Raw genomic sequence first — 230,686 nt, forward strand, 5'->3', positions numbered from 1 at the left:
ATATCGGTTCCCCTGTTTGGAACTTACTTTGCTGACTTATTGTTCATAACATATAAAAAGAGCCCTCACAATGAGAGCTCTTTCTTGTTGCAGCCGTCGGTAGCTTCACCCCAGGCTATATATAATGAATAAGTGCTAAATCGTATTAAATATGGATTACGTATTATTGGATACTGTTCTTCACCAGTTCTGCAAAAGCTTCGGACCCTTGCGTAGTGAGATGTACGCCGTCTTTTTCAAAATATTCGTCATGTCCCTCACTTGCACTGTTCCAGTCAATCAACGAGACATTGCTGTATTTGGAGGCAGCCTCATTCAAAGCCCTGTTCACCGTTCGTTCCCATGGACGAGGTACGCGCACAGTAACCAGATATACCCGATCCTCATCCTTCAGATAATCAAGCACAGCATTCAAGTTTTTGGAGTTAAAGGAACCATTCGTCCCGAGCTCCAGCACCACTTTGCTGCCCATTTGGTTGTTTTGCTTCAGACCTTCCAATACATCGCCTGCCTGCCACATCTGACGACCGACATGTCCGTCCACATACACTCCCGATATACTTTGCTCCAGATACGGTTTTGCATCCAAAATCACCGAATCTCCAATGACGGTATAATGAACCTTGCCATCCTGGGCAGGAGGAGCCGTTTCTTCATTGTCCTGAGATGAATCAGGTGCATCATCCGTATCATCGGATTGATTCGCTCCAGCGTCATCCGGTGTATCATTCTCGTTAGTCACGGAGTCATCAGCCGGCTTATCTTCAGACTGACCGTCCTTGCCAGGATTTACTGAATTGTCTTGGTCGTCAGGTTTTGAATCTGGAGCAGGCTCTCCTGTTGGCTTCTCATTTTTCCCCGGATCATCTTTCGTTCCTGCTGCCGGTTTATGGGTATGAGCATCGTTCTTTTGGCCAGAGCCTGACGTTCCTGTAATAGCTGGCAACACATCCTGTCCCTGTTCCTCCGCTACGGAATTCTCTCCATTCAATGTGTTGGACATCGATACCGAATGGGAGTCGGAGTTCGCTGCATGGGAGACCATCATCTGAGATACCGTATAGGACAACAGCAGAATCGTCATCAACAGACCTGCCCGCTTCCACCATACGTTACGTATACCGATCGATGACCGCCCTCTTCCCCATAATCGGGACCAAGAATCACGGAATCCGTTGTAACGAATCGGATTCTCAATATATTTAAGGGACAATGAGGCCAGTACAACCGTTGCAGCAACCTGTAAAATGATTCGGACAGGATGTGCTCCTCCCGTATCCACCGCGGGATTGGTTAAAATAATGACAGGATAATGCCACAGATATAATCCGTAGGATCGCTCTCCGATCCAGCGTAATGGCTTCGCGCCAATGATACTTGCCAAGAAAGACGATGGGTGAGCCAACACCGCTACCAGCAGCGTTGTTGCAATAGCCTGAAGCACCATGCCCCCTTGATACAGAAACGGATCATATTCACTGCTGTTCAGCATCATGTAGATTAACAAGGCAAGCGCAGCAAGTCCCGACACATCGAGCACAAGCCGGTTCATGCCAGACAGAGAGTTCGATAGCTTGCGACTAGGCCACACCACGGCAAGAGCAGCACCAGCAAGCAGTGCAAATGCCCGCGTGTCTGTTCCATAATATACACGGCTCGGGTCCAAATCCGGATTATACATGATGGCCATTGCGCCAGCAGATAATTCAGCTGCGACGACAATGAAGACGACCAGCCATCCCTTTCTTTTGAACACTACGATTGCTGCGATCAGTAGAAGAGGCCATATAAGATAAAATTGCTCTTCCACAGCCAGTGACCAGAAATGTCCAAACGGTGATGGAGGGCCAAAACTTTCGAAATAGGAAACGTTGTGAAAGATATACCACCAATTGCTTATGTATAATACACCCGAAACGATATCACCACGAAGCGCAGTAAGCCGGGATGGGTCTGTACAGGCCAACCAGATCATCACCACAGCTGTCATGGTCAGCATGCCTGGAAGTAAACGCCTTACCCGTCTTACCCAGAAATCACCGAGTGAAATGCGTCCATGTTCCTGCCACTGTGACACGAGAATATCTGTAATTAAATATCCCGAGAGAACAAAGAATATACCTACACCGAGCAGTCCGCCCGGAATAAAATCCAAATTCAGATGATACGCGATAACCGCAAGTACAGCGATGGCTCGCAAGCCATCCAGTCCGTTCATATGTCGCTTGTTACTAGGCGATTGTGACATGCATGCCCCTCCTTGTTACTGTGAGTCAACAACATAGGTGTTGGGGGCATAAAGAAACTCCTGATCGTTCTGGTTGTCATTAACATACGTATTGCACCTTCCATCTTTCATTTACAACATAAGAAAAGCTTCTGTTCGAAGCACGATCCGATGATGCTACATTCTTGGTGAATTCTATAGTCTTAAGGAAGACGTGTGGCCAGTCCATTAAGTTTTAATCATTTCGATATTATTTATATTGATTCGTGAGCTCACGTTTAGCATTATACGCCCGGAATAAGCCTCATACTTTACAGGAATAGTTACAAACGATTAAACCGATGTAACCTTTCCTGCCAGCTCATATAGCTGTAAAATCATACTCTAATTTTGTCGTTAAATATAGTACTTTTCATCGAGTGGCTAAAATTACCTGTCCTGCTTGCGCAAACCAGCATACCCACGCACACATCGATTGAAACAATTGAATCCATAACAAAAGGCTGCCGACTTGCTCAGCAGCCAATATCCATTATAAACCTATGTCAGACCGGATTGAAAGTTTTGCTCATAATTGCTTCTTCTTGCCTAGGACCCTAGAGGTGGAACGGGTGAATCTTTTCTTCTGTCCTCGCATCCATGATCCGGTATGCTGAACGCCCTGTGTACATTGGGATTTGCAACTTCTCCAGATCAACCATTCCATTCTCCAGAAAACACTTCTGATCCTGATATCGCTGCAACACTTCGCCTGCAATCCATTCATGGTCACCATATGTCGTAATCTCCATAACCTTGCACTCATAAGCAAAATAAGCGTCTGTCAAAATGGGTACACTTACCTTGATTCCTTCCTCATATGGAATGCCGAATCTTGTGAATTTATCCGTATCTCTTCCACTGAACGTTCCTGCAGCTTGAATCCACTCCGATCGATGACCTGGCAGGAAATGAACACCGAATACGCCGCTCTTCTCAATGAGTTCATAGGAGTATGTTTCCTTACGAAGGGAGATGCCATATACGCCTGGTGATGATCCGATGTATGTATGCCATCCGGACGCCATCACATTCTGGATTCCCTCATGTCGTGAAGTCACCACCGCTACCATTCCAGGATAAGAATAAAATATGGGTTCTTCTATCGGCTGACGCATCTAATCCCCTCTCTTCTTCGTTATAAAGACAACTTTAATTATAAAGGAAAGAAACAGGTTGAAAAAGCGTTTTGAAGACGATTTCGCTATAAGCGACACATTCAGTATCATGTTATACTGAGATGGTCAATTTCTAAAAATACGATACTGGGAATGTGATAGGAAATGGTCAAATCAGTCAAATATACCTCCTAAATAAAGACATTATTCAAATTTAGGAGGTTATAACTTATGTTTAATTCAATCGTGTTAGATCAGTGGGATCGAAAGCCATACTTTGACCACTACTTGAATCAGGTCAGATGTACCTACAGCATAACTGCTAATCTGGATATTACTCTATTGATCAACGAACTGAAGCTTAAAGGATTGAAGTTCTATCCCGCTCTTATTCATATGATCTCTACGGTCGTCAATGCACACAGGGAATTTCGAACCTGTTTTGATGCCGAGGGGAAATTGGGCTACTGGGACGAAATGTCTCCGAGTTATACAATTTTTCATGAGGACGACAAAAGTTTCTCAACGATCTGGACAGCATTCCATGAAGATTTCGAGACGTTCCACATTCGTTATCTGGAAGATATGAACAATTACAAAGATCACAAACAATTTGTTGCCAAACCCAATGAACCACCAAATATATTTCCCGTTTCCAGTATTCCTTGGGTGAACTTTACGGGATTTAATCTGAATATTTACAATGAGGGAACCTACTTGTTGCCTATTTTCACGATGGGGAAATATGTTCAACAGAACGATAAAGTATATCTTCCCTTATCCGTTCATTTACATCACGCCGTGTGTGACGGCTACCATGCTGGTGTTGTATTTAATGAATTGCAATCACTTGCAGATCGATGCCAGGATTGGTGTTAGTTAGCTAAATGACAAAAAGGCATTCCTGACTTCATGATGGAGTCAGGAGTGCCTTTCTTTTTCTCTTTTTTTCAAAAGATATTTAATTGCACTTACTGTACCCACAGTTGCTACATGTTTTGCATCCTTCCACATTCATCAGGGACGCCGAGCCGCATGAAGGACATAAATCTCTCGATTCGGTAAAGGTTTTCTGATCCTCCACTTCTGGATACTTGCTCTCCACTTGATTCTGTTCTTGTAATGCTCCAGTTTCGTTCTCCTGCACATTGCTCTGTACATGACTTTCCAATGCTTTGGCGACTGCATCAGCAATCGATTCAACCCTGTTGGCTCCGAAGCCAATCGCTCCCGAACCACCGATTCCCTTGAGATGTTTGATCAACAGTTCAACCTTGTGCCCATGATCTCCATATCGAAGGAACAGAGAGCATACTCGACCAAGTGCCTCAGCCATGGCGAACACATCCGATCCCGCTTTGCCCACGTTCAGGAAGATCTCACCCGGCGTTCCCTCCAGATCATTGATCGTAATGTAAGCCATCCCGAATGGCGTATTGATTTTGTATGTCGCACCGCGCAGTACTTGAGGACGGCTTCTGTATTGTTTATCCAGCACTGTAGAAGAGGAAGGGGTTTGATCGGAGGAATGCGTTCTAACACCAACCTGGCTATTGGAAGTTCCATCACTTGCCTGTACTTCAGCATTATTCGGGTTTTCTATTGCAGATACGACTGTCTTCTCTTCAGCTTCCGCCGTGTTCTGATCTTCAGCCTGGGTCGCTTCCTTCTTCGACGTGGACAACACCTGCACATCCCTGCTGCCGTCGCGGTATATCGTTACTCCCTTGCAGCCAAGGTCGAAGGCCAGTTCGTACAGCTCAGCCGTATCCTCCACTGTAAAATCAGCCGGACAGTTGGCCGTCTTCGAGATCGAACTATCCACCCATTGCTGGATCGCAGCCTGCACCCGTATGTGATTCTCAGCCGACAGATCCATCGCTGTCACATAATAGTCAGGTAAAGCTTCACCCGGATGCTCATCCAGCCAGTCTTGTGCAATCGGTACGAACTGTTCATCATAACCTAGACGGCTTTGACGGAAATACTTGAAGGCGAAATACGGCTCAATACCTGTTGATGTGCCCACCATCGTACCTGTACTTCCCGTTGGCGCTTGTGTGATCAGTGTGACATTTCGAATGCCCCGTTTACGGATGGCCTCTCCCACTTTAGGGTACGTCGCAACCATGTTTTTCATGAATCCACTCTGTAAATACGGTTCAGCTTCGAAAGCTGGGAAAGCTCCCTTCTCTGCTGCAATCTCTGCCGATGCCAGGTAGGCCTCCTTCGCCATGAAGCCATACAGTTTATCCAGAAATGCAAGGGATTCAGGACTGCCGTATCGAATACGCAGCTTAATCATCAGCTCTGCCAGTCCCATCGTGCCAAGTCCAACTCGGCGTTCACGCTGCTGATTCAGTCTATTTTCCTCAAAATGATATGGTGTTGCATCGATGACATTGTCCAAAAATCTAGCCGAGATACGAGTGGTTTCCGCCAACTCATCCCATGCCACATCATGATTCGTTTCATCGTAGAATTTGGACAGATTGATCGCAGACAGATTACATACACCCCAGCCAGGCAGGCCTTGTTCCCCGCACGGATTAGTACAGATGATCGGATTGAAGTACCAGCTGTTGGACATCTGGTTATAGTACTCCATGAATACCACACCAGGCTCTGCCGATTTCCAGGCTGATTCAATAATGGTATGCCAGATTTCGCGAGCCTTCAGTGTACGATAGTGCACCACTGAATGACCTGCTGCTTTCCACTGCTGCATATCCCCGTTCCACTCGGTATCATAGTCTGGATCGTTTGTATCGGGGAAAACCAAGTCCCAATCTCCGTCCTGCTTGACAGCCTCCATAAATGCGTTGCTCACACATACAGACAGATTGGCATTGGTCACCTGCCCCATCGTTTGTTTCACGGTAATAAAATCAAGCACATCCGGATGCCAGTCATTCATCATCAGCATGAGCGCTCCCCGGCGACTTCCGCCCTGTTCAATCAGTCCAGTCGTATAACTGAACAATCCGCCCCACGATACGGAACCGCTGGATGATCCGTTGACACCTTTCACCACCGCTCGGCGAGGACGCAAAGAGGACAAATTAATGCCAACACCTCCCCCACGTGCCATAATCTCCGTCATCTCGGTCAAAGTTCTCATGATGCCACCCCGACTGTCTTGCGGAGATGGAATGACATAACAATTGAAGAGTGTCAACTCATCGCTTGCCCCCGCACCCGCAGCAATCCGGCCTCCGGGTACTAACTTCCAATCTTCCAACACGGAGCGGAACTTGGACTCCCACGTTGCCCGCTTATCGGCTGTGGATTCGACAGAAGCCATCGCTTTGGCAAGACGGTTCCACATCTCTTCCGGTGTTTTTTCTATGTTGAGTGTCAGTTTCTCCACATTTGTCTCGATCACCTCTCCGCTTCGAGTCCTTACCTGTACAAGCTGACCCTTACGTTCTATGATTTCGCCCACTTCCTTGGTTGGGAACTTCGGATCATCCTTCGTTAATACCAATACAACATCTCCGACCTTGGCATGATTCGAATCAGCGTCCTTCCAGGCGTATCGGTCCAGAAATATTTTTTCGCTGAGTCCTTCTAATTGGTATGATCGTTGGTTCGATTTCATCGCTACGTTCAACCTCCCCGGTATAAAGCTCCATTTTCACTATAAAAGTAAATTATGATAAAACACCACATATAGTGATATTAATTCAGTATAATACACCATATATTGATTTTCCATGCGACTTTTATCACAGACCTTATTTTATAGACTCTCCTGATCGGACAAACTTCTTGCAAATAAACTGTAGTTCACATTGATTCAACTAAACTTTTTACACAAGAACGGAAGGACAGAAATAACCTGAAGAAGCGAAGCGTTCGCCTTTATCCCCGGATTTCCCCCTCCAGAAAAGGGAATCAAAGAAATCTGGGGATAACAGCGATCGGAAGGTTATTCTGTCATCGGAGTGACAAGTGTAAATATTCCTTATTTGAACCCACATAGTTATGAACTGACTCTCATTCGTCCATACTATTACCTACGAATAAAACGTCATCACGTATGGCAGGGGAGGAAACACCATGAACCGGAAAAACCCGCACCACACAAATCAACCTGTAGCTGAGCTGCCCGTTCCGTTGGAATTTGATCGGACCTGGATTAATCAATTGGAATCACGACTGGATAAAGGAGGTCCTTGGGGGGATTACCGACTCTTTCAACTCGGCATTCAAGCCGAAGAGACCAACCTTATTCCCAATTTTGACGAGATCCAATGTCTCAAGCATCTACAAGGCCTCACTCCACTCCCTCACCAGATGGACACTGCACGCAGAGTATTATTTGAAATGTCAGGCCGGGCCATTCTTGCCGATGAGGTGGGTCTTGGCAAAACCATTGAAGCCGGTCTCATTCTGAAAGAATATATGGTTCGAGGTCTCGTATCCAAGGTACTCATTCTCGTGCCTGCTTCTCTTGTACTGCAATGGGTACGGGAATTGAATTCAAAATTTGGCATCCCTGCTATTGCTCAGAAAAAGGCCTATTCCTGGCAGAATGAAGTGGTTGTTGCTTCCATGGATACAGCCAAACGTGACCCGCATAAAGATATGCTGCTGAATACCGATTACGACATGATTATTATTGACGAGGCTCATAAGCTCAAAAACAAGAAAACAACCAACTATCAATTCATGCTGAAATTGCGCAAAAAGTATTGTCTGCTGCTTACAGCTACACCTGTGCAGAACGATATGAGTGAATTGTTCAATCTGATCAACCTGCTGAAGCCCGGTCAACTGGGTCGTCAGGGTGACTTTGCGGCCAACTTTGTTGTAGACAAACGGGTTCCGAAAAATCAGGAACAGCTTAAAAACGAGTTATCCAAAGTCATGATTCGTAACCGCCGCGGCGAAGGCCCCGTTCAATTTACCAAACGGAACGTCTCCAACGTGAATCTGCAATTATCGCCTGAAGAACAAGCGCTTTATGATGGTGTGACTTCCTTTGTTAAAGACCAGTACCAGGAAGCTGGCGGCAACCTAAGTAGCATGCTCTCCCTTGTTACATTGCAGCGTGAAGTGTGCAGCAGTCGAGATGCTGTATTCGTGACGCTGGTTAATCTGTCGAAGAAACTTCCGCTGGACTCTCCCCTTCGGGACAAGATTTGGGAACTCGTTGCCCATATTAAAGCAATCAAGGAGAATACCAAAGCGGAGAAAACGATGGAACTGGTTCGGAACATGAATGAAAAAGTCATTATCTTCACCGAATACCGGGCCACGCAGGAGTATCTGCTGAACTATTTCCGCAACAACGGGCTTACGGCTGTACCCTATCGGGGTGGCATGAATCGAGGCAAAAAAGACTGGATGATGGATCTCTTCCGCGGGCGTGTGCAGGCCATGATTGCAACCGAAGCGGGTGGTGAGGGCATCAATTTGCAATTTTGCCATCATATGATCAACTTTGATCTGCCTTGGAACCCTATGCGGGTAGAGCAGCGGATCGGTCGGGTACACCGGCTGGGACAGCAAAATGACGTGAACATTTTCAATTTATCTACGACCGGAACCATTGAGGAACATATTCTGAGTCTGCTGCATGAGAAGATCAATATGTTTGAAATGGTGATCGGCGGGCTGGATGTCATTCTGGAACGGCTGGAGAAAAAGGAGTCTATTGAGAAAAGTTTGTACAAAATCATATTGGAATCACAAACTGATGAAGATATTCGCCGTAAAATGGACTCACTTGGACAATCGCTGAACTCTATTCAACGTGAGGTTTCAGATGAAGGGCCTGCCGTATCCGGGTTGTTAGATCTTCGCAAAGGAGGTAGCTAACTCATGACCATGTCTCCCCATGAAGTGCAGGCTTATGTTCTCACCTATCTGGAAGCACTGGATTGTCAGATTATGGAGCGTTCCCCTGCCCATGTTACAGTCAAACTCTCGCCTGAGGCGGACAAAGCGTTGACCAATCGCCCTTATTATTGGGGGTTCGTGGAACGAACCGGAGCACCCGCTGAGACGATGTCCTTTACATTTATATTTGATCCTGACAGTTATCAGCAGGCCATTGAAGCAGCAGAAGCCATAGCTGCGCAAGCATCACCTCCTGCTGTTCCTAACCCTGATGGAACGAATGGCGTAACCAATGGCAGTCCTCAAGGCGAGCCACCAAAAGAAACTATTCTAGGCCGTTACTTCGGTATTACGCCATCGCTGCCACAGCTGGGGCCAGGACGAATATTGCGTGAAGAAGTGGTGTATGGCAGTCGTAGACTCCAGCAGATTTTCGGTGCTGCCCGTGAAGGCGGTGCCTTCGTGAACCTGTTCGAACAGGCTGCCAAACGACAATTGCGGGCTACAGCGCCAGCCGTATATGAGCCTTGGCTTGGTGTCTGTTTCAAGGTGGAATTCGCCTGTGATTTGAAACGGGAGGAATTACATTTTCTCGGCATCTCCCTTCGCTCGGGTGAAATTATAGAAAAATTCGGCACGAAGCTGAACCGACGCGATCTCAGTCCGAGGCTTGCGGAGAACATGCATGTACAGACAGCTAAAGTTTCGTTATTTGATGCCGGAGCTGCTTTGGAATCTCATTTGACGAACCGCTTGCTGGAACTCGATTATAGCTGGGCAGAGAAAGCCCAAGAGCGGCTTGATCTGGAGCTAGACGTGTTGGACACCTACTATGAGGCGGTACTCCGAGAAGATATGCCTGAAGTAGAATCACCAGGTAACAAAACCTCAGACACGGAGAATGAGAATGTCCATTCTGACCGCACGCCACCTGCACCACTGAAAAAAGTTGTGGATATAACTAACGCTAAACCCATTGGAGCAGATGTAGAACTGGCGGCAGAGGCCGCAGTACCGATCGACTCCGAGACAGATGCCGAAGAAGAGAAAGCAAAACAGGCGGTAATCGATCGTGAAGCTATGAAACTGCAGTATGAGACACGCCGGACCGAAATGATCTGGCAATATGAACCCAAAGTGAAAGTAACTGCCATTAGTAGCGGCATGTTTCACTTAAGATAGACGAAGACACTACTTTTCCTGCAAATGCTGGCAAAAGTAGTGTTTATTCATGATCAGCTGCCCGACAGGTTGCGGCAACCTTTGCATAGTCTGTCCCCTAGAATGAAACTAGGACCGGCTCAGGTAACGGATAAATGAAAAGTAGGTGTAAATTTGAAACGATTCTTTCATACATGTTGGAACAACGCTCAGAAAACAACCTGTATTACCTTGGGCTTGCTCAGTTGTCTTGCCCTATTCTCTTTTTGGTCGATAGCCAACGCAGAGGAACAAAAAACGTCTTCGCTATCCCCGGCATCATCAACAGAGTATGGTCCCGAACATCATGCCATTCAGAATGAAAAGCTAGCCCCCGCTGCTGTGCAACGGTTTGCAGAGCAACAAGCTGTTACACTTGGTACAGCTAACGGCGAAGTGCATTGGAAGAACGCCGACCTGGACTTCTACCCTCTGGGGCCAGGTTTACATAGCTGGCTCGTACAAGCTGAGTTTGAAGGCAAACCTATCGGATATATGATTATTAGGGCCACAGAGCAGGGTCAGTTGATGCTTAGTGAATATGGTCATGGAGAACAGTCACCATACAACAATGAACTTCTTGGACAAGCCTTGGATCGACAACATGTGAACCTTGAAGCATTACTTGCTGGCGGAGGAGAGCTTCATCTTGGCTATGCTCTTCCTCTGCTGGCTTATTGGAAAGTGGAACAACCTAACCATTCTGCACTTTATATTGATGCTACCAACGGAGATGTACTACCGTCAGAGTTCCTGGACCTGCTGGAGGCTGATTCCAAACAGAACTCTGTCAGCATAACTGATTTATCCACAACGCCATCTTTATCAGTCGACCCACTTCATCTCCGACCCGTCTTCAATCCGGCTGACAATCTGTTGTGGCTTACCTCCAAACCTGTTGCTGCCGACCGGGCACAAGATGTGATACAACACGGGGAGAATCAAGAGATTGTTTTCTCAGCGGGTGATCGTAACGTTGTATACGGCGGTCCTCTACCTGTTAGCGGTTATCAGCTGTGGCATACAGATCAGGTAGCAGAGTCCATTCTATATGTATCGCTAGGTGGAAAATCATCCATTCAACGCTTTGTCCCTTTAAGCACATTGCAGCAAGGTGGCCTTTTTTACATCGTATATCCTTGATCATCAGCAGATTCTCAAGATACAGTCAGATAACCTGTAAAACTATAAACATCGACAACAAATAAGACGCCTTCCCATGATTAAAGGGATTGCGTCTTTTGGTCTTACATTAGGGCGTGTCTTCAAACTCGCTGAGTGAAATAGGTAAGCGATCATTAACCTTTACCCGAAGAACTTCGTTTATGAGACTTTGTATCGAATTCTTTTTCCTTTTTCCCCACCCACAGGGATACAGCGAAAGGAATCATACCAAACCACTTCATCGCCCACGGCTCTTTCCTTTTGGTGCGACCTTTCCGCTCATCCTTCGGCGTATCGATATAATGAACAACACGCTGCGTAATGTATTTTACCAACTCATCACTTTTGGCCATAATGCTGCCTCCTTCGCTCCTGCACATTCGCGGAGCTTACGATAGTTCTATTGTGTGCAAGATGTGTAATGGTTAAACATTTTTTTATTGAAAGAAGTATGAAAACCCTCAGAATGCACAGTCTAATGCCAAAGGTATCCATTGAGCCATTAATCTGCATTCGATACCTATTTCATGAAGGAGTGTGTATTCCCATGTATAAGCTGCTGACCGCTTCGGTAGCCTTGCTCATTAGCTTCCATTGTCTTCCCATCCTGCCCCACCATGTCGCGCATGGAGAAGCAGCCCCGTCCCAGAACAGTCCATCCATGCTTCCGGTAACCGATGGAGATGCTTATCGCTCAAGTCATCATGCCTTTGCAGCACCCGTTATCCTGCTCGATGTAGGCCATGGCGGTATTGACGGTGGTACGTCAGCCCAAGGTGTGCTGGAAAAAGATATCAACCTGGCCATTAGCCAAAAGGTCTATCTGCTGCTTCGCAGCAAAGGTTATGCCGTTATCATCAATCGACTTGGTGATTATGCACTTAGTGATGAGAACCGCTGGCTGAACAGCCGCTCCCGTCATACTAGAGATCTTGCCCAACGTAAAAGCCTTAGCGAAGAAGTAAGTACAGATATCGTGGTCAGCATTCATGCGAACTGGAGTCCCCGATCGACTGCACACGGCCCGGTGGTACTGCACCAGAAAGAAGGCAGGAGTTATTTGCTGGCCCAATCCATTCAGGACGCCATGAACAAGTTGTACGGAACGGAGCACGGGGTTGTATGGGGCAAGCCTTTTTATATATTGAATTACGTGAAGCAACCTGCCGTCATCGTTGAAACCGGATTTTTGAGCAATGCGGCAGATCGAGCCAGAATGAATGACCCCGCTGAGCAAAAACGAATCGCCCAGTCCATTGCCAATGGCATTATTTATTATCTGTCGGTAGTGTAGGAGCAGACTGCCATTGCCACACATCTCGAACCAGATCACCGATCCCTACAAATTGAACCTGATTTTGCAGACGGGAGACGGATTCACGAATTACTGCGGATGTGTTCATCCCCGAATGACCGACATGACCAATGACAACACAGATATCCTTATCGATCGCACGCTGAGCAGCCAGATCCAGTTGCTTGCGAATGTGTTGCTTGGAGTTTTGATCATCCAGGAAAATGTCATTACCTACAGGTGGCATATTTTTGGATACGGCCAGTTCCCCCACCACAGAGCGAAAGTTCGTACGGCTGTCTACAAAGAAGAGGCCCCGCTCCTTGCATACATCGAGCACAATGGACATAATGCGTTTGTCCGAAGTAATTTTGGAACCCATATGATTGTTCATGCCAATTGCGTGGGGCACATCATCAATCGCTTTCTCCACGCGTGAGCGGACTTCTTCATCCGTTAGATTGGATGTGATTGCACCCGGGCCCAGCCATTCAGGTCGTCCTTTCTTGGGTTCCATGGGCATGTGTACAATCACATCCATCCCCTTTTCATGTGCAGCTATCGCATCTTTCTTCGTTGTTGGCAAAAAAGGCATGACCGCTACCGTCAGTTTAACTGGCATCGCCAGGATCTCTGCCGTACCCTTCATGTCATTACCAACATCATCGATGATAATCGCTAACCGTTTTTGATTCGATGTGGACTCTGAAGCTGCCGCTGTAGGCCCTCCTGCCGATATGCCTGCGTAAAACACAATCAATAATGCCATGATACCTGCAATGAATCGATAAATCTTTCTCTGTACCTTCATCATGATTCCCTCCCCGTAACTTCTGTGATCTCATTGTTTGATAATGAAGGGAGGAATATGTAAGCCAAAGCCTTCCTTAATAACAACATCCCCGCAATTGGAGACCTCTAACTCAAGCGAAGATCTTCATCATTCCCGTTTTCTCCTTAGCATCAAACAAGAACTGTCATTGAACAGTTAGAAAATAGAGATTAATTAGAAAAAATACTGTAATTTGTCAGGTTTTCAGTTTAGGAATTTTTTAGTAGAATCAACAAATGAAAGAAGTTAATGTGCTTCAATTCTTTCCTATGATTTATGGAAGGAGGTTTTGAAAGGGTTTACATAAAATAAATGCCAGACAATCCGCTCTTCTTGTTTGTTATCCCTGGTCGCGGTTTCTCTATGTAACCATTTACCATTATCAAGGAGGATGAAAGTAGTGAAATTCAAACTAAAAAAGACGATTAATGTTCTTTTGGCCTGTTTAACAGCCCTGCCTTTGATGTTAACCCCGACAAATGTGTCAGCAGCCAACGATGCCAACATTAATTTGTCCTCGGAAAAACAGCTGATCAAGGGCTTTGGGGGCATTAACCTTCCTGCCTGGATTGGTGATCTGACTCCCGCTCAACGTGAAACTGCTTTTGGTAATGACCAGAATCAGTTAGGTTTCTCAATTCTCAGAATCTACGTTGATCCAGATTCCAATAACTGGTATCGTGAAGTTGCCACAGCCAAACGGGCTATTGAAAAGGGGGCTATCGTATTCGCATCCCCATGGAATCCTCCGAGCAGCATGGTTGAAACATTCAACCGCAATGGGGACACCAATGCCAAACGTCTGAAATACGACAAATATACCGCATATGCGCAACATCTGAACGACTTTGTAACCTACATGAAAAATAACGGCGTAGATCTGTATGCCATTTCTGTACAAAACGAACCGGATTATGCTCATGACTGGACTTGGTGGACTCCACAAGAGATCCTTCGATTCATGAAAGAAAATGCCGGGTCCATTCAAGGTACCAAAGTCATGGCGCCTGAATCCTTCCAATACTTAAAGAACATATCCGACCCAATCCTGAATGATCCGCAGGCACTTGCCAACATGGATATTCTGGGAGCACATACGTATGGAACCCAGATTTCGAATTTTGCCTACCCTCTCTTTAAGCAAAAAGGAGCCGGTAAAGAACTGTGGATGACTGAAGTGTATGTTCCAAACAGTGACAACAACTCAGCAGACCGCTGGCCTGAAGCATTAGACGTTTCCTATCACATGCACAATGCCATGGTAGAAGGGGATTTCCAGGCCTATGTGTGGTGGTACATCCGCAGACAGTATGGTCCGATGAAAGAGGACGGTACCATAAGCAAACGCGGGTATAATATGGCTCATTTCTCTAAATTCGTGCGTCCAGGCTACCTGCGAGTCGATGCAACGAAAAATCCGGATACAAACACATTTGTCTCAGCCTATAAAGGTGATAACAAAGTCGTCGTCGTGGCAATTAACCGTGGAACTTCAGCCACAAGCCAAAAATTCGTTCTGCAGAATGGTAATGCCTCTACTGTGTCCTCATGGATTACGGACAGCAGTCGAAACCTGGCAAGCGGAACCTCGCTTAACGTATCCAATGGAGCCTTCACGGCACAGCTCCCGCCTCAGAGCGTAACAACGTTTGTTGCCAACGTTACTGGCGGAAATAGCGGCGGGAATACAGGCAGTGGCACGACGTATGAAGCCGAGACCGGAACGTCACTTACGGAAGCTGCCATTGAAACAATCTACCCCGGTTACACTGGCTCCGGGTATGTTAACTTCAATGCGATGACTGGTTCGGCCATTCAATGGAACGGCATTAATAACACGACAACAGGTACCAAAAACGTAAAGTTTCGTTATGCGCTGGAAAGCGGCACTCGGAACCTCGACATTTTTGTGAACGGAACCAAAGTCATTAGCAACGAGCCCTTTCCGGCAACGGGAAGCTGGTCCACTTGGGTTGAAAAAACAATACAGGTCCCCATGAACACGGGGACCAATACATTGAAAGTGGTTACCACTGGATCGGAAGGACCGAATATTGACAGCGTTAATGTTACCGCAGCGCAATAAACGTTCCGTTTGGTTGATGGAAGACATTTGCTGTACGTGCGGCTAAGCACTAACCTCTTGGATACTAAATCTAGTGAGTGTTAAAAATGCAAAAAAAGACTCCTTAAGCGTTAGCTTAAGGAGTCTTTTTTTTAGATGCGGTCGAGAGGACTCGAACCTCCACGGGGGTTAGCCCACACGGACCTGAACCGTGCGCGTCTGCCAATTCCGCCACGACCGCATATTGTATCTCCGTGATCAATATCGGCGACAAGAAATAATATATCATGCGGAATCTATCATGTCAACACTGAAAATAATAACAATAAAGCCCGAATCAGAGATCCATGTCGATTCGGGCTTTACCATTAACTGCTGCTAATAGTTTGGTTCATTAAAACGGAAGCATACTTCAAATTACAGCTTGGAAGGCCAGTTACCATACCATGCATAACCGCCTCTTCTTTCTTTATCAATATCACTTAAATTGTATTTTACTACCCCGTCACGACCAATAAAGATTGGTTTATCCGTTCCGATCTCATAGAAGCGTGCCCAAATTGGTGTAGCTTTGGAATCAGCGATAATTTTACTATCTCCATTAGCTCTTTCATACTTGTAACCCGTAATTTTCACTTTGTTAAACCAAGCCTCCGCTCCTTTAATGGATGCGGTAATTTTAGCGTTAGCAGGTCTGGTTTTCAGAAATTTAACAATCGTTACACTCTCTCCAGCTGTCAGCGATGGCACTTCATAGATTCTTGCGCTCGCTGGTTTAAGGGAGCTGGAATCATGCTGTTGTCCCCATGCTGTCAGCTTACCACCTGAAACAACTTGTGTATTCAGAATCGCCTCCACACCTTTGGCAACTGAATTTTTACTGCGGTTAGCAAGTGTGCTGTCGATAAATGAGAAATCACCTTTGCGTGCTGCTACTTCATCCAGCATGATCATTACATTAATCATGGCATCATCATTGTAAGTGATATGCTTGTGATATCCAGAGCTTTGGTAAACTTGTGGCCATCCGCCGTTTGAATACTGCATGTTGATCAAAAAGTTAATTCCTTTGATTGCAGCTGTGGAGTAACGCGGATCATTCGTCTTTTTAAATTCCTTCGCCAATCTTCTAATTTCTGAGTATGTAGCCTTGTTGTCTATCGTGGACTTTGCCCACTCTCCACTTGTCTGTTTATAATCTTTTCTCCAACCTCCATCTGGCAGCTGGTTCTTCAAAATATCAGAAATACTCGCTGTAGTACCCGATGCATCCGCAGCAGATACCGTCCCTACAGGAAGAACTGCCATTCCAACTGCTGAGAACACCATCGTACATGCCAGGACAAAAGTAATTATTTTCTTTGCTTTCAAATGTAACACTCTCCTATGTTCGTTTTTATAAATCTTCCACTTCTACTTTACCTATGATATACGCCCCGACCTCCTTTATTTGTATTTATCGCATAATAAAATCAATTTTTATCCAATATGTGGATTGGATAATCAGATAATATGCAAAAAATCGATTTTTGTCAATATATGCAACTTAATGAATATAATCTCTCTAATTCTACATAACGGGATAGTTCTTTTAACTCATGACAAACCTATTTATTTATCCAAATTCGTCTTAAACGAACCAATAATGACGTTTTTGTCATGAATGATACCCAAACTTGATCCCTTCTTTCATATAAAAACCTTAATTCCGCTAACATTGAGGTATTACGAAGGGTTTTAAATGGGTTTGACAATTACGCATTTATGCAATATAGTTTCAAATAGTTACAAAAACTTAATTATTCATTGCCGAGTTTCATGTTTGAAAACGGGGGAACCAATTTGGGTGAATTATTCTTATACATAGGAAATATAGGGAACCTTCTACCGAACCCTTAGCTAACTCCGTAGGCATCGAAGGGAGAACATTGATTTTGAAAAAACTGATTATCTCCATTTTTGGAGCAGCTGTATTATTTACATCCGGGGCAACAAGCACAGAGGCAAGCAGTATCAACTCCGTAGTGAACAACATGACAGGTATTCCTTACAAATGGGGTGGCACAACTGTAGCCGGCTTCGACTGTTCTGGTTTTATGAGATATCTTTTCAACAAATACAGCATTGAATTGCCACGTACTTCGCAGCAGCAAGCTAAAGCAGGTACTCCCGTATCCAAGAGCAATGTTCGGACAGGTGATCTGGTGTTCTTTAATACAACAGGCAAAGGCATTTCACATACAGGTGTATATATCGGCGGCGGACAATTCGCTCATGCCTCCAGCAGTAAAGGTGTAAGCATCACGAAGTTATCGAATCCATACTTCAATGACCGTTACGTAACAGCACGTCGGGTAACTGGACAGTTTATGTACGATAAAATGTTAGGTAAAATGTAATTCACATACAAAAAGGCATCGGTTATTAACCGGATGCCTTTTTTGTACTTAAAAATGTATGTTACATTGCTTACTAATGCAGTGCCTTCTGCACTCGCATCGCACCCTGAGACAGGGCATGTCCTCCACCAACAGCTCCGGCCACGGCTACGGTCTCCATAATCTCCTGATCTGTTGCGCCCTTAGCACGGGCTTCTTCTACATGGTAGAAGGTACATACCTCATTGTTGGCGAATAATCCAATCCCAAGCGCAATTAGCTGTTTTGTCTTCGCATCAATTACGCCAGGTTGGAAGCATTCTCCGGTAAACTCATGATACGACTTCACCACACCTGGCAGCACATCGCTTAATGCTCCAATCTGATCCTTGTAGGCATGAACTTTATCATTCATCAATGTCATGGCTTGTAGCACACCCTCTCGGCTATAGTTACAGATCTTCCTCACTGTACCTATCTTCTCTCCCGAGTGAGCCAATTATGCCAAGAAATCATGGTAATTCCAAACATTTAACGCTCATGGCTCTTCCATAATTATAAGCTGTTACTCACTAAGTGGACTCTGGCGCGGCTCGCTGAACAGCTGATAGCTGTAACCTCGGTCCAGCTTAACGACACGTCGATTCTGACGACGGATAAGTACCTGCTCGCCATCCCAGGCAACCACAATCCCCTTCACGTCGTTCGATTCCAGCTCGTCCCGTACTACTCTAACTTTCTCACCTGACAGACGCAGGGCGTCCAATTCTGTATCACTAATCATCTTCATGGCTCCTATATTTCAAATTTATTTACAAAAAGAGACCTAAATGAAAAGTCATTTAGGTCTCACGTGACTGTATTGGACTGTCATGTCATTCGAAATTATGTCCCGACTGAAAGTTACCGCTGCGCGTGCTCTTTGCTGTCGTTCTTCTCGAACCAAAAATCAAGCACTTTGGCGGACATCACACGTTCTTCAAGGTACTCCACTTGATGCGGTGTAAATTGTTCTTTCCAAGAGAAGGACAACTCTTCGCACAAGCCTACAATCGTCAGTAATTCTGACCAGGCAACATAGCGTTTGTACCAGAAAAATTGAGGATGTTCAATCATATAGGGATAAAGGTCATCGAATTCCGTATGTTTACAATCCAGGGCACGTTCAAAATGAACTTTCGATTCCGCCAGCTTATCATTAAAAAATTGTTCTGTTGCCGGTTGGTTCCCCATGGTGTTGCCTCCTCTCCCTAACATAACCCCATTATAAATGAAATCGGCGGTCATGCAAAGGCATAGTTCAAAAAATAGGCCCTATTCCTTTAAAATGTCACATTTCGTTATCGTCAAATTGTACTGTTCCATCGTTCAGGGAACGAATGCGTACCAAGGCTTCCACCGGAATACCCTGTTCACGAATCGTGCGTGCCCCTGCCTGGAAACTTTTCTCGACCACAACGCCGAATCCGACGAGTTCCGCGCCAGAACGCTCGATAATTTTGATGACGCCACGAGCGGCATCTCCATTGGCAATGATATCATCAATGAACAAAATGCGGTCATTCTCATGAATGAACTCGCGGGATACCATAATGTCAGTTACAATTCCTTTGGTAAAGGACGGTACACGTTCACAGTAAGCATCAGGATCAGCCAGAAGTGTTTTTTTACGACGGGCGAATACAAGGGGCACCCCCAGTTCATAGGCTGCTGCAAAAGCAACCGGAATCCCTGAGGATTCTACCGTGATTACCCGAGTTACTCCACTTTCACGAAAACGAGCAGCAAACTCACGTCCCATCTCCATCGTTAATGCAGGATCAATCTGGTGGTTCAACAGACCATCCAGCTTTAATACTTGATCCGAGATAACCACACCTTCTTGTAAAATTCGTTGTTTCAATAATTCCATGATTTGACCTCCCAAGCCTATCCTATGAGGTAAAAGTATCATATATCTATCTATAAGTTCAAGCGAAATTGCCTGGGCGCTGTCCTTGAGACGCATTTCAAGCCAAAGCTCATTATCGATTGTCATGACTTTCGTGGGTCAAGCATACCTTGTACCATGGTACCCGCATGTCCAAACTATACAGGGGCCTGAGAGGGGAAACACATGAAACAGGCATTTCGGGTGCTGCAGATCGCATTTACATACATCGGAACGGTTGTCGGAGCCGGCTTCGCTACAGGGCAGGAAATTTTGCAGTTTTTTACCCAGTATGGCAAATGGGCCACCATCACCATAGGCTTATCCACCATGCTCTTTGTCTGGTTAGGTACCAAAATGATGCTGATCGCTCACGATACCGGGTCCCGCTCTTATGAGGATCTGAACAAACATTTATTCGGCCATAAGGCGGGCAAATGGATCACCTGGGTGACCCTTCTCATTCTCATTGGCGTGAACAGTGTCATGCTTGCCGGAGCAGGCTCCGTTTTTGTCGAACATCTGGGTTTGCATTATCAGACAGGTCTGATCGTCACACTTGTAGGGACATATCTGCTTCTCGGTCGGGGCATTCAAGCCATCCTACAAATGAATAGCATCGTCGTGCCCATGATGCTTCTGTTATCTCTGCTCATGATCACCAGTACCATCCATCATCCAGGTGCTTCCCGATTCATCACACTGACGACAGACTCAAACCCTATTCAAGTGTGGCTGTCTCCTCTGTTGTATACTTCTTTCAATCTGGTGTTGGCTCAAGCTGTTCTTGTGCCAGTAGGTAACCAGATCCGTAGTCGGAATGTGCTGAAGTGGGGTGGAGTATTGGGTGGAATTGGCGTTGGTTTCATGCTGATGGCAGCTCATTTTGCCATGTCAGCTCAGATGCCCGGCATCATCCAATTCGAAATCCCGATGGGCAGCATTGCCTTTCAACTTGGATGGGCAGTGCAATCTGTATATGTATCCCTTATTTTTATGGAAATATTCAGTACCTTTGTAGCCGATATCTATGGGATGACCTTGCAACTCAGACAACATATACGTGTCCATCCCCGTTTCATTACATTAACCATTATGCTGTTGTGTTACTCACTCAGTCAGTTTGGATTCAGTTCTCTGCTATCCATCCTTTACCCTATCTTCGGAAGTATGGCACTGTTTTGGGCTGCCAAATTGGTACTGAACCGCTGGGGCGCCTTTCGTAGACGCAACAATATATAAATCTCAGTGTCCATGTACTTCATGAATATGAGCATCCGTTTGCCTCATAACCACAAGTCATCGCGCGTACTTTTTCCTTAAACATGACAAAAAGCCGCTGTTTATCACAGCGGCTCGCAGTTTTTGGTCTACGTTTTAGGCTTTGCCAGGAAACTGTAGATACATCTTTTTCAACTCATTGACCGATCTGCCGAGCGAGTAATGTGTTTTGGCTTTTTCACACGCTGAACGGGCAAGTTCATAACGATAAGCCGGGTCCAGCATCACCTTTTCAAGCGCTTCAGCCAATGCAGAAGGATCTTCTGCCGGTACAAGCAACCCATTGCTGCCGTTCTCGATCTGTTCCGGTATACCACCTACATCCGTACCCACAAGGGCAAGACAACTCAGCGCCGCTTCAGCGAAGACGGAACCAAATGCTTCTGCCCGTGAAGGAAGTACAAAAATATCAAAGAATGGCATGAATTCCTCAGGGTGCAGTGTGTAACCATAGAAAATGGTCTCATTATAGATCCCCAATCGCTGCGCCAATTCTTCCAGATCAGGACGAATCGGTCCATCTCCAATAATATGTAACACATAATCATGACCTCGGCCCTTCAGTTCCGCACAAGCTTTGAAAAGAATATCCAACCCTTTTGCCGGAACAAGCCGACATACCGTGACCAGTTGTGGTATCGCATTATCATGAGGGATCGGCTTAAAGCGCTTCTCATCAAATCCATTGGGAATCACACCGATGACATCAGGTTCCTTCACGTAGGGAGCTAGATAACGACGGAACGAATCCGACACCGTCAAGAGGCGCTCTGCCTGGTGTTCCAGCTCACCATATATCGCAAGCAGGAATCGATGCTCCGGTCCATCCGTTTCAATGCGTCCATTAAGGATTAATTCTCGTTCATAACTGGAGTGAATCGTCTGAATGAGGGGTGTATCCGGGAAAACCGTTCTCATCGCAAGTCCTGCAATTGGGTGGTGGGCATGAATCAGATCATAGGGCTTCTGAATACGCAGTTTGGTCCACCAAAGATAATCACGATAAGTTTGAATATATTTTTGGACAACAGGACTATCCTGATATTCCGTCCAGTCAAACGTTTCGAACTGAACTTCCTCTCTGCCCTTATTGCGAATTCGCTTTGGCAACGAGAACAGATCCATTTCCCACCTCGGGGTTGTAAATCTCTCTTGCATATACGGAATCATAGAGGATACACCTCCGGGCTGCTCCGGAGGAAAGAAAAGCGCCTGCAGCAATTTCACCGTTAGTTTCCCCCTTTCTAACTTACGTACTGCTCTACTATCCATTATGACATAGGGAAGCCGGAACATCTATATTACGATAACTCGTATATACAACATATTCATGAAACGTTCCCCTCAGAAGCAAAAGCTTTAATTCAGCAGTCCATCGCTTGCGGTTGTCGTCAACATATTCATTGGATAGTCAGAATTCTCAGCTCAGTAGCTCCACGGGCTTCTCATATGTACTGTAACCATCGGTCTCTCCCAAAAAAGTATACCCGTTCCGCGCGTAAAAGGAGTTCAACGTTGCATTGCTCGCTCCGCAATCTAACCGAACAGTATGTTTGCCTTCAAAATGTATGCCGCTGCTGGACCATTGCAAAATGGACCGTCCCAGACCGCTCTGAGCATATTTTCTTCGAATCGCTAACCGATGCAGATAAATTGCGCCATCCTTGGCATGAGCTTTTGAACCCCAAAGATGAATATCCCAAGGGCTTGGCTGAACCAAAAGGATGACCATCCCCGCTACGTCCGCCCCTTTTTTAAATACAAACACATCCCCACGCCGAATCGCCCCTGCCGTATCATGTGAATCTTCACCTTTAAGCAAAGCGTTCCATTGGGAAGAACCTTGGCTCTGTAACCATTCGGCTGTCTCCACCAGCAGTGACATCACATCCTCCGTATCTTCCGGCTTCGCCTGAACCGCTTGAAAACCATCGTTAATATATTGGCTAATGATCCTGAATGAGTGCATCATTGTTCTCCTCCGCTTCCTGATCTCTTTTAAACTAATGGTACTATACCGGGAAATGGATTTTTCGTCAAAATGAGAACAAAAAAAAGGTAAAAGGCGGTTGCCCTTTACCCATCTATTCTGGCTTCATCAATAATCTGATTTCGATACAACATCGTCAGATGCAAGGTGTCAAACTCCATTTCCTTGTCCAACTCCTGCATCAACACTTCGACCAGGCTCTTTCGCTGAATGCTGGTACCAGGAACCTCGTAATCAATGTATCCCGTCAGATCGGAATGAGAAGTGTCTATAGTTGCTGTTCCCACAGGCAATCCACCTCGTTCCTGAAGAAACAGCTCATATACCCGGAACTCCCGATCCTTACGCTTCAGCATGACATAACATGTTTCTTCAGCAGCTTCCAGCTCATCCAGATCCGATTCATCGGTATCCTCCAAATCCTCGGAGAAATCGCGATGTACCCACTCTAGCGTCTCGAGTTCGTTGCCCTGATGCCACATGCGGATCGTAATTGTATCGATGATATCTTCATCCAGCTCTCTGACCAGTAACTCTGCCGCAGCTTCCAATTGATTCTCTTCCGGCTCGTCATACCAGTGTATTTCACCTTGTACATCAGCGCCATATTGTTTTAAGGAAGCTTCTGCAAGTTCCTGCCCTTCAACATCATTGAATATATACGTCGATATGCTGCGTCCTGCGCTTACCATTTCCATCTCCAGAACCTGATCCCGATCTTCATATGTAAACGATTCGGCTTGTGAAACAGGGATTACCTTACTTCCACTACTACCTATATCATCATAGCTGCCTTCGTCATGATTCATCTCTTCAGACGGCCACACTGTCTCTGACTCAGGCATATGCAGAACCGTATGTAATGAGCCACAACTAACCAGCACTTCATAATACGCAGCTTCCAACGCATCTGCAAGAGATCGGACATAGGCATGTACTTTTTCCACAATAAATTCCTCTGTATCATCTGGCAGAGACTCCTGCTCGATCTGAAGACTACCTGATAAACGATCTCCTTCTCTGTACACAAGGAAAAGTGAGCCTGCATATTGACCATTGACCATCACGTCCTGTACTTCTCCACCTGATGTCCGCAGGTCTGCAACCAATTCCACATCATATTTCATCACGTGTCCTCCTCCATTCCTAACGTTATTCTCTTAGGATGCCCCGAGGACGGTAGATTATGAGGAAAGCGTGCATTTTAAGTATAGGATGTAGGGTTAGACGGATAACACATATTTTTGGATTGCGTGTGCCACACCCTGCTCGTTATTGGAGAGTGTAACCTCGTCCGCAGCAACTTTCACCTCGTCCGGTGAGTTATCCATGGCAATGCCTTTGCCCGCAAAAGTCAGCATCGTAATATCATTGAAGTAGTTACCAATCGCCATAATCTCCGAAGGCATGATTCCTTTCGATTCGGCAAGCCTTTTAAGCGCAGCGCCTTTGGACGCTTCGGGATGCATCAGATCAATAAAAAAGTCACCACTCCGTGTCATATAATAAGGCAGATTCCAAGTAGACCATTCCTGAAGTACTGCATCCATCTGTTCAATCGGACCAAATGCAGTGAACTTCGCCAGCGGTTCTGTCATGTCAACCCACTTGGGTAACTTCAGTGGCTCGGCCATAAAGTTGTAATACATCTCACGCACCTGCAACCCCAAACCTTCCGGTTGATCCACATACAGACCAAATGCCGTATTGATGTCAAAATGTACTCCATTGGTTCGACAGTAGGATATGATCGGCTCCAGTCCTTGTCCATCTAATGCAAAATGATGAACCACCTCACGGGTGTCGACTTGCGCGGTAACGGCGCCATTATGCGTAATCACATATCCATCCAGTCCCATCTGCTCCATAAAAGGAATCGTGTTGGCAGGACCTCTACCTGAACACAGGACAATCTCTGCTCCCTGACGGGAAGCTTGGATCAAGGTCTCCTGAGTCCATTCCGTAAGTTCATGATGATCATTCAGCAATGTTCCATCTACATCAAGTGCAATTAATTTATAAGTCATTCTGGCTTCATCCTCATCTGTTAGTAGTCGCACCCACCCAAACCCTCCCTTCCGAGGGAGGGCCCCAGAGGGCTCTGCCCTCTGGACTCCCGTCTTGCTCACCGGTGTTAGGCCGGGTCTTGCTATGTCAAGGTTGTTGTAGGAACGCTTGTTGCCGGGCACACCGCTGGTCAGCGGCGGTCCCGCCCAAGCTTAACCGGGACCATTACGGGCAGGGCTTTGCTCTCTGCCCGGCTCCCTGCTCCGCTTCGCGAAGGACGGGAGCTTTCTCGCCTGCGGCGTTAGTACCGGGGCTTCGCTTCCCTTCACAACTCCCTGCTCCGCTTCGCGAAGGTCGGGAGCTTTTACTTCCGCAGAAGGCTCAACTCATCTGCGGTTAGTTCACGATAGCTTCCGATAGCAAGATCGGAAGCTAGTTCCAGCTCACCCATGGCTACGCGTTTCAGATAGACCACACGCTTGCCTACCGCCTGAAACATACGTTTCACTTGGTGAAACTTCCCTTCGTGAATAATAAGCGAGATCGACGAGATCGTACCTTCTTCCGTCTCTTCCTGACCGAGTATAGTCAGCTGAGCAGGTAATGTCTCGTACCCGTCATCCAATTGAATGCCCGCCTTGAAACGTTGCACATCCGCTTCATCCACGTTTCCCAGAACACGGGCTTCATAGGTTTTGGGCACATGCTTGCGTGGAGATAACAGATCATGGGCAAGTGGACCGTCATTCGTAAGAATGAGCAGTCCCTCCGTATCCTTATCCAGTCGTCCCACAGGAAACGGATTAAAAACTCGATCCTCTTTTCGCAGCAGATCCAGTACCGTCTTATCTCTGTTGTCCTCGGTAGCAGACACGACACCCGGAGGTTTATGCAACATCAGATAGATCATCTCCCGATACACAATCCTCTCGCCATCGGCTTCAATGACGTTGACCTCTGGATTCACCTGTACCCCGCTGTCTTTCACCGCTTTGCCGTCCACATGGATTCTACCTTGTTTCACCATCTTTTTGAGTTCACTTCGTGTTCCCACACCCATATGGCTTAATATTTTGTCCAGACGCAACGTTTGTTTGCCTTTTCCACTCATACCGATGTCCACCTCCAGCCTGCCGGATATTCATTCTTCAGTACACCATCCAGCCATTTCCCCCAGCCAGCGGCATAACCATCTACACATACAAGAACGTACCCTTTGGCAACCGTATCCGCCTTGAGCAGCACTCGTTCTTCTTCAATATTTAACGTTTCACCCTTGAGGTATCTCACGGCTTCGCCATCAGCGGATGACAGATTTACGCTTCGCCGTGCTTCAGATGCATTCAGAGCACACGCAAGCGGGTGGGACGGAACAAATCGTCCATTCTTGATCGTGCCCATAAACCAGCCTGGACGAATGACTTTCAGTCCCTCCAACCGAGCTGCACCAACCGATGATTGATACACACGATCTCCGTAACATACCGTCTCTCCAGTTAACTCAATCTTCAATTGTTCTTTCATAAACTGACTGTAGATCGCAACCGGATCAATACTTGCCGAATCAGCTCCGCGTCCCTGACCCCGTTCCGATTTACGTCCACCGTGATCTTTACCTTTTTTGCTCTGTCTACCCGAATTCTTACCGCCACCAGCCTGTCTGTCATGGGACTCTCGGGATTCGATTCGCAATAAACGTTCCTTTTTACGATCAGCCTTGGTCATAGCAATTGAAGAAGCAGCAATAGAGTGATCCTTGTTCCCCTCTACTTCAATCCTGGACACATCCACGACCTGTCCATACTCCATTGCTCCTTCTTTAACTACTCCAGGTTGATCTGTTTCTACTTCTTGCCCTGCACGATGCTGCAATACAGCGAGATAATGTCCCTCTCCTTCCAAAAGGTGAGGCCACAATCTTGCGGTGCCACGCGTTTGATCCAGTACAGCTTCGGTCTCTTCTGCCTTCTCTGGCATCATCTGACGTACCCATTCCGGACGTCCTGGAGCGAACCCTGTCTCTTCAGGAATGTCCATTACTACGAAATCCCGGTTTACATTCAGGAACTCCGCAATCATCGCTTCATTTTCCTCCGGCGCAAAGGTACATGTCGAATATACGATGGTTCCTCCCGGTGCCAGCAATCGTGCCGCAGTCTCCAAGATATCCCGCTGCATGAGCACACATTTTTCCACCGAATGATGTTCCCACGATTTCACCATGTCTTCATCCTTGCGGAACATGCCTTCACCTGAGCAAGGTGCATCAATTAATACTTTGTCAAAATAGTGAGGAAATGCATTTGCGATCCGCTCTGGCGACTCATTCAAAACAACCGCGTTACGCACCCCGTACAATTCCACGTTCTTGGCTAGCGCTTTGGTGCGTTCAGCATGGATATCGTTCGTGACAAGTACACCCTTGCCTTGCAGCTTTGCAGCAATCTGTGTTGTTTTCCCTCCCGGAGCAGCACATAGATCTAGCACGCGATCTCCAGGTTCCACCTGCAATAATTCAACTGGAGCCATTGCACTTGGTTCCTGTATATAATACAAGCCTGCATGATAATAAGGGTGCAGCCCCGGTTTAACACCATGAGGTACATAGAATCCTGTCTCACACCACGGAATAGGTCTTAGATCAAACGGAGCAATCTCATCGAATTGTTCCATCGATATTTTTAACGTATTCACTCTCAGCCCCGCATGTGGAGACTGTTCATAAGATCTCATAAATTGTTCAAACTCATCACCCAGCAAACTTTTCATTCGCTCAGCAAATATCAAAGGTAACTTTACACCCATATTCCCACTCATCCTGTCTTGGTAAGATTGCAATATCGTTTTATTTTATCATATCCAAGCTTTGCTTTCCTATCATATCGTATCTATTCCACTACAGCGTGTAATGTAGTATAATGGCAAGTAGATTGATTCCTGAGCAAAAATTCGGGTGTTTATGCATATAATCCCAACCTTTATTTTTGCCCAAACTATATTTCGATATGATCGATGGGGGATGTCCAATGAAATCCAAGAAGAAAAAGAAAAGTGCTGCGATCCTTATTTTCCTGGGTATTTTAATCATTATGATTGCAGCACTGGTTGTCGTAGACCAGCAATCCAAGAAACAGATGGATTCAGTGGAAAATGCTTATGGCATCGCTGCTTCCAAGCTTAATCCAGCTACACGGGAGCTACTTAGTGATCCCAACTATCAACAAATTATTGTACCCACTGATCTCAAAGCCAAAATTGATAACAAAGACAGCTTTTTTGTTTATTTCTTTGCTTCCGACTGCTCGCACTGCCGTGCCACAACACCTCAGTTGATGCCACTGGTTGACAGTGAAGGTATTGAGCTTCCACAGTTCAATCTGCGTGAATTCGAAGCAGGATGGACCGATTACAATATCGAGTTCACACCTACACTCGTCTATTATGAGGCTGGTGTCGAGAAAGACCGTATGGTTGGCGGACTGCAAGAGAATGGTAGTGACCAGGGCTACACGCTGGATGATTACAAACAATTTTTCCAAAAATATAAAGGCAGCGCTACTCCTTCGGCAAGCTAAATGATAGGATCTGTTACCACAGTATCTACAATCAGGTACTTGTATCACCAGACACTGTTCTGTTGAAGGACAGGCTATGCCACCTGCAATCATCTGAATATGACGCAACATTCAAAAACACCCCGATCGTTCCCTTTACAGGAATCGTCGGGGTGTTTCATGTACATGGAACTTCATATCCATGGGATGCTCATTTGAATGTTAGCGTGATTACGGTTCAACTTTTACTCTGATCCATCGCCTTCATCTTCTCTTCGTATATTCGCCCTCTGGTAGGACTCCGCCGTTGCGGAATATTTGGTTTTAGCTCAAGCGATCTTCTAGATATCTCTTGTTCTAAGAACTCATCAACAATTCGTATGGACAAGTCCCTGTAAGTCACAGACTGAACATCTGATTGGGACAGTTGCTTCACGATTTCCTGTACATTCCGTACCAAAGCCCCTAGGTCAATGCCCAGAATCGTAGCAGGATAAGGTTCCAGAAGATCAAGTGAGCTCTGTAACATCATCGTTCCTCCGCGGAGATTGCCATTCCTGAAGTGGTATAAACCAACCGCAATTTGCAACAACCCTTTATAGAAAGAATCCCGGTTCCGTTCAAGCCACAATTCTTCCAGCACCTCATGGCACTCGAAATAATCCTGATCCCGATTGAAGTAAATTAAGTAGTCAACGTACAGCGGCTCATAGATGCTCATCCGGGTTTTCGCCCTTTCTGGCATTGTTCAGAAGTTTCTTCACGTCATCCAGCAAGTCTTTGAGCCCTTCCATATCATGCCGTTCCCAGTAATCGTTAAATCGCTTCTGTGCTTCAATTGCTTCACTGACAAGGTGGTAGAAGTATAATTGATGAATGATATTCAATGTTCTTGACACGATATTGGAATCATCCTCAAATGCCTTCTGCGCCTCCAAAATCTGTAGACGAATTGCAGACATCTCGTTGTCCAGTATAAACGCGGCCTCAGCCGTTTTTTTCAGCCTGGTTCTCATCTCATCAGGTAACCCTTCGCGAAACTTGTAACTCAGCGAATGTTCAATGGTAGCCCAGAAGTTCATGGCAAGCGTCCGGATCTGTATCTCGGCCAAAACTTTCTTTTGTCCCAGAGCCGTCTGAACGGGATACTCAATAATCATATGGAAGCTGCGGTAGCCGCTCTCTTTGAAATTCGTAATGTAATCTTTCTCAATGAGTACCGTGAGATCCTTACGGCCTCGAATATACTCGGCAACCCGGCGGATATCATCCACGAACTGACACATAATGCGGATACCTGCAATATCCTCAATGCCTGTTTCCACGTCATCAAGCGACACATTCAGTCGTCTGGATTTCTCCAGAATACTGGATATTTTTTTGACACGACCGGTAACGAATTCAATCGGGGCATACTCTTCCCGTTTCTTCAGTTCCGCTCGCATTGTCTTAAACTTGACTTTCAATTCCTCTACCGCTTGTTCATAAGGAAGTAAAAATGTACCCCAGTCTCTACCGTCCATGCTTATGCCTCCTGTCTCTATAGCGTCCCCTGTTCTATTCCATTATACATGATGTTTGGTGGGGGGAAGAGTCCCGAACCATTTTACGCTCTTCCCATGCTTCTATATTTTCATTCCGGGGATTCACATTCCTTCTTAACGATGTTCCGCACCAACCGCTTCGGAGATATGACGATAACCGTCTTTGCGCAGCAACTCACGCAGTCCGGCATGAATGCGCCGATTCACCTCAGGCCCTTCATAGATCAATGCTGTATATATTTCGACCAAGCTTGCTCCGGCTTTAATTTTCTCGTATGCATCCTCACTTGTGAAAATGCCACCTGAACCGATAATAGGAAGTTTTCCCTCAGTCTGGCGATAGATCTGGCGAATAATCTCCGTTGAACGGTCACGTAGAGGTTTACCGCTCAGACCGCCTGTTTCCTTCGCATGTTGGTGAGAAAGTCCTGTACGACTGATGGTTGTGTTCGTTGCAATAATGCCAGCAACACCGCTGTCTGCAATTGTGCGAACCATATATTCAAGTTCCTGATCATTCACATCCGGTGCAATCTTCACCAGAACGGATTTGGTCGCTCCGCCCGCTCGTGCATGCTGCACGTTCATCTCGTTCATAACTGCAGCGAGCAGTTCCTTCAATTCATTCCCATGTTGCAGATTACGCAAATCCGGTGTATTTGGTGAACTGATATTAACCACGAATAGATCAGCATAATCGTATAGTGCCTGAATGCACTTCGAATAGTCCAAGTGAGCTTCCTCATTAGAAGTTGCCTTATTCTTGCCGATGTTAACAGCCACTGGAATCCGCCGATCCTGTAGACGTGCCAATTCACCTGCCATGGCTTCTGCACCAAGATTGTTGAAGCCCATTCGGTTCACCAACGCCTCATCTGGAGGCAAACGGAACAGCCGTGGTTGATCGTTACCTGGTTGTGCAAGTGGTGTCACGGTTCCCACTTCCATGAATCCAAATCCGATGGAAGAAAAGCCCGTTACGGCCTGCCCGTTTTTGTCCAGACCCGCAGCCAGACCAACAGGTGTAGGGAAATGACACCCAAACATGTCAACAGCCAGATCAGACGTTTCACGAACGCCGTACATCACACGCAGTCCGGAAGGAACCGGACGGATGCTACCCACGCCACTAAGGCCGCCAATAATCAGATGATGGGCCTGTTCAGGGTCCATTTTGAACAACAAAGGTTTAGCAAGACTTCTGTATAACAAATCACTCACTCCGTTCTGGTCCGGTACGCCAAAAAGCCGTTGTCCGTCTTTTCATATGTAAAAAAACACTCTACTCACAAGTTTATCTGTTTCTTATTAAAAAGGAAAGTAGTTTGCGCATAGACAGCACAAATCGAATAATACAAAATGCTCACAAGAAATCCACCCGCCCACTGGAAATGACGAGTTGAATTCTTTACAATGAGAGCATGGTTACTCTACACCAGTTCTATTCCAAATAAGGAGGAATAACTCATGGCTCCCAAACGTAAACCACCTGCATTACAGCAAAAGAAAGAAGAAGTGAATCGCAAAGCCATTGCATGGACAGCAGCCAGTGTAGGCGGCTTGATCATCATCATTGGTGCTCTTATCATTATTGCCAACATGTAGATGATTCAGGCTGAATCCATCTGATTCTACATATCAAACAGATCAATTCAGCCAGTGATACGTTTTGTTCGGATTATTTTGCTTTGGAACAAGCGTATGCTGATAACGCTGCTTTGCTTCAGGAACAAGCGTCAGATCTGGCAGTACATCTTCTCCAATGCGTACCGGAGTGCCTTGCGGAGCAAGAGCGAATAACTCTTCTACATCTCCCGTACGCATTCTCACACATCCAAGGGACTCATCCAGTCCGATACTGTCTGGCTCGTTGGTCCCGTGGATGGCATAATTCGTATTCGAGAGCTGCATACCTCTGCTTCCAAACTCACCGTTCGAGCGTCCATTCGGATTGACCACTTTATCTGTAATGATAAATGAACCCTCCGGTGTTCGGTCACCGCCAAGTCCCACATCATACATACGAACAATGGTATCCCCACTGATTAATGCAAGTTTATGTTTATCCTTATCAATGACAATCTCCAGCGGTTCCTGCAAAAAAGGCTGACCTCCCAGCGTATCTGCAAAAGCGGCATTTTTGCTTTGAGACGAATTCGAAGTCGTTGAACCATTCTCTTTACCACTCGAATCGTTCTTTCCTTCCTGTACCTTTCCTTGATGCAAAGCTAGCAGCTTCGGAAACATCTCGGTCATCCCTGACGCAGTCTCTCCCAGAATATTGTTCGGAAATGGCTGAGCCATTTGCGTTACACTCTTGGGCCAAGCGTCATTTTTTTTGCGATAGGCAACGATTGCACTTGATAATGATGCAGCTGCTTCCTGCTTGGCGGTCCACGCCAAGGCTATCTTTTTGATTTTCGGTGTAATTTCAGGAGGTTCACAGTTACATTGCTTGGCATCATAACTCTGTGCAGTTAATTTCCCGCTTGTATTGGTTTGTACTATGTATTTCACAGGCATATTTCGTTTCCATAAAGACCAGTCATCCGAGGTTTGCATACCCAGTACAGCAGAAGTCTCTACTTTTGGGCCAGACCCGGACCAGGCAGCTGCGAGCGCAGCCTCGCCATGATTACCTCCACCAAATGCCGCAGCAGTGAACACATTGCTTGGCGCAATGGATGCAGTTCCAACCTGTTTATCCGCTTCTACAGGCGCTTCGATGTCATCTGTGGATTCCAGTGCTGCTGACAGTGCGTCGGCCGCTTCACGACTGAAACCCGGAGCGTCCGCAGGTGGCAGACCTGCCAGCACAAGCAGCATGAGCAACGTAAGCCACATTTTGCGTCTACGTTGTTTTTTCTCTTTTTGCTCAGACATTTCCACCAGTTTATCCTGATAGTCTACCCAGATGTCCGCAGGAGCTTTACTGCGTTCAAATGCCTCATAAACCTCGCCCGCTTGCTGAAAACAATAATTGGCTTTGGCCTCCTGTCCTTCGCCCAAATACTCCTTTCCAAGCAAGTACCAAGCCATTTTGTTGTCGGGATGTTTCTTGACATATGTTCTTAGATGAGTATTTTGCATCCGATCCTCCACTATTTCGCCTTTTTCCGTATATCATTATATATCGGCATAACCAAGCGTTGAATCCATAGGACTTGAGTACCCGGTGGAAAAAAGGGGGTTCGACAATGTTCGTCCTTGATCCATAGTCAGATAATCACATTTAAATGAATGCAAAAAAAAAGCACCTTCCCTTGTCGTTAAGACAAAAGAAGGTGCTTTGTGTTCATAGGAGAAATACTTAGCCTTCTTTATTGAAAGGCTCGTCCGCTACTTTGATTGAATCTGTAGGGCAGCCATCGCATGCATCCTGCATATCGTCAAACAAGTCGTCTGGAATAGCTTTGACACCATGGTTAGCATCGCCGTCAAAGATAACTTCAGCCAAACCTTCATCATCATAATCGTAGATGTCTGGAGCTGTTGCTCCACAAGCGCCACAAGCGATGCATGTGTCTTTTTCAACCCAAGTATATTTACTCATTTACATTCTCTCCTCCTAAAATTCGAAACGTACAGTGTTTTTATCTAGAAACATATTAATACAAAGTAAGGATAATTACAAACATTTTGCAACCACAAGTCTCTATTATCCCTTATTTAATCCAGACTTTGCAAGTTATCTTTTTGCAGGGAAGTACCGCGCACTTTATGATTACGAAGCAGCACGGAAGGATCGTCTCCAAGCATGCCTGCGGTCACAACAGCATTCTCACCAAATTTATCACGTAACTGATCCATAATCCGAATCAGATTGTCCTTCTTGGGCTTCTGCTCATATTCGAACAAGTCCATCTGTACAGCTGATTCCTCTCTTGGAATCAGGTTTTGAAGTGTCACACCCAGCATGCGTACAGGCTTGCCACTACCCCAATGCTTCTCAAATAGTTTACAGGCCTCACGGTATATGACCTTTGCATCCTCCGTAGGTACTTCCATTAGACGTGATCGGGTGATTGTCTTCATATCCGGTGTGCGGATCGTAATCTGAATCCCCTGACTGAACATTTCGTGCTTGCGCAATCTTCTGGCTACCTGGTCACTTATATTGAGGAATACCCGATGAATCTCATTCATATCCGATACATCCGCCGGTAAAGTGGTTGTATGCCCAATGGATTTATTGGCCTCACGTTCCGCGTGAACTGCGGAATGGTTAATGCCATTCGCGGAATTTTTGAGCCACGCTCCATTAACTCCGAATAGTTCGGTCAACATGTTCTCATCCGACTTGGCCAATTGACCAATCGTTTCAATGCCCAGTTTTTTCAGCTTTTCAGCCGTTTTTTTGCCAATGCCAAACATCTCGTTGCATGGTCTGTGCCAAAGAATCCGGGGTACGTCCCTCATTCGTAAAATGGAGATACCGTTCGGTTTTTTCAGATCCGAAGCCATTTTCGCCAATAATTTGTTGGGTGCAATGCCAATGGAACATGGCAGCCCCAATTCATCCTTAATTCTACGCTGAATGCTCTCCGCAATCTCCATTGGATTCCCGAATTGCCTTGAACCTGTAATATCAAGATAACATTCATCAATGGATGTCGCCTCAAGTTGAGGCGTATAACTATACGCAATCTGCATGAACGCTCTTGAATATTGACGATATAAATGAAAATCAGGACGAATCACAATGAGATCAGGGCACTTTTTCATGGCTTGGTGGACAACCATACCTGTTGAGATGCCTCGATTACGAGCGGCATATGAGCAGGTTACAATTACACCCTTTCGCAGTTCACTGCTGCCCGCAACGGCCGTTGCTTTTCCTCTATATAAATCTGGTTCCTCGGCTTCATGTACAGAGCAGTAGAAAGCATTCATATCGACATGCAGAATCACCCGTCCGGCTGCAGGGTAATATTGATCCACATTTGCTGGAGGATTGCCGTCTGAAGACATCATGAACCCCCGCCCTTTCTTGCACACTAATTAATGAAATGAATTTCTTTCTTCTATAGTATATCAAACCCGTTATGTTAATTCAGTCACGAACATTTATTTTCTGCGAGATCTGATCAGAGACTGAATAATTAACCAGCCTACACTCACAAAAAGTATCAAAGTGATCAGAGCAATAATCGTATTTTCCCATAAAAAAGTCAAAATCACCCCTCCTTTTCTTCCATATATTCCAATTAAAACTCAATAATAGATTATAACATACATCCGTATTATGATTAACATCCTTCTTTTTTCTCTAAAATCCGTTAATTGTTACATGAAACTGCGATTTCTATGTAGCATTTGGCTATAATGGTGCTATAATAATTAATTATACAAATTGACGACTTTAGGACAAATCAGCGCACCCAGTTTAACACAGTGTAGCGTTGCCGAATCGAAGGATTCGTCCACTAACGTACTTAACAGCTTTTCCCAACTTACAATCCAAACTTTTAAAAGAGCGCTTTATCTCAAAGGAGGATCTTCATGTCAAAGGCCATTTCCATCTTCGATACGACTTTACGTGACGGCACACAAGGGGAGGGTGTCAGCTTATCGGCAGACGACAAACTCAAAATTGCCAAGAAGCTCGATGACCTGGGTGTCCATTATATTGAAGGCGGAATTCCCGGCAGCAATACCAAGGACATTGAGTTTTTCAAAAGAGTCAAGGAATTAAACCTGAACGCAAAAGTTGTTGCTTTTGGCAGTACCCGCCGAAAAGGCAGTGTTGCTAGTGAAGACGCCAACCTGAAGCGCATGATCGAATCTGGTGCTCAGGCTGCAACCCTGGTCGGTAAATCATGGGACTTCCATGTACACACCGCTTTGCAGACTACATTGGAAGAAAACTTGTCCATGATCTATGATTCCATCGCCTATCTGAAACAGAATGGAATGGAAGTGATCTTTGATGCAGAACACTTCTTTGACGGATTCAAACATAACCCGGAGTATGCTCAAGCGGTCTTGACCAAGGCCCACGAAGCTGGAGCGGACTGGCTCGTTATGTGTGATACCAATGGCGGGACGATGCCAAACGAGGTGCACGAGATCGTATCCACACTGCATAGAAGCCTGCCTCATGCACATCTCGGCATCCATACACATAATGATTGTGAACTGGCTGTGGCCAACACACTCAGCGCTGTACAAGCCGGAGCCCGTCAGGTGCAAGGAACGATGAACGGTTATGGAGAGCGTTGCGGTAACGCCAATCTCGCATCCATTATCCCGAACCTGCAACTGAAACTTGGTTATGAATGTGTTACTGAAGATTCCATGAGACAACTTACAAACGTGGCTCGTTATGTTAGCGAGATTGCTAATGTGAATATGCCGATTAATCAGCCTTATGTTGGCAATGCTGCTTTTGCTCACAAAGGTGGAATTCACGTCTCTGCCATCCTGCGGGATTCACGTACCTATGAACACATCGTGCCTGAACTGGTTGGTAACAAACAACGTGTGCTGGTCTCTGAACTTGCCGGACAAAGTAACATTGTATCCAAAGCCCAGGAACTGGGGCTTGAGTTCGATCCAAGCAGTGCCAATTCACGTCAGATTATCGAGAAAATCAAAGACCTGGAACATCAGGGTTACCAGTTCGAAGGCGCAGACGCTTCGCTTGAATTGTTAATTCGTGAAGCGAACGGTGATATGAAAGAATTGTTCACTTTTGAATCATTCAAAATGCTTGTGGAGAAAACGGCGGGCAAATCCGTTGTTTCTGAAGCTTTTGTCAAAGTGAATATCGCTGGAACAAGCGCTTATACCGCTGCTGAGGGCAATGGGCCGGTTAACGCACTCGATAACGCCCTTCGGAAAGCGCTGGTGCAATATTTCCCTTCACTTGCCAACATGCATCTGTCGGACTACAAAGTGCGTGTTCTGGATGAGAAGGATGCTACAGCTGCCAAAGTTCGTGTATTGATCGAATCCAAAAATACGGAGAACACATGGAACACAGTTGGTGTATCCGAGAACGTGATTGAAGCAAGTTGGGAAGCGCTCGTTCACAGTTTCCGCTATGCTTTGCTTCAAGAAAAATTGCAGGATGAGCCGGGCACACTCCCTATTCCTGCTCATGGGATAAGCAACCACTAAAGTATATATTCAAAAAAGCGTTTTTTTGAACAACCTCTTAACGCTTATTTCCCGGAAAATATAAAGAAGCCTCTGCATCCATGATTCATGGATGCAAAGGCTTCTTTGTTTACATGAAAATTAATTCGCAATTAACTTTTTAATCTTACGTTCCAACTCTTTCTCGGGTAATATGCCCAGAACAATCTCCTGTATAACTCCTCTGGAGTCAATCAGAACATTCGTTGGAAAAGCCACCCCATTGTATTGAGCATACACAGTCCCCTTCTCATCCAAGGGAATAGGGAATGTCAGTTGGTACTCATCCACAAAAGCTTTGGCATCTTTGAGTTTATCGTATGACGTTACATTAACCCCATACATGTCAAGCTTATCCTTGTATTTCGCAGCCATTCTGTTCAGCTCTGGAGCTTCCTGCTTACACGGCTCACACCAGGATGCCCAGAAACTGACAAACGTGGCCTTATCTTTGGCACCGCCCACACTGTACGTTTTTCCATCCATTGCTGTCAGAGAAAAAGCAGGCGCCAGAAGACCCGCACGAGGTCCCGTCTCTGTAGGCATCGGTTCTTCCTGCTTAAAGACGGCCGCAATGCCGTCACCCGCATTCTGGGCCAGTGCAATACCAACCAGCAAGACAACACCAAGGAGTATGTATATGTTTCGTTTCATAACCCGCCACCCTTTTATATAATTAGCATATTGAAACTGAAACCGTAATTTCTGCACATGCTAAGTGTTTATCACGCTCTATGAAAGTTCACCAGAACATGATTCCCAAATGTTCTCTTTAATATTGTACCCTTTTCCTTTAAAATTTTACAATCTGGATTACAGAAAATAAAATGAAAAAGGACTCCTGCCTAAGCAGGAGCCAAAGAGAGAGGGGTGAATACAAATGGCAGCACTTCACGGGCAGCAAAACGCCTTCTATATCCCTTCTTCCGTAGAAGAAGAGATGTCAAAGCACATGTTCCTTTCGCTGCCGCAAGAAGCCTGCGGGGTTATGCTGGGTGAAACCGCAGCGGGCGGTATACGAATCAGTCGGTTTCAGCCCATTCGTAACGTAGCACCTGACCCGCTGCACCATTTTACTCTGGACGATGCCGAATGGATTCGATGCGTATTCTCCGAGCCTATGCTCATTGGTATCTTCCATTCTCATCCACATACAAGGCCCGTTCCATCCTTAGAGGACATCCAAGCGCTTCCGGCCTTCGCCGGTTTGCTTCAGATGTACCTCATCGGCTCACCCGACCTAACAAGTGGGTTGCGATCTCATATGCATCTGAACGGTTATCTGATTGAATCCTCGAAGGAATCGCAGGATCCGGCACAACACGTTGTGCCTTCATACAATCTGCTTCCCGTTCCGTTATGCGTGACTTAGCTGGGTATACAGATCACCCAAGGTCTCCACATTTTTACGAGTCATGTCCTCCAAGTAGCAGGACCATAACTGTGCAGTCATTTTTGAATCTTCCAGTGCATGGTGACGTCCATAGATCGGAATCCCTCTGGATTCCAGCAATTCATCCAGACCATACCCCGGCCTGCTTGGTTCAAGCCAGCGGGCCAACATCATCGTATCGATTAAACGATGTGTCAGCCTTACCTTTGAAGTCCGCCACAGAGCTGCATTCAGAAAAGCTCGGTCATGCGCACTTGCGTGTGCAATCAGAACATTTCCACCTACAAAAGACATGAAATCATGCAGCCCTTCCAGCAAAGTCGGTGCGTCCAACGTCATCTCCTGTGTAATACCTGTAAGTTCAGTTATATGTTCCGGAACCGCAGTCTTGGACTGCACCACCGTATAGAACTGTTCTCCTTCCAGAACTACACCACCATGTATACGGACAGCACCAAATGAGATAATCTCATCCCCATGCTGGGGTGAAAATCCCGTCGTTTCCAGATCAAATACAACTGCGTCCAGCTCATTTAGAGGTGTATGCAGAACCTCAGGTCTGCGCTGTTCTCTCATCATCGAACGGATAAACGCCATGTGTTGCGCCGTAGGGGCTCCCATAATGGAAGCGATGGCGGAAGGAACCCCTCCCTGACGCAGCGAATTCCAGAATCCTGTATTGCCCCTTGCCGGCTCTCTCATGGACGTCTCCTTTCTGCAAAACGCAACTGTCTTTGCAAAGCACGATGCACTCGTCGTACCAACCCGAGCGTATCCCTGAGTTCATAATGAAGCTGCTTTTGTTTCATCTGTTTCTCATCCAGGAACCCACTGCTATGTTGCAAATCCCCTTGGATGACAACCGGTGTACTTCTGCGAAATCTCAAAGCGGCTAAGAAGGCCCGCTGGCATGCATCCAGTAATGTAAATGGAACAGCTTCAAGCGAAGTCAGTCTCTCCATTCTTTTTAACGTCGATGACTCCCTGATCCCATGTTGCAAAGCTAAATAACGGGCACTGTTCACCAGCGGAATGTACAAACCATACTTGATATCAAATCCGCCTGCATGTTCACCAAATCGTTCTGTGACCACACGTCCAAGTACATTTAATGTAGCTTTATGTTTAACCGTATTGCGAAGAACTGCATCCGAAAGTTCAGGAATCAGTCTGAACTGTTCATAAAAACTCGTGATCCATTCCTCCGCCAGACTTTGCTCACCTGCAACAAAACGCATGTCTGAAGCAATAATCAGATTACGAATGGGCTCCCAATTCAGATCCGAGCTCCAATCTGCTAATTGTTGTTTCCATGCCGCCTGTGTTTTTCTCCAGAGTGGCTCAGAGCACATGACTTTGCCTTCACACTTGGCGTAACCAAGCTCTTCCAACATATCCGTCATTCGCTGTCCGAGCTGAGCAAAATATTCCTCTTTACCTTCATGCGGAGTATCGCTAATGATCATGCCATTATCCTGATCACTCCATAACGTTGCTTCTTCCCTGCCGGAACTGCCAAATACGATAAAGGCATAGGGGACGGGAGGTTGGCCGAAGCCTTCCTCAACCATCCCCTGAATGCATAACTCTACTGCTTTCCGTGCAATCCGGTCATGCAGTTCATTTACCGTTTGGTACCACTCGATCGGCGACAAGGAAGCGGACAACAATTCCTGGAGCTCGTTTTGTAATATCACACGTGCCTGGCGCAGTTCTTGAGAAGACATCGCACCATCGATTCCCTGATAAGACCAGGAATAGTTTGTATACGAGATAGGTTCCATCATGTCCAGCCTCCTTGAAGCATGATTCAGCATCATTCACCTCAGGAGCTGAACGTACCACCATTGGATTTAGAATCTACATTTTTCATTTGTTCAGGGTATCCGTAAGTACCGTGCTCACTGATATCCAGACCCATTGTTTCTTCTTCTTCAGTAACACGGATGCCCATGATCGCTTTCATTCCGCCCAGAATAATGAAGGACATTACCAGTACAAAGGCAAAAGCACCCGCCAGACCGAGAAGCTGTACGCCCAATTGGTGGAAGCCACCGCCATAGAACAGACCCGCTTGACCTACACCGGCATTCTCGGCAAGTTCAGGAGTAGCGAACAAACCTGTGGAGATCGCACCCCACATACCAGCAATACCATGTACGGAGAAAGCGTAGATTGGATCGTCAATTCCTTTACGATCGAAGTACTGTGCTGTGAAGAATGTGATGATACCCGCCAGAGCACCGATAACCAGAGCTGCCCAAGGTTCAACGAATGCACATGCTCCTGTAATCGCAACGAGTGCCGCAAGCACACCGTTTAACATGCTAGGAATATCAGACTTACCAAGTACTGCCCATGAGATCAACAGCGCAGCAACACCACCGGCTGCAGCAGCTACGTTAGTAGTTAATGCAACATAACCGAAGAACCCATCTCCCATGGCAGACAATGTACTACCTGGGTTGAATCCGAACCAACCGATCCAGAGGATGATAACCCCGAGTACAGAATACACTTGGTTGTGACCTGGAATGATGTTAGGTTTGCCGTCTTTGTTATATTTACCAATACGTGGTTTCAACAAGATGGTCGCTACCAATGCTGCAGTCGCACCAGTTAAGTGAACAACCGTCGATCCTGCAAAGTCTTGCATACCCAGCTCAGCCAACCAGCCGCCGCCCCATACCCAGTGAGCAACAACCGGGTACATGATAATGGTATAAAGTGTACCGAAAACAATATATACGCTCATCTTTGCACGTTCAGCCATACCACCGCAGGCAATGGCCAGAGATACCGCCGCAAAGGCAAGGTGGAATACGAATTTAATAGTCAGTGGAACATCGGAGAAAGCCAGTGATTCGAAGGAAGCAGCCATCTTGTCACCGCTCAGGAAAAATCCTGTTGTTCCAAAGAAGCTGTTACCATTACCGAAACCTAGACCGAAGCCCAAAGCCCAGAAGGCAATTACTGAAATCCCCAATGTCAGGATGGTCTTACCCGCAATGTGTCCTGCATTCTTCATCCGTGTTGAACCCGCTTCAAGTAAAGCAAATCCCCCTTGCATCAAGAACACGAGTACAACAGCCAGAAACGTAAAGGCTGAGTTCAAACCACTTTGAAGTTCAATGTTAGTCGGACCCTCCGCAGCCGCAAATGCGCTAACCGGAAAAGCGAACAAAGTAAGCATTACTAACATGGAAACCAACCATTTCTTTCTCATATACCCCACTCCCTCTTATGTTAAGTTTCTTCACATAACGTGAAACTCTTAATGTCATTATAAGCAGAAGAGAGGAAAGTTGACAAGAGTATTTTCATCAAAACTGAAAATTATTTCTGGGAATAAAGTCATACGTCTTTTTCTTGCACTTAAGTACATAATCACATTCTATGAGTACATAGATATAGAAATGCAGTATGCTGATTGTCAAAGCATAACGTTTGACTGTACGGTTAAAGATCATGTATCATACTTAATAGTAAGAAAATTGGGCGTAGTCTAGAAATTCACAAGCGGAAACTACAATTCCCTACATTTGAACTTGCAAGCGAGGTGAATATCATTGGGGATATGAAACTTTTTCGGATTGGCGAACTTGCCAAGACCGCTGGTGTAAGTGAACGGACGATTGATTATTACACAAAGCTTGGACTAATCGCTCCCGAAGAACGTACACAAAAAAATTATCGTCTCTATAGTAATGAAACTTTAACGAGGCTTGAACGTATTGTACAGATGAAACAAGAGAAGTATAGTCTCGACGAGATTAAACAATCTCTTGAGAAGTGGCGTCTGGTTAGTACAGAAGAACAAGTTGCCAGCAAATTGACAACATTGGAACTTCATGTACAACAACTTGAGCGAGAGGTTAACGAACTCAAACCGCTACTTGGAGAGATGAAACCTGTACAAGCACGTAAAATGATGGCAGGACTCCTCACCAAAAGTGCCGGTACAATGGAGGCACTAAAAATCTTGCTTGAGAACACCATGATGTAGCTTATTCTTAGAAAGCGGAGGAATGAATATGAGTTTTAATAACGGTATGTTCGTATTGATCATTATCGCCTTTTTGCTCTCTTTATGGGCGCAATTTCGCGTTAAAGGTACGTTTAGACGTTGGTCGGAGGTACCGAACCAGAACGGAATGACTGGTTACGATGCCGCTCGCCAGATGCTTGATGCTAACGGCCTGCATGATGTTCCAATTGAACCTGTACGCGGCACGCTCTCTGATCACTATGATCCGATCAATCGGGTTGTACGTTTATCAGAACCAGTATATTATGAAAACTCAATCTCAGCTGTTTCGGTAGCGTGTCACGAAGTTGGCCACGCCATTCAGCATAAAGAAAGTTATCCGATGCTGGCACTGCGTCACCGGATCTTCCCAATTGTGAACTTTGCATCCGGATTAGCTCCATTCCTGTTAATTGCAGGATTCATCTTCAATGCCATGAACCTTGTAGGTATCGGTATCATTTTCTTCTCCGTAACTGTAGCATTCCAACTCATCACTTTACCGGTTGAGTTCAATGCAAGTAATCGCGCTAGAGAGATTATGGTATCCGAAGGGTACATCCGTAATGAAGAAGAAAAAGGTGTTGCAAAAGTTCTGAATGCCGCAGCCTTGACTTACGTTGCTGCAGCGTTGATCTCACTGCTTGAGTTGATTCGTTACATCGGAATCTTCAACAGCCGCGATTAACTGGATACTTAATACAACAAAAAACACAAAACAATACCCCACCGTTAATCGGATGGGGTATTGTTTTGTTGTAAACCGAAATAATCAAGCAAGAATGAACGAAAGGACTGAGCAACCAGCGGCAGTTTATCATGCGCACGATGAATTAACCCGATAGTTCGCGTTACTTTTGGATGGGAGATAGCCACATGTGCCGGTTGCAACGGATTCGTCTGGAATAACGCCATCTCAGGCAGCAGACTGACCCCCATGCCCGCAGCGACCAATCCGCGGATGGTGTCGGTCTCTTCCCCTTCAAAAGCGATCTTGGGTGTAAAACCAGCTTCCAGACAGGCATGCCACACAATAGGACGAAGAGAATAACCTTTGCTGAATAATACAAATTTATCATCCTTGAGCTGTTCAAGCGCAATTGTCTCTTCACCAGCTAACGGGTGATTAGGAGGAAGGATCGCATGTAATTCTTCCGTGAGTACAATATCGCCATCTACTTGATCATGCTTCTCTGGAAAAGGAGAAATGAATGCCAAGTCTACCTCTCCGGATAACACATCACGAATCAGCGTAGGGAACATCCCCTGCTTGAATCTGAATTTCACGTTGGGGTAGCGCTGACGGAATGCAGCCACCACGGAAGGAATGAGATGAATCCCCAGGCTATGCGGAAACCCAATTCGAATCTCTCCATGCTCCGGGTCCAGAAACTCATGAACTTCCCCGACTGCCTTGTCCAAATCTTTTAATATACCTTCAATTCGTTTGCAAAAAAGCTGCCCTACTGCAGTCAACTGCAGGTTTCGTCCCTTTTGCATAAAAAGGTCCACGCCCAGTTCTTCTTCCAGCTGATGAATCTGACGACTCACCGCCGACTGTGCCACATGCAACTCTTCAGCAGCCTGTGTTACATGTTCCTTCTGTGCCACTTTCAAAAAGTAATGCAACTGTCTTAATTCCACTCGCCTGATCGCTCCAATCTGTTATACCCTACTTATCCTTGATTGCATTCCATCTTGAGAACGTTCTGACTACCGCTTTAAGCTGCGGGGTTTCCACAATCTGATCAACAGTCCGTAAATAAAGAATCCACCCAACAATCCGCCAAGGTGAGCCATCCAGTTGATGCCTGACATGGCGAAGGAGAATATGATCCCGAACAAAAGCAATGTGTACATCGTTTTGCGCGAAGCCTCGTCCATCATCGTTCGCTGGAACAGCGCTACATACAGGAATGCACCATAGACGGCGTAGATCGCTCCTGAAGCACCTACCGAGATGGTAATACTCCCAACCGAGTTGTACCACGCAACAGCAAGAATATTACCCAATACACCGCCACCCAGGTACAATACACCATACCTTACCGACCCGAGCAACCGCTCCATCGGTGGTGCAAATACGATTAACGCAAAGCTGTTAAACAATAAATGACTAAAGCCCGCATGCAAGAACATGGATGTAATGTAACGCCACCATTCATGCGCGAACAGTTCATGATTCGTAAGTGCCCCGAATTTCAGCAGCACCATATTGTTCGTTGATCCACCGTTCACCGTTAACACAATAAACATGACTACATTGGCAATTAAAAAAAGCGACGTCAAGGGGAAATACTTCAAATAACCTTTCCAGTTCTCATAGCGAATAAATATCATAAATTTCTTCTTTCACTCCACCCTGTTCAGATCGGACTTACATCTCTGATCCATCGTAATGGTACATGTCCGAATTGGACAATGCCTTTCATAAAAGATTATAATGGATTTTGGCACGGATCACCAATTTATAAGGAGGAACATTATTATGACACAAGAACGTACAGGCGCAGCCACATTTAAAGGCAACCCTATTACATTGATCGGACCCGAACTGAAAGTGGGCGATCAAGCACCTGATTTTACACTGAGCAAGAACCTGGTTGAGGATGCTTCCCTGAAAGACTTCGCAGGCAAAATCAAATTAATCAGCGTTGTTCCTTCCCTGGATACTGGCGTATGCGATGCGCAAACTCGTCGTTTCAACGTGGAAGCCGGAGAACTCGGAGACAATGTTGTTGTCTTGACAGTAAGCGTTGACCTTCCGTTTGCTCAGGCTCGTTGGTGTGGAGCAGCTGGTGTTGACCGCGTAGTTACATTGTCAGACTACAAAACACGTTCTTTCGGTGAAGACTACGGCGTTCTGATCAAAGAATTCCAACTCGACATGCGCTCCATTTTTGTTTTGGATGCCGAAGACCGGATTACATATGTGGAGTATTTGCCTGAAATGACAGACTCCCCTAACTTCGAACAAGCGATTGCTGCTGTAAAAGCTCTGCTGTAGAAGTTATCATACGTTCAGAACAAAAGCGAGGAAGGTTAACCTTCACTCGCTTTTTGTTATTTATCATCTATTTCAATCATTTGCTTTATACTTGCTTAGCTTTTTATCCAGTACAGAGAATAAGTTCATAATCGTGCGATAATTGGAACCCAAGTCTCCAAGTGAACCACGTGAAGCTGAATACATATCCACCGCACTGCGAACAGGACTTACTGAGATAATGGAAACTGTAATATCCATTGTCCGTCCAAAGGTAGTCCGCTTCTCCAGAATAACTTCTCCAACAGAAGGCACTTCATGCAGCACTTTATAACCCGGAATCTTTTTGAGTGTCGAAGAGACCTCTTCCCAGGCTCTGTCTTTGGATAAGTTATAATACCGTGTTTTTAATTTGGGATCCTTGGCTCGATCGCTGGTCCCCTCCATGCTGCGGATGATACCGACGAGCGTTCTCTTTAAGGTCAAGACCCTTCCTCCTTTGAATGTAACCGTTCCATTTATGTATCTTAGTGTAACATTGTTCAAGTAGTAACAAAAGGGCAAGCATCATATTTATCATAAAACCAATCAAAAACATTCATCACAACTTAAAAACACCCTGAAATTCCTTTTGTAGAGGAAAAGTCAGGGTGCTGTACATGAAGATTTAGGAACCCGCCTATGCCGTCCGGCTACATTGTCTTATGAACCTGCTTGGCAGGTGGGTGACCGCAAAAATGCTTTTTGAAGTCCCCATGTCGTATAGACAGGGCTTTTCAGCAACATTCTGTGTTGATCTCCCGAAGACATCATCATTGGTTCAAAACAACGAATAACCGAAACGTACATCGCAGGATGTACAATTATTATATCCCTAACTGTGTAAAAAGTAAATGGCGATCCATCATGTTTTATTTTTGCAATGTAATGTTTTTGTCGTCTGATGGCTCAGATGTTTCACCATTCTCTGCTGATTGTTCAGCAAGCGCAGCAGCTTCCTCTTCTTCCTTCTTGAGTTGCATCTTCTCCATCTGCTCCTGCATCTTGTTGAAGGTTGCGTAGAAGTTAAAGAAAGCGAACCAAGCAATGATGCTGATAATGAAGAAAACAAACAAGACCGGATAACGGAAACCGATGTAAAACAACAATCCGCTTCCCAGCAATGTGGAAAATACACGGAATGGTCTGATCAGCGTAAGCAATACCGCGTTTTTGATAATGAGTCCGATGGACATATGATAATGTACAACCATCGAGAAAAAGTTAAAGAGTGATACAAATAACAAGAGAAGCAGCACAAGCATAATGATTCCCACGAGCTGCATATTGCGGAACTGCGTCATGTAGACTGTATAATCCAGATACATAATCGCGAACAGCAGTGTGTAAAAAATGCCCCCAATTAAACTTTGCTTGTAGTTTTCCTTGTAACCTACAAAGAAAGTACGGAAGATCGGTACATCCGTATCGCCCATATTCCATTTACGAACAACCGTAAACAGCGCCGAAGTCGCCGGGAACAGTGTAAGCGGTGCCACAATAGCTATAGCCCAGTTCATTTGCAATGATTCGTTTGCGAGGTTCTGCTGCATCACGAGCAGTTTCATAATCAAGAAAAACAAGAACGGAGACGAACAAATAGCCCACAACAGATTGGTTGCGGCCAGTCTCGTAATCCACTCTGTAAGCCGGTAGATCCCACCCATAGCTCCTTTAAATTCCAAACATTTCTCCTCCTCTGCAGCCTTGCGAATTACCCGAAGTCTAATATTAATATACCTTATTATAGATAGGAAAAGCCAGTACTTCCCGAAAAGAGATCGTCATTGTCCTTAACTAGCGCTTCTGGCCGCTTCTGGCAGTGAAATAAATGATGCAGTAATTTTGAAAAGAAAAAAATGGAGCAGTTGCCCGCTCCATTTTTCAGATCATACGTTTATATTACTCGAAAGAAGAATCTTTCGCTGGACGACGTCCTTCGTTGCTGCTTGGACGCGGTTTGCGGTCACGGTTGTAACCACCTTCTCTGCTTCCACCGCTAGTGCTGCTGCTACCGCTGTTACGATCACGGTTGTAGCCACCACGTCCGCTGCCACTGCTGTTGCGATCGCGGTTGTAACCACCACCACTGCCGCCGCTACCACTTGTGCGGTTGCCGCTGTAACCCGATGGTTTACGTCCGCCTGAGCGAACATCCGGTTTACGACGTTTCGCACGGATTGGATCTTCAGGAGTCAGATCAACTTGAGCATCTTTTTTGTCACCTGTCAGGAGCTTCAGTGCAGCCGACAACAGTTGAACAGAATCATATTGCTCAAGCATTTGAATCGCAATACCTTTGTATTCGTTCAATTCGCCCGATTGTACGATTTCCAGCAAGCGCTCTGCTGTCAAACGTTGTTTACCTTCAACCGCTTCTGCCATTGTTGGCAGTGGTTTACGTGGAATACGGTGACGTGTTACACGCTCGATGAAGTGCAAGTGATCAATCTCACGCGGTGTAACGAAGGACCAAGCAGCACCCTCTTTACCCGCACGACCTGTACGACCGATACGGTGAACATAGCTCTCCGGATCTTGCGGAAGGTCAAAGTTAACAACGTGAGTTACGCCAGATACGTCGAGACCACGTGCAGCCACGTCTGTTGCAACGAGTACGTCAATGCTGCCGTCACGGAACTTACGCATTACCGCATCACGTTGATTCTGGGACAAGTCACCATGAAGACCGTCTGCAGAATATCCACGTTTTTGCAAAGCTTCAGCCAATTCGTCAACACGACGTTTTGTACGTCCGAATACGATCGCCAGTTCAGGAGATTCCATATCCAACAAACGGCTCAATGCTTCGAATTTTTGACGCTCAGGCACTTCGATATAGGATTGGTCAATCAATGGTGCACTAACATGTTTCGGAATCACAGAAATGTGTTCAGGATTGTTCAAGAATTGTTGTGCCAATTTTTGAATGTTAGGAGGCATTGTTGCTGAGAACAGCATCGTTTGGCGCTCGTCTGGAACTTGTTTCAAGATGGATTGGATATCCTCCATGAAACCCATGTCGAGCATTTCATCTGCTTCATCCAGTACAACAGTTTGTACATCTTCTAGTTTGATTGTTTTGCGGTTGATGTGGTCAAGGAGACGTCCAGGTGTACCAATGATGATCTGTGGTTTTCTTTTCAGTGCACGGATTTGACGCACGATATCTTGTCCGCCGTAGATTGGCAGGGAGCGCAGACCTTTGAAGCGAGTGAGTTTTTCGATCTCTTCAGCAACTTGAATTGCAAGTTCACGTGTAGGTGCCATAATAAGGGCGCGGATTTTCTCGTCACTTTTTGAGATTTTGCTGATCAACGGAATACCGAATGCAGCTGTTTTACCCGTACCTGTTTGAGCTTGACCAATCAAATCTCTGCCTTCGAGTGCCAAAGGAATCGCTTTGGATTGGATCGGTGTTGCTTCTTCAAACCCGAGCTCAGTGATGGCTTGCAGCACCAGTGGTTCAAGATTGAAATCTGTAAAGTTTAAATTTGTCAAAATTATTCATGCTCCTTTTATATGGTGGACATGGTGGACAATCCACTTTGTTGTCTGTATTCTTAAGTAGCGTTAATATTTATAGGGTATCCCAACGGGACGAATTATTTTCACTAACGAATATAATTCCATGAATGGGTCCCCAACATAAGACTAAAACTACATACATGTGTTTGAAACATTTCAAAATTTTATTGCTCCATTTAGGAAAAGTTTCCTACTCAAGAATATCCACAAATTATTATATCACAAAACAATTCAAGATTACCAGCAATCTGGTTTTAAATATAAATGAGGTGATTAAATTGCCCAAAATAATTTGGCACTCTTTAGTGATCATTTTGGGTGCTGCAGCTATTGCCTGCGGCTTCAACTGGTTTTTGGTCCCCCATCAGCTTTTAAGCGGCGGGGTGTCCGGTATTTCAATGCTTCTGGGTTATTTTACAACGTTGAATCTTAGTATAATGTATTTTGTTCTTAACATTCCCCTGCTCATTGCAGGTTGGTTTATTCTTGGACGACGCTTCATTACATTAAGTATTCTTTCGGTAGCAGCCACTTCCTGGTTCATTGCGCTTCTGCCTGTTTTTGCTGTGGCTACAGACCCTTTACTTAGTTCTGTATTTGGCGGTGTGCTTATTGGAATGGGCACTGGGGTTTCCTTCCGAGTCGGCGGCTCCACAGGAGGACTCGACATTGTTGGGTCCATTTTCACGCGTAAACGAGACTTTCCGATTGGTACAGTGATGGCCGGTATGAACGGTACGATCATTATGCTTGCAGGATACCTGAGTGACAATTGGAATACAGCCTTGGCCTCGATGGTATCCATCTACATTACAGGCAAAGTGCTTGATCTGATCCATATCAGTCACGTCAAAGTAACACTGTACATTATTACAAACGAAACCGAAGCCATGTTAAAAAAATTACTTGTTCGGCCTCGTGGTGTTACCAAAATTAAGACTCAGGGAGCCTACACGGATATTGAGAAGGACATGCTCATGACCGTAACCACCCGCTATGAGTTGGTTGAAATTAAACGTATTATCAAGGATACAGATCCAAACGCTTTTGTTAACATTGTGGAAACGGTTGGTGTTATGGGTTCATTTCGCAGAAGTTGAGACACCTGTACGGTTAACAATTCACAACATTGTGGTATAATAACGGTGTACGGCTCCTAAATATGTTGTATAGCAGGTTCAACCCTTCAATTTCACTGGCCATATGCTTTCCCGAATCGCGCCGAATGACTTACCATTTTGGAATTCGAGTAGGAAAGGGTGATTATTGTGGATATGGAAACGGTAAAACTGTTTGAGATTGTCAACAGATGGTGCCCGGAAATGCTCCCTTTCTTGAAACCGAATGAACTCGACTCACTGATTGTCCTCCGGGATGGGCTGGGCATCCTGGAACAGGGAGACGCAATGGAAATCATTCAGTACAGTATTTGTGAGCATCAAAATGAGATTTACATTCAATAATTTTTTTCAGATTGATCACGCCGCTTCTTGCAGGGGATTTCCTCAGCAGGAAGCGGTTTTCATTTTTTCCATGTGTTTCATTACTTGATTAATATGGTTAAAAGCCCAGAGGCTTTAATGTATAATTCATACATGGAATGCACACATAAGGGAGTGGAAATGAATGAACATGTTTTGGGCTTTACTGGCTATGGCCTTTGGAAGCTTTGGTGGTGCCCCCGCAGTGGCGGACCAGGGAAATCCTCAATTCCAATCGTTAACCAACAGCTTTAACACCGCAATTATCCAATCTCAAAAAGATCAGGTTGTTATTGATGCCGATAACCCACCTGCCAAAATTGATCCTCAACCTGATGCACCTGTGGTCAAAGGTATTTATGTAACGGCCTACAGCGCAGGCGGTGCACGTATGAAAGAATTGCTGGAACTGACAGACAGCACAGAACTGAATGCCATGGTCATTGATATCAAAGACGATCTCGGATACATAACTTACCCCACAGAAAACAAAGCGCTTCAGAAAATGGGTAAATCCCAACCTTTTATTCGGGATATCGATGCCTTGATGAAACGATTGCAAAAACATGAGGTCTACCCGATTGCACGTGTCGTTGTATTCAAAGATACGATTCTTGCCAAGAAAAATCCGGAGCTCTCCTTCCGCAACAAGGATGGATCTGTATGGGCAAATGGCAAAGGCGACAGCTTTGTGAATCCGTACAGCAAGGAAGTATGGGACTATAACATTGAGATAGCCAAGGAAGCAGCCAAGCTTGGATTCAAAGAGATTCAATTTGACTACGTTCGTTTCCCGGAAGGTTTCGAAACTCGAGCCGATATACTGAAATATACCAAATCCGACAAGTCACGCGTGGATGTTGTGGCTGAATTCGTGCAATATGCACGCAAGGAGTTGGCCCCGCTAGGTGTTCGGGTCTCGGTTGATATTTTCGGTTATGCCGCTTCTGTACCTGCGGCTGAGGGCATTGGACAGGATTTTGTTAAAATATCCGAAAATGTGGACGTAATCTCACCGATGGTATACCCTAGTCACTATTCTACTGGCTGGTATGGGGTCAAGGACCCTGACAAAGATCCTTACACAACCATCAAGGGTTCAATGGAAGATACACACAAGAAACTAGACCCTACCAAAGAACTCAAACCTGTCATTCGTCCGTGGATTCAGGACTTCACAGCAAGCTGGCTGGGCAGTGGGCATTATATTAAGTACGGCAAGAAACAAGTGGAAGACCAGATTAGAGCGATGAAGGACATGGATGTACATGAATATCTGCTCTGGAATGCGTCCAACCGTTATACATCAGGTGTACAATATAAGTAATCCGCACTCTTTCATACTTCTCATTTCATCCAACCTCGTTCTGCTTGAAGCGGAGCGAGGTTTTTTGGTGTTCATTTTTCTCTGCCCCCCTACTCTGCTTCTGTCCCTATTCAAATTGAACAAAATCCACTACAATAAATAGCTGTCCAGATATGACACTTGGATGACATCTCTTTAGAATAGTGAGGCACTGCCAGTGAACATGAACACAACAAGTTTTTCCCAAAAAGTGAAGCAATTCCTGATTATATTTTTGCCCATCTTCACCACTCAAATCGCCCTCTCTGCCATGTCGTTCTTCGACACGAATATGTCAGGCAAGTTTTCTCCGGCCGACCTTGCAGGCGTCGCGATTGGTACAAGTCTGTGGATGCCAGTTCAAACTGGACTAAGCGGGATTCTGATCGGTATTACACCTGTCGTTTCCCATCTGTTAGGTTCCAAACGTAATGATCAGATCGGGTATAACGTCATCCAGGCATTGTATCTCGGGATCGCAGTCAGTCTCGTCGTTATCGGAGCCGGGGCGTTGTTACTTGGCCCTGTACTGAACGGAATGCCTCTGGAACCCCGAGTTGCCCAAGTTGCCTTCTATTTTTTGTGCGCACTTGCTTTTGGCATTATCCCACTCTTCGGATATACGGTGCTGCGCAGCTTTATGGATGCACTTGGCCAGACACGGACTACGATGTTTATTACGTTGGTTTCTCTGCCCGTTAACATCTTTCTAAATTATCTGCTGATATTCGGCCGCTGGGGTTTTCCACAATTGGGCGGTGTTGGCGCTGGTGTTGCTACAGCATGTACATACTGGCTGATCTTTCTTATTAGTCTCTTTTTTGTCCATCGGGTCGAACCTTTCGCCAAGTATGGCATTTTCCGTCAATGGACCCGTGTATCATTGTCCAAATGGAAAGAGTTACTCAAGATTGGAGTGCCCATCGGATTCGCGACTTTTTTCGAAACGTCCATCTTCGCTGCTGTGACTTTAATGATGAGCCGTTTCGATACCACAACCATTGCTGCCCACCAGGCGGCGCTGAATTTCGCTTCTACGCTCTACATGCTGCCTGTGAGTATATGTATGGCTCTTACGATCCTTGTGGGCTATGAGGCAGGTGCGGGGCGTCTGAGAGATGCCAGACAATACAGTCTGCTTGGAATTGGTGGAGCCATCGGGCTCTCACTGCTGACAGCCATCGTGTTGATTGTGTTCGGGGAACAGATTGCAGGCGTATATTCAAACGATCGAGAGGTCATTGCACTTACGCAGCATTTCCTCATCTACGCCATCTTCTTTCAGATCTCGGATGCGATTGCTACACCGACCCAAGGAGCATTGCGTGGCTACAAAGATGTTAATCCGGCATTGATCATTACGTTTGTAGCGTATTGGATCATTGGTCTGCCTGTAGGTTATCTTACAGCTACGTATACTTCACTTGGCGCCTTTGGGTATTGGATCGGACTTATTGCCGGCCTTGCTGTAGGAGCAACTGCGCTTCTCTGGAGACTCTTCCTAGTACAAAAACAAGCCGCACTCCGCAAGGCGTAACATTGATATACTCACTCCGTGAAACAACAAAAAGAGCACAATCCTCGTCAATGCGGGATTGTGCTCTTTGCTTATGAATCGAATTATTGGGACAAACGTTGTGCAAGCTCGTAAGTCACCATATCGAAATCTTTTTTTGTGTTAACCACTTTATCAATATCCGTCAGGGTAAGTTCACCCTTGATAATGCCACAACCTTTGTCAGTCTCGCCTGCAATCAGACTGCGAACAGCGAAGTCTCCAAGACGGCTTGCCAGGTTACGGTCGAATGGAGTTGGCGTCCCCCCACGCTGAATGTGACCCAGAACGGTTACACGCGGCTCATATGTCGGGCAACGTTCCATCAGTTCTTTTGCTACATCCTCACCCTTGCCCACGCCTTCTGCAACGATGATAATACTGTGGCGTTTGCCGTGTGCAAAGTTAGCTTTCATGCGATCTGCCACTTCGTCCATGTCAAACGGAACTTCTGGGACAAGAATCGTTTCAGCACCCGAAGCAAGTCCGGCATGCAGAGCGATATCCCCACAGTGACGACCCATAACTTCCACGATGGAAGAACGTTCGTGTGAAGACATCGTATCACGTAATTTGTTTACTGCATCAACTACTATGCTTACAGCTGTATCAAATCCGATGGTATAGTCGGTGAATGAAACATCGTTATCAATCGTTCCTGGCAGACCCATGGTGTTAATGCCCAGCTTGCTCAGTTTGTTCGCTCCGTTGTAAGAACCATCCCCACCGATAACAACCAGACCGTCAATGCCACGCGCACGCAGAATGTCCGCACCTTTTTGCTGACCTTCAGCGGTATAGAACTCCTTGCAACGTGCCGATTGAAGAACCGTTCCCCCACGTTGGATGATATCCCCTACACTCCGCAAATCCATTGGGAAAATGTCATTATTCAAAAGACCCTGGTATCCACGTTGAACTCCAAATACTTCGAGACCGTGAAACAGTCCGCTGCGAACAACCGCACGAACAGCCGCGTTCATCCCCTGTGAATCACCACCGCTCGTTAATACTGCGATTTTCTTTACTGCTGTCATGATGTTTCTTCCTCCTCTAGTTTCACTTCAGGCTCCGCAATATCACACCTGACTTACATATTTTTCCGTATCCAGCGACTGAAAATGAAGAAAAATATTCTTGTGATCGGACTATTTTTCAGCAGACGTTTGGATACAACGCGAACTTCCTGTTGTTCGCTGACTTTGGGATCAGACAGGTAAATGGCTATCAGTCCTTCGATGATCATCCGGTGAAAGGAGCTTCCCGGGATCTTCTGTACATCACTGCGTGCCATCTCCACAATAAAAGCAATTCGGTCCAGCATTGTCTCCACATTCTCATAATAGTTGCAGAAGTTGAGATCTCCCCCGATGCGGTCCTCATCCTGATCAATTAAATAATCGAGCATAATGTGCAATGCGCATACATGTGGGAAATAGGCCGTGTGGATCGAGGCCGCTTGCTCTTCAGTCAACTGATCGTCACTCGCAGCCAGAAACAGCATGAAAACGCCCAGTGTAGAGCCAGTTGCAGCAGCAAATTCGTTCCAACGAAACTGAGGTGTGCGATGACGATGCTCCGACCACCATTCGAGCAGTGCCGTTTCTCTCAGTTCCGGCTTGATATGCTTATATACCTGCAGGTCCGTGTATAGGCCTGCCAGATCCTGAATTTGGGGCTTGGCGGACGCATAGCCTGGTAACTGACGGGTCAGTTCCTGACAAGTGGTCACCAGATTCCGCAGATATCCACCGTCATCCTGCTCCTCACGGAGGGCATAATAATTGACGGGAATTGCTTCGGGATCTACCGCATCAAGCATAGATTGATGGAGAAGACGAAAGTCATCCGGGTCCATCGACGTGCTGCGGTCGCACAGATTGTCCAAATAATCACTAATAGTTTGATATGAAACGATCAGCGGAATCAGAATGTGTCTGTTGGGCAAATCAGCTAATGCGTAGACGGTTCCGCCTTCACAGTGAAACTGTTTATCCTTCAGACTGGCAAGTGCCTGTGTACGCAACTCCTCATTCGGAATCGCCTCAGCTTGAGCACGCCATCCATTCAGTGCCTTCCGTGTTTCCGGAATGGTGTATTTGTACACCCCTCTCATCAATGCCAGCGGTCCACGCGGATATTGATGACGTTTTCGATTTGATTGGCTCAAAATAAATGTGCCTCCACTTGGTTGAATACGTATTAGAGCGATTTTTAACCATTCCTATTATAATATGATCCCCTTAATTGTACAAATGATCTGCCGTATATTCCGCATAAAAAATCGCATCGGCGTTCAAAGCTTTGTGATATACTATCCATATTTCATCCATCAAAGGAGTCGTTGACATGTCGTCAAGTGAATCACTTTCGTGGAGACGGTTATTTTCTTTTTTTGTGCCACTTGGCATTTCCGCCTCTCTCGTCACCATTTCTCACGTCATCATAAACAGCACATTAGCACGTTCAGCTCATCCCGAGACGGTTATTGCCAGCTATGCCATCGCCGGTAGCTTGTTAACCCTCACCGAACGCCCCTCCACCCTGCTGCGGCAAACCTGTTCCGCACTGGTTCGCGATCGCCTATCCTTTCAGGCCCTCACGTTTGTGACCAAAATATTTCTTGCCTGTGTGCTTCTCATTGGGTTTCTCATCGTATACTCTCCCGTTGGTACCGGGGTGTTCAAATACTTGTTTGGTGTAAGTCCGGATCTGCTGACCAAAGTCATCGACGTATATGAAATTCTCATGTATGTGAGCATCTTTTCAGTGATCCGCAACATCTATCAGGGGATCATCATAACGAATAACCGCACCAAGTGGTTAACCATCGGGATGGTATTCCGTTTAGCCGGAATGTACGGCCTTTCTCTCTACTTCATATACACAGACAGCATTGACAGTGGACGTGTAGGCGCTATCATTTTTGCTGCTGGCATGATGATTGAAGCGCTCGTCAGTTTTCTGGAGGGAAACAGCATCAAGCGCAAGATGCCAGCCAAGCTTGAGGATCATCCCGTTGAGAGCAAGGGAGACGTATTTCGCTTTTATAAGCCGCTGCTGTTATCCAGCTTTGTAGCGCTGTTCATAGGACCGGTTATTAACATCGTACTTGGCAAAACGACCGGAATAGCACTGGCCATTTCATCCTTTGCCATAGCAAGCAGTCTGATGCAGTTGATGCTAAGCTTCTTTACATACATCCATCAAATCGTGCTGAATTTCTACCTTGTGGACGCCAAATTGGTACGAAAATTCGCGCTTGTCACCGGATTTATTCCGTTTGCGATGATGGTGTCGATTGCCTATACCCCCTTGGGACCATGGGTACTCGAAAATGTCATGAGCGTTCAGGGCGAACTGTTGCAACAAAGTCTGTGGACACTGCGTGCGTTCGTCTTATTTCCGCTGATCTTCCCTTTTCTGGATTTCAGCAATGGCCTCATTCTGCTTCGCGGTCAGACAAAAACGATGTTTCGTTCGCAAACGGCGAATGCAATCTGCACAGTAATCGTGCTGCTTATACTGGTTAGTATCTTCCCTGCGTGGAACGGCATGATTGGCGCTGTAGCTCAATCCCTTGGCCTGCTCGCCGAACTTATCATTGTCTGGCTTGTCATCCGGCGCACGAAGCAAGAACCTACGATGTCCGTACCGAAAGCCCGTAAATCAACATCCCTGAAAGGGTAATAAAATCATTGAATTGTTATCAGGATTGGAGTCTCTCATCATGAAATTAAGTCACAACGCCCGCCCGGATCAAAACTGGCTGCGGGCTCTCATGTTCACCATCTTTGGTTCCACCGTTCTGGTGGTATCCTACTTCCAGCTTTACTTCAGTCATCTGGGCTTCAGTCGGGCTGAGATTGGATATCTATACGGAATTGGCCCCCTCATCTCTGTGTTCTCCAATATGTTCTGGAGCATGGCCAGCGACCGCTACCAAACGGTACGCAAAGTGATGATCATTCTGCTTGGTGGTCAATTGATCACAGGAATCATGCTCGCCAATGCAACAACTTTCGGTCAGGTATTTGTACTCGTGACCCTGTTTTACTTTTTCTATTATCCGGTCTATCCACTCTCCGATACGATGGCTATTACAACGGCCAGCAAGTACGGCCGAAATTTCACTTCCATTCGAGTCTTCGGATCGATCGGTTATGCCTTCTTTGCATTAAGTATCGGGTATTTCCTTGGATCTTTTGGTCCAGTATGGACGATTTGGGTCTGCGTTGGTCTTGCTGCAACTACACTATTGATCAGTTTTCAATTGAAGGATCAACCTTCGGGAAGTAGTAGCAAAATGGATCTATCGGGGTTATGGGCTATTTTGAAACGCAGAGATGTGCTCACCTTTTTTGGCTGTGTATTTTTGCTTGCCATGGGACATCGCATGAACGAAGCATTTCTTACCATCACGCTAAAAGATCTGGGTGCCAGCGAGGGACTGATCGGCTGGTCTTTGCTGATCTCTTCCGTAAGTGAAATCCCCATATTTCTACTGCTCAGCAAGTATGGAAACCGTTATAAAGAACTGCCGCTAATCGCTTTTGCTGCACTGATGTATACGGTTCGTTTGCTTCTCATGTCCGTCTCCGATACACCTGCAGCCGTTGTTGCAATTCAGACGATGCACAGTGTTACCTTTGGTATTTTCTACGTTACGGCGGTACGCTACATCATTCGCCTAGTTCCGGACGGCTACAGAGCTACAGGTATGGCTTTGTTCACCATTGTCTGGTCCAGTGCTTCGGGACTTCTTAGTGGAACGTTGGGCGGACTGCTGCTGGAACATGCAGGCAGACAAACCTTCTATCTCACCGCTATGGCTTTCTCCCTGGCTGCACTAATCGGTTTCGGATTGAAGTTATGGTCCAGCATGGCCAATCGTGTCTCCTGAACACACAGGGAAACTTACATCGTATTCAACCGTTATTTACACTGAAAATTTTAGAATCAAAAAAAGCACAGCCTCCCATGGGGGACTGTGCTTAGGTTCTTAATATTCAGCTATAAATTTATAATATATAAGAAGTCCGTTAGCCGGATAAATTCTTACAGTTTGTTTACGTTAGCTGCTTGAGGACCACGGTTTCCATCAGTGATTTCGAATTCTACCGCTTGACCTTCTTCCAATGTTTTGAAGCCATCTCCTTGGATTGCGGAGAAATGTACGAATACGTCCTCGCCGCCTTCAACTGAAATAAAGCCATAGCCTTTTTCTGCGTTAAACCATTTAACTGTACCTTTCAAATGAAAAACCTCCTAAAAATATCGCCATCTATGGCGAATACCCTTATTATACTGTATGGGCTTCCATTTTGCAATTTATCTTTCCATAAATGTCGAAAAAATTTGCTTTGAATCGTAGGGTACGGTATCATTTTACCAAAACCGTTAGTTTGGAGACTACTATGATAAAAAAACATGAAATATACAAAACAGACAAGTGGAATATGATGACCGTAGAAGTTCAAGGCAAATATCTCGTACTGCGAGAAATTTCGGAAGAGTGGGGCGAAGAATGCCATACTTTCCTTAGCCGTCCTGCATTAATGCACTGGGCTGAACGCCGTTTTCCAAAAGCAGATTTTGAGAACCGTGAGGATGAATGGCGTCAATTGATGGCTGCCTTCAAAGGGGTCTAACCCATGCAGCTTGACTCAAGCAATGTCGTCATCTTTATTATCCTTGCCTTCTCTCTTGGTATTGTGCTTATTCTGGGACGCAATTCCATCCCGGATCGATTGAGACGGGGTATGGCGCTTATTGCTACCCTGCTCATTTGTTTCGCCTTTTTCCTGATCGTTTATTTTCTGTATAACATGGGAACCTAATCACGGGGACCCAGATATTCAAATATTTCAACGTGCCTAAGGTCATACTATACGAGATTATTCGTATCGTAAGGAGGAAGGCCGTTGAAATACCAAAAATCGCTATCTGTTATCCTGGTACTTAGTCTGATTCCTTCGTCTCTCTCCGCACAGGCAAGCGAGACGAAGGCAGCTTCGTCCATACATTCATCAGATCATCAAAGGAGGATTTCCATGAGTCAATTATTGAAACGTTCCGAGGTACCGGCTGAACATAGCTGGAAACTGGAAGATTTATTTGCCGATCAGAAAGCCTGGGATCAAGAATATGAAGAAGTATCGTCTTTGACCAAGAAGGCCTCCGAATTCCAAGGCAAACTGAATCAACCTGATGTACTCAAATCTTGCTTCGAATTCGAAGATGAAATCAGCCTCAAAATAGAACGCCTCTTTGTGTACGCACGTATGCATCAAGATGAAGACACAGCGAATCCTACATATCAAAACCTGTCCCAAAAAGCCCAGAAATTAGTTGTACGGGTTGGTGAAGCACTTTCTTTTGTCACACCGGAGATTCTTTCCCTGCCGGATGATCAGTTGGACGCATTTATTGCAAACGAAAAACTTTCTGCTTATACATTTACGCTGGAAGAGATGAAACGCGAAAAAGCCCACGTTCTTAGCCAAGCAGAAGAGGCTTTGCTTGCACAGGTAGGCAACCTTTCACAAGCACCACAGACTATCTTCAGCATGCTGAATAACGCCGATCTCAAGTTCCCAAGAATCAAGGATGAACATGGTAACGAAGTTGAGCTGACACACGGCAGCTACATTCAGTTCCTGGAGAACCCTAATCGTGAAGTTCGCGAACGTGCCTTCAAAGCGGTATACGAAACCTATGCCAAACAGAAGAACACAATTGCGGCTGCCCTGAATGCAAATGTAACCAAAAATATGTTCTATGCTAATGTTCGGAAGTACCCTTCTGTGATGGAAATGTCCCTATATGGAGATAACATCCCAACGGATGTGTATACCAATCTGGTAGACACTATTCATGAGAGCCTTCCGTTATTGCATCGTTATATGGACTTACGCAAAAAGTTGCTGGGTGTGGATCAATTGCACATGTACGATCTGTTCGCTCCACTCGTAGACGAGTACAAAATGGATATTACCTATGAGGAAGCGAAACAAACGGTTAAAGACGGTCTGAAACCACTCGGTAAGGATTATGCAGATGCATTGCAGACTGGATATGATAACCGCTGGATCGATATATACGAGAATGAAAATAAACGTTCAGGCGCATATGCCTGGGGCGCTTACGGCACTCACCCTTATGTCTTGTTGAATCACAAAGATAACCTGAACAGTATGTTCACACTTGCACATGAAATGGGTCACGCTCTGCATTCACATTACTCGGATACAACACTTCCATATCGTGATGCACAGTACACCATCTTCCTGGCAGAGGTTGCATCTACAACCAACGAAGCGTTGCTCATGGATTATCTGCTTAACAAATCAACAGATCCAAAGGAAAAATTGTATCTGTTAACCTATTATGCCGACCAATTCCGTACAACGGTATTCCGTCAGACCATGTTTGCTGAATTTGAGAAAATCATTCATGAACGTGCGGAACAAGGTGACGCATTAACACCACAATTGTTATCCGAGATCTATTATGATCTGAACGTTAAATATCACGGAGAAGGCATGGCTGTCGACAAAGAAATCGAAATGGAATGGGCTCGTATTCCCCACTTCTATAACAGCTTCTACGTTTACAAATATGCTACAGGCTTCTCCGCAGCGACAAGCTTTTCCAAGCAAATCCTGGAAGAAGGCCAACCGGCTGTTGACCGTTATCTTGGCTTCCTGAAAAGTGGTGGCAGTGATTACTCCATCAATATTCTGAAAAAAGCAGGTGTGGATATGTCTACACCACAGCCAATTCGTGAAGCTATGAGTGTCTTCAAGGAACTGATTGAACAGATGGAGCAACTAACCAAATAAGGTTGTCTTTCCATGTGACCTGCATCCCTTGCCCGTTTGGGCAGGGGATTTTATCATCATTGCAAGATGCAACATACCCGAATATGGGTAATGCATATCTAGTTCTCAATTGTTCAACAAGGAGGCAACACCATGAAAATGCAATGGGCACTCATAGCAGGTCTTGTTTTTGCACTGCTCACGGGAATCTTTGCGGTTATTAATGTGGATTCCGTACAAGTCAACCTGTTATTTAACACGGTACAAATCCCGCTGATCTTGCTCATTCTCGGCTGTACCCTGATCGGTGGAATTATTGTAGGGTCATATGGCATCTATCGCCAATACAGACTGCAACGTGAGAACAAACAATTGAAATTGCGTGTATCTGAATTGGAAAGTTCCACGACAAACAAATCTACGTTGGATTCTTTCAAATCGATGGATTCGCTTGACTCAAATGAATCCGACAGCCTATTGGAGAATGATTCGATCCAGAGTCAGCGCAAAGGAAACCCTACAGGAACATTGTAACCAATCAGAGACAGCCTGCTGGCGAGTCAGGAATGGTAGTATCACATTCTCTCCCCCAGACAGGCTGTATTTTATTTCACACATACCCACGATCCGAGGAGGAAATTACACAATGAGTTTTACAATTGATGAGTCATACGTTCTGTCTTTCCTGAAAAAATTGTTGGATACACCAAGCCCAAGTGGTTACACACATCATATTATCGAGATGATCCGGAAGGAAGCAGCAGCACTGGGCATCGCCTGTGAGCTGAATAACAAGGGCGGTGCGGTGCTTACATTGCCCGGACAGGACTCTTCCAAAACAATTGCTTTAAGCGCTCACGTGGATACGCTAGGGGCCATGGTACGCTCGGTTACATCCTATGGCACATTGAAGCTTACCTCTGTCGGTGGATTTTCGATGCAAAGTATCGAAAACGAATATTGCAGCATCCATACTCGGGATGGAAAGACATACACAGGCACCATTCTCTCCCTTCATCCGTCTGTCCACGTCTATCCGGATGCACGTACCTTTGAACGGTCCGAGAGCCATATGGAAGTTCGAATCGATGAGGTCGTCTCCTCCAAGGAAGATGTGTTGAAACTCGGGATCTCTGTCGGCGACTTTATCTCCTTCGATGCTCGCGCAGTCATCACGCCGAGTGGTTATATCAAATCACGTCATCTGGACGACAAAGCCAGCGTGGCTGCCCTCTTTGGCATCCTTGAGTCTGCACATCGTGAAGGCTGGAAACCATTACATAACGTCTCTCTGCTTATCTCGAACTATGAAGAAGTTGGACATGGCGCATCGTATATCCCTGCGGAAATCAGTGAAATGATCGCTGTAGACATGGGAGCCATGGGTGATGACCTCAGCTGTAAAGAAACCGACGTTTCCATATGTGCCAAAGATTCTTCTGGCCCGTATGACTACGATATGACCAGTCGTCTCATTGAACTGGCCAAACAAGATGGAATGGATTACGTCGTGGACATTTATCCCCACTATGGCTCAGATGGCAGTGCAGCATTGCGCGGAGGAAACAATATCCGAGCAGCACTGATCGGTCCTGGAGTTCACGCATCTCATTCCATGGAGCGTACGCATAAGGATGCTGTCCTGAATACGGCACGATTGCTCGCAGCCTACATTACAACCAAGTAAAACAGAATCATTGATCTACATTATCATGGATAACATCCACATGTTCGTCTAAGCAGAAGGCCCCTTCCAAGCACACAATTCGGTGTGCTTGGAAGGGGCCTTTGTTGTCATATCTTTTAATCTGCCTGTTCGACATATGCATGATACTTACGATCCAATATCTCTAACTCTGCCTTATGGTCACGCATTTCATTTCTTAACACATGCATGGTCTTCCGAACCGCACTCAGTCCATCCTTCACCTGACGTTCGGCTTTGCGAATTTTGTCTTGAACCATCCAGTCCACGAAGAGGTTATCGAAGAAATAGTCTGCGAATGAAAGCAGACCTCCCAGATGCAGATCGGCGTGTACTGCCATCTCTACATCCTCCAGTTCCTTCTGAAAACGTCGTAGACGCTTACCTGCATCCATGATGGCGACCTGAGCGTCATCCATTCGTCCTCGCTTGATATGTGTGGAGATGACCCCACCGCCCATCATGTCATATACACCCCAATTGCCTGCCGAAGCCAAAGCCTTCTCGGCACGTTCAAGGGCATAGAGCAGGTATTCCCCCTCCCGGAAAGCTTCATCCAGTTCCTGAAGCTCACTCGCCAGATGTTCCCGATTCTCAGCCATGTGTTGCAATTCCGCATCCTGGTCCAGCAGACGACCTTCCTTCTTCCCCCACAGCGCGTTGTAGTCGCTCTGCCAGTACTGATACTGCCGCCCGCCCTCCAACTCCTGCTCCACATGAATTCGTTGCTCCTGTACGTCTTGTAACATGCGACAAGCGGTGTCGTATGCAGCCTTGCTCTCCATGAGTTCCAGCTCTTCCTTCTCCAGACGCTCTGTCTTCTTGCCAATCAGTTGATAGAAAAATGCCGACAATGTCATACTGTTCAGTCGATCAACGTCCTTCTGCTCCTTCTGGAGATGCTCCAGACGACGTTTTACCTTTGCTTCCCATTCGCTTTCCTCCGTTTGAAGCTTCTCCAGACGTTTGGTCCATTTCTCGTAAATTCTCCCCTTTTCCTTGAGCGCTGCCAACTGTTGATTAATTTCTTTATACATAAGTGTGGTGTTCTCTCCCTTCTATGGAATTCTTTACTTATACAACGTAATGAACATACAGAACGTTTCACTTTAATGCGCAAATTCACAGACAAAAAAATCGCCCTCTCCACCTATGCGACATAATGTCACTAAGGAAGAAAGGGCGATGTTTAGTTATAAATCAAGACTTGCTCTGTTCAATCTGCTCTGCAAGTTCATTCAGAACGGTCCAGCGTTCCATCAATTCATCCAGATGACGCTCAGCCTCAACCTGCTCAGCCATCAACTCCTGTAGACGGGCAGAATCACTAAACGACTCTTCCATCTCTTTGTTTATCCGGACAAGATTGGCTTCCGCCTTCTCAATATTTTCATCAATCTGGTCGTATTCACGTTGCTCCTTGAAGCTGAATTTCAACTTCGGTTTAGCCGCTGACACAGCAGGCGTCGTTTTCTCCGATGACTGCTTCACCTTCGCCGCTCCTGTGTCACTCTCTTGATTAGCTCCAGGCGCATTTTTCAGCATCCACTCTGCATATTCACTGTAGTCGCCGACGTGTACACGTACAGCACCATTGCCCTCAAAAGAAAGCACTTTATCCACAGTACGATCAAGGAAATAGCGATCATGGGATACGACAAAAACAACACCCGGAAAATCGTCCAGGTAGTCTTCCAGTACAGCGAGTGTCTGGATGTCCAGATCATTCGTCGGCTCATCCAGGAGCAATACATTCGGAGCAGCCATCAGCACACGCAGCAGATACAGGCGACGCTTCTCTCCACCAGACAGACGCGAGATTGGCGTCCACTGGGATGCCGGGGTAAACAGGAACCGCTCCAACATCTGGGATGCTGTAATCAAAGATCCATCGGCTGTTTTCACATTCTCAGCCACTTCCTTGATGTACTCAATCACACGCAGAGTTTCATCCATCTCCTGATGTTCCTGTGTGAAATAGCCCAGATTGACCGTAGGACCAACGTCAACCACACCTGCATCGGGTTCCAGCTTGCCAGATATCATCTGTAACAACGTGGACTTACCACTACCATTCGGTCCGACAATCCCTACCCGATCTCCAGGTACGGCAATATAACTCAGATCTTCGATCAGTTTGCGACCCCCGACGGATTTGGAAAGATGCTCAATCTCCAGAATCTTTTTACCCAGACGAGTGGAGCCAACTGATACTTCCAATGAACCCGAGCGCTGGATTCCTTGTTGATCTTTAAGTTGTTCGAAGCGATCAATTCTCGCTTTTTGTTTCGTTGTCCGTGCCTTGGCACCGCGACGAATCCACGCAAGCTCTGTCCGAAGCAAGTTCTTACGCTTCTGTTCGGAAGAAGCTTCCCGTTCTTCGCGCTCCGCCTTCAGTTCCAGGAAACGTGTATAGTTCGCTTCGTATCGGAACAAACGTCCATGATCCAATTCGAGCATGACATTCGCCACACGATCCAGGAAATACCGATCATGCGTAATCATAAGCAGTGCGCCGCGGCGCTTCTGCAAGTACTGCTCCAACCAAACAACCGAATCATTATCAATATGGTTCGTCGGCTCATCCAGAATGAGCAGTTCGCAAGGGTGAATCAGCGCAGCAGCGAGTGCTACCCTTTTGCGTTGTCCACCAGACAATGTGCCCATCAGTGCATCGAATTGACGAATACCCAGTTTGGACAAAATGCTCTTCGCTTCACTCTCCATCTGCCAGAGCTGAAGCTGCTCCATTTGCTGATTCAAACGTAATAACCGCTCTTGCAACGCTGGATCAGACGAATTCAGTTCCAATAATTCCATCGTTTCCGTATATTCACGCACGGTTTTCATTTCCATGCTGTCACCTTCGAATACTTGTTGCAGTACCGTATTATCCGGATTGAAGTCCGGGTTTTGTGCCAAGAACTGAATACGTACGTCATTACCGATGGAGATCTGTCCCGCATCTGCAGGTTCCATACCCGATATCACACGCAAAAACGTGGATTTTCCGGTTCCATTTACCCCAACGACACCAATCTTGTCCTGATCAGCCATACCAAATGAAGCATCCTTGAACAATATTTTTTCGCCATAACTTTTTGCAATTTGCTCTACCGTCATTATGTTCATTGCTCGTACCCACTTCTCTGTAAATTAAAATTCAATATTACGTACATCCGCGCACTTACTTTAAACTTGTAAAAAAGAACGGCATCCATCCAGAAACAATGCTGCTGCAAAAGCAATTCGTTTGTTCAGATGTTCCTCATTAAACTCCGGATTCAACATGATATCCATCTTCAGCCGGTCCAGAATTCCAATATAAGCTTCAGCGAGCAATACAGGTTCAGGTACACTTGCACTTTCCAATACCTCACACACCATACTCATGTATTGATTCATGAATGCCTTCATGAATTTCATCAGATCCGGATCATTATTGGGTGCCATAAAAAAGAGCTTGGTATGATTGCGGCGCTCATAATAATACGTAAGGTGGGTCTTGGCTATTGCTCCAAGTTTATCACCTGTGTTCTCATACGAGTTCAAAGCATATTCAAGACGGCTGATAAAACTGTTACAATCCCGCTTGGATACTGCGATAAATAATTGTTCCTTGCTTTTGAAATATAAATAAATGGTGCCTTTTGCGATGCCGGCTTCGTCTGCAATATCAGACATTTTGGTCTCATAAAAACCTTTCGAGCCAAAAATACCATAGGCCGCATCCAAAATAGCCTCCGATTTGTCTCCCTGTACAGTGCTCAAATGTACTCCCCCTTACAACGCCAAAATGTTACCTAAACCAATCGCCACACATCCGCCGATCACCGAGCTAAGCACGTTCACCAGGTCGTTACTCATCCATGCCCAGCCACGAGCCGGAACCGTTGGATGCCCGCAATGTTCATGTACCTCAACTTCACGGCCACACACAGTACAACGATACATCATCTGCACCGTTGCGCCCAGATAGGAATCGGCAAAAGCCCCTGCCAACCCGCCTGCAAGACCGACAAAAGTCCAACTAAACAGACCAAGCCCTTCTATCCCGGCGATCCAGGAAAACAAGAATGCTCCCGCACCAATCAGAGCCCCGCCTACGGCTGCAGCCACGGTGCCAAGAAGTGAGACACCTCCTGAAGCACCTGGCGTAAGTACCTTCCACGTGAGAACAGAGCGCGGCGGCTTGCGACTGAGACTCCCAATCTCGGTTGCCCATGTATCCGATGTAACGGTAGCCATTACACCAATGAAAGCATACACCCACGCCGGATGTGGAAATATCCAGTATCCCAGACATAGGAACATGCCCATTCCACCATTAGCCATCACTTGTCCGGCATCCCGATTTCCTGACTTGGCATAGGATTTCTCCAGCTCCTGCTTCCGATCTTTACGAAACCTGGAGAGCAACGTTGAAGTAATGAAAAACAACAATAACGTGCCAAACCAGAACAGGTTACCCGCTCCGTAATATATCGTTCCCATCATGATGGCTGCCAGGCAGCCAGACAAGGTTAGCGACTTTTTCGCATAGGCAGCACCTGCCACCATAGAAGCGCATACGGCGCCAATAATCCAATCCATAATGTCTCCTGCATGCAGCGTATGTACAGCCCGCATGACGTTTATTGTATTTTTGAAATTCAATTATACCACGGTTTGATCCCAATGCCGAAACTCCTTACGCCAGCACACAAAAAACCTGTTTTGGCCTCGTGTAGAAGTGCCAAAACAGGTTATCGATCAAACGTTAAAACAAGACACCTTCCCTCTTCAAGTAACGTCTGGAATTCAATGTTCCTATGTCCTAATTTAGACCCGCTTCGCTCCGCCAATGACCCCATATCGGTAGAGTACTTTGCGACCAAACCAGTTGAACAAACGATCCGTCAGAAATCCCATAAAACCCAGGGAAATCAGTCCGACAAAGATCCAATCTGTTCGGAAAAAGAGTCTGGAGTTCCAGATTAAGTAACCCACTCCCTCATTGGAGGCAATCATCTCAGCACCGATTATGGCCATATACGAGGTTCCCATCGCCAGTCGCACACCTGTGAAGATATACGGGGTTGTCGCCGGAACAATCACATGCAGCAGAATCTGCCGTTCATTGGCTCCCATACTGCGGGCCGACCGGATTTTGTCTTCTTCAACGGAGAGTACACCTGTCAGTGTATTCAATACAACAATGAAGAAGGTTGCATACATAATGAGCGCGATCTTGGATTGCTCACCAATTCCGAACCACACCAGAAATAAGGTAATAAAGGCGATCGGCGGGATAAAACGTATAAAGTTAAGGAACGGTTCCGCGAACAGCCGGATGAGATGAACTTTGCCAATAATCAGCCCTACCGGAATAGCAATGATGCTTCCGAGTACCCAGCCCGCCAGTACACGAGTGAAGCTGATTCCGATATACTCCATCAGCGTACCGTCAGCAATCAGTTCGCGTGCTCCCAGGATCGTGTGCCACGGACCAGGGATTACGTCAGGCCCATAGATAAGGGCACCAAGTTGCCAGATTAAGATGACCGTTACCCATAGAAGCGGTATAGACACCCATTTTTTCTCCAACCATTTCATCTTGTATATCACCTCAGTTATTCTTCAAAGTGGCCTTGAATTCGGTCATACAGGGTGTTGAACTCAGACGAGGCGATGTTCCTCGGATAAGGTAACGTGTTGTGGTAAATATCCGTTATATTTGAAGACGGACCTACAGACATAATGCCTATGCGCTCACCAAGCAATAACGCCTCCTGAATATCGTGTGTGACAAAGATAACGGTTTTATGGGTTTCTTTCCAAATATTCACCAGTTCTTTCTGCATGGTCCGTCTCGTCATGGCGTCGAGCGCACCAAATGGCTCATCCATCAGCAAGATCGCCGAGTCATTCGCAAGTACCCGAGCCAATTGAACCCGCTGCTTCATGCCACCCGAGAGTTCTTTCGGAAATTTCCCCTCATGAGCACTCAGTCCCACAAGCTGGATGTATCGATCAGAGATCTCACGTCGTTGTGTCTTAGGCACCTTGGACATTCGAAGCCCGAATTCAACATTTTCCCTCACAGTTAACCATGGAAAGAGAGAAGAATCCGCCTGCTGGAATACCATTGCCCGATCCCTGCCCGGTCTGTCGATCTCCTTGTTGTCTACCTTGAGCTGTCCGCCCGACTTGGAGATAAAACCCGCGATCATATTCAGCAACGTTGACTTCCCGCACCCACTGGGACCAAGTAGGACAAAGAACTCTCCTCCCTTGATAACCAGATCGACATCCTTAATGATATAATGCACATCCCCATTGGTCGGGGCGTGATACGTTTTCCGCAGCTGTTCAATATGAATGGTATGCTGAGTTGCAGGTAAGGACATAACGGACACCTCCCATTTCAATAAGAATTATTTACTATATGTCACTTTTTCCGGCAAAGCCTGCTGGAGAGAAGTCAGATCGAGTTTGGTGTCGAGATCAAAATCCTGTTCGATGATTCCGGTGTCCACCATATATTGCTTCTGACCTGCCAAACTATCATAAGCAGCCTGCGTAAATCCAACTTCCCATGGATTGATCGGAAGGTCTTTCAACGTAGCATCTTTAGGCTGTTTGGTCTCTTGATACATCAGATCGGCAACCTCTTCAGGATGCGCTTGGGCATACGTGGATGCTTCATCCAGCGCCGCAAGGAATTCACTTATCTTTTCAGGGTTTGCCTGGATGAATTCATTACTTGATACCAGTCCCATACCAAGGCGTATAGGGGTCTGAGACATATCCGTCAGCTGATGTACTCCTTCGAGTGCATCGAATTTATCGGTTAACGCGGAACCTATAACCCAAGCGGCATCAAGGTCTCCCTGTTTCAGTGCGATGTAGGCTTCATCAAAAGCCCCCTGACCAATTTGCGTCACATCACTCAGCGCCACCCCCTGATCTTTCAAATATTCATCCCATAGATATGGAATAAATGTGCCTCGAATGAAACTCACTTTCTTGCCCTTCAAATCCGCTCCACTCTGAATATTCTCCCTTGCATACAGCTTCCAGGCGGCTGCCGCTTCATCCGTAGTCTGGCCTGCAGAAGCGATGACTGAATATTCCCCTTTAGACAAAGCATTTAATACAGGGAAGTCCGCACCGTACGCAATATCAACCTGTTTGATAAATAGTGCATTTACACCTTCAGCCGGTGAGCCAAACGTAATACTCTCTGCATCAATGCCCCGGTTTTCAAAAAAACCTTTGGCAATGGCTACCCTGAACGTTGGGTTCGTACTTGTATCTGCGATTCGAATTTTTACATTATCGGTATTCTTGCCGGTAGCGTCTTTTGCTCCAGATCCTGCTGCGTTTGAACTGCATCCGGATAATAGGAGTGCCGTAGCCAGAAATAATATCAATATGCCGGTTACTATGGATGGTTTTCTCACAATATACACCCCATTCGATCTAGTCATGATTCTTAACGCTTAACCGCCCGACTTGCCTTCATCCGACGTTGCCACACAGGCTGCACCCTCCACAAATGGAAGAGTTGTCTCTACGCTCACGATGGATGCAGAACCTTTGGGTGCTGCTCCCTGGACCCTGTAGGTGGAGACATCAATGGCTTCGATGGCAACTTCCTGCGGCTTTTCCAACTGTGGAACCCACTGATAAGGAACTCGATATGAGCGATAGACCATATTGGTATTCCGCCCATCTGTGTACGGGGAGACATACTCCCAGACCAGCTCATGCTCCGCTGTCACTTCGAACAATCTGCCATTGGAACCCTCGGTTATTAGGGTGTTGCCGTTAGGTAAACGCTGGGCGGAACTGATGTATGGGCTATAAAATTTATAAGAATCAGTCGGAACCGAGAAACCTGCTTCTGCCGATGTATACTGCCAGACAATCTCCAGAGTGACCGGGTTAATCTCCAATACACGGGAGTGATCCCGAATCGCATGTTTCAATCCAAATGGAGAAGCCGGATTGGGAAGGCCATAACCTGCCCAGCCGCCGTTGTCGAATACGAGCAAGTTGCCTTCTCCTGGTAGACCTTGGGGAATGATATGTGCATGATGCTGTCCGATAATTGTGCCGATGTGTTTCACTTCAGGTGAAGTATAGTCTGGCCCTAATCTCCACACGATCTTTCCACTCTGTCTGTCTGTAATGGCGATTATGTTGGCCTCTCTGGCATCCCAGATAATATTGTCGGGGTGGAACCGTTCGTCTCCTTCTTCATAGAAACGGTTGGGTCCGACATAAGAGGCAGAATTAATATGTAACCAGTCACCAACACCACCACCCAGATGACCGAAAGAACGTGTATTCGGATCACGGAACAGGACATTTCGTGCAGCTTCATCAAAACCTAATTCTTCAAAATGTTCGTTAGGCAGCCACTCCCAGAGTACCTTCCCTTCCCAATCCACTTCGATAATGGCATCATCAAGCAATGGCTTATCTGAAATTTGCGGGTTACTCACATTTTTGTGAGCCAGAATAAGGGTTTTGCCACTCTTCGTCTTTGGCGCAAGGCCAGGTGCATAATAACCTACCGGATTTCCCTCACGCTGATAATCATGATGCTGGCGGGCATACCATAGTGGCTCATACCCCGGATCTTCGATGTGTTCGTAGCTATTGTATTTCCATACAATGTTGCCGTCCCAATCCACTTGGACCAGATCGACATTATCCTGAATACCGAACTTCGGATCTCTCCGACCCGTGCTGCCCAGCACGTAGCCGCCAGGTAATATTTTGGCCGGAAAACCTAACAATCCTTTCCACAGGTGAACCTCCTTGCCATTCATATCGATCAATACTACGCCTTCTTCACCTGCCTGATAAACGGTATAACCGCCCCAAGCCTTATCCGGATTGTATAACGTCGCTCCAGTTGGATATATTGTTGAGTGTCCCATTGATCATCTCTCCCTAGAATGTTTGTGGTATATCAAATGTCGTTACATTGACCCAACCTCAATAACTGAGATAGTTCCTCTTCCCGGTATTGTCCCGCTGCTTCTGCTCAAGGTCACTTGTGGAGGACCGATCATGTTCTTGTATCCCGTTGCTCTCCGCCAATTCCAGCACCGTGTCCGAGAATCCCTCCAGATTCGCTACTACCCGCTCGTAGAATTGACTTTGCTGCTCCAGTTCCTCACTCGTAAAACCCTCAAACAGAAGCGTGATACATCGGGCACCGATGTTGCTGTTTCTCGCATACATCTCCCGCCCGCTGGATGTGATGTCCAGTAAAACCGTCCGGCGGTCGTCTTCCTTTCGTCTGCGGATGGTGAGTCCCTTTTTCTCCAACTTATCGGTCAGAGCTGTAATGGCACCCGATGTAAAGTCCAACTGTTCTGCCAGATCTCCAAGCCGCTGTTCTCCCTCACGAATGATTTTGTGCAGGATAAGCATGCCTGGCAGGCTGATACCTTCTACAGAGATGCGATCCCGCTCTTTGACGAATCGTCTGACCATTTTGCGAAATAACCAATCCGTCCGCTCCAACGCTTCCCAGTCTCTATCACTCATTTCATAACCTCCTTGATCGTTTGAAGCTTCAATAAAGATACGAAAAAAGGCCCCCGAGGACATTCCTTAGAGGAGTAGTCCCGGGAGCCTTTGGTGGTCCAATCAGCTCAATGCAGTTTTCAGTTCAAATTAGTTCACTATTCATTTAATGAGTATTAAAATAATTGAGATTATCATATAACCAACTAACCCAACCTGTCAAGTGAGAATTAAAATATAGATCTACTTTTACAGTCATTACCCGCCGGTTTGAAATTACTTATCCTGTTTTAAGTTTCACTTCAGGTTTCCCGTTTACACTGTTCTCAGATCGAAACATCTACAACTACATCAACGACAAGCTACGATTCAGTTCGTACTCAACTACAGAAATGAGGATTATCCATATGAATATGAAAAGAGTCATTATTATAGGCACAATGATTGTCACCATGTCCTTCGCTGGAACAGCATGGGGCCAATCCGCCATCTCTCCCATACCTACTGCTAAATGGTCCATCGTTGACTTGGACACTCGTGAGGGAAGCAGTGATGAGCTGCTCGACGCTCTGAATCAGGCTTCAGAAGTGGATCTGTATCAGGAACTGTACAACGGCAAATCGCTGAGGACGATTACGGAAGAAAACAACGGGAATTTGGATGAGGTCATTGCTATACAAGTAAGACAGCTCAGAGAGCAGTTGGATGAACGGCTCGCAAATGGAAGTATCAGTTCGGAGCAACATGCTGCACAACAAGCTGAACTGGAAGAGTTGGTCACACAGAGCGCAAATACAGCATACAGCTTGGCGTAAATTAGTAGCGTATCCGTATGATGAAGGTATAAACCTATATCCACGGTAGCACTGCAAAAAGGAGCGTATTCACGCCCCTTTCTTGTACCCTATTCATCTCAAGCAGGTATGATGTGTAATCCTTATTGCGCTGCCCCAATCGTGCAGGCACCCAAGGATTCGCCGTCCCATGCCAGTTCGAGCACATCTCCTGCTTGTGTTGGTCCAACACCTTCTGGTGTCCCTGTAAAAATGACATCGCCCGGCCCCAGGCCGTAATGATGACCTACATAATCCACAATATCTTGTAAACTGAAGATCATGTTACGAATATTACCACGCTGGACTTCCTCACCATTTTTGGTCAATGTAAAATCTTTCTCCAGTAATGCTGCCGCACCCGGGAATGCCTGAAATGCAGTAACCGGAGCGGAATTTCTGAACCCTTTGGCCGCTGTCCACGGGTGGCCCTTTTTCTTAATCACGGTCTGTACGTCACGTAACGTAAAATCAATACCAAACGCATACGCATCCACCAGCTCATCTACCGCCATACCTGGCTCATAACTCCGCCCGATTTGCACGACCAATTCAGCTTCATAGTGAACTTCACCCTTGGTAGCAGGCAATTCAAGCGTTTCACCATTCAGGGGCACGACTGCATGGGAAGGTTTCATAAAGATCATTGGCTCATCCGGAACCGCGTTACCCAATTCTTCCGCATGAAGTTTATAATTGCGTCCTACACAGTATACATTGCGAATGTTAGTCAACATGGGTATATAACCACCTTTATTGGATTCATTAGTGTATATGGAGTAAATTACGGTCTGAAAAATCGGCTGCTCGTCTCCTGAAATGCCAGCTCCCATACGTCAGGACGGTTCGTACATAACATGAGTTCTGGATCAACTGCCGCCAGTTTCTTCATAATGGTCTTGTCATCCACTGTCCAAGCCATCACCCGAATGCCTGCACTCCGCATCTCGTTCATTAAGGATTTGTCTACATTGGTGTATCCAATCGAGAGGAATGTACAATTCATCTGCCGCAACGCGGTTAACAGATCACCTGGTCGTGCATCGATAATTAGCCCCGTCTGGATCTCCGGTGCAAGTTTCTTCACTTCGATCAGAGCGGCTGGTTCAAATGAGGTGATCACAACATCATTTTGCATATGTCTTTTTCTCACTTCATGTATAACAGCCGCAGGCAGACCCGGGTACATGTCTCCCTGCGTTTTCAGTTCAATGTTCAAACGCACTCTGCCGCACGAGCGATCTAACAATTCACTTAGCGCCGGAATCCGTTCGCCTTTGTAAGACTTATTTTTCCATGATCCGGCATCCAGTCGTTGCAGATCAGCCCAATCGGTTTCCCGAACCAGACCCTTGCCATTCGTCGTGCGATCCACTGTAAAATCATGAATAACCACGGGCACTCCATCACGCGACAACTGCACATCCAACTCCATCCACTGAACTTCAGGCCGCTCCATGGCCATCAGGAATGCAGCCATCGTATTCTCTGGTGCAATAGAAGAAAATCCACGGTGTGCTACACAAAGGTTGTTCATTCGATTCCCTCCTCAAAAAGGTTTTTAATTAGGCGAAGCGACTCCATTCCCATCATATCGAATACCCGGGGAGAGCTTTGCCATCTGTTCCAACAGCAGTTTGTTCGCCTCATCAATCATTGGAATGGCCTGACCTAGCCCGGCCTCATAAGGGATAACTTTCATGCTGCAAGCTGCATCTTGACTACAGCGAGCCTGAAATACCGCCGTTTTCCAAGTCTCTTCGGTTGTTGATCTGGAGAAAATGAAATTTCCCGTACTGTATGCAATCCACTTCCCCTTATAGTACTCCAACCCTTGCAACACATGAGGATGACCACCTATGACCAGATCAGCGCCAGCATCTACAAACTCATGAGCCAATCGGGTCTGGTCACTATTCGGAGTACTTACACGTTCCTCTCCCCAATGTGCAACCACGATCACCAGATCAGCCTTCTTACGGGCCTCCTGGATCGCTTTGACTGCTCCTGTGGAATCATAAGCTTCAGCCACGCCAGCCCGATTGCCTTCCGCCTTCCAACTCGTTTCCGGTACAACTCGGGAGAACCCAAGCAATGCAATCTTCATACCTTTGCGTTCCAGATATGCTGGTGCATAGGCCTCATCCCTGTTCATACCTGCCCCGGTGTGAGCTATGCCATATTCCTTGAGATAAGTTAACGTATCTACCAAACCCTCTACGCCCTGATCCAGAATATGATTGTTAGCCAAATTGACAGCATCAAAACCGGCTGAAGCCATTGCCGCCAATGCTTTGGGCGATGATTTGTACACATAGGTTTTATCAGCTGCACTGGTACCACCATGAGTTATTGGTGTCTCCAGGTTACCGATGGTAAGATCATCATCCTTGAATAATCTGCCGAGTTTGGCAAAGGGATAATCATAACCGTTTTTATCCAGCAGTTCAGCAACTTTGCCCGAGAATTGAATATCACCCACAAAGTTAATCGTGACATCCTTCGCTGAATTGGAAGGTTTCGACATCCCTGATTCCTGATCCACACCTGCATTTCCCTTGGTACCGGACGGTGTCGAATCTGCCGCAGGTTTTTTCGTTCCGGATTCTGTTTTCTCACTATTGGTATTGCTTGAAGTTTCAGGTGTCGCTACTCCAGATGTCTTATCTGCATCCGCTGTTGTCTCTTCATCCGTAGCTTTGGGCTCTTCTTCCGAAGTCTCATCGGATTCCGAGTCTGGAGAACTTACTTGATCCCCGCCTTTGGCATCGTCTCCAATGGAAGGCTGATCCTGATCGACGATTTCTTGTTTCACCGGCTGGTCTGCCTGTTGCTGACGTGTATTAATGACATAAAAAATGCCCACCAGACCAATTGCAATGATCAATACAATATTAACTGTCCAGATGATTGTGATTGTATTGCGGGTGCGTTTACTACCTTTTTTCTTCTTTACACTTCGCTCTGATCTTGGGGGATACATAAGCAACTCCTCTTCTTCTTCACAGCCATACATACCATTATATCAGGCATATTCTGGATTTCCATCATTCCTTGGAACTGTATCGATTGAAAGGGTATGAACTCAGTTAGCTTCCAGATCTTCACATAAAAAAAGCCATCTCTCCAGTAGATAATTCTACGTTTGAGACAGCTCTCTTGCTGTACTTAATCTGCTGCAAGCTCTTGTGTAGCCTGAACAGACATTTCCTTCGCTTGTCTGATGCAATCAGGCAAGCCTACGCCCTCATAACCTGCACCTGCAATGTACACACCCGGTAATTTGCTGCCAAGCTCCTCACGGAGGGCGGCAATATGTTGGAGGTGTCCCACCGGATACTGTGGCATGGATTTACGTAGCCTTGTAATCTCGGAGAAGATCGGCACCGCTTCGATACCCATGGTCTCTCTCAGATCCTTGAGAACGAGATTCGTCAGCGCTTCATCCGGAAGCTCTACGTTCTGTTCGTCACCGGAGCGACCAACATAACAGCGAAGCAGCACCTTATCATCCGGGCTCGTATGCAGCCATTTCGTCGATGTCCACGTGCAAGCCGTAATATTACGGCCCTCTTTCCGCGGAACGAGGAAACCCGATCCGTCGAATACATGCTCCACCTCTTTTTTCTCAAAAGCGAGCACTACATTGGCTACAGACACATAGTTAATCGCATCCAGTGCCGCTGTGTCCACGTGAGGCTTCAGCAGCTCCGACGCAACATATGTTGGCACAGTAACCACTACATCATCGGCTTCAAGCATTTCGCCATTACCCAGTTCAACACGGTATCTGGTCTGCGCTCCATCAAGGCGTTGCAGCGACTTCACCGCAGTGTTCAGACGTTGATCCACATCCTGCAACTCATGGACGAGTGCATGAACAAGGCTCTGAAGTCCCTGACGAAAGTTCAGAAAAGCGCTCCGTTTTGTTCCGGTATGCGTCTCAGCCGGTTTGCGACCCGTCATCATGCCCCGGATCAAGCTGCCGTAATCGCGCTCTACTTCTCCGAACTGCGGGAAGGTAGCCTGGAGGCTCAATCGCCGCATATCACCTGCATAGATTCCCGCGAGCAGTGGTTCCGTCAAGTTCTCCAGCACTTCTGCTCCAAGACGGCGTTCAATCATATAACCGAGCGATTCATCCTCTGTTGTACGACGCGGCGGGATGACAAAATCCATCAACGCCCGCAGTTTGCCTGCCGGAGAGACCAGACCACTTCTCAAGAATGGTCTTAGTTCTGTCGGAATACCGAGAACAAGTCCTGCTGGCATAGGATGAAGCTTGCCACGCTGCATGATATACGTTTTCTTTGACTCCGGATTCTGACTGACCAATTCATGATCGATCTCCAATTCTTTGGCAAGGTCAATCATTGCTGTTTTGCGAGCCAGGAAAGAATCGGGCCCTTTTTCAATCACAAATCCATCCCGGTGCAGTGTCTCGATCATGCCTCCCATGGACGAGCTTTTCTCGACCAAAGTAATCATGGGTTCAACGCCCGCTTCCCGGTAATGCTTGCGGATATAAAATGCCGCGCTGAGGCCGGTAAGGCCACCGCCGACGACAACAACACGGCGTTTCTTATCACCCATTACTCATCCGACCCTTGCTGCCATTGGCTTATAATAACGTCGCTTAACGTCTCCATGTATAGAGGATCGCTATTTAGAGAATCAATACGCATCAGGCGCATGTCGATCTCTTTGGCAATCGATTTGGCCTCAATATCGAGATCATAGAGCACTTCGAGATGATCCGAGACAAACCCGATTGGTGCCACAAGCACATCCTCTACCTGTTCACGAGAAAGCTCCTGTAACGTATCCAGAATATCCGGTCCAAGCCAAGGCTCAGCTGTTCGTCCGGCACTCTGCCACGTAAATTGCCAATTGGTTATGCCTACACGTGATGCAATCACTTCCGAAGTCTCCAGCAATTGTTGCGGGTATGGATCACCCATCTCCACAATACGTGCCGGCAGACTGTGCGCACTAAACAACACCTTCACATCTCCGCGTTTTGCTCCAGCTTCCTCAAACGCGTCCAACTTGGCACTGACACGTGTGGACAACGCCTGAATTAACTTCGGATGCAGATGATAACTCTCAATAAAGGACATATGAACGCCCAGCTCTTCTGCTTTTTCACGCGCACGTTTGATATAACTGCCTACACTCATCGTGGAAAAATGAGGAGCCAGTACAATACCAATCGCTGTCTGAATTCCATCCTTCGCCATCTGCTCCACGCCATCCTCAATAAACGGATAGGCATGCTTCAGTCCTTGATAACAACGGAATTCCACATCAGTGCCACGCTCATCGCGGTTTAATGTCTCTTGAAGGGCCTTGACCTGATTGTCTGTGTTCTCCCGAAGTGGGAAAACACCGCCAACAATGGCTTCATAACGATCCGTCAGTTCTTTCAATTGCTCCGGTTCAGGCGGACGTCCTCTGCGGATATGTGTGTAATACGCTTCAACACTCTCCATATTTTCCGGTGTGCCATACGACATCACCAGTACACCTACAGTATTAGTCATTGGTTACCGTCACCCCACTCTTCATTGCTTCGGCAGAATATTCATGAATATACGCCGTTAGTTCTCTGAGCTTTTCTAGCGATGCTTCAGGAAATAATCCGTGTCCGAGGTTGAAAATATAACCCGGCTCCTTGATTCCTTCGTCAATAATCACTTTGGCTTGCTCTTTAATCAGTTCCATCGGGGCAGTCAGCAAATATGGGTCCAGGTTACCCTGTACTGCAAATTTGCCGCCAAGACGTTGACGCCCTTCCGAAATGGATACTCTCCAGTCCAGTCCAATCACATCGGCTTGCAGATTATGCAGTGCTGGCAACAACTCACCGGATGCAACACCAGGGAAATAAATCTTCGGTACATTCAAATCGGATAATTCGGTAAAGATACGGGTAATCGTAGGCAACACATATGTTCTGAAGTCTTTGGGAGAAAGTGCTCCAACCCAGCTGTCAAACAACTGGAATGCCTTACCGCCATTCGCAATATGCGCACGGACATATGTAATAACCATATCACCAAGCTTCTGCATCAGCTTATGCCACACCTCAGGCTCGCTGTACATCATCGTTTTGGTGCGGATATACCCTTTCGAAGGTCGTCCTTCAATCAGATAACTCGCAATCGTGAATGGTGCGCCCGCAAACGTAATAAGAGGAACATCAAGCTCCTTATCCAGAATTCGAATGGTTTCCAGAATATGTGACAGATCTCCTTCTACGTCAATGGGACGCAGCCGATCCACATCTGCAGCGGACCGAATAGGATTATCGATGACTGGACCAATATTTTTCACAATGTCAAAATCAATGCCCAGAGAGGCAACCGGATTCATAATATCGGAATACAAAATAGCCGCATCTACACCAAGTTTGCGTACCGGCATGAGTGTAACTTCAGCCGCCAGCTCGGGTTGTTTGCAGATTTCTAACAAGGAGTACTTTTCTTTAATTTTGCGATATTCAGGATCGTAACGTCCAGCTTGACGCATGTACCATACCGGGACACGGTCTACCTGTTGTTTGAAACTTGCCCGAATCAGTCGATCATTATAGCTCATGTAAGAAGCCTCCAATAGTTTTTGGACTCATAATTACCATTATGCCCTTTTTAAACAGCCGTAACAACCACATGCAGATGCGTTCTACGTGACAATACTATGACATTCCTTACACCCATCCCTCATATGCCAATTATGTTATAATGAAAGAATGGTGTTTTTTTTGAGAATTACAGAAATATCTTTGAAAGGAAGTGAAAGCACTTTGAAAACATGGAAAGTAAACCTCATTGTGCTTTGGTTCGGACAATTTTTGGTCAATTCGGGCATGACCATGATTACCCCATTTTTGTCTCTTTATCTCGCAAGAGATCTGGGCGTTGTTGGCGAACATGAAATTGGCATATGGGCGGGATTTATTTTTGCAGCCAATTTCCTCACCTCATTTTTGTTCCAACCGCTCTGGGGCAAGTTATCGGACAAGTATGGCCGTAAAGTTATGCTGCTGCGTTCGGGATTCGGGATGGCCATCGTAATTGCCCTTATGGGTCTGGCACAGAATCCTTGGCAGCTTCTCTTATTGCGTTTGCTTAACGGTACCATCTCCGGTTTCAATCCTGCAGCTGTTGCGCTGATATCGGGTACCACTCCGAAAGACCGCATGGGTTTTGCCATGGGAATCAGTCAGTCCGGGCAGGTTGCCGGCACCATCCTGGGTCCACTCATTGGTGGCTTGTTAGCGGATGCGGTAGGCTTCCGCCCCATTTTCTACATTACAGGTGGACTGATCTTTGTTGCTTCCATGCTCGCCATGTTCCTGGTGAGAGAGAAGTTTGACCGTCAAGAAGCAGCCAAACTACCGGCACAATCCGTATTATCCGGTCTGAAGGAATTGAACAAGTCACCTCAACTGCCCGCACTGTTTGCTGTGACGTTTCTGTTGCAGTTTGCGATGATTAGCCCCATGTCACTCTTGCCGCTGTATGTGCAAAAATTGCATGCTTCGGATGTAAATGTGGCCTTCTGGGCAGGACTTGTCGGTGCAGTTACGGGACTATCCAATATGGCCATGTCTCCGATTCTCGGGAAGCTGAGTGACCGGATTGGTCCTCACAAGGTGCTGACGTTCTCTCTCATAGGAACAGGACTCATGCTTATTCCGCAGGCATTTGTTCAGACCGTGTGGCAGCTCATTCTTGTTCGTTTCATGATGGGGGTGTTCATGGGTGGCCTGCTTCCGAGCGTTAATGCCCTGATCCGTTCCTACACATCCGATAGCATGATCAGCCGTGCATTCAGTTTTAATACGAGTACTCTGGCGCTGGGCAACATGCTTGGAGCGATCATTGGAGGATTTATGGCAGGATTCATCGGGATCGAAGGTCTGTTTATCGTCTCTGGCGGACTGCTGCTGCTTAATATGGTTTGGGTCCGATTCAAATTGTATAACAAACCTGCTTCTATTCGGGAATCCTGATTCCCTATCCATTTCTCAATGAGTACATCTTACTTTTTCATTTGAAAAAGCCGCTTCCAGCGCCTAATTGGCCTGAGAGCGGCTTTTGTCATTCATATGCCATTTATTTAATTATTTATTTATTAGATTGAATTGTATCGGATAATGTTTCACGCCAAATACAAAAGCACTTTGTATCGGTTGCAGAGCCGTTCCAGGCACAAGTTGAATGTTTCCCATGTGCTGAAGCAATGTATGAAGAACTACCCTTGCCTCCAATCGAGCGAGTGGTGCGCCCAAACAAAAATGAATGCCAAAACCAAAGCCCATATGCCTGTTCGGCTTGCGATCAGAGATGAAATCTTCCGGATTTTCAAATTGGGCACTGTCCCGATTAGCTGCTCCAACCCAGGAAATCACCTGCTCTCCAGCTTGAATCATCTGACCATTCAACTCTACAGTTTCCTTGGCGACCCGCCCAATCGCGACAATTGGCGGATAATATCTCAGCGTCTCTTCAATCGCAGAAGTAATCCGTTCAGGCTGTTCGCGCAACTCCTGTTGTAGCTCGGGTTGTTCAGACAGAATACGAACCGCATTGGTAATCAGGTTGGTTGTTGTTTCATTACCGGCAGCAAGTAAGAGAATACAGAAGCCTACCACTTCATCTGAAGTCAATTGCTGACCATCAATCTCCGCAGCTAGCAGTAATGAGATCAGATCATCCTTTGGCTGCAACCGACGTTCTTCCATAATGCCAGTGAAATAGATATGCAGCTCCTGCATATTTCTTTTTTTCTCCTCCAATAACTCCTGGAAGGCCTGCTCACTATCATCGCGTGCGCCTTTCACCAACACATCAGACCAGTCTTTGAACTTTTGACGATCCGCCGCAGGGACTCCGATCAATTCCGCAATGACAATGACGGGCAATGGTGTTGCAAGGTCATCAATAAGTTCCATATGTCCTTCTGACAGGTGTGGAGCAATTAACTCATCTGTGATTTCCTGAATACGCGGAGCCAATGCTTCAATTGCCTTGGGTGTAAACGCCTGATTCACCAGATCACGTAGCTGTTTGTGTTTGGGAGGGTCTGTCGTCAACATGCTCGTATTGGCACGATCACGTGCAGAAGAGAATAGTTTCGGATTTTTCAGAACGTACTTCACATCTTCATAACCAAAAACATCCCAACATTCTCGATGCTCATCATAGCGGACTGGAGTGTTATCACGAAGTTCTGCATACACCTTGAAGGGAGATAACCTCTCTTCCAAAGTCTCCAGTTCCCGAATCGGAATGTAATTTGCATACTTTCTCGGTGCCTGTTTCATCGTTTCTCCTCCAATCAATATTATATATTTATTTACATATGTTGATCACCCCTATTATAAACATAACTCTATAACGAAACCACTCTTTAGACCGTAATTGAGCCCCATTACCTAATATGCGTTACTATCATCCTCTCATTCTGTTACCTACTTCTGATATGAGTCCCAATTCGACATTCTTTTATTAAAATGCTTCATTTTATCAGGACAAAAGACTCATTATGTAATGTTAACTAACATTAAAAGGGTTTATTTTCCTTCAAAATTACTAAAACCGCTTCTTTTCTGTCTCTATCAAAATGAATAATCTTTCATAATTCCTTATAAACAATCATTTTACTCTATTTATCTACGAATGTAATCGATTACTCTACCATTATCTGCATTTGTCATATTACTTAACATGAAATACAATAAATTTGAAATGGTATACATATTCTTCTTAACAAACTTAACATCACACTTACTTGAAGGAGAGTGCTATTCATGAGTAAAACATCCAATCTTCGTCCCTGGGCCGTATGGAGTACCGCAGCTTTAACAGCATTGACCATCTCGTTGTCCCCCATTGGAACCTACGCCGCGCACGCAGCTACGGTAGAGGTGAAAGGCACAACAGGTGCTGTTCAGACAGCAACTACTACTCCCGCTCGCAATACTTCCATCCCTGCAATACCAGACTCTTCCAAGCAATCTGCACTTCCTAATGTATTGGTGATCGGAACTGGCGGAACGATTGCCGGTCAATCCGAGGATGCCACCAGCTTCCAGAATTACAAGGCAGGTACACTTCCCATTGGAGAGATGGTAGACGCCTTACCGGATAAACAGAAGATTGCTGATGTTAGCACGCTCCAATTCGGAAACTCAGGTTCAGGATCCTATAGCATGACCGACCTCTATGACTTGTCGCAGACGGTAGACAAAGCTCTGGCAATGTATGACAGTGTTGTCGTTACCACGGGTACAGATACAATGGAAGAAATCGCTTATTTCCTCGATATGACTGTTCAGAGTGACAAACCTGTCGTGATCACAGGCTCCATGCGTCCATGGACCGTCATCGGTTCTGACGCTCAAGCCAATCTGTACAACGCCATCAAGCTTGCAGGTAGTGGTCGTACCACTTCATTCGGCACAGTGCTTATGTTGAATGACACAATCCAGCTTGCTCGTGGTGTAACCAAAACAAATGATTATCGGACAGATACGTTTGAAACACCGATGCTTGGCGCTGTAGGATATATTGATGAAGAAAATATTCGAATCTACCGCGCTCCTGCACGTGCCTTGAAACCTGAAGGCACAGCAAAGCCCGTATTTGATCTAAGTAAAATCACAAAGGCAGATCTGGCAAAAGTAGAAATTGCGATCTCATATCAAGAAGCTGGCGGCGGAGCCATCGAAGGATTTGTGAGCAGCGGTGCCAAAGGAATCGTGACTTCCGGTACCGGAGCTGGCGGCATCTCCCGAGCTATGGGACAAGCTCGTACCAAAGCCATTGAAGAAGGTGTCATCTTTGTGACCACCACTCGGACGGGTTCAGGAAGTGTGTATGGCGGCGGCAAAGGTATCATTGCAGGCGACAACCTGAGTCCACAACAAGCTCGTGTATTATTGATGCTGGGCCTGTCCTTCAGTGATGATTTTGACACCATCAAAAAATGGTTTGAAACGTACGGAACACCTGAAGTATAAATCAAACTCATCCTTTATAAATCTGGACAAAGAAGAGACGATACTCCCTGTGATTCAAGGTGTGTCGTCTCTTCTTTGTGTGTTTTCAGATTTTATGATTATTTTTTTAGTTAAATAAAACCTGAACAGATAAACAACAAAGAAAACTAGGGTTGCAATAAGTACAATATAAACTGGCAGTATTAAAAAGGGCGTGTATACGTTAAGAAAATGAAATACGAAACCTGAGATCAGAAGCAAAGAAAGAAAAATAAATAAAGGTCTCAATTCAACACCTCCATATATAGAAATTTATAACTTCTTATATACAATCTTACCATAAAATAACTGAAAGTTAGTTATGATCTCTTCTTCACTAAAAAATCAATTCATTTTTAGATAAACCTCAATAAAAACTCATTCTCAACAATCAATATTTTTCACACTAAAAAAACTCCGATGGAACACGCCCCCTCACAAACATAAAAGCGTGAGATCGTGTTCCGTCGGAGTTTTATCATTAGGGGTTCTTCACTTCACCCAGGCAAGTACCAGCCCATCGTAATCCGGCAACATCGTCGTCACCAGACGCGGGTCACTTGCCATCTGTTCATTGAAGCGACGAACAGCCAGTACGGCCGGACCCTGCTTGTCCGGATTCAGCGTACGACCACGCAGGAAACAATTATCACCTACGATGACAGCACCTGGCCGGGCCAGCTTAATGGCATAGTCAAGATATACCGGATAATTCTCCTTATCTGCGTCAATAAAGAAGAAATCAAATGTGCGACCTTCCTGCTCCAATTCCTCCAGGCTGTCTGCCGCCGGGCCAATGCGGTACTCCACCTTTTCGCCAAAACCGCCTTCCTCCAGATGACCACGCGCCATTGCCGCATATTCCTCTTTCAGTTCCAGCGAAGTGAGAGTTCCACTCTCCCGCAAGCCCCGCGCAATGCAGATCCCACTGTAACCGCCCAGCACGCCGATTTCGAGCGCAGCTTCTGCTTTGGATGTCTTCGCTAGAAACGTGAGCAATCGTCCATATGCCGCCGCAACCGAAACTTCCGGCATGCCGTTCGAACGGATGGCCTCTTTCACTTTCAGCAAAAGCTCATCCTCTTGAAATAATTGATTTACATATTCATCAGGGGTCAGATTCACCACTAAAATCCTCCTTGGACACTTGGACTGCTTTCCATATGGATGCCAATGTTCTATAATAAATGTTTGTTATCAACACAGGCGGTTGACTGATGCATCACTTCGAAAGAGGCGTGCATACGTTCACCGCATTTCTCATTGTAAGTTTTTTCACGGAAAGCGGCAAGGCCGCACCGTTACTATACAGCAGAGAGAAGGATTTCCCTTCTCCAGCTTGAAATGGAGTTGAAATGAATCACATGGCTCAATTGCAATTGATCGCAACCTCGGCGATGGGACTCGAGGCTGTTGTTGCCCGGGAACTGAAACAACTGGGGTATGAAGATGTTACGATCGACAATGGACGGGTTTTCTTCACAGGAGATTATATTGATATTTGCCGTTGTAATCTGTGGCTGAGAAGTTCGGATCGTGTATTGGTGAAAATGGGTGAATTCCCTGCCACGACTTTCGACGAATTGTTTGAAGGCACCAAAGCGTTGCCTTGGGAAGAGTGGATTCCTGCCGACGGCGAATTCCCTGTAGAGGGTCGTTCTCAAAAATCCCAGTTAAGCAGCGTGCCTGCATCACAAGGGATCGTGAAAAAAGCAATCGTAGAGAAACTGAAGCTGACTTATGACACAGAGTGGTTCCCAGAGGATGGGTCTCGTTATGTGATTGAGGTTATTCTACTGAACGATCGCGCCCTGCTTACTTTAGATACAACGGGACCAGGTCTGCATAAACGGGGTTATCGTAAACTCGTCACCGAAGCGCCACTCAAAGAAACACTTGCTGCTGCTCTTATTCAGCTCAGCCGCTGGAATGTATCCCGCCCATTCTATGACCCGTGCTGTGGATCAGGCACAATGCTGATCGAAGCCGCTATGATCGGCTGGAACATTGCACCAGGACTTCGTCGGACCTTCAACTCTGAGGACTGGGCTGTCATTCCTGAAGAATTGTGGGAACAGGCGCGCGAAGAAGCATTCGATGCTGTACGTGACGATGTCCCGTTACAAATTTCAGGTAGCGATATTGATCCTGAAGCGATTGAAGTTGCTATGGCAGCGATCAAAAGTGCTGGCTTTGCCAAAGATATTGAAGTCAGCGTCCTGCCCGCTCATCGCGCAAGACCACAGGGTCAATATGGTGTCATCATTACCAATCCCCCATATGGTGAACGTTTGAGTGAAGAAAAAGAAGTTCAGAAGTTGCTCCGCTCATTAGGGCGCAGTTACCTCGACATGCCAACATGGTCCTTTTTTGCAATCACGTCAACCAAAGCTTTTGAGGAGTATTTCGGTCATAAGGCAGACAAACGTCGCAAGTTGTTCAACGGACGAATTGAAACCCAGTACTATCAGTATTTGGGCCCACTGCCCCCACGAAATAAAACACCACAATCTTCATAATTATTTCGAATCTAAAGTGCTCCTGCCATCTATGGCCGGGGCGCTTTTTTTGTGCGCTTTTCTGGTCATATGAATTCACCGACTTCGGTCTTCGGCTGGACAAGATTCAATTCTCCCTGAGGCATAGTTGAAAACACATGAGGCCACGCTATAATGGATGGAGCCCTATTTTACACTCCGATTACAAAACAACAAAAGCAAGGGGGACATACATATGGTTGTCACTCGGCCTACGCGCAGCGCCATGCCACGCGGGCTTCTAAATCATCCATTAACGTTATATCTTATTTTTCTTGTGCTCATGCTGCTCAAACTCATGTGGCTCCATCACAATCTTCACGCTTATAACATTACGATGGGACTGCTGGATAAAGTCATCGCTATTGGGTCTTTACTACTCTTGTCCTTCTGGACCTGGTTGCTGCCACGTAGAGGCATGATCTTGTCTCTCGCCGTACTTAACCTGCTGCTTACCGCACTAATCTACGCCGATATGGTGTATTATCGCTATTTCCAGGATTTCTTGACCATCCCGGTATTGTTGCAGGCGAGACAAGTCGACGCATTGGGTGACAGCATCGCTACACTGATCTACACAAGTGATCTCTGGTTCTTTGCCGACTGGCTTGTCGTCATTCCGTTCGCAGCTATCGTACTGTTCAGCAGACGTTACCGTTCGAAGCACTCCAGTACGTCTGTTACTGGTTACGGGAGTTATTTGTATAACGATGGCAAGGCACGGTTGCGCCGCCGTCTCACGGCTGGCAGCATCGCCCTTGTGCTGGGACTTGGCCTCGCGGTTGGCCCGATTTATTTCTACAGCAAAACATGGGCCAAAGGCCTGTTCGATAACAACTGGTGGAATGTATCCATGTATAATGTGACCGGACTGCTCGCTTTTCACGGTTATGATCTGTACAACTATGCCAAAGACCACATCGGCTCCGGGCCGCAGGCTGATCCCGCTGATGTTGAGCAAGCAAAAGCGTTCTTTGCTGAAAGGCAAGAAGCTGCCCCGCAGAATGATGCCTTGTTTGGCAAATATAAAGACAGCAATGTCATCATTGTTCAAGGTGAGGCTTTTATGAACTTCATGATCGGCCAGAGCATTGGTGGTCAGGAGATCACACCGCATTTTAATGAACTGATGAAGGAAAGTCAGTATTATAGTCACTTTTATCACCAGACCGGTCAGGGCAGAACGTCAGATGCCGATTTTGGCGCAAACATTTCCCTGCATCCACTTCCGGTTGGATCAGCGTTTGTACGCTATGCAGACCATACGTATGATTCCCTTCCTTCCATCCTGAAGGATAACGGGTACAGCACCAACGTATTTCACGCTTATGAGAGTGGATTCTGGAATCGGTATACGATGTATCAGAACATGAAGTACGACAAGTTTTATAGTAAAAATGATTTTGCACAGGATGACCCACTTGGCTGGTCCCTGTCTGATGAATCCTTTTTCCGCCAATCCGTTGAGAAAATGAGTAGTGATGTGACTGAACCGTTCTATTCCTTCCTCATTACACTCAGCAGTCACCATCCATATGCCCTGCCTAAAGAGAAACAGCAGCTAGATGTAGGCGAGTTCCAGGGAACAATGTTCGGAAATTATCTGCAATCCGTTCATTACGTGGATTCGGCACTCGGCAAGATGGTCGAGGATCTGAAAAATCGGGGATTATGGGAAAATACCATTTTTATGTTCTACGGAGACCACGACAACTCGATTAAGGAACAGTCACAATACGAACAGTTCCTGGGACGTTCGCTGAACGAACTGGATATGGCACAGATCATGAACGAGGTTCCCCTGCTCGTGCATTTACCGGACGGAGCAGCTGCCGGAACCATGGACGAACCTTCGGGACAACTGGACATCACGCCATCCGTATTGCATCTGCTCGGCGTGTCCGACCAGTCCTATTATCATATGGGTAACGACGTATACGACGGGTCTTCACGTACGGTTGTGCTGCGTAATGGTGCATTCTCGGATGGTTCTGTATTCTACATTCCATCGGATGACTATATCTATGAGAATGGCGCTTGTTATGACCTGTCGACACGTGACAAAACAGACATCAATGCTTGCCGCCCCGGTCATGATGAAGCAGCCAAGCGATTACATGTCTCGGACACGGTCATTACTTATGATTTGATTCAGCGCTTTCGAGAGGAAGATAGTTCAACAGCAACACCACAATGAGCGATATCGTAATGACAAGCTAAACAAAAACACGAAATGAATTGAACTGGATTTAAAAAAGGGGAACTCTCATTACATGACATCACACACAGGACCATTTAATATTGAACAACAATTGTTCGACGCAGCCGCAAAATTTGTGAAGCAACGTTATCCTCAGGGATGGGGCGGCGCGGGTGCCGTCTATACCGAAGCTGGCTCCCTGCTGATTAGTGTAGCTCCAGAGGTCATCAACGATGCCACGCATCTGTGTATGGAAACAGGAGCTTATCTGGAAGCCCACAAATTGAAAGAACGCGTCACCCACTCCCTCTGTATCGCTCGTGATGATGAGCACTCAGAATTCAAGGTCCTTACACCTTGCGGCGTGTGCCAAGAACGATTATTTTACTGGGGTGAAGAAGTTAAAGCTGCAGTATACGATCCTTCTGGTCAGTTGGTTTTCAAAAGACTGGATGAGATCCAACCATACCATTGGTCCAAAGCATATCGGGATAAAAAGTAATCTCCTTGCGAATTATAGAAAGTGGCTTTATAATTGTAACCATATTGGTTTCAACTAAATGGATGATGGAGGTTTTAATAAAATGAATATTGAGATATGGTCTGATTTTCTGTGCCCTTTCTGTTATATCGGTAAACGCCGCCTGGAGAATGTACTGGAACAGTTCCCACACCGTGATGAAGTGAAGCTGCAATTCAAAAGCTTCGAGCTTGATCCAAACGCTGCATTGAACCCAGGCAAAACCAATTCGGAATACCTGGCTGCCAAATATAATATGAGCGTGGAACAGGCCAAAGGTATGAATGCCCAGATGAATGCCAACGCTCGTACGGCAGGACTGGAATACAATATCGATGCCATGATCCCTACGAACTCCTTCTCAGCTCACCGCTTGACACACTGGGCAGATACACAAGGCAAAGCGCTTGAACTGAGTGAACGGATATTCCAAGCTGTATTTATTGAAGGTAAACACTCCGGCGACCCTGAAGTGTTGGCTCAGTTAGCAGAAGAAATCGGCTTGGATCGAAATGCAGCTACGGCAGTGCTGTCCAGTGATCAATTCACCGACAATGTCCGCGCTGACCAAGCGGAAGGCGAGCAACTCGGCATCCGCGGTGTACCGTTCTTTGTATTCGACCGCAAGTTCGCCGTATCGGGCGCTCAGCCTGACGAGGTGTTCCTGGATGCCATTCAAAAAGCATGGGACGAGCGTTCCCCATTCACAATGGTTGAATCCAACACAACAGAAACAGACGGCAGTGGCATCTGCACAGATGACGGATGCGAAGTCCCGAAAAAAAATTAAGCCAATTCACACACAAAAAGCAGCAGGCTCAGGGAGTATCCCCTGAGCCTGCTGCTTTTTTTTATATGCTACACACCACTCAAGCTCATTGTATATATTTGTGTTTGATGAACAGTTACTGTGGAGGGGACGGAATCGATTCTGAAGAAGCGGAGCGTTCGCCTTTGTCTCCGAATTTTATCCTCTGAAACGAGGAATCAAAAAATTTGGAGACAACAGCGATCGAAAGAACGATCCGTGACCGGAACCTCCACTAACTTATCATCAAACACATAATTCAATTAGCGTCTACCCACTTAATCCCAGAACAGTTGATCCGGATGTGGCCCCGTCCGCTTATCGGAATCAAGTGCATCAATTTGTCTCAACTCATCCGGTGTCAATTCAAAGTCAAAGATGTCCGCATTCTCACGAATACGCTCCGGGGTAACCGACTTCGGAATCGTCACAATCTGATTCTGAATGTCCCAGCGCAGAATGATCTGTGCTGGCGTTTTCCCATATTTCTGGGCCAGCGCTTTGAGGGTAGACTCTTGGTTCAGCTTGCCTTTCATAATAGGACTCCATGCCTCCAACTGAATTCCCTGCGCCCCACAGAAATCCTGAAGTTCCTGCTGGATCAGACCTGGATGTAGCTCTACCTGATTTACCGCAGGCACCGTTCCGCCCTCATCTATGATATCTTGCAAATGGTGTACTTGAAAATTACTCACACCAATCGCACGGATGCTTCCTTCGCTATATAGACGTTCGAATGCTCTCCACGTCTCCTTATACTGGTCTCTGCCAGGCCAGTGAATTAAGTAAAGATCAATCACATTCAGTCCAAGCGCCTTCTGACTGGCTTCAAATGCTCTCAACGTTGAGTCAAATCCCTGATCTTCGTTCCAGAGCTTCGTCGTCACAAACAGTTCGTTACGGGCAACACCACTGCTTGCAATAGCTTGTCCCACTTCTTCCTCATTGCCATAGATGGACGCGGTATCAATACTGCGATATCCAACCTCCAAAGCGGTCTCAACCGCCTGTTGTACTTCCTTACCTTTTGCTTTATATGTTCCAAATCCTAGCCATGGCATCGTTACTCCGTTGTTCAGAATCGTACAATCTGTAATATGTTTTGTCATTCTGTACCTCCCGTATGGAATTTTGCCTGCTCTTGTTCTATTAACCTTCTCACAGAATTTTAAGCGACTATTCGACATACTGTCGGAGTAAACCCATGGATGGAGAGCCTTTGCAAAAGATATGAAAAACCCGCAAAGCATTACTGTCCTGCGGGTTCTGGTGTGACAGGAACGTTATAAATCCCCTTGGCCGTGCTGACTCTGGATTGAATTCAATCTTCTCTTCTCCTCGATGAACATTTCCTCTGCCAACTCAACACCTTGCCCTCCGAGTGAAAGCTCAGCTTGTCGCATCGCTTGCTCCGTATGTGCCAGACGACGTTCCGCCTGTACAATGGTCTGTGCCGTCGGATGAGACAGGGCCTGAGATACAGCATAATGAAGCTTGTTCACCGCATTTTGCGCCTGAGATACGGTGGTATCGGCTTGCAAACTGGAATCATAACGCTTCGGCATGAGTATTCCTCCTTGGGATTATCATGTTCCTGTTACCCCTTTAGGATGGATAACACAAGCCTTCCTTATTCTTCTTTTGTGTTTTTATCGTAACTTTAGTTGATTTGACTACGTTTATTAGATAATCATGTGAGTCGGGAGGAATTCATTTGAAGAAAATATTACTGACACTCTGTATGCTGCCCTTCCTCATTTGGGTACAAGGCTGCGCTCCTGCAACATACGAGATAGAAGGATATACAGCGTCATCCATGAACCCAGACATCCCAGTCCCAAGCAATGCGAAGCTCATTAAAATCATAACTGATTCAGGCAATCGAAACATTAAAGAAGGCGTGATGTATGAATTGAAACATATTGGAGGGGAGCAAGGACTCTACCCGCCATTGGATTATTTTCAGAAGTTAGCGGATACAGGTTGGGTCGAATTGGAGGAAGAACGAATGGGGCATGTACATTTTCTGAAAAAGGATACTACAGTCATTGCTATTGAAATTAGAGAAGATGCCTTCGAAATTTATGAAATGGTCAAAGGTGCTATGGAGTAACACATCCTTTCACTGCTACCCAAACGCAAAAAAAGGAGAGGCACGTAGCCCCTCCTTTCTGATGTGTGGACAGTTTTCTCCACTCACCTTGTTATATCCTGTTACTTCACGAACTTTGCGACTTTGACGAGCACTTCTTCTTCTGTCGGCGCACTGATGTACCGACCGTTGATAAAGACAAACGCACGTTTCGCGCAAGGACCGCAATAGGATTTGCACCCAATCTTGATCTCCGTGTCTGGAGCCATTTTTTGCAACTTGGGCACAATCGATTTCAGTCGGACATGATTACACTTTTCGCATACGCGGATATCGTTAGCCATGAGTTCCCCTTCTTCGCGCCCTTAGTGGTCGCCGTGATTACCTTGGGACGGATTCGTAATAACGAATCCCTCTTCCGGGAAGTAGAGGTAATCAATTTTTACACCGTTCAACAAAGGCTGATCATTCGCAAGAATGACATCAATCTCTTTATCGGTAGATACAACCGTATCATTTTCTTTTGGTGTGTCGATATCAAGCCCGTAGTGAGCATGGTCACCATGTGCATGTGTGATGACAACGCGCAGGTTTTTCCCTTCGTTCTCCGGCTTGTCCAATTCAAGCTTCAATACTTTAGCAGCATTACGCGTAATTTTGCAGTTCATTCTCTTCATCTCCTATATTGTAATTGCAGGTTTTCACAATTTCAGCATTCTTAAACTACAGCATCTATTGTAAAGAAAGTTACCGCTCTTCGCAATAACATTGATGCGAATTCAATGTTAAAATGATCCATTGGGCCGCAAATTAAGAAGGCGCCCCCTCTTGAAGCACAGGATATTTACGTTCTGCCCGGCTTACAAACCAGTTCATCAGAATCAAAGTGACCCCGATATCATCAATGGGCATAAACGGCATTACGTCAGGAAGTACCCAGTACAACAGCGCTGGAATAATAAACAACAGCTTTTCTCCCAAAGGAATCTGCGGAGCCCGGAGCAGCCGGGGGAGCCTTTTGAAAACTTGTGTCCATCGTTTGAACGACAGCAGACTTCTCCACTTCATTTGAATCCCTCCGTATAATTATATATGTCGCCGAAATGGCACATCCATCATTACCCGTTCGAAAACCATTCAGAACGAATGACGTGACATGCCATTATAAAAATTAATAAAAACGGAACGTCGCTCATAGCGTCCGTTCCTGTTATACGAATGATCTTCTGTTAAGTTTCACACATCATAATTCGGGGTCTTGCCTCATTGTCCATTGGATAACAGTTCAGCCAGCAACATTCCCACTTCGATACAGATATCATCAAACTGTTCTACGGGAAGCGGGTTAACACCCAATCCAACTTCTACCGTGAAGCCCGGTCTACCGAAATCTTGAATAAACCAGTCCTTGTATCCGGCATCACTGCCACCGAGCTTCACCGCCTTGTAGCCGGAAGCTTTGGCGAGTCTACGCGACAGCGGTCCACTCTCTCTCGGTTCCAGATCACGGTAGTTCCAATAGATCTCCTGGCCCTGACTATGCAGGGATACAACCGCATCAAATGTATGTTGCTGCGTCCACTGCGCAAGGGCCTGTGCCTCCGGTTCTGTCAATGGAGCTGTCCCTGCATAATCCCTGGGGCCAGGTGAGGTCACACCTCTTCTCGCTGCTTCTTCATCCCAATGGGCTGGAAATTGATCATTCAGATCCACCCCTCTGATGTTGGCCTTCCAATGGGTGAAATGTGATCTGTCCGCATTCCAGGCTAACAACTGCTGTGCATGTGGATGCTGATTGACCACACCTTCCTGAACCAGTTCGACCCCGTCCGGATTAACCATCGGCACGGCCCAGAGTGTCGTCTCTTGCATCCAGCGTTCTGTCTGGTATTGATGCCATGTCCTATGCGCACTATACGCCTCGGCATACTCTTCGATAAACTTCATCAAAACTGCTGTTGTCAACCACTCATTCGCATGAACGGAAGCGTTAACATGGATATGTCTCGACCCTTGCCCAATACGCAAATAAGGCAGCGACTTCCCCATGACACTTGTTCCAATGGACCCCGTTTCAATAAACGGGTATTGATTCTCCAGCTTGTCTATATCCCTGATTAATTCTCGATAACCATACTCTCCCTGAATCTTTACAATAGTTTTTCCATTCGAAGCCGGAATATGAATACAGCGACCAACCCAGTCGGTTATATTGGTAATTTCGGGATTGGCCTGGCGCAACACCTCTTCGTCCAGACCAAATCTCCCTGCAATCTCCCCTACACGTTCTCCAGGCGGTACAGCGTATCTGCGACCTGTCCCGGGGACAATACGCAGCATCTGACCTGCCAGCAAGTATGGCTGGGAAGCCACTTCCGGGTTCAGTGCAGCAAGGAACTCTTTGGTCATATGGTGTGCTGACGCAATTCGCAGCAACGTATCTCCCCGCTGAACAATAATCCACTGTAGATCCATGTTGTTCTCCTTTCCACAGGAAAAGACAGGTCTCCTGTCCAGTTCTGACCAATTTCGTGTCTGTAATATATGTATGCAGGTCAGGTTGTCCGTCATGTGACAAGAATCATGTTTATCTCCGGTTAATGCATAATGACGACAAAAAATCCCGGAACTTCACAGTTCCGGGATAGTCCACAACCAAAATACATTAATTAAAAGTCTTATTCATGCATAATTTGAGTATAACTATGATAATTGCGTTACCTGCCAGACAACAGGGGTCTTGGAGATCTGCTCCCCCAACCATCGACGGGTGATATTCTGGAACATTCTCGGGTCACCCGTGCAGAAAAATTGATGCACCGGAGTCTCATCCCCACTGGCCAGCTTTCGTTTATCATATAAAATCGTACTGATTTCACGTGCCGTTTCATCTGCTGAACTGATTAACTTCACTTCCTGCCCCATAACTTCCTGAATCGTGTCCATGAGAAAGGGATAATGCGTACAACCCAGAATAAGACAATCAATTGGCTGTTGTTTGATCTCGCCCAATGATTGTTCCACCGTATGTGTCGTGTGCTCGGAACGAAATTCACCTTGTTCCACCAACGGCACCAGCGCCGGACAAGCCTGACTGACCACATCAATATAGGGGGACAACTGTTTGAGTGCCGTTGTATAAGCCCCACTACCTATGGTACCCGTGGTACCAATCACACCAATACGTCCTGTACGTGTCGCTGTGATTGCGGCTCGCGCACCCGGATGTATAACACCAATGACAGGCATATTCACCTTGCCACGGATATACTCCAACGCGGCTGCTGTTGCTGTGTTACAGGCGATAACGATAACCTTCGGATCGAATTGGATCAAGAAATCAACGATTTGTTCCGTAAATTGTTTTACTTGTTCGGACGAACGGGGTCCGTACGGTGTCCGGGCAGTATCCCCAAAATAAATGATCTTTTCCCGCGGGAGCTGACGCATCACTTCCTTGGCGACGGTCAATCCCCCCACACCGGAGTCTAATATAGCGATTGCTTGCTGCACGAACACACCGCTTCCTTCTTCATTGAATTGGTTCTCAAAACGATTGTTTCTCAGAGCTTTCTTCCTACCCTATGAACATTCCGGCAAAAAGGTACCTACATCTTACCCGATTTCATCGCAGGGTTCAAATTAAATCCACGCGCTACGTCATCTATGTGTGGACACGCAACAAAGCAGGCTCTCCTCTAATTAGAGGAAAGCCTGCTTATCAAGCTTTGCTTAGTTGTCGTCCTTGGACTCATCCGCAGGAAGCTTCGCTACGATGTCAATGCCGGGTTCATCCACTGTTTTATCGATATCGTTATCAACAATGGCTGCCGATATGCGAATTTCTTTCCCTTCAGCGCAATTGCGCCAGGATTGAATATCCTGAATCACAACATCTGCGGTCTCTTTAACTTTGGATACGATCTGCGAACTTTGTTCACCCACGATACCAGCCAGTTCCTGACCTTTCTCCGATACCTGACGAGCACCTTCTGTAATATCCTGACGAAGTTCACGTCCCGATTTAGGCGCCAGCAATAATGCAGTTACTGAACCAACCACGGAGCCAATAAGAGCTCCCCACAACAAACTTTTGTTAGAATCCTTCACGTCACATCTCTCCCTTTACTATTGTTTAAGTACCGGATCAGAAGCAACGGTCTGTCGCTCAGCCATCCGGGCGAATGCCTACTCTGTTGATGCATTATAAGCAGCACAGGCTTGACTTGACACTCCAGATGTTAAAAATAATCTGAACGCCCTTTTTGAATGGATGCAACTTACTTGGCTTAAACTCAGTTCTGACGAGCCGGCTCGAGATCAGCCGCGGCATGCTCATCCCCAGGGTCCAAATCAATAACATATCGTCCAGGTGCAATCAATGCCGCCTGATGTTCACAACGCCAGCGACGTCCACCTGAAGAACCCAGCGTCTGTCCATCTTGCAGAACATCCCCCTGATCAAATATGTAATACGCTGCGCCCAGTAAGGTCTGAGCCACCGTATCCGGATCAAGACCGACGAAGTGACACTGGACATCAGGTACACCCAGCGCAGATAATCCCACGGTGTCCATGACCAACCCGCGCTGTTCCTCTGTACCTCCGGCTTGATACATTCGAACGTTCATGGCTGCATACAGATGTTCCTCACGTTCCTGAGCTTGCGTATATGCTTCCGGTTCAACCAACTTATCACTGCCATACCAATACAGCGCATCACAGGTCAGGCTTTCCATGATTGCCAGTACAGTCTTCTGAAACAGCTCCAGGCGCTGTTTGCGAGGCATGGCAGCCGTGAACATATCATGTATCCGAATGGAGTACCGCGAAGCTTCTACAACTTGTCCCACTTCCGGCCAATACCATGCTTGTTGCAGAGCACCGCCAAAGCGAGCACGATCTGCGATTTCATTCACAGGAAGCATACAAGTCTGAGCAGGGATATCCCCTTCCTGAAAGGATACCTTGTGGTCCAGATGATAGAAGACAAGCATCTCATGCTTTTGCCCTCCGCTCTCTTGTTTCACATCCAGTCGGACTTGTCCTGTATGACGAATCATAGCTTCCTGCAAACGCAGGCGATCCACCTCTGGACGTTTCCGGAACAAAAGTTCAACCATATACACCGGATGGAATCCGGAAGGTGTTTCATTTGTTTCGTTACTTTCAGTATTTACTTCATTGAATTCTTTTGATTCATTTGTCATGCGATTTCCCTCATTCCTTACGCTGTCCCTCGGCCTGTGCCGTATTGAAAGGACCAAGTTCTTTTTCCACGTAGGCGCTAACCTGAGTAGTAAAATGTTCAAGTATACTCGGCAACTCTACGCTAAGCGGATGGAGCTCAGACCGCTCCCAAGTGTAATAATCCTGCACCAGTGGCTTGCGTAACGTGACAAGCTGACGCAATATCTCATAGGTCGGATTATCAAAAACCTTTTCTTCATAATTAATCTGAATAATATCATCATAACTGCTCGCATCTCTCATGATGAAGCCGTCGATCAGATAACTTCCCACATCGGTAACAATTTCGATCGCCAGGTGAAGACACCGTTCCTGTACCATCCCCAGCATGAGACTGCCATCCCAAGCTTCTGCTGCCCCGCGAAGCCCTTCAGCTACTTCCGGTACAGCAGCAAGCCGGCGGGCAATCTGTTCTCTGTTCACATAATACATTCGTTCACTTCCCGTTCAGTGAGTTATCGGTTCCGTTTCCCTCTTCGCTTAAGCCAGAATATCATCACAGGACAAGCGATCAGAAACACAACAAAAATATATAGAAATTCCATAACGTCTCTTAAATCGCTCATGCAGAGTCCCCTTTATCTCAACGTAGTTTGAATGATAGATCAGATTTCGTAGTCCACTGCAATTGACTGTTCTCTGACTTCGTTCATGTACTTGATAACTTCCTGATGAAGCGGGTGTACCTGATACGCCTGGAGATCCTCCAGTGACGCAAACTCCGCCGTGAGTGAAATGTCGAACGATCTCTCCGAGCGAAGCACATCAATCCCGATTTCAAGTGAAACGAGGACATCAATTTTACCTTCCAGATTGCGAAGCACCTGAGCTGCAGTTTCAATACTTTCTGCTGAGCGATCTTTCATTTTGAACAGGACAATATGTTTTATCATCTGGGCAAGCACCTCGTTTAATATAATAGTAGAAATGAATGAATTTTCATGTATCCAAAATATATCATAACGTTCTCTATTACGAAAGGATACTTGGAAACGTTCTCTTGATAAGAAAAACTAATTCGAACCGTTTCCTTTCGATTCGGATTTCTTTTGCGATCCATCCTCCGTCTGTTTCGCGGATTCATCCTGCAGAGTTTGTCCTGTTTCAGCCTGCTGTTTGATGTTGTCCGGGGTTTGCTGCGGTTTGGACCATTCACGATTCATCAGATCCTCCTGATCTTCCTGTTTCTTCAACACAGCAATGGCCTGTCTGAGCTTTGCAGGCAATGGAAGACCGATTTTGGCATAATTCTCGGTAATCGAAATAAGTTCATTCACCAGATAGAAATAAATAGCTCCGCCTTTGATAAAATCGGTTCCCATGATCAGATCAATTCGATGAGCAAGCAAAACAACGGTCAGCATGAGCCCTTTGCGAGCAATCCCCCAGAACCCAATGTTGCTATTCAACCCGGTACCTGTTCTTACCGCCGCTGCCAAACCTGTTATATAATCCACAGCCATCGCGACCGCGAGCAGGCTCAGCAATTGATCCCATCCGCCAAAAGCAAACGTAACAAATGCTCCCGAGATGACAGCAAAGGTATTCACAGATAGATGCACGTTCCTCACCTCTCCTTTACACTTGAGTATCATACAATATATGTAAAAGTAAGAGATTTGACAGGTCACATGTCATGCTGAACACGCGGATTTATCATTTCAGATTTGTGCACATCCCCTTCGCAACAGTGGAACGAAAATCACATGCTTTTGGGGAATTCAGGGAAATAAACCGCATCATATCAACAAAAAACAGATAAAAGTTCTTTAGACCTATTAATAAGTAATTGGAACTACATTATTTTTATTCCTGTCCAATTTCTCCCCTCATTTTTAGTGAAACATTGTAATCTAGGAATATACTAGGATGTGAATTGCGCATGGTCTAGTTCGTAGTTCCCTCTTTATCGTGAATTCACGCATTGACGGCATTTGTAACCGGTAATCCCGGCACTTGAAAGTACCCCGTTGTTTATTGTAGTATTTGGTTAAAAAAAATCGGAGGAAATATGCCTAATCAACCAGAACAACATTCCATCCAGGCGTGGTCTCTGATCAACCGTAAATACTTGGGAAAAGGCGTCCGTGTTAAACGATTCCGAAAACCGACACGCTGTCAAATCCGAAATCGTGTTCTTCTTGCCGTGCTGATGGCCAATGATATCAAGTTGTCCCAGCTTGCTGAAGACCTCTCCATCTCTTCACGCAGTGTCAGTGCGTGGGTATATGAAGGACGGATACCCGGCAGTACCAATTTGGACAAGACTTGCCAATTACTCGGCTACCCGCGTCATATTCTCTTCAATGAAGAAGTTGTGCGTAATAGCCCTGTCATATGTCAACCCGAGTCATCTCGCTTCATGAAGCGTACGGTGACCCGTTCTCCGGTTAGTAACCGTATTTTGACAGGCTTGTGTATGGTCCATGATCTGTCGGTGACAGATGTCAGCCACTGGATCGGGGTTCATCCCGGCACTTTCCGCAAATGGCTGCATCAGGGAACACTGCCTTCTGCTGCATTTCAGGAACAAGCGGAGCAATTTTTCCGTATCCCGAAAACTATTTTGTTCGCAGATGTCATCTTGAAAGATCGTCGCAACAACTAAATAAGCGAACAGCCAAAAGGCTCTGATCTCCCCATAGGGAGGCCAGAGCCTTTTTTAAAATAAAATGCATGCCTTCTCTCTCGGACTTGAAGCACTGTTCTGGCTATTCCATCAGAAATGTCAGATAACCTACCCTTTTTCGTCTTTTGCTCCCAAGGAGAGCCATCACAGCTCGCTAAAAGCGAAGTTAATGCATTTCATCAGGACCATTCTCTCCAAAAGGTCATCCTAACCTCGTGTTTAATACTTCATTGATATATCTCAAACCGGTATATCGAGGACGAAGTGTATGCGCTGTGTTGAATGCATGTTCCACCATCTCCGGGGTTACACCGAGTTGCTCAGTAGTCACAGGGCCACCTACTTGTTCCAACCATGCGATGAGCTGAGAAGCCTCCGGCAATTGGTCATATATCCCAAACACCGGTTCGCCGGATGTCTGTGCAAGTTCTTTATATTTCACCGTTAGCAATGCACAAGCTACGCCAACTTTGGCACCATGCAGAACTGGTCTTTCTCCCGCTTGCATCAGATCCATCTCCAAAATGTGGGACAGATGATGCTCACCTCCGGATGCCGGACGAGAATGGTCAATGATCAGCATGGAGATACCGGAAACAATTAATGCGTCCATTAATACAGCTACTCCCTCTGCTCGCCCCTCCGCAATAGCTTGTACATGATCTATGCAGGTATTCAGTGCTTCTTCTGTCATCCGATAAGCAACCGGACAGAACGGTTCCCCGCCCAGATCACGAGAAACAATCCAATCTGCAAGGGAAGTATATTTGCCAAGCATATCTCCGAATCCGGCAGCCGTCATCACTTGGGGAGCTTGCTCCAGGATATTCATATCGGCAAAAATGGCTTCAGGCGGAACAGCCTGAAATGTCTGTTTGATTCCGCTTACAATTAAGGGTGCACCCGCAGAGGTAAAGCCATCTACTGAAGCCGCTGTCGGTATGGACAGAAAAGGCTTGTTCATTTTGGAACAAACAAATCTCACCAGATCATGAATGGTACCTGAACCCACCGCAATTACAGCCTGACTTTCGAGTCTCACACCCAACATGACCTGTACAATAGCTGCTTCATCCGCAATGATATCCCCCGTACGATTCTCCGGCAGAGCGATCTCATCCACATGCATTCCCGCTTCGCGAATACTACTCAGCACATCAGATCCGGCGGCCCGAAACGTATGTTGATCATAAACAACCGTCACCTGACGATATCCTTGCTCAGACAAATAACCCGGTAACCTCTGAATGGCACCAGCTTCCAGATGTATCAGCATATCCACCACTCGGTGTTGATGACCGCAAGCACACTGCTGTGCTTCCTCATTCCATGCTGCAATTCGTTCGTTCATATTCATTCGCTCTTACCCTCCCATATGAGATATCATGCATAATTAACGGGTTAAAACCACAAGATAAAAAAGGAAATAAAATGTGATGATTTTCCTGATCACACTTTACTGCCTGTACCCAATATTTGCAAATCCATATCTCACATTTCCAAGTAGGTGAAGCAATGAAATTAACGAAAGAATTAGGAATTTCGCTCGGATTTCTCGCCGGAACCACCTTTGGCAGCGGTATCGCTTTTTTGTTTCGTCTCCAGTCGTTTGAAGTGGTTGCCAGTGTAACGCTATTTGGTATTGCAGGAGCCATTGCCGGGATCATCACGGCAGTCATTCTGCGCCAGCGGCAACATTAGCATTAGCAAGCTGGTAGCAAAATGTAGGCTTCACACGAATGATCCACAAAATAAAAAAAGGTTCGTGAATTGCCCTAGAGCAACTCACGAACCTTTTTTGTTAGATGCGGTCGAGAGGACTCGAACCTCCACGGGGGTTAGCCCACACGGACCTGAACCGTGCGCGTCTGCCAATTCCGCCACGACCGCATAATATGTATCTCCTCATCCATCGATGAAAAGCGTTCCGGTGAAACAATTCCTTGTTTTACCGTAATTCAGAGTATACATGCTCCAAAATAAAAATGCAACTTCTTTTTTATTCATTCAAGAATAGGACATATGTCCTTTTTTCTCAACTTCAAACACCCTATCGTAGCATTAAACAACAAATATACCATCCATAAGAATGCAAAAATGAAGGAGAGATCCACCTTGAAAACGACCCATCTGTGCTTTATCGGTGCCGGGTTTCATGCATCCACGAATATTTACCCTTCTGTTGTTGAAGCCGGAGCGCAGATCCAGGCCATTGCCACACGCAGTATGGAACGCTCTGAAGCAGCTCTGCTGCGATTTGGCAGCAACGGAAAAGCGTATGACAATGCTCAGCTTATGTTGCAGCAGGAAATCTGTGACGGAGTCGTTGTGGTCGCCCAGCCTGTAGATCAGACCGCTCTTGTTCTCGAATGCATTCGGGCTGGCAAGAATGTATACGTGGATAAGCCGCTCGGATGGAACGCAGCGGAAGCCGCCACTGTAGCAGAAGCTGCCGAGCAGGCTGGCGTCGTTGTCATGGTCGGTTTTATGAAACGTTATGCCCCCATATACATGAAGCTGAAGGAGCTAATTGATAGTGGTTCGCTAGGTAAGGTACGTTCATTCCAGATGAAATTCGCTGTAGACAGTACCCCATTTTGCAAAGATGAGGAACAGTTCATGAAGCTCGCTGCCATTCATATGGTCGATCTGATGCGTTACTTATTCGGAGAAGTAATACGAGTTACAGGCACAACCGTGAAGGATGGGGAACACATTAATCAAAGCATTTCCCTTATATTTGAAAATAACGTAGTAGGTAGCGCTTATTTTACCGGCATGAGTGCTTGGTCACGGGAAAGTGAAAGTGTACTCGTCACCTTTGACAACGGATTTGCGTCAGCTGAAGAGTTCAACACACTTACTGTTCATCAATCCCGGAGTTCGACCAACCTTCCCTGGAAATCTCTCGAGGAGCAAGATACTGTATATACACCTTCCGGCTCTCCCATGTCAGGAGCTTATCGTGACCTTTATCTACGCGGGTTTGTTGGTGAAATGGCGCACTTCATCGCGTGTTGCCAGAATCAGACTGTCCCACATTCCAGCGCCAAGGATAATATTGCAACGATGGCTCTATGTGACTCCATTCTATCGTCACTGAAGTAGCGTATATACGCTCATCATCATATTTTATTCATCCAGAGAAGAGCCTGAAACCGGGGCTCTTTTTTATATTATAGACATCAGCACATCTGCCTTCGCCTAGAATTAGGGTTTATAATCTGCATCATAAGTGATATGCTCATTCATGAACTATACGTACGTTATGTAATATAACTACCCAAATAGATACTATAGAAAATCACCGTAAAGTGGAGGTGTACTTATAATGAAAAAGGACGCAACCAAGCTATGTCCCGCGCCATACGGCTGTTCCGTAGAAGTTACCCTCAGTGTGATCGGAGGCAAATGGAAAGGTGCCATTTTGTATCATTTATTCTCCGGTCCTTTGAGATTTAACGAGATCCGAAAATTGTTTCCTGACATCACCCAGCGTATGCTCACCCTGCAACTTCGAGAGTTGGAAAGCAGCGGAATTGTTCATCGTGAAATATACCCCCAGATCCCACCTAAAGTGGAGTATTCCCTCACACCATTTGGTGAAACATTACGGCCGATCATCTTCAGCATGCGAGATTGGGGAGAAACGTATACAAATGAGGTTCTGGCCAGATCCTCACAAGAGGTATAAAACACAAAAGAAGCTGTCCCTGGTTTTTAGGGAACAGCTTCTTTGCTTGCTTATTTAATAACCGATTGGATCGTAACCGTACGGTTACGTCCCTCTTCCTTCGCTTGATACAATGCATTATCCGCCAAGTGAAACAGTTCTGTGGATGTTGTGGAGTGCTTCGGATATTCAGCAATTCCAGCCGAGATGGTGACGGAACGATCTATAGGCAATACGCTTTCTTCGACCGTTATTCGGATACGTTCAGCAATCTCATAAGCTACGTTAGACTCGGAATTTCTTAACAAGACTACAAATTCCTCTCCACCAAACCGGGCGCAGACATCTTCTGGTCGAACAGACAATTGAATGATATTGGCAATGTGTTTTAATACTTCATCCCCAGCATGATGCCCGAATGTATCATTAATGGACTTGAAGCGGTCGATATCCAGAACAATAATGGAGAACGGCACCTCATCCTGAATCCATTCCTGAATGACTTCTTCGAAGGTTCGGCGATTGTTCATGCCTGTTAAAACATCTGTTCTGGCATCATAGACAAGCTGGTTTGTCTGTTTCCTAAAGTTCGCCAATGCGCCAACAACTGCTCTTGTTAGAAGGTCTGCCTCTCTATTCCAGTGAGGCTTCATCACAGGCAGATCCACTTGTCCCTTATCAACCTGATTCACCAAATCAGCCAGCATAGCAAAAGGACTGGCCAGCTTGCGTGCAACCCGAACCACAATAAGCGTCAGGATCAGGAATGGCACTGAGGTGTACAGTAACAACATACGGATATGATGATTCAACTGATCGTACACCGTTTGGGTTGGAGACACGATTACGACGCCCCAATCTGTTGATGGAACTTTGTAATAACCTGCAAGCGAATCCACACCTGCCAGATTTTTGTATTGTTCTTTACCGTGCTTGTTTACTAGCAGTTTTTGCACCACTTCATTTTTACTGACATTTTCACCAATTCGATTGGTGTTTGGGTGAAATAACAATGTACCCTTCTTATCCACAATAAAAAAGTAGGAACCATTACTTGTCTTAAGCTGACTGCCAAAAGACAGACTCAATATATTATTCTCCTGCAAAAAGATATTTCCACCGATTGTTCCTTGGTACTCCCCTGCCGAATCAAAGATCGGTTCACTGACAAATACAATTCTGCGTTTGGTTCTGGGTGTCTGGTACGCTTCGGAGATATACGAAGCCCTCAATTTAACCGCTTCTTTTGCTGCATTGGAACTAACATGGTGACCTACACTAGCCTGTGAGTACGGTGAGGTAGACCTGATTACTCCCTCTTTATTTACCAAAGAAACGGAATTGAAAAAATTACTGCTATTGCGAACCAAATCCAATGTGGAATTCAACTCTTTTGTATTGGAGTTATCCATGTCCGGGAAATATGTGGCTGCATATTTCAAGCTCTCCTGCATGGAATAAAAAAGCGAATCCAGCGTTTGGCTCATTTGCACAGCGCTTGCATAGTTTAGGGACAGGGTGTTATCAATGAGTGACTGTTTCTGAGATGTATAAGATGAGATGACCATGAGGGTCAATGTCATTATAACTGAAATAGTGACCAACCCGCCGAGTAAAGCCGTGAGGCTGATTTTCTTGATGTTTTTTATTTTTCTTCGTAATCTAGATCTCTTGATCTGTGCAATCATCGTTTACTTCCCCCGGATTTTCATGAAAAAGCATATTCCTTCTACCTTATACGAAAGTTGTTAAGATCAAATAAAGAGACTGAGAAATCTTAACAATTACATCGTAAGATTGACGATTTAATGACATTTTACTTTCCCTGGAAGAATCACTGTTCAGGATCGCCCTAATCGACAATGATATATCCTTCTTCTGGCTCTTGTTCAACAAACCCTGCCATCTGACGAACCTGAAATTCGATCGGGTGATGACTGCCCATTAAAATGCGATTTTGAACTTCATCCGCTGTTTCTGTAGGTAATGCGAATGCACGTGTATAGGCAAACTGTGCCTGAAGTGTCGTATAGATCGCATTGACAAGCCGATCATTGCCCGCACGCCCGAACACATTAAGGATGACAGCTCCGTCCGAGTCCAGCTTGTCCTTGACCATGGCAAAAAAATCACTGGATATAAACTGCTCGGGTGTACCCGTTGCCGTAAAGGCATCAATAATAATATAATCATATGTCTCAGCGGGTTCCTGGCCTAATAATTCACGACCATCCCCAATGAGCACAGGACTTCCCTCATATCCAAAAAAGGTTCGGCTCAACTCCACGACCTCTGCGTCCAGCTCAGCCACCTTTACCTGACGATCAGACAAGTAGGTTGGCAATGTCCCAATACCATGTCCCACCACAAATACGGTATCAAACTCAGGATCATTAGTTTCCATAAGATGCACCATCGCTCTTGGATACTCCAACACCATCCGGGCAGGCTCATCCAGATCCATTGCGCCCTGCACAGCTGCGTTGGAGAATTCTAATACACGAAACTGGCCCTTCTCTCCATAAAGCTTTTTGGTATCATATACCGTCAGCTCATGCTGTTCACTTTTATTCCGATACAGAACTCTCAATAACCGTTCTCCCTTCGTGCTTTCACACCTATTCGACATATACCTTCATTCTATTACACGGGATGACAACATACCACCCTATACTTGAAAGATCGTAGTACAACAAAAAAACCGTCCCGTGGTCATACCCCTGTCAAGTAGACAGATGAAAAAAGCTATGCTGCCAGTGCGCATCGATATTCAATCGGTGCGCGCTGTTTAAGTTTGGCTTGAAAGCGTCGGTAGTTGTAATTGTACATGTAATCTTCCACGGCTTGTCGAATCTCTGCTTCTGAATTACACTGGTTAAGGTACAGCTTCTCTGTCTTGAGATGCGAAAAGAAGGATTCGATGCATGCGTTATCCAGGCAGGTTGCTTTGCGAGAGTGGCTGCCTTTGACGCCGAATGCTTCTAATCGTGTGTTGTACGCCTGAGACGTGTATTGGAAGCCCTGATCCGAATGGAGCACGGCTTCTGAAACGTCTCTTTTTTGTGTCCATTGTTCCACCGTATCCAATACGAGCTGAACATCGTTCCGTTTAGATAACTGCCAAGCTACAATCTCGTTGTTGAACAAGTCTTGAATCACGGACAGGTAAACAAATGAATTCCCATCCGAAATATAGGTAATATCCGTCACCATTTTTTGCTGGGGTGCTGTAGCGTGAAATTGGCGTTTCAGGCGATTCGGATAGATCACAGATGGCGTATAGCTGGACTTCTTCCGCTTCTTACGAATTACCGATTGGATCGATAGTTCCCGCATGATTCGCCATACTTTCTTGTGATTCACGTTCAGACCAGCCTCCCACAACGCCGTTGTCATGCGAGGATAACCAAACTCTCGGTTTTCAAAATGAATAGCCATCATGTGTTCTTTGATCTCACGGTCACGTTCTTGTCTTGCGTCTCGCTGCGGCTGGGTTGCTCGCCATTTATAGTAACTGGATCGGGGTATTCCTGTAATCGATAGTAGGCGTGTAATGCCATGCGAGCAGCGCAATTCATCGATGATATCGTAGTTCTCCCGTTGGCTCAGCGCTTCTCCTTTACTAGATTTGGATACCGCTTTTTTAAATAATCCACCTGTGCTTGAAGATAGTCTCGTTCTTCCTCCACGCTGCCAAAGGCTGTACGAGGACGTCCCTTCAGTGGATTGGGCACACTGTTTTTTCGTTCATCGAATGCTTCCCCTTTTTTCCACTTTTTCACCCACACCTTCAGTTGTGAACAGTTTCGAATTCCTTCGCGTTCAGCGACCACCTTGTAACTTGAAGAACCTTCGACATAGGATCTAACTGCATTCAATTTGAATTCTTCCGTATACGTCTGAAATGTTTGCCCTTTTTTCGCCATAAAAATATCCCCTCCAAGTTTCACTTGAACCCCCATGATAACATGAAGGTTTTTTTAAGTGTCTACTTAAAGGGGATAATACCACCCGACTCATACGGGAACGGCCTTTTGATGAACCATTTAACACTTCTAAGACCCTATGGCCTCATGCAGAGCTTGGACATATGCTACACCCAGATTAGAGAGAGAAGTGCTCTTGTGGCTTATCCACCCTACATTAATGGATTCCTCACATTCCAGTGGTACAGGAATGATCTCGTCTCCGTTCAGATCAGCGCTAAGTACACCGGTAGAGATCGTATAACCATTCAGACCAATCAACAGGTTAAACAATGTTGCGCGGTCATTGACCTGTATGCTTTTGGGGTGAGATAACGTACTTAGGATCTCTTCGGAAAAATGAAAGGAATTGTACTCTCCCTGATCAAATGACAAGTACGGATAATCCTGCAGTTGCTCGATTGCAACCGACTCTTGTTTCGCCAGCGGGTTCTTCACACTGATAAAGATATGGGGCTTGGCTGTGAACAAACTCGTGAAAACCAGCCCCGCATCTTTTAACAATTTGTTAATCACCTTGGCATTGAACTCATTCAAATACAGAATGCCAATTTCACTGCGCAGGCTTTTCACGTCCTGAATAATCTCGTAGGTCTTTGTCTCCCGAAGCGCCAACTCGTATTCATCCTGACCATACTGCTGTACCAGGCGAACAAAGGCATTTACTGCAAACGCATAATGCTGCGTCGATACAGAGAAGTGCTGCGGGGATGGCTTGGCGTTCAGATAACGATTCTCCAGCAATTCGGCTTGTTCTACCACCTGACGTGCATAACTCAGAAACTCAACGCCTTCTTTAGACAGAGATATTCCCTTATTGGTACGTTCAAAAATAGTAATTCGCAACTCCTGCTCCAGATCCCGAATGGCATTCGAAAGGCTGGGTTGCGAGATAAACAACCTTTTGGCTGCTTCATTCATGGAACCGCGCGTGGCAACTTCGATCACATATTTTAGTTGTTGTAATGTCACTGCACTATTCCTCTTTTCGTATCAGTTGAACCTATTATATACCAAAAGAGGATCCAACCTTAAGCCATGCTTGCTGTCGGTCTCACTACAATCTCATTTACGTCCACCTCTGCCGGCTGGCTAATGGCGAACAATATACTTTTCGCAATCGCCGAGGCGGGAATGGATATGCGCCGATACTCTTTCATGAGATCACGTGCTTCTTCATCAGAAATCGTATCCGCGAGTTCCGATTCCGTCACGCCCGGTGATACAAGGGTTACACGGATATCTCCACCTACTTCCTGTCGCAACCCCTCCGAGATGGCGCGGACTGCGTATTTGGTTGCACAATACACCGCTGCCGTTGGTGACACGGCATAGGCTCCAATAGAGGCGATATTAATAAACTGGCCAAAACCCTGCTTTTTCATGACGGGCAGTCCAGCCGCAATGCCATGTAGAACCCCACGAATGTTAACATCTATCATGCGATTCCACTCATCTACCTTTAACGATTCAAGAGGAGATAGCGGCATAACTCCAGCGTTATTTAAAATAACATCGACACGTCCATAGCGAGTTTGAGCGAGGTCAACGATGGTTTGCATCTCTTCCAATCTGGTAACATCCAGCGAATGACACTCCACCGATCCGCCTTCCAAACGAATGGAGGAGGCCAATGCCTCCAAACGTTCCATACGTCTAGCTCCAATAACTACATGTGCTCCATGCTGTGCAAGCAATCGAGCTGTTGACTCGCCAATTCCACTACTCGCACCGGTGATGACAACAACTTTCCCTTTTACATTGGACATATTAAATCGCTCCTTATTTGGTTGTTATTGTACATTTTCTCTATACAAAATCATGCCTGCATGGTACAAAACGCCGTCCCTGAAGTTTCCATCCGCTGTAAATCCCGTATCATCCACGTATTCTATATGTTTCCCATGAACAACATAGCGACCCTGATATGCACTTTGCCGATCTCCTCTCGCTTCATCATATCTACCGCAAGGAAGAAGTTCGTGTCTGATATATCCATCCTTCGTGACCCACATCCCTACATACGGGTGTTTTGGTTCTTGTTGGTCACCCATTGAATTGCGCTCCATTGTTTCTCACCCCTCTCTGCTTCAAAAGATTCCGTTGCTTATCTCCATTATGTAGAGGATCAGTCGTTGTACGATAGAAAAATCCCGCAGTATTCTTGCCTATTCCTCCAGAGCATTTTAAAATAATAGTAATAGTGGTTTACAAGGGGGACTGCAATTCATGCTTATCAAAACAAATGAAACGGATACGAGCATCACGGAGCAGCAGCAACAATTGGCTCAACTTATTGAGCATTTCACCCCAAGTGACGGGATACATCCAACAGCAATTCCATCCCTTGCCTTAATCCGTGCCTCCGAGATCTCACAACCCATATATTCCGTTTATCAGCCTTCCCTCTGCATTGTCGCCCAAGGTTCCAAATTAGTTATACTCGGCCGCGAGAGCTACACCTACGACCTGTCACAATATTTGGTAGCTTCCGTAAACTTGCCTATTTCAGGGCAGGTTGTAAAGGCGACAACCGAACATCCCTATCTATGTATTCGACTGGATTTTGATTCAGGGCAGATTTTCGATCTGATTCAGGATACGCCTTCTGCACAACCCAAACCTGACCATTCAACACAAAGAGGATTGTTTGTTAGCTCAACCAAACCTTCCCTTCTTGAAGCCGTGATCCGATTGGTTCGGCTGCTGGATACACCTGAAGACATTCCTGTCCTTGCCCCTCTGTTTATCCGCGAAATTCTATATCGTATTATCCAGGATGAACACGGACATTCCATCAAGCAGTTTGCTATTCAGGACAGTCATGCACAGCACATCGCCGAGGTGATCGAAGTCATCCAATCTGATTACGCTAAGCCACTTCGGATTGAACAACTTGCTGCCATGATCAACATGAGTTCTTCCTCATTACATCATCATTTCAAAGCGATTACCGCCATGAGTCCTTTGCAATTCCAGAAACAGATTCGATTGCATGAAGCCCGGCGAATGCTGCTTGCAGGTTCAACCGATGCCGCCAACGCTGCGTTCCAGGTTGGCTATGAAAGTCCGTCTCAATTTAGCCGGGAGTATGCCCGCATGTATGGTCTCCCTCCCAAAAGCGATATCAAACGACTTCGTCTTACACTCGATATTAAAAACTAGAAACAACAAAAAGACCCGCGTCATCATGACGTGGGTTTTCGGATTCAAATAGGCAGTAGTGCCATCAAGAAAATAGGTTCTGTTTTTCAAAAACAGACATCTGGTTCTCCCCGGTAATAGGACATTCATCAGGATACATACTTCGTTTCTCCAACTTCTCGTCGATAAAATCAACCACCTGCTGTAGCGAAGCAATCTGTGCTTCAACTTTCTTCCGGTGATTCACCAGCATCTCCCGTTCATCCGGGAAATCTGCGAGATCGGAATCCATGGACATTTGTAAATAAGGCTTCATTTCCTCCAGAGACATTCCTGTTTTTTTCAGGCAAGTGATCAACTTCATCGTATGGATATCCTCCGAGCGATATACCCGATGGCGATTGGCCTTGCGTTCCGCTCGGGGAAGCAGCCCAATCTTCTCATAATAACGAATTGTATCTTCTGATAATCCGGCCTGTTCTGACGTTTCTTTAATGGAGAACACTTCATTCTCACTCATCATATGGGCCTCCTCCACATTCATTTCTCTCCATATTACAACTTGGAGCTGACTCCAAGTCAAGCATGATCCATTCCATCCCAACACCCCTTGACTTGGAGTCGACTCCAAGTTATAGAATGAGCGCAGCATACGGATTCGTTCTGTAATCCCATTCTATCTGGAGGTATATATGAATATACAAAATCAGCTTCGCACCGCTCTCATCACAGGGTCAACGTCAGGAATTGGTCTTGAACTGACACGCAGGTTACTGGCTGAAGGATGGCAGGTAATCGGTCTCAACCGTTCTGCTTTCCGATCCGAGGATACCGATATTCAGAACGCCTTACGTACAGGCCAGCTCCGTTGGGTTCAAGCTAATCTGACCAACTACGACAGTCTGAGAACTGCACTTGATCAGATTAAATCCGATACTAATTCAATTGATGTTTTGTTTAACAATGCGGGGGGCAGCGCTTCGGAGCTTCGTTTCTCTGATCAGGGGCATGAACTACACTTTGAACTTCAGACGGTAGTCCCTTACATCATCTACATGGAATTAGTTGAGCTATTACTCAAAGGACAGATGAAAACAGTTATTAATACTTCCACCACCTCGTTCAATATGGTCAGACAATTTGATCTGAACATCCTGGAACGTCCAGCCGAATTCAAAAAGCTGTTTGGTCCTTATGCCACCTCGAAGCTCGGCTTATCCCTATGGACACGCGAGGTTGCCAAGTCTGCCAGTGCGGATGTCATACAATTACTAAGCGTAGATCCCGGTGGAAATAACACGCTAAGGGGCAACAAAACATCCGGCCTGCCCTTTTATATCAAACCTATCATGAAATGGTTCTTTCCTCATCCAAGCCATGGCGCTTCGCTGCTCTACAATGCGGCCTTATCCCCAACCGGACACGAATCAGGTACATTTCTGGTGAAAAATAAAGCGACAGCGCTTCGCTTCACAGAGCAAGGCCCTGCTGTTTTAAAGCGGGTAAACGAGATTTATGAGCAGCGTTTTCGTACAACGCAGTCTGGAAAGACCATAATCACACGATCTTAATCATAATGGATGTTGTCCCTCATATTATCCAGGCCCTGATTCATAGGTGTAAACATAACGATACAATGTCGCGTGTGACATGTTACTGAATCTGGAGGGATCACTTCATGACCAAAGGACAGCAACCAAACGAAAAGCCGTTTATCATCCCGCAACCCATTCGCAGTGATGGCGCTGGTGGACCTGATCTGGGACCCAGAGACATCATGAGAGATATACAAAACCCAGATATGCTGGTACCTCCGGCAACCGATAACGGGTTATTGCCCAATCTGAGAATGTCTTTTTCCGATACCCATATGCAATTGAACCATGGGGGTTGGTCACGTGAAATCACCGTACGGGATCTCCCTATTGCCACTACACTGGCTGGTGTGAACATGAGCCTGACACCGGGAGGTGTACGGGAATTGCACTGGCATCAACAATCCGAGTGGGCCTATATGATCTGGGGAACGGCAAGAATCACTTCGGTAGATCAGAACGGACGTAATTTTATTGCGGATGTTGGGCCTGGCGATCTCTGGTTTTTCCCCAAAGGTCTGCCCCATTCCATTCAGGGACTGGAGGATGGTTGTGAATTTCTGCTTGTGTTTGATGACGGGTCCTTCTCCGATCTGAACACGTTATCCATATCCGATTGGTTTGCCCATACCCCACCAGAGGTATTGTCTGTCAATTTCGGCGTGCCCGAATCCGCTTTTCAGTCAATGCCGAAGGAACAGGTCTACATTTTCCAAGATACCGTCCCGGGTTCCATCGAGAGCCAGGAAGTTCAGTCGCCATATGGTACCGTTCCTCTCACATTCAAACACCGATTGCTGGCCCAGGAACCACTCATTACCCCCGGCGGAAGCGTCCGGATTGTCGACTCCACCAACTTCCCCATCTCAACTACCGTTGCAGCCGCACTCGTTGAGATCCGACCTGGCGCCATGCGTGAACTGCACTGGCATCCCAATGCAGATGAATGGCAATACTATCTGACAGGACAAGGGAGAATGACTGTCTTTGGAGGCAATGGCATTGCTCGCACATTTGACTATCGGGCTGGAGATGTCGGATATGTTCCTGTCGCAATGGGACACTATATACAAAATACCGGCACAGACACTTTATGGTTTTTGGAGATATTCCGAAGTGATCGATTCGAGGATGTATCGCTGAATCAGTGGATGGCGTTAACCCCGCGGGATCTGGTCCGTGACAATCTGAATGCGCCGCCTGAGTTGCTCGATGCCTTGCGTAAAGTAAAATGGCCTGTCGTTTAATTTAGTATGCATATCTATCATTTAAGCTGAATTGGGGTAATTGTCAGAGAACCCCACTATATAAGGAGGAATATGAAAGATGAGAGCCGTTACGTTTCAGGGAATAAAGGACATTCAAGTCAAAGAGGTTGAAGATCCCAAACTGCAACAAAAGGATGACATTATCGTTCGTATTACTTCCACAGCTATATGTGGATCGGATCTGCATATTTATCAGGGAGCCTTGCCTGCTGCCAAAGATTACGTTATCGGTCATGAACCGATGGGCATTGTAGAAGAAGTAGGCCCAGAAGTGACACGTGTGAAGAAGGGGGACCGCGTGGTCCTGCCTTTTAACATCGCTTGTGGTGAATGCTTCTATTGCAATCATGACATGGAGAGCCAGTGCGATAATTCCAATGGTAATCCGGATATTCATACAGGTGGATATTTTGGATTCACCGAACGTTACGGAAATCACCCCGGAGGTCAGGCAGAATTATTGCGTGTTCCCTACGGAAACTTCACTCCGTTTGTGATTCCTGAATCCTGTGAACTTGAAGATGAAGCTTTATTATTCCTGTCCGATGTTCTTCCAACCGCATATTGGAGCGTGGAGAATGCCGGAGTTAAACCGGGAGATACGGTTACTGTACTCGGTAGTGGACCCATTGGGCTGATGACGCAGAAGTTCGCCTGGATGAAAGGTGCCAAACGTGTTATTGCTGTGGATCGCCTGCCCTATCGACTGGAGAAAGCCAAACGTTTGAATGATGCAGAGATCTTTAATTTCGAAGATTACGATGATATGGGTGAGCACATTCGCGAGATTACACAAGGCGGAACCGACGTTGTTATCGACTGTGTAGGTATGGATGGTAAAAAGAACATGCTGGAAGAAATCGGACAGAAGCTGAAACTTCATGGCGGTTCACTAAGTGCGATCGAAATCGGCATGAAGGCCATTCGCAAATTCGGTACACTCCAACTTACGGGTGTATATGGCTCTTCCTACAACATGTTTCCGTTAGGCAATCTGTTTGAACGCAATATCAACCTCAAAATGGGACAAGCTCCTGTAATACATTACATGCCTGAATTGTTCCGCAAAATCACTGCTGGTGAATTCGATCCAACGGAGATCATCTCCCATCGAATTTCACTGGAGAATGCAAGCGATGCATACCGCATTTTCAACGATCATGAAGACGAATGTACCAAAGTTATACTAAAACCCTGAACCGTCGCTTTGACTATAAATATGCAGAATAAAACAAGCAGAACTACCTGTTCAAGGTACTCTGCTTGTTTTATTTTATCGACATTCATCCTTTAACTCTTTCATAAACTGCTCAGCTAAATCGTTTGTTTTACCTAATCAGACATGAGTCGGTTTAATCGCTTGGATATACACACTTTCTCCTTGGAAGCTGTCGAGCTTCCCGTTCGTTGTCACTTCAAAATTGAAAAATTTTCTGATGATGGACGGTGCACTCAACATGCTTGCTTCAAGTTCCCTTCTCTCCCGTTCCGGCAGTGCCGCACGGTTACACCACTCTTCAAACTTAAAACGCTTCTGGAAGGAAACCATCGTTTCCATTCGGAAGCCGGCATACTCCAGCATATGAATCCATTCCGTCTTGCGCCATGCTCGAACATGGCTTGCATCTCGGCACTTCTCCACTTCATTGTAAAACTGGTCATTCTCATCACGTTCAGGTGCCACGTTGTCAATGAATAACAACCTTCCACCGGGCTTCATAACTCGTAATGCCTCATGAACAAACGAAGAAACGTCCGGAAAATGGTGAGCAGCGATTCGGCAGGTCACAAGGTCATAGATATCATCATCGAATGGCAGCTTCTCTGCATCCCCGGCAACAAAATCTACATTACGGTGTCCATTGCCCTGGATAAATGCTTCAGCTACCTGAAGCATTTCTTCCGTTAGATCGAGGGCTGTCACCCGCTGAACAAGTGGAGCCAATGCATTAGCGACATGCCCTCCTCCAGTGGCGATATCCAGCACGTTCATATCCGGAGTGGCTTGAGATGAAGCCACGAGCAACGCGAGATCCTCACCTTTGGCATGCCCCGCACTCGTCACATATTTACCTGCATTTTTCGCAAACTGCTTCTGCACCTGACTTTTAATTACATCAGACATTCCAATTCCTCCTGCATAAGTTTCATTAGACGAAACATAGTTTCAAAATATAATTATATTTATTTTACCACAGATGAATGTAAAAGCTAAATAAGCATTTTACACAAATCCGGAGGCAACTTTCCACTACCTAACAAAAAAGCTGAAATAAAAAACATCCCCCGAGTAAATTTCACCCAGGAGATGTTTCTTATATTTATTACTTCACAAGCGTTGGTGACTTCTTCCACAGTCCCAGAATCAGACCGGAGATCACAGAACCAATCGCAACAGCGAGCAGGAACAATAATGCGTGGTTCGCCAGTGCTGCAACAAAGATCCCGCCGTGCGGAGCTGGTACATTAATGCTCCACAGTTGTGTCAATCCGCCAGCAACAGCGGAACCCAGAATACAAGAAGTCAATACACGCAATGGATCAGCCGCAGCAAATGGAATTGCACCTTCTGTAATGAAAGAGAATCCAAGTACATAGTTAGTCAAGCCTGATTTGCGTTCTTGCTCTGTAAATTTGGATTTGAAGAATGTTGTTGCAAGTGCAATCGCCAGAGGAGGCACCATACCGCCTGCCATTACCGCTGCCATCCATGCACCGTCTGTGTTACCACTGGATGTGAATACACCAATGGCGAACGTGTAAGCCGCTTTGTTGAACGGTCCACCCATATCGATGGACATCATACCGCCAAGCAGCAAGCCCAACAATACCGCATTACCTGTACCCAGATTACCCAGTGCATCTACAAGCCATGTGTTCAGGGAACCAAAGATTGGATCAAAGACATAGAAACTGATGGCACCTACGATCAGCAAGCCAAATACCGGATACAGCAAGATTGGTTTCAAGCCATCAATCGCTTTTGGCAATCCTTTGAACAACTTACGGAGACCAATAACTACATAACCCGCCAGGAAACCGGCAGCCAAACCACCAAGGAAACCGGCGTTTGAGTTAACTGCCATCAATCCACCGACCATACCAGGCATCAGGGCCGGGCGATCACCAATACTCATCGCGATAAATCCGGCAAGTACCGGAATCAGGAAGTGGAACGCACCTGTTCCGCCACCGATCGTTTGAAGCAGTTGCACAATCGGATTCTCAGGGCTAGCAAGCTGTTCGAACAAGAAGGAGATTGCTAGCAGGATACCGCCACCTACAACGAATGGCAGCATATGCGAGATACCATTCATCAGATCTTTATAGATTTTGCTACCTACACTAATCTTACCAGTGCTTGCGCCCTCTTCCTTGGCATTTCCGCCTTGGCTGCGATAGATCGGTGCATCACCGTTAACGGCCTTGCGAATCAGCTCTTCGGATTTACGGATTCCATCACTCACCGGTCTTTGCAATACCGGTTTGCCATCGAAACGTGCCATCTCCACATTTTTGTCTGCGGCAACGATAACCCCTTTAGCACGAGCGATCTCATCAGCAGTGAGAACATTCTGCGCTCCTTCAGAGCCGTTTGTCTCTACGCGAATATTAATGCCCATTTCCTGAGCTTTCTTTTTAAGTGCATCTTCAGCCATAAACGTATGCGCTATACCAGTTGGACATGCTGTAACCGCAACAACAAAATCTTCCGAATTGGCATTACCTACAATCACACCAGAAGTATTCTGTTGCTGACCAGTAGTAGAAGCGGATGCGGCATTTGCTTCTTTTTCAGCTTTTGCTTTTTCTTTGGCTGCTTCCTTCTCAGCTGCTTCTGCCTGTTTGGCATCAAACAATGCACTAACTTCAGCAGGTGTATCTGTACTCATCAATTGTGAGATGAAATCGCTATCAATCAACAACCTGGAAAGAGCTGCAAGCGTACGCAGATGAGTATTACCTGCGCCTTCTGGAGCCGCAATCATGAAGAACACATGAGCTGGCTGATCATCCAACGCTTCAAAATCAAGCCCTTTTCTACTCTTGGCAAATACAACTGTTGGTTCGTTCACCGCTGTTGTTTTGGCATGTGGCATTGCAATTCCGCCACCGATACCTGTGCTGGATTCAGCTTCTCTTTTATAGATCATTTCCTTGAACAGGACCGGATCATTGATTCGCCCGCTTCGGTTCAGGCTTGCAATTAGTTCATCAATAGCCTCAGCTTTGGTTGTGGCTTGCAGGTCCATGATCATCGTTTCCTGGATCATCAAGTCTGTTATTCTCATCTTGGTACACTCCCTTAAGTTCAGTCGGCCTGCCTAGGCAGGCCTCACTACATTACAATTACAGTAAAAACCTTTTATATGGCCGTTAGACTAAATCGTCGTAATGGTTACTTGATTACGCAATTCATCAATCAATTCACGTGTTGCCAGATCATCCGAGAACGCAGTTGCGCTTCCAGATGCAACCCCTGTGCGGAAAGCTTCAAGCAAATCTCCGCTCTGTACATAGGTGCCTACGAATCCGCCAATCATGGAGTCACCGGCACCAACCGAGTTTTTCACAGTGCCTTTTGGCACATTCGCATGATGAACTTCCGCTTTGGTAATGAATAGTGCACCCTCACCTGCCATGGAGATCAACACATGTTTAGCACCGGCTTCCAGCAACTTACGCCCGTATAACACCAGTTCCTCGCGAGTATCAATCGTTACACCGAATAGTTCGGCCAGTTCATGATGATTTGGCTTCACCAGCAATGGTGCATGTTCAAGAGCTTCCATTAACGCAGGGCCAGTTGTATCAATCACAAATTCGGCACCCGTTTGCTTGCATACTTTAATGAGACGATCATAAAAATCCGTTCCAAGTGAAGGCGGTACACTTCCGGAGAGAATGACAATATCTCCTTTTTCCAACGAAGATAATTTGTGAAGCAACTGCTCCGCCTCTTCGGCACCGATTGCAGGTCCAAGACCATTAATCTCTGTCTCTTCTCCATGCTTCAGCTTGATGTTAATACGAGTATCGTCTGCAATCGTGACAAAGTCTGTCCGAATGTTATCTTCTTGTAACTTGTCATTAATGAAACGTCCTGTGAATCCACCAAGGAAACCAATAGCCGTGTTATCTGCTCCAAGTTGATTCAGTATGCGAGAGACATTAATGCCTTTGCCGCCAGGGAGCTTCAAATCCCGATTCATTCGATTCAATCCGCCAAGCTTCAGCTCATCCACTTCCACGATGTAATCAATGGACGGGTTAAGTGTTATCGTATATATCATCGTTATCCCTCAATTATTTTAGTTTTCTGGGCGATTCCAGGCCGCCAATGTTCTGGCATCTGCTCGGTAATCAAATCGGCCTCCTCCAAATCAAACAATTTGGCAAAAGTAATTTCCCCTATTTTGCTTGAATCAGCCAGCACATAAGATTTTCCCGACAATTGATGTGCACGCCTTTTAATCAAGGCTTCCTCCGGATCCGGTGTTGTATACCCCATTTCGGGATCAACTCCGTTGCTTCCAAGAAAACATTTATCAAAACGGAAATTATCCATGTTCTGTAATGCGATACTGCCAATGACTGCTTTTGTATGAATTTTCATCATACCTCCGAGCAAATAACTGCGAATACGCTTGCTTACCAAAGCTTCAACATGTGAAAGTCCGTTGGTAACTACCGTTACGTCTTTAGCTTCAATAAAAGGAATCATGGCTAACGTTGTCGTTCCTGCATCCAGATAAATGCATTCGCCATTTTCGATCTCCTGTGCAGCCAAACGGGCAATCGTCGTTTTTTGTTGAATGTTTTTGAACGTTTTTTCTTCCATGCCCGGTTCCAGCGTTTTTTCATTCACTAGTGCGGCACCGCCGTGGATGCGTTTGAGCATCTGACGACTCTCCAGATCGATCAAGTCACGCCTAATCGTTGATTCAGAAGCACCCAACACATCAACAAGCTCTTGCAATTTCACAATTCCCTGTAAATGTAAGCGCTCTATAATTGCAGTATATCGTTCTTCAGTCAGCATCTTCATTCCTCCAACTGCTTCTATAGTATCATAATATCCTCAAAAAACAACCACTTTCATTCAAAATAATTTAAAATCATTCAAAAACCCGCATCTTTCGACTTATTTTCTTGTCCAATTGTATCGAAGGTGGTGACCTGACTTACTTCATGTTCTTAAAGTTGGAATTCCGTGCCCTTCAAATCTCCATTAAAAACCCTGCAGCGTCCAGCGCTTGATGAGCAGCGTTGCAGGATTTTGCTTTTCACGGGAATTTCATGCGCGTTTATGACTCTACAACCATTTCATCCGGTTTGGGTTTAAGCCATTTGCCCTCTTCATTAATAAAAGCGCCCTTGAAGCGGCCCATCTCCAATTGTTCTATCAACCGCTCCTCATCCATGACCAGAATCTCAGCAAGCTGCCCCGAGGTGTAATAATCAGCGGGATTGTAATCAAGCAGTACTGGAACAGACGTATCATATAGTTCTTTGATCAGATTCTCAAAGGAATGCCGACCGAGATTCTCCATGTCTCTATAAAACTGCAAATGTTGGGACACCATATTACGGAAAGATTTATTCTCCAGATGCATCCACAACGTATTGCAGGCCTGGACACTCATATGATTTTGTTCCACATCGTAAAATTGAACTTCTTCAATCTTCATGTATCTCTCTTGAAATGCAACGATTTTAATCAAAGGTACATTTCGTTTACGCGACGCTTTCTTCAAATGAGCTCTAAATTGCTCATAGTTCATTTCATTCATCTATTATCCCTGCCTTTAACATGTTCCAACCGACATTTTACAACAAATTAAAGGCAAGTGTAACCTTCATCATATGAAAAACAAAAAAACGTGCAGCATCAGATGCCACACGTTCACAATATTATAGAATGCGATTACTCAGCGAGGGCACCACTTTTCACCCACGTAGCCGTAAATTCCTGTTCTTCATACGCATAGAATTGCTGCAAAATAATCTCCCGATCATCGAGGAACAACTGATCCGCTATAGCAGAGACCAGTTTCGGCACTGCACTCTTGGTCCCCGATATTGCCGATGCCGACAGACCACAGCTGGCAAGTGCAGAGTAGTTGAATACAAACAGTCCGTGCAACGTTTTCTCACCTTGTTCACTCCTGCTTGTCATTGCAAACCCGGAACTCAGGTATGGATGTGCGTCCAGCAACGCATTGCGATGCTCTGGCGGAGCCTGGTAACAGTCCTCCCAACGCGCGATGTACGGCTCCACAAGCTTCAGTTCAGGACGGAGTGCCGGATCACTGAGAAGACCTGTGCTAATAATCAGAAAATCAAACTCATATGCTCCCTGTGCGGAATGCACAATCGCGCCTTGGTCTGTTGCTTCTACACTTCGCCAAGGCGAATTCAAATGCAGTTCGAATCCAGGCCAGGCTGCCGCACGATTAAACGTATCATTGGTTGGGGGTTGATTGAATTTGAAGAAATGAGAGATCACTTCATATTTATCAGCAACCGGAAGAGCGTGGTATCGCTCGATCATACCGGATTGTTCCATCTGACGAATAGGATTAACACTTGGCAGTTGTTCCCGCCGTACAAATACATGAGCTTCCGCCACACCCGTGGCAAGGGCATAACTCGCATTATCGAATGCAGAAGCGCCGCCGCCAAGTACAGCTACCCTTTTACCTTTTAATTGATCAAAATCAATCGCTTCCGACGTATGGGCATACCGATCCCGAGGTAATCTATCCGCAATCATGGATGGCACATGCCACTCTCCACCACCTTGTATTCCCGTAGCAAACACTACTTTGCGAGCAAGTATGACATCCATCTGAGTTCCTGCCTTGTTCACATGAAGTCGATGTATTCCGTTCTCTATTGGCTCAACCAGCGTCAATTCTACCTCATTGAGCACAGGCAGATTCAGCACTTTCCGATACCAGCGTAAATAATTCATCCAGTCTCCACGCGGGATTTTATCTACCTCTTCCCAACCTTCGGGCCCTACCTGTGCTTCCCACCATGAGCGAAAGGTTAACGAGGGGATACCCAGATCGATGGAAGTCAGATGCTTGGGTGTGCGCAAAGTTACCATACGCGCATAAGTCTCCCAAGGACCTTCAAGCCCTGATGCATTCTCGTCAATGACGACAATATTGGAGATCCGTTCACGAAGAAGTCCAAATGCCGCCCCTAATCCACTCTGGCCTCCACCCACAATGACGACATCATAGACATGACCATCCGCATGTTCTCTTGGACGTACCCAGTTCGCGCCATCAAATGACAAATAAGCTAGATCATTCTTCACACGTTCATTCAAAGCTTCCAGGCTCATGATTCATCAACCCTTTCGAGATACATATATGAACTAGTCTTTCTTTGATCATTGGATGTGATATTGTTGTTAGTTATTTCGAGGATAATTGTGCTTTTTCTTTGTGTTCCTGAAATATATTAGCGTTATTATATGAGTTATCGGGGATCATTTGAAGTTGGCGGCAGCTTTATTGTCATCAACACTAAAAATATCTAACATGCTTGTTAATTCGCACGAAACCCTAATTGGATTATTGATGCAGTTCCTGCTGAACAGATGCTTTACAGAAAATAAAAAAGACAGACCAAGATGTAACCTTGGTCTGTCTTTTTAAAGGAATGCTATTGGCCGGCTTGTTCACGGCGCTGCAATTTTTCATTGGTTAATTTCTCAGGGGTCACATCATGCCCCAGTGGGTCCACAACGGATACTGCCAGCATGGTTGTCAGCACCTGACCTCGAATAGCCTGCAAATATTGTTTTCTGAGCTCCTGCTGCTCGCTTTTTTCTGCTTTTGTCAAACCGACGCTGCTGCGTTGTTTTCGACTTAATTCGTTAATGCGTCCCAAAATAGGAATCATGAAATCCACCTCACTTGTTAGTCCACTTTCCAAAAGATATTTCGAATATCTTCAAACTAACTTATTACAACTTTACGAATTTGTCCATAGGCGCATTCCGTTAAGAATTTTTTTCAGGTGATCTCATGCACAGACCACACAATGCCATTTGTAGCACTACTGCCCAGGTTCAACGTAATCGTCAACCCGTTTGCAGCATAGAACAGTCCAATCACATCTCCCGCACTCAATGCCACTTCTACCGCCAAAGTCACGGAACCGCTTCCCAGCACTGCCCGAAGTGTGAGTAGCGTAATCGCGACATTTAGGACGGGCAACAAACCACTGACAAGTGTCGTTACCGTAGGGGATGTTCTCTGTACAAGAAAGGCTGGGTTAACGCCAGCACCCAGAGATAGAGCAATCGCTGCAGTCGTTGCATAATTGATCGTGGCCACAATGGAGTATCTTCCGGTTACCGGGACGGTATAGTTTCCTGTGGTTGCATTGAAGTTGGCATTACCGTAATAAGGAGCCGTGGTCGTCCAGTTGGTTAACTGAGTGCTGGTTGCTGTCGAAAGTGTAGCCAGGAAGGCCGAGAACCCTTGTGTTGCAAAATTGGGGCCGGTTGGTCCAGTGGCTCCTGTCAAGCCCGTGGCCCCGGTTGCTCCTGTGATTCCTGTTGCTCCAGTAGCTCCGGTTGCACTCGTTACACCGGTTGCCCCAGTTGGTCCAGTCGGGCCCGTCGGGCCAGTTGGACCTGTGATGCCTGTAACCCCAGTAGTTCCCGTAACTCCGGCAACCCCAGTTGCACCTGTAGAACCAGTAGCTCCCGTAATGCCTGCTGTTCCGGTTATTCCTGTAACTCCTGTTGTGCCTGTGGCTCCTGATACACCTGTGAGCCCTGTAGCCCCAGCTGCTCCGGTCGCGCCAGTAATACCCGTGGTTCCTGTTGCTCCAGTCACACCTGTGATTCCAGTGGCTCCAGTCGTACCTGTGATTCCAGTGGCTCCAGTCGTACCTGTTGTACCCGTAACACCAGTTACGCCAGTTGTGCCGGTTATGCCAGTGGCACCCGTAATACCCGTTGCTCCAGTAGCCCCGGTGGTCCCCGTCACACCAGTCGTACCTGTGACCCCTGTTAGACCCGTCTCTCCTGTGGCACCAGTTGCTCCCGTCGTTCCAGTAAATCCTGTATTACCTGTAACCCCAGTAAGTCCAGTTACTCCTGTTGTGCCGGTACTTCCGGTGGTGCCCGTTGCACCTGTAGTTCCTGTAGCACCGGTCACACCTGTGATACCCGTAACTCCTGTTGTGCCTGTGGCTCCTGATACACCTGTGAGCCCTGTAGCCCCAGTTGCTCCGGTCGCGCCAGTAATACCCGTGGTTCCTGTTGCTCCAGTCACACCAGTGATCCCAGTGGCTCCAGTCGTACCTGTTGTACCCGTAGTTCCAGTCGCGCCGGTTACGCCAGTAACTCCCGTAGCTCCCGTTGCTCCAGTAGCCCCGGTGGGTCCCGTCACACCAGTCGTACCTGTGACCCCGGTTACACCCGTCTCTCCAGTTTGGCCAGTTGTGCCGGTGGCACCTGTAATTCCAGTAGCTCCAGTCACACCCGTAATGCCAGTTACGCCGGTCGTGCCGGTGGCTCCTGTTTCACCAGTAATACCCGTTGGACCGGTTGCCCCTGTAGCACCAGTCGTACCTGTAACTCCGGTTATGCCAGTCGCACCAGTGGCTCCGGTTGGCCCTGTTGTACCCGTAACACCAGTTACGCCAGTTGTGCCAGTTATGCCAGTGGCTCCAGTCGCGCCGGTTACGCCAGTAACTCCCGTAGTTCCCGTTGCTCCAGTAGCCCCGGTGGGTCCCGTCACACCAGTCGTACCTGTGACCCCGGTTACACCCGTCTCTCCAGTTTGGCCAGTTGTGCCGGTGGCACCTGTAATTCCAGTAGCTCCAGTCACACCCGTAATGCCAGTTACGCCGGTCGTGCCGGTCGTGCCGGTTGTTCCTGTTTCACCAGTAATACCCGTTGGACCAGTTGCCCCTGTAGCACCAGTCGTACCTGTGACTCCGGTTATGCCAGTCGCACCAGTGGCTCCGGTTGTACCTGTCGTGCCGGTAACGCCTGTTGCACCCGTCTCTCCTGTAATACCCGTGGTTCCCGTTGCTCCAGTCGTACCTGTTGTACCCGTAACACCAGTTACGCCAGTTGTGCCGGTTATGCCAGTGGCTCCAGTCGCGCCGGTTACGCCAGTAACTCCCGTAGTTCCCGTTGCTCCAGTAGCCCCGGTGGGTCCCGTCACACCAGTCGTACCTGTGACCCCGGTTACACCCGTCTCTCCAGTTTGGCCAGTTATGCCGGTGGCTCCTGTAATTCCAGTAGCTCCAGTCACACCCGTAATGCCAGTTACGCCGGTCGTGCCGGTCGTGCCGGTTGTTCCTGTTTCACCAGTAATCCCCGTTGGACCGGTTGCCCCTGTAGCACCAGTCGTACCTGTGACTCCGGTTATGCCAGTCGCACCTGTGGCTCCCGTTGTACCTGTCGTGCCGGTAACGCCAGTAACTCCCGTAGTTCCCGTTGCTCCAGTAGCCCCAGTGGGTCCCGTTACACCTGTCGGGCCAGTAACGCCTGTTACACCCGTCTCTCCAGTTTGGCCAGTTATGCCGGTGGCTCCTGTAATTCCAGTAGCTCCAGTCACACCCGTAATGCCAGTTACGCCGGTCTGGCCGGTTGTTCCTGTTTCACCAGTAATACCCGTTGGACCGGTTGCCCCTGTAGCACCAGTCGTACCTGTAACTCCGGTTATGCCAGTCGCACCTGTGGCTCCGGTGGGTCCTGTCGTGCCGGTAACGCCAGTAACGCCAGTAACTCCCGTAGATCCGGTCGCCCCTGTCGTTCCTGTTGTACCCGTAACACCAGTTAAGCCAGTTGTGCCAGTGGCTCCAGTCACGCCGGTTACACCAGTAACTCCCGTAGTTCCCGTTGCTCCAGTAGCCCCGGTGGGTCCCGTTACACCTGTCGGGCCGGTAACGCCTGTTACACCCGTCTCTCCTGTAATACCCGTGGTTCCTGTTGCTCCAGTCGTACCTGTTGTACCCGTAACACCAGTTGTGCCAGTTATGCCAGTGGCACCAGTCGCGCCGGTTACACCAGTGGCTCCGGTTGTACCTGTTTCACCAGTAATACCCGTTGGACCGGTTGCCCCTGTAGCACCAGTCGTACCTGTGACTCCGGTTATGCCAGTCGAGCCGGTTACGCCAGTAACTCCCGTAGATCCGGTCTCCCCAGTCGTACCTGCAACCCCTGTTATACCGGTTTCCCCAGTAGCTCCGGTCGCACCGGTTGGTCCCGTTACACCTGTCGTACCGGTAGCGCCTGTTACACCCGTCTCTCCTGTAATGCCCGTGGTTCCTGTTGCTCCAGTAGCCCCGGTGGTCCCCGTCACACCAGTCGTACCTGTGACCCCTGTTAGACCCGTCTCTCCAGTTTGGCCAGTTGTGCCGGTGGCACCTGTAATTCCGGTAGCTCCAGTCACACCCGTAATGCCAGTTACGCCGGTCGTGCCGGTTATTCCTGTGTCACCAGTAATACCCGTTAGACCGGTTGCCCCTGTAACTCCTGTAAATCCAGTTACCCCAGTAATTCCAGTAGCACCAGTCGGCCCGGTTACGCCAGTTATTCCTGTGGAACCCGTACTCCCCGTTGCTCCTGTAACTCCAGTCGTACCTGTGACTCCGGTTATGCCAGTCGCACCAGTGGCTCCGGTTGGTCCTGTTGGTCCTGTCGTGCCGGTAACGCCTGATACACCCGTCTCTCCTGTAATGCCCGTGGCTCCAGTTAATCCCGTAACACCAGTTGGACCATTGAATCCTGTTAGACCTGTTTCCCCTGTGATGCCAGTTGTGCCCGTTGCTCCAGTCGTACCGGTTGGTCCTGTGAACCCTGTTTCTCCAGTTACACCTGTCGTTCCGGTAATTCCTGCTATGCCACTAACTCCTGTTGCACCTGTAATCCCCGTTTCTCCAGTTGATCCCGTCACACCAGTCGTACCTGTCACCCCTGTTGGACCTGTAGCTCCAGTAGTTCCGGTTGCACCAGTAATTCCTGTGGCTCCTGTTACACCAGTAACTCCCGTGATACCCGTTGCCCCAATCGTACCTGTTGATCCTGTTTCACCAGTATTCCCTGTTAGTCCTGTAGTGCCTGTCGGACCGGTTATACCAGTAACTCCAGTCGTACCTGTGCTCCCAGTTAGACCCGTCTCTCCAGTGACGCCTGTTGCTCCTGTCGCACCAATTGTACCCGTAACGCCAGTTAAGCCGGTCATGCCGGTTGGCCCTGTTTCTCCGGTGACCCCCGTTATGCCCGTAGCTCCGGTAATACCAGTTGAACCAGTAGAACCCGTGAGTCCTGTCGCGCCAGTTACACCAGCAATTCCTGTTGTGCCACTAACTCCGGTTGCACCTGTAGCCCCAGTTAGACCCGTTTCCCCGGTGACACCTGTGACTCCTGTTAGCCCCGTCTCTCCAGTTGCACCAGTTGTTCCGGTTGCGCCGGTTACTCCCGTGGAACCTGTACTTCCTGTTTCTCCAGTCGCACCTGTTGGGCCAGTTACACCAGCTGTACCCGTGGTTCCTGTGATCCCAGTCGCACCAGTGGCCCCGGTCGCTCCCGTAATTCCCGTCGTTCCGGTTACGCCAGTCACTCCCGAGATACCTGTAATTCCGGTTGCTCCAGTCGCTCCTGTCGTGCCTGTGAATCCTGTTAGTCCCGTTTCCCCAGTGACACCAGTCAGTCCGGTAGCTCCGGTCACGCCTGTGATACCCGTGGTTCCAGTAAAGCCAGTTAGTCCAGTTGTACCTGTAATCCCTGTGGCTCCGGTCTCACCGGTGATTCCGGTTACCCCTGTTAACCCTGTCGTTCCTGTTGGACCGGTAACTCCCGTTAGTCCTGTGAACCCTGTTTCTCCAGTTACACCTGTCGTCCCGGTGTTTCCTGTAGCACCCGTAATTCCGGTAGCTCCGGTAATTCCTGTTGTGCCACTAACTCCGGTTGCACCTGAAATCCCCGTTTCTCCAGTTGCGCCAGTTGATCCCGTCACACCTGTCGTTCCTGTGACCCCTGTTTGACCTGTATCTCCAGTAGTTCCAGTTGCTCCAGTAATTCCTGTGGCTCCTGTTACACCAGTATTGCCGGTTATGCCTGTAACTCCCGTAGTACCGGTCGTACCTGTTATGCCAGTAACGCCGGTTGTACCTGTACTTCCCGTTGCCCCTATCGCCCCAGTAGATCCTGTAGCACCTGTAACTCCGGTGGTACCCGTTTCTCCAGTAGCCCCGGTGGGTCCTGGCACACCAGTCGTACCTGTGACTCCGGTTGTGCCAGTGGCACCAGTTGCTCCGAACGCACCTGTACTGCCTGTAAATCCAGTAATACCTGTTGCACCTGTTATTCCAGTCGTTCCTGTTGTGCCCGCAATTCCAGTAACGCCAGTTATACCTGTAACGCCAGTTAATCCGGTTGTACCTGTTGGTCCTGTTTCACCCGTATTACCTGTTATTCCAGTACTTCCTGTAGTTCCTGTTTCGCCAGTGCCCCCGGTGGGCCCCGTTAGACCAGTCGTACCTGTAACTCCTGTTAGCCCCGCCTCACCAGTACTTCCTGTCGCTCCGGTGAATCCTGTCAAACCAGTCGTGCCGGTCGCACCTGTACTGCCCGTAAATCCAGTAATCCCTAAAGCACCAGTATTTCCAGTAACGCCAGTGATGCCTGTCGTGCCTGTTGCGCCGGTTGCTCCCGTCACACCAGTTAATCCAGTTGCCCCCGTAGTGCCTGTTGTTCCAGAAGTACCAGTGCTTCCTGTAACTCCAGTCTCACCTGTAATACCTGTTAGGCCCATCTCTCCAGTGACGCCAGTCGCTCCGGTCGCACCAGTAAATCCTGTCGTTCCTGTGTTGCCTGTTTCTCCAGTAGTACCAGTTGCGCCAGTTAGTCCAGTCGTACCTGCTGTACCCGTAACACCAGTAACTCCCGTAGACCCGATCCCCCCAGTGCGGCCTGTCGTACCAGTAAGTCCCGTTTCCCCAGTGGCACCAGTTGCGCCGATCGCACCTGTTATCCCTGTCGTGCCGGTTATGCCAGTATTTCCAGTTGGACCCGTAGTTCCCGTTGCTCCTATCTCCCCAGTAAATCCTGTAGCACCTGTAACTCCGGTGATACCTGTCTCACCGTTTGGGCCGGTCGCGCCCGTAGTACCTGTCGTTCCAGTTACGCCACTGACTCCTGTGATACCTGTGGTTCCAGTAATACCAGTTGTTCCTGTTGCTCCGGACGGGCCTGTGATTCCAATTTCGCCAGTACTTCCAGTTAATCCAGTCGCACCCGTAATACCTATTAGACCCGTCGCTCCGGTTGGGCCAGTCGAACCTGTCACTCCCGTGAATCCTGTTTCACCAGTAGTTCCAGTTAGTCCCATCACACCAATACCAGTTGGACCAGTTGCTCCAGTGAACCCTGTAGCCCCAGCTAATCCAGCAACTCCAGTTGGACCTGTAAAGCCGGTTATACCGGTATTTCCTGTAGTACCGGTCATGCCTGTAACACCAAATCCGGTAATTCCAGTTGCCCCGGTTGTTCCTGTGACTCCAGTTGATCCAGTTCCAGTCGCACCTGTAGCTCCTGTACTTCCTGTAGATCCAATTGCTCCCGCCTCACCCGTTGGACCGGTCGGACCTGTAACTCCTGTAGTTCCAGTCAAACCTGTGGTGCCCATCAGTCCGGTAGTTCCTGTTGCACCTGTGACTCCAGTTATTCCGGTACTTCCCGTGGTTCCAGTTACTCCGGTCCGTCCTGTTAAAATGGTTGCTCCCCATATGCCGGGATACCCAGGGTCTCCGGTTAACCCAGTAGCACCTGTTGCTCCAGTGAATCCTCTCATTCCTTGATAACCCCGTGGGCCGCGAAGGAAAGGAATCCTGTGACTTTTCTTTTTTTTGCATTTACGTCTGCTTTTCTTACAAGACTTACTCTTCTTCTTTGGGATAGAGTGCTTTTTTGATTTTTTTGCTTTCCGTTTACCTGTACTGATTAAGGAAATTTTGCGTTTCCTTTTGGACATACCGCTCACAAGAAAATCCCCCCTCCTCGTACACCAAGTCAATTCTCCGCATTTTACAATAGTACACTCTATGCCCGGGACTAGCTTTGTGCGCCCCCTATTCAATATACCTATAAAACCTTCGAAATTAGTGATCAATCAATTACTTTTCTCCAAAAAATATATTCCCCATCTACTCCCCCTGCAACTCCAACTCCTTAATCGTCAACTTAATTCCTTCCTCAAAAGATGTTGCCACAACCGGGCCAATCCGTTCCTCATACTTCTGTCTACTCAAGATCAGGGGTTCCTCGGTCAGATATAACATTTCTACAATTTCTTTCATAACGGGTACACCTAGTCCAATCACCGACAATCCCACTTTTCCTAATGCCATCACAGGTTTGCTTCTTCCCGCAGCCTTCTGTGCCATACGCACAATCTCATGACCCGAGATGATCCCCGATCCAGGAATGTTCCAGTTCTGTCCATACGTCATCTCTCTGCTTGCCAGCTCCACCACCATGACCGCAGCATCCGGTAAATAAATATACTCTCTCGGTACCTTCATATTTCCGATAAAAAAAGCCATCTTACCTCTTGCTATCGCTTCAAGCGTTGAGCCCAGATAGGAAGCTTGATTAGCCGATGGGCCATAATAATCTGGCAAACGAACGATCATCACCTGAGCTCTGCTCCAACTTGTGCTGAATAACATCTGTTCATAGGCAAGTCGTGTCTTGCCTTTACGGGTATGTGGCTGTTTCGGATGTTCTTCGGTTACCTCGTTCATTTGTCTTCTACCATAGGGATAAATTCCATCCATTACAACCACGTTCAGACCCAAGTGTTCTGCCGCTACCATTACGGATTCGCCTAGCGGAATCAGCTTGCTCTCCATCTCGTTATACGGGACGTTCGCACAATGAAACAGGACATCCGCTTCCTGGGAAAAAGCAATAATATCGTCCGGCCGAAATGCATCTCCCACTGCGATTTGCAGGTGATCTGGAGACCCCAACTTTACCGCAAGTTGCTCCAGTTTTTGATGGGAGCGCCCAAATGCAATTGTAGAAATTCCCCGTTTAATCAATTCTTCCGTAATTGCTGCACCTGTTCCACCTGTCGCTCCAATCACAATAGCTCTTTTCATCGTAGATCGACCTCTTTCATCCATTTAGTTATTGATCAATCACTTACCTAAAAACAATATAAACCATAATTAGTGATTGATCAATAACTAAAATATAAAAAGGGACTTTACCTCCCTCTCTATCGTTCCTTCAGCTCCGGCATATCCAGTGCATTAGATACATTACACAACATCCCGATTGCCAGAAAAATCATGGTTCTTTTTAGTGGTTCAGCAATTCCTGCAACGGTAAAAGCTTCCAGTACCATGCTTCGTACATCACTAATGCCTTTTTGCATGGCCTGACGAATGACTTCTTCACGGATTGTTTGTGCCTGCATCTGAAGCAAAATCTCGCTCTTGTGTGCTTCCAGAATCTTATCATAGGCTTCAATTAGATCATTCTCTAACTGATCTGGTGTCGCCGTCTCCACCACAATTCGAAACGAATCAATCACCCGTGTCCATGAGACCTCGATTGCAGTTAATAATAAAGCTTCTTTTGTTTTGAAAAAACGAAATATATACGGCTGTGAGATCTGTGCCCGTTCAGCCACCTGGGCTGTAGTCGCACGATAATAGCCAATTTCCGCGAAGACGTCAATTGCTGCAGAGATAATATCATTTCGCCGGTTAACTGACGCTGCTGTAACTTTAGCCATGATAATCCGTCCTCCAATAGTTAGTAATTAATTGATCAATAGCTTGAAGTATAACGAATACTATCCCTCAATGCAAAGGTATCGTGACCGTGTACAAAGCCAACAAACCCGCAGACGCTGGCTCAAGCCGCTGCAGGTTGTGTAGCTTGTCGATCATAGATTCTATCCACTGGAAACCGAAGAGAACACGGATTGTCTGAAACAGATTCGTACTATGCAATACAAGAGTGTCTGTGAGTTCACTGCTGGAGAAGTTTGCGCAATCGGGATTCCGAATCCAGCTTCGGACAACTGTTACAATATGCATGTGCGTGACTGCCGCTCCCAACCTGATATGCCAAACAACAATATCGGCGTATGAGGAACGGCGGTCCCTGCCAACCGGAATGTTCGAAGCGCTGCAGCTCATTGGCAAATGTACATGCATTATCGTTTTGCCGATCCAGCCAGAGGCTTTGATCTGCTTGAATCTTTGCAAGCCGTTCATCTGTCTTCCATATGCTCTGATCATTGATCATACGTGCATACAGTTGTTGCACATTATGCGCAACTAAAGACCACATCACCTTATCGCTCGCTCCTGTACCAACGGCTACTGCTCGCAGGACAGGTTCCAGATGTAACAGCATTCTGTTCTTGAGCAAGTGGCTCTCTGACCTGCGCTGAACAGGATCTCCCCCCTCCAACAAGGAGCTCTTCAGCCGAGTCTCATATTGCATGCCACCTGCTCCATTCAATTCAAACCGCACATCATCGTCTGCAACGCTAAGTATAGTATCGTATAGACTGAAAGCTGAGATTACGGACATAACAAATATGGAGTAACGTTTGGCAAAAAGTGTACCGACGGCCACACTTCCTTTGCCGGCCAATTGAAGCCCTTGCTGCACAGCCTGTTCACGCAATATCAAGTTTCGTTTCTCTTCATTCAGCAGATCTTTCACATGGAAAGGATACTTGGAATCATCACAAGTCGCTTGGATCGTCGTCACAAAAAATTGCTGTAACGCTTCCGACATCTCTGAATAATCATGTCTTGGATAACGTCTCATCTATTAATCATGTCTTCAACTTCGTTGATAATCTCGCTTCGCCCAATTGCTCCCCAGCCCTTAAACAACCAGAACGAATCTGTCGTATAGACCTGATCTGCACCAACAGCCGGTACTCCCTTCCAGAGTGAGCTTGCATTGATGTTGTTTAAATACTCATCGGCATTTGGGTCAATCTCCAGAACTACAAAATCAGCATCCACATCTGCAATTTTCTCCATGGACAAGTCCTCACGTTGTTCGGCAGGTGTCACAGTCGTTGGCACAAATCCAAGATCATGATACAAAAGTGTGTTGGTTGGATGTCCTTTTGCCGCGTATATTTGCAAGGTCTTCTCTCTTACACGCAGATAAGCCAACTTTTTTTGATCCAGTTGTTCGATCTTCGCTTTTAATTGCTTCGCCTGCTGCTCTACCTCGGCTATCTTTTCTTTTGCCAGATCCACTTTGTTGTACATCCCGGCAATGGTCAACAGATCCTGTGTCCAATATGTTGTATCATCAACATAATCCAGCCATTCAGTACCAAGTACAATCGTCGGAGCGATTTTCTCCAACTGATCATACGTACTCTCCGCAGTTCGACTCTCAATAACGATGACATCCGGATCAATCTGAAGGATAGCCTCCAGGTTAGGACTGTCTGCGGACCCTACCGTTGGAATGCCGGCAAGCTGATCTGCAAAGTAAGGCAAATAATCTCCTCCGTAACGAACTTCTACATTAACGCCTGCTGGTTTCTCTCCAATCGTCAACATGTGATCGATGTAAGCAGCAGATAATACCACCATACGCTCTATTTTTTGCGGTATAACCGCTGTTCCTTTAAGATGCTCAATCGTTTGTGTACCACTCTCTTCCACAGGTGTATCCTGTTGCGGAGGCGTTGCTTCTGTTACTTCTGATGCCTTGCTACATGCCGTCAGAACGAGCACAAGCAGGGCCAAAAGTATCATCGTTGCTGCTCTCTGTCTTACCATTTGTAGTAAATCCCCTCTACTATTTAATAATAATAATCATTATCACTATAGTAGGGAAAAGCGTACAGGCTTACCATGGATTATTCCACTCTATTCTCTTGCACAATATCACCGTAAAGTAACCCCAAGTTGCTCTGCCACATATCGCATGGCCCACATGCGTCCGGTGGGACCCAGCGCTTTGAAGAAAATATCTCCTGCATTATATACATGGCCTTCTTGAACAGCCTTTAATGCCAACCATGTACTGGATTGCTGTAATTGCCTCAGTTGAGCACGTGCCTCTTCTGTGGGATCGACCATTACAAACATATGATCCGCGTCGTATAACTGCAAATCGCAAACTTTACTCTCTACAGCCCACTGTTGTTCCGGAAAATCACGAGGCAAATAAAATCCCAGATCATCATACAATAGGGCCCCTGTCTGGTTGTTCAATCCATACATTCGGTAGAAATGAGAAGTCACCCGGATGAACATGGCACTCTGTTTCCCCCACCTCGATTGAATGCGCCCTCGAAGAACCCGGCTCAGTTCAGCATGTTGTTCAATCCACTGTACAGCCTGTTCGGTGCGGCCCATAATGTCCGCCATATACAGAAGCCTCTCCCCAAAATGGTTGGTGTGCTCCAGCATGGTGGTAGGCGCGATACGATGCAGGGAGTCATTTGGCTCCAAACGATCACTTGTAATGATCAGGTCCGGTTGGACTCGTCTCAAATCATCATAGTTCTGATTGAAGCTATCCAGGATAAGTCCCTGATGACTGTGTGCTTGAAGCGCAGGTATGGCAACATGACGAGCTACCCTCTGACCATAGGATAAAGCGGATACTGGCCTCAAACCGAGCGTTATCACATAATCGTCCAACCCGTAATACAAGGTGGCAATGCGATTCACTTTATTTTTCATATACAACGTTGGGGCGATTCCTTCGTTTTTCTTGAAGACTCTGCTGAAATAGTGCTCGTCCTTATAACCCACTTGCTCCGCAATTTCCTTGATTTTATCAGAAGAAAATAACAGTTGCTTGGCCTTTGCCATACGTAGTTTCAGTATATATTCAATCGGGGTCATATTTAATTGTCGTTTGAATGTTCTTATAAAATGATTCACACTAAGCCCTGCCATGCGGGCCATCTGATCAATTCGAATGTCTTCCATATATTGATGCGTCATATAATCAAGTGCCAAATCCATCCCCGCTACAGGGGGAGTAGCTTCTTTCACGTGTATCATTAACTGAATCAACAACTGATGCAAAAGATGTTTCCTGCGTGTCTTTTCCAGACTCGTAAACGAGTGTTTTCCACTCATCAGGGTATCCATCATCTCCTGAATATCACGTGTATTGGAAGGAACATTAAGTTTGCCCGTCACAGGGAGACCCAATGCCTCGGTATGCCAAGCATTCCGATGCCGGGTAAGTGTAACACAGGAAAATAAAATGATCTGATATCGGACAGGTGCTTCCATATCCGTCTGAAACTCCACATGCATTCCTGGCTTCAACAAAAACCACTCGTCTTGAGACACCGTATGTACAATGTTATCCATAGACAAAGATCCCTTGCCAGCGATGACCCTGCAAATGGCGAACCTTTTCCAGATCCGACGCTGAACAGCCCCCGGATTGCTAGAGTAATGGCAGACGTGGACAGCAGAGAAATGTAGTTGCTCCAGTTGTTTGATCCAATCATTTTCCTCCATGATGACGTCACCTCCCTGTTTTGGATCGAACCCTGTAATCGCCTGATTAAAGCTGATCGTAACCAGCTGCAATTCCAGTTAATATGGATCTTTTCCATACTCAATTCCCTTTATTATAGATAGATTGATAACAATTCTCAATAACATACACAATCAATATTAACTTATCCATTTGGACAACATATACGGACTGCAATGTATACGTAGCGGGATAATAAAGCTAGAATCAGCAACATTTTCTAACCTGTTGCAAAATCATAAAAGGCATGATATATTAATTGAGCCATCAATTATTGACGCATCAAATATTGATACATCAATGATCGAGAGCATCCAAATAATCATTAGGCAATGGCATTGTATACTGCAACATTAATCATTGGTTAACATACGCCGTTGTTCATGATTCAGATTCACCCGGGAGGTCTAGTCATGACACGTATTGTTTCCAAAGAAGAACAAATCATCAACCTGCTGAACGTGTTGGGTAACAAAATCAGTCCCAAGTTCGAACGCTGTACAGGTATCAGTTCCTCTCGCTTTGAAATTCTGCATGAACTGGATCAGGTAGATGAGATTAACCAATCCATGCTGCAGAAAATCATTAACATTGATAGTGCTGCGATTACACGCCACTTGAAACAGCTTGAGGCGGACCTGATGGTTACAAGACGTAAGAATCCCGATGATAATCGGGTAACTTTTGTTCGTTTGACAGACCACGGTCGGAAGCAGATTGAAGGCTACAAAGCAGAGAAAACCAATTTTATCAACCAGATTTTACAGGATTTCAGTGAAGACGAAGTTCAGTCACTCGCCGATTTCCTGGAACGTATGCACAACAATTTCTAAACCCATATATAGAGGAGAGATCCATGCATGAGTACAATTCAAAGCAAATTCCAAAAAACCAATGATTTTAACGAAATTACCTACGGTCGCCGTTCTGTTAAGCTTTACGATCCTGAAGTAAAAATCAGCCGTGAAGAAATGACAGAAATTCTGTCAGAAGCTTCCCGTGCACCATCTTCAATCAATTTGCAGCCTTGGCGTTTTCTGGTTGTAGATACGGCTGAAGGTAAAGAAAAGCTTGCTCCACTTGCGAGATTTAATCAAAATCAAGTGTTGACTTCCTCCGCAGTTATTGGCGTATTCATTGACATGAACAACGTTGAATATATGGATGAGATTTTTGGTAAAGCTGTAGAACTTGGTTACATGCCACAAGACATTAAGGATATGCAGCTCAAAACCGTAATGCCTTATTACGAAAAGATGGCTGCTTCCGATCTTCGCGACGTTAACCTGATCGATGCTGGCCTTGCTTCCATGCAATTGATGCTTGCTGCACGTGCTCATGGTTATGACACCAACCCAATTGGTGGTTATGAGAAAGATCAAATCGCAGAAGCGTTTGGCATGGACAAAGAGCGTTATCAACCCGTTATGTTGATCTCGATCGGTAAATCGGCCAAAGAAGGTCACCCTTCCTACCGTCTGCCTGTAGAAACCATCACAACTTGGGCATAATATCAGGGACGGTTTCCCTGTAAGTCTCGATTAAATTGGTCAATAAGCATATATTCTTAACACATTCCAAACAAACACAATATGGAGGTTATACATTATGATTATCATTCACGCTCATCTGCAAATTAAACCGGATCAAGAGCAAGCATTCCTCGCATCTGCGAAAGAACTGATTACTGCAACACGTCAAGAAGAAGGTAACATCAGCTACGATTTGGCAAAAAGCACAGAACGCGAACAACAATACACGATGATCGAGCTGTGGAAAGATGAAGCTGCTACAGCTTCCCACAACACAAGCGCGCATTTCCAAGCTTTTGTTCAACAAGCAGCAGCTTTCATGGCCGCTCCAATGAACGTTGAAGTATTTGCTGGAGAACAAGTTAAAGCTTAATAGCTCATTAACTGCCATGCTTATCTTGCATGTGAATAAGCTGCTCTTGGTCATATGACCGAGGGCAGCTTTTTAGTTTCCTTTCACAAATCGGTTGACCTCATGTACCTTAAAATGACTGCTGTGCAAATGTGTTGGCTAATTGTCAATCACTGCTAATTAGTTCTCATGTTTGACCGTAATCACAACATTTCCCCTCTTTCGTCCTGTTTCCACATAACGATAAGCTTCCTGAATTTGCTCCAAGGCATAACGTCTGTCAATCACCGCTTGCATCTCACCAGCCTCCATCAACTCTTTAAGAAGTATCAGATCCTTTGCAGTGACCCTTGCGATGCCTTGCCCCTCAACAGTGACATATGTGCCGTTAGGTGCCAATAGGTGCCGACACTGACCTTTCGAGACTTTTCCAACTGCATCCAATATCAGATCATACCGCTGACTTGTTTTTGTAAAGTCTTTCTTCATATAATCGATAACATGATCGGCACCAAGTGACTTCGAGAATTCCACATTCGTTGTACTGCATACCCCCGTCACTTCTGCTCCAAAATATTTCGCAAGCTGTACAGCAGCAGTTCCTACGGCTCCCGAAGCTCCATAGATGAGCATTTTCATTCCCCGTTTAATGTTTCCTTTGCGGAGAAAATATAAGGCCGTAGTTCCACCAAACGGAATTGCGGCTGCTTCCTCATACGTTGCGTTGAGCGGTTTCAGAGCGACTGGATCCTCTTCGGAGAGACATATATACTGAGCATGGGCACCAAAAGACAATCCATTGATGGCATACACCTGATCACCTAACTTAAATTGCTTTACTTCCTTGCCAATCGCCGTAACTTCTCCTGCCAACTCTACGCCCAGGACCGAATTTCGAGGTTTTCGGAATCCCAAAAAAAGACGCATCGGTACCCAGTACAGAAACGGAACATTCGAACCACGAACTCTGCAGTCCCCGGATGTTACAGTTGTTGCGTGTATTTTAATCTGAATCTCATGATCTTTGGGTGATGGCTTCGCTATGTCTTTAAGCTGCAACACATCTGGTGATCCATACTTCGTACATATGATAGCTCTCATATCTTTCCCCCCATATGTTCCTGTTTGCCATGAGTATATCGGGAAGTGGGTTCGGCCCCTAGATACTTAAGTATCGTTTCAAGGATACACCCGTTACAGGAGTTTCCATTCACGTGCTTTTGCCACGGCTTCGGTTCGTCGCTTCACCTGCATTTTGTCAAAAATAATCCGGTTATGTCCTTTCACGGTAGGCAGCGCAATATGAAGTATCTCACTAATCTCCCGATTGGATCTTCCCAGCGCAATGAGATGTAATACTTCGAGCTCTCTCACACTTAACGGATCAATTCGCAGTTCAGAAACGTACGGATATACATCTGTCTCTTCCGAAATCATTTCTATTCTGTTGTCCTCAGCTTCATCAAATGCACCCAGTAATTGAAGCAGATATAAATGTGAGTCACCGCGTACTGTTATCCGCTTCAAAAGGCCGTGCACGACAACACCTTCGTCTACAAATACACGAATGAAGCCTGCCGGCTCTGCCATCATCATGGCCTCAGTCAGGAGCTCGATAGCTTGTGTTCTATTTCCATGTTCCTCATGGATAACGGCCAGAAGGATTGTTGCCTTGAGCTGTTCATCCTTGAAGCCTTTGGTTATGGCCAAGTGAAGACAGGATTCCATCATACCAAGTGCTCCCAAGGTGTTCCCCTGCTTCAGCAATACTCTGGTCTGACTAAGCGCATGATTTCTGTCCCATGATAATCGTATTGCCTTTTTCAGATCGCCCTGACGAAGGAGCACAAGAACGTATGCAGCAGTAATATCAGGGATCACCTTTGTAAAATTTAACCGTTGGGCCGTTTCGTTGATTCTATCTAACATGATAGCGGCTTGATGAAGATCCGCCTTCGCAAGCGTCACTCGGGCGAGCCATAACTCACTTGCAACAACTCTATCCGTTTGAACAAATTGCTGTGCCAACTGCTCACTCTGTTGAGCGTGCAACATCGTCACATCAAGATTATTCCATTCATAATGCACTCGCGCCAGACCCAAATGGGCTTCACAAGCAATGGGTAGCGGTGGCTTACCTGCCATATGTACCACCTGCTGATAGGATTCAGCTGCCAGATGTAGTTGATTGTTAGATTCCTGCATATTCCCCACGCCCAGTGTCGCCATCATCGTGATAATATGATGTCCGATCTTGGTACTGTTCGCTAATGATTCCTCGTAGGACAATTCGGCTTCCACACGTTTTCCCTGAAGCTGGTATGCATATCCTAATGTCCAAGCTGTTGCTGCACGAATGGGCAGATTATGAGGATGCAAATATTTGAGTGCTCGAAGTGACTCCGTAATAATCGTATCCGCATCGTGCCGGCTGACAGCCAGCGTGGCTCGGATGGAAGCGATATGTCCGATGAGATCAGAATTGGTCTTTTCAGGTTCCGTATTTTGTAACACTTGTTCAGCAGACTGCAATTTGGGCTCGACGTCTATCATATGTCCTGACACTAATAACGCAGCCGCATGCATCACCCATAGGGAAGGTATTGAATCCATTACTGCTGTGGATAGAGAACTCAACCATTGCAAGGCAGGAACAGCACCCCCGCGAAAAAGAAGTGGCATACCTTTACCTTCCAACAGATCCGATGCCCGATGAGTATCTGCCGCAGCTACAGCATGATTGAAAGCCTCCAGCTCCATTTGATGCCTCTCATACCAGATGCTCGCTCGCTTATGTATCTCAGTAACAGACAGATCGGTCTCAGCTGTGCCGGCGTAATTTGAATTCTGATGTACTCTTTTACGCAATAAATCTGCAAACAGATGATGGTAACGATACCATCGCCTCTCATTGTCCAAGGGAACGATGAAAAGATTGGCTTGCTCCAGCCACTCCAACATGTCCTGTCCGGTAAAATCAACGGATTTATGTTCCTTGGGTTCATCTATATCAAAGATCGCATCACACAATGAACCGCATAATCGATCCAACATGCACGTTTTCAACAAAAAGTTCTGTACCTGTTCGGTTAGCCCTTGTAATATTTCTTCCATTAGATAGTCCAGTACAAATGGGTCCCTGCCACTGAACGTTTCCATAAAGTGATTCGGATCAGAAGAACCCTGCATGGATAAGGCCGCTAACTGCAACCCGGCAACCCAGCCTTCTGTTCGCTTTTCAAGGAGAGCAACATGTTCCTCTGAAAGTTTCAATCCCATGACCCGATCCAAAAACTCACTGCTTTCGGCAGAAGTAAAACGCAGATCACTACCACGTATTTCAATCAATTCCCCCTTTGCCCGCAGTCGAGCCAAAGGTAACTTGGGTTGCTGACGCGTAGTCATGACGATATGCATATGCGGGGGCATGTGCCTCAGTAAGTAGACAAGCGCTTGATTGATCACTTCTGAAGTCATGAGATGATAATCATCCAGAACAAGTACAAAATGATTTGTTATTTCAGAAACTTCATTAAGAAGGTATGTAATAATGGTCTCGATAGGTGGCGGCTCGGAAGATTGAACAAATCCCATGATTCCTTCAGCAAGCTTGGGGACAATCGTCTGTAACGAAGCACATAGATATGTCAAAAAACGTGAAGGATCGTTATCCGCTTCTTCCAGCGAAAGCCAAGCTGTATCTATTGAAGAAGACTTAACCCATTGATTGACTAGTAGTGTTTTTCCTGATCCTGCAGGAGCAGAGACCAGTATGAGTTTAGCGTGCATCCCCTCGCCGAAACGGACATACAGGCGGGGACGATCCACTACATGGGAGCGCTGAACTGGAATGGTTAATTTCGTAGATAAGATCGGTGCATACATGAGCCAAACCTCCATTCAAGGGTCTCGAACAGCAACTGTATCGTTTCATATATCGTTTTGGCATCTATACTACCATAAAAATCAATAAGACACGCCATAAAAGACGTGTCTTTATTATTAGTAGTACATAGATGAATTTAACTTCTGATTAGCACTAGCTGCTAGTAAAAATGAATGGCTCTACCTTACGCTCTGCGAACAGGAGTGATACTTTGTGGATTGTTGAACACATTTTTCGGGTCATACTTGGCTTTGACTCTCCGCAGTCTGGCATAGTTGGCTCCATAGTACACTGGACCGGAATTTTTGATTCCTTGGTCTGGAACGTTGATATAGGAACCCACAATGTAGGGTTGCAATTTCTTGCGAGTATTCCGAGCGAGTGCGATATTTTTGGCGGCATGGGATGGTTTGAGCCACGTACTGGTCCATTCCACATAGAACTTCTCTTTACGCCAGAAGAAGGCGGTTGATCTAGGTGATTTGCGACTTACCGCTCCGCCCCAGTTGAGGAAATAGAACCCGCCTGGTCCCTCTTCCAAGTTCTCCAAAAATGCGCGCATCGATTTGATCGCTTTGTCGGGGAATGGTTTTTGTCCAAAACCGGACGAGAACTGGTTACTATACCGTTGAGTCTCGGTCGGATCAGGTTGTAATAAAAACTTCACAACTTCTGTATAAGGTAACAAACGAACAATGGAACTTGTCGGTGTGCCAACACTCGTAATCGGCTGTAATAGACGGAGAGCCTCTGTTTTTGATCCTAGGAACAGCCCCTCCATGACAACATTGCCACCCTTTTTCGGTCCGATGGACAACTCGCTGCCCAGTCTTGTATCCACAGAGGGAGCCCACCTCTGCCATACTTTGAGCACCTTTTCGAATTGAGCCCATGGCCAGGTGATTTTAAATACAGTCGCCTTCGCTGGAGCACGGCGCACTTTGAATTTGTAACGAGTATATACTCCGAAGTTACCACCGCCCCCTCCCCGCGAGGCCCAAAAGAGATCTGCATTACGATTTTTATTGGCACGAATCACTTTTCCTTTGGCGTCCACCATCTCTACCTCTAGCAGGTTATCACTGATGAGACCAATCGTACGCTGGAGAGGCCCAATTCCCCCACCTAACGTAATTCCACCGATCCCTACAGTAGGGCTGTCACCAAAAGGAGCCATGAATCCTTGCTTGGCAAGGGTGTTCGCAATTCTTCCTACTCGATTTCCTGTTCCAACAACAACCGTTCCATGTTTTTTATCAAGTTTGATGGAATTCAGATCACTCACATCAATCACGATACCGCCATTCACCTGTGAAAGATTCACTTCAAGCGCATGTCTGCCGCTCCGCGGCCTGATCGGTACATTGTTTTCACGAGCCCATCGGATAGCGTTGGATACATCTTTCGTCTTTTGGGCAAAAACAAAAACTTTAGGATATTTGTCGGTATGCGGGTCCCAGTTCTTGCGCGCGGCTTCATATCCTGGATCACCCTTGTAAATAACCCGTCCCGTAAGCTTTGTTGATGATTTCACACATCCCACTCCCTGCTGAATAATTGTCCTACAGCCTCTGCTGCATCAAGCACCTTATACTGTATGACGGACATTCGCGGAGGGAATGGGCTGGTGCCTTAATTCTAAAGTTCATGTTTCAGAGGAATCAAAAAGGAATTTCCCTTTCAGGCCACAGAACAGCCTTGAGGAAAATTCCTTTTATCTCGAAACTAGTCGCTTTTCGAATCGGAATCAATTTTGATTAACTTGCGCGCTTCCTGTTCTTTTTCACCATACCAGACGAGCACGTTGGCAAACAGATCCATGATGCGAACAAAGTTCTGCTTATCTGCTTCTGAAATCTGATCTGCATACTTGAAAATCTCATCAAAGCAAAGCTCCCTTACAAATTCGGTATAATTCACATATACCTCCCGACCTTTCTCCGAAGGTTTGACGTAAATGTCTTTGCGGTTGCCGCTTAAATGAAATTTTTCAAGCAGACCTTTTCCCGTCAGATTCTTCACGTTCTTGGAAAATGTACTGCGGCTTACGCCCAGGCGTTCGGCCATTTCCGACATCTTCTCTTCTTTGTCCTCGGCTTCCAGAATGTATTCCAGCGTCTGAATCTGTGAAGCCGAGAACATCAGGTCTGTACCATAACTTCGCTGCAACTTATAAGTGTTCGAGTACGCATTGCCGTATTTGATAATTTTCTCAATCAGTTCCCGATGGTCGCCCATCCAATCTAATTTCATGAGTAATCCCTTTCATCATTCAGATTCTCTCTCTTACTCTACTGAAATCAGATGCGTTTTTCAATCCATGTTATTGCTTCTTCAATAACATCATCACGAGTCGGTTCATTAAATATCTCATGCATCAGATGAGCATAAATTTTGAGTGTTTTATCTGTTGAAGCAATATCCCCGTAAAAGTCTCGGGAATCCTTTTCGCTGACCAGTCCATCATTTGCTCCATGCAGTACAAGCACGGGATCTGTAAACTGCTTGGCGTTCTCCTTGAGCCATGTTATACCATTCCCCAAACTATTAAATAAATCTACAGAGATCTGCTTTTCAACCAGTGGGTCATTCGCGTAAGCGGATACAACTGCGGGATCACAGCATACGCCACTGCCCAGCTCATTAGGGAAATACGTGCCTGTAGGAAGATCCATCGGCAGTTCTCCAGCAACTTTTGTATTGTAACGAGTGAGCGCTCCGGATAGTACGATGCCTTTGACCTTGCCTGGATATTTCGTTCCAAAGGACGAGGTTGCAAAACCGCCCATACTATGCCCGATGACAAACAGCGGAAGATCGCCGCTCTCTTGCAATGCCGCCTCAACAATGACATGAACATCTTCAATAAGATGATCAAACTTTTTATAGAACGTACGCTGTCCCTCGGATCTGGCATGACCCCGATGATCGAAGCGATACACGCTAAACCCACGCTGATTCAGCTTCTCTGTCAAATAATCATAGCGCCCTGCATGCTCAGCTAGTCCGTGAACAATAACGACAGCGGCTTTTGCATTTTCCACTGTATCCTTGCTGAAATAAAGCTGTGTACCGTCAAAGGATTGAATCCTTGTCTCGACTTTAGTCATCGTTTCCCCGTCCTTTTTGTGGTGTCCAAGCTTAAGCTCCGAGAGATCATTTCCTCCGCCGTACCATGGACACGCTTATTATTATTTCACTTAAAAATAATATTGTTTCTTACGGAAACAATATATCATCCGACATAGCTGTTGTCCACAACAATTTTAAAGCGCTTTCAAATAAAACTCACTGATTAAACAGACAATAAAGTGGACGGAAAAAGTTCTTCCGCCCACCTTATTATCTGAGTGAATCAATAGCAACTGCCTTATACTTAACGTGTCTACATCAAACCCAACAAATTATAGATCATCACTGCTGCTTCTGCACGACTAGCATTCTTCTTCGGTGCAAACTCATCGTTACCTACACCATTTATTATGCCTGCTCCCTGTATTGCCTCTACCGCTTGCTTCGCATAACTTGCGATGTTTGCTTCATCCTTGAAGGCTGTAGCTTCACCACTTGCTAACGCTAGTTGCTTAATTTGGATCGCCTTGTATACCATAACCGCCATATCTTCTCGCGTAATGTTCTCATGAACTCCGAATCGTCCATTTGGTTTCCCGTTCACAATCCCCAGCTTCTGCGCGGTTGCGATATTTCCATGGTACCATTCTCCTTGCTTCACATCACTAAAACTTGTCGTTGCGTACTCATCCGATAGTTCAAACAACTTCATCAGCATGGTGATGAATTCTGCTCTTGTCACTTGACCATTCGGATTAAACTCGCCGTTGCCTACACCCTTCACAATGCCTCTTGCTCCCAATGCTGAGATCGCGTCCTTCGCCCAGTCTTGATTCACATCCTTAAAGCTCGTTGCAACATACGCTACCGTATACTTGCTTAGATACGTTGGCTTGAACTCTACTTTTCCTGTCGCTGCATTGTATTTACCATTCGTCACCACTCTTAGCTCTCCGTTGTCCTTCACATCGTATACAACGACGTTGTTTGGATTTTCGTTAGCCTTTAGTGTGTATGGCAATTCAATCACGAGATCATCTCTGCCATCAAACTCTGTAAGTTTCTTACCATCAATCGTTAGCTCAATATCGTATACGACCTCACCATTCAGCTGAGCTTGTGCGCCAGCTGGCAATTGATTAGCTGCGATTTTCTTAATCGACAATCCTAACGTTTTCCCTGCACTTGTTCCTGTTCCAAGCAGTTCGGTTGCCACTGTTACGACTGCAGAGCCTGTGTTGATCTCGATGCGATCTACCATAGAAGCTCCACTTGTTAAGCGCGGATCTACTGCTAGCTCAATCGTTAGCCCGTTCATGCTTGCATCAGCTTCAACTTGCATGTGTAGCTTACCGCCTGTCGTTTGATCAAGCGCACGCTTCACCGTATCCGCACTTAACTTCACTTTAGAAGCACCGCTCTCATTTACAACCGGCTTAATGTGTATTTGGCCGTTGTCCATGACCACTGGCTCATTTCCACCTGGAGCTGTTGGTACTGTAGGTGCAGGAATGTTACCGTCACCGCCACCATTTCCATTACCACTGCTTGGTGCTTGTGGTGTTCCATCAACCGATGGTGTTACCGTTACCGTAGCGCTTGATGATAAACCACCATCCACTGTAGTTACTGTAATCCTTGCTGTTCCTGGTGCCACCGCTGTTACTTGACCTGTCGCACTTACAGTGGCTACAGCTGTATTGCTTGAGCTCCATGTTACTGCTTTTTTCGTTGCATTAGCTGGTGTTACCGTAGCTGTCAATTGCCCTGATTGACCTTCTACGATTGAAAACATTGTTTTGTCCAAGCTAATTCCGCTAACGGGTACGTTCTTCCCATTGAGTGCATCATACTCACTTTGTGTAATTGGAATTACTGTTCCGTGACGCGGACTAGCTGGTAACTTGTAGTTGGAAGATAATGTCCAGGCACCTGATGCAAGATTAGTTGTTTCGAATGGAACATAACCTCTTCCACCAAACTCATCTACGAATAAATACCATTTTTCATCGGTATTCGATTTGAAGATCGTTGGACCCTCAACCCATTTGATGTTACCAACGCCTTGATTAATCATCTTGAAGGTTGGATCTAAGATCGAGTCACCCACCTCTTGGAAGATCATCTTGCCAAATGGAGCAGAATCTCCGTTGTTTTGCTCATCCTTCGTAAAGCGATACACTTTTCCTTCATGCTCAATCATCGTTGTGTCAATGATTGAATATCCATAATCCAGATATACTTGCGGTTCAGTAAACGTATAGAAATCTCTTGTCTTGCTATACATCATTTTTTGATAAGCATCACCTGTATGGGATACATCATCAAACATTCTTGATGCCCAAAATACGATATATTCACCTGTTGTGTTGTCGTACATAATTTCTGGTGCCCATGTATTACCCGCTTCTTCCGGTGCAACCTCTACCATGCGTTGATCTGTCCAGTTGACTAGATCATTAGATTCCCAAACCATAATGGAACGACTGCCCCATGTGTGTGCTCTGCCCCAGTTACCATTGCCGTTAATTTTCAGATCGGTAGCGATCATGTAGAACTTATCACCTTCAGGCGAACGAATAATGAACGGATCACGTACACCCTTTTCCCCTAATGTAGAGGTCAATACAGGTTTACCATTATTCAATTCTCGCCAGTTCAACGGATCATTGCCGTTACTTAGTGCAAAGTGAACTTGCTCCCCTGTTGAAGTACCTTCTCCAGTGAAGTATGTGAAAAAGTATCCCGCATATTTTTCATCAGCAGGCAGTTCCTTCACCTTCGCAATGAATTCCTTCGTAGTGGATGCTGAATTCAACTTAATCGTAGCTGTAAGCTTCACATCTACATTTCCACTACCGTGTACCGGACGTTTTACTTCTCCAGTAACTGAAACGACGTTTGGTTGTGCAGAAGCCCAAGTAATTGTTGTTCCATATAGACCAGATGTTGGTAGTGCGATATGACCTCTTACATCATTAATGTTATGAACGACTAGTGCTGCTTTTGCTTCATCTACAGAAGTGACATCGTTTGGCAATGCCTTAACCGTCAACTGAAAAGTTTTGTTAACTGTCTCTGTACCATCTGTAAATACTGCTGTTAACGTTACAACTTGATCACCTGTTGCGTTAGCTGGTCTGGTTACGGCACCTGTAGTTGAGATGACATTCCCCTTATCTGAAGTCCAGCTTATTGTCGTGCCATAAGCACCTGATGTTGGCAATGTTACATTGCTTATAATCGCATCTTTTGATGCATTAGAAGCAAGAAGATCATGAATCGTTAATTTCTCTGTCGCAGCCGATACAAGCATGCCCTCCATCAAAGCAATCTTCTGATCTGCATGAGCCTTAAGTGATGTAATATCTGCCGCAGTCATAGCACCATCATAGATTTGGAAGTCTGCAATCAACCCGCCGAAGTATGGATCAGCTGTATAGAATGACTTACCGATGGTTCCACTACTGCCTGAAGTATTTTTTATTTGTTCTAGTGTCATTCCATTCGTTGAGCCTGATGCAACAGCAACACCATCGATATAAAGCGTTAGTGTACCATCCGTGCCTGAAACAACAGTCGTAACGACTTTCCATTCATTATTCTTTAAGCCTGTGGTAGAAGTTGAAGACTCATTGTTCCAAGCATTCGTCGCGATACCTAGGCGAGCCAGACCGTTAGCGTTATAACGTGGTGTGAAATACGTATAGTGTGTATTATTATTTGGTCTTCCTAATGCATATAACCACTCCGCAGCGTTTTTACCGCTCCAGTTCACAATGGATGAAACAGTCATATCCGTTAAACCATCGAGAACTCCTTGTGGCAGTTCTACATAAGAGTTAGTTGTGCCACCAGTAAAGCTTAGTACACCAGCATCTTGTGTACGAATCCATTCTGCTTTAGACGGATTCATCCATTTTCCATTGAAGTTTCCTGTTTGGTCAATAACCGTCGCACCATCGATATCATTCATATCGTAGTGAAGAATGAGCTCTGCCCCAGATGGCTGCTCTACTGGAGGAGTAACGTCTTCATCAGCTAATGTTGCAATCTCTTCAACGGATAATGCACGATTATAAATACGGAAATCATCAAATTTACCATCAAATAAACTATGAGAGCTGTTTCTCGATTTACCAATATAATTCATCGTTGTTTCCAGTAACATTCTCGGCTCAACGTTAAATGTCGAGCTACGTTTAACCTCTTGACCATTCACATACAATACTGCATCAAATTCATCCATTGTAATTGCAACATGCTGCCAAGTCTTCGTTGGTAATAGTCCAGAATTTCTCACCGTATATTTATATTCTGATCCCAGTCGCGTGCTGTCATTGCTAAATTTCTCTGTAAAAGGGGTTACGACAGCGAACTCTAGACTACCTGTATCACCTTGTGTGCTCAAGTACATGGTGTTGCGGTTAACCTGTCTGCCTGTGTCGGAAGCAAAATCAAATATTCTTTGATTTGCTTGATTTCTGTCCATTTGAACCCATGTAGAGAACGTAGCCTTCTCAAGATTCAAGGATTGAATCAAGTTATCTGGCAGCTTCACATATCCTGTTGATCCATTAAGCTCTAGTGCACCACCCGTTTTACCGATACGATCCTCTTCATTAATCGTTGCTCCACCTACTAGTGTTGCGTGATGACCATTGCCAGAAATGTCATTCACCGTTGTACCATTCACTGTATTTGCATCGAATGAGTAATGTACAACCGGGTCTGTTGATGGTGCTGGACCTTTCCAGGCATACTTCTCTTGCAAAGCATCATACTCTGCACGTGAGATTGGAATTACGGTTCCGTGTCGTGGTCCTGGCGGAAGTGCATATTTATCACTACTTAGTACATTGTTCATATATTGCATACTACTATCCAGATCTGTTGTATATCGGACATGATATGGCCATGAATCAAGGAACAGATACCATTGGTCTTTATTATTATCCTTAAAAATCGTTTGCCCTTCGTTGTTGCCATTATTTCCGATCAAGCCAAGTTTATTATCACGTGTACCCGGAACAGCGTCGTATTGAAGGCCGTTTGCTGCAATACCGTCCTTGTCATAGTAAAAAGTTGGTGCTTTCTCCACATACACTTTAGTATTCACTTCTGATTTGGTGAATCGGTACAACATATCATTATGCTCAATAAACGTTGTATCAATGGTCGGAAGTGATTCATCAATCATGACCTTTGGCTCAGAGAAGTTGTAGAAGTCTCTTGTTGTTGCGTAGTACATCACATTGTACTGACCTGCAGGTCTTCCATTATAATCACCATATGTCTCTGTGTTTTTCATCGATGATGCCCAAAATACGATATACTCTCCAGTTACTGGATCATAGATAGCTTCTGGTGCCCACGTATTTCCTCCAGTCTTAGGAGCAACCTCGATCATACGCTGCTCGCTCCAATGAACGAGATCCTCCGACTCCCATATCATCATGTAATGACTACCCGTAATTTGAGCTTGGTCGAAATTTGTACTTTCGCCCATTTTCAAATCGGTTGCCAGCATATAGAATTTATCACCTTCTGGTGACCGAATAACGAATGGATCTCGAAGTCCTTTTTCACCCATATCAGATTGAAGGATCGACTTACCGTTATTCAACCCTTTCCAGAACAATGGATCTTCAGCTGTAGCGAAGGATATCTCTTCACCACCCTCATATTCACCTGTAAAGTACGCAAAGAAGTAAGCATCATGCTGCACTGGCGTAATTGTTTGTTTAATCGTAACGTTAAACGTAAGCTGTTTAGAAGCTGCACCATTCGTAATTGTAGCTATTAGCGTAACGGGTGTATCCGTAGCTTGACGGCTTACCCAGCCTAGCTGTGTAGCATTACCAGCCGCTTCAGCCGTTCCTTTCACAACTGCCGGTCTGCTAGATAACCATGTAATTGTGGAGCCTTGTTCACCTGTAGCAACAAGACGTAAGTTACCTTTAATGTTGTCAGCATTGTAGATCTCTATTTGTTCAGCGTCCAGATCAACCTTCTGCTGATCATCGAATTGCTTCAAGATCGTAACAGGGAATACAGCTGTAGTTGATACGCCTTGATACGTTAAAGTAGCCGTAAGCTCTGCCTGAACATTACCTGCTTGAACAGCTGGACGTTGTACAGTGCCATGGTTAGAAATGACAGTAGGATGACTAGAACTCCAAGTAATACTCACGCCGTTTTTACCGCTTGTTGGTAATGCAACGTTTCTCGTTATCTTATCGGTACTCTTATCGCCTTCACCTAAGTAACGACTGATGTTAAGTTGATTCGCTGCATCATCAACAGTGAGCTGACGTATTTTTGAGATGTGAGTTGCTCCTTCTTGTTGATATAACTCGCCTACTTCTTGCTCCGTCAACGCGCGATCATATACTCGAAAATCAGCTACGTTACCTTGAAGGTATGGATCGTTTGAGAAGATTGATTTACCGATAAAGCCAGAGAAAGTAGCATCCGGATTAATAATTTCTGACAGCTTTAGTCCCTTTGCATTACCCGAAGCAACCTTAGCTCCATCCACGAATAACGTTATCCTATTGCTAGCTTCGGACAAGGACACCGTTACATGCTTCCACTGCCCACCGATAAGGTTTGAGTTTGCGCTACCTGTAACTAATGCTTCGTTCGGCCAGCCATTTTTAGAGATACCTGTAGCAATCATATTACCTGATCCACTACCGTGACGTGGTGTTACGAAGAAATATTTGTTCGTTTCTGGTGTTAATACAGTACCCAAACCGAAGATCCAGCGATTCGTCCCATCATTCGTCCAGTTCACGATTGAAGATACTGTAATCTCATTCAGACCGTATAGTAGATCTAGTCCATTTGAGCCCTTAGGAATCTCAACATGCCCACTATTAGATGTAGAGCTTCCACCATTGAAGGAAACAAAGCCAACCTCACTGTTTGAAATGAATTGTCCATTGTTTGGATTTCTAAATATTCCGTCAAATGTAACTGCCTTATTAGCAACATCCTTCAGTACGAGTTGACCGTCTACTTCTTCAGTTGTCTTCATGTTGTAATGAAGAATAAGATCATCTTTTAGCGATTTCCCCTTAACGGTAACGGTTGATGTAGCTGTAAACTCTCCATCTTCAGTCTGTACCGTAATTGTGGCTGTACCTTCACTAACAGCTGTAACTTTACCCGTTGAATTGACAATCGCTACACTGGAGTCACTAGATGTCCAGATAACTCTTTTATTCGTTGCATTTGAAGGTGAAATAGTAGCCACTAATGTCTCGCTGTCCCCCACTGATAAAATAATTGTAGGTTCATTAAGCAAGACATTCTTAACGGCAATCTGCTCAACAGAGTCATCCTTAGGTAGTAAGGTAACAATGAACTCCTTCGTTGCCTGGCTTCCACCCAAAGAAATGGTTGCAGTTAACGTCACTTGTTGCTCCATTTCTCGTAAGAACACTTCCCCAGTTGAACTAATCGCACTCTCATCACTAGAAGTCCATGAGATCATTGCGCCATTCTTATCTTCAGTAGGCAGTTCAAGAGATTCTGTAACTGCCGATATATCACCTAACGTTAGCTCTACTTTGCCTTGTTGTACTTGCTTTTCATTAAACGATTGTTCATATACTACAGCGATATCTTCATTATTTAGTGCCTCTCCGTAAATTCTTAAATCTTGAAAGCTGCCCGCAAAAGTAGCATCCCCTAAATAATTGGAGCGACCGATGTAAGCATGCAAATCCGTACCAAAACTTGCTGTTGTTTTCTCTTTGGCGGTCGTGCCTATACTTACACCGTTAATGTAACCTGTAATAGAGCGTTCTGTAATAACCCCGTCGTATAGTGAACCCATTGACCTTCGTACGGTGTCGTTGAAGTGCCTGATACCCCTACCTCAGTCGTCCAAGGCTGGTCAACATTATTGTTATTCGTAAATACTGACTTAAAATCACCACTTGGATTCGATGGATTAAACATCCAGTAATTCGTTGGAAAGTTATTTCCAGCTGCTGGAGTACCGTAGAATAACGCTGAGTAGTTCCCACTTCCAGTGTTGCTCTTGATCCATACAGATATCGTTGTATTTTCTTGATTGTCAAACAAACCAGTAGGAAGCTGAACGTAGTTTGTATTACTATCTGTTCCCCCAGGTAAAGTGAGACCATCCGTGTACGTAATGTTTCCTACGGCCGTTCCATGCTGTTCATTACCTGATATATCCTGTACATCCTCAAGCAATGGATAATGCGCCAACATCGTTGGTGTTATTGTGTCCGCTGAAGCTTGATTGCTAAATGGCAGAACAAGATTAAACCAGTTACTGAAGGTCATAAGTAAAACTAACATTAGGATTGTAATTTGCTTCCGCATAGCATTCTTCCCTTCGATTAATTTTCAGAAGCATACAACCCATATCTCTCACCTTTAAAACCAGACCACCTCGCTCAAGGAAATAGAGATACGTTTTTTTAAAAAAAGAACGCGCTTACATTTCTTCTCATATTACGTCTTCAACACTTCCAATTCAATGTAGTATCTTGTTCATAAGGTGGATTTTTTTATTGCAATTCACGCAAACTTCAACACTATCCCTATACTTCGAAGTAATCGTTTTCATTCTAAATATACGCTATGTTTAAATTAAAGGATTGAACGCCTGATAAACATAATATATATAGTTGGGCGCTTGTCATATGGACAACGTGTCCGAATATGATGCGGTAAGCCATGGGCGCACCGGATCGGAAAATAAGGAGGATTTTCATTTATGCCAAAACGATTTAGCAGAATGCTCGCGTTCCTCTGTTGCTTGGTAATGGTGGCGTCGCTAATGCCTACCAGCTATGCCGCCGCCACTGACAACATCGAGAACACAGTAGCGAATGAAACACCCACCGCCATTTTTGGAACTCCCGAACTCGGGTCAAACGACCCACTCTGGGGCCAGACCATGGAGCATCACATCAACAAAAGCACTGTGCCCGCCGATCCCAGACCCCATGCCACGGGCACAGCCAAAATCCTTTGGGACCATGACTACCTATATTCCCGAGTAGTTGTGAATGACAGTAATCTATATCAGGGAGCTGGCGGAGATCACCAGTACGACAGCCTGGAGTTTTATGTCGGCACCGGAACCGGAGGCTCAAACCAATGGCGCGTCAGCGCGACGGGCGTGTTCTCAGGGCAGGCCGCTCCGGGCAGAGCTGCATGGACCCAGATCACGGAAACAGGATATATCGTGGAGATGAGAATACCCAAAAGAACCTTGACCTTGGAGGAGGGCAAGCTTACCTTTGAGGTTTATATTAATAACTCGACGGAAAAGGGCGGTGACCGCTACGAAGTCGTTTCCAGTTTCGGAGATCCGGACGCGGCATACACCAGCGCTGCTTCTTTTACAGACAGCCTGCAGCTCTCTTTAGCCAATGAAGTGGACACCAGATTCTCAATCACCGCCACTGCGGGACCAGGCGGCCGAATAACGCCGAACCCACCCGGCGATGTTCTGAGAGTAGATAGGGACTCTAACAAAGAATTTACGTTTACCCCCGATTCCGGCAAAATGGTGGATACTGTAACGGTAGACGGCGAGACCGTGACTCTATCTGCTGGCACTTATACCTTTTCGAATATTGAGGCTGACCATACAATTCACGTAACATTCAAAAATGATCCGGACGCGGGGCTGCTTCCCTTTATCGTATGGAATGACAACTTCGCCAGTGGCGAGTACACAACGGCTGTCATCATCGACTTAGGCGAGGGGAAGGCAGCGTTAGGCTCCGAGCTTAATCCGGGCTTGTTTACCTTGTCAGCCAGGAACACAACCCTGAACGGCGAGGCGGTGACCTTTGAAGGAACGCGCAAGATCACAAGGGTATACGCTAATGACGAACCGAAGGTACGCGGCTATCTGGGGCCGGTAAGCAATTCACCGGATTATCAGGACGGACTGGCAAGTGGCCGTTACATCGTAGTTGAGTCTGAGTTTTATTCAGCAAGCGGCGGCAAAACAACGCTGGATGGTAGCAGTAACTCGACAAAACAGGTTTACAGCATCGTCCCTAATGGAGAGATCGTACTGACAGAGGGGAGTCCACTTCGCAACGTGGTTTTTGAACAGGAAAAAGTTGTGAATCCGATCCTAGACAAGTTTACAACATTCACGGACAATTCGGTCAATCGCTCGCTCTATCTTCACAAGGATGAAGACGGTAAAGTGATCAAAGGATTGCCGCTGTATGTTTATACCCACGGCATGTCACGTGGCGGCACAAACGCTGCGACAGACCAAAAAGCCGCCATGAAATCCGCCAACGGCTCGGTCGCTCTAATGAAAAAAATGGAGAAAAATCCTGACAAGTACGCCAGCCATGTACTGAATATTTCCTATAATGGCGTATCTGTTCCCTCAACAGAGAATGTTAAAAAGGTCATAGACGCCCTGATTGCCAGCGGCGAAGTAGACCCTAATCGTGTTTACGCGGCGGGCTTCTCATGGGGCGGCCAGTATACAAACAACTTAGTTAACAGCCATCCTGGTTTCTTCGCCGCCGCCGCACCTATGGCCCCGGTAAGCGGTTCACCGAATGCTAAGGACAACGACGCTCACAACAATCTAGCCTATTGGATGTTTTTAAATGCTCATAATGTTGGAAGCTACCAGACTAACCTCAATAACTTCATCAATAACAATATGCCGAAAATGATCAACGCGAGAGCTTCGCGCTTTGAGAGCAATGAGGTTCTTACGTGGCCCTACAATCAATTTGATCAGCCGAATCTGAGGCCAAATCCGGCCAACACACCTGTTCTGGCTGATTACATAGCCCACGAAGTTGAAGCGGCGGTTCTTTACAACGAGATAACTATGGGGAATTGGAGCATAGCTCCCACGGCGCAGTCCTCTAACTTGCCAGCTTGGAACAATGACTACACAGACGTCTTTGATTGGATGTTCGCGCAGAGAAAACCGGTCGTGCCCAGTGCTCCGAGCGGCTTCAAGGCGACAGCCGGTGACGGACAGGTCACATTGAGCTGGACCGCCCCTGCTGACGACGGTGGCAGTGCGATCTTGGGCTACAAGGTATGGTATGGCAACGTGACGCCGGTCACACTGGATGCGACGGAGACCAAATATACCTTTAAGAACCTGACAAACGGCCAAGGCTACAACTTCACCATCATCGCGATGAACGCGAAGGGCGACGGCGCGGAGATAAGTGCTACGACGACGCCGATGAAGACGACGACTCCCACTGTGCCTGATTCTGGCGGCAATACGGGCAACACCGGAAATACCGGCAACATCGGTAATACGGGCAACACCGACAATACGGGCACCGGGACAGACGCTGGAACGTTGAAGTCGACCTACACAGTGAATACACCGAAGGATAAACCCGCGGTCACAGACAAAAACGGCAACACCACCCTCCCCGGTGGCGGCGAGATTGCGACCAAAGACGGGACCAAGATTAAGGTACCCGAAGGCACAACGATAGACTCAAACGGTAAGGTAACCATTCCGGCAGACAAGAGCGCCGAAGTGACACTACCCGGCGGCAACAGCATAGTAACCATTTCGGGCGGCTCGACGATCGCGAGCGACGGTACGGTTACAGTAGGCGGCAAAGACGCGCATGTGGGCCTGCCAAACGGCAACCGTGTGGATATTCACGGCGGATCGAAGATACGGAGCGGCGGAGCGGTTGTGGTAGGACCGAGCGGTGCAAAAGTTAGCTTAGATAACGGCATGTCGCTGAACATCCGTGAGGGTATGGAGCTGGCATTTGATGGCGCCACCCCACTGGGCTTCCTCGTGATATCGGTCAATCCTTTCAGGGATGCCAACATGGACGACTGGTTCTACAGCTATATAAATTTCGCCTACACATACGATCTTTTCAACGGCACGACGTCCACAACGTTCTCACCCGGCACCGCAATGACGCGTGCAATGTTCGTGCAGGTACTAGCCAATCTTGAGAACGTAAACCTCTCCAGCTACACGAGCTCCCGCTTTAACGACGTGACGGACGGACAATGGTACACCGCAGCAGCCGAGTGGGCGGCCGAAAAAGGCATAGTCAACGGTACAAACGCAGACCTGTTTGACCCCAATTCACCGATGACGCGCGAGCAGATGCTGGTGATCCTGTACAACTACATGAAGTACAAGGGCTATGAGATACCTGAAAGCCACTCTAAGTCCTTCACGGACGAGAGTGAGATCAGCTCCTGGGCGTTGGAGGCCGTTCAGGCACTGCGGGACATCGGCATTGTACTAGGCAAGCCGGACAACTCCTTTGCTCCCAAAGCCACCGCCACCCGCGCCGAAGTAGCCACGATCTTTGTAAGGTTCGTCGAATATCTGGCTAAGTGAAAGCGTATACAGAAAACAAGGAGCCCCTTCCGGTTGGACAATATCCAGCCGGAAGGGGCTCCTTGTTTCAAACTGCACATTTTTTGACAACTCCACGTCAGGACTTTAAACCCTCTATTTTTGCATCTAGAATATTCGTCCCCAAGTCCAAAAAATTCTAATTAATTAATGCATGTTCTGATTTATTTCACCACAAAAAAAACGCCATCACAATAATGTGATGGCGTTCTTAACTATGGAGCCTAGGGGGATCGAACCCCTGACCTCATCGCTGCCAGCGATGCGCTCTCCCAGCTGAGCTAAGGCCCCAGGATATAAAATAGATAACTTGTCCAACACTGCAACGTTCCACAGGCGACTCCTATATCATATAAAATCCAGCTTTCGCTGTCAATCACTTTTTCAAGGTCCAAAGTGATTGGAGAAGAACAACCGATTTCACTGGCACACACGGACTGGAACCCCAGACTGCTCTTCTCCCCGTACCCACTTCACTAATCCTCCAGATTGTCTTTGGACAACAGGGATTTTAGTTCTTTCATGAACATATTGATGTCTTTGAACTGACGATACACGGAAGCGAAGCGCACATACGCCACTTCATCAACTGGAAACAGCTGTTCCATCAATAACTCACCAATCTGGCGACTCTCGACCTCAGCATCGGCTGTATTACGCAGAGATTTCTCCACTTCAGATACCATCATCTCCAGGGTCTCTACGGAGACTGGACGTTTCTCACAGGCACGAATAAGCCCGCGGAGAATCTTGTCCCGGCTGAACTCTTCCCGGCTGCCATCTTTCTTAATGACAATCAGTGGAGTCTCCTCAATCATCTCAAACGTTGTAAATCTTCGGGCACACTGCTCACACTCACGGCGACGACGAATGGATTTTGCTTCGTTGGCCGGACGCGAATCAAGCACTTTGGTACCCATATAACCGCAATAAGGACACTTCAAAACAGATCACTTCCCACGTTTTACTTTTTACCACATATTCCCTGTACTGATTTTGTAATGAAAAACGCATTGCCGACACATAATACTTTTACCAACCCGCGAGGAGGTGAACAGCAATGGCACAAAGCAATGGTAACTCCAACAACTTGGTGGTAACTAAAGCTTCCGCAGCACTCGAGCAAATGAAATATGAAGTTGCTCAAGAACTCGGAATCAGCATCCCACAAGACGGATACCAAGGTAACATGACTTCTTACGAGAACGGTTCGATCGGTGGATACATCACGAAGCGTCTGGTAACAATTGCAGAACAGCAATTGGCAGGTCAATACCAATAATATCTGCATCGTAATACGTTACACAGTGGAGCATGGAGCGGCCGGTGAATAACCGGCCTACTCTGTGCTTCTACTTATATACTTAGAACGTATTATAGATCTTTACATACTGATTATAATAGTAAATGACTCTTTGTACATAGTGACGCGTCTCACCAAACGGAATATCTTTCACCGTATCGAACGAGCCATCCCATACACCATCTCTTAGCCAACTGTTTACTTTGCCTGGTCCCGCATTATAGGCAGCGATCATAACTGCTTCATTGCCATCGAATTGATCGGATAGATTCCGCAGATACCATGTGCCTAATTGAATATTTCGTTCAGGCTCGTGCTTCAATTCCTCCAGCGAAGTGTCGGGAATTTTGGCTTGCTCCAGTATCCAATTCGCCGTATCTGGCATCAGTTGCATGAGCCCAATGGCACCTCGTTTGGATTCCTTGCTTGTCTTGAAATTGGTCTCCACCTTGATAATGGAAGCAATCAGAAACGGATCAACCTCATAACTCTGAGATTGGGCACGGATCTCTTCCTTATAATGAATCGGATAGAACCATGCCATCCAGTTTGTATTCAGAAATAACACCAGTACAAAGGACACAAACATCAAGAGCAGTACACGTTTCTTACGCAATATTCTCATAACAAACCCTTACGCTGTAGATATGTGTCAATTTGCTGCTCCGTCTCAGGCCATAAGCCGCTGTTATCGATGACAATGTCTGCCAGCTGTTTTTTGCGCTCAATATCCATCTGAACATCCATTCGTGCCTCAGCCTGTGCTGCAGTCATTCCATCCCGACTCATCAAGCGATCTCGTTGCACCGATCTCGGGACATATACAACCATGACTTCCTCGAAACCGTCCTCCAGACCTGATTCGTAGAGCAAAGGAATATCAGACACCACAAGTTTATCCGGATGTTGCAGTTCGTATGCAGCAGCCCGTTCGCGCATCTCTCTTCGGATTGCCGGGTGTGTGATAGCCTCCAGTGCCTTTCGTTCCTCGGGTTGTTGAAAAACAATACTTCCAAGCTTTTTCCGATCCAGTGTTCCATCTTCGTTCAGTATGGCTTGTCCAAACCGCTTAACAGCGGCGGCCAACACGGGATGCCCGGGCATCATAACTTCCCGGGCAATAACGTCTGCATCGATGAGCAACGCTCCCTTACTGGCGAGATAGGCGGAAACACTGCTTTTGCCTGTCGCGATCCCGCCGGTTAAGCCTATATTCATCGTTTCACCTCATAACAACTTCATTATTCCCATAATCATTAACAATAGCGCTGGCAATACAGACAGTCTTCGCATCCAGCGCAGAGCTGAGAATCGTAGGCCAACATTCATGCCGAGTGACAGAAACGCCCCACTAAACAGTGCAATAATGAGTGCTGTCCATAGTGTAGGGAATCCCAGAAGTGCCGCTCCCAATCCTGCTCCAAACGCATCCAGAGACAGGGCAATACCCAGCCACATCGCTTCTTGGGCAGATATACTCCCCGAGTTATCCATATCCGCCTTGGAGGGACTGCGAAGGATCTGAATGACAACGCCCAGCTTGCGCAACTCCAGTGTAAATACCATTCGTTCCAGTGATCCACTTGAAGCTGACTGCTCCAGATCCAGCGCGAGCACCTGATTCCTGCCCTTTGAATCCGACAGTCTCTCTCGTGCTTCTCCCATCCCAGTTACCGTTGCTTCTGTTACCCCACCCGTTCCAGTGTCTGTTTCCTGCTGCTCTTTGCCTTGCTTTCGAATAAGTTGCAACAGTGACCATGCACCAATACCTATCAATATAACGGCTCCCACGATCGAAGCGATATCCGGTGACACCACATGGGACAACAACACACCTACTTGCATCGACAAGGCAATAACCAATCCCGAACAGATCGAAATAACAGCGATAGATAACAGGGGAATCTTAGTCCTCCGTAACCCATATGTAATCCCGACTCCAAAACCATCTAAACTAAGCGCCAAAGCAAGCGCCAGCAATGAAATAAAATGATGCAGCACCCCGGACTCCTCCTCTGTGCGGTACTCGTGCCAACTGAAGATGCCAGTATGGGTATACGCCCGCTTATTTCTGCCATATCAGTATATGGAGGGAGGAATCCAAGGGTGCTATGATTTCATCATTTCGTTCATTCAGTTCATGTTACAACAGCTGACAGTTCGGACAAAAATGCGTGCCACGGCCACCAACCACCGTTTTTTCAATTAACGTACCACAAGTTGTACAAGGTTCTGATTTGCGTCCATAAATTTTCAGTTGATGCTGGAACATCCCCATCTCACCCTGTCCATTCACATAGGACTTGATGGAAGATCCACCTGCATTCACTGCATCTTGCAACGTAGCCACAATCGCTTCATGGAGCACCGTTAACTGAGCTTCGGTCAGTGTCTTGGCGATGGTCTCAGGATGGATGCCTGCGCGAAATAGAGCCTCGTCCACATAAATATTCCCAATACCGACCACATATGCCTGATTTAAAAGTACAGCTTTGATTTTGGTTGTACGCTTGCCAACCGCCTCGCGGAATGCAGTTACCGTAAAGGCTGGATCAAGCGGCTCCAGTCCCAGCTTCAGCAAAGGTTTGGACACCAGTTCCTCACCTGCATTGAACAGATGCATCGTACCGAACTGACGCACATCCTTATAACGCAATTCCGTACCATCATTAAAATGGAAGATCACATGTGTATGTTTCTCCACATCTTCATGCTGCTCGTACACACCGTACCTTCCTTCCATCCGCAGATGGGAGACAAGCACCAGCCCGTCCAGCAAAATACGCAAAAACTTGCCGCGGCGCTCCACTCCAATGACGGTATGTCCTGCGAGTTCCATTGCAAATGCATCTATGTCGTCCGGCCGCTGAATAATCCGCGGCAAGCTAACGGTAACATGATCAATCGTTTTGCCCACAATAAGTTGATTCAATGTTCTTCTGACTGTTTCGACTTCCGGTAATTCCGGCATGATGTTCTCACCTCCCCTATATTATAACGGAAGATGGCGCTCAGCGGGACCCTTTTCTTATATCTCAAACACGGAAAGGCCTTTTGTAAAATACCGGAAAAACCGCGCAGCGCTTGATTTATTTCGCTTCGTACCAGTTATCACCAAAGCTGACTTCGGCTTTCAGCGGAACCGACAGTTCCAATGCTTTTTCCATAACAGAAGGGACTAACTCTTTCATCAGTTCCAATTCATCCGCAGGCACTTCGAATACAAGTTCATCGTGCACCTGAAGCAACATACGGCTCTTCAACTTGCGTTCCCGTAGCGCTTCATCCATCTGTACCATGGCCAGCTTGATGATATCTGCCGCTGTTCCCTGAATCGGTGTATTCATCGCCGTACGCTCTGCGAAGGAACGCAGATTGAAGTTACTGGCATTAATCTCTGGCAGGTAGCGACGACGTTCCAACAGCGTTTTGACGTAACCATCCTGACGAGCTTCCTTCACAATGTCATCCATGTATCGGCGGACACCCTGGAACACTTCAAAATACTGATCAATAAACTGCGCGGCCTCTTTACGTGTAATGTGCAGGTTCTGTGATAAGCCATAATCACTTATTCCATACACGATACCAAAGTTAACTGCCTTGGCGGAACGACGCATATCCCCATCCACATCCTCAGGATTCACGCCAAATACATCCGAAGCGGTCTTTGTATGAATATCCATATCATTAACAAATGCTTCCTTCAAGCGCTCATCGTCCGAAATATGTGCCAATACACGCAGTTCAATCTGGGAATAGTCTGCTGCCAAAATGGACCATCCTGGCTCGGAAGGAACAAATACCTTCCGGATTTTGCGACCTTCTTCCATCCGAATCGGAATGTTCTGCAAGTTCGGAAATTGACTGCTAAGTCGTCCCGTTGCAGCAATGGTCTGACGATAATACGTATGCACCTTGCCATCCCGATTGGATATCTCTTTGAGCAACCCTTCCACATAAGTGGATTGCAGCTTGGCAAGCTGACGATATTGCAGAATATGCTTGACCACATCATTATAAGGAGCCAATTTCTCCAATACTTCAGCATCTGTGGAATAACCCGTTTTTGTTTTCTTCACCACTGGTAGGCCCAGTCTATCAAATAAAATCTCACCCAGTTGCTTCGGTGAATTCAGATTAAATTCCGTACCTGACAGCTTGTAGATCTCAGCCATCAACCTGCTGATCTGTTCTTCAAACTCACTGCCCAGAGCCTGAAGATCGGCTGTATTGGCCTTGATGCCCTGTTTCTCCATGTCTGCCAATATACGTGACAACGGCATCTCCAGTTCATGGAACAGTGAATTCATCTCATCCGTTTCCAATACCTGCTCCTGAAGTGGAATAATGGCTGCTACTGCAGCAGCTTTACGGCACAGGAAATCACCCAAGATCTCCATTTCCGGTACCTTGTACTTGGCCCCTTTGCCCATAACCGTGTCATCCTCCACAAGTGACGGCAGACCATACTTGGTCGTGAGTCCACTAATCGTCTGGTTGGATTCCGTTGGATCAAGCAAATAGGCCGCCAGTTGTACATCAAATGCCGCACCAGCGAATTCAATGCCATGTGCATGCAGGGCCAGGTCTACACGATGAAGATCATAACCGCGCTTGGGCTGGTCTGAATTACCAAGCCACGCCCGTACTGGAGCCGCAGCTTCGGAATGAAGCAATTCGGGAGATATGAACGTATATGTTCCAGCGGAACCTACAGCAAGTCCAATCAATTTCGCTTGGTGCGGGTTATCCCCATGGGTCTCCACGTGGAGGACATCAATGGAATCCAGTGAACTGAACAGCTCACTGATGTTGTCCTCCGTTGCAATGGAGGATTCAACTTCGGCAGCAGGGACCGCTTCCTGTTCAGAACCGATGCTGCCACTGAACGACAGACGTTCGAGCAAAGATTTGAATTCCAGCTTAGCTAGTGCAGGGCCAGCATGTTCTTCTTTTAATCCCGCGAATTGCATATCCTCCCAAGTCTGCTCCAGCGGAACTTCCCGGTGAATCGTCGCGAGTTGTTTGCTCATCCGGGCATCTTCGGCATGGGCCTCGATCTTTTCTTTCATCTTGCCTTTCAGTTCACTTGTGCCGTTCAGCACATCCTCTACCGATCCGAACTGGTGCAGCAGCTTCAACGCTGTTTTCTCTCCAACCCCGGGAATGCCTGGAATGTTATCGGACGCATCGCCCATCAGACCCTTGAGATCAATGATTTGCAGCGGCGTCAGACCATAACGCTCCTTAATCTGAGCAGGATCATACAGCTCAATATCGGTTACCCCTTTACGTGTCAGCCCGATATGTACATGTTCGGAAGCAAGCTGCAGCATATCTTTGTCACCCGATACAACAAGCACCTGTCTGCCCGCTTCATCTGCGCGTTTGGTTAACGTTCCGATGATGTCATCCGCTTCGAATCCAGCCAGCTCAAACTGAGCAATACCAAGTCCTTTCAGCAGTTCTTTGAGCAAAGGGAATTGCTCTGACAACTCTGGTGGTGTCTTCTCCCGTCCACCCTTGTATTCCTGATACCCTTCGTGGCGGAACGTGATTTTGCCTGCATCAAAAGCAACCATAACATGTGTAGGTTTATGCTCTTCAAGCAGTCTCAGCAGCATCGTGGTGAAGCCATATACCGCATTGGTATGCAGACCTTTCGAGTTGGTCAGAGGCGGCATTGCAAAAAACGCCCTGTAAATAATGCTATTTCCATCTATGAGAATAAACTTGTCCATTCCAGCACCTCGCGTATTATATGGTCAACCTCTTCAAATTACATCTACTCTCATGATACCATACCCACCTGTCACATCAAAAAGAATAGCCTCTTTCACTTCACATTTAATCGCAAAAAAGAACCTTCTCCACAGACAGCTGTACACAGCCTACCTGAGAGAAAGTCCTTTTCCATTCATATGATTGCATTACTTAATCAGTACTGATTCCCCAATACCAAAGCAATACTCTTCTATTGATTCAGATCCGGACGTTTACCTGTCACCAGGTATACCGTGCTCTCACCAATGTTGGTTGCATGATCACCAATACGTTCAATGTAACGCCCAACCATCATCAGCAGCATAGCCTGAGAAGCCTGATTCGGATGCTCTGACATTAACGTGTAGAGATCACTGATCATGTGGCTGTACAGTTGATCGACCTGATCGTCCGTTTGAGCCATTTTATAGGCCAGGTCTGTGTTTTCTTTCAGGAAAGATTCGATGGATTCATCAATCATGGATTTCACGATTTCTGCCATTTGCGGGATATCCACCAAAGGTTTAATCAGCTTCTGTCCATCCATCCGGAGTGTCACCTTCGCCACGTCGAGCGCAAGATCTCCCATACGTTCCAGATCACTGGAGATTTTGAATGCCACGATAATACGTCTGAGATCCTTCGCCACCGGCTGTTGTGTGATGATCAGTTTGGAGCCAAGTTCCATAATTTTGTCTTCAAGGGCATTCAGATTCGCATCATTCTTGATGATGACCTGAGCTTTCTCCGCGTTCATCGTTTGTAAACTCTCAATAGCACCATCCAATGCTGCTCCTACATGTTCACCCATTTGTTTGAGCAAGGTACGCAGCTCTTCAAGCTCCTGATCAAATTCTTTTCTGCGAATCATAGATTTCATGTCCTCCTTATCCATCATCTCCGGGTATGCCGGGATCATTCCAATTCAGCTCGCTTAACCGAACCTTCCAGATATATAATCCTCGGTTCGGGAATCTTGCGGTGTGGAGAATAACGTCTCCGTATCAGCTGCCTCCACCACTTCACCATTCAGGAAAAATACCGTGCGTCCAGATACCCGTGCCGCTTGGTGCATATTGTGGGTAACCATAACGATCGTGTACTTGTGATGCAATTCTTTCACTAGTTCCTCAATCTTCAATGTGGAGATCGGGTCGAGTGCAGACGTTGCTTCATCCATCAGCAGAACGTCAGGCTGTACAGCCAGCGCCCGTGCAATACAGAGACGCTGTTGTTGTCCGCCGGACAAACTAAGTGCCGACTTTTTCAATACATCCTTTACTTCATCCCACAATGCAGCATGGACAAGACTTTGTTCCACCAACTGATCCAGTTCAGCCTTTTGGGTTACCCCGTGCAAGCGAGGTCCATAAGCCACGTTATCGTATATGGATTTTGGAAAAGGATTCGGTTGTTGGAACACCATGCCAACTCGTTTGCGCAGTGTCTCCACTTCAATCTCATTACTGTAAATGTCAGAGCCATTCAGCATAACCTGTCCTTCCACACGAACACCCGGAATCATGTCATTCATCCGGTTTAACGTGCGAAGCAATGTCGATTTACCACAACCTGACGGCCCGATGAACGCAGTAACGGTTTTTTCCGGCAGATCCATCGATATATTTTTAAGCGCGTGATGCGTATCATAATATAAATTAAGATTTTCAATGTGAATGAGGTCCTTCATGGATGTTCACTTCTCCTTCGCTGCAGGGACACGGAAACTCCCTTTACGTTGAGACCGATACTGATAATCTTTTTATCGCTGCTCGGCCATCTTTAATATCCTACCCTTTCATTGTAAAAACAGTATCACTTTCATGTTAACGGAATGTAAAAAAGACATCCTTAACCTTCATGATCTGCTTGATGGATCAATCTGATTCCTGATGTCTGCCTTATTGACTACTTTAAAGTTCACTCACTATTCGTAACCATCTCATCCAGCTTCGTACGAATGTGCTCTGCGACTTCTCCAGCTTTCCCGCCTTCCATGGCGATCTCCTCTGCTATACGAGACAAATCTCTCACCGCACTGTTCAGTTGTCGGAACGTTGCTCCCCCTGCGGTGACATGCACCGAACTGTCGTCAATCTCCGCTCCGCTTGCCTTAACCAGTTCAACAGTCTGAAGGGTCAATCCACCAATATTCTCTAGCAATGAAGACATGTTGCCCGCAACCTCACGGGTCTGTTTTGCGAGCGCTCGAATCTCGCCTGCAACAATCTGAAAACCTCGTCCATATTCACCGGCATGAGCTGCTTCGATGGAAGCATTCAGGGCAAGGAGACCACTCTGATCTGCCAGGGAGCGAATGGAATGTGCCATGCCTGAACCTGTTTTGATCGAATCCAGCATGTGATCCGCATGTTGACCTTGACTCTCCATATGCTGATGTACCCGGTTATAGGAAGCATCAACGTGTTTCAAACTCTCTTCGCCCTGCTTGGACAATGCCATGATCTCACGGGCCTCATGAACGGTCTGATTCGCAGCATTCACCAGCTTGGTGACCGCATTGTTGATTTTGGATATCTCCTGTCTGCTCTCGGTTACTGTACGTATGCCCTCTTCCGTAACAGCCTGTTGCAATCTGCGGGATAGCGACATTACGTCACGCATCGTCAGCACACCAAGCAGTCTGCCTTGATCCGTAACCAGCAGACAATCGTAGAAATGCTGTTCATTCCGTCCAAGTGCGATATCAATAATCGTTGCGGCTTCCATATGAATATCTGCAATAACCGGAGATGTATTCACTACTTGTATGACCGGCTTACGGTAGAATAGATCTGCGGCAAAACGGCCATTTAACATCCGATATAACGTCTCTCGCATTAACAATCCAGTAGGTTTCATCTGCTCATCACACAATACGATACATGGGTGTTCCTGATCCTGATTCATCATCGTCGCTGCTTCTCCACAGGTCGTATGGACCCCTGCGACAGGTACCTGACGATAATAGTCATGCAAATGGATCACAGATTCTTCAGCAACTAGTGCTACTTCAGTTTGCTCCATTATGGGTGTCGTTAATTCTTCATTATGTAAAACAACATGAGGCTGGTCAGGTTTCACTTCGAGCAACATGGGCATAAATGCGCAATCTCCTTTACGTAATACCTCCGTCTTGAGGTGGGTTATGTAGGTACAAAGTATCACTCAGATAAGTCCATGCTACTCCCTCTACGTAAAGAAAAATCTTCCTTTATGTTAAATGAACGTAAAATAAAACTCCCCGATCATTGCTAACTTGAATGATGGGGAGTTTTTCTTTTGACAACCAATTTATAACCTACACCACGAATGGAATCAATATGAACCGATTCAGGGTCCAGCTCCAGCTTTTTACGTAATGAGCTGACGTGTACGTCCACCGTTCGTTGACCTCCAATATAATCGAAGCCCCACACAGCGTTCATCAGATCATCCCTTGTCAGTACCACACCCGGCTTTTTGGCCAAATATAGAAGTACTTCGAACTCTTTTGGACGCAGACTGATGGATTGTCCACCCAGTGTCACTTCATATTTCAGAGGATAAATCTCCAGCTCGCCCAGAATAATTCGTGAGCCATCTTTGTCCTCAAGCTGTGGTAAATCTTCACCATTGGAATAACGTCTTAATACCGCATCCACTCGGGCTAATAACTCAGATACACCAAACGGTTTGGTAATATAATCATCGGCACCTGATTTCAGTCCCTGTACAACCTCGGCTTCACCGTTCTTGGCCGTCAGAATGATAACCGGTGTACTAACACCCTGTATTCTTAACTTGCTCAGAATGTCCAGACCATTCATGCCCGGAAGCATCAAATCCAGCAAAATGAGATCAAATTCCTGGGACAAGGCCCGATCATATCCTGCAGATCCGTGATCCTCTGCTGTAACGTCGTAACCTTCCTGTGTCAGGTTATACGTGAGTAATCTTGATAATGTAGGTTCATCTTCAATAACTAATAAACGCTGTGCCATGATACCCCTTCTCTCTTCATAGGTTGTCTGTTGCCACAACACTTTTTCTATCATAGCACTAATTTGTTAACGCGGTGTAAAACAATACAACCTTTTTACATTTTGATGCCAGACGCCTACATCTCTTCTTCCTGAATGAATGGAAGGATCACACGGAACGTTGTCCCCATGCCCAGTTCACTCTCTACAGACAATTTGCCATGATGCAATTCCACCAGATGTTTAACGATGGAAAGTCCAAGGCCTGTGCCCCCTGAATTACGTGATCTGCCTTTATCAACACGATAGAATCGTTCGAAGATTCGCGGCAAATCTTTTTTAGGTATGCCAATTCCTGTATCTGACACCGCAAAGACAACTTCATCATCATTATCCATCGTCACCTGTAACTTCACTCGCCCACCATCGGGGGTATAATTGATTCCGTTGGATAACAGATTGATGAAAATCTGCTTCATCTTGTCCTCATCCGCTTCAATGTACAGTTCCTCCGGAACATGCATTTCCAGACGAATCTGCTTTTTCTCCGCCACCTTGGACAAGGTGCCCAGCACCATTTCGAAGAAAGAGTGTACATGCACAGGTGAGCATTGCAACGGTGCGCGTTTCGATTCAATTTTGGATAACTCCAGAATATCCCCGATTAATCGGTTAAGTCGATCTCCTTCATCATAGATGATTTTCAGGAATGATCGCTCTGTCTCCTTATCCTGTACCCCGCCGCTGAGCAACGTTTCGGCAAACCCTTTGACCGCAGCGACTGGTGTCTTGAGCTCATGAGAGACATTTGCAACAAACTCACTGCGCATGGACTCCAATCGGCGAATCGCTGTCACGTCCTGCAACAGGAACAACATGCCTCGATATCCACCATCATCTTCGGACATCGGTACTCCATCAATACGGATCAGTTTTTCCTCCGGGTTGAACACACTCACTTCTTCATGCATCCGTTCTTTCAGTGCAACACTCTCTTCAATGGTGCGAGTTAATTCGTAGTGTCTTTTCAATTCAGTATAAGGTTTACCCGTAACCTTTCCTGCCTGAATACCAAGCATACGCTCCGCTTCCCGATTGACCAGTGCAATAGATTGCCCTGCGTCGATCATGACAATACCTCCGGTCATGTTCGCGAGGACACTCTGTAACAACGCTTCATTGTCACGGATTGTCTTCAGCTGGGACTGCAAGCTGTCTGCCATTCCATTTATCGCAAGCCCCAGCTGTCCGATCTCATCTCTACGCGTTACATCAACTCTGGCATCGTATTCCAGCTTGGTGATCCGATGGGCCACTTTTGTAATATGCTCAATCGGGGAAGTTAATCCACGTGCAACCCGATAACTGACAAACGCGACAATTAGAAACAGCAGCCCAAGTGCAGCAAACATAATCATCCAACCACGCTGAAGCCCTTGATCAACCGCATGAAGACTCATGGAAAGGCGGATGTAGCCGTCAAATTTTCCGCTCGGCATTTCAATCATGTCACTTTGATCCGAATTAACAGAAAGCGCTACATACAACATGTCCTGTCCCAATGTTTCACTGTAACGTATGGACTGCCCGTATCCATCCCCAACCGCACCCTTGATTTCTTCCCGGTTCAAGTGATTATCCATCGTTGCCGGATCACTCTCGGAATCTCCAATGACCATACCGTCTTTATTGATGAAGGTTACCCGGGAATCCGTCAGACGATCCAGTTCCAGCGCCCGATCTGAATAATACTTTCGTGTGGCTTCCGAGGTTGGATCACTTGCATCATGGAATGGAAAAGTTGCTTTGAGCAGATTAATCTCGCGTACCATCGTTTGCTCCAATGCGGTTATATGCGTAGTTTTAAACACTCTGCCCATCGTATATCCAGCCACAATGACGGATACACCGATCAGCACCATCATAATGATGGCAAGGCGAATTCGGAACGGTCTCATCTATCTCTTCCTTTATGATCAGATTAATATCTTATGACTCACTCAACATTGAATCCAGTTCAATTCGGTCCCCACGGGTACCCGGATTGGAAATCACAAGAAACTCCACTTCTTCGTTGCTCCGATTCATCATCTGATGCGGCATTCCGGGTACAATCTCTATTCCTTCATGGGTTTCCAGCACAAACGTCTCTCCATTAAGTTCCATACACGCTTCACCGCTGAGGATGAAAAAAAACTGACGGCTTACCGAATGATAATGTCGTATTTCAGCCGTTCCTGCGGGCATTCGTTCATGAATAATGCTCAGTGTTTCATTTTGAACGAGATGCCAACCATCGCACTGTGCACCCCATATATAATGTGTTGCATTCTGTTTGCTCATTTTCATATGACTTGTCCCTCCGAGTATAATTGCTCGATCTATCATATCACAGATTAGGGGACTCCCAATCTTTTCAGTCAGTACTTTGCAATACGCTATCAACTGCAGTGAGACAAGGCTAATAATAAAATATCATAGTTGTATCAACAGAGATGCCGACTTTTGTAAACAGGTGCTAACCGCATCTTTGACATACATATTCACCTGATATAAAAAAGACGCACCGCTCAGCCATGCTGAATGCGATACGTCTCTCTATAATAATCAATCCTATACGGATTCCGAATCATGTTAAAGCATTACCCGTTTACCACTTCACCGCCATTTACATGCATTACCTGTCCACTCACATACGATGAATCATCCGAAGCTAGATACACATATGCGGGAGCCAGTTCATCCGGTTGCCCTGGACGTTTCATCGGCTGGGTTGCGCCGAACTCACTTACTTTTTTCTCATCAAATGTGGATGGAATGAGTGGTGTCCAGATCGGCCCTGGTGCAACGGCATTGACACGAATTCCCTTCTCAATCACATTCATCGATAACGAACGAGTGAACGAAGTGATTGCTCCTTTGGTAGATGAATAGTCAAGCAAGGTTGGGCTTCCGCGATAAGCTGTGATAGAGGTTGTATTAATAATTGTACTGCCCTTCTTCAGATGTGGCAGGGCTGCTTGCGTCACATAGAACATGCCGAAGATATTGGTACGGAATGTACGCTCCAACTGTTCTGGCGTAATATCCTCCAGATTCTGCTGTGGATGCTGTTCTGCTGCGTTATTCACGACAATGTCCAGTTTGCCCAGTTCATCTACTGTCTGCTGAACCGACTTCTTCGCAAAGGCATCATCACCAATGTCACCTGCAATCAAGATGCACTTGCGTCCTTCTTGTTCGACCTGACGTTTCGTTTCCTTGGCATCTTCGTGCTCGCTCAGGTATACAATGGCGACATCCGCGCCTTCCTTGGCATACGTAACAGCAACAGCACGTCCAATTCCGCTGTCACCCCCTGTAATAAGCGCCACCTTACCCGTCAGTTTACCTGCTGCCTTGTATTCAGGCTTCTCAAATTCCGGTCTGGGATGCATCTCTGATTCGATTCCAGGGCGTTGATCCTGGTGCTGTGCCGGCATTGTTTTTTGATTTTGTGGTGTAGTTGACATCTAACATTCTCCTCTCAAAATGTGAACATATTTGGATTACAGAAGACATGGACATAACTGCACACTTCCTTGTCTTTCGTTCTCTGAAAAAAGTCTCATTCTGTAGGATGGCAGTAACAGTCCACATTATTCTTCTGCGATCAACAGCAACTTAAGCCTCAGCGTGCTGTCTCTAATCGTTATTTACCACTCTCTTTGGATATCAAACAATCGATTTGCTTTAATGCCTGTTTTGCCAAAATTCGAAATTTATTCGAAATTACACTGTTTCATGATACAAAGTGTATTCCTATGCTGCTTGGGCTGATGTACAATGTACAGTATACTGATGTGCTTTAACTCTCATTTTTATTGGTTTAATCATTCTAACCTAACATGGAGACCTGACAATGGAATCGCATATTAATACATATATAACACTCGTAGCTACTTCAGCCGTGCTGAATGTCTTTTTGTGTTTATATACCTATTTCAGAAGATCCGAGATCCCCAGTTCCAAAATATTCATTCTCTACACAGCAGCACTTTCCATATACACTTTTGGTTATGCAATTGAGCTGGCCAGCAACACGCTGGGACAGATGAAGTTTTGGACCACCGTGGAGTATATAGGCATGCCCTTCTCCGCATCTCTTGGCCTCATGTTGATGATAAAGTACACAGGAAAAACGTTATCCAAAAAGGTAACTGCCTCGTTGTTTGTAATCCCTTCCATTACACTAGGTATGGTTGCAACCAATGACTTTCATCATCTATTTTATAAAAAAGTATGGCTGAGAGAAGATAGTCCCGTTCCTCTGATGGATATCGCAGTGGGTCAATGGTATGTTGTACACGGTGCATTCACCTTCTCCTGTCTGTTATGTGCCTGCCTCATCCTGATTGGACAATGGAGACATACCAAGAAGATGTATCGTCGTCAATTACTTACTCTCATTACTTCACAGATTATTCCTATGGTCGCAGCTTTTCTGTATTTGCTTGGTTTGACCCCCGGCGGGATGGACCCTGTCCCCGTGCTCATGTGTATCACATCTGCCATGTATATCTGGGCGATTCTATCCTCACGTCTCCTGACCATCGTACCCATCGCCAAAGACAGTATTTTCGAGAGTATGCGTGAAGGTGTTATTGTACTGGATAGTTTCAATCGACTGGTCGATTACAACAGATCTCTGCGTGACATGTTGCCAGAGCTTAATACAACCATGATTGGCCAACCCTTGGATGATATCTGGCTTACTCTTGCTGGAAAGACGTTTCCCGTTGAATACGGAAGAGAAGGATTGCAAACCGATCTGTACTGGCAGTTAAACGGAGAGACCGTCTGTTACCAGGTCAGGACATCTTACGTGTATAACAAGGATGCACAGACTGTGGGCAGTCTAATTATGTTAATCGATATAACGGAACAACGCTTCTTGCAAGAACAGCTGAAACAACTGGCTTATTTTGATGGTCTGACCAAAATCTATAATCGCACTCAATTTTTGCATAGAGGACGGGAGATTTTGAGTGAAGCTCAGCTTAATCCGCAACCTGTCTCATTTATTTTATTTGATATTGATTACTTTAAACGCATCAACGATACGTACGGGCATGATGTTGGCGATCAGGCCATCATTCATGTGGTCTCTGTCTGTAATCGATATTTAAGCCCTGAGATGTTGTTTGCCCGTTATGGAGGCGAAGAGTTTGTCATCGCTCTTTCGAATACCTCGCTTCAAGAAGCCGAGAAACTTGCGGAACAACTGAGAGTTGCCTTGTTGAATGACCCTCTGGATGTTAAGGGAGTGCCTATTACGCTCACCTCAAGCTTTGGTATTGCCCAGTACAACGGAGGGTCGGATTCGCTGGAGTCCTTGTTACGCGACGCTGATACTGCCTTGTACGAATCCAAGCGTAATGGTCGAAATGCAGTGCGTGCATATAGTGTGAGTACAACCTAACCAATGTAGATCGTGTCTGATGGTAATGCATGATGTTATGTATGGTAGTGATCCCTCTAGTTTCAGTTCAAATAAACCGAGGACTGCTGGTTCCATCTTGATGATAACAAAAATAGACAGCCAATGAGGCTGTCTATTTTTCATTTGTTTCACCGAAACACCATCTTATATATCATCCGGCTTGTCCTAAATACGTCTGCAAACGCTTAACCAACAACTAACAATACATCTTCGTAGGGTGGATTAACCGTCCGCAACGCACTTTAGATCACCTGATTATTCACCATCAGGTACACCATGATTAGCAAGAATACAGCCAGAAGTGTACTGAACATACGGATCTTGCTTTGCTCAGGACCCACATCACGCTTGTTTTTCACACCTTCTGCAGCGAGTCGCAGCGGTTTACCCATAATTCCTCCAATAGCCGCAATAGCCAAGAGCAGAACAACTACGACAGCCATCCAGACATGAGAATACTCACCTTTGGTCATCAGGTAACCACCAGTAAGAAGTTGGATTACAAGTCCATACTGCGCGACTTTGTTCAAAGAACGAAGCGATGCAAAGGCTCCCTCTTGTGCTGCAGCATTCAAGGTACGGATTTTACCGACCACAAATGGCAGAATCAAATAGAATCCCATCGCCAGTGCTCCAACAATATGGAGCAGATACATAATCATTGTCAAAATTTTCATCCTCCTCAACATTTTCGGTGTGCTATACATCACATCCCATTATACTGGGGAACTTATCCAAAGAAAAGAAAACCTCCGGATTTACCGGAGGTTTTCTTTTAGCTTCTGTTCAAAAAGTTTTCAAACTTACAGGTTTACTACCGAAATGACGTTGCGAACCGAATCAGCCGATTTGTCCAACCCTGCTTTTTCTTCCACAGTCAGGTCAAGTTCGAATATTTTCTCAATGCCGTTACCACCTAGAATGGTTGGTACACCGAGGAACAGATCATTATAGCCATATTCACCTTCAAGATAAGCGATCACTGGAATGATACGTTTCTTGTCCTTCAAAATCGCTTCGGTCATCTGAACGAGTGAAGCCGCTGGTGCATAATAGGCACTGCCGTTACCCAGCAAATTCACAATCTCGCCTCCGCCAACACGTGTGCGTTGAACAATGGACTCAATGCGGTCTGCAGGAATCAGCGTGTCAATCGGAATACCACCTACGCTCGAATAACGAACGAGTGGTACCATGTCGTCTCCGTGGCCGCCAAGAACGAATCCACGAACATCTTCAACAGATACATTCAGCTCTTGCGCAATGAAAGTACAATAACGTGCTGTATCCAGAACACCTGACTGACCGATAACACGGTTTTTAGGAAAACCAAGGGTTTGATAAGCAGCATAAGTCATCGCATCCACTGGGTTGCTTAGAATAATGACGATGGAATCAGGGCAATATTTTTTCACATTTTCACAAACGGACTTCACGATACCCGCATTCGTATTGACCAGATCGTCGCGGCTCATACCCGGTTTACGGGCGATACCAGCGGTAATGATTACAATCTCAGAACCTGCAGTATCTTCGTAGTTGGAAGTACCGACGATATGACTGTCAAATCCTTGAACAGGACTTGCTTCCATCATATCGAGTGCTTTCCCCTTCGTCGGGTTCTCCAGTTGAGGAATATCAACCAGCACAACATCCCCGAGTTCTTTTTGGGCAAGCATTAATGCGGTCGTAGCACCGGTAAAACCGGCGCCGACTACTGTGATTTTTTTGCGCTGAATAGTCAAGATTCACATCTCCCCTTACAGGTTTTTAATGATTTGATCCGCGAATTCAGAACATTTCACTTCAGTAGCGCCGTCCATCAGACGTGCAAAGTCATACGTTACTGTTTTATTGTTAATGGATGTTTCCATACCTTTGTAGATCAGGTTAGCTGCTTCTTGCCATCCCAAGTGCTCAAGCATCATTACTCCGGACAGAATAACGGAACCAGGGTTCACGACATCTTTGTCCGCGTATTTAGGTGCAGTACCGTGAGTTGCTTCGAAGATAGCATGTCCTGTTACGTAGTTGATGTTCGCTCCAGGAGCGATACCAATTCCGCCAACTTGCGCTGCAAGTGCATCGGACAGATAGTCACCGTTCAGGTTCAGGGTTGCGATTACATCAAACTCGCCTGGACGAGTCAATACTTGTTGCAGAGCAATATCGGCAATTGCATCTTTTACGATGATTTTACCAGCATCTTCAGCAGCTTTTTGTGCTGCATTCGCTGCATCTGTACCTTCGTTTTCTTTGATGATGTCGTATTGTGCCCATGTGAATACTTTGTCAGCGAACTCTTCTTCAGCCACTTCATATCCCCAGTTTTTGAAGGCACCTTCTGTGAATTTCATGATATTACCTTTGTGTACCAATGTAACCGTCTTACGGTTATGGTCAATTGCGTACTGAACTGCTGCACGTACCAGACGTTTCGAACCTTCGGAAGAAACTGGTTTGATACCAATACCGGAAGTTTCAGGGAAACGAATTTTGTTAGCACCCATCTCTTGTTGCAAGAACTGGATCACTTTTTTCACTTCTTCAGAACCTTCAGCATACTCGATTCCTGCATAGATATCTTCCGTATTCTCACGGAAAATGACCATGTCTACCAGCTCAGGACGTTTAACCGGAGAAGGTACACCGTCGAAATAACGAACAGGACGCAAGCATGTGTACAGGTCAAGCTCTTGACGCAGGGCTACGTTCAGGGAACGAATACCGCCACCGATTGGTGTAGTCAATGGTCCTTTGATCGCTACGATATACTCACGAATGGCTTCCAGTGTATCATTCGGCAACCACTCACCGTATGTATCGAATGCTTTTTGTCCAGCAAACACTTCATACCATGCGATTTTTTTGTTGCCATCATAAGCTTTTTCAACAGCTGCATCCAATACACGTTTGGAAGCTTTCCAGATATCACGGCCTGTACCGTCACCTTCGATAAATGGAATGATTGGATTACTAGGTACTTGAAGTGTACCGTTATCAATTTGGATTTTTTCGCCTTCAGTTGGGTGAGCAAATTTTTCTAATTTCATAGTTAAAATTCCTCCTAGGTTTCGTATATGCAGTATTCATCATACCACTAGTCTTGTTGAGAGAAGGGTCCTGAGAGCTTAAGCCAGTAACGCCTCTGCTTTCCAACCCTTCACCTCGTCCATATTATTATACTGTTTTTGCGGCTATTAGCGAAGTTCAATAGAAACGTATTTCTGTTCTGTAGGACCAGTGTACTCCGCACGTGGACGAATGATGCGATTGTCCGCAAGCTGTTCCAAAATATGCGCAGTCCATCCAGACACCCGGCTGATGGCAAAGATCGGAGTGAACAATTCCTGTTCGATCTCCAGTTGGGTGTATACAGAAGCAGAATAGAAGTCTACGTTAGGCTTCAGTCCTTTTTGTCCTGTTACCAGTTCCTCGATCTTCACAGACATATCATACAAGCGCGTATCATTGTTCATCTCGCCAAGTTCCTTGGACATCTTCTGTAGATGTTTGGCGCGTGGATCACCATTTTTGTACACCCGATGTCCAAAGCCCATGATCTTTTCACGATTATTCAGTTTTTCCTGAATTGCCGCTTCAAGACGATCAGGCGTACCAATCTCATTCAACATTTTCATAACGGCTTCATTAGCACCGCCATGCAGTGGTCCCTTCAGTGCGCCAATGGCGGAAGTTACACCGGAATAGATATCCGACAGCGTCGCAACCGTTACACGGGCTGCAAATGTCGAAGCGTTTAACTCGTGATCCGCATGCAGGACAAGGGCTTGATCCAATGCTTTCACTGCGGTCTCGGATGGTTCTTCACCAGTCATCATATATAAAAAGTTCTCTGCGATGGAAGCGCCTTCTTTTGGAGCCACAGGTTCTTTGCCCTGACGGATACGGGCGATGGCTGCCACAATCGTTGGCAACTGTGCTTGCAACTTAACCGCTTTGTTCTCATTTGCTTCCGTTGTCATCTCATCCGCTTGCTCGTCGTACAGTGCAAGTGCAGAGACAGCAGAACGAAGTGCTGCCATGGTACTGACGTTTTTCGGATACAATTGGATTTGTGCAATCAACTCGCTCGGAATCGGCGCGTAATCGCTCAGGCTTTTACGAAGGGATTTCAGTTCATCCGTTGTTGGCAATTTACCAAACCACAACAAATAGGCAACTTCTTCAAAGCTGGCATGTTCAGCCAAATCGTCGATATCGTAACCACGGTATGTGAGCACACCGTCTACAATAGAACTGATCGAAGAGGTTGTCGCAACGATGCCTTCCAGACCTTTGGTAGCTGTCATATTACATCTCTCCTTTAATAAGCGAAATCAGGAACCATTCCAGAGTGTCATATAAGTGCCAAAATGCACCTATTCTCTTTTTGTAAACATTTTCATTTTAAAATTAACAAATATTTCAAACTACGGTTTTCCTATCTGTCAATCGGTATTTACTTATAACATCATACTGGATTTTGTCGTTTATGTGAACATGATGAGAGTTCATTCGCACATCAAACTTCTTTATCGGTCCGATAAAGCATTTTTGAAAGCCTTTACAAAAACAAGGTTGACATTTAATGTTTTTTAACCAATCCTGTCGTATGAGAACTTTCTATTGCTATATTCTGTAATACTAAGGCATACTCTAGGCAAAAGAAAGAATCCCCATACATCTTGTTCAAAAATCCGCTTTTGAACAAGATCTGGTAACATCCCGGCGTTTCAAAACCTTGTAAATGCTCTATATTAATTAAGATAGCCATCTATTTCTAATACTGCTTCCTGGATCATACATAGGTCGGCTTAATTGAACTAAGGAGAGTTGATGCTTGGATAGAATAATAATGAAACGCCTGTTCCGTGGCTTATGGGTTATCATTGCGGCCGTTCTGATCGCCGTTGCCATATACTTGCTGTTCCCGCTTTTGTACCCTTTTGCGATTGCCTGGATTATCGCCTATGCCATGAATCCATTAGTGAAACTGCTTCAGCATCGAGCACGATTCCCGCGCTGGCTGGCTGTGACTCTTTCATTGATCCTTTATTTTGGAGCCATTGCGGTGGTGCTGTCTGCGGCGATTACCCGTATGGTAAAAGAAGTCATTTCACTTACGACAAGCTTTGATCTTCATGTTGATGAGATCAAGGACACGTTTGTGCGCTGGACCCAGAATGACACCATTCAGAGTTTGACTGCGCAGATCAATGAATTCTACAAGGAAAATCCCAACTACCAGGAAACCATCAACAGCAATATTAGTAAAACAACTGAAACGGTGGGTACAGCCGTCACAGATCTGGTCACCGGATTTTTCAACATGATTCTGAGTCTGCTGACTTCCCTGCCTAACATGGGCGCGGTATTAATCGTTGTTCTGTTGTCTACATTCTTCATTAGCAAAAGCTGGACCAGGCACAACATCACCGTATCGGGATGGGTACCCTCTTCCATTCGCAAGCCGATATCCGACATCTGGACTGACCTTAAGAAGGCACTGTTCGGATACGCAAGAGCACAATTGATCATGATCTCGATTACAGCACTATTCGTCATGATTGGACTGCTTATATTGCAAGTCAATTCAGCCTTCACCATCGCTCTGATGATTGGTTTGGTCGATCTGCTTCCTTATCTGGGTGTTGGTCTGGTCATGGTGCCTTGGGCAGCATACCTCTTTATGAATGGGGATCTGTATCTGGGTATTGGCATTAGTATTATCTATCTGATCTTACTGATCGCCCGTCAGATTATTGAACCGAAGGTACTTGCAAGCAGTGTAGGGCTCGACCCACTCGCCACGCTGGTTGGCATGTTTGTGGGTTTGAAGTTGTTCGGTGTTCTGGGCTTGATTATTGGCCCTGTCAGTCTCGTGATTCTCGATGCGTTCAATCGGGCTAACGTATTACGCGACCTCAGAACGTATATCATCAACGGACGTGTCCGATGAGGCATCATCTTATGAGCACGCAGGAAAAATAGAAAAAGGCTTCGTTCAACAGAAGTCATCTGCTGAGCGGAGCCTTTTCCATTTTGCATAACAACTAGTGTTTCATTTCGGACGACGATAAAACGTAATTTTTCCACTTTTCATTTTTTTCTCCAGCCACCCCAGGAAGAACAGACGGTACACCGGACGTGTTAATGGAAATACCAGTGTAAACCCGATCAGATCCGTCACAAAACCTGGAATCAAAAGCAAGAAACCACCGACAAAAATAAAAAGACCATCGACCATTTTTCTTCCAGGTACCTTGCCACGCTCCATCTCGGATTTGGCGTCCACAAGTACTTTTCGCCCTTCAAACTGCAACATTGCTATACCAATCAAGGACGTGAGAATCATGAGAAGCAATGTCTTTCCGGCTCCGATCCAGTCACTCATCAGAATAAAACCAAATAATTCAATCACCGGAATGATTAAGAGTAAAGCCCACATCCATTTTCGCATTGACGTATTACCCCTTTCCCGAAAGCCACACCTTTTCAAGCGCGCTGTATAGCTCAGAGGCTGCCTTATCCAGCCGAACTGGCTTCCAGTCCCCATTCACCCATACATGCTGGGTAGAACCTGTAACTAGCCGTTCACCAGGGAGTGCTTCATCAGTTGACCATACCCGTTCTCCAATCGCCATATGCTCATCAGGTTCTTCAGACATGCGTCTTACGTCATACTCATAATTCAGTCGCAGACCACTAAATGCAGCAATACGGGTGAAAATGATAATCTCATCATCATATCGGGCAGGCTTGTGATACTTCACATCCAGTCCGGTTACGGGAAGCAGTAACCCCTGTTCCTCCATTTTACGATATGTATACCCCATTTGGCGAATCATCTCAGTTCGACCGATTTCAAACCAATTCAAATAGTTCGCGTGGTAGACCACGCCCATCTGGTCACTTTCTTGATAGCGTACACGAAGACGTGCCGCATACCAGTTACCATTGCTCTGTTCTCGCACGTTATCGGCCTCCTTCGCTCTATCATTCATACGTGTTACCTCGTTGTAAAGTGTCAATAAGATGGAAAAAAAGCAACGGGACAATAAAGCCCCATTGCTTCTTTCCTGTTGCTTCTCCATCCAAGACGCTATTAAGCGTTGTTTGGAATTTGGCTTACTTTAATCAGGTTGGTAGAACCGGAACGACCCAAAGGTACACCTGCTGTGATCACAACCAGGTCTCCTTCTTTAACAAGTCCGGATTTTACGCCCCCTTCAATTGCATTTTCGAACAAAGCATCCGTGGAATCAACCAGTCTTCCTTTGACAGGAGTTACACCCCAAGCCAGAGCCAAACGACGGGAAGTTCTGTCTTCCGTTGTCACAGCGATGATTGGAGATTCTGGACGATACTTGGAAATCATGCGTGCAGTATGTCCTGATTCAGTCGAAGTAATGATCGCTTTTGCGTTCAAATCTTGAGCTTGAAGAGCAACCGATTGGCTGATTGCTTCTGTAACTGTTGTTTGTTGAGCAACACGTTGTTTCAGGTACAACTCTTGGTAAGGCAGAGCAGATTCTGCTTTTTCAGCAATACGGGACATGGTCAGAACAGATTCAACTGGGTATTTACCCGCAGCTGTCTCACCGGACAACATGATTGCATCCGTACCGTCGAAGATCGCATTCGCCACGTCACTTGCTTCCGCACGTGTTGGACGCGGGTTACGCTGCATGGAATCCAGCATTTGTGTAGCTGTGATAACCGGTTTACCTGCAACGTTACATTTTTGGATCATGCGTTTTTGTACCAATGGTACTTCTTCCGCAGGAATCTCAACACCCAGGTCTCCACGAGCAACCATCAGGCCGTCAGACACTTCAAGGATTTCGTCGAGGTTATCGACACCTTGTTGGTTTTCGATTTTGGAGATGATTTGGATATGTCCAGCATTGTGTTTTTCAAGCAATTCACGAATCTCAAGTACATCACTTGCTTTACGTACAAAAGAAGCCGCGATGAAATCGACACCTTGTTCGATACCAAATACGATATCGTTAGCGTCTTTTTCGGTGATACCCGGCAGAGAAATGGCAACGCCCGGAACGTTAACACCTTTTTTGCTTTTGATCGACCCGCCGTTAACGATACGGCATTTGATCTCGGTGCCTTGCACTTCCACCACAGTCAGTCCGATCAGACCGTCGTCGATCAGAATTGTAGATCCCGGTTCAACATCATTCGGAAGATCTGTATACGTAATGGAAAGACGTTCTTTGGTTCCCAGAATTTCTTCTGTTGTCAAAGTGATGTACTCGTCTTGAACCAATTCGATCGGTTCAACTTCGAGTTTACCTGTCCGAATTTCCGGTCCTTTGGTGTCCAGCAGGATCGCTACTGTTTTGTTCAACTCTTCGCATGCTTGGCGAATCGCAATGATCCGTCCGCCGTGCTCATCGAAATCACCGTGGGAGAAGTTCAGACGGGCCACATTCATACCGGCCATAATCAATTTTTTGGTGTTCTCCAGAGATTCACTGGATGGACCAATGGTACATACAATTTTCGTTTTACGCATTTTGGGTTTCCTCCGATTTTAAAGGTATTACTCTTTATCTATTTTTCTTTTTCCAACTATTAAATTTACTATACTTTTGTTCATTTGTATAGGAAATTCGTCACATTATTCAGCATTTCCCGACAAATTACTCGCAACATCGACTTTTACAAGCTCTTGAGGGGCTTCATTGGATGCTTGAGGTTCAAACGTGACCGATCCAATTTTACGGAATTTCTCATAACGATCCTGTTTCAGCTGATCCCCGCTCCAACCCTTCATATCGTCGAGATGACGGACCAAAGCTTCACTGATGAAAGCAGCAGACGCTTCATAATCCCGATGAGCACCGCCGCGTGGCTCAGGGACAATCTCTTCAATGACTTCCATCTCCAACAGGTCTTTGGCTGTTATTTTCATTGCTTCAGCCGCCTGATCTGCCTTGGATGCATCCTTCCAGAGAATCGAAGCAGCGCCGTTCGGAGAGATTGCAGAATAGATCGCATGTTCCAGCATCAACACACGATTACCCACAGCCATAGCGAGGGCACCGCCGCTTCCACCTTCGCCGATGACCACAACAATAACAGGAACCGATAGCTTCGCCATTTCCATCAGGTTGCGAGCAATCGCTTCCGATTGACCTCTCTCTTCTGCAGTATTACCCGGATACGCCCCTTTAGTATCAATAAACGTAATAATAGGACGGCCAAATTTGTTCGCTTGTTTCATCAGACGCAGTCCTTTTCGGAAACCTTCTGGATGAGCGCTGCCGAAAAAGCGGGCGATATTATCCTTCGTGTCTTTCCCCCGCTGTTGTCCGATTACCGTTACTGTCTTTCCATTCAACTTGGCAAGTCCGCCAACAACCGCAAGATCGTCTCCGAACATGCGATCACCGTGCAGCTCAATGAAGTCCGTAAATATCAGCTGGATCAGGTCCAGCGCCGTTGGGCGCTGCTGATGACGGGCCAGATGCATCTTCTGAGCTGCTGTTATGCCAGTGTAGATCTCTTCTTCAAGTCTATGGTAACGTTCTTCCAGGCGGGCAATCTCGTCCGTGAAGTCGATCCCTTTTTCCTGTCCAAACTGTACGAGTTCATCAATCTTTTTGCGCATCTCAACCAGAGGCGCTTCATATGGCAACTCACCCGCCATTTAGACCCCTCCTTTTTCACTATGCATATCCAGAAGCTTGCCAAGAGTGGCCCGAAGCTCTTTCCGGTGCACAACCATGTCCAACTGACCATGTTGCATATTAAATTCAGCCGTCTGGAAATCATCAGGTAACTTCTGACGGATCGTCTGTTCGATAACGATTCTGCCGGCAAAACCAAATACAGCGCCAGGTTCGGCAATGTTAATATCGCCCAAGCTCGCAAAACTTGCCGAGACTCCACCTGTCGTTGGGTCCGTAATGACCGAAATGTACAGCCCGCCCTGTTCATCCAAACGGGATAAAGCTGCGCTTGTTTTAGCCATTTGCATGAGGCTAAGAATACTCTCTTGCATCCGGGCACCACCTGATGTTGAGAAAATAATCAATGGTAACCGTTTCTCTGTGGCATGCTCAATGGCACGGGTAATTTTCTCCCCTACAACAGAACCCATGCTGCCTGTGAAGAAATCAAAGCTCATTACAGCAACAACTACAGGCAGGCCATCAATGGTTCCTTCCCCTGTAATTACCGCTTCCTTCAGGCCCGATTTCAGACGCTGTTGTTCCAATTTGTTGCTATATCCAGGAAAGCCAAGTGGATCAACCGATATCATATCAGCATCAAACTCAACAAATCCTTGATCATCAAGTACCATAGCAATGCGCTCCATAGCGTTAAGACGCATATGGTAACCGCAGGCAGGACATACTTTCAGATTTTTCTCCAATTCCTTGCTATATTGAATGGTGCCGCATTTGCTGCACTTGTTCATAAGCCCTTCAGGTATTTCACGTTTTGGGCGTTCTAGGACTTCCTGGCCTTCGCCGGGAAGTGCACGCTCGGAAGGTATGGTAGCGTACTTCCGTTTCTTCTGGAATATATCTTTGAACACAACTACACCTCTCCAGCCGTTGATTTGATGGCCGCAACATGCAGAGCGCTGCTTGTGGCAGCTTCATCCGCGTGTTACGGTAAACCGCTTACGACCCACACGCTGCCATGGGCCTTGTCCAGCATTCACAACAAAAAAATCCGCCGGTACAGGGCAAGGATCACCGGCTTCTGTCAGCACGATTGATGTTACCTGCAAAAACCGAAAGATTGTTGCGCCGATGTTTGAATCTATCTTGGTAGGGTCTCCGGGAGCAACCAGGTCGGTCCTTGTCCTAACAAAAAAAGAAGGAAGGACAGCAGCATACAATACATGCAAGTCGATTCCTCTCTCCGCTTACGCGATTAGTCCCTTATGTACCGATGGTACTTCTTCATCTGCCAAGGCACGTTGATGTCGAACAAATCAGGAATGCAGAATGGAATTCAACACTTCCTGGACCTCTTCCAATTCCCCAGAAGGGACGCGAATCTCAAATTGCTGCTTGGATAAACTGATGGGACGGGTCTGTACCAGAAAACCTTCTTCCGAAAGCTTGGTCTTGATCTTGTCCGCAACCTTTGCTGTCGGTGCAATGTAAATCACCGTCCACATGCCTTGTCCGCCCCCTAAGCTAATGTTCAGAGCCCGTATATTGGACTAATGATAACATACCTCACTTTTTTTCTGCAAGAAAGGGTTCGGGACCTTTGGGGAGAATTTGGGATCATGAGGGACATTAGTCCCCCACGAATAACTCATATGGTTGACGAAATCTTCTTGTTCATACCTCTTCCATAAGTAGCCGCAAGCTTATCAGGGCAGCGTCAGCCGCCCTTGAAGACCTTCATATGAGCCATTAGATTGACCATAACAGACAAGCATGGAAATACAGGGGGTTAAAGGTCTGAGGGGTATTTTTTGGCTTTAATATTTTTGTGTGCAATCCGGGCAGAAGCCGCAGCGGCCACCCCTGCGACCAGATCATCCAAAAAGACATGAATGGCTGTTGTGTGTTCGTTCAAATCATGAATTACACCTATTTTTTCTTTATCCAGGTAACCAAAGCTGGTTAAACCAATCATACCATACACATGAGTAATGCCGAGGGCCAGAGTCTCGTCCACTCCATACAGGGATTCATCCGCTTCCATAATAGCCTGTAACGGTTGAGGCAAGAGTTTTTTCTCCGCAAGTTCGTCGAGAGCAATACCCGTATAGAGCGTATATTGCACCTCTCGTTTCTGCAGAACGGATTTCACGCTGGTTACACAGTCGTCCAAGGTCAGTTCGGGGTGGTACCCTTTTTGCAGACGGTATACAATTGCTGCGATTGCATCAATCCGTACACCCCGCCGGGCCAGCATGGCTTCTACGATTTCATATGACATATCTCGACCTCCCGCATCAATCCCCCGAGGACCGCGAGGTCCTTCGGTGTTCTCAAGTGTATGCAGCAACCTGTTAAAATGTTCATAAAATGTGCGGATGGTTGAAATCAGGAACCACGCTAAAATATTCACAAAAAAACCTGTTCAGCATTGAGCCAAACAGGTTTCATACTATGGATAAGTGCTATCACTTTCGGGACAGCCTCTTATTTAATTTTGACCGTGCCTTCACCCAGCATTTTCTCCATCTCGGAGAACAAGGTTGGCGATGGCTTAATCCGGTAGGCATCACTCAGCGCAAGCAACTTCTGCTGTTGCTCATAGAAGAGCACTGTCGCCACAGGTCCGGGATGCTCCTGAAGCAGCTGCTTCAGACGTGCCAGAAGCTCAGGCTTCTCCGCATGCGGGGCAATCTTCACGAACACCCGCTGCTCCACAGCCCGCGGTTCGCGGCTCTGCTCCGGGCTGCCTGCCGCCTCAGCGGCACCGCCAGGCCGGGAAGCCGCCGCCGTGGCTGCGCCCGTACCCGCCGCATCGCTGCTACGCACAGCGGAAGCATCCCCGCCTGCGCTGCTGCGCTGCGCTTCGGCTCCTGCGCCCGCTGGTCGCCGCGGCGAAGCCGCCTGCGCCGGGCGCGAAGAGCTGCCGCTGCCGGGCTTGACGCGCCGGTCACGGCTGCGCAGCTGCTGCTCCAGTGCCGCCGGTGACAACGGCACCACTTCCTCAGCCAGCAGCTTAAACCCTTCGTCCTGCTGCTGCACTTTGGCACGCACGACGAGCAGTTCACCTTTCCCGACATGTTGCTGGCTACGCCGCCATACCTCGGGAAAGAGAACCACTTCACAGCGTTCAATCTGGTCTTCCAGCTCCATGAACGCCATAGCCTTGCCCTGTTTCGTCGTAATCGACTTCACAGACACAACCATACCCGCAGCGACGGTCATCGTGTCGTCTGCCGCTTCGGTCAGCTCCATGATCCGGTCAGCCCCACTCGATTCCAGCACATCTTCATAGTCATCCAGCGGATGCCCGGAGAGATACAAGCCTAACAACTCTCGCTCTAGCTCCAGTTGCTGCCCTGAGGAATAAGGAGGAATTTCCGGATATTCAATCTCCCAGTTTGGCGTCTCAACAAAGTCGAATAATTGAATCTGCAGATCCTCGCGTTCCTTGCGCCATTTCAACGCCGCTTCAACAGTCTCATCCAGCATCGCCAGCAATTGGGCCCGGTGCCCAGGTAATGTGTCAAAAGCTCCGGCCTGGATCAGCGATTCAATCACACGTTTGTTGCATACACGCAGATCCACACGACGACAAAAATCGAGCAAACTGTCGAACGGCCTCTCCTGCCTTACGATCATAATGCTTTCCATTGCCTGGGTACCGACATTTTTCACAGCGGCCAGACCAAATCGTATTGCACCCGTTAATTTTTCCTCATCCGGACTATCATTAGACACTGCAACGTTCTTTTCCGCAGAGGACAGTTCCCCATGCTCCTCGCGCGAGGAAGACGCTTCTTGTCCGTCGTCATTACCATTTTCCAATGAAGAAGCCGACACCAATCCCGGTTCCTTCCGGTTGTCGGATGCCTCAGGCATGGTTGTCGCTGCCTGCCACTCATATCCACCACCGTCCTCTTCCGGTCCAGGACCGGGATCATCCGGCAGAGGTGCTTCACCATATTCGGCTTGTCCCGAATGCCCATCATGCTCATGAACGCGATCTTCCCTGAAGGAACTCCCGTTACCATTCGCGGCATGTTCTTCGGCAGGGCTTCCGGCGTCACTCTCTGCATCTGCTCCCGCAGTCTGCTGCGATGCGCTACTCTGATCCCCGGCTCCTGCGCTGCCGGACGGCACAATTACAGGTGTAAACAGAATACCGCTCTCATTCACATCCGGTGGAAGCACCTCCATGTCCATGCGCCGACATTCCACCACGTACTCTGCCACTTTCCGATGACTGCCCATTACAGCTGTTAACATGGATGCCATAAAATGAACCGGATAATGCGCCTTCAGATACGCCGTCTGGAACGCAAGCACACCATATGCCGCGGCATGAGCACGCGGGAAGCCATAGTTGGCAAACTTGACGATCATATCATAGACCAGGTCTGCCTCTTCTTCGCTATACCCTTGTTTCAGGCTGCCTTGTACAAAGTGTCCACGCTCCAGATCCAGCACTTCCCGTTTCTTCTTGGAGACCGCTCTGCGGAGCAAATCTGCCTCACCCAGCGAGAAACCCGCCATCCGGGAGGCTATCTGCATGATCTGTTCCTGATACACGATGATCCCGTACGTATCTTTCAGGATAGGCTCCAGATCCACATGGGGGTAATCCACTTCAATCTGTCCATGCTTGCCCTGAATGTATTTGGATATGAACTCCATCGGACCCGGACGGTACAAGGCAAGTACAGAGATTACATCTTCAAAACTACTTGGCTTCATCTCTTTCAGCACACGGCGTACCCCGGCAGATTCCAGTTGGAATATGCCCATCGTGTCCCCTCGCCCAAGCATCTCGTACGTTAACGGATCATCATCGGGGATAAGGCGGAAATCCGGAATTTCTCCATGTTCCCCAATCCAGCGTACACACCGTTCAATGATTGAGAGGGTACGCAAACCAAGAAAGTCCATCTTAAGCAGCCCAATAGACTCCAGGTTTTCCATGGAATACTGGGTTAACGCTGTCCCTTCACTGCCCTCCTGAAGTGGCACCGCATCAGTCAGCGGGTCACGGGAGATAACCACTCCCGCAGCATGCGTCGAAGCATGACGTGGCATGCCCTCGACCTTCATCGCCATATCCAACAGCTCACGTGTCTTAGGCTTGGTTTCATACAGCGCCTTCAGCTCAGGTGTAGCTTCCATGGCCCGCTCGATGTTAATACCAAGTTGTGCCGGAATCAGCTTTGCAGCCTTGTCCACTTCGCCATAAGGCACATTCAGGGCCCGCCCAACATCACGTACAGCTGCACGGGCAGCCATCGTTCCAAACGTAATGATCTGGGCGACATGGGCTTTGCCATATTTATGCGCGACATAATCAATGACCTCATCCCGCCGCTCATCGCTGAAGTCAATATCTATATCCGGCATGGAGATCCGCTCGGGATTCAGGAATCGTTCGAAGAGAAGATTATATTTCATCGGGTCAACATCGGTAATATGCAAAGTGTACGCTACCAGACTACCTGCCGAGGAGCCCCGGCCCGGTCCAGTAACAATGCCTTGTTTATGCGCATAGGCGATAAAATCCCAAACAATCAGGAAATAATCCGAGAATCCCATGCTGTCGATTATACCCAGCTCATACGCCAATCGTTGTTCGAGTTCGGATCGAAGCTCCGCATCTGTCCAACGTGTGGACTGCGCATAACGCTCCTCCATTCCTTCTTCACATAGCTGACGCAGATACACCGAAGGGCTGAGTCCATCAGGAAGCGGTCTGTATTCCGGCAAAATCGATTTGCCGAATTCCAGCTTCAACTCACAGGAATCCGCAATGCGGACGGTGTTTGCCAGAGCTTCCGGTACATGAGGAAACAAACGAGCCATCTCTTCTTCACTTTTCAGATAGAGCTGATTGGTTCCAATTCGGAGCCGATTCTCATCATCCACGGTCTTGCCTGTTCCGATACAGATCAATACATCCTGAAGCTCCGCGTCCTCTTCGGACAGATAATGTGCATCATTGGTGGCTACAAGCGGAATCTCCAGCTCGGCAGCCAGTTTGATTAACTGCGGATTTACCCTTTTTTGCTCCGACAGCCCGTGATCCTGAAGCTCCAGATAGAAGTCGTCACCAAAGATATTTTTGTAGCGTAACGCCGCACGTCTCGCCTCTTCTTCTCGTCCATGCAGTAAATGTTGTGGTACTTCACCACCAAGACACGCACTTAGACAGATAATGCCCTCGTGATGGGCAGCCAGACTTTCCATATCTACACGGGGTTTGTAATGAAAGCCTTCGAGATGTCCAATCGAGCACAATTTCATCAGATTACGGTAACCCGTCATATTTTTGGCTAACAAAATCAAATGATGAATCGGTTGATCCTTGCGGCTCCCCCGCTCTTTGCGGGACCCTGCTGTCATGTATGCCTCGCACCCTATAATCGGCTTGATGCCTCGTTCAACGCAGGCTTTATAGAAAGGAATTGCACCATACATCACGCCATGGTCGGTCAGCGCCAGTGTTGTCATTCCGAGATCTGCGGCTTTGTCCACGAGATCCGGAATACGCGCAGCGCCGTCCAGCAAACTGTATTCGCTGTGAACGTGCAAATGCACAAAAGAACTCATGTTTTTTTCTTCCTTTCCCCACTAAAGACATTCCATTAAAAATCTATAAATAAAAGACGTATGCTAAACTTTGCAGAAACTGTGACTGGAAACAAAAAAAAGAGAGGTAACAGATATATCATAATATCTGTACATCTCTTTTTACAAGTCTGTGTAACCTTCTTATCCCTCTTCATGACGAATCCAGGTAATGATTTGCTCTGCCGGTTTTCTGCTTACAGGTCGTGAAACAGCATCATCTCGAAGGTACCCAAGATGAAGTGTTCCCACCAACCGTTCACCGGAATTCAGACCTATTCTCGCGGCAAACGTATCCTCCCGGTTGTATTCGTTTGTTTTCCATACCAGTCCGATGCGTTCTTCCCAGGCGAGCAATTGCAAATTCTGAATCAGCCCAGCTGTTGCGAGCAAAGCCTCTTCATTTTTCCAACGATCCGTACCCTGTCGAACCACAACGCACACATGCACTGGCGTGTCTTCACAATAGTCCTTCGCTGCACTCTGCCCAAACTGTTCGAGTTCTTGTGGTGTATATGTCGATAGCACAGCATTGCTGAACATTTTACGACCCTCGTTCATAAAAACGATAAAGCGCCATGGTTCTTGTTTGGAATGATACGGAGCCCACACCGCAGCCTCAAGCAATTCAAGCAGCTTATCCTCAGATACGGGTCTGTTGCTGAATGACCGTACTGTTCTTCGCTCACGAATAACGCGCTCCACCGAATTAGATTGTGTATTCTTCATCTTAGTGATTTCTCTCCCTAATTACAGAAACAATATCCTCGACTGCATTCAAAGTAGCGACGGATGAGTACCCAAAGTTCATCCACTCCTTGTCCCCAACCAGATATACCTGATCTTCCTTGACTGCCTTCATTCCTTTCCAGATGTTACTTTCTTTCATTTCATCGTATAATTTCTGGGCATTCGTGTTGTCATCGCCACCATCAATTTGGAGAATGATGTGATCAGCCTGATATTCGGTAAGCAGTTCCAGCGAGACCGGCACACTCCCTTCATTTTTAGGATAGGCTGCTACCGTTTTCAACCCAAGCTCTTTATGAATCACCATACCTCTGTTGGACAGTTCACCCATAACATAGCTTTCTTTGGGCATGATTCTTAAGTAAATAAACGTCTCGTCTCCTACAAGAGCTTTTAGCTCATCGCGAGCAGTCGCAATTTTCTTATCATAATCCTGTATAGCCTGCTCCGCTTCCTTCTGCTTGCCCAGCGCCTCACCCATATCCTTCAATTCATCCCGCCAATTGTCCCTATCGGGAAGAAGAACTGTTTTGGCAATCTTGGCGTACTGGTCATATAATTTCTCATCCCGCCATTTGGGCGCGATAATGATATCCGGATCGGTTGCGAGAATGCCCTCCATGTTGGAACCATTGCCTAACTTAGGCACGCTGTCGAATTTGCCTTCCAAATAATCCGGATAATCCGAATGATAGTTCTCTGCAGCCACAGGAGTCACACCAAGAACATACAAAAAATCAGGATATGTCACCGAAGTCGCAACCACGCGCTGTGCTTGTGTCTGAGGTTCGGTTTCCGCATTGGGTTCCGCCTTCTCTCCATTCGTCCCCGCGCAAGCTGTAGCTAGTAGCAAGGTAAGGATCATTCCTAATCCAAACCATTTGTTCGAATGTTTCATCTGTTTATCCCCTTCGGTGTTTAAATAATAACGATTCTCATTCTCATTATATACACACCCAGATATTAATGAATGGATATTTGGGCGTCCCGATTTGGATTTTTGCGAAGTCGGCAAGTTCAGGTCATACGTCTTATCAGTCTCTTCCTCTTCAGAAGATCTAACATCTCATGAATGGCATATTGAGTGGCAAGTGGGGAAAACGAGAAATTATACCACTCCGTATTGCTAAGCACATACACCTGATGATTCTGCACAGCCAGAAGCCGATTCCACATCGGGTGGTCATAAAGATGAAGCCGAGCTTCTACCCCATCCTCCATCTGAAGCAGAATATGATCAGGTTGAATCTCAGCGAGATGTTCAACGGAAACCAGCGTTCCCTCTCCAGAAAAAAGAGATGCCTTGGGCATGTTCAAATCCAGCTCCCGGTACAGCATACTCCCCCTTGAAGACTGTTCCCCATAAAGCGTTATTCCCTCACGGGTCAGACGAATGTATACGATGGTCTCATCAGGAATAAGCGTGTGTAACTGTTCTCTTGCCTGGTCCAAACCTACGTCAAAATTGCTGATTACTTGCAGCGCCTGTTTGCTTTTGCCTAATAATTCTCCCAGATCTCTTAGTTCCTCTCTCCAGTTGCTGCGCTCAGGCAGAAGCACCGTTGTTGCAATTCGGTTAAGTTGCTCATAATCCATGCTGTCCTGCCATGCGGACGCAATGATCAGATCGGGTTTCATCCTCCGAATCTCTTCCAGGTTGAGTGCATGACTTCTCTCCCACTTGCGAACTTGCTTGAACGATTCTTTCAGGTAATGCGGAAATTCACAAAACGGCGCTTGCGCAGCTATTGGAGTCATCCCAAGTGTATATAACAGCTCAGGTGCAGTCATCGTGGTTCCTAAATATCGACGATTATGCAGATACAGACGAGGTGAACGTCCTACTTTTTGCTTGAATCTTCGGCTGAAATAATGCTCATCTTCATAACCGACCTTACGGGCAATCTCATAGACACTGTCTCCAGTAAGATTCAATAACTCCTTGGCCCGTTTCATGCGTAATTCGGTGATATAATCACTTGGATTTTGATTCGTGATTTCCCTGAACCTTACGGTGTACCATTTGCGGCTGACATTGGCCATCTGCGCCAGTTGTTGCACCGTAACAGGATCATCGTAATGTTCATCTAGGTAGTCAATCGTTCTTTGTACAGCCTGATCGGGCTGTTGCGAGTGAACTTCGGGTTCAGCTTCCCTTCTTATATGCTCGACCACTGTACATATCCATTGTTGAAAAAGAAGATGACACCACATTGGATCATGCAAGTCAGTATGTTGAAATGCTTCCACGATCTTCTTAACATCCTCCACAGCAGCGTGTTGAAGAGCAACGAAGTTGCTCTGCTCAAGCTTGTGATCGTCCCCATCATTCTGCTTGTCCCATGGATCTTCCGTGGGCGCCAGCTCCTGCGTCAGCCGAACTCTATGACATTGAATGATATAACAGACCAGTGGAGTTGAACACCGGTTGACCAGAAAGGTCGACTGCCCTTTTTCGATTAAAAGCAAGTCATGGGGACGAATGGAGTGGATGCCCTCTTCCAGTTCAACCTCTCCCTCCCCGCTAACTCCAAGGACTAACTCCACGCCAGACACGGCAGCAGACCTTACAGCTACACCTGTGCCGAAGTTATACTTTTCCCCTGCGAGCAAGCTGACCTGCACGGCATCTTTCAGCACCATGGTCCAGTCTCTGAATAACAACCCGTATTTTGTCTCCAAGTTCATATCTTTATCTCCCCTGCCATACTGTGAGTAACTGTAATCGCACGATACATTTTTATCGACATTCTATCATAACGTCTGGGGGCACGCCCATACAATAGAAGTACAAGCCGCTCCCCCTGTGACAGACCAAAGACAGGAGGTGTGCTGCTAGGTCTGAAAGGGGTGTTGCCAGTGAGCACATTTTTGTCCAAAGCCATTCTTGATTTCTTTATTGCGTTTGGAATCGTGCTGGGCGGCGCGATGATCGGAGGTATTGGAGCAGTGATCTCTCTTCAGCCTCCGACACAGACGATGCTCGATATTTCTGGAAAAATAAAGATATGGGCACTCGCAGCCGCTGTTGGCGGCACAATAGATCCCATGCGTGTCATCGAGAGCAATTTTCTGGATGGTAACCTGTCTCCGGCGGTCAAACAAATCCTGTATCTGATCTCTGCTTTTATGGGCGCACATATGGGAACGGAACTCGTGAAATGGGTGTGCGGCGGAGGCCGGAACTAATATGAGACAGGAACAGCGTTCATGAGAGTTCCGCCATTTTCTCGTTACCGCCCGCTGATGCGAATGACCGCTGTGTTTGTTCTGGGAATGATCGCTGGATGTGTCGTCTACAACGGTGTATTTCACCTGAGTTACAATGCGTTGTGGCTGAATAATCAGGAGCTGCAGCTTCAGCTGCATCAGAATGAGGAGGATATCAAAACGCTGAAAAAATACAGTAAACGTCAAACCGTTATCAAGGAAATCAAGGTCCGTGCAGAAGAATCGGATAAGGGGCCCGACGAGGCTTCTCTGAAAGTGATGTTACAGAAGCTCGGAGACGAACTCGAGGTACTTCGGGGCAGAGATGTATTCAACATCGACGAGTATAGCAAAATGACGCGAATTATGCTGAATCAGAAAGTGTACTCGGTCAGGGAAAAGGAATACACCGTTCAGGTCAAAACGATGCTGGTTATGGAAGGGGTACTGCAAGTTTGGGTACAGATTCGCATGCACGTTCCTGCGTAACAGCAAAAAACTGCCCTTGTCTGCATCTCTGCATGGTACAATAAGGGCAGTAAATGCTTTCCAGAAAAGGAGCTGCGTCTTTGTGTTCATTGATGTACTCAAATATGCACTAATCGCCATCTTTGCTGTTGCCATGGTTTTTGCAGCGTTAAACAGTATTCGTTCACACAGAAGTTCGGATGCTACCAGCGCCGGACTGCACCGTTCGTGGACAAATATCTGGATGGGTGGCATGCTTGTTGTGCTTGCACTGATTCTGATGTTTGTCTTCACAGGCTCCACTTTATCTGTGATTGTGGAAGCGCTATTTCTGATTATGGGTTCGTATAATGTATTTGCCGGAATACGTAACCGCAGTTATTATGCGCGGCTTCAACAACGGTCCAGTAATGGATCAGGTAAAACCTCCGGACAATCTGCATGATTTGTTGAAGTGTTATCGTTGTCTGCAAAAAGAGAGTACTTCCCCTTCATTAAGCGAAGCCAGAACCGCGCGACAGCGCAATCCGGCAGAGCTTCTCGATCAGGGAGTACTCTCTTTGTATATGCCCGAGGCAACGTACCCTGCTAGGCATGGTCAATCGACTGCAATGTCATTACCGCTTTGCATACCACACTGCCTTCACGGGTAACCACAATGTCCATTTTGCACGTTCGACGGCTGGTTTCCAGAATTAACGGTCGAACCAGGATCTGATCCTCAATCTGTACCGGTCGAACAAAATACGTCGTTACATTATCGACCACATGGTCGTTCCCTGTAACATCCCACGCTGCCCGCCGGCCAGCCTGTGTCATCACATTCAACAGAACACCTTCGGAGATCGTACCCAGATCCGTTGCCATCTGAGGAATGATAAATCCGTGGAATAACAATTCGTTCTGTTCACCGCGCTCCTCGGCAAACCCGTTCCAGATCAGATGATCAAACGTCTCTCCCAGTTGGGGCTGCTTCTGTGCATCCCGCATGGCCTGAAGCACTTCCTTGCGTGTGACGGACGCAATCAGTTTGCGGTTCCGATCCACGATTGGCAGAAAATCGATGCCTTCCCAGGTCATAATCTGGGCTGCAGAAGCAAGAGATGTCTGCAATGAGGCCGTAATCGGGCGGCGTATCACACATTTCTCAATACTTTGATCCTCTTTCAGCTCACTGACATCCTTCAGACTCACAATCCCGATGACCCGGTTCCATTCATCCACCACCGGGAAGCGATGTTCACCCGTCTCTGAAACCAACATATGAAAATCTGCGGCTGAACTGGTCACCTTCAACACCTGCAAGCGAGGTTTCTGACCAATGATATCCTCAACAAGCATAATTTTTTTCTTAATCAGCCGGTCGAAGATTGCACGGTTAATCATCGAAGCCACCGTGAATGTATCATGTCTGGATGAAATAATTGGTAGCCCAAGCTCGTCAGCCATAATTCTTACTTCACGACTTGTCCCAAAACCACCCGTAATCAACACGCCCGCTCCCTGTTCGAGGGCAAGCGAGTGAGCATCTTCACGGTTACCCACAATCAGCAGACTCCCAGCGTCAATATAACGGGCCATTGCCTGTTCCTTCATCGCACCAATCACATACTTGTGTAGCGGTTTGGCGAGACCTTCGTTACCACCCAGCACATGGCCCTCTACAATGGTTACCACATCAGCAAAGGTCAACTGCTCCGACATGCCCCGAGGTCTCTTCTCGATCCGCACCGTTCCAATTCGTTCCTTGGTCACGACCAGCCCGAAGTTCTCCGCCTCTTTCACCGCACGATATGCTGTTCCTTCACTTACACCCAGCTCCCGCGCAAGTCCACGTACTGATATTTTGCTGCCAACCTTCAGTTGTTCAATATGTTGAAGTAACTGTTCATGCTTCGTTACGTTCTCTTCCTGTCCGTCCAACTGTACCACCCCCGAAGATGCATCTGTACTATACTGTACCTATTATAACACGGCTTTAGGAAAATAACCCCACCCCTCCCCCATTCTCATAGGCAAGTTCACCATCTGAATTTAATGATCTGATTAACTTCTAATTCTGTATGTATCAAAAAAGACCGGCCCCTTTATATCAAGGGATTCCGGTCTTCCATGTTGGATCTCATACTGTACCTTATACAGACTCGCTCCGCTCCTGCTTGTCCAGCAGTTTCATCTCCCACTGCCGCAGCTTCGCCCGGCGAACGGCTTCCAGCGCACGCTTCTTCTCTTCATCTACACCAAGAATAAAATGCAGATGTGCACCAACGATTAATAAGGAGAACAGCACCCATACGATGCCAAAAATATTAACCCAGTCCATTCCTCCAGCAAAGGAAATCCGCGGCAGTGCAATGACCAGCATCGACAACGCAATAAGCAGATAGATTACATGTTTTGCTTTTTTCAACCTCTTCACCATTCACAGCTCCTTCGTTCTTGATCGACTCTATATGTCTAGTCTATGAACGATAAGGAGCCAATATGAAAGGTTCAGGTAAAAAAACAAGACAACCTTTTAGTACGTGTTCAAAAAGATCAGTTTTCAGTACCGAGAAGATGGAATGAAGCTAGGCATCCTTCGTAATCAAAAGTGGACTTTTTGAACTACCTTTTTACGCTTCAGCGCCACCGTACAGATGACCCAGGCTATCAGCAATAATTTTATTCACGTCTTCAATGATGACACTGAGGCGACGCTCCGCATCAAACAAGCGACGGATGTTCAGATTCAAGCTCAGTACTTCAAACAGTTTCTCCATTTTCTCCATCTCATCCGGAGCTGGCATATCCCCGCTCATCATACGTTGTTGCAATTCCATTTGTTGATCACGGAAGTTATCCAGCATTGCTTTTGCATCCGGATCAGCTTCAATCAGCTTCATCGCGGAAGTAATCTCTTCCACCTCGCTGCTTTCTCTCAGTGCTTTGGCCAAATCATTGGCTTTGTCATAAATGTTCACTATTATTCCTCCTCAGATTGGTTTGTTCATCCGTGTTAATACACGCTTTTCTCTCCTGTCAAACAAGGGCGATCTGAAACAGGCCATCCATAACCTGCCTCAAAATCAAATGCATTTAATCCATATGGGTCAATCACCAAGGGTTATATGTCCTCATATGATGAAGCACATGCCATGTTCAGATGCCGTTCAACTTCGAGATCAGACATCAAGTTGCCGCCCGGAAGGAGATCCGTGATGTCCACTAAAAAAGTAACGATTCAGGTTACCGGCTCGGGCATCCTGCAGGACGACGTCATCATGCTGGGCGAAGGGGTACTTAAGGCGCTTAAAATCCCTTCAGGAAGGCCGCTTCAGCTGCAATTTGGCTCTTTCCGCCGCGAAGTCACTGTTATTCCGGTACCAAGGTATGACGGGCTGCGCATCAATCAGACAGTTGCCAGCAAGACCGGTCTCGTTCCACGTTCGGTTCTGAGGGTATCCTATCGTTCAGCCAGCCGTACGCTTCGCCTTGGACCCTACATCAGTGTACTGGTTAGCCAGGATTATCCCGATCAGCCCGATCGGCCCTTTGGCTCCATCACGATGTTCTGTCAAGAACTGGTGAACGCCTGCCGTAAGCAAGGCGCCTATGTATCCTTTTTCACACCGGAGGATATTGGAGCGGTAACGGGTTATATGAAAGGCTGGGTGTATGATGACGGCTGGAAAAAGACTGTTCTGCCTGTAGCAGACGTCGTCAATAACCGGTTAACGTCCCGCAAGCTTGAGAACAAACCTAGCGTACAGCATTTTATGAAAGAAGTAAAATCGCTCTACGGCACGCAAACCTTCAATGAAAAGTTTCTGGACAAAAACGAAGTGTTTGACGCACTCAAGTCCATTTCAACGCTTAAACGAGTTCTTCCCGAGTCTCATTTACTCAAGACGTCCGCCATGCTCAAGACGATGTGCAACCGACATCCGGTTGTATTTCTGAAGCCCGTCCGTGGTTCTTTGGGCAAAGGGATCATCCGGGTCTCACGTCAGATTGACGGAAGCTTCCTGACTCTGGCGACTGGCGTCGGGGGTACCCGGAAACAAACGTATACTTCTCTGGATAAACTGTATGCCAGTATGTCTGGGAAAATGAAAACAACGCGTTATCAGATCCAACAAGGGCTGACTCTCATTGACAACAGTGGCAGACCCGTGGATTTCCGTGCGCTCGTGCAAAAAAACCGTACAGGTAAATGGAGTGTAACCTCCATCGTCGCCCGAATTGCGGGCGGGAGTCACTACGTATCCAATCTGGCACGGGGTGGAAGTCTCAGCACCGTCAAGGATGCTGTTGCCAAAACACAGTTGTCTGGATCAGCCAAAGCTTCCGCGTATGCAGGATTGCACACCGCAGCACTGGATATCGCAAAAGGGATCGAGAGTGCCATCCCTGCTCATTTTGGTGAACTTGGTATTGATCTGGCCCTGGACACCACTGGGCGCGTATGGCTGCTCGAAGTCAACTCCAAACCATCCAAGAATGATAATACACCACTGAGTGAGAGCAAGATCCGCCCTTCCGTCAAAGCCATGCTTGAATACTCTACGTACCTGGCGGGTTTTTGAAAAGTTATTCCCTATTGGAAACAAATCTGATAGAGGAGAGGTGCAGCGTAATGTTTCCACCATCTCAGACCAAGACAATGGCCATTCTGGTACGTGCAACGGAAGGCTCACCTCCCTTTACAGACGAACTTTTCTGCCGTCGTCTCAGTTTGGGGAGCATGCCATACGCCCTTCAGATTATTGTGATCCCGATATCGACTGATGCAGTCCATCTCCCTCTTCAATGGGGATATGCCTATCATAAAGGGAAGTGGAATTCGGTACCTGTTCCTGCAGTCGACCTCATTATGGATCGTTGTCTTCGCCCTATCTCCAGGTACGTCAGACAACAGCTTAAGGAATGGATACCAACCAACGGCACAGATCAACACCGTTATTGGTCTGCTTCCCTTCCAGGAAAATGGGAGGTACATCGTGTGTTGTCCCGAAATCCTGAATTGAGGTCACAACTTGCTCCCACAACCCGGATAGGATCACATATTCCTTGGGAAACATGGCTGGACCGTTGGCCCAGAGGACTGTTCTTCAAACCGGTATCCGGGACTCATGGCAAAAATACCTTTCGCCTGTCTCGGGGAACGACTCCATCAACATGGATCGTGGAGGGGCGTAACGAAGACAATGAACCCTTTTTTCTTACATTCAACCATACCCAGGCTGTTTCTTCCTGGCTAACATTACATCAGGCAGAGCGTAAGATGATCGTGCAGCCATATCTGGAGCTTAGCCATCATGGAAGAGCATTCGACATACGGGCTCTAATGCAAAAGAATGGGCAAGGTCGCTGGACGCTAACCGGATGTATGGTACGGGAAGGACCAGAAGGTTCACTCACGTCCAATCTTCACGGTGGGGGTAAAGCATATCCTGCCCACGCATATCTGCTCCAGCGATATGGAACGATCCGCACGGAAACTCTGCTGAAGAGCATCCGGCAGACTGCTACTCTTATCCCCACCATGCTGGAAAGCCGTTTCGGCAGGTTAGCCGAATTGGGGCTTGATTTCGGAGCAGATGCAGAGGGCCAACTCTGGCTAATTGAAGTCAACTCCAAACCAGGCCGCACCTCATTCGCAGAAGCGGGCGACCGACGCATGCATACCCTGACTTATACCCGGCCGCTTGCCTATGCCCGTTATCTGTTGCAACAACATGTTCTCACGGACGTCATTCGTCCAATGAAATTGCCGAATACATCCAGCAAAGCTGGCCTGAAACCCATCCAGATTCACGGCGGCTGAGGCTCGCAGCGCCCGCTTGCCATGGAGCCCAAGGATCTTTTCAGGATAGGAGGATAAATCATGAGTTTGACCTTTTGCAATCTGCATTTTACCAAGCAACCGGATAAAGTGGTTTATATATCCAACGCTTTAATGAAGAGCCTCAACCTGTCCGGCAAAAAAACGGTGCACCTTCGCTTCGGGCGTGACCGGGTACCTGCAACGATCAAACCAATCAAAAAAGCAGGTAAACATCTGTATCTCGCTTCAGGTATCCGTAATATGATGAACGTTCCCAAACGGGGCAGCATTTATCTCCGGAACTTGCAAAATGATGAAGTCCAGTTAGGTCCACTGATCGGCGTACTCTCTGATGGGCCTGCGACGAGCACGAATCCATTCGGTTCCCGTACTGGTTTCATCAAACAGTTACTCCGTGAAGGTAGCCGTAAATCCTACATTTACGCATTTACTCCTCGGGATATCAATTGGCAGAACGAGACTGTATCCGGTTTTTTCCTGAATGATAACGGAAGCTTCACACGCAGAACGGTACCTCTGCCCGATGTTGTCTACAACCGGTTACCGAGCCGACGTTCAGATTTCTCACCAGCCATCAACCAGCTGCGGGAACGATTTGTTCGCCGAAAAATTCCGTTCTTCAACTGGAGCTTCTTCAACAAATCGGATATCTATACGTTGCTGGAGAACGAGCCGGCAGCAGGACGGTATATCCCTGAATCGATTACCAATCCTTCCGTTGAACAGATGAAGGAAATGTTGGAACGCCATCAGTTCGTCTACTATAAGCCTACTGCAGGAAGTCTGGGGAACGGGATCTACCGCCTGACTTATTCGCCCAAACGTGGATATTTCGCACGTTATCGCAAAAAAGGCGGTAATGCACTCCTGCGTTTTGGGTCCTTCAACAGTCTGATGCGCATGCTTCAGGGAAGACATGGCAAACAGCTACGCGGATATGTAGTTCAGCAGGGAATACGTCTAATTGAGATTGATGAATGTCCAATTGATTTCCGTTTTCACATGCACAAAAATGGTAACAATCAATGGGTTGTTGTCGGAATTGGAGCCAAAAAGGCAGGACGTGGCAGCGTCACAACACACATCAAAAATGGCGGCTCCCTAATGACTCCTGAGCAGGCGCTCAGTCGCAACTTCGGCGATCGTGCGGGAGAAGTTCTTCAGCATGCCAAATCCGTCGCTATTACACTGGCCCAGGCGATTGAAACCCAGCACCAGCATCTGATTGGTGAGATTGGCTTTGATCTGGGCATTGATCAGGAGGAACATGTATGGATGTTCGAAGCGAACGCCAAACCCGGGCGCTCCATTTTCCGTCACCCTTCACTCCGGGTGGAGGGCAAATCGTCGGTGGAGCACATCTTGGAACACTGCCTGTATTTGAGCAAGTTCCGGAAGAAGGAAGAGATTTGATGACCCTTCATGATGATTTCAAACCTGTCATTGCTGTTTTGACCATGCATGATAAACAGCGTATGTTCAGGGGAAATCATCAAAATTTTCAGGATATCTTACAGACAGGCGAGAGCATGGGATACGTGGTGTACATTGTAACTGTACGGGATCTGAACGTGAGTGGTCCCACCGTGAAAGGATATACGTACAACAAGGGGAGTGGAAAGTGGGTTTCACAACCTTTCCCCCTTCCCCATGTTCTGTACAATCGTATTCCCAACCGGGAAGACGAAGGAAAACCTTCCGTTCAGCGCAAAATTGACGAATGCATGCAATCAGGAATCGAACTGTATAACCCATTCTTTTTCAACAAATGGGATCTGTTCGAATGGCTCAGGAAATCCAAATCGACTCAGCAACTGATCCCTTATACTCGGCGGATGCGAAGTGCTTCTTCTCTGGGTGCCGTTCTACGGGCGTATCCCTATCTGTACCTTAAGCCCGAGAGCGGCAAAGCTGGCAAAGGAATCATGATGCTTAAATTCCAGGAAAAAGAACGGCTTCCCTATCGACTCAAAATACAAACCACACGTAGAAGCACGACCTATAAAGCATCTACACTTGCCAAGTTATGGGCACGAATTCGCAAAGAAACCGGACATACGCCCTATATCATGCAACAAGGCATTGAACTGGCATCCTCTCGTAAACGCCCCTTCGATTTGCGTGTTCTTGTACAAAAGAACACCAAGGGCCAATGGAGCGTAACCGGTGTAGGAGCGAGACTTGCTGGCTCCCGCAGTATTACAACTCATGTGCCGCGCGGCGGGAGCGTAGAAGACCCAGAGAAGCTGCTGACCGAGCTTTTTGGCGAAGAAATGTCAACAAACCTGATGAAACGTGTGAAATCCACTTCATTAATGATCGCAAGACAGGTAGAACGGGGATCAGGTTACACGCTCGGAGAAATGTCCATGGATCTGGGCATTGATGACCTGGGGGAACTCTGGTTCTTCGAAGCCAATGCAAAGCCCATGAAGTTTGATGAACCACAGATCAGACGGCGGTCATTGGAACGTATATTTCACTACAGCGCTTATCTTGCCCGTCAGTCCAAACGATGACAGACAGGAATACTGCAAAAAGAAGGTGATTGTTTGTGTCCTCACCTGTTCTGGGCATTATGACGTTGTACTTAAATGAACATCGCGCTCTTGAAGAACGAAGCGTTTATCGCAGAATGATTCTTGAAGGGCGCAAGCGGGGACTCGATATCTATGTATTCACACCAGCCGACGTACACCCCGGCGGCAAACAAATTGAAGCCATGGTTTTTCATGAGGGAAAAGGCTGGTCCAGGGAGTGGCGATCATTCCCGGACCTGATCTTTGATCGCTGCCGGATTCAGCGTAACCGAAGGTTCCAGCAATTGCTTGCTTTTCGTGAGAAATATGGGCATCTGCTCTTTCTGAACAGGCCACTGCGCAATAAATGGACCATCCACCAGACCCTTTTGCAAAAAGCCAACTTTCGTGAACACCTGCCGGAAACCGCTCTATTTCAGGATATGTCCGATGTAAACCGGATGCTTAAAGCTTCTTCTCTGGTCTATCTCAAACCCATTAATGGAACAGGCGGACGTGGTATTCTGCGCATTGAACGCAGCAGTAGCGAGGCTAATACGGTGCTTGTTCAGGGGCGGGATCAGAAGCGTCGTATCATCACTCCACGTAAAGTTCATTTATCACGACTTGGCGCTTTGCTCCAGCACTGGAATATGAAAGACAAGTATCTTGTACAAAAGGGTATTCAACTTCAGCTTCCGAATGGACGTGTGCATGATTATCGCATGCTGGTTCAGAAGAACGGTGAAGGACAATGGGAGCTTACTGGATGTGCCGGACGCATGGGTGCAGAAAAAAGCGTAACCTCCAATCTGCATGGCGGCGGTCAGGCAATAGCGATGGACCGACTCATGAAGCAATGGATCGAAGATGACGACCTCCGGGCAAAAATTAACACAACTGCAGAGAAATTCGGCATTGATGTTGCTTCGTTTCTGGAAGATACGTATGGGGACCTATGTGAGTTGGCACTGGATTTGGCGATTGACAGAAGCGGGCGTATCTACCTGCTTGAAGTTAACCCCAAACCTGCACGTGAAGTATTCGCTCGCATCGGGGAGCGGGATATCTATTATAAAGCCATCACTCAGCCGCTGGAGTATGCCTTATGGGTATATCGCAACAGACCTCCCGGAACGGCCAGAAAGCCAGCCATTCCCAGGCCCGTTACGCAAAAATCACCCAGAGTAAAAAGAAAAAGGAAACTCAAATGAATGGATTAGATAAAGCAGGAGTCTATGTTCGCCAAGTGCGAGCATAGACTCCTGCTTTACTGTTTTTTATTTCTGTTCTTTCGTCCATTGCAGCGTATCGTTGTCAATCACAATATACCCTTTTTCCTCACCTTGCACATAAGATAATGCCAATCTCATCAGGTCAGGTTCTAGTTGGCATGTGGTAACACTTACAACCTGGTCAATATGATCCACAGGCAGGCACAACGTCAGAATACCCACTTTTCCCGAGAAATCAGTCTTGCCCTGAATAACCGATGTTTCCGACTTGGAACCATACACCTCAGATACCCAGCCGGGCTGCTCCGTCAACTCGAAGGCTCCCTTCCCGATGCCTGCCGTAACCCATTGCATCGTTAGTGTTATGGAAGATGCCTCATAGCTCATATCCGCCGTCAGTTCTCCAGCTTCATTCATTCTCAGCGCAATATCCGCTTCCGGATGCAGGTGAAAACGTTGCTCCAGAGTATGTTCTGTTTCCGCCTCCAGCCAATCCACAATTAGTAGTATAGGAATCTCCACCCCTGCCAGCATCCACCGGCGATGTGTAACTGGATCTGGCAAATGTGTATATCCATCCTGCGAAGCATCAATGAAGTGATAGCTGTCATTGCTCTCCCAACGTAACGTTGTGGCCTGAGCCTCCGGTTCACCCCATTGCTGTGTGGAGAGATAAGGTGTCTGATTCAGACCATCCACCGTGACGGTATTGTGCGCCCGCGTACTTTTGAAATACCGACGCCATTCCCCTTCTTCATACGTGTAACGTCCGGTGTCCGTGAAGAAAAGCTGGTTCTTCCACATCCACTCCACATTCAGCGCATCTGCATGTCCGTGTGCTCCGCCCATGGCAGCCGCATCAAAAAAAAGATATTGATACTTGTCCCTCATAACATAATATCCTGTCTGCGGAAAAGCCCGGCTCGACAAAGCCGGAGAAGAAGAAGCCTGTAGACGGAGGCATCGCTCATATTTCTCCACACCCAGCAACCAGAGACACTCCGAGCTATCCGTTCCGCGAGCCATCAAATCATCATCGTCCAGGATCGCTCCAAGCAGGGTCAGTCGTTGTCGTCCATCGCCAACCCAATCCGAATCACCAATACCGGTAGACTGGTGATCTGGTCGAATCAGCGCCTCAGTAAATGCTGCCATTTGGCGTAGACAGCTGGCATACCATGTCGAGAAAGGATGTCCTGAAATCTCACCCAACCGATAAGGCGTGCCAAACATCTCGATGCTGGCATTGTGGTAATGTGTTGTCAGTTCAACCTGTATTCCCTCTTCACCCAACTGATGCAGCAAACACAGCTCAAGACGTTCCATCGCCACTTGACGCCAGTGTGGACTTCGCGGGTGCTGGTGGTAGAACGTAGCAATCATGAACAAGCCTTGCATATGCATAATGGCATGATTGATTTCCGTGCTGCCGAGGTAACGGGTCAAAAACTCGGCGTGCTCTTCCAGACCTTGTTGGAACTCCGCCTGAAAACCTTCGTCTATCAGTGAACTCGCTTCCATATATTTATATGCCGATATCCAGGACTGCACACGTAGTCCCGTCTCCAGCAAGCGCCACGGGCCGGGTTTTTGAAAGAACACAGCCTCGTCATAAACCAGATTTACAGGTACCGGGTTTTGCTGTCTCCAGCTACGGTAGTGGTCAATAAATGCTGTTACATATAGCGGATTGCCCTTCATCAGATACGCCTTGCCCAGATCGAGCATATGCCAGTGTCGATTGATGCCCCATGTGAACTCCAGATCATTGGTCGGGTTGTGGAGCCAGTCCACAGGTGTCCCCATCGGAATCCAGCGATTCAGATCGTTGGTATAAGGAACGATAAATTCATTCAGGATGGCACGATTGGCAATCGTGAGCGAATTTCGGGCTTCTTCCGGAAAATGTTTTTCATAATATTGGGCAGCCCGTTGCAGATCCGTTGCCGAAAGGTAAAAATCGCTCATTGGGATGCCTCGAGGAAATCCTGACGGAATGGGGTAAACACATCCAGAATGACGGAGTCCTCCAGGGCCTTGACCCCATGCAGAACGTTAAAACCGGCATAAAAGCTGTCCCCTGCTTTTAAGATACGAGTTTCTTCACCGACCTGTACCTCAAAGCTGCCTTTGACGATATAGCTGACTTGCTCGTGCGCATCATGGGAGTGAACAACTCCAATACCACCTTTAGCAAAGGTAACCTCCACCATCATTAATGTACCGCCCATGCCCAAGATCTTGCGGGAACTCGTTTCGTTTATGATATATGCATCGGTAGACGCATGATTAATAATCATTTTGCTTTTCCCCTTTCCTTGTGAATAAGCGACCGAAGTAGTTAAACCACGGCCGCTATGAACGTTTATTAGTCTTCTGTGGACAATTTACCCTGAAGCTTGGAAGAATCGAACGATGGATCAGCAGTTATGTTGGTCAGCCCTGCCGCTTTGGTTTTCTCCAGAGCTGCATTGTACCTTGTATCCAGATCCTTGATCACAGCATCGAGATCGCCACCCGTGAATACAAAGATTGAAAAAGCCTCACCCCATTTGGTGCCTTCCAGTGAACTCTCGGTCACCACACTTGGATTTGCCGGGAAAATGGCATCATATCGTTTGGGCAGGAAACCTTCAATGCCCGGAATGCTTGGTTTTTTGTCAGAGCTTAGTACAGCAGGAATCAGTGAGATTCCGTATCCCTTTTCGTAATACTCACTCTGAAGATCTGTGCTGTATACATACTCCATAAACTTCCATGCCGCTTCCTTGTTTGCAGAATCTGCATTGATGCCGATGTAGGAGCCCCCGATGACTTGCGAAGCGCCCTTGATCGTTCCATCATTTGTTGGCACAGGAGCCGCTGCCCAATTTTCTTTGGTAGGAAACTGATCTTTATATACCCCTGGTTCGCCAGAGTGGTTAATGTACATTCCAATTTTTCCTTGAGCAAACTGGGCTCTGAGTGGATCGATGTCCAGACTTTCTACCCCTGGCAGCATACTGCCATCCTGATTCATCTGACGGAGTGCCATTGCGATATCCTTGTACATCCCAAAATCAAATTGGCCAGTCTTGTAGTTGTAACCATCAATACCAACATTACTGCTTGCACCTGCGATCGTATTGGCTGCTCTCCAGAAGCCGCTGCTGCTCTTGAACGGGCTGGCAAAACCATAGATGCCTTCACTTTTACCAACTTCGGTAATTTTTTTGGCATCCGCAACCATCTCAGCCAACGTTTTTGGCGGACTCTCGATCCCTGCCTTTTTGAAAATATCCTTGTTATACACAAGCCGCCAGACCTGCCCTGTATTGGGGAGGGAATATATTTTTCCATCAATCGTGTTTTTATTTTCAATCAAGCTGTCTTTAAACACGGTCTTCATCTCATCACTCATGTATCCATCGATCGGGGTGAGATATCCCTTCTGATAGTACGTCTGAAAATCATTAACTTGCAGCACATCGGGTGCCTGCTTGCTGGCAAAAGCAATATCGACCGCCTGTGGGTAGTTGTCCCCCATCACGGTCATCTCCACTTCAATGTTGTCCTTGTTCGTCTGATTGAACTCATCGATCTTGGATTTCATAAAATCAGCATCATGGCGGTCCGGTGTCCAATATATGATTTTGGTTTTCCCTCCGGCATTCTCCCCGCTGGTCCCCGATTCGTTATTTGCCGAAGTACCACTGTCAGCAGAACAACCTGCCAAACTTAGCGCTAGCAATGCACTTAGCGTAGTCACCATCCACTTTTTAACCATTGATATGCCCCCTTATGCTTGTCTGGACAACCCGTTTGGTTATCCGTTAACGTAATGATAATCGCTACGCTTTCATGGAAGTGAGGGACATTCTGACTTTGCATGGTGGGAAAAATGACGATCCGTATCGGTTTCAATTCTCATACATTTGCCGGAAGCAGGTTGGCGTCATGCCGCAATATTTCTTGAACAAACCGCTGAAATAAGGCCTGTCCTCATAACCCAGCCTCTGGCAGATCTCTTGCACCTGTACACCTGCAACCAGCAACTCTTTTGCTTTTTCCATCCTCATCTTAGTAATATATTGAATCGGCGTTATGCCCGTTTCCTTTTTGAAGGCATTGGCAAAATAACTCGGACTTAAATGCACGGATTGGGCACAGGCATGCAGCGTCAGATTTTCTGCAAGATTCAGACTGATATATTCCTGTGCTTTGCTAATCGCCTGTTTGACATCGGTGAGTCGCTTTTTGTCCATAATCTCGCAACCCATACTGCTAAAATGCTTGATATATCCCCTCCAGCCCTCAAACGTCAAGGAGCGCATCGCCTCAAGCACTGTCAGGTCGGCCTCCAGACGCAAGCGTTCCTCTGCTGTAATCTCATCACAAAAGGCACGGTAGATGGCAAAGGCCAGTCCAGACAACAAACGAATCATCGTGAGCGGCTCGGGGAAACCTTCGGAAACCTGCCATTCTTCGAGAATTTCATCAATGATGCGGTGACAGGTGCTCTCATTACCACATTTCAGTGCGTAAAAAAGCTCTTTTTCCTTCTCCAAAGGATATACCGGGGCCACACAGGCCTGATTCTCCAGTTCAGCATACTTGAGGATGCAATTTCCTTCACTGTAAAAACGATAGGATATCGCCTGATCTGCATGTGCGTAGGACGTCCAGATTTCCTGTGGTCTGTGGGCAATCGTACCAACACCAATCGAGACTGTTTTTTTGCTGAATCGCTCCACATTTTGGCGGCATTGCTCCAGGAGCTCGGAGACGTCGATCTGACTTGGTGTGTTAAATATGGCGGCAAGCCGGTATCGGTTTTCCCGTAAAACAACGCCCTTGGTGTAGCGGTTCAAGGTTTCTCCCACAATATTTTGGACCGCAAAAGGAACGATTTCGGCATCCAGATGCATCGTGTATCCATATCGCGTATAACCATCCACCTCAATGACCATGACGAGAAGATTGGAGGAATCGAGATCAATATGCAGCTCGTTCCAGCGACTTTCATTCAGGAATCCCCCGATTTCATGACGCAACAAGCCTAGGAGATAACTATGACGCTCGTACTGACTGCTGCTCTCCACCTTCTGCTCCAACTGTTCCAACTGTTTGCACTGTGCCTGTTCTTCCTTAATCACCTGTCTTACCTTCAACACCGCACCGAGTATTTCTTCAGGGGTAAACGGTTTGAGCAAATAGTCGGATGCCCCCAGCTTGATGGCCTCCTGTGCATATTGAAAATCCGAATAACCACTGATGAAAATAAATTTGGCTCGCAGTCCGGCATCCAATGCCCGCTTCATTAGGTCCAGCCCGCTCAGCTTGGGCATCCTGATATCACTAATCACGATGTCGGGTTGCTGCTCTAGCAACAAGGACCAACCGCTCTCTCCATTACTCGCCGTGCCTACAATCCGAACCTGATGATCTTCCCACGGAATAGTCGAAGATATGCCCTTTACAACTGCCTGGATATCATCCATAACACACATCGTCAATTGGCCCATACTGCCCCTCCTCAGTGATCGGAATCGTGATAACAACTGTTGTCCCTACATCTGTACTGCTATGAAACACAATCGAGGCCACATCCCCGTAGTGCAGGCTTAGTCTGCCATGGAGATTGGATAGGGCATAACCTTTGCGTCCCCCGTCAGGAGCATCCTCAGCATAGATGCTGGCTACATCCATCCCACATCCATTGTCAGCCACCTCCAGCCGTAGTGTGTCACCCTGACGATCAATGCGGATCAGGATAACGCCCAAATCTTCTTTGTCATTGAATCCATGCAGGATGGAATTCTCGACCAAGGGCTGAAGCAATATTTTCAAAATATCAACAGCGTAACAAGAGGGGTCCCCCACCTCAATCCGATAAACGAACAGATCCTCGTAACATTTTTGCTGGAGCTGCATGTATTGTTCGACATGTTTGATCTCCTGCTCCACACTGGTGATGTCTTTCCCATCATTCAGTCCCAGACGGAATAACAAGGATAAGGAGACGATCATCTCACTTACATCCTTTTTCTCTCCGCTCTCACTTTTCCAAAACATTGTATTAAGGGTATTGTAGAGGAAATGGGGATCAACCTGCGCCTGAAGCGCCTTGACCTCAAACCTCCGTTTGTCTTGCTCCGTTGTCCGTACTTCTTCAAACAAAATCTGAATCTGGTCCAACATCCGATTGAAACGATGCCCTACAGCGCTGACTTCATCGTCATACTTGCTGCGAAACCGTACATCCAGATCATTGGACTCCACCTCAACCATCAAGCGTCGCAGTTTGTTCAGTGGCTTCAGCAGAGCGGAGGCCAGCAGCTTGGACAACCCGAGTGCGAGCAAAATGCAAAACAACATGATCAGGATGATCAGCCAGCGTATCTTTTGTAGGGGGGACAACAAGTCAGCCTTGGACTGTACACTTACCATGACCCAATCCTCGTTCATCGACAATGCCGAATAGTTAACAAGCATGTCCTCCCCCTGATCGTTCCTGTAGGTGAAATCCCCAGCATCGCCACGGCTAAACTGTTGAGTAAAGTCAGGCTCCATAATGAAATCGTAATTTCGGGACCTGGGCCGAATGACTTCATTTCCGTTTTTGTGCAGCAAAAACAGCTGAATCTGGTTATTCATGAGATCCTGCGTCAGAATGTCTCGCATCGCCTCTTCCTTCATATTGACGACCATATATACATTCGAATAAGTATGATTATCGATCACAATAGGTTTGAGCAACAGAGATAACACATTTCCTTGGGATTGGAATAACTGACTCTGATGTGAACCAAACCACATCGTATTCCAGCCTTGCAGCTTCACGTAGCGTCCGTATTCCCTGTTGAACGAGTTATTGCGATTCGGAAAATCTTTGGTCGAGAAAAAATCACCGATGGGTGTTGTCAGATATGCGGTATCAATCAGTGGCTCTACGAGCTTCAATTGAGCAAACGATGTTTGCAGCAGCGAGAGATTCTGATAATAATGAGATGTGTTATTTTTTCCAACATCCTTCATGACCTGAGTGAACGTTTCATTGAGCATAAAAGAAAAAGAGGATACAACAATGTGCCTTAGATGTTCATCCATAACCTGCACTGATTTGTTCAGAATGCTTTGTTTCAGTTCAAGTGCATTCTGCTCAATGCTTCGTGCAGCAAAGAGATAAGAGCATATCCCGGTCACACTGATGCACAAGACAACGAGAAAAATGTACAGCAGCTGTATTCTTTTTTTCAGGGACATTTTATAAAAGTTGAATATCATCGGCGCTCGCTCCTTGAACACGGCTTGGCCCGTCCGCTGTGAATTAAAATGAGTATAGCACAGTGGAATTACCCGTAAAACCGTTTCCATGATTGTGCTCACGCCTATCCTTTCACAGCTCCCAAGGTCACCTGCATGAATGATTTGTTGGCAAAAATATAAACGATGAGCAGCGGCAAAATGGATAGACACGCTCCGGCCATCATCAGTTGGACCTCAGCCGCAGCTCCGATGCCATATCGCAGATTAGCCAGCCCAACCGGCAAAGTCTGCAAGTCCGGATTGCTCATGGTGAACACAGAAGGAAGGATATATTCATTCCATGAACTCTGGAATACACCCAGACCTGCAACGGCGAGTCCAGGCCGCAGGAGCGGAAGAATAATTCTCCAGTAGGTGGTGAAGAAATTACAGCCATCAATCATCGCCGCTTCATCCAGTTCGCGCGGAATGCTCTTGAAGAAACCAATCAGAATAAAGTATGTGGCAGCGTGTGCGCTGATCAATATAATAATAACGCCCCACAACGTGGTATTCAGCCCCAGCTTGACCATGAGGTCAAATTGCGGACGCAGCACAACCGCGCCTATGGAAATAAACAGAGTAGATGCCATGAGCAGGGTGTACCCCTTTTTCCCTTTGAAATTCACTCGATCCACAGCGTAGGCTGACATCGAAGCTACCAGCAGCGTGCCAACTGTTGTACTGATGCTAACAAACAAGCTGTTCATCGTAAAACCCGAAAAATTGGCGGTTTTCCAAGCCTGAGCATAGTTGGAGAACTGCCAAATCTTCGGCCAGATGGTAGCTCCTCCGGTCAATTCCTGGTTTGTTTTGAAGGAACCGAGCAATACAAGTATGATGGGGAACAGCGACAACAGAGCGATTGCGATCAAAAACAACCAAAGTACCGTTCGTTTGGTCCAGCGAATGAGTTGGGGAGACCCTGAGGGCGCAAGCACGTTTTGAGTCATCATCGTTTCCTCCTGATTGGAATTAATAGACATCATTGAGCTTTTTGGATATACGGAAGTAAATGAGCGTCACAGCCCCTACGATGAGAGCCGTTGTGAAACCGACCGCACTGCCATAACCGAGCTGCTGGAGTGATTGGGTGTCAGCCGAAACGGGAAACAACAGTTTGAACAAATACAGATACATCACCTCTGTTTTGCCATACGGCCCCCCTTCGGTCAGCACCATAATACTCTCGTAACCTTTCAGCGCCGTGGTAATTGCCAGCATGATGATCATCTGCAAGACAGGACCCAGCAACGGAATCGTTACATTCCGCAGTTTCTGAAACTCACTCGCTCCATCCAGCGATGCCGCCTCATATAGCTCTTCAGGAATGCTCTGAAGACCCGCAATGAACAACAACATATAGTTGCCCACAGCCCCCCAGATGGCGATGATGATGGTTGTTAGCATGGCATGTTCAGCCCCCAGCCAGCTAATGGATTCGGAGATCAAATGATACTTAAGCAGCAATTGGTTCAATATTCCGTTATAGGAGTTGAAAATAATAAAAAATACAATCGCCATGACCGAAGCGCTAAAAATAGTGGGAAGATAATAGATCGCCCTAAAGAGGGATCGCCCTCTCCATTTGCGATTCAGAATAATCGCCAGAGTTAACGACAGTGGAATCGTAACGACGAGTTTACCCAGGGCATACACACCCGTGTTGCCTACAGAATCCCAGAATTGCCCGTCACGCAAAATGCGTCCAAAATTATCAAGCCCGATAAAGACAGGCGTCCCGATGCCTTGATAATCATAGAACATGTAACGCAGCGCCCATAACAGAGGATATATCCCGAATACAAGAGTTAAAAAAAGACTTGGAAAGATGAACATATAGGCATGTATTTTGGATGGTTTCACCAGAATCGGGCCCCCTATAGCTTTTGAATGAAGTATAGAGGGAATATGGAGGAAAGCGGGATAGGGAAATCAACTTTCTACAGGGGAGAATGTGACTGCATGACCAAACAAAAAAACCTGTATTCAACGAATTTCCGTTGAGTCTACAGGTTCATATCATGTGGTTCGTAATCTTAAATCTCAGTATACGTATACAGCGTAGAGGCTACTCTGCTTCATCATACAGGCGCAGCAGTTCTGTGAAATCAGAGATCAGTACATCTGAGCCTGCAAGCTCCTCATCACGACCAAACCCGGCATAGGCACAGCCGATGACCGCCTGACCGTTCATTTTACCAGCTTCCACATCAGAAGAGCGATCCCCTACCATCCATGCGTCCTGAATACGATGTTTCTCAAGCAGGATCTGTACCAGATTAATCTTGGAAGGAGTCTTGTACTGGCCTGCACTGTATACCCCTTCAAAGAAAGGCATAATCTCGTGTGCAAACGCCACACCCTTCACATAGTCCTCCAGCCCATTACTTGCGACAAAAAGACGCACTCCTTGTTGTTTTAATGCTTGCAGCGTTTCTTTCACCCCAGGGTACAATTGAGAACTTCCTTGATCAAGCCCCTCAATCTCCAGTTGAAGCAACAGTTCGTCTGCCCGGCGATGTGCCGCTTCCGATGCCTCAGGCATAACCACTTTCCATATATCTTCGAGCAACATGCCCAAACTTCCCAGCATCCGTTCCTCGGGTGGAGTTTCTCCTTCAAAATGCCCTTCGGCACGCAATGTATCAAATAGTTGCTGGTAAGCTGGCAATAACAGGGTCTCTGTCTGGAACAGCGTACCATCCATGTCAAAAATCATCGCTTCCGGTTTAAGCAATACCTTCTCTTTATTCATGTCCAATGTTCCTTTCGGATTGGGATATTGTATATGTAATTGGAATCGTTCCCTTCCCATGATAAACATAACGTTTGAACGTGTAAACCAACGATTGTAAAAGATCATCAACCCCAACCTTATACAGCATCAATCAAACGTTATATTGTAGTTAAACAAACTATATACAAAAGAAGTTTCTTTACGTATAATACTAAAAAATAGTGCTTTAGACACCTAATCTAAAGACCTACAATTATCACATTTCCGGTTTTTTTCGACAACTACATATACCCCATAGAGAGGAATAACAAACATGAAAAAGCGAAAGACCTTTAAGATTTTTTATAAGATCGGATTAGGGTATTTACTCGTACTGGCTGTACTGGCTGGTTGCATCCTGCTCATTCAGAACAGCACAAGTCAGCTCCAACGGGAACTGGATTTTCTGGTCGATCACGATATGAGGGTACACGCCCTCACCTATGAACTCGAAAGAAACATGGTAGATATGGAAACAGGTCAACGCGGTTACATCATCACGGGTCAGGACAACTATCTCGATCCCTACACCCAAGGAAAAGAGCAACTTATTACACTCAGAGATGAACTTGCTGCTTTAATTTCAGATAATCCGGCTCAACTTGCACTTTTAGAAGACATACATACTAATATGGAGAACTGGGTCCAGGTCGCTGGTGAACCTGTAGTCGCCCTTCGCAAAGCAAATAATACGCAGGCCATTCGAGATTTTTTCGCAGATGATCCAGGTAAAAGAGACATGGACCAGATTCGCACTGCTCTCGATACGTTTCGAACCAACGAGCATACGTTAACCGATAACCGTACAGAAGCACTGAAGCAAAAAAACACACTACTGAACCTGGAACTGTATGGGGCACTTATCGTTGTGGCCATCATCTCATTCATCACTGCATTGGTCCTGTCACGTGCCATTGTTAGAAACATCCGTACCGTGAAGCAGGCATTAAATGACATCGGTTCTTCCAATGGTGACCTGACACTGAGAATCGCTACGCCAATGAAAGACGAAACTCGTGAACTCGCGGAGGCAGCCAATACAATGCTCACTGGTTTGCAGCAAATGATGCTGGATGTTCAGAGCAATGCCATGATTCTGAGCACAGCTTCGGATCGATTGGATAAAGGCGTTGCCGATAGCCATCTTGCAGGAAAAGAAGTTGCCACTGCCATGGAACGCGTGGCTGAAGGCGCTGATGAACAGGTTGCTCTTACGCAAACCATGGTAGCTGCGATGCAGCAATCCCTCAACGGCCTTAATCGTGTCGCCTCCTCGGCAAGTGACGTGGCAGGCCGTGCAGTTCGTACCGAATCCATTGCCGTGGATGGGCAACAGCGCATTGATAATGCTGTAGGTAAAATGAGTTCCATTGAGCAATCCTTCCTCTCTGTACAGGAAGCCATTAATGAAATTTCGAAGATGTCTGATCAAGTGATCAACATTGCAGATTCAATGTCGGGTATTGCGAGACAAACCAATCTGCTTGCACTTAACGCCGGAATCGAAGCTGCCCGCGCTGGGGAAAATGGACGAGGCTTCGCTGTCGTTGCCGCGGAAATCCGTAATCTTGCAGACCAAAGTGCAACATCAGCCAAAGAGATTACAAGTATATTGGAAACCGTGGTAACAGGTGTTCAAAGTACGGTGCAGGTGGTTGATGAGAGCACTCTACATGTGAATGAAGGGTTGCGGACCATTGAGGATGCAGGTAATGCTTTTTCAACCATTACTCAGCATATTCATAACCTCAGTGGTGAAGTTTTGGAGGTATCTGCTGTTGTCGAGGAGTTAACTTCCGGTAGTGAGGCTGTGATGAAGTCCATCAATGAAGTATCGGCTGTTGTGGAAGATACGGCATCAGCCACGGAAGAAGTATCTGCGATGACGGAGGAACAACTTGCTTCACTGCAGGAAATGTCTGACACGTCCAAGCAGTTGAATGAAATGTCCGACGCGCTTGATCAACTGGTTAAACGCTTCAAACTTGCATAATCCGACTCAACCTACTGATCGAGTATCTAAATAGCTGTATCATGAGCATATATCAAAGGAAAGAAGCATCGCAGACAGACTCACCCGAGCCTCTGCGATGCTTCTTTGTGTTAAGGAGAGCTGAATCAGGAAAAGGTGCACCGGACACCTCATATGAAAAACCTAAGTACTCCTTTTCTTATCTCGATTGTTCCGTGTTCCGTAGCGCTTCCAGTACCAATTGTGCCTGATACCCATCGTTAAAATCATATATCTTAGCTGGTTTGCCCTGTATACGGGCAATGACATGTTTAAGCACCGGCAATTCACTGGCGGATTCAAGCACTTCCACTGGAGAAAGTGGCTGCCCCACCAGACCCGTCTTCAATTCTTCCCAATTTTCCAGAGCAATCGTGCCTTTTGCACCGTAAACCACCATGGATACACGTTCTTCCCCCGCAAATTGAGAGATGCCATTTAGCTGAATTCGAGTCCCGTCTTCCAGTTCCATTGCAGCCTGTACTTCTAGTTCACAGTCACCATTCTCAGGATATTGAACCTGAGTGCTAACAACCCGGATGGTACCAAACACCTTTTGAATCATATGAATCCAGTGAATCCCCACTTCAAGAATAAATCCACCCTGTTCCCGGCTCGTAATCCATGCATTCTGTTGCCATGATCGTGGCCACTGCGGGAATTGCAAAATGAGATCTATTTTGCGAATTGCCCCCACAGTACCCTGCTCAATCATCTCTTGCAACTTCAGCACGGAAGGTTCATGCGGCATCGAGAAGTGGATGGCATGAACAACGCCCGCCTGCTCTGCTGCCTCCAGCATCTTTTTCGCTTCTTCCACACTATTGGCAAGCGGTTTCTCGCAGAATACATGAATTTTGCGCTCCAGTGCTTCCATGACAACCGGATAATGAAATTTCGGCGGAACTGCAACATACAGCAGATCAATCTGATGTTCATTCATCAATTGCTTGTAATCCGTATATGTCCTAACTCCCCGATGAGAAGCTGCAAAAGACGCCAAACCTTCCTCATTCGCATCACACACCGCTACAATCTCAATCTCCGTGTCCATCTTCGTATTATCGATTAGATGAACCATATGTAGTCCCATTTTACCCAGCCCAATCAGAGCCATCTTGATAACTGTCATTCCATCCCCTCCCAATTCCTTTCCAGTATAGCAGAAAGCAAAGAATTGCAAATGCGATGCATTGATACGAAAAAAAAAATAAACCTCTAGCTTTCAAGTCGCTAATAGAGGCTGAAATTCATCATTTACAGTCATCATTTTACATTATTTGTAATTAAGTGCCGATTGGGTAATTCGTTGCAGGGATATATAACCAATTATTTTTACTTTATCCAGCAACACTTAAAGCGTTACCAACTTAAGAATCAGGAATTTAGGCTCACAAAAACAGGTTGACAAAAAACCACAAAAAAAGATACTCTTCCTAATAACAATGAATATTTCCTCTTACAACCTTAGACTGTAACTTGCATTCAATAAATGGAATATGCGTATGGTTCTAATAACCTATTTCATGAAGCGAGGTGTCCCGCATGAGAACAGTTGCGGACTATTTGGCAGAAACTCTGCGTAATCTAGGCGTTACTCATGTCTTTGGTATTATTGGTAAATCCATCTGTCCTGCTGTACTGAAAATGGTGGATTACGGATTAGAGTTCATTCCAGGCCGTCATGAATCCAGCTCAGGTTTTGCCGCATCCGGTTATGCATTACAGACAGGTAAACTCGGCGTTGCCTTTGCCACATCCGGTCCAGGCGGAACCAATCTGCTTACTGCAGCAGCCCATGCAAAGGCCAACAATCTGCCTGTACTGTTTATTACGGGTCATCAATCCATTCAGGAACTGGGGCTCCCCCAGTGTCAGGATTCTTCTTCTTATCTGGCTGATCTGGCCGAAATGTTCAGGCCTGCTACGCTATTCAGCAAACTGGTTGAGCGTGGAGATCACTTCGGCACACTGCTGAATCATGCCCTTTCCATTGCACTCGGCCCTAATAAAGGCCCTGTTCACCTCTGTATTCCTTTTGACGTACAGACCGAATTGTTATCCCAATGCCGGATTGTCATTCCCGAACCGGAACCTCTGCTTAGCATATCTAATCTGAATCGCATTTTTCCTCTCATTCAACAATCCAACCGCCCTTTAATTATTGCTGGTAAAGGTGTAAGTCGCGCCAGAGCACATGATGAATTGCTTCAATTGGCCGAATCGTTCAACATTCCCGTCATTACTACTCCTGGTGGAAAAGGAGCGATTGCGTGGGACCATCCCCTGTACCATGGACCTTGTGGTGTTGGAGGTTTCCCGCATGCAGACGACATGTTGAACCAAAGTGACCTTTATATCGTACTCGGTTCACGTCTAAGTGACATGACCCTCTGCAATCTGAAGCCTGAACATCACCCGGCACACCTCATTCAATTTGACGCTGATCCTACATTTGTAGGCAAGATTCTGAGCGCTCAAACCTTACATATCACCGGTGATTTGAAGGACAACCTGCAATATTTGCTGGGCACATTAGAAGACCTCCCTACTCCTGTGAGAACCACGGCACCCATGGATTACACTGTCCCTTTACCAGATCTCTCCCAACTGTCTCTGGCTTCTGTGCTAGATGGAATGAGCGATCTGCTTCCGTATGATCATAAGCTGTTTGTTGATGATGGCAGCCATGGATTTCATGCGGTTCAGCGATATAAAGTCAAGAAACCAGGCAGCTTTGTGTTTGACGCTTACTTTGCCTGCATGGGGAACGCCATTGGTATGGCGATAGGTGCAAAGGCCGCTTCACCTGAAGAGACCGTTGTATGTATCACCGGGGATGGATGTTTCATGATGCTGGGGACGGAGATCAATACCGCGGTATGCAACAATCTGAACGTCATTTTCATTGTCGTTAACAACAAACAACTGGACATGGCACTCAAAGGAATGGAAAAAACAACAGGCAGAATTGATGGCACATTATATGAAGTTCCTATGGATGCTGCCAAATTTGCCGAATCTCTCGGTGCGGTTGCGTTTCGAGCAGAAACTCTTGCTGAATTCTCATCTGCGCTGAACACAGCCCAGACGTTGAATCAGGTAACTGTTATTGAGCTTCTGACCGATCGAGATGAAATTCCACCCACAGCTCACCGCACCGTAAATTTGAATTAGGAGGAGCATATCATGAGTGAACATGTAGCTCAGGGACTAGACCGTTTCGCGAAACTATCTGGTGAGTACGGTGCAAGAGCTCTCGCACCCATCAAAGAACATTTTCCCGAATTGTCGGAATTTATTATGGGGACGGCATACGGGGATATTTTTCAGCGCACCACGATTACGGATCAATGGAAGGAAGTTGCTATCATCTCTTCGTTGATCACCCAAGGACAGTATGAACAACTAGGAGTGCATTACACGATGGCTCTGAGTGTCGGGGTAACTGTAGATCAGCTCAAGGGAATATTGCTACATCTGGCACCCTGTGTGGGTGCTCCACGCATTATAAGTGCATTTAATATTTTGCTTGCCACCTTGGATGAAATACAGTAATTCACTTTTCTACATTTTTATACATGATTCGACTTTTTTATTGATCTTTTTACATTCCTACCTTTATAATATGGTTAAATTATCCTTCGAACCAGCTCGCATCTTAGAAGCTTTCGGCAGAGGCCCAATGGGCTGTGTATCCACTAACAGGATAGCCTTAACTCATTTAAAGGAGAGAGATCAAACATGGGAAATTTCATTCTGAAGACTGACGTTCCAAACAAGGTGTTAAACATTGAACTGGAGGGTTCTTTCTCTCAAGAAGACGGTTTGCGTTCCATCTCGGCCTATCAGGATACGATCGCTTCTATCAACACCAAGGAGTATGACCTGAACATCGATTGCAAAAAGTTGAATGTTACTGCTCCGGAGATTGTTCCTCTTCTGGAAGGCTGCCTTCAACTGTTCAAAAAAGATGAATATAAAAAAGTCGTGTTGACCCTCGAGAACAACGCGATTCTAAAAATGCAATTGTCCCGGCTCGGCCGATCAGTCGGTCTGGACAATCTCGAAATTATATCTACCGTTACCACTTAATAAACCAGGCGGACAAGCTGTGAATTCACCCTTCCGCTCAAGAGGAGAATGAAGATGGCCGGAATTCGTATTGTAGATATCGATATCTATCATCCAGCAACCAAGGTGCACAATGATTTTTATATTGAACATTTTGATGCAAGAGGTGTAGATATTCGTGGATTGTTACAGGCACTTGGTCGTGATACACGTTATAAAATTGACAACGATGACGAAAATTCACTAAGCATGGCCTATGAGGCAGCCAGTAATCTACTGAAAAAAACCGGACTAACCGGTGCAGATATTGATCTGATTGCTTATGCAAGCCAAACGCCAGAATACATCTTTCCTACGAATTCCCTGATGATCCATCGCCTGATTAACGGAGCTTCTCACACGATCTGTATTGACAGCAACGCCAACTGCGCGGGTATGACTGCTGCTTTCGAACAAGTTAGCCGGCAGATGCTGGGCAATCCTCGAATTCGCCGCGCATTAATCATCGGCTCGGATTATGTGGCTCCTCACGCCAGTCCCGATGATCCCGTGTACTTCGCTAATTTCGGTGATGCAGCAGCGGCAGTTATTGTAGAGCGGGATGAACATGCTGTCGGTTTCATTGATTCCATCTATCAGACGGATACCTGTGTGTATGGTAATTCACTCTTTCCTGCTGAAGGCCTGGCGAAACTGGGCAAAACGGGTGTGGATGCAGGTGCCTTTCATGTCAAATTCATCCCATTTGATGATTCGATCTGTGTGGACGCCGCTTCGGAGTCCATTCGTACGTTGCTGACTCGTAACGAGATTGGACCAGACGAGATCAAAGCCGCCTGCTTCTCCCAACTATCCATTAGCAACATTCGGGCTGTATCCGAGAACGTCGGCATTGGTGATGATATTGCCGTTTATATCGGAGATGAGTTCGGATACACCTCAACCAGCAGTCCATTCATTGCATTACATCGAGCGGTTACAACCGGTCAGATTCAGCGTGGTGACAAAGTTCTGTTCTGGACCGTTGGAGCCGGGTGGCAAAATGTTGCCATGGTAGTTGAATATTAGGCCATAATTCACCAAAATTATCTTTATTCACCAAAATAATAACCAGGACGATCCCTTTTATTTTAAATTCAAAAAGGATCGTCTTTTTATTTGAAAGCAACCATCAATACACCACGTACACTGCTTCGGGCTTTATTAACTCATAGCAATTAACTCAAAGCAAATAGCAGCCCTATCGGACTGCCAGACTTCTGCTTTTATACCAAACGTTCAGAAAATCTTCTTTGTCTCCCGATCGTCTTTCAGGATCTCTACAGCCTCCCGAAAACGCAAGGAATGCACAATCTCGCGTTCCCTTAGAAACTTCAGACTATCCTGCAGATCCACGTCATCGGTCAGGTCGATCAACCATTGATATGTAGCCCGGGCTTTCTCTTCTGCTGCAATGTCCTCGTACAGATCCGCAATCGGATCACCCTTTGCAGCAATGTAGGCAGCTGTAAAGGGAACACCGGAGGAATTGGTATAAAACAAGGCAGAATCGCGTTGAGCATAGTTCGGCCCAAGTCCCGCTTCTTCCAATTGATCCACTGATGCGTCCTTGGTCAACTTGTAGATCATGGTTGCAATCATCTCCAGATGGGAAAATTCCTCTGTAGCAATATCCGTCAGCAGACCGATAATCTTGTCTGGAATCGTATAACGCTGATTCAGATATCGAAGGGCAGCGGCCAACTCCCCATCGGCACCGCCATATTGTTCCATCAACAATTTCGCCATACGAGGATCACATTTACTAACCCTTACGGGATATTGCAGTTTTTTCTCATACACCCACATGTAAGACGCCTCCCTCTACGTTATCAAAATACAGCCCTGCTTCTAACCCTCGGGCTTCCAGTCCCTAAAGATGCAAGGAAGCCTGAGGCTGATATGTCACACTTGCCATGGCCAGGGCGTTTGAGACCATTCCCACGGATACTTGGAGAAGGCATGACCAAAGTTCATCAGTGGTCCATACAATTGTTGAAACTCCTGCGCCACCCGCGTACGTTCTTGCGTGAATTTGTTATATTGCTCTATGCTTTGATAATCCCCAGGATGGGTGTCCAGGTACAGATTCAGCTCCACTAATACAAAATCCAGAGCCTGAAGCTCCTCCAGCAGCTCATAGTATTGGGTATCGCACGCTTTTGCTCCTTCAGGTTCCATCCACTTCCACCTTCCTTCCCTTCGATCTGGCTGGTGTATAAGGGCTGTATAATGCAGGCCATAAGGTTCCCAATCTCAACGCTTCCGCCGGGCTGTACTGCGGCCAGCCCATGGGCTGAAATGGAATAAATAACTGCGGAGGTACCAGATACGTCCGAATCGCTACCGGCGGACAAGGATCAAACGGCCCCACAAAAGGGGCGTAAGCACGAAGCTGCGGATCTTTCACAAAACAACGCCTCCTTATTACATCGTTGGTGCATATTGAATAACACTGAGTTCTTTCCCGCTTCCCGTCTCTATATCCATATGACGCTGTCCCCGAAGTTAATCCGAAATTCGTTTCAACTATGTGCAGAATTTCTCCAAATTCTTATTTAAAATAAAAAAAGACCTTCGGTTCGTTCCCCTTTCAGGTAACTTCCAAAGGTCTTATATCCTGGCAGATCTTCGTAATCTGCGTCATTTCATACTTTTGCTAGTCTTATCTTACTCCTGCAACAAGTTCTATTCTGCTGGATTTTCTTCCGAATTCATGTCTTGAGGGACAGATTGCTTGTACACTCGAACCCGGGTAATTCGCAAGCGAGTCGATTCTTCCACTTCAAAAACGTACCCATTCAGTTCCTGCGTTTTCCCCTTGGTTGGATTGCCCCCAAGCTCTTTAAATAGCCATCCGCCGATGGTATCCACTTCTTCATCCTCAATGATGGCTCCGGTCCACTTATGAACTTCTTCAATAAGCGAACGACCATCAATGGAAAAGGAATCTCCACTGCGTTCCATATGCGGACGCTCATCCTCAAACTCATCATACAAGTCTCCAACGATCTCTTCCAGAATTTCTTCCGCAGTCAGCAATCCAGCTGTGCCGCCATATTCATCCACAACCAGCGTCATCTGTGAATGTTTCTTCTGCATGAGACGCAGCACATGGCTGATTTCCATGGATTCAGGAACGTTTAAGATTGGACGGACGAGTGAAGCCAGATCATGTTGTTGCTCCGGTTTAGCCAGCAACAGATCGGTGATGTGTATAAATCCAATGATCTCATCCTTGTCTTCTACTGCTACGGGATACCGGGAATGTTTGGTTGCATTAATGATCTCCAGGTTCTCTTCCAAAGACATATGCGTGTACAAACAATCCATGTCTGTACGTGGCAGCATCACTTCACGTGCCAGCATATCGGAGAAATCAAAGATGTTATCCATCAGTTTGATCTCATCTTTATCGATGACACCACTTTTGGCACTCTGCTTCATCAGAATACGAAGTTCATCTTCCGAGTGAGCTTCGCCTTCACTGGCAGGTTCGATACCCGCCAGACGCAGCAATGCATTGGCCGATACATTCAGTACCCAGATGAACGGGAAGAAGATTTTGTAGAACAACAGCAAGGGCGCAGATAAAAACAATGCCACTCCGTCTGTTTTTTGAATTGCCAACGATTTAGGCGCAAGCTCACCCAGCACAATATGCAGAAACGTAATGATACAAAAACCGATAATGACCGACACGGTCGATATAAGCCCTGTATCTCCTACACCGAGCTTAAACATGAGAGGCTCAACGAGCAATTCAGAGATGGCTGGTTCTCCCAGCCACCCGAGTCCAAGCGATGTCAGTGTAATCCCGAACTGAGTTGCCGATAGATAGGAATCCAGTTTACTATTCACCTTCAGTGCATAACCAGCCATACGATTTCCTTCACTCTGCAATTGAGTTAAGCGTGTCTGCCTTACTTTCACAAGGGAAAATTCCGCTGCGACAAATACGCCATTCAAAAATACGAGCAAAAAGACACAGACCAGATTAAATACCAGCTGTCCAAGATGAAATTCGGTATGAATATCCAAGTTGAAACTCCCCTTTTCTATCTATTTCAGGAATACACCTGGAATATCAACGTGTGATTGCCTTTCTCGATTTGAAGTCCACACCCTTGTAATACATATCTGCCACTAGCAGGTTTGGTCCACAACAGGATGCAATATCGCAATGGCAATTGACCGTTTGATTCAACGGATGTTCAGCTGACCATTCATGGAACACATCATCCAGTTTACGATCACGAATGTTGCCAAACGCCGGGATATCCGCAAAATCCGTCACATACACATTACCCGTGAACATGTTAACGTTAACGCGGTTGCGTCCGTCTGGATCGTTACGTACCGTTACATTTGGTTCGCTGTATAAACGGTTGATCAGTTCCCGATCCTGCTCTGCTGCACTGCACGCAAAGAATGGCAGGGTACCAAAGAGCATCCACATATCTTTGTCACGTGCATCAAGCAAACGATGTATCGCTGCTCTCATATGGTCCAGTGATAACACGGGCAACGACGAAGCAAAGTTCGAATTATACATTGGATGCACTTCGTGACGAACACAGCCCATCTCACGAATCAATTGATGAATACCATCCAGCTTGTCGTGTGTACGGAAGTTAATCATGGACTCGGCAGAGATAAACATGCCTGCTTCACTTAATTTGCGGGAATTTTCAATCATTTTCTCATACATCTTCACCGCGACTTCACGTTTCACAGGTCTGCTACTATTTGCAAATCCAACTTGATGGAAATCATCTGCATTCAGATAGTTGAATGAGATATGCATAACGTCCAGGTAAGGTAAAAGTTGCTCATACCGGCTGATATCCAGCGTTAAATTCGAATTGATCTGGGATCGAATCCCACGTTCCTTGGCATATTTGAGCAGCGGGATGATCATCTCATCCACTGTTTTCCGGCTAAAGCTTGGCTCGCCACCCGTCAGACTAATCGTCTGCAGATGCTCCACTTCATCCAATCGTTTCAGCATCAGAGGGAGCGGAAGAGCCGGCGCTTCACGCATCGTAAGCATATCTCCTACGGCACAGTGCTCACACCGCATGTTGCACAGATGTGTCACAGTCATTTCTACACTGGTCAGCACATGGCGTCCATATGTACGCAGAGAGCCGATCGGATCCCACGGATCATTCATTGGCGATAAAGGCATCGGTTGTACCGATCCTGAGTTTAGCATGGTCATTGTTCTTCACCTTATTCCTTTTATTAACCTAAAAAGTTTAATTTACATCATACCTTATGTTTCTCTTTTTGGAGTTATCTTTTATCATAGCACAATTTTGAATGCTCCGGCATACGTAGACCCTGTCCATTACATGACAAAAAAACGCTCAGGCAACTCTGGGCCAATTACGAAACGGCCCGGATATTACGACATGAGCGCTAATCATCTTTCAAGTAGTTCAGCTTTCCACCTGTTCACTTTGAGCCGCTGAAGGTATATCCTCCACGCCCTCTACACCTGTGATCATCACAGACAGTGCTGTAGACAGGTTAATTTCGTAGGGCGAAGATAAGGTCTGGCCGTCGGCATCTTTAATAACACGGATAAGTGGACGTTGAGGAACACGTGAATGAATTGATGCAACTACCCCAACCTCTCCCGTACTGAGCTTGACTGAAATACCTACTGGGTATATCGCAACACAATCCCTGAACTTCTCCAGCATCCGTTGTTCATAGAGGGTTCCTGAACCTGTATACAACACCTCTACTGCCTGATGCGGCAGTAAGGCTTGCTTGTACACCCGATTCGTTGTCATGGCATCATACGAATCGGCAAGCGCAATCCATTTGGCATATTCATGAATTTCCTTGTCTTTCAAACCAAAGGGATATCCACTGCCATCAATTCGTTCATGGTGCTGCAATGCACAATGCGCGGATAGAAGCGGTATACCTGGTTCATCTTTGAGAATACGGTGTCCATATGTAGTGTGCTGCTGAATGATTTTAAATTCCTCGTCACTTAATCTGGAAGGCTTATGCAGAATTTCTGATGCAATCTGTGTTTTGCCGATATCATGCAACAAAGCGCCCAGACCAATCTCCATTAATTGCTGGCGTGTGTAACCCGAAGCGACACCAAGAACCAGCGTGTACACACATACATTCAGAGAATGGTTATACAGGTCAAAATCGCTGGAGTTCATGTCCATCAGCATAATCATGGCTTCCTTCTGACTGCCGATGTCTTCCAGAATCGCATTCATCACACCACTAAGCGCTTTACCGAAATGAGGAATCCGATTTTTGGTTTTCAGTCCTGACATACTCTGAAATTGCTGTTTGATTTCGACCAGTGCCTTCCTCCTGGTCTCTTCCTGCAACATTTCAGGAACGATGATGTCCTCTGTCGCAGCATCTTTAATATACACATAACCGACCCCGAGATCCTTAAGGCGTCCAATCAATCGACTGGTTAGCTCTACATCCTCACTAAGTAATACAAGGCCTTCTTCACTATAAATACGTTTCCCCAGCTTCATGCCAGGCTGCAATAAGTTTATATGTACTAAACGCACAGCCTATCCTCTCCCGCTCCGTAGATGTAATTACCACTAGCCGCCGCTTCAGCAGAAGGCAAGTACTTTAAATTTAGCTTTGATTCCAGCGGGCTCGCAGGCTGTCGTCCAGAGCCCCTGGTCGTTTTATTTCAGTTTCCAGCAAATCGCGTATGAATTCCGGAAGATGATAGAGCGTACGGGTTCCATGAGCAAGAGGAGGATACCCCACATTGAACGTAAACATGTCCAGTGTTCCAACGATATACTCACATTGTTCGTCCATAGGCTCTCCATTGATGGATATGGTCTGGATCTTCTGATAGGCTGGCGCATCTGGATTGTATTGAACTTCCATTCCGTCCATACATAACGTGCCTAGAATATGACCACGAAAACCAAATCCCACAATGGGCTTACCTGAAAACTCGTCCAACAAGGACTGCTCAAGTGCTTCACGAATATGACTTCCACTCAAGCATATTGTACAAGCATTTATAGGAGATGGACATAGGGAATGCAACATTCCTTTTGTAATATTACCTTGTGGAAGCTCTCCGAGAAGCTGACCTGCATTCACCAGAGACAGCTGTGCCCCCGTGAAATGACGAACAGCTTGTGCAAGCAAGGTTGCAAACGGGGATTCCCGGTCATACGTGATGGGCAGCACCCGATCCGTTATCACTGCCGTCTGATTGAGTGTCCTTTCGGCCTCCGTACGATTCGTAGCAATTGCCAGCGAGACCTGATCATCCAGTAATATACTCTTGGCAGCCATACAACCGCTACTTACCAGTTGGAGAGGTTCTCCCACACTTGTTCGTTCCAGAACCACTTTCCCAAGCCATTGGCCAAATTTCCCAGCTGCACCCAGCACGGTCTGACCAATGACTAAGGGTTCTTCTAGAACATGATGGGTATGTCCACCGAGAATAACATCGATTCCAGTAATCTGCTCCGCCAGTCTACGATCTGTCGAAAGCCCCAGATGTGAAAGAATAACCACCACATCTACTTCATCACGTAATGCTTCCACTTGAACTCTTAATGACTCCACAGGGTCCAGAACATCCCACCCGAGCAATTCGTAAAACGTGGTAAAAGGGGCCGTTGCCCCCAGCAGACCAACGCGAAATGGACCTTTCTCCACAATCAGAGAAGGTTTCATCCACACTGGCGCAAGTCCAGTATCTTGCTCCACAACATTGCTGCATACCACAGGACACAGAAGTCCAGCGTAGGACTGCGAGAGCTGATCTGGCGTAAAGGTTAGTCCTTCGTTGTTACCGATTGTAATGGCATCGTAGCCCGTCAGGTTAATAACATCAACATTAGCCGTACCCAGTGTTCCCTCTGTTTCAACGGCCATCCGGTCCATATGATCGCCGATATCCAATACAAGGAAGTTGCCACCTTGGTCACGTTCCTCATTGATCATAGCGGCGATGGTGCTCATGGAGCCGAAGTGGCTATGAATGTCGTTGGTGTGCAGAATCGTTAACGTTTGCTTCTCCCTGGTGCTCATCACACCGCCTCCCCTGCTCTTCAATAAACGTTCATTCTTCTAATGGATAAGCATAACATTTTCCGCGTCGTTATGATATATTTATAGGGTTTAGAGATCAAAAAGAGGTGAGTCATATCCATGAAATTGACAATTCAACTATTTGCAGGCATTGCAGAACGTTTAAATACATCCCTTCTGGAATTTGAGTACATTGGAGACATTCCAACCGCTGCCGATTTAAAAGAAAAACTGAGTCTGGCCTACCCAGAGGCAGCTTCTCAGATAAGGACATCCTTTTTGGCAGTTAACCAGCAGTACGCTCCTGCCGATACTATACTTAGCTCAGAAGATGAACTTGCGTTGATCCCTCCCGTCTCTGGAGGCGATGGTACGGATATATCCGATGAAAAACTTCGTTCTTCCGTTCGAGAGCATCGGACTGAAGATGGCTTATTTCTGATCACAGAGTCCACTTTGTCCGTGGAAGCAACAACGGCGCTAGTGATTACCCCGAATCACGGGGCAGCTCTTACTTTTGTAGGTACGACTCGTGAAATGACCGGTGAACAGCGCACCGTTCATCTTGAATACGAGGCCTATGTGCCGATGGCTCTTTCTCAGATGGCGGCCATTGGTGTGGAAATCTCCGATCGCTGGCCTGGTGTGTTATGTGCAATAAGTCACCGAATTGGCAAAGTGGATGTGGCAGAGATTAGTGTAGTCATTGCTGTTTCCTCGCCTCATCGCAACGACTGTTATGATGCAAGCCGTTATGCCATAGAGAGACTCAAACAGACCGTTCCGATCTGGAAAAAGGAAATCTGGGAAGATGGATCTGAATGGAAGGGAGATCAATTAGGACCATGGAACCCCATGGAGAACTAAATAATGAGCCTTTACACCTTTTTAGACAGAGTGGGTTAATAGTAAATAAGTCGTTGTCAACCCATTTTTTTCTTGTTATTATAATCATATATGTCGATATTAGTCGAGAAAAGGTGGTTTATACGTGAGAGTGCATGTTACTGATCTTAAAACGGGTGACCTGTTAAAAAATGATGTATACAACAGTTCGGGTCTCCACATGCTGATGAAAGGTTCCACCCTCAGTGAAGATGACCTATCCAAACTGTTGCAACATGGAATCGAGTACGCAGATGTAGAACACACAACATCCGACCTACACTCTGATGCACAAACCTTACCTTCCGATCAAACCCGTCTGTTAACTAACTTGTTTAACGATACGATCAAAGGTACTGAATCTCTATTTCAACAAGCGATGGAGAAGGGTTTTATTGATGAGACACAGGTCGATGAGATTTTGTTTACCCTAACAGAACAGTTGGAAAAACAAAAAGATGTTGTCTCCTTGTTGCTTATGCTGGACGGGGATAGCGATTATACGTACAACCATTCATTGCAAGTCGGAATGCTCGCTTTTTATATCGCCGGCTGGATGGGTTACAATCCCGAGGAATGTCTAACAGTAGCCAAAGCAGGATATCTTCATGATATCGGCAAGTCCAAGATTCCTTCTGAAATGTTACATAAACCTGGTAAATTGACCACGGAAGAATTTGACGAAATGAAGAAACACACATTTTATGGGTACGATATCATTAAAGAATCCACGCAGGATGAAATTCTGGCAATGGTTGCACTTCAGCATCATGAGCGCGAGGATGGAAGTGGTTATCCTCATGGACTGCGAGGAGACGAGATCCACCCATATGCCCGTATAACTGCTATAGCAGACGTTTACAGCGCCATGACGACGAATCGGGTGTACCAGACCAAACAGGAACTGATCTCTGTTCTGTGTGAGCTGTACAGCCTCAGCTTCGGTCAGTTAAATGCTGAAGCAACGCAGGAACTGATCAAGCACATGCTGCCTAATTTTATCGGTAAAAGGGTTCTGCTCACCACGGGTCAGACGGGGCTCATTGTCATGAATAATCCTGCGGATTATTTCCGACCACTCGTTCAGACCTCTACGGCCTTTATCGATTTAGCGAAAGAAAGAGATATTGCAATCGTTGAGATTTATGTACAGTAACTGTTCATTGTACACAGTATGTATACGAAGAACCCCATAGTAACTGAAATAACCAACTCATAGGTTGGCATATGACAAAAGGGAAGCCGTAATCGGCTTCCCTTTTGTCTATTCCGATTCAATCATGTTGGATTACACACAGAATGCTTTTGTGATGATAACCAACAGAATGAACAGTACCAAGATTGC

Annotated in this window: 204 protein-coding genes, 3 tRNA genes, 1 other RNA gene, 1 pseudogene and 1 riboswitch (1 of these 210 cut by a window edge); of the genes and pseudogenes, 64 read left to right on the forward strand and 145 right to left on the reverse strand. The window is 46.5% G+C overall.

The window, feature by feature from the left end; translation table 11 throughout:
* Positions 1-163 precede the first annotated feature (163 nt).
* Together ACDJ59_RS15520 and ACDJ59_RS15525 are read right to left on the reverse strand one after the other, a co-directional pair.
* On the reverse strand, positions 164-2,248 hold the full coding sequence (locus tag ACDJ59_RS15520) for an acyltransferase family protein (RefSeq protein WP_413404005.1): 2,085 nt from the start codon (positions 2,246-2,248) through the stop codon (positions 164-166).
* A gap of 575 nt (positions 2,249-2,823) precedes the next feature.
* On the reverse strand, positions 2,824-3,384 hold the full coding sequence (locus ACDJ59_RS15525; RefSeq protein ID WP_413404007.1) for a flavin reductase family protein: 561 nt from the start codon (positions 3,382-3,384) through the stop codon (positions 2,824-2,826).
* Between the two features lie 231 nt (positions 3,385-3,615).
* Here ACDJ59_RS15525 and catA point away from each other — a divergent pair, with 231 nt between their 5' ends.
* Positions 3,616-4,263 (forward strand): type A chloramphenicol O-acetyltransferase, encoded by a 648-nt coding sequence (gene catA, locus ACDJ59_RS15530; RefSeq protein ID WP_413404009.1) that lies wholly within the window; start codon positions 3,616-3,618, stop codon positions 4,261-4,263.
* An 82-nt stretch (positions 4,264-4,345) separates the two neighbouring features.
* Here the strand turns inward: catA and ACDJ59_RS15535 are convergent, their stop codons facing one another.
* Positions 4,346-6,985, reverse strand: a complete 2,640-nt coding sequence (locus tag ACDJ59_RS15535; RefSeq protein WP_413404011.1) for an adenosylcobalamin-dependent ribonucleoside-diphosphate reductase — start codon at positions 6,983-6,985, stop codon at positions 4,346-4,348.
* 461 nt (positions 6,986-7,446) lie between these two features.
* On the opposite strand from ACDJ59_RS15535, the gene ACDJ59_RS15540 reads away from it, so the two are divergent.
* From ACDJ59_RS15540 to ACDJ59_RS15550, 3 genes are all read left to right on the forward strand, one after another.
* A complete protein-coding gene (locus tag ACDJ59_RS15540) occupies positions 7,447-9,210 on the forward strand; it encodes a DEAD/DEAH box helicase (RefSeq protein WP_413404013.1) in 1,764 nt (587 codons plus the stop codon).
* Positions 9,211-9,213: 3 nt separating this feature from the next.
* A complete protein-coding gene (locus ACDJ59_RS15545; RefSeq protein WP_413404015.1) occupies positions 9,214-10,413 on the forward strand; it encodes a YqhG family protein in 1,200 nt (399 codons plus the stop codon).
* Positions 10,414-10,566: 153 nt separating this feature from the next.
* A complete protein-coding gene (locus ACDJ59_RS15550; RefSeq protein ID WP_413404017.1) occupies positions 10,567-11,574 on the forward strand; it encodes a hypothetical protein in 1,008 nt (335 codons plus the stop codon).
* 155 nt (positions 11,575-11,729) lie between these two features.
* On the opposite strand, the gene ACDJ59_RS15555 is transcribed toward ACDJ59_RS15550, so the two are convergent.
* Positions 11,730-11,948 (reverse strand): YqzE family protein, encoded by a 219-nt coding sequence (locus ACDJ59_RS15555; RefSeq protein WP_221823397.1) that lies wholly within the window; start codon positions 11,946-11,948, stop codon positions 11,730-11,732.
* 194 nt (positions 11,949-12,142) lie between these two features.
* On the opposite strand from ACDJ59_RS15555, the gene ACDJ59_RS15560 reads away from it, so the two are divergent.
* Entirely contained in the window at positions 12,143-12,889 is a 747-nt protein-coding gene (locus ACDJ59_RS15560; RefSeq protein ID WP_413404019.1) for an N-acetylmuramoyl-L-alanine amidase family protein, read from the forward strand.
* Here the strand turns inward: ACDJ59_RS15560 and ACDJ59_RS15565 are convergent.
* Positions 12,864-13,658 (reverse strand): divergent polysaccharide deacetylase family protein, encoded by a 795-nt coding sequence (locus tag ACDJ59_RS15565; protein WP_413409830.1) that lies wholly within the window; start codon positions 13,656-13,658, stop codon positions 12,864-12,866. The two genes, ACDJ59_RS15560 and ACDJ59_RS15565, sit on opposite strands and share 26 nt — an antisense overlap.
* 454 nt (positions 13,659-14,112) lie before the next feature.
* On the opposite strand from ACDJ59_RS15565, the gene ACDJ59_RS15570 reads away from it, so the two are divergent.
* Entirely contained in the window at positions 14,113-15,807 is a 1,695-nt protein-coding gene (locus tag ACDJ59_RS15570) for a carbohydrate-binding protein (RefSeq protein ID WP_413404021.1), read from the forward strand.
* A gap of 136 nt (positions 15,808-15,943) precedes the next feature.
* On the opposite strand, the gene ACDJ59_RS15575 is transcribed toward ACDJ59_RS15570, so the two are convergent.
* Together ACDJ59_RS15575 and pelA are read right to left on the reverse strand one after the other, a co-directional pair.
* Positions 15,944-16,027, reverse strand: a tRNA-Leu gene (locus ACDJ59_RS15575).
* Between the two features lie 176 nt (positions 16,028-16,203).
* A complete protein-coding gene (pelA, locus tag ACDJ59_RS15580) occupies positions 16,204-17,157 on the reverse strand; it encodes a pectate lyase (RefSeq protein ID WP_413404023.1) in 954 nt (317 codons plus the stop codon).
* 426 nt (positions 17,158-17,583) lie between these two features.
* Positions 17,584-17,715: riboswitch (cyclic di-AMP (ydaO/yuaA leader) on the forward strand.
* 5 nt (positions 17,716-17,720) lie between these two features.
* Here pelA and ACDJ59_RS15585 point away from each other — a divergent pair.
* Positions 17,721-18,185: a C40 family peptidase gene (locus ACDJ59_RS15585; protein WP_036609611.1), complete on the forward strand. Its 465-nt coding sequence runs from the start codon at positions 17,721-17,723 to the stop codon at positions 18,183-18,185.
* Between the two features lie 73 nt (positions 18,186-18,258).
* Here the strand turns inward: ACDJ59_RS15585 and ACDJ59_RS15590 are convergent, their stop codons facing one another.
* The 4 genes from ACDJ59_RS15590 to ACDJ59_RS15605 all read right to left on the reverse strand — a co-directional run bounded on the left by ACDJ59_RS15590 (position 18,259) and on the right by ACDJ59_RS15605 (position 20,076).
* Positions 18,259-18,588 (reverse strand): carboxymuconolactone decarboxylase family protein, encoded by a 330-nt coding sequence (locus ACDJ59_RS15590; protein ID WP_017689352.1) that lies wholly within the window; start codon positions 18,586-18,588, stop codon positions 18,259-18,261.
* Between the two features lie 141 nt (positions 18,589-18,729).
* Positions 18,730-18,948, reverse strand: coding sequence for a hypothetical protein (locus tag ACDJ59_RS15595; RefSeq protein ID WP_036609613.1), 219 nt, complete (start codon positions 18,946-18,948; stop codon positions 18,730-18,732).
* A gap of 119 nt (positions 18,949-19,067) precedes the next feature.
* Positions 19,068-19,397: a hypothetical protein gene (locus ACDJ59_RS15600; RefSeq protein WP_036609615.1), complete on the reverse strand. Its 330-nt coding sequence runs from the start codon at positions 19,395-19,397 to the stop codon at positions 19,068-19,070.
* A 97-nt stretch (positions 19,398-19,494) separates the two neighbouring features.
* Positions 19,495-20,076, reverse strand: a complete 582-nt coding sequence (locus ACDJ59_RS15605; RefSeq protein WP_036609617.1) for a xanthine phosphoribosyltransferase — start codon at positions 20,074-20,076, stop codon at positions 19,495-19,497.
* Between the two features lie 204 nt (positions 20,077-20,280).
* On the opposite strand from ACDJ59_RS15605, the gene ACDJ59_RS15610 reads away from it, so the two are divergent.
* On the forward strand, positions 20,281-21,336 hold the full coding sequence (locus ACDJ59_RS15610) for a hypothetical protein (protein ID WP_413404027.1): 1,056 nt from the start codon (positions 20,281-20,283) through the stop codon (positions 21,334-21,336).
* Positions 21,337-21,471: 135 nt separating this feature from the next.
* Here the strand turns inward: ACDJ59_RS15610 and ACDJ59_RS15615 are convergent, their stop codons facing one another.
* The 6 genes from ACDJ59_RS15615 to ACDJ59_RS15640 form a co-directional block, all read right to left on the reverse strand.
* Positions 21,472-22,602, reverse strand: a complete 1,131-nt coding sequence (locus ACDJ59_RS15615; protein ID WP_413404029.1) for a glycosyltransferase family 4 protein — start codon at positions 22,600-22,602, stop codon at positions 21,472-21,474.
* A 193-nt stretch (positions 22,603-22,795) separates the two neighbouring features.
* Positions 22,796-23,344, reverse strand: a complete 549-nt coding sequence (locus ACDJ59_RS15620) for a GNAT family N-acetyltransferase (RefSeq protein ID WP_413409831.1) — start codon at positions 23,342-23,344, stop codon at positions 22,796-22,798.
* 107 nt (positions 23,345-23,451) lie between these two features.
* Positions 23,452-24,492 carry a hypothetical protein gene (locus ACDJ59_RS15625; RefSeq protein WP_413404031.1) on the reverse strand — a complete coding sequence of 347 codons (1,041 nt, stop codon included), beginning with the start codon at positions 24,490-24,492 and terminating at the stop codon, positions 23,452-23,454.
* 96 nt (positions 24,493-24,588) lie between these two features.
* The gene (locus tag ACDJ59_RS15630; RefSeq protein WP_413409833.1) at positions 24,589-25,392 is read right to left on the reverse strand and encodes a Cof-type HAD-IIB family hydrolase; all 804 of its coding nucleotides are present in this window, start codon (positions 25,390-25,392) and stop codon (positions 24,589-24,591) included.
* A gap of 344 nt (positions 25,393-25,736) precedes the next feature.
* Entirely contained in the window at positions 25,737-26,483 is a 747-nt protein-coding gene (locus ACDJ59_RS15635) for a pseudouridine synthase (protein WP_036609628.1), read from the reverse strand.
* On the reverse strand, positions 26,480-28,177 hold the full coding sequence (locus ACDJ59_RS15640) for an RsmB/NOP family class I SAM-dependent RNA methyltransferase (RefSeq protein WP_413404033.1): 1,698 nt from the start codon (positions 28,175-28,177) through the stop codon (positions 26,480-26,482). Before ACDJ59_RS15640 ends, ACDJ59_RS15635 begins: the two co-directional genes overlap by 4 nt.
* A 221-nt stretch (positions 28,178-28,398) precedes the next feature.
* Here ACDJ59_RS15640 and ACDJ59_RS15645 point away from each other — a divergent pair, with 221 nt between their 5' ends.
* Entirely contained in the window at positions 28,399-28,947 is a 549-nt protein-coding gene (locus tag ACDJ59_RS15645) for a thioredoxin family protein (RefSeq protein ID WP_036670155.1), read from the forward strand.
* A 217-nt stretch (positions 28,948-29,164) separates the two neighbouring features.
* Here the strand turns inward: ACDJ59_RS15645 and ACDJ59_RS15650 are convergent, their stop codons facing one another.
* The 3 genes from ACDJ59_RS15650 to ACDJ59_RS15660 all read right to left on the reverse strand — a co-directional run bounded on the left by ACDJ59_RS15650 (position 29,165) and on the right by ACDJ59_RS15660 (position 31,682).
* The gene (locus ACDJ59_RS15650; RefSeq protein ID WP_413404036.1) at positions 29,165-29,647 is read right to left on the reverse strand and encodes a DUF309 domain-containing protein; all 483 of its coding nucleotides are present in this window, start codon (positions 29,645-29,647) and stop codon (positions 29,165-29,167) included.
* On the reverse strand, positions 29,634-30,449 hold the full coding sequence (locus ACDJ59_RS15655; protein WP_036609636.1) for a GTP pyrophosphokinase family protein: 816 nt from the start codon (positions 30,447-30,449) through the stop codon (positions 29,634-29,636). The genes ACDJ59_RS15650 and ACDJ59_RS15655 overlap by 14 nt, the downstream gene beginning before the upstream one ends.
* Positions 30,450-30,584: 135 nt before the next feature.
* On the reverse strand, positions 30,585-31,682 hold the full coding sequence (locus tag ACDJ59_RS15660) for a quinone-dependent dihydroorotate dehydrogenase (protein WP_017689366.1): 1,098 nt from the start codon (positions 31,680-31,682) through the stop codon (positions 30,585-30,587).
* Positions 31,683-31,937: 255 nt separating this feature from the next.
* Here ACDJ59_RS15660 and ACDJ59_RS15665 point away from each other — a divergent pair, with 255 nt between their 5' ends.
* On the forward strand, positions 31,938-32,075 hold the full coding sequence (locus ACDJ59_RS15665) for a hypothetical protein (protein WP_017689367.1): 138 nt from the start codon (positions 31,938-31,940) through the stop codon (positions 32,073-32,075).
* A 42-nt stretch (positions 32,076-32,117) separates the two neighbouring features.
* Here ACDJ59_RS15665 and ACDJ59_RS15670 read toward each other — a convergent pair whose 3' ends face one another.
* From ACDJ59_RS15670 to ACDJ59_RS15680, 3 genes are all read right to left on the reverse strand, one after another.
* Entirely contained in the window at positions 32,118-33,560 is a 1,443-nt protein-coding gene (locus ACDJ59_RS15670; protein WP_413404039.1) for a L,D-transpeptidase family protein, read from the reverse strand.
* A 220-nt stretch (positions 33,561-33,780) separates the two neighbouring features.
* Positions 33,781-34,023 (reverse strand): ferredoxin, encoded by a 243-nt coding sequence (locus ACDJ59_RS15675; protein ID WP_017689369.1) that lies wholly within the window; start codon positions 34,021-34,023, stop codon positions 33,781-33,783.
* A gap of 116 nt (positions 34,024-34,139) precedes the next feature.
* Positions 34,140-35,441, reverse strand: coding sequence for a DNA polymerase IV (locus tag ACDJ59_RS15680; protein WP_413409834.1), 1,302 nt, complete (start codon positions 35,439-35,441; stop codon positions 34,140-34,142).
* Positions 35,442-35,972: 531 nt separating this feature from the next.
* Between ACDJ59_RS15680 and cimA the strand changes: the two genes are divergently transcribed.
* A complete protein-coding gene (gene cimA, locus ACDJ59_RS15685; RefSeq protein WP_100529309.1) occupies positions 35,973-37,592 on the forward strand; it encodes a citramalate synthase in 1,620 nt (539 codons plus the stop codon).
* 120 nt (positions 37,593-37,712) lie between these two features.
* On the opposite strand, the gene ACDJ59_RS15690 is transcribed toward cimA, so the two are convergent.
* Complete coding sequence (locus ACDJ59_RS15690) at positions 37,713-38,264, reverse strand: TlpA family protein disulfide reductase (RefSeq protein WP_100529308.1); 552 nt, start codon at positions 38,262-38,264, stop codon at positions 37,713-37,715.
* A 226-nt stretch (positions 38,265-38,490) separates the two neighbouring features.
* Between ACDJ59_RS15690 and ACDJ59_RS15695 the strand changes: the two genes are divergently transcribed.
* A complete protein-coding gene (locus ACDJ59_RS15695) occupies positions 38,491-38,982 on the forward strand; it encodes a M67 family metallopeptidase (RefSeq protein ID WP_413404043.1) in 492 nt (163 codons plus the stop codon).
* On the opposite strand, the gene ACDJ59_RS15700 is transcribed toward ACDJ59_RS15695, so the two are convergent.
* The 3 genes from ACDJ59_RS15700 to ACDJ59_RS15710 are packed head-to-tail and all read right to left on the reverse strand — an operon-like array spanning position 38,968 to position 42,229.
* Positions 38,968-39,705, reverse strand: a complete 738-nt coding sequence (locus tag ACDJ59_RS15700) for an exonuclease domain-containing protein (RefSeq protein WP_017689374.1) — start codon at positions 39,703-39,705, stop codon at positions 38,968-38,970. The two genes, ACDJ59_RS15695 and ACDJ59_RS15700, sit on opposite strands and share 15 nt — an antisense overlap.
* Positions 39,702-40,787 carry a DUF294 nucleotidyltransferase-like domain-containing protein gene (locus tag ACDJ59_RS15705; RefSeq protein WP_413409836.1) on the reverse strand — a complete coding sequence of 362 codons (1,086 nt, stop codon included), beginning with the start codon at positions 40,785-40,787 and terminating at the stop codon, positions 39,702-39,704. Before ACDJ59_RS15705 ends, ACDJ59_RS15700 begins: the two co-directional genes overlap by 4 nt.
* Before the next feature lie 41 nt (positions 40,788-40,828).
* On the reverse strand, positions 40,829-42,229 hold the full coding sequence (locus ACDJ59_RS15710) for an ammonium transporter (RefSeq protein ID WP_036609643.1): 1,401 nt from the start codon (positions 42,227-42,229) through the stop codon (positions 40,829-40,831).
* A 351-nt stretch (positions 42,230-42,580) separates the two neighbouring features.
* Here ACDJ59_RS15710 and ACDJ59_RS15715 point away from each other — a divergent pair, with 351 nt between their 5' ends.
* Together ACDJ59_RS15715 and ACDJ59_RS15720 are read left to right on the forward strand one after the other, a co-directional pair.
* A complete protein-coding gene (locus tag ACDJ59_RS15715; protein ID WP_017689377.1) occupies positions 42,581-43,009 on the forward strand; it encodes a MerR family transcriptional regulator in 429 nt (142 codons plus the stop codon).
* Between the two features lie 28 nt (positions 43,010-43,037).
* The gene (locus tag ACDJ59_RS15720; protein ID WP_036609646.1) at positions 43,038-43,718 is read left to right on the forward strand and encodes a zinc metallopeptidase; all 681 of its coding nucleotides are present in this window, start codon (positions 43,038-43,040) and stop codon (positions 43,716-43,718) included.
* A 44-nt stretch (positions 43,719-43,762) separates the two neighbouring features.
* On the opposite strand, the gene ACDJ59_RS15725 is transcribed toward ACDJ59_RS15720, so the two are convergent.
* The gene (locus tag ACDJ59_RS15725) at positions 43,763-44,674 is read right to left on the reverse strand and encodes a LysR family transcriptional regulator (RefSeq protein ID WP_036609648.1); all 912 of its coding nucleotides are present in this window, start codon (positions 44,672-44,674) and stop codon (positions 43,763-43,765) included.
* Positions 44,675-44,743: 69 nt separating this feature from the next.
* On the reverse strand, positions 44,744-45,370 hold the full coding sequence (locus tag ACDJ59_RS15730; protein ID WP_036609651.1) for a rhomboid family intramembrane serine protease: 627 nt from the start codon (positions 45,368-45,370) through the stop codon (positions 44,744-44,746).
* A 148-nt stretch (positions 45,371-45,518) separates the two neighbouring features.
* Here ACDJ59_RS15730 and tpx point away from each other — a divergent pair, with 148 nt between their 5' ends.
* The gene (gene tpx, locus ACDJ59_RS15735) at positions 45,519-46,037 is read left to right on the forward strand and encodes a thiol peroxidase (RefSeq protein WP_036609653.1); all 519 of its coding nucleotides are present in this window, start codon (positions 45,519-45,521) and stop codon (positions 46,035-46,037) included.
* 72 nt (positions 46,038-46,109) lie between these two features.
* Here the strand turns inward: tpx and ACDJ59_RS15740 are convergent, their stop codons facing one another.
* The 4 genes from ACDJ59_RS15740 to ACDJ59_RS15755 all read right to left on the reverse strand — a co-directional run bounded on the left by ACDJ59_RS15740 (position 46,110) and on the right by ACDJ59_RS15755 (position 49,556).
* Positions 46,110-46,502 carry a DUF1499 domain-containing protein gene (locus tag ACDJ59_RS15740; protein ID WP_017689382.1) on the reverse strand — a complete coding sequence of 131 codons (393 nt, stop codon included), beginning with the start codon at positions 46,500-46,502 and terminating at the stop codon, positions 46,110-46,112.
* 182 nt (positions 46,503-46,684) lie between these two features.
* A non-coding RNA gene (ssrS, locus tag ACDJ59_RS15745) (6S RNA) lies at positions 46,685-46,876 on the reverse strand.
* Between the two features lie 51 nt (positions 46,877-46,927).
* Positions 46,928-47,740, reverse strand: a complete 813-nt coding sequence (locus ACDJ59_RS15750) for a YesL family protein (protein ID WP_017689383.1) — start codon at positions 47,738-47,740, stop codon at positions 46,928-46,930.
* 217 nt (positions 47,741-47,957) lie between these two features.
* Positions 47,958-49,556: a DEAD/DEAH box helicase gene (locus tag ACDJ59_RS15755; RefSeq protein WP_413404049.1), complete on the reverse strand. Its 1,599-nt coding sequence runs from the start codon at positions 49,554-49,556 to the stop codon at positions 47,958-47,960.
* A gap of 305 nt (positions 49,557-49,861) precedes the next feature.
* Here ACDJ59_RS15755 and ACDJ59_RS15760 point away from each other — a divergent pair, with 305 nt between their 5' ends.
* The 4 genes from ACDJ59_RS15760 (at position 49,862) to ACDJ59_RS15775 (ending at position 53,946) form a co-directional block, all read left to right on the forward strand.
* Complete coding sequence (locus ACDJ59_RS15760; RefSeq protein WP_036609659.1) at positions 49,862-50,683, forward strand: YitT family protein; 822 nt, start codon at positions 49,862-49,864, stop codon at positions 50,681-50,683.
* A 174-nt stretch (positions 50,684-50,857) separates the two neighbouring features.
* Complete coding sequence (locus ACDJ59_RS15765) at positions 50,858-51,046, forward strand: hypothetical protein (protein ID WP_029880762.1); 189 nt, start codon at positions 50,858-50,860, stop codon at positions 51,044-51,046.
* A gap of 163 nt (positions 51,047-51,209) precedes the next feature.
* Complete coding sequence (locus ACDJ59_RS15770) at positions 51,210-52,391, forward strand: putative glycoside hydrolase (RefSeq protein ID WP_413404051.1); 1,182 nt, start codon at positions 51,210-51,212, stop codon at positions 52,389-52,391.
* Positions 52,392-52,593: 202 nt separating this feature from the next.
* Positions 52,594-53,946: an MATE family efflux transporter gene (locus ACDJ59_RS15775; RefSeq protein WP_413404053.1), complete on the forward strand. Its 1,353-nt coding sequence runs from the start codon at positions 52,594-52,596 to the stop codon at positions 53,944-53,946.
* 83 nt (positions 53,947-54,029) lie between these two features.
* On the opposite strand, the gene pfkA is transcribed toward ACDJ59_RS15775, so the two are convergent.
* Together pfkA and ACDJ59_RS15785 are read right to left on the reverse strand one after the other, a co-directional pair.
* Positions 54,030-55,001: a 6-phosphofructokinase gene (pfkA, locus tag ACDJ59_RS15780; protein WP_036609663.1), complete on the reverse strand. Its 972-nt coding sequence runs from the start codon at positions 54,999-55,001 to the stop codon at positions 54,030-54,032.
* A 53-nt stretch (positions 55,002-55,054) separates the two neighbouring features.
* Positions 55,055-56,134 carry a tetraprenyl-beta-curcumene synthase family protein gene (locus ACDJ59_RS15785; RefSeq protein WP_413404055.1) on the reverse strand — a complete coding sequence of 360 codons (1,080 nt, stop codon included), beginning with the start codon at positions 56,132-56,134 and terminating at the stop codon, positions 55,055-55,057.
* Between the two features lie 179 nt (positions 56,135-56,313).
* On the opposite strand from ACDJ59_RS15785, the gene ACDJ59_RS15790 reads away from it, so the two are divergent.
* A complete protein-coding gene (locus tag ACDJ59_RS15790) occupies positions 56,314-57,654 on the forward strand; it encodes a multi antimicrobial extrusion protein MatE (protein ID WP_192132474.1) in 1,341 nt (446 codons plus the stop codon).
* Positions 57,655-57,694: 40 nt separating this feature from the next.
* Positions 57,695-58,867 (forward strand): MFS transporter, encoded by a 1,173-nt coding sequence (locus ACDJ59_RS15795; protein WP_413404058.1) that lies wholly within the window; start codon positions 57,695-57,697, stop codon positions 58,865-58,867.
* 155 nt (positions 58,868-59,022) lie between these two features.
* On the opposite strand, the gene ACDJ59_RS15800 is transcribed toward ACDJ59_RS15795, so the two are convergent.
* Positions 59,023-59,220 (reverse strand): cold shock domain-containing protein, encoded by a 198-nt coding sequence (locus ACDJ59_RS15800; protein WP_017689394.1) that lies wholly within the window; start codon positions 59,218-59,220, stop codon positions 59,023-59,025.
* Between the two features lie 161 nt (positions 59,221-59,381).
* Here ACDJ59_RS15800 and ACDJ59_RS15805 point away from each other — a divergent pair, with 161 nt between their 5' ends.
* The 5 genes from ACDJ59_RS15805 to ACDJ59_RS15825 all read left to right on the forward strand — a co-directional run bounded on the left by ACDJ59_RS15805 (position 59,382) and on the right by ACDJ59_RS15825 (position 63,474).
* Positions 59,382-59,615 (forward strand): hypothetical protein, encoded by a 234-nt coding sequence (locus ACDJ59_RS15805; RefSeq protein WP_017689395.1) that lies wholly within the window; start codon positions 59,382-59,384, stop codon positions 59,613-59,615.
* Positions 59,616-59,618: 3 nt separating this feature from the next.
* On the forward strand, positions 59,619-59,804 hold the full coding sequence (locus ACDJ59_RS15810; protein WP_047842378.1) for a hypothetical protein: 186 nt from the start codon (positions 59,619-59,621) through the stop codon (positions 59,802-59,804).
* A 213-nt stretch (positions 59,805-60,017) separates the two neighbouring features.
* Entirely contained in the window at positions 60,018-61,808 is a 1,791-nt protein-coding gene (gene pepF / locus ACDJ59_RS15815; RefSeq protein ID WP_413404061.1) for an oligoendopeptidase F, read from the forward strand.
* 132 nt (positions 61,809-61,940) lie between these two features.
* Positions 61,941-62,321 (forward strand): LapA family protein, encoded by a 381-nt coding sequence (locus ACDJ59_RS15820; protein ID WP_413404063.1) that lies wholly within the window; start codon positions 61,941-61,943, stop codon positions 62,319-62,321.
* A 112-nt stretch (positions 62,322-62,433) separates the two neighbouring features.
* On the forward strand, positions 62,434-63,474 hold the full coding sequence (locus ACDJ59_RS15825) for a M42 family metallopeptidase (protein WP_133384232.1): 1,041 nt from the start codon (positions 62,434-62,436) through the stop codon (positions 63,472-63,474).
* A gap of 116 nt (positions 63,475-63,590) precedes the next feature.
* Here the strand turns inward: ACDJ59_RS15825 and ACDJ59_RS15830 are convergent, their stop codons facing one another.
* From ACDJ59_RS15830 to ACDJ59_RS15870, 9 genes are all read right to left on the reverse strand, one after another.
* On the reverse strand, positions 63,591-64,529 hold the full coding sequence (locus ACDJ59_RS15830) for a hypothetical protein (RefSeq protein WP_413404065.1): 939 nt from the start codon (positions 64,527-64,529) through the stop codon (positions 63,591-63,593).
* Positions 64,530-64,692: 163 nt separating this feature from the next.
* On the reverse strand, positions 64,693-66,624 hold the full coding sequence (locus tag ACDJ59_RS15835; RefSeq protein ID WP_413404067.1) for an ABC-F family ATP-binding cassette domain-containing protein: 1,932 nt from the start codon (positions 66,622-66,624) through the stop codon (positions 64,693-64,695).
* Between the two features lie 60 nt (positions 66,625-66,684).
* Complete coding sequence (locus ACDJ59_RS15840; RefSeq protein ID WP_036609680.1) at positions 66,685-67,263, reverse strand: TetR/AcrR family transcriptional regulator; 579 nt, start codon at positions 67,261-67,263, stop codon at positions 66,685-66,687.
* A 12-nt stretch (positions 67,264-67,275) separates the two neighbouring features.
* Positions 67,276-68,085 (reverse strand): DUF92 domain-containing protein, encoded by an 810-nt coding sequence (locus ACDJ59_RS15845; protein ID WP_413409837.1) that lies wholly within the window; start codon positions 68,083-68,085, stop codon positions 67,276-67,278.
* Between the two features lie 228 nt (positions 68,086-68,313).
* Positions 68,314-69,087, reverse strand: a complete 774-nt coding sequence (locus ACDJ59_RS15850; RefSeq protein ID WP_127543957.1) for an ABC transporter permease — start codon at positions 69,085-69,087, stop codon at positions 68,314-68,316.
* A 17-nt stretch (positions 69,088-69,104) separates the two neighbouring features.
* Positions 69,105-69,881 carry an ABC transporter ATP-binding protein gene (locus ACDJ59_RS15855; protein ID WP_074094443.1) on the reverse strand — a complete coding sequence of 259 codons (777 nt, stop codon included), beginning with the start codon at positions 69,879-69,881 and terminating at the stop codon, positions 69,105-69,107.
* A 27-nt stretch (positions 69,882-69,908) separates the two neighbouring features.
* On the reverse strand, positions 69,909-70,937 hold the full coding sequence (locus tag ACDJ59_RS15860; RefSeq protein ID WP_413404070.1) for an ABC transporter substrate-binding protein: 1,029 nt from the start codon (positions 70,935-70,937) through the stop codon (positions 69,909-69,911).
* Between the two features lie 39 nt (positions 70,938-70,976).
* On the reverse strand, positions 70,977-72,425 hold the full coding sequence (locus ACDJ59_RS15865) for an aryl-sulfate sulfotransferase (protein ID WP_413404072.1): 1,449 nt from the start codon (positions 72,423-72,425) through the stop codon (positions 70,977-70,979).
* Between the two features lie 58 nt (positions 72,426-72,483).
* Positions 72,484-73,041 carry a MarR family winged helix-turn-helix transcriptional regulator gene (locus ACDJ59_RS15870; protein ID WP_413404074.1) on the reverse strand — a complete coding sequence of 186 codons (558 nt, stop codon included), beginning with the start codon at positions 73,039-73,041 and terminating at the stop codon, positions 72,484-72,486.
* 386 nt (positions 73,042-73,427) lie between these two features.
* Here ACDJ59_RS15870 and ACDJ59_RS15875 point away from each other — a divergent pair, with 386 nt between their 5' ends.
* A complete protein-coding gene (locus ACDJ59_RS15875) occupies positions 73,428-73,835 on the forward strand; it encodes a hypothetical protein (protein ID WP_353882778.1) in 408 nt (135 codons plus the stop codon).
* 122 nt (positions 73,836-73,957) lie between these two features.
* On the opposite strand, the gene ACDJ59_RS15880 is transcribed toward ACDJ59_RS15875, so the two are convergent.
* The 6 genes from ACDJ59_RS15880 to hemE form a co-directional block, all read right to left on the reverse strand.
* A complete protein-coding gene (locus ACDJ59_RS15880; RefSeq protein ID WP_413404077.1) occupies positions 73,958-74,590 on the reverse strand; it encodes a fumarylacetoacetate hydrolase family protein in 633 nt (210 codons plus the stop codon).
* 47 nt (positions 74,591-74,637) lie between these two features.
* A complete protein-coding gene (locus tag ACDJ59_RS15885) occupies positions 74,638-75,390 on the reverse strand; it encodes a glycerophosphodiester phosphodiesterase (RefSeq protein WP_091032254.1) in 753 nt (250 codons plus the stop codon).
* A 24-nt stretch (positions 75,391-75,414) separates the two neighbouring features.
* Complete coding sequence (locus tag ACDJ59_RS15890; protein WP_413404080.1) at positions 75,415-76,836, reverse strand: CapA family protein; 1,422 nt, start codon at positions 76,834-76,836, stop codon at positions 75,415-75,417.
* 185 nt (positions 76,837-77,021) lie between these two features.
* On the reverse strand, positions 77,022-78,446 hold the full coding sequence (hemY, locus tag ACDJ59_RS15895; protein ID WP_413404082.1) for a protoporphyrinogen oxidase: 1,425 nt from the start codon (positions 78,444-78,446) through the stop codon (positions 77,022-77,024).
* The gene (hemH, locus tag ACDJ59_RS15900) at positions 78,446-79,396 is read right to left on the reverse strand and encodes a ferrochelatase (protein ID WP_036609705.1); all 951 of its coding nucleotides are present in this window, start codon (positions 79,394-79,396) and stop codon (positions 78,446-78,448) included. The genes hemY and hemH overlap by 1 nt, the downstream gene beginning before the upstream one ends.
* Complete coding sequence (hemE, locus tag ACDJ59_RS15905) at positions 79,389-80,453, reverse strand: uroporphyrinogen decarboxylase (RefSeq protein ID WP_036609707.1); 1,065 nt, start codon at positions 80,451-80,453, stop codon at positions 79,389-79,391. The genes hemH and hemE overlap by 8 nt, the downstream gene beginning before the upstream one ends.
* Before the next feature lie 205 nt (positions 80,454-80,658).
* Between hemE and ACDJ59_RS15910 the strand changes: the two genes are divergently transcribed.
* Positions 80,659-81,870, forward strand: coding sequence for an MFS transporter (locus ACDJ59_RS15910; RefSeq protein WP_036670103.1), 1,212 nt, complete (start codon positions 80,659-80,661; stop codon positions 81,868-81,870).
* A 111-nt stretch (positions 81,871-81,981) separates the two neighbouring features.
* On the opposite strand, the gene ACDJ59_RS15915 is transcribed toward ACDJ59_RS15910, so the two are convergent.
* The gene (locus tag ACDJ59_RS15915; RefSeq protein ID WP_413404085.1) at positions 81,982-83,184 is read right to left on the reverse strand and encodes a cytochrome P450; all 1,203 of its coding nucleotides are present in this window, start codon (positions 83,182-83,184) and stop codon (positions 81,982-81,984) included.
* Between the two features lie 486 nt (positions 83,185-83,670).
* On the opposite strand from ACDJ59_RS15915, the gene ACDJ59_RS15920 reads away from it, so the two are divergent.
* Positions 83,671-84,882: an asparaginase gene (locus tag ACDJ59_RS15920; RefSeq protein WP_100529287.1), complete on the forward strand. Its 1,212-nt coding sequence runs from the start codon at positions 83,671-83,673 to the stop codon at positions 84,880-84,882.
* A gap of 510 nt (positions 84,883-85,392) precedes the next feature.
* On the opposite strand, the gene ACDJ59_RS15925 is transcribed toward ACDJ59_RS15920, so the two are convergent.
* Positions 85,393-86,025: an O-methyltransferase gene (locus ACDJ59_RS15925; RefSeq protein WP_413404087.1), complete on the reverse strand. Its 633-nt coding sequence runs from the start codon at positions 86,023-86,025 to the stop codon at positions 85,393-85,395.
* A 239-nt stretch (positions 86,026-86,264) separates the two neighbouring features.
* On the opposite strand from ACDJ59_RS15925, the gene ACDJ59_RS15930 reads away from it, so the two are divergent.
* From ACDJ59_RS15930 to ACDJ59_RS15945, 4 genes are all read left to right on the forward strand, one after another.
* Entirely contained in the window at positions 86,265-87,419 is a 1,155-nt protein-coding gene (locus tag ACDJ59_RS15930) for a THUMP domain-containing class I SAM-dependent RNA methyltransferase (RefSeq protein WP_413409838.1), read from the forward strand.
* A gap of 214 nt (positions 87,420-87,633) precedes the next feature.
* Complete coding sequence (locus tag ACDJ59_RS15935; RefSeq protein ID WP_413404089.1) at positions 87,634-89,634, forward strand: LTA synthase family protein; 2,001 nt, start codon at positions 87,634-87,636, stop codon at positions 89,632-89,634.
* Positions 89,635-89,710: 76 nt separating this feature from the next.
* Complete coding sequence (locus tag ACDJ59_RS15940; RefSeq protein ID WP_413404091.1) at positions 89,711-90,139, forward strand: cytidine deaminase; 429 nt, start codon at positions 89,711-89,713, stop codon at positions 90,137-90,139.
* An 82-nt stretch (positions 90,140-90,221) separates the two neighbouring features.
* Positions 90,222-90,947, forward strand: coding sequence for a DsbA family protein (locus ACDJ59_RS15945; RefSeq protein ID WP_413404093.1), 726 nt, complete (start codon positions 90,222-90,224; stop codon positions 90,945-90,947).
* Between the two features lie 296 nt (positions 90,948-91,243).
* Here the strand turns inward: ACDJ59_RS15945 and ACDJ59_RS15950 are convergent, their stop codons facing one another.
* Positions 91,244-92,074 carry an aldo/keto reductase gene (locus ACDJ59_RS15950; RefSeq protein ID WP_036670089.1) on the reverse strand — a complete coding sequence of 277 codons (831 nt, stop codon included), beginning with the start codon at positions 92,072-92,074 and terminating at the stop codon, positions 91,244-91,246.
* A gap of 174 nt (positions 92,075-92,248) precedes the next feature.
* Complete coding sequence (locus ACDJ59_RS15955; protein WP_413404095.1) at positions 92,249-92,530, reverse strand: hypothetical protein; 282 nt, start codon at positions 92,528-92,530, stop codon at positions 92,249-92,251.
* 149 nt (positions 92,531-92,679) lie between these two features.
* On the opposite strand from ACDJ59_RS15955, the gene ACDJ59_RS15960 reads away from it, so the two are divergent.
* Positions 92,680-93,078: a hypothetical protein gene (locus tag ACDJ59_RS15960; protein ID WP_413404097.1), complete on the forward strand. Its 399-nt coding sequence runs from the start codon at positions 92,680-92,682 to the stop codon at positions 93,076-93,078.
* A gap of 101 nt (positions 93,079-93,179) precedes the next feature.
* Here ACDJ59_RS15960 and ACDJ59_RS15965 read toward each other — a convergent pair whose 3' ends face one another.
* From ACDJ59_RS15965 to ACDJ59_RS16010, 10 genes and pseudogenes are all read right to left on the reverse strand, one after another.
* Complete coding sequence (locus ACDJ59_RS15965; protein ID WP_091032287.1) at positions 93,180-93,401, reverse strand: DUF1450 domain-containing protein; 222 nt, start codon at positions 93,399-93,401, stop codon at positions 93,180-93,182.
* A gap of 21 nt (positions 93,402-93,422) precedes the next feature.
* The gene (locus tag ACDJ59_RS15970; protein WP_017689422.1) at positions 93,423-93,725 is read right to left on the reverse strand and encodes a heme biosynthesis protein HemY; all 303 of its coding nucleotides are present in this window, start codon (positions 93,723-93,725) and stop codon (positions 93,423-93,425) included.
* Positions 93,726-93,867: 142 nt separating this feature from the next.
* Complete coding sequence (locus ACDJ59_RS15975) at positions 93,868-94,125, reverse strand: hypothetical protein (protein WP_413404100.1); 258 nt, start codon at positions 94,123-94,125, stop codon at positions 93,868-93,870.
* A 195-nt stretch (positions 94,126-94,320) separates the two neighbouring features.
* Complete coding sequence (locus ACDJ59_RS15980; RefSeq protein ID WP_413404102.1) at positions 94,321-95,532, reverse strand: M14 family metallopeptidase; 1,212 nt, start codon at positions 95,530-95,532, stop codon at positions 94,321-94,323.
* A gap of 228 nt (positions 95,533-95,760) precedes the next feature.
* On the reverse strand, positions 95,761-96,570 hold the full coding sequence (racE, locus tag ACDJ59_RS15985; RefSeq protein ID WP_074096835.1) for a glutamate racemase: 810 nt from the start codon (positions 96,568-96,570) through the stop codon (positions 95,761-95,763).
* Positions 96,571-96,789: 219 nt separating this feature from the next.
* On the reverse strand, positions 96,790-97,167 hold the full coding sequence (locus ACDJ59_RS15990) for a YtxH domain-containing protein (protein WP_017689426.1): 378 nt from the start codon (positions 97,165-97,167) through the stop codon (positions 96,790-96,792).
* A 185-nt stretch (positions 97,168-97,352) separates the two neighbouring features.
* On the reverse strand, positions 97,353-98,267 hold the full coding sequence (locus ACDJ59_RS15995) for a DUF4261 domain-containing protein (RefSeq protein ID WP_413404104.1): 915 nt from the start codon (positions 98,265-98,267) through the stop codon (positions 97,353-97,355).
* Positions 98,268-98,277: 10 nt separating this feature from the next.
* On the reverse strand, positions 98,278-98,739 hold the full coding sequence (locus tag ACDJ59_RS16000) for a DUF86 domain-containing protein (protein WP_076318399.1): 462 nt from the start codon (positions 98,737-98,739) through the stop codon (positions 98,278-98,280).
* A gap of 173 nt (positions 98,740-98,912) precedes the next feature.
* Entirely contained in the window at positions 98,913-99,200 is a 288-nt protein-coding gene (locus ACDJ59_RS16005) for a Dabb family protein (protein ID WP_413404106.1), read from the reverse strand.
* Between the two features lie 285 nt (positions 99,201-99,485).
* A pseudogene (locus ACDJ59_RS16010) lies at positions 99,486-99,869 on the reverse strand (holin family protein); the annotation flags it as partial.
* Between the two features lie 449 nt (positions 99,870-100,318).
* Between ACDJ59_RS16010 and ACDJ59_RS16015 the strand changes: the two are divergent.
* Positions 100,319-100,915: a helix-turn-helix domain-containing protein gene (locus ACDJ59_RS16015; RefSeq protein WP_017689431.1), complete on the forward strand. Its 597-nt coding sequence runs from the start codon at positions 100,319-100,321 to the stop codon at positions 100,913-100,915.
* Positions 100,916-101,138: 223 nt separating this feature from the next.
* On the opposite strand, the gene ACDJ59_RS16020 is transcribed toward ACDJ59_RS16015, so the two are convergent.
* Positions 101,139-102,293, reverse strand: coding sequence for a sn-glycerol-1-phosphate dehydrogenase (locus tag ACDJ59_RS16020; RefSeq protein ID WP_413404108.1), 1,155 nt, complete (start codon positions 102,291-102,293; stop codon positions 101,139-101,141).
* A 158-nt stretch (positions 102,294-102,451) separates the two neighbouring features.
* On the opposite strand from ACDJ59_RS16020, the gene ACDJ59_RS16025 reads away from it, so the two are divergent.
* On the forward strand, positions 102,452-102,637 hold the full coding sequence (locus ACDJ59_RS16025) for a hypothetical protein (RefSeq protein ID WP_413404110.1): 186 nt from the start codon (positions 102,452-102,454) through the stop codon (positions 102,635-102,637).
* A gap of 105 nt (positions 102,638-102,742) precedes the next feature.
* Here ACDJ59_RS16025 and ACDJ59_RS16030 read toward each other — a convergent pair.
* Positions 102,743-102,826, reverse strand: a tRNA-Leu gene (locus tag ACDJ59_RS16030).
* A gap of 225 nt (positions 102,827-103,051) precedes the next feature.
* Here ACDJ59_RS16030 and ACDJ59_RS16035 point away from each other — a divergent pair.
* Together ACDJ59_RS16035 and ACDJ59_RS16040 are read left to right on the forward strand one after the other, a co-directional pair.
* Entirely contained in the window at positions 103,052-104,044 is a 993-nt protein-coding gene (locus ACDJ59_RS16035) for a Gfo/Idh/MocA family protein (protein WP_413404112.1), read from the forward strand.
* A gap of 223 nt (positions 104,045-104,267) precedes the next feature.
* Positions 104,268-104,630, forward strand: a complete 363-nt coding sequence (locus tag ACDJ59_RS16040; RefSeq protein ID WP_036609739.1) for a winged helix-turn-helix transcriptional regulator — start codon at positions 104,268-104,270, stop codon at positions 104,628-104,630.
* Between the two features lie 50 nt (positions 104,631-104,680).
* Here the strand turns inward: ACDJ59_RS16040 and ACDJ59_RS16045 are convergent, their stop codons facing one another.
* The 7 genes from ACDJ59_RS16045 to ACDJ59_RS16075 all read right to left on the reverse strand — a co-directional run bounded on the left by ACDJ59_RS16045 (position 104,681) and on the right by ACDJ59_RS16075 (position 110,664).
* Entirely contained in the window at positions 104,681-106,192 is a 1,512-nt protein-coding gene (locus tag ACDJ59_RS16045; protein WP_413404114.1) for a diguanylate cyclase, read from the reverse strand.
* A 269-nt stretch (positions 106,193-106,461) separates the two neighbouring features.
* Positions 106,462-107,199, reverse strand: a complete 738-nt coding sequence (locus tag ACDJ59_RS16050) for a spermidine synthase (RefSeq protein ID WP_413404116.1) — start codon at positions 107,197-107,199, stop codon at positions 106,462-106,464.
* A 155-nt stretch (positions 107,200-107,354) separates the two neighbouring features.
* Positions 107,355-108,218, reverse strand: a complete 864-nt coding sequence (locus ACDJ59_RS16055; RefSeq protein WP_413409767.1) for an IS3 family transposase — start codon at positions 108,216-108,218, stop codon at positions 107,355-107,357.
* Positions 108,215-108,535, reverse strand: coding sequence for a transposase (locus ACDJ59_RS16060; RefSeq protein WP_413404118.1), 321 nt, complete (start codon positions 108,533-108,535; stop codon positions 108,215-108,217). Before ACDJ59_RS16060 ends, ACDJ59_RS16055 begins: the two co-directional genes overlap by 4 nt.
* Before the next feature lie 129 nt (positions 108,536-108,664).
* Complete coding sequence (locus ACDJ59_RS16065; protein WP_017689438.1) at positions 108,665-109,567, reverse strand: LysR family transcriptional regulator; 903 nt, start codon at positions 109,565-109,567, stop codon at positions 108,665-108,667.
* 59 nt (positions 109,568-109,626) lie between these two features.
* A complete protein-coding gene (locus ACDJ59_RS16070) occupies positions 109,627-110,364 on the reverse strand; it encodes an SDR family oxidoreductase (protein ID WP_413404121.1) in 738 nt (245 codons plus the stop codon).
* 24 nt (positions 110,365-110,388) lie between these two features.
* The gene (locus tag ACDJ59_RS16075) at positions 110,389-110,664 is read right to left on the reverse strand and encodes an Atu4866 domain-containing protein (RefSeq protein WP_413404123.1); all 276 of its coding nucleotides are present in this window, start codon (positions 110,662-110,664) and stop codon (positions 110,389-110,391) included.
* A 160-nt stretch (positions 110,665-110,824) separates the two neighbouring features.
* Here ACDJ59_RS16075 and ACDJ59_RS16080 point away from each other — a divergent pair, with 160 nt between their 5' ends.
* Positions 110,825-111,760 (forward strand): AraC family transcriptional regulator N-terminal domain-containing protein, encoded by a 936-nt coding sequence (locus tag ACDJ59_RS16080; RefSeq protein WP_413404125.1) that lies wholly within the window; start codon positions 110,825-110,827, stop codon positions 111,758-111,760.
* A gap of 64 nt (positions 111,761-111,824) precedes the next feature.
* Here the strand turns inward: ACDJ59_RS16080 and ACDJ59_RS16085 are convergent, their stop codons facing one another.
* Positions 111,825-112,262, reverse strand: coding sequence for a MerR family transcriptional regulator (locus tag ACDJ59_RS16085; RefSeq protein WP_053061511.1), 438 nt, complete (start codon positions 112,260-112,262; stop codon positions 111,825-111,827).
* Positions 112,263-112,431: 169 nt separating this feature from the next.
* Here ACDJ59_RS16085 and ACDJ59_RS16090 point away from each other — a divergent pair, with 169 nt between their 5' ends.
* From ACDJ59_RS16090 to ACDJ59_RS16100, 3 genes are all read left to right on the forward strand, one after another.
* The gene (locus ACDJ59_RS16090; RefSeq protein WP_413404127.1) at positions 112,432-113,310 is read left to right on the forward strand and encodes an SDR family NAD(P)-dependent oxidoreductase; all 879 of its coding nucleotides are present in this window, start codon (positions 112,432-112,434) and stop codon (positions 113,308-113,310) included.
* 107 nt (positions 113,311-113,417) lie between these two features.
* Positions 113,418-114,581, forward strand: coding sequence for an oxalate decarboxylase family bicupin (locus ACDJ59_RS16095; protein ID WP_413404129.1), 1,164 nt, complete (start codon positions 113,418-113,420; stop codon positions 114,579-114,581).
* A gap of 79 nt (positions 114,582-114,660) precedes the next feature.
* Entirely contained in the window at positions 114,661-115,800 is a 1,140-nt protein-coding gene (locus ACDJ59_RS16100; RefSeq protein ID WP_074094414.1) for a zinc-dependent alcohol dehydrogenase, read from the forward strand.
* A 138-nt stretch (positions 115,801-115,938) separates the two neighbouring features.
* On the opposite strand, the gene ACDJ59_RS16105 is transcribed toward ACDJ59_RS16100, so the two are convergent.
* From ACDJ59_RS16105 to ACDJ59_RS16165, 13 genes are all read right to left on the reverse strand, one after another.
* A complete protein-coding gene (locus tag ACDJ59_RS16105; RefSeq protein WP_413404132.1) occupies positions 115,939-116,727 on the reverse strand; it encodes a class I SAM-dependent methyltransferase in 789 nt (262 codons plus the stop codon).
* Positions 116,728-116,926: 199 nt separating this feature from the next.
* Positions 116,927-118,894: a fructose-specific PTS transporter subunit EIIC gene (locus ACDJ59_RS16110; RefSeq protein WP_413404134.1), complete on the reverse strand. Its 1,968-nt coding sequence runs from the start codon at positions 118,892-118,894 to the stop codon at positions 116,927-116,929.
* 90 nt (positions 118,895-118,984) lie between these two features.
* A complete protein-coding gene (gene pfkB, locus ACDJ59_RS16115) occupies positions 118,985-119,896 on the reverse strand; it encodes a 1-phosphofructokinase (RefSeq protein ID WP_413404136.1) in 912 nt (303 codons plus the stop codon).
* Positions 119,897-119,898: 2 nt separating this feature from the next.
* Complete coding sequence (locus tag ACDJ59_RS16120; protein WP_413404138.1) at positions 119,899-120,645, reverse strand: DeoR/GlpR family DNA-binding transcription regulator; 747 nt, start codon at positions 120,643-120,645, stop codon at positions 119,899-119,901.
* A gap of 265 nt (positions 120,646-120,910) precedes the next feature.
* The gene (locus ACDJ59_RS16125; RefSeq protein ID WP_413404141.1) at positions 120,911-121,396 is read right to left on the reverse strand and encodes a hypothetical protein; all 486 of its coding nucleotides are present in this window, start codon (positions 121,394-121,396) and stop codon (positions 120,911-120,913) included.
* A gap of 134 nt (positions 121,397-121,530) precedes the next feature.
* A complete protein-coding gene (locus ACDJ59_RS16130; RefSeq protein ID WP_413404143.1) occupies positions 121,531-122,961 on the reverse strand; it encodes an NAD(P)-binding domain-containing protein in 1,431 nt (476 codons plus the stop codon).
* A gap of 323 nt (positions 122,962-123,284) precedes the next feature.
* Positions 123,285-123,524 (reverse strand): DUF896 domain-containing protein, encoded by a 240-nt coding sequence (locus ACDJ59_RS16135; RefSeq protein ID WP_047842338.1) that lies wholly within the window; start codon positions 123,522-123,524, stop codon positions 123,285-123,287.
* Positions 123,525-123,637: 113 nt separating this feature from the next.
* Positions 123,638-130,444: a beta strand repeat-containing protein gene (locus ACDJ59_RS16140; RefSeq protein ID WP_413404145.1), complete on the reverse strand. Its 6,807-nt coding sequence runs from the start codon at positions 130,442-130,444 to the stop codon at positions 123,638-123,640.
* A 352-nt stretch (positions 130,445-130,796) separates the two neighbouring features.
* Positions 130,797-131,756: an SDR family NAD(P)-dependent oxidoreductase gene (locus ACDJ59_RS16145; protein WP_413404147.1), complete on the reverse strand. Its 960-nt coding sequence runs from the start codon at positions 131,754-131,756 to the stop codon at positions 130,797-130,799.
* Positions 131,757-131,875: 119 nt separating this feature from the next.
* Positions 131,876-132,397: a TetR/AcrR family transcriptional regulator gene (locus tag ACDJ59_RS16150; protein ID WP_413404149.1), complete on the reverse strand. Its 522-nt coding sequence runs from the start codon at positions 132,395-132,397 to the stop codon at positions 131,876-131,878.
* A 239-nt stretch (positions 132,398-132,636) separates the two neighbouring features.
* Entirely contained in the window at positions 132,637-133,449 is an 813-nt protein-coding gene (locus tag ACDJ59_RS16155; RefSeq protein WP_413404151.1) for a hypothetical protein, read from the reverse strand.
* Positions 133,446-134,429, reverse strand: a complete 984-nt coding sequence (locus tag ACDJ59_RS16160) for an ABC transporter substrate-binding protein (RefSeq protein ID WP_413404153.1) — start codon at positions 134,427-134,429, stop codon at positions 133,446-133,448. The genes ACDJ59_RS16155 and ACDJ59_RS16160 overlap by 4 nt, the downstream gene beginning before the upstream one ends.
* Before the next feature lie 108 nt (positions 134,430-134,537).
* Positions 134,538-136,211, reverse strand: a complete 1,674-nt coding sequence (locus tag ACDJ59_RS16165; RefSeq protein WP_413404155.1) for a helix-turn-helix domain-containing protein — start codon at positions 136,209-136,211, stop codon at positions 134,538-134,540.
* A 360-nt stretch (positions 136,212-136,571) separates the two neighbouring features.
* Here ACDJ59_RS16165 and ACDJ59_RS16170 point away from each other — a divergent pair, with 360 nt between their 5' ends.
* The 3 genes from ACDJ59_RS16170 to ACDJ59_RS16180 all read left to right on the forward strand — a co-directional run bounded on the left by ACDJ59_RS16170 (position 136,572) and on the right by ACDJ59_RS16180 (position 138,063).
* Positions 136,572-136,991 (forward strand): MarR family winged helix-turn-helix transcriptional regulator, encoded by a 420-nt coding sequence (locus ACDJ59_RS16170; protein WP_017689456.1) that lies wholly within the window; start codon positions 136,572-136,574, stop codon positions 136,989-136,991.
* Between the two features lie 27 nt (positions 136,992-137,018).
* Positions 137,019-137,669, forward strand: coding sequence for a nitroreductase family protein (locus tag ACDJ59_RS16175; RefSeq protein WP_341006743.1), 651 nt, complete (start codon positions 137,019-137,021; stop codon positions 137,667-137,669).
* Positions 137,670-137,766: 97 nt separating this feature from the next.
* Positions 137,767-138,063 (forward strand): putative quinol monooxygenase, encoded by a 297-nt coding sequence (locus ACDJ59_RS16180; protein WP_413404157.1) that lies wholly within the window; start codon positions 137,767-137,769, stop codon positions 138,061-138,063.
* Between the two features lie 159 nt (positions 138,064-138,222).
* On the opposite strand, the gene ACDJ59_RS16185 is transcribed toward ACDJ59_RS16180, so the two are convergent.
* From ACDJ59_RS16185 to ACDJ59_RS16215, 7 genes are all read right to left on the reverse strand, one after another.
* Positions 138,223-139,143 carry an NAD(P)-dependent alcohol dehydrogenase gene (locus ACDJ59_RS16185; RefSeq protein ID WP_413404159.1) on the reverse strand — a complete coding sequence of 307 codons (921 nt, stop codon included), beginning with the start codon at positions 139,141-139,143 and terminating at the stop codon, positions 138,223-138,225.
* 93 nt (positions 139,144-139,236) lie between these two features.
* On the reverse strand, positions 139,237-141,927 hold the full coding sequence (locus tag ACDJ59_RS16190; protein WP_413404161.1) for a LuxR C-terminal-related transcriptional regulator: 2,691 nt from the start codon (positions 141,925-141,927) through the stop codon (positions 139,237-139,239).
* Between the two features lie 185 nt (positions 141,928-142,112).
* Positions 142,113-143,462 (reverse strand): FAD-binding oxidoreductase, encoded by a 1,350-nt coding sequence (locus ACDJ59_RS16195; protein ID WP_413404163.1) that lies wholly within the window; start codon positions 143,460-143,462, stop codon positions 142,113-142,115.
* Positions 143,463-143,653: 191 nt separating this feature from the next.
* A complete protein-coding gene (locus ACDJ59_RS16200; RefSeq protein ID WP_413404165.1) occupies positions 143,654-144,181 on the reverse strand; it encodes a MarR family winged helix-turn-helix transcriptional regulator in 528 nt (175 codons plus the stop codon).
* A gap of 47 nt (positions 144,182-144,228) precedes the next feature.
* Positions 144,229-145,038, reverse strand: a complete 810-nt coding sequence (locus ACDJ59_RS16205; protein WP_413404167.1) for an alpha/beta hydrolase — start codon at positions 145,036-145,038, stop codon at positions 144,229-144,231.
* Positions 145,039-145,313: 275 nt separating this feature from the next.
* Positions 145,314-152,846, reverse strand: coding sequence for an immunoglobulin-like domain-containing protein (locus ACDJ59_RS16210; RefSeq protein ID WP_413404169.1), 7,533 nt, complete (start codon positions 152,844-152,846; stop codon positions 145,314-145,316).
* Entirely contained in the window at positions 152,783-153,340 is a 558-nt protein-coding gene (locus tag ACDJ59_RS16215; protein WP_413404171.1) for a hypothetical protein, read from the reverse strand. Before ACDJ59_RS16215 ends, ACDJ59_RS16210 begins: the two co-directional genes overlap by 64 nt.
* Before the next feature lie 421 nt (positions 153,341-153,761).
* Here ACDJ59_RS16215 and ACDJ59_RS16220 point away from each other — a divergent pair, with 421 nt between their 5' ends.
* On the forward strand, positions 153,762-157,382 hold the full coding sequence (locus tag ACDJ59_RS16220) for an S-layer homology domain-containing protein (protein ID WP_413404173.1): 3,621 nt from the start codon (positions 153,762-153,764) through the stop codon (positions 157,380-157,382).
* A 236-nt stretch (positions 157,383-157,618) separates the two neighbouring features.
* On the opposite strand, the gene ACDJ59_RS16225 is transcribed toward ACDJ59_RS16220, so the two are convergent.
* Positions 157,619-157,691, reverse strand: a tRNA-Ala gene (locus ACDJ59_RS16225).
* A 185-nt stretch (positions 157,692-157,876) separates the two neighbouring features.
* A complete protein-coding gene (nrdR, locus tag ACDJ59_RS16230; RefSeq protein ID WP_026081166.1) occupies positions 157,877-158,344 on the reverse strand; it encodes a transcriptional regulator NrdR in 468 nt (155 codons plus the stop codon).
* A 116-nt stretch (positions 158,345-158,460) separates the two neighbouring features.
* Between nrdR and ACDJ59_RS16235 the strand changes: the two genes are divergently transcribed.
* On the forward strand, positions 158,461-158,682 hold the full coding sequence (locus ACDJ59_RS16235) for an alpha/beta-type small acid-soluble spore protein (RefSeq protein WP_017689472.1): 222 nt from the start codon (positions 158,461-158,463) through the stop codon (positions 158,680-158,682).
* An 82-nt stretch (positions 158,683-158,764) separates the two neighbouring features.
* Here ACDJ59_RS16235 and ACDJ59_RS16240 read toward each other — a convergent pair whose 3' ends face one another.
* The 12 genes from ACDJ59_RS16240 to ACDJ59_RS16295 form a co-directional block, all read right to left on the reverse strand.
* Positions 158,765-159,328 (reverse strand): lytic transglycosylase domain-containing protein, encoded by a 564-nt coding sequence (locus ACDJ59_RS16240; RefSeq protein WP_036609809.1) that lies wholly within the window; start codon positions 159,326-159,328, stop codon positions 158,765-158,767.
* The gene (gene coaE / locus ACDJ59_RS16245; RefSeq protein ID WP_413404176.1) at positions 159,325-159,921 is read right to left on the reverse strand and encodes a dephospho-CoA kinase; all 597 of its coding nucleotides are present in this window, start codon (positions 159,919-159,921) and stop codon (positions 159,325-159,327) included. The genes ACDJ59_RS16240 and coaE overlap by 4 nt, the downstream gene beginning before the upstream one ends.
* A 9-nt stretch (positions 159,922-159,930) precedes the next feature.
* Positions 159,931-160,704, reverse strand: coding sequence for a manganese efflux pump (locus tag ACDJ59_RS16250; protein WP_413404178.1), 774 nt, complete (start codon positions 160,702-160,704; stop codon positions 159,931-159,933).
* Between the two features lie 142 nt (positions 160,705-160,846).
* Positions 160,847-161,674, reverse strand: a complete 828-nt coding sequence (mutM, locus tag ACDJ59_RS16255) for a DNA-formamidopyrimidine glycosylase (RefSeq protein WP_036669994.1) — start codon at positions 161,672-161,674, stop codon at positions 160,847-160,849.
* A gap of 118 nt (positions 161,675-161,792) precedes the next feature.
* Entirely contained in the window at positions 161,793-164,447 is a 2,655-nt protein-coding gene (polA, locus tag ACDJ59_RS16260; RefSeq protein WP_413404180.1) for a DNA polymerase I, read from the reverse strand.
* A gap of 233 nt (positions 164,448-164,680) precedes the next feature.
* Positions 164,681-165,340 carry a phosphate signaling complex protein PhoU gene (gene phoU / locus ACDJ59_RS16265; protein WP_036609819.1) on the reverse strand — a complete coding sequence of 220 codons (660 nt, stop codon included), beginning with the start codon at positions 165,338-165,340 and terminating at the stop codon, positions 164,681-164,683.
* A 63-nt stretch (positions 165,341-165,403) separates the two neighbouring features.
* The gene (gene pstB / locus ACDJ59_RS16270) at positions 165,404-166,159 is read right to left on the reverse strand and encodes a phosphate ABC transporter ATP-binding protein PstB (protein ID WP_036609821.1); all 756 of its coding nucleotides are present in this window, start codon (positions 166,157-166,159) and stop codon (positions 165,404-165,406) included.
* 230 nt (positions 166,160-166,389) lie between these two features.
* Entirely contained in the window at positions 166,390-167,571 is a 1,182-nt protein-coding gene (locus tag ACDJ59_RS16275) for a methyl-accepting chemotaxis protein (protein WP_413404183.1), read from the reverse strand.
* A gap of 152 nt (positions 167,572-167,723) precedes the next feature.
* Positions 167,724-168,452 carry a response regulator transcription factor gene (locus ACDJ59_RS16280; protein ID WP_036609823.1) on the reverse strand — a complete coding sequence of 243 codons (729 nt, stop codon included), beginning with the start codon at positions 168,450-168,452 and terminating at the stop codon, positions 167,724-167,726.
* Positions 168,453-168,568: 116 nt separating this feature from the next.
* Entirely contained in the window at positions 168,569-170,389 is a 1,821-nt protein-coding gene (pnpS, locus tag ACDJ59_RS16285; RefSeq protein WP_413404185.1) for a two-component system histidine kinase PnpS, read from the reverse strand.
* Positions 170,390-170,420: 31 nt separating this feature from the next.
* The gene (locus ACDJ59_RS16290) at positions 170,421-170,780 is read right to left on the reverse strand and encodes a cupin domain-containing protein (RefSeq protein ID WP_413404187.1); all 360 of its coding nucleotides are present in this window, start codon (positions 170,778-170,780) and stop codon (positions 170,421-170,423) included.
* Between the two features lie 293 nt (positions 170,781-171,073).
* Positions 171,074-171,943, reverse strand: a complete 870-nt coding sequence (locus ACDJ59_RS16295; protein WP_307538084.1) for an SDR family oxidoreductase — start codon at positions 171,941-171,943, stop codon at positions 171,074-171,076.
* 389 nt (positions 171,944-172,332) lie between these two features.
* Here ACDJ59_RS16295 and ACDJ59_RS16300 point away from each other — a divergent pair, with 389 nt between their 5' ends.
* The gene (locus tag ACDJ59_RS16300; RefSeq protein WP_413404189.1) at positions 172,333-173,892 is read left to right on the forward strand and encodes a histidine kinase N-terminal 7TM domain-containing protein; all 1,560 of its coding nucleotides are present in this window, start codon (positions 172,333-172,335) and stop codon (positions 173,890-173,892) included.
* A gap of 263 nt (positions 173,893-174,155) precedes the next feature.
* Here ACDJ59_RS16300 and ACDJ59_RS16305 read toward each other — a convergent pair whose 3' ends face one another.
* The 4 genes from ACDJ59_RS16305 to citZ form a co-directional block, all read right to left on the reverse strand.
* Positions 174,156-174,581, reverse strand: coding sequence for a hypothetical protein (locus tag ACDJ59_RS16305; RefSeq protein ID WP_017689485.1), 426 nt, complete (start codon positions 174,579-174,581; stop codon positions 174,156-174,158).
* Positions 174,582-174,716: 135 nt separating this feature from the next.
* Positions 174,717-175,658: a malate dehydrogenase gene (mdh, locus tag ACDJ59_RS16310; RefSeq protein WP_413404191.1), complete on the reverse strand. Its 942-nt coding sequence runs from the start codon at positions 175,656-175,658 to the stop codon at positions 174,717-174,719.
* 15 nt (positions 175,659-175,673) lie between these two features.
* Complete coding sequence (gene icd / locus ACDJ59_RS16315) at positions 175,674-176,966, reverse strand: NADP-dependent isocitrate dehydrogenase (protein ID WP_017689487.1); 1,293 nt, start codon at positions 176,964-176,966, stop codon at positions 175,674-175,676.
* 147 nt (positions 176,967-177,113) lie between these two features.
* Positions 177,114-178,226: a citrate synthase gene (gene citZ / locus ACDJ59_RS16320; protein WP_017689488.1), complete on the reverse strand. Its 1,113-nt coding sequence runs from the start codon at positions 178,224-178,226 to the stop codon at positions 177,114-177,116.
* Between the two features lie 530 nt (positions 178,227-178,756).
* Between citZ and ytvI the strand changes: the two genes are divergently transcribed.
* The gene (ytvI, locus tag ACDJ59_RS16325; protein WP_413404194.1) at positions 178,757-179,875 is read left to right on the forward strand and encodes a sporulation integral membrane protein YtvI; all 1,119 of its coding nucleotides are present in this window, start codon (positions 178,757-178,759) and stop codon (positions 179,873-179,875) included.
* A gap of 102 nt (positions 179,876-179,977) precedes the next feature.
* Here ytvI and ACDJ59_RS16330 read toward each other — a convergent pair whose 3' ends face one another.
* From ACDJ59_RS16330 to ACDJ59_RS16385, 12 genes are all read right to left on the reverse strand, one after another.
* Entirely contained in the window at positions 179,978-180,376 is a 399-nt protein-coding gene (locus ACDJ59_RS16330) for an FxsA family protein (RefSeq protein ID WP_036609835.1), read from the reverse strand.
* A gap of 7 nt (positions 180,377-180,383) precedes the next feature.
* The gene (locus ACDJ59_RS16335) at positions 180,384-180,890 is read right to left on the reverse strand and encodes an acyl-CoA thioesterase (protein ID WP_413404197.1); all 507 of its coding nucleotides are present in this window, start codon (positions 180,888-180,890) and stop codon (positions 180,384-180,386) included.
* Positions 180,891-181,021: 131 nt separating this feature from the next.
* Complete coding sequence (gene pyk / locus ACDJ59_RS16340; protein WP_017689492.1) at positions 181,022-182,449, reverse strand: pyruvate kinase; 1,428 nt, start codon at positions 182,447-182,449, stop codon at positions 181,022-181,024.
* Between the two features lie 105 nt (positions 182,450-182,554).
* Positions 182,555-183,586, reverse strand: a complete 1,032-nt coding sequence (locus ACDJ59_RS16345; RefSeq protein WP_036669951.1) for an acetyl-CoA carboxylase carboxyltransferase subunit alpha — start codon at positions 183,584-183,586, stop codon at positions 182,555-182,557.
* Positions 183,587-184,480: an acetyl-CoA carboxylase, carboxyltransferase subunit beta gene (gene accD / locus ACDJ59_RS16350; RefSeq protein WP_036609844.1), complete on the reverse strand. Its 894-nt coding sequence runs from the start codon at positions 184,478-184,480 to the stop codon at positions 183,587-183,589.
* A gap of 63 nt (positions 184,481-184,543) precedes the next feature.
* Positions 184,544-184,678, reverse strand: coding sequence for a hypothetical protein (locus ACDJ59_RS16355; protein ID WP_255319678.1), 135 nt, complete (start codon positions 184,676-184,678; stop codon positions 184,544-184,546).
* 207 nt (positions 184,679-184,885) lie between these two features.
* Positions 184,886-185,074 carry a hypothetical protein gene (locus tag ACDJ59_RS16360; RefSeq protein ID WP_017689496.1) on the reverse strand — a complete coding sequence of 63 codons (189 nt, stop codon included), beginning with the start codon at positions 185,072-185,074 and terminating at the stop codon, positions 184,886-184,888.
* A gap of 284 nt (positions 185,075-185,358) precedes the next feature.
* Positions 185,359-185,850: a phosphatidylglycerophosphatase A gene (locus tag ACDJ59_RS16365; protein WP_036609851.1), complete on the reverse strand. Its 492-nt coding sequence runs from the start codon at positions 185,848-185,850 to the stop codon at positions 185,359-185,361.
* Positions 185,851-186,056: 206 nt separating this feature from the next.
* Complete coding sequence (locus tag ACDJ59_RS16370) at positions 186,057-190,166, reverse strand: DNA polymerase III subunit alpha (protein ID WP_413404200.1); 4,110 nt, start codon at positions 190,164-190,166, stop codon at positions 186,057-186,059.
* Between the two features lie 162 nt (positions 190,167-190,328).
* Positions 190,329-190,913 carry a nitroreductase gene (locus ACDJ59_RS16375; protein WP_413404202.1) on the reverse strand — a complete coding sequence of 195 codons (585 nt, stop codon included), beginning with the start codon at positions 190,911-190,913 and terminating at the stop codon, positions 190,329-190,331.
* Position 190,914: 1 nt separating this feature from the next.
* Positions 190,915-191,832, reverse strand: a complete 918-nt coding sequence (locus ACDJ59_RS16380) for an iron-siderophore ABC transporter substrate-binding protein (protein ID WP_413404204.1) — start codon at positions 191,830-191,832, stop codon at positions 190,915-190,917.
* A 119-nt stretch (positions 191,833-191,951) separates the two neighbouring features.
* Positions 191,952-193,622 (reverse strand): ABC transporter substrate-binding protein, encoded by a 1,671-nt coding sequence (locus ACDJ59_RS16385; protein WP_413404206.1) that lies wholly within the window; start codon positions 193,620-193,622, stop codon positions 191,952-191,954.
* 171 nt (positions 193,623-193,793) lie between these two features.
* On the opposite strand from ACDJ59_RS16385, the gene ACDJ59_RS16390 reads away from it, so the two are divergent.
* The 3 genes from ACDJ59_RS16390 to ACDJ59_RS16400 all read left to right on the forward strand — a co-directional run bounded on the left by ACDJ59_RS16390 (position 193,794) and on the right by ACDJ59_RS16400 (position 195,057).
* A complete protein-coding gene (locus tag ACDJ59_RS16390; protein WP_105408479.1) occupies positions 193,794-194,123 on the forward strand; it encodes a YtrH family sporulation protein in 330 nt (109 codons plus the stop codon).
* A 21-nt stretch (positions 194,124-194,144) separates the two neighbouring features.
* Entirely contained in the window at positions 194,145-194,633 is a 489-nt protein-coding gene (locus ACDJ59_RS16395; protein ID WP_036609856.1) for a hypothetical protein, read from the forward strand.
* A gap of 82 nt (positions 194,634-194,715) precedes the next feature.
* On the forward strand, positions 194,716-195,057 hold the full coding sequence (locus ACDJ59_RS16400) for a YtpI family protein (RefSeq protein ID WP_413404210.1): 342 nt from the start codon (positions 194,716-194,718) through the stop codon (positions 195,055-195,057).
* 143 nt (positions 195,058-195,200) lie between these two features.
* On the opposite strand, the gene ACDJ59_RS16405 is transcribed toward ACDJ59_RS16400, so the two are convergent.
* The 3 genes from ACDJ59_RS16405 to ACDJ59_RS16415 all read right to left on the reverse strand — a co-directional run bounded on the left by ACDJ59_RS16405 (position 195,201) and on the right by ACDJ59_RS16415 (position 197,575).
* Positions 195,201-196,535: a DRTGG domain-containing protein gene (locus ACDJ59_RS16405; protein WP_036609860.1), complete on the reverse strand. Its 1,335-nt coding sequence runs from the start codon at positions 196,533-196,535 to the stop codon at positions 195,201-195,203.
* Between the two features lie 211 nt (positions 196,536-196,746).
* Positions 196,747-197,031: a hypothetical protein gene (locus tag ACDJ59_RS16410; RefSeq protein ID WP_085981456.1), complete on the reverse strand. Its 285-nt coding sequence runs from the start codon at positions 197,029-197,031 to the stop codon at positions 196,747-196,749.
* 196 nt (positions 197,032-197,227) lie between these two features.
* The gene (locus tag ACDJ59_RS16415; protein ID WP_036609862.1) at positions 197,228-197,575 is read right to left on the reverse strand and encodes a YlbF family regulator; all 348 of its coding nucleotides are present in this window, start codon (positions 197,573-197,575) and stop codon (positions 197,228-197,230) included.
* A 237-nt stretch (positions 197,576-197,812) separates the two neighbouring features.
* Between ACDJ59_RS16415 and ACDJ59_RS16420 the strand changes: the two genes are divergently transcribed.
* The 5 genes from ACDJ59_RS16420 to ACDJ59_RS16440 are packed head-to-tail and all read left to right on the forward strand — an operon-like array spanning position 197,813 to position 204,175.
* A complete protein-coding gene (locus ACDJ59_RS16420; RefSeq protein ID WP_036609865.1) occupies positions 197,813-199,180 on the forward strand; it encodes a YheC/YheD family protein in 1,368 nt (455 codons plus the stop codon).
* A 50-nt stretch (positions 199,181-199,230) separates the two neighbouring features.
* A complete protein-coding gene (locus ACDJ59_RS16425; protein ID WP_413404213.1) occupies positions 199,231-200,421 on the forward strand; it encodes a YheC/YheD family protein in 1,191 nt (396 codons plus the stop codon).
* 60 nt (positions 200,422-200,481) lie between these two features.
* Entirely contained in the window at positions 200,482-201,855 is a 1,374-nt protein-coding gene (locus ACDJ59_RS16430) for a YheC/YheD family protein (protein ID WP_413404215.1), read from the forward strand.
* Complete coding sequence (locus ACDJ59_RS16435) at positions 201,855-202,961, forward strand: YheC/YheD family protein (protein WP_340019895.1); 1,107 nt, start codon at positions 201,855-201,857, stop codon at positions 202,959-202,961. The genes ACDJ59_RS16430 and ACDJ59_RS16435 overlap by 1 nt, the downstream gene beginning before the upstream one ends.
* A gap of 35 nt (positions 202,962-202,996) precedes the next feature.
* Positions 202,997-204,175, forward strand: coding sequence for a YheC/YheD family protein (locus tag ACDJ59_RS16440; protein WP_413404217.1), 1,179 nt, complete (start codon positions 202,997-202,999; stop codon positions 204,173-204,175).
* Positions 204,176-204,241: 66 nt separating this feature from the next.
* On the opposite strand, the gene ACDJ59_RS16445 is transcribed toward ACDJ59_RS16440, so the two are convergent.
* The 8 genes from ACDJ59_RS16445 to ACDJ59_RS16480 form a co-directional block, all read right to left on the reverse strand.
* Positions 204,242-206,164 carry an alginate lyase family protein gene (locus ACDJ59_RS16445; protein WP_413404219.1) on the reverse strand — a complete coding sequence of 641 codons (1,923 nt, stop codon included), beginning with the start codon at positions 206,162-206,164 and terminating at the stop codon, positions 204,242-204,244.
* Positions 206,161-206,496: a cupin domain-containing protein gene (locus ACDJ59_RS16450; RefSeq protein WP_413404221.1), complete on the reverse strand. Its 336-nt coding sequence runs from the start codon at positions 206,494-206,496 to the stop codon at positions 206,161-206,163. The genes ACDJ59_RS16445 and ACDJ59_RS16450 overlap by 4 nt, the downstream gene beginning before the upstream one ends.
* A gap of 68 nt (positions 206,497-206,564) precedes the next feature.
* A complete protein-coding gene (locus ACDJ59_RS16455; protein WP_413404223.1) occupies positions 206,565-207,962 on the reverse strand; it encodes an ABC transporter substrate-binding protein in 1,398 nt (465 codons plus the stop codon).
* A 133-nt stretch (positions 207,963-208,095) separates the two neighbouring features.
* Positions 208,096-209,700: a helix-turn-helix domain-containing protein gene (locus ACDJ59_RS16460; protein ID WP_413404225.1), complete on the reverse strand. Its 1,605-nt coding sequence runs from the start codon at positions 209,698-209,700 to the stop codon at positions 208,096-208,098.
* The gene (locus ACDJ59_RS16465) at positions 209,669-211,462 is read right to left on the reverse strand and encodes a sensor histidine kinase (RefSeq protein WP_413404227.1); all 1,794 of its coding nucleotides are present in this window, start codon (positions 211,460-211,462) and stop codon (positions 209,669-209,671) included. The genes ACDJ59_RS16460 and ACDJ59_RS16465 overlap by 32 nt, the downstream gene beginning before the upstream one ends.
* Before the next feature lie 104 nt (positions 211,463-211,566).
* A complete protein-coding gene (locus ACDJ59_RS16470; RefSeq protein WP_413409839.1) occupies positions 211,567-212,436 on the reverse strand; it encodes a carbohydrate ABC transporter permease in 870 nt (289 codons plus the stop codon).
* 22 nt (positions 212,437-212,458) lie between these two features.
* Complete coding sequence (locus ACDJ59_RS16475) at positions 212,459-213,349, reverse strand: carbohydrate ABC transporter permease (RefSeq protein ID WP_413404229.1); 891 nt, start codon at positions 213,347-213,349, stop codon at positions 212,459-212,461.
* 205 nt (positions 213,350-213,554) lie between these two features.
* Complete coding sequence (locus ACDJ59_RS16480) at positions 213,555-214,241, reverse strand: HAD family hydrolase (protein ID WP_047844222.1); 687 nt, start codon at positions 214,239-214,241, stop codon at positions 213,555-213,557.
* A gap of 295 nt (positions 214,242-214,536) precedes the next feature.
* Between ACDJ59_RS16480 and ACDJ59_RS16485 the strand changes: the two genes are divergently transcribed.
* Complete coding sequence (locus ACDJ59_RS16485) at positions 214,537-216,255, forward strand: methyl-accepting chemotaxis protein (RefSeq protein ID WP_413404231.1); 1,719 nt, start codon at positions 214,537-214,539, stop codon at positions 216,253-216,255.
* 178 nt (positions 216,256-216,433) lie between these two features.
* On the opposite strand, the gene ACDJ59_RS16490 is transcribed toward ACDJ59_RS16485, so the two are convergent.
* The gene (locus ACDJ59_RS16490) at positions 216,434-217,405 is read right to left on the reverse strand and encodes a Gfo/Idh/MocA family protein (protein WP_413404233.1); all 972 of its coding nucleotides are present in this window, start codon (positions 217,403-217,405) and stop codon (positions 216,434-216,436) included.
* A gap of 413 nt (positions 217,406-217,818) precedes the next feature.
* Between ACDJ59_RS16490 and ACDJ59_RS16495 the strand changes: the two genes are divergently transcribed.
* The 4 genes from ACDJ59_RS16495 to ACDJ59_RS16510 all read left to right on the forward strand — a co-directional run bounded on the left by ACDJ59_RS16495 (position 217,819) and on the right by ACDJ59_RS16510 (position 221,415).
* Positions 217,819-219,450: a thiamine pyrophosphate-binding protein gene (locus ACDJ59_RS16495; RefSeq protein ID WP_413404235.1), complete on the forward strand. Its 1,632-nt coding sequence runs from the start codon at positions 217,819-217,821 to the stop codon at positions 219,448-219,450.
* Between the two features lie 12 nt (positions 219,451-219,462).
* Positions 219,463-219,831, forward strand: coding sequence for a carboxymuconolactone decarboxylase family protein (locus ACDJ59_RS16500; RefSeq protein WP_017689521.1), 369 nt, complete (start codon positions 219,463-219,465; stop codon positions 219,829-219,831).
* A 186-nt stretch (positions 219,832-220,017) separates the two neighbouring features.
* A complete protein-coding gene (locus ACDJ59_RS16505) occupies positions 220,018-220,368 on the forward strand; it encodes a hypothetical protein (RefSeq protein WP_036609902.1) in 351 nt (116 codons plus the stop codon).
* 48 nt (positions 220,369-220,416) lie between these two features.
* Complete coding sequence (locus tag ACDJ59_RS16510) at positions 220,417-221,415, forward strand: 3-oxoacyl-[acyl-carrier-protein] synthase III C-terminal domain-containing protein (RefSeq protein WP_413404237.1); 999 nt, start codon at positions 220,417-220,419, stop codon at positions 221,413-221,415.
* Between the two features lie 210 nt (positions 221,416-221,625).
* Here the strand turns inward: ACDJ59_RS16510 and ACDJ59_RS16515 are convergent, their stop codons facing one another.
* The 7 genes from ACDJ59_RS16515 to ACDJ59_RS16545 form a co-directional block, all read right to left on the reverse strand.
* A complete protein-coding gene (locus ACDJ59_RS16515) occupies positions 221,626-222,195 on the reverse strand; it encodes a manganese catalase family protein (RefSeq protein ID WP_036669914.1) in 570 nt (189 codons plus the stop codon).
* A gap of 96 nt (positions 222,196-222,291) precedes the next feature.
* Positions 222,292-222,567, reverse strand: coding sequence for a spore coat protein CotJB (locus tag ACDJ59_RS16520; RefSeq protein ID WP_036669913.1), 276 nt, complete (start codon positions 222,565-222,567; stop codon positions 222,292-222,294).
* Entirely contained in the window at positions 222,557-222,796 is a 240-nt protein-coding gene (locus ACDJ59_RS16525) for a spore coat associated protein CotJA (protein ID WP_036609912.1), read from the reverse strand. Before ACDJ59_RS16525 ends, ACDJ59_RS16520 begins: the two co-directional genes overlap by 11 nt.
* Positions 222,797-223,074: 278 nt before the next feature.
* Entirely contained in the window at positions 223,075-224,427 is a 1,353-nt protein-coding gene (locus ACDJ59_RS16530; protein ID WP_340982972.1) for a hemolysin family protein, read from the reverse strand.
* A 46-nt stretch (positions 224,428-224,473) separates the two neighbouring features.
* Positions 224,474-225,610 (reverse strand): radical SAM/CxCxxxxC motif protein YfkAB, encoded by a 1,137-nt coding sequence (yfkAB, locus tag ACDJ59_RS16535; protein WP_413404239.1) that lies wholly within the window; start codon positions 225,608-225,610, stop codon positions 224,474-224,476.
* Positions 225,611-225,830: 220 nt separating this feature from the next.
* Complete coding sequence (locus ACDJ59_RS16540; RefSeq protein WP_413404240.1) at positions 225,831-226,952, reverse strand: HD-GYP domain-containing protein; 1,122 nt, start codon at positions 226,950-226,952, stop codon at positions 225,831-225,833.
* A gap of 73 nt (positions 226,953-227,025) precedes the next feature.
* A complete protein-coding gene (locus ACDJ59_RS16545; protein ID WP_413404242.1) occupies positions 227,026-228,456 on the reverse strand; it encodes a bifunctional metallophosphatase/5'-nucleotidase in 1,431 nt (476 codons plus the stop codon).
* Between the two features lie 120 nt (positions 228,457-228,576).
* Here ACDJ59_RS16545 and ACDJ59_RS16550 point away from each other — a divergent pair, with 120 nt between their 5' ends.
* A complete protein-coding gene (locus tag ACDJ59_RS16550; RefSeq protein ID WP_413404244.1) occupies positions 228,577-229,323 on the forward strand; it encodes a molybdenum cofactor biosynthesis protein in 747 nt (248 codons plus the stop codon).
* A 124-nt stretch (positions 229,324-229,447) separates the two neighbouring features.
* Positions 229,448-230,497 carry an HD-GYP domain-containing protein gene (locus ACDJ59_RS16555; RefSeq protein WP_413404246.1) on the forward strand — a complete coding sequence of 350 codons (1,050 nt, stop codon included), beginning with the start codon at positions 229,448-229,450 and terminating at the stop codon, positions 230,495-230,497.
* 132 nt (positions 230,498-230,629) lie between these two features.
* Here ACDJ59_RS16555 and ACDJ59_RS16560 read toward each other — a convergent pair whose 3' ends face one another.
* Positions 230,630-230,686: the 3' end of a hypothetical protein gene (locus ACDJ59_RS16560; protein WP_017689533.1), read on the reverse strand. Its footprint extends 84 nt past the window's final position; only the last 57 of its 141 coding nucleotides appear in the window; its start codon lies beyond the right edge, outside the window; it ends in the stop codon at positions 230,630-230,632.

Origin of the sequence: Paenibacillus amylolyticus (genome assembly GCF_047302515.1) — a bacterium.
Classification (GTDB): Bacteria; Bacillota; Bacilli; order Paenibacillales; family Paenibacillaceae; genus Paenibacillus; species Paenibacillus amylolyticus_G.

Bases quoted from the DNA above. Each gene is read 5' to 3' on its own strand.
- ACDJ59_RS15520 (WP_413404005.1), bottom strand. From the start codon at position 2,248: ATGTCACAATCGCCTAGTAACAAGCGACATATGAACGGACTGGATGGC.
- ACDJ59_RS15525 (WP_413404007.1), bottom strand. From the start codon at position 3,384: ATGCGTCAGCCGATAGAAGAACCCATATTTTATTCTTATCCTGGAATG.
- catA (WP_413404009.1), top strand. From the start codon at position 3,616: ATGTTTAATTCAATCGTGTTAGATCAGTGGGATCGAAAGCCATACTTT.
- ACDJ59_RS15535 (WP_413404011.1), bottom strand. From the start codon at position 6,985: ATGAAATCGAACCAACGATCATACCAATTAGAAGGACTCAGCGAAAAA.
- ACDJ59_RS15540 (WP_413404013.1), top strand. From the start codon at position 7,447: ATGAACCGGAAAAACCCGCACCACACAAATCAACCTGTAGCTGAGCTG.
- ACDJ59_RS15545 (WP_413404015.1), top strand. From the start codon at position 9,214: ATGACCATGTCTCCCCATGAAGTGCAGGCTTATGTTCTCACCTATCTG.
- ACDJ59_RS15555 (WP_221823397.1), bottom strand. From the start codon at position 11,948: ATGGCCAAAAGTGATGAGTTGGTAAAATACATTACGCAGCGTGTTGTT.
- ACDJ59_RS15560 (WP_413404019.1), top strand. From the start codon at position 12,143: ATGTATAAGCTGCTGACCGCTTCGGTAGCCTTGCTCATTAGCTTCCAT.
- ACDJ59_RS15565 (WP_413409830.1), bottom strand. From the start codon at position 13,658: ATGGCATTATTGATTGTGTTTTACGCAGGCATATCGGCAGGAGGGCCT.
- ACDJ59_RS15570 (WP_413404021.1), top strand. From the start codon at position 14,113: ATGAAAGTAGTGAAATTCAAACTAAAAAAGACGATTAATGTTCTTTTG.
- ACDJ59_RS15590 (WP_017689352.1), bottom strand. From the start codon at position 18,588: ATGACATTGATGAATGATAAAGTTCATGCCTACAAGGATCAGATTGGA.
- ACDJ59_RS15595 (WP_036609613.1), bottom strand. From the start codon at position 18,948: ATGATTAGTGATACAGAATTGGACGCCCTGCGTCTGTCAGGTGAGAAA.
- ACDJ59_RS15600 (WP_036609615.1), bottom strand. From the start codon at position 19,397: ATGGGGAACCAACCGGCAACAGAACAATTTTTTAATGATAAGCTGGCG.
- ACDJ59_RS15605 (WP_036609617.1), bottom strand. From the start codon at position 20,076: ATGGAATTATTGAAACAACGAATTTTACAAGAAGGTGTGGTTATCTCG.
- ACDJ59_RS15610 (WP_413404027.1), top strand. From the start codon at position 20,281: ATGAAACAGGCATTTCGGGTGCTGCAGATCGCATTTACATACATCGGA.
- ACDJ59_RS15620 (WP_413409831.1), bottom strand. From the start codon at position 23,344: ATGCACTCATTCAGGATCATTAGCCAATATATTAACGATGGTTTTCAA.
- ACDJ59_RS15625 (WP_413404031.1), bottom strand. From the start codon at position 24,492: ATGAAATATGATGTGGAATTGGTTGCAGACCTGCGGACATCAGGTGGA.
- ACDJ59_RS15630 (WP_413409833.1), bottom strand. From the start codon at position 25,392: ATGACTTATAAATTAATTGCACTTGATGTAGATGGAACATTGCTGAAT.
- ACDJ59_RS15635 (WP_036609628.1), bottom strand. From the start codon at position 26,483: ATGAGTGGAAAAGGCAAACAAACGTTGCGTCTGGACAAAATATTAAGC.
- ACDJ59_RS15640 (WP_413404033.1), bottom strand. From the start codon at position 28,177: ATGGGTGTAAAGTTACCTTTGATATTTGCTGAGCGAATGAAAAGTTTG.
- ACDJ59_RS15645 (WP_036670155.1), top strand. From the start codon at position 28,399: ATGAAATCCAAGAAGAAAAAGAAAAGTGCTGCGATCCTTATTTTCCTG.
- ACDJ59_RS15650 (WP_413404036.1), bottom strand. From the start codon at position 29,647: ATGAGCATCTATGAGCCGCTGTACGTTGACTACTTAATTTACTTCAAT.
- ACDJ59_RS15655 (WP_036609636.1), bottom strand. From the start codon at position 30,449: ATGGACGGTAGAGACTGGGGTACATTTTTACTTCCTTATGAACAAGCG.
- ACDJ59_RS15665 (WP_017689367.1), top strand. From the start codon at position 31,938: ATGGCTCCCAAACGTAAACCACCTGCATTACAGCAAAAGAAAGAAGAA.
- ACDJ59_RS15670 (WP_413404039.1), bottom strand. From the start codon at position 33,560: ATGCAAAATACTCATCTAAGAACATATGTCAAGAAACATCCCGACAAC.
- ACDJ59_RS15675 (WP_017689369.1), bottom strand. From the start codon at position 34,023: ATGAGTAAATATACTTGGGTTGAAAAAGACACATGCATCGCTTGTGGC.
- ACDJ59_RS15680 (WP_413409834.1), bottom strand. From the start codon at position 35,441: ATGTCTTCAGACGGCAATCCTCCAGCAAATGTGGATCAATATTACCCT.
- cimA (WP_100529309.1), top strand. From the start codon at position 35,973: ATGTCAAAGGCCATTTCCATCTTCGATACGACTTTACGTGACGGCACA.
- ACDJ59_RS15690 (WP_100529308.1), bottom strand. From the start codon at position 38,264: ATGAAACGAAACATATACATACTCCTTGGTGTTGTCTTGCTGGTTGGT.
- ACDJ59_RS15695 (WP_413404043.1), top strand. From the start codon at position 38,491: ATGGCAGCACTTCACGGGCAGCAAAACGCCTTCTATATCCCTTCTTCC.
- ACDJ59_RS15700 (WP_017689374.1), bottom strand. From the start codon at position 39,705: ATGAGAGAGCCGGCAAGGGGCAATACAGGATTCTGGAATTCGCTGCGT.
- ACDJ59_RS15705 (WP_413409836.1), bottom strand. From the start codon at position 40,787: ATGGAACCTATCTCGTATACAAACTATTCCTGGTCTTATCAGGGAATC.
- ACDJ59_RS15710 (WP_036609643.1), bottom strand. From the start codon at position 42,229: ATGAGAAAGAAATGGTTGGTTTCCATGTTAGTAATGCTTACTTTGTTC.
- ACDJ59_RS15715 (WP_017689377.1), top strand. From the start codon at position 42,581: ATGAAACTTTTTCGGATTGGCGAACTTGCCAAGACCGCTGGTGTAAGT.
- ACDJ59_RS15720 (WP_036609646.1), top strand. From the start codon at position 43,038: ATGAGTTTTAATAACGGTATGTTCGTATTGATCATTATCGCCTTTTTG.
- ACDJ59_RS15730 (WP_036609651.1), bottom strand. From the start codon at position 45,370: ATGATATTTATTCGCTATGAGAACTGGAAAGGTTATTTGAAGTATTTC.
- tpx (WP_036609653.1), top strand. From the start codon at position 45,519: ATGACACAAGAACGTACAGGCGCAGCCACATTTAAAGGCAACCCTATT.
- ACDJ59_RS15765 (WP_029880762.1), top strand. From the start codon at position 50,858: ATGGAAACGGTAAAACTGTTTGAGATTGTCAACAGATGGTGCCCGGAA.
- ACDJ59_RS15770 (WP_413404051.1), top strand. From the start codon at position 51,210: ATGAACATGTTTTGGGCTTTACTGGCTATGGCCTTTGGAAGCTTTGGT.
- ACDJ59_RS15775 (WP_413404053.1), top strand. From the start codon at position 52,594: ATGAACACAACAAGTTTTTCCCAAAAAGTGAAGCAATTCCTGATTATA.
- pfkA (WP_036609663.1), bottom strand. From the start codon at position 55,001: ATGACAGCAGTAAAGAAAATCGCAGTATTAACGAGCGGTGGTGATTCA.
- ACDJ59_RS15790 (WP_192132474.1), top strand. From the start codon at position 56,314: ATGTCGTCAAGTGAATCACTTTCGTGGAGACGGTTATTTTCTTTTTTT.
- ACDJ59_RS15795 (WP_413404058.1), top strand. From the start codon at position 57,695: ATGAAATTAAGTCACAACGCCCGCCCGGATCAAAACTGGCTGCGGGCT.
- ACDJ59_RS15805 (WP_017689395.1), top strand. From the start codon at position 59,382: ATGATAAAAAAACATGAAATATACAAAACAGACAAGTGGAATATGATG.
- ACDJ59_RS15810 (WP_047842378.1), top strand. From the start codon at position 59,619: ATGCAGCTTGACTCAAGCAATGTCGTCATCTTTATTATCCTTGCCTTC.
- pepF (WP_413404061.1), top strand. From the start codon at position 60,018: ATGAGTCAATTATTGAAACGTTCCGAGGTACCGGCTGAACATAGCTGG.
- ACDJ59_RS15820 (WP_413404063.1), top strand. From the start codon at position 61,941: ATGAAAATGCAATGGGCACTCATAGCAGGTCTTGTTTTTGCACTGCTC.
- ACDJ59_RS15825 (WP_133384232.1), top strand. From the start codon at position 62,434: ATGAGTTTTACAATTGATGAGTCATACGTTCTGTCTTTCCTGAAAAAA.
- ACDJ59_RS15830 (WP_413404065.1), bottom strand. From the start codon at position 64,529: ATGTATAAAGAAATTAATCAACAGTTGGCAGCGCTCAAGGAAAAGGGG.
- ACDJ59_RS15835 (WP_413404067.1), bottom strand. From the start codon at position 66,624: ATGAACATAATGACGGTAGAGCAAATTGCAAAAAGTTATGGCGAAAAA.
- ACDJ59_RS15845 (WP_413409837.1), bottom strand. From the start codon at position 68,085: ATGGATTGGATTATTGGCGCCGTATGCGCTTCTATGGTGGCAGGTGCT.
- ACDJ59_RS15850 (WP_127543957.1), bottom strand. From the start codon at position 69,087: ATGAAATGGTTGGAGAAAAAATGGGTGTCTATACCGCTTCTATGGGTA.
- ACDJ59_RS15855 (WP_074094443.1), bottom strand. From the start codon at position 69,881: ATGTCCTTACCTGCAACTCAGCATACCATTCATATTGAACAGCTGCGG.
- ACDJ59_RS15865 (WP_413404072.1), bottom strand. From the start codon at position 72,425: ATGGGACACTCAACAATATATCCAACTGGAGCGACGTTATACAATCCG.
- ACDJ59_RS15870 (WP_413404074.1), bottom strand. From the start codon at position 73,041: ATGAGTGATAGAGACTGGGAAGCGTTGGAGCGGACGGATTGGTTATTT.
- ACDJ59_RS15875 (WP_353882778.1), top strand. From the start codon at position 73,428: ATGAATATGAAAAGAGTCATTATTATAGGCACAATGATTGTCACCATG.
- ACDJ59_RS15880 (WP_413404077.1), bottom strand. From the start codon at position 74,590: ATGTTGACTAACATTCGCAATGTATACTGTGTAGGACGCAATTATAAA.
- ACDJ59_RS15885 (WP_091032254.1), bottom strand. From the start codon at position 75,390: ATGAACAACCTTTGTGTAGCACACCGTGGATTTTCTTCTATTGCACCA.
- ACDJ59_RS15890 (WP_413404080.1), bottom strand. From the start codon at position 76,836: ATGTATCCCCCAAGATCAGAGCGAAGTGTAAAGAAGAAAAAAGGTAGT.
- hemY (WP_413404082.1), bottom strand. From the start codon at position 78,446: ATGGGTGATAAGAAACGCCGTGTTGTTGTCGTCGGCGGTGGCCTTACC.
- hemH (WP_036609705.1), bottom strand. From the start codon at position 79,396: ATGACTAATACTGTAGGTGTACTGGTGATGTCGTATGGCACACCGGAA.
- hemE (WP_036609707.1), bottom strand. From the start codon at position 80,453: ATGAGCTATAATGATCGACTGATTCGGGCAAGTTTCAAACAACAGGTA.
- ACDJ59_RS15915 (WP_413404085.1), bottom strand. From the start codon at position 83,184: ATGAAACAGGCACCGAGAAAGTATGCAAATTACATTCCGATTCGGGAA.
- ACDJ59_RS15920 (WP_100529287.1), top strand. From the start codon at position 83,671: ATGAGTAAAACATCCAATCTTCGTCCCTGGGCCGTATGGAGTACCGCA.
- ACDJ59_RS15930 (WP_413409838.1), top strand. From the start codon at position 86,265: ATGGCTCAATTGCAATTGATCGCAACCTCGGCGATGGGACTCGAGGCT.
- ACDJ59_RS15935 (WP_413404089.1), top strand. From the start codon at position 87,634: ATGGTTGTCACTCGGCCTACGCGCAGCGCCATGCCACGCGGGCTTCTA.
- ACDJ59_RS15940 (WP_413404091.1), top strand. From the start codon at position 89,711: ATGACATCACACACAGGACCATTTAATATTGAACAACAATTGTTCGAC.
- ACDJ59_RS15945 (WP_413404093.1), top strand. From the start codon at position 90,222: ATGAATATTGAGATATGGTCTGATTTTCTGTGCCCTTTCTGTTATATC.
- ACDJ59_RS15950 (WP_036670089.1), bottom strand. From the start codon at position 92,074: ATGACAAAACATATTACAGATTGTACGATTCTGAACAACGGAGTAACG.
- ACDJ59_RS15955 (WP_413404095.1), bottom strand. From the start codon at position 92,530: ATGCCGAAGCGTTATGATTCCAGTTTGCAAGCCGATACCACCGTATCT.
- ACDJ59_RS15965 (WP_091032287.1), bottom strand. From the start codon at position 93,401: ATGGCTAACGATATCCGCGTATGCGAAAAGTGTAATCATGTCCGACTG.
- ACDJ59_RS15970 (WP_017689422.1), bottom strand. From the start codon at position 93,725: ATGAACTGCAAAATTACGCGTAATGCTGCTAAAGTATTGAAGCTTGAA.
- ACDJ59_RS15975 (WP_413404100.1), bottom strand. From the start codon at position 94,125: ATGAAGTGGAGAAGTCTGCTGTCGTTCAAACGATGGACACAAGTTTTC.
- ACDJ59_RS15980 (WP_413404102.1), bottom strand. From the start codon at position 95,532: ATGGATCTACAGTGGATTATTGTTCAGCGGGGAGATACGTTGCTGCGA.
- ACDJ59_RS15995 (WP_413404104.1), bottom strand. From the start codon at position 98,267: ATGACAAATGAATCAAAAGAATTCAATGAAGTAAATACTGAAAGTAAC.
- ACDJ59_RS16000 (WP_076318399.1), bottom strand. From the start codon at position 98,739: ATGTATTATGTGAACAGAGAACAGATTGCCCGCCGGCTTGCTGCTGTA.
- ACDJ59_RS16005 (WP_413404106.1), bottom strand. From the start codon at position 99,200: ATGATAAAACATATTGTCCTGTTCAAAATGAAAGATCGCTCAGCAGAA.
- ACDJ59_RS16015 (WP_017689431.1), top strand. From the start codon at position 100,319: ATGCCTAATCAACCAGAACAACATTCCATCCAGGCGTGGTCTCTGATC.
- ACDJ59_RS16020 (WP_413404108.1), bottom strand. From the start codon at position 102,293: ATGAATATGAACGAACGAATTGCAGCATGGAATGAGGAAGCACAGCAG.
- ACDJ59_RS16025 (WP_413404110.1), top strand. From the start codon at position 102,452: ATGAAATTAACGAAAGAATTAGGAATTTCGCTCGGATTTCTCGCCGGA.
- ACDJ59_RS16040 (WP_036609739.1), top strand. From the start codon at position 104,268: ATGAAAAAGGACGCAACCAAGCTATGTCCCGCGCCATACGGCTGTTCC.
- ACDJ59_RS16045 (WP_413404114.1), bottom strand. From the start codon at position 106,192: ATGACATTGACCCTCATGGTCATCTCATCTTATACATCTCAGAAACAG.
- ACDJ59_RS16060 (WP_413404118.1), bottom strand. From the start codon at position 108,535: ATGGCGAAAAAAGGGCAAACATTTCAGACGTATACGGAAGAATTCAAA.
- ACDJ59_RS16070 (WP_413404121.1), bottom strand. From the start codon at position 110,364: ATGTCCAATGTAAAAGGGAAAGTTGTTGTCATCACCGGTGCGAGTAGT.
- ACDJ59_RS16075 (WP_413404123.1), bottom strand. From the start codon at position 110,664: ATGGAGCGCAATTCAATGGGTGACCAACAAGAACCAAAACACCCGTAT.
- ACDJ59_RS16080 (WP_413404125.1), top strand. From the start codon at position 110,825: ATGCTTATCAAAACAAATGAAACGGATACGAGCATCACGGAGCAGCAG.
- ACDJ59_RS16085 (WP_053061511.1), bottom strand. From the start codon at position 112,262: ATGATGAGTGAGAATGAAGTGTTCTCCATTAAAGAAACGTCAGAACAG.
- ACDJ59_RS16090 (WP_413404127.1), top strand. From the start codon at position 112,432: ATGAATATACAAAATCAGCTTCGCACCGCTCTCATCACAGGGTCAACG.
- ACDJ59_RS16095 (WP_413404129.1), top strand. From the start codon at position 113,418: ATGACCAAAGGACAGCAACCAAACGAAAAGCCGTTTATCATCCCGCAA.
- ACDJ59_RS16100 (WP_074094414.1), top strand. From the start codon at position 114,661: ATGAGAGCCGTTACGTTTCAGGGAATAAAGGACATTCAAGTCAAAGAG.
- ACDJ59_RS16105 (WP_413404132.1), bottom strand. From the start codon at position 116,727: ATGTCTGATGTAATTAAAAGTCAGGTGCAGAAGCAGTTTGCGAAAAAT.
- ACDJ59_RS16110 (WP_413404134.1), bottom strand. From the start codon at position 118,894: ATGAGAATAACAGACTTGATGATCCAGGAAACGATGATCATGGACCTG.
- pfkB (WP_413404136.1), bottom strand. From the start codon at position 119,896: ATGATATATACGATAACACTTAACCCGTCCATTGATTACATCGTGGAA.
- ACDJ59_RS16120 (WP_413404138.1), bottom strand. From the start codon at position 120,645: ATGCTGACTGAAGAACGATATACTGCAATTATAGAGCGCTTACATTTA.
- ACDJ59_RS16125 (WP_413404141.1), bottom strand. From the start codon at position 121,396: ATGAATGAAATGAACTATGAGCAATTTAGAGCTCATTTGAAGAAAGCG.
- ACDJ59_RS16130 (WP_413404143.1), bottom strand. From the start codon at position 122,961: ATGAGCCTGGAAGCTTTGAATGAACGTGTGAAGAATGATCTAGCTTAT.
- ACDJ59_RS16135 (WP_047842338.1), bottom strand. From the start codon at position 123,524: ATGATTCCTATTTTGGGACGCATTAACGAATTAAGTCGAAAACAACGC.
- ACDJ59_RS16140 (WP_413404145.1), bottom strand. From the start codon at position 130,444: ATGAGAGGATTCACTGGAGCAACAGGTGCTACTGGGTTAACCGGAGAC.
- ACDJ59_RS16145 (WP_413404147.1), bottom strand. From the start codon at position 131,756: ATGAAAAGAGCTATTGTGATTGGAGCGACAGGTGGAACAGGTGCAGCA.
- ACDJ59_RS16150 (WP_413404149.1), bottom strand. From the start codon at position 132,397: ATGGCTAAAGTTACAGCAGCGTCAGTTAACCGGCGAAATGATATTATC.
- ACDJ59_RS16155 (WP_413404151.1), bottom strand. From the start codon at position 133,449: ATGAGACGTTATCCAAGACATGATTATTCAGAGATGTCGGAAGCGTTA.
- ACDJ59_RS16160 (WP_413404153.1), bottom strand. From the start codon at position 134,429: ATGGTAAGACAGAGAGCAGCAACGATGATACTTTTGGCCCTGCTTGTG.
- ACDJ59_RS16170 (WP_017689456.1), top strand. From the start codon at position 136,572: ATGACACGTATTGTTTCCAAAGAAGAACAAATCATCAACCTGCTGAAC.
- ACDJ59_RS16175 (WP_341006743.1), top strand. From the start codon at position 137,019: ATGAGTACAATTCAAAGCAAATTCCAAAAAACCAATGATTTTAACGAA.
- ACDJ59_RS16180 (WP_413404157.1), top strand. From the start codon at position 137,767: ATGATTATCATTCACGCTCATCTGCAAATTAAACCGGATCAAGAGCAA.
- ACDJ59_RS16185 (WP_413404159.1), bottom strand. From the start codon at position 139,143: ATGAGAGCTATCATATGTACGAAGTATGGATCACCAGATGTGTTGCAG.
- ACDJ59_RS16190 (WP_413404161.1), bottom strand. From the start codon at position 141,927: ATGTATGCACCGATCTTATCTACGAAATTAACCATTCCAGTTCAGCGC.
- ACDJ59_RS16200 (WP_413404165.1), bottom strand. From the start codon at position 144,181: ATGAAATTAGATTGGATGGGCGACCATCGGGAACTGATTGAGAAAATT.
- ACDJ59_RS16205 (WP_413404167.1), bottom strand. From the start codon at position 145,038: ATGACTAAAGTCGAGACAAGGATTCAATCCTTTGACGGTACACAGCTT.
- ACDJ59_RS16210 (WP_413404169.1), bottom strand. From the start codon at position 152,846: ATGGGTTCACTATACGACGGGGTTATTACAGAACGCTCTATTACAGGT.
- ACDJ59_RS16215 (WP_413404171.1), bottom strand. From the start codon at position 153,340: ATGTTAGTTTTACTTATGACCTTCAGTAACTGGTTTAATCTTGTTCTG.
- ACDJ59_RS16220 (WP_413404173.1), top strand. From the start codon at position 153,762: ATGCCAAAACGATTTAGCAGAATGCTCGCGTTCCTCTGTTGCTTGGTA.
- ACDJ59_RS16235 (WP_017689472.1), top strand. From the start codon at position 158,461: ATGGCACAAAGCAATGGTAACTCCAACAACTTGGTGGTAACTAAAGCT.
- ACDJ59_RS16240 (WP_036609809.1), bottom strand. From the start codon at position 159,328: ATGAGAATATTGCGTAAGAAACGTGTACTGCTCTTGATGTTTGTGTCC.
- coaE (WP_413404176.1), bottom strand. From the start codon at position 159,921: ATGAATATAGGCTTAACCGGCGGGATCGCGACAGGCAAAAGCAGTGTT.
- mutM (WP_036669994.1), bottom strand. From the start codon at position 161,674: ATGCCGGAATTACCGGAAGTCGAAACAGTCAGAAGAACATTGAATCAA.
- polA (WP_413404180.1), bottom strand. From the start codon at position 164,447: ATGGACAAGTTTATTCTCATAGATGGAAATAGCATTATTTACAGGGCG.
- phoU (WP_036609819.1), bottom strand. From the start codon at position 165,340: ATGATTCGCAGAAAAGAATTTGATCAGGAGCTTGAAGAGCTGCGTACC.
- pstB (WP_036609821.1), bottom strand. From the start codon at position 166,159: ATGAAGGACCTCATTCACATTGAAAATCTTAATTTATATTATGATACG.
- ACDJ59_RS16275 (WP_413404183.1), bottom strand. From the start codon at position 167,571: ATGCCCATGTTGCTCGAAGTGAAACCTGACCAGCCTCATGTTGTTTTA.
- ACDJ59_RS16280 (WP_036609823.1), bottom strand. From the start codon at position 168,452: ATGGCACAGCGTTTATTAGTTATTGAAGATGAACCTACATTATCAAGA.
- pnpS (WP_413404185.1), bottom strand. From the start codon at position 170,389: ATGAGACCGTTCCGAATTCGCCTTGCCATCATTATGATGGTGCTGATC.
- ACDJ59_RS16290 (WP_413404187.1), bottom strand. From the start codon at position 170,780: ATGAAAATGAGCAAACAGAATGCAACACATTATATATGGGGTGCACAG.
- ACDJ59_RS16295 (WP_307538084.1), bottom strand. From the start codon at position 171,943: ATGTCAACTACACCACAAAATCAAAAAACAATGCCGGCACAGCACCAG.
- ACDJ59_RS16300 (WP_413404189.1), top strand. From the start codon at position 172,333: ATGGAATCGCATATTAATACATATATAACACTCGTAGCTACTTCAGCC.
- icd (WP_017689487.1), bottom strand. From the start codon at position 176,966: ATGAAATTAGAAAAATTTGCTCACCCAACTGAAGGCGAAAAAATCCAA.
- citZ (WP_017689488.1), bottom strand. From the start codon at position 178,226: ATGACAGCTACCAAAGGTCTGGAAGGCATCGTTGCGACAACCTCTTCG.
- ACDJ59_RS16330 (WP_036609835.1), bottom strand. From the start codon at position 180,376: ATGCGAAAATGGATGTGGGCTTTACTCTTAATCATTCCGGTGATTGAA.
- pyk (WP_017689492.1), bottom strand. From the start codon at position 182,449: ATGCGTAAAACGAAAATTGTATGTACCATTGGTCCATCCAGTGAATCT.
- ACDJ59_RS16345 (WP_036669951.1), bottom strand. From the start codon at position 183,586: ATGGCGGGTGAGTTGCCATATGAAGCGCCTCTGGTTGAGATGCGCAAA.
- ACDJ59_RS16360 (WP_017689496.1), bottom strand. From the start codon at position 185,074: ATGTGGACGGTGATTTACATTGCACCGACAGCAAAGGTTGCGGACAAG.
- ACDJ59_RS16365 (WP_036609851.1), bottom strand. From the start codon at position 185,850: ATGTCATATGAAATCGTAGAAGCCATGCTGGCCCGGCGGGGTGTACGG.
- ACDJ59_RS16370 (WP_413404200.1), bottom strand. From the start codon at position 190,166: ATGAGTTCTTTTGTGCATTTGCACGTTCACAGCGAATACAGTTTGCTG.
- ACDJ59_RS16375 (WP_413404202.1), bottom strand. From the start codon at position 190,913: ATGAAGAATACACAATCTAATTCGGTGGAGCGCGTTATTCGTGAGCGA.
- ACDJ59_RS16380 (WP_413404204.1), bottom strand. From the start codon at position 191,832: ATGAAACATTCGAACAAATGGTTTGGATTAGGAATGATCCTTACCTTG.
- ACDJ59_RS16385 (WP_413404206.1), bottom strand. From the start codon at position 193,622: ATGAACTTGGAGACAAAATACGGGTTGTTATTCAGAGACTGGACCATG.
- ACDJ59_RS16395 (WP_036609856.1), top strand. From the start codon at position 194,145: ATGAGAGTTCCGCCATTTTCTCGTTACCGCCCGCTGATGCGAATGACC.
- ACDJ59_RS16420 (WP_036609865.1), top strand. From the start codon at position 197,813: ATGTCCACTAAAAAAGTAACGATTCAGGTTACCGGCTCGGGCATCCTG.
- ACDJ59_RS16425 (WP_413404213.1), top strand. From the start codon at position 199,231: ATGTTTCCACCATCTCAGACCAAGACAATGGCCATTCTGGTACGTGCA.
- ACDJ59_RS16430 (WP_413404215.1), top strand. From the start codon at position 200,482: ATGAGTTTGACCTTTTGCAATCTGCATTTTACCAAGCAACCGGATAAA.
- ACDJ59_RS16435 (WP_340019895.1), top strand. From the start codon at position 201,855: ATGACCCTTCATGATGATTTCAAACCTGTCATTGCTGTTTTGACCATG.
- ACDJ59_RS16445 (WP_413404219.1), bottom strand. From the start codon at position 206,164: ATGAGCGATTTTTACCTTTCGGCAACGGATCTGCAACGGGCTGCCCAA.
- ACDJ59_RS16450 (WP_413404221.1), bottom strand. From the start codon at position 206,496: ATGATTATTAATCATGCGTCTACCGATGCATATATCATAAACGAAACG.
- ACDJ59_RS16455 (WP_413404223.1), bottom strand. From the start codon at position 207,962: ATGGTTAAAAAGTGGATGGTGACTACGCTAAGTGCATTGCTAGCGCTA.
- ACDJ59_RS16460 (WP_413404225.1), bottom strand. From the start codon at position 209,700: ATGGGCCAATTGACGATGTGTGTTATGGATGATATCCAGGCAGTTGTA.
- ACDJ59_RS16465 (WP_413404227.1), bottom strand. From the start codon at position 211,462: ATGATATTCAACTTTTATAAAATGTCCCTGAAAAAAAGAATACAGCTG.
- ACDJ59_RS16470 (WP_413409839.1), bottom strand. From the start codon at position 212,436: ATGACTCAAAACGTGCTTGCGCCCTCAGGGTCTCCCCAACTCATTCGC.
- ACDJ59_RS16480 (WP_047844222.1), bottom strand. From the start codon at position 214,241: ATGAATAAAGAGAAGGTATTGCTTAAACCGGAAGCGATGATTTTTGAC.
- ACDJ59_RS16485 (WP_413404231.1), top strand. From the start codon at position 214,537: ATGAAAAAGCGAAAGACCTTTAAGATTTTTTATAAGATCGGATTAGGG.
- ACDJ59_RS16490 (WP_413404233.1), bottom strand. From the start codon at position 217,405: ATGACAGTTATCAAGATGGCTCTGATTGGGCTGGGTAAAATGGGACTA.
- ACDJ59_RS16495 (WP_413404235.1), top strand. From the start codon at position 217,819: ATGAGAACAGTTGCGGACTATTTGGCAGAAACTCTGCGTAATCTAGGC.
- ACDJ59_RS16500 (WP_017689521.1), top strand. From the start codon at position 219,463: ATGAGTGAACATGTAGCTCAGGGACTAGACCGTTTCGCGAAACTATCT.
- ACDJ59_RS16505 (WP_036609902.1), top strand. From the start codon at position 220,018: ATGGGAAATTTCATTCTGAAGACTGACGTTCCAAACAAGGTGTTAAAC.
- ACDJ59_RS16510 (WP_413404237.1), top strand. From the start codon at position 220,417: ATGAAGATGGCCGGAATTCGTATTGTAGATATCGATATCTATCATCCA.
- ACDJ59_RS16515 (WP_036669914.1), bottom strand. From the start codon at position 222,195: ATGTGGGTGTATGAGAAAAAACTGCAATATCCCGTAAGGGTTAGTAAA.
- ACDJ59_RS16520 (WP_036669913.1), bottom strand. From the start codon at position 222,567: ATGGAACCTGAAGGAGCAAAAGCGTGCGATACCCAATACTATGAGCTG.
- yfkAB (WP_413404239.1), bottom strand. From the start codon at position 225,610: ATGACCATGCTAAACTCAGGATCGGTACAACCGATGCCTTTATCGCCA.
- ACDJ59_RS16545 (WP_413404242.1), bottom strand. From the start codon at position 228,456: ATGAGCACCAGGGAGAAGCAAACGTTAACGATTCTGCACACCAACGAC.
- ACDJ59_RS16550 (WP_413404244.1), top strand. From the start codon at position 228,577: ATGAAATTGACAATTCAACTATTTGCAGGCATTGCAGAACGTTTAAAT.